The following is a 220729-nucleotide window of genomic DNA, read 5'->3' as shown; positions in this document are numbered from 1 at the left end:
CGACGTGGACAACGTCAACATCCCGCAGGTCGAGTATCTCTACCTGCCGGAGAACTCCCAGCGGTGGGACGCGCTCATCAACGGGAAGATCGACGGCGAAGCGACGCTGTTCATGCCCGAGAACAAGGTGAATCAGCTCCCGGACAGCGCCCGAATCGGCCTGATCCCGCGTCACTGGGGGATGGGCGTCGTCTTCAACCTTGAAGACGAGCAGTTCGGCGATGTACGGGTTCGCAAGGCCATCGCGCACGTGATCAACCGCGAGAACGTCGCGATGAACTCCGGGGCGGGAACCGACTCGAAACTGGCCGTCGAGATCCCTTCGGGGCTCACCGGCGCGTTCAACGACGAGATCAAAGATCAGTGGCTCGACGGCGTCGTCGACCAGTTCGATCGGTACGAGCCCGACGAGGAGAAAGCGACGACCCTCCTGCGCGACGCCGGCTACGAGAAGGACGGCGACTCGTGGGTCGACGGAAACGGCGACCCCCTCCGCGCGCCGGTCAAGGGCCCGCAGGGGTTCACCGACTGGATCGCGGGTGCGGAGACGCTCGTCAGCAACCTGAAGGAGTTCGGCATCCAGTCGGAACTCATCGCGAAGGACACCTCGACGTACTGGGGGAAAGACTACGACGAGGGCGACTTCGTCCTCGCGCTGCAGGGGTGGGCGAGCTACGATCAGAGCTACCCCTACTTCCACTTCGACTTCATCTACCGCAGCTACGACGCCGAAGACGTCTGGAACGTCCCCTCGGAGGTCGAGGTGCCGCCGATGGACGATCCCGACGGGTCGACCGAAACCGTCGCCCCCGCCGACCTCGTCTCGGATCTCTCGCGGGCCGACGGCGACGAGGCCGACGAACTGATCAGGGAACTCGCGTGGATCACGAACCAGACGCTGCCGGTGTTGCCGATCCAGGAGAAGCTCGCACAGACGTTCGTCACCGACGACGACTGGAACGTCCCGCCGGCGGACAGCGCGGAACTGCAGCAGTACTGGCCCACCGAGTGGCTTCCGCGCAAGGGCCGCTGGACGGCGAAGCGCGAGTGATTCTCCGCGCAGGTTTCACACCGCAATGAGCTATCTACTCAAACGGACCGCACAGGCGGTGTTCACCGTCTTTTCGGTCATCACGCTCTCGTTCGTCATCGTCAGGCTCCTGCCCGGCGGTCCCGCCGACTTCCTGCGGGCGCAGCTCATCCAGCAGAGCGGCGGTTCGCTCACGCAGGAGCAGATCAACCAGCGCATCGCGTCGCAGACGAACCTCGCGGTCGACGAACCGTTGTACGTCCAGTACGTCGACTACATGGCGGCGATACTCCGCGGTGACTTCGGCACGTCGACGTGGCACAACGAGCCGGCGGCTGCGGTGCTCGGTCCCGCCATCCCCTGGACCGTCTTCCTCATGGCGACGTCGCTTTTCATCGCGTTCGTCCTCGGTGTCGTCCTCGGCGCGTTCATGGCGTACCGCGAGGGAAGCGGCTTCGACGTCGGCTCGACCGCCGTGTCGCTCCTCACGAACTCGGTGCCGTCGTACGTCATCGCCCTGTTGCTCCTGACGTTCGCCGGATACCGGTTCGGGTGGTTCCCGACCGGCGGGCAGTACGCCTCCGGGCTCGAACCCGGACTCAGCCCCGAGTTCCTCCTCAGCGCGATGCACCACGGCGCGCTTCCCATCGTCTCGCTCGTCGTCGCGAGCTTCGGCGGTTGGGCGCTGAACATGCGCGGCAACAGCATCCGCGTGCTCGGCGAGGACTACCTCCGAGTCGCCCGGCTCCGGGGGCTGCCGGAGCGGCGCATCGCCCTGCGGTACGTCGGCCGCAACGCCATCCTGCCGATGTACACCGGTCTCCTCATCGCCATCGGCTTCATGTTCGGCGGCTCGATCATCCTAGAGGAGATCTTCGCGTACCCCGGCGTCGGGTACTACATGATTCAGGCGATCGGCCAGCGCGACTACCCGGTGATGATGGGCGCGTTCATCCTCATCGCGATCGCGGTCACGATCGGCGTATTCGTCGCGGACGTGACGTACGGCGTGATCGACCCCCGTGCCGAAGGAGGTGAGGCGCGTGAGTCATACTGAGGCAGACGTCTCCGACTTCGAGACGGTCTCGGAGACGAGCCTCACGAAGCGCGAGCGCTACCGGCAGGCGCTGGACGAGCAGGTACTCGCGCCGATGCGGATCGTCTGGAGCGACTGGCGGGCGCGAATCTCGCTTTTCATCATCGCCGTCTATCTCCTGATGGGGACGGTGGGCGTGCTCGTCGTCCCGGAACCGTCGCCGAACCAGGGCGGCCAGCTGATCGGCGCGTTCAGGACGCTCGAACACCCGCTCGGGACGACGTACTCGGGCCACAGCATCCTCTCTCAGACGGTCCACGCGACCCCGGCGATGCTGAAGATGATCACCGCTGGCGCGGTGTTCACCGTCGTCATCGGGACCGTGCTCGGCACCGTCTCCGGCTACAAGGGCGGGACGGTCGACAGCGTGCTCATGACGCTTTCGGACGTCGCGCTCACCATCCCCGGACTGCCGCTCATCATCGTCCTCGCGGGGGCGCTGTCGGGGTCGCTCAGCGGCAATCCGTACGTCATCGGCGTGCTCCTGAGCGTCAACGCGTGGGCGGGGCTCGCGCGGGCGATCCGCTCGCAGGTGCTGACGCTCCGCGACGCCAACTACGTCGAGGCGTCGCGGATCATCGGCATCCCGACGCGCGAGATCATCGGGAAGGACATCGTTCCGAACCTGATGCCGTACATCACGATGAACTTCGTCCAACAGGCGCGGGCGGTCATCTTCGGTTCTGTCGCGCTGTACTACCTCGGTATCCTGCCGTACAACAGCGTCAACTGGGGCGTGATGATGGACGACGCCCACGGACAGGCCGGGGCGGTCTCCTCGCCGGAGGCGTTCCACTGGCTCCTCATTCCGATGCTCGCGGTCGTCATCCTCGCGCTCGGACTGACACTGTTCGCCCAGGCGGCGGACCGACTGTTCAACCCCCGCGTCAGGGCACGGCACGCGAAGACGATCCCCGACGACGACGGAGACGACGAATCGGACGGACCCACGACCACCGCGGAGATGATCAACTGATGGCGACGACAGAACGACCGACGGCGGCGGAAGAACCGAACGCGGACACCGTACTCAGCGTCCGCGACGCGAGCGTCACGTTCGAGATGGATCGCGGCGCCGCCCGCGTGCTCGACGGGATCGACCTCGACGTGAGACGCCGCGAAATCCTCGGCGTGGTCGGGGAGAGCGGGTCCGGCAAGTCGATGCTCGCCTCGGCGATGCTCGACGCGGTCGAGGAGCCGGGCCGGCTCACGGGCGAGGTCATCTACTACCCCGAGAACGGCGATCCCGTCGACGTCCTGAACCTCTCGACGGCGGAGCTGAAGCGCCTCCGCTGGGAGGAGATCTCGATGGTGTTCCAGGGCGCGCTCTCCTCGTTCAACCCGACGATGAGCATCCGAGGGCACTTCGAGGAGACGCTGCGGGCGCACGACGCGAACGTGGAAGTCGGGATGGATCGCGCGCACGAACTGCTCTCCGACCTGTATCTGGATTCCGAGCGCGTGCTCGATTCGTACCCGCACGAACTCTCCGGCGGGATGAGCCAGCGGGCGCTCATCGCGCTTTCTCTCATCCTCGAACCGAACGTGCTCGTGATGGACGAGCCGACCGCGGCGCTCGACCTCCTGATGCAGCGGTCGATCCTGTCGCTGCTGTCGGAACTACAGGAGAAGTACGACCTCACGGTCGTCTTCATCACGCACGACCTGCCGCTCGTCGCAGGACTGGCGGATCGACTGGCGGTGATGTACGCGTTCGATCTGATCGAACGCGGTCCCGCGGCGGAGCTGATCCGCGACGCGGCCCACCCGTACACCCGGGCGCTTCTGAAGGCCGTTCCGAACCTCGACGCGCCGCTTTCGACGATGCGGTCCATCGACGGTTCCGCGCCGGATCCGGTCAACATCCCCGAGGGCTGCTCGTACGCTTCGCGGTGCCCGCTCGCAGACGACCGATGTCTCAGCGAGGATCCGGTCGACGACGATGTCGGCGCTGATCGCGCCGTCGCCTGCCACTACTGGGAACAGGCCGCCGAGGCGCTCCCCTTCGAGATCGAAACGGAGGGCGGGCGATGAGCGACGAACCAGTCGTCTCGCTGTCGGACGTGGCGGTCCACTTCGAGAAGGAGCAGGGCTTCGTCGAATCGCTGTTCGACGACCCTGACACGGTGGGGGCGGTCGACGGGGTGTCGCTGGATATCTACGAGAACGACGTCGTCGCGCTCGTCGGCGAATCCGGCTGCGGAAAGACCACGCTCGGGAAGACGGCCATCGGCGTCCAGCGACCCACCGGCGGATCCGTTACGTACCGCGGGCAGGACGTCTGGGAGGCGAAAGCGGGCGGGGGCGAAATCCCGTACGAGAAGATCCGCCGGTCGTTGCAGATCATCCACCAGGATCCCGGCTCGGCGCTCAACCCCAACCGGACGGTGATGCGGACGCTCACCGCGCCGCTGAAGCGGTGGCAACCGGACATGTCGACGGAGGATCGACGGGCGCGCGTGCTCAGGATGGTAGAACGCGTCGGGATGGAACCGCCGGAGGACTACGCCAACCGCTACCCACATCAGCTGTCCGGCGGGGAGAAACAGCGCGTCGCGCTCGTCCGGGCGCTGCTCATGAACCCGGATCTCATCCTCGCCGACGAGGCGGTGAGCGCCCTCGACGTGTCGCTCCGAGTCGAGATGATGGATCTGATGCTCGAACTGCAATCGCAGTTCGACACGTCCTTTCTCTTCATCTCGCACAACCTCTCGAACGCGCGCTACCTCGCGGAGAAGTCGGGCGGTCGCGTCGGCATCATGTACCTCGGCGAACTCGTCGAGATCGGTCCCGCCGAGGAGGTGCTGGGGGACCCGCAACACCCGTACACCGAGGTCCTCCGGTGGGCGACCGCGGACCTCGAACCGGAGGCGGGAGTCGAGGAGCCGCCCGTCCGGACGATCGACGTGCCCGATCCGGTGAACCCGCCGTCCGGGTGCCGGTTCCACACGCGGTGCCCGAGCGTGATTCCGCCCGCGGAAACGGATATCAGTCAGGCGCTCTACAGCGAGATCATGGACCTTCGAAACGCCGTCGCAAAGCGGACGCTGCGAATCGACGAGAGCGCCGCGCGGGACGCCGAGGTCGCGCGCCTCCGCGAGGAGTTCTTCGACGAGTCACTCACCGAGCCGCACCGCGAGCGGATCGACCGCGCGCTCGCATCCGTCGTCGACGGATCGTGGGACGCGGCGTCCGAGGCGCTGCGCGAAGACTACGAGAGCATCTGCGAGCGCCGCCACCCGGTGCTGGCGGAAGAGCGTCACCCGACCGCCTGTCACCTCTACGACGACGGCGAAAGCGCGGAGCCGTCCGTCGCGGATGACTGAGGACCGAGAGATGAAGGAGGACCTGAACGGCGACGACGAACGCCGGGATCTCAGGCGCGAGCTGAGCGTCTTCGGCCTCTCGGAGAAGGAGATCGAGACGTACCTCGCCGTGCTCGAACGCGGGGAAGCGAAGGCGAGCACGATCTCCGAGGACGCCGGCGTCTCCACGCGGTACGTCTACAGCATCGCAGAGCGGCTCGAAAGCCGCGGGCTCGTGCAGGTGAACGAACACGCCGCGCCGACGACGGTCCGGGCCCGGCCGCCGTCGGAGGCGATCAACGCGCTGTCGGAGCGGTTGAACGCCATCACCCCCGCGTTGGAGGACAGGTACGCGGAGACCGAGCCGCAGACGGCGCAGTTCGAGACGGTGAAGTCGCGGCAGACGGCGCTCAAGCGGCTGAACGCGATCCTCTCGGGGGCCGAGGCGGAGGCGTTCCTCTCCGTGCCGGAGCGGGTGTTTCCGGGCGTGCAGGCGGAACTGGCCGACGCGGTCGATCGGGGAGTGTTCGTGCTGCTCCTTCTCAGCGGGGCTGACGCCGCGGTCGACGACCGCCGGTTCGACGGGACCGCGAGCGTCGTCCGGCGCTGGCGCGAGGACGCGCCGTTCATGCTCATCGCCGACAACCGCGCCGCGATCGTCGGCGACGCGGGGTTGCTGTCGGGAACGCACGCCGACGAGACCGCCGTGGCGCTGTCCCAAGAGCACGTCGCGGGGTCCATACTCGGGACGTTCGTAAGCAGCTTCTGGCCCGTCGCGAAGGAGACGTACGTGACCGAACCGTGCCCGCTTCCGGCGACGTTCGGCGCGTTCCGCCACGCGGTGCTGCAGGCGACGTTACACGAGCGCGCCGGGACCGACTTCGGCGCGACGGTGCGGACGGAGTCCGGGCTCGAACTCGCCGGACCGGTGACTCGCGTCCGGCAGGCGATCACCGAACCGACGACGAGCGATTTCCCCGTGGAGAACGGCCTCATCGTCGAGACCGACGCGGGCGAGATCAGCGTCGGCGGGCGGGGCGCATTCATCGAAGACTACCGGGCCGAATCCGTCACGTTGCACCCCATCGAACCGGACGAAGGCGGGGCCGAAGGGAGATAACGACGGTGTGGCGGGTCCTGTTCGCGCTCAACGTGGTGCTGCTCGCGCTGCTCGCGGTGTCGGTTCCGTTCCAACGACCCGGCACGGGCGCGTGGGTCATCTCGATCGTCAGCGTCGCAATCATCGGCGCGTCGCTCCTCGGGTTGTTCGTCCTCATCCGGATCGACTGGGACCCCTTTTCGGTCTGAGGGGCCGCCGTCGCCCGGTCGCGATCGGCCGAAAGCGCACCTCCCACTCGATCGGCGAACAGCCCTAATATTCTCCGCTTCGATCGCGACGTATGGACGAGCAGAGACGGTGGGAGTACGAGACGCTCCGACCGCCGCGCGGCGTGACGAAGAAGGAAATCGAAGATCCGACGGAGGCGCTGAACGAACTCGGCGCGGAGGGCTGGGAACTGGTCTGCCCGGTCGAGTACGTCGGCGGCGGGACGAAGTTTCTGATCCTGAAGCGGCCCGTCGACGAGGAGCGGGCGGATGGCCGATCCCTCGGCGAGGGGCGAACGAATGGGTGACATCAGCACCGAGAACACGATGCGCGAGCGGGCCGGCGAGAGCCGAGCCAAGCTCTGGCTGCTGCTCGGCGCGAACAGGCTGATCGTCACGGGGGCGATCGCGGCGGTCTTCTTCGCGCTGTTCGTCCTCCTCGGGACGGTGATCTACCCGCCGTTCCGCTCGTCGGTGACCGGCACCGACACGATCGGCACGATGTTCTCGACGATGCTCAGCGCGCTCATCACCGGCGTCACGCTCGTCGTCACCATCAGCCAGCTCGTCATCTCCCAGGAGAACGGGCCGCTCGGGGACCAACACCGGCGCATGAGCGACGCGATGGACGTGCGCTCGTTCGTCTCCGAGGTCATCGGCGAGACGGTGCCGTCGAACCCGTCGGCGCTGCTCCGGAAGCTCATCGACGCGACGGAGGCGCGGGCGAACGAGCTCAGAGAGGGCGTGAGCGGGAGCGACGACGAGACGCTCGAAGCGGAGGTCGAAGAGTTCACCGACAGCCTCACGGGGAACTCCGAAGTCGTCAAGGATCAGCTCGAAGACGCCGGGTTCGGGACGTTCGACGTGCTCTTCGCGGCGCTCAACTTCAACTACTCGTGGAAGATTCAGCAGGTCGAACGCATCAGCGAGAAGTACGGCGACGACCTCGATCGAGGGACGAAAACGGCGCTGGAGGAGCTCCGCACCGCGCTGTCGATGTTCGGCCCCATCCGCGAACACATCAAGACGCTGTACTTCCAGTGGGCGCTCGTCGACCTCTCGCAGATGATCCTGTACGCCGCGATCCCGGCCCTCCTCGTCGCGGGCGGGATGCTCACGTTCGTGACCGGATCGTCGTTCGCCGGCGCGACGCTCGGCGTCGAGAACATCCTCTGGGTCGTCGGCGTCGCCTTCACGATCACGCTGATCCCCTTCTTTCTCTTCGTCTCGTACGTGCTCCGCATCGCGACCGTGGCCAAGCGGACGCTCGCCATCGGACCGCTCGTCCTGCGCGACTCGCAGGGCTGAGACGCAGGCCGGGAGAGAACGGCACGGCTTCGGGGAAGAACGAAGGCGTTCGGAGGCGTCCGGATGCGTTTCGAAGCCGTTAAACGTCGCACCGCGGAACGTTCGGTAACTCGCCGGGCGACGGGCCGCCGGCGGGCACCCGCGACCGCGCGACGCGGCACGGGACGAGATGTGACCGGCGGGGCGCGACGCGCCCTCGACGGCGGCGACGCCGCCGGAGTCCGGTTGAATCGCAAGCGCCCGTGGTGACACCATGGCACGAAGCGTCTACTCGCACATCAAGGAAGCCTGGAAGAACCCCGACGACGGGAAGCTCGGGGAACTGCAGTGGCAGCGAAAACAAGAGTGGCGGCGACAGGGCGCGATCGAGCGCATCGAGCGCCCGACGCGGCTGGACAAGGCGCGCGAGCTCGGCTACAAGGCCAAGCAGGGCGTGATTGTCGTGCGCGCCGCCGTCCGCAAGGGCACCGCGCGCAAGGAGCGCTTCACCGCGGGTCGGCGGTCGAAGCGTCAGGGCGTGAACCGCATCACGCGACGGAAGAGCATCCAGCGCATCGCCGAAGAGCGCGTCAGCCGCAAGCACCCGAACCTCCGCGTGCTCAACTCCTACTGGGTCGGCGAGGACGGGTCGCAAAAGTGGTTCGAGGTCATCCTCGTGGACCCCGAGCACCCGGCGATTCGGAACGACGACGACCTCAACTGGATCTGTTCGGACAAGCACAAGGGTCGCACCTTCCGCGGGCTGACCAACGCGGGCAAGGCGAACCGCGGCCTCAACAACCGCGGCAAGGGGACGGAACACGTCCGTCCGAGCGCGACGAGCGGCAAAGCGCGCGGAAAGTAGCGGTCACGGCCCGGAGCGGTTTTTCACGGTACGCCGGCGCGGAGCCGCGGCTCTCCGGCGTCCGCCGTCGACGGTCAAAAACTCAGGCCAGGATGCCGTCCTCTCCGAGTTTCTCCTTGTGGGAGGTGACGACCGACTCGACGAGTTCCTCCTTGGTGTGGAACGTGGCGAGGTGTCGATCGAGATCGCCGGAAACGTCGCGACGACAGAGCGGGCATTCGATCGGGAAGGCATTTGCTTTCACAGAAATCACCGGCGGGCATAGTGCGTGGGCGAATAAATACCTGTTTTCGTCTCCTCGTGACGGTCACGAATCGGAGACGGCAGACGAGAGGACGCAACGCGGTCGTGTCGCTCGCCTCACTCGCCGCGCTCTGCGACCTTCACGAGCTGTTTGCCGACGTTTTCGCCCTCGAACAGGCCGAGGAACGCCTCCGGCGCGTTCTCCAGCCCATCCGTGACCGTCTCGCGGTACCGGAGGTCGCCCCCTCGCACCCACCGCCCCAGCCGCTCCGTCGCCCGTCGGAACCGCGGTTCGAAGTCGCTCACGAGAAAGCCCTCGACGCGGGCGCGCGTCTCGATGAGCGTTCCGAGCTTCCGCGGCCCCGTCGGCACGGACTCCCGATTGTAGAGGGCGATCTGCCCGCAGACCGCGACCCGCGCGTCCACGTTCAGGTGCGAGAAGACGGCGTCCGTGATCGGCCCGCCGACGTTGTCGAAGTAGGCGTCCACGCCGTCGGGAGCCGCCTCGGAGAGCGCCGTCCGGTAGTCGTCCGTCGCGGCGTAGTTGATCGCCTCGTCGAACCCGAGTTCGTCGGTGAGAAACGAGACCTTCTCCTCGGAGCCGGCGACGCCGACGACGCGACAGCCGTTCATCCGGGCGATCTGGCCGGCGACGGAGCCGACCGCGCCCGCCCCGCCGGAGACGACGACCGTATCGCCGGGGTCCGGCTCCGCGACCTCCAGCATCCCGAAGTACGCGGTCCGTCCGGGCATCCCGAGCACGCCGAGCGCGGTCGAGATCGGCGCGAGGTCGGGGTCGACGGGGTGGAGTTCGTGGCCCTCGACGGCGACGTAGTCGGCCCACCGGAGGTTTCCGGTGACGACGTCGCCGGCTTCGAACGCGCCGTGGTTCGACTCGACCACCTCGCCGACGACGCCGCCGCGGAGTGGATCGCCGACCGCCCACGGCTCGGCGTAGGACTCGCGGTCGCGCATTCGACCGCGCATGTATGGGTCGACGGAGAGATACAGCGTCCGGACGAGCACCTCGCCGGGGCCGGCCGCCGGGACGTCCGCTTCGATCAGTTCGAACGTGTCCGGGTCGGGTTTGCCCTCGGGGCGCTTCGCGAGCAGGAACTGCCGATTGCTGTCGGCCATGATCGAACCGACGGCCGCGACCCCGACAGTCCTTGCGGTAAAAGCGGCGTCTGCCGGAACGATCGGGTCGAACGGCGGACCGGGATCCACATGACGCGCCTCGCCCGGACGAGGAACGCGCGCGACCTATCGGGGCGGGTCGAATCGACGCCTGATGGCCGCCGTGATCGAGAGCGCGCGTTCGACGCGTTCGTCCGCCTCCGCGCTGTCCGTCTCGTCGACGCGCTCCAGCAGCTCCTCGACGTGGTCGACGCGCTCGCGGATCGTCTCCGCCGTCGCCGCCGAGTCGACGAGATCCGCCGCGACGGCCTGCGCCTCGCCGATCCACAGGTTCGCCTCCCGACGGATCGGCAACTCCTCGGTCGCTTCGAGTTCGGCGTGGAGCGCCCGGAGGAGGTCGTCCGTCATCGGCGCTCCGACGGCGGGTCGCGCTCCCCGTCGTCCGTGTCCTTCCGGGCGAGCCGCTCGGCGTCGGCGCGGTTCATGGTCGGGAGGTCGTCCGTCTCGGCGTCGATGAGGCCGTACAGGAGGAGCGTCCCGCCGACGGCGAAGACGAGGAACAGGAGAAAGAGGCCCGCGGCGTCCATGTCGGGGGATCCGCGGGCCGTCGAGTTAACCGTTTCGCCGTACTGACACGACGGCGCGCGACGGCGGAGGCGGTGCCGAGCGCTGTCCGGGGCCGGTCCCAAAGAGACGCGCGCGTCGGACGTCTCACCACTCGTCGCCCAGCCGCTCGCGCGCCCGGCGGTACCCCGCGGCCGTCCGCCACGCCAGCCCGCTCGCGACGTGTCTGACCTCGTACGGCGCGCGGCACGACCCGCAGCGCCGGCGTTCGGGCTCCGTCACCGTCGCCGAGGCGCGGTGGCGCTCCGCGGTCCAGTCGCACGCCGGATCCGTGCAGACGAGTCGGAGTCGACCCGCGCTGAATCGCGGACAGCGCACCGACACGTCGAGGTCGGCGGCCTTCCGACGGAACCGCGGGCCGTGCGAGGACTCGCCGAACCGCTGGTACTCCCACGCGTGGATCAGCTCGTGGCGGATCACCTCGGCGAACCGATCCCACCCGTACGCGCGGTAGGCCGCCCGCGCGAGCCGGATCGTCGTCGTCCCCGAGCCGCGGTCGTAGAGACACGCCCCCGCGCGCCGTTTCGCGCGCGTCGAGACCTCCCACCGGACCGCCGAGAGGTCGACCGGAAGGTCGACCGTTTCGGCGTACTCGCGGGCCCGGGCGAGCAGTTCGTCGTGCGTCTCCGCCGGCGTCGAGTCCATCGTTCGGGCGTCGAACCCGTTTTCGGCGCGGGGGCTTAAACGCGCGTCAGACGCGGCGAGCGTCGTCGAGGCGACGATTACGCTGGACGGCCCTCCGGTGGAGGCGGGCCGTGGGCTTATGCGACCTCGCCCGAAAGAACGGCTATGAGCCTCTCACTCGACGCGACGCAGCTCGACCGGTACTCCCGGCACATCATCATGGACGAGGTGGGTCCGGAGGGTCAGGCGAAGCTGCTGGACGGCCGGGCGCTCGTCGTCGGCGCGGGCGGGTTGGGCGCGCCGGTCGTCCAGTACCTCGCGGCCGCGGGCGTCGGCACCCTCGGGATCGTCGACGACGACGACGTCGAGCGATCGAACCTCCAGCGGCAGGTCATCCACGCCGACGCGGACGTGGGCGTCCCGAAGGTCGAGAGCGCCGCCTCGTTCGTCGAGCGGTTGAACCCCGACGTGACGGTCGAGACCCACCGAACCCGCCTCGGTCCGGAGAACGTCGGGTCGCTCCTCGACGGGTACGACCTCGTGGTGGACGCTTCGGACAACTTCCCGACCCGCTACGTGGTCAACGACGCCGCACGGCTAGCCGGCGTGCCCGTCGCCCACGGCGCGATCTACAAGTTCGAGGGGCAGGCGACGACGCTCGTGCCCGACGGGCCGTGTTACCGCTGTCTCTTCCCCGAAGCCCCCGAGCCGGGGACGGTCCCCGACTGCGCGACGACCGGCGTGCTCGGCGTGCTCCCCGGCACCGTCGGCTGCGTCCAGGCGACGGAAGCCGTGAAACTCCTCCTCGGGGCGGGCGAGGTGCTGCGCGGACGGCTCCTCTTTTACGACGCGATGGAGATGAGCTTCGAGACGGTTCCGTACCGGCGGAACCCGGACTGTCCCGTCTGCGGTGACGACCCGATCGACTCCATCGACGGCGTCGAGTACGTCGACGGGTGCGCGATAGAACTGTAGACGACGGAGCGCGGTCAGCGGAAACCGAGCACCCAGCGGATCACCTCGGTGCCGACGAGGAGTCCGCCCTCGGGGCGCGAGAGGCGTCGGCCCGACCACAGCGCCGCGACGAGGAGGACCACGAGTCCGAGGAGCCAGAGCGCGCTGTCGAACGCCGCCGGCGAGACCGAAAGCGGCGCGATCGCCGCCGCGACGCCGAGGACGCCGAGGACGTTGAACACGTTGCTGCCGATCACGTTGCCGACCGAGACGTTCGTCTGGCCGCGCGCGAGCGCGACGAGCGACACCGCGAACTCGGGCGTCGAGGTGCCGGCGGCGACGACCGTCGCGCCGATGATCCACTCGGAGACGCCGGCGTCGCGGGCGAGCGACACGGCGCTGCCCACGAGGAGGTGGCCGCCCCCGACGACGACCGCGAGGCCGACGAGGAGCAGCGCGACGTCGAGCGGGCCCCTGCCGCCGCTCGTCCCGTCCGACGGGTTCGACGGGTTCGGCGTCGGCGACGCGGCCGACGGCCCTTCGATGGATCCGTCCGATCGATCGTCGGGCGTCGCGTTCGACGCCGCCGAATCGCCGGGCGCGAGCCGGAACAGCAGGAGGAGGTACCCGACGAACAGCGCGAGCAGCAGCGCGCCTTCGAGCCGCGACACGCGCAGATCCCACGTGATGCCGAGCAGGAGCGCGACCGTTCCGAGGAGCACGAGGCCGTCGCGGCGGACCAGCTCCCGCGAGATCGGGATCGATCGGACGAGGGTGACGACCCCGAGGATGACGGCGGTGTTGTAGATGTCGCTGCCGATCACGTTGCCGACGGCGAGGTCGCCTCGACCGAGGAGCGCCGCGTCGATCGTGACCACTAACTCGGGCAGGGAGGTGCCGACGGCGACCACCGTCAGACCGATGACGAGCTCCGAGAGGCCGAGCCGTCGGGCGAGGTCGACCGCGCCGTCGACGAACAGCCGCGAGCCGCCCCAGAGGGCGACCACGGCGACGCCGACGAGCGCGAGGTCGACGACGACGGATGCGTTCACGCGTCACCCGACGGCCGCCGGGCAAATAAATCGTGGTCGAACGGAAGCCACCGACGGGCGCGTGAGACGTCGCGAGAGGTGCACGAGCCGAGAGGTGAACGAGACGAGAAGTGCACGAGACGATAGGCGTATGGGACGCCCACGAGAAGCCGAAGTATGAGCCTTCCGGAGCTGCTGACGGCGATGCCGTACTGCGATCACCTCGGCATCGAGGTGACGGTCGCCGAGGACGGGTACGCCGAAGGGTCGCTCGACCTCGCCGCGGAGCACTCGTCCGTCCCGGGGCGGGTCGTCGCCCACGGCGGCGTGCCGTACGCCCTCGCCGACACGATCGGCGGCGCGGCGGTCATCTCGCTGCACCGCGCGCCGACGCCGACGGTCGACATGCGGATCGACTACCTCGCGCCGGCGCGGGCGAACCTCGTCGCGGAGGCGGAGGTGGTGCGCGACGGCGGCAGCGTCGCGGTCGCCGACGTGACCGTTCGAGACGACGGCGGCGCGCGCGTGGCGAACGCCCGCGGCGTCTACAAGACGGGCGGGGGCGAGGGGGAGACGGCGTGGGGCGGTCCCGTGGACGGCGAGTAGGCCGGCCGTCGGAATCGGCCCGTGGTCCGCCCGCAACTCACCGCCGGGCGCGCGCCAGGAACGAAAGCGCCGCGCCCAAGAGGCCGACGTTCTTCAGGAAGTTAATTTGCTCCCGCTGTTTCGCCTCCCCCTCCTGATTCCAGAAGTCGTGCATGACGGGCGTCACGCCGACGAGGAAGGAGGCGATGGCCCCGGCGGCGAGCGTCGGCAGCCGCCACAGCGCGACGCCGACGCTGCCGAGCACCAACATTCCGCTCGACGCGGGCACGAGAATCTCGGCGAACGGGACGCCCTTCGCCTCGGCGTAGCCGACGCTCGCCTCGACGTCGCGGAGGTTGTCGAACCCCGAGTAGGCGAGGACGCCGGCGAACAGTAGCCGTCCAAGGAGCGACGGCGGCGCGTCCGACCCGTCGTCGTCGGTTCCGTCGACCTCGATCTCGACCGCCCCGTCGGTCTCACTCATCGATCTCACCCCCGTCGGTCGCCGCGAGCGACGACCCGCCGTCAGCGACGGGTCGTCCCCGGCGCACGTCGAGCTGCGGCAGCCGGGCTTCCAGCCGCTCGCGGTCGTCCGCAAGCCACGGTGGGAGTTTGAGGCCGGTTCCGAGGTCCGCGACCGCCTCGTCGAGCGCGAAGCCCGGCGGATCGGTCGCGATCTCGAACAGCACGCCGCCCGGCTCGCGGAAGTAGATCGAGCGGAAGTACTGGCGGTCGCGGACCGGCGTGACGCCCAGCCCGCGGTCGGTCAGTTGCTCGCGCCAGGCGAGCTGCGTCTCGTCGTCGGGCGCGCGGAAGGCGACGTGGTGGACGGTGCCCGCGCCCGCGACGCCGCGCGAGGCGTCGGAGTCGACGACGAGGTCGACGACGGTTTCGGGGACCGGCGCGGTGTCGCCGTCGCCCGCCTCGGCGTCTCCGTCCGTCCCGGCGTCGCCCGCCCCGTCTTCAGCCGCGCCACCGGCGCGGTACCGGTCGCGGTCGTCCTCCTCGCCGACGGACTCGAAGCCCATCGCGCGGAGGAGATCCGCGGTCGGCCCGCCGTCGGCGACCGAGAGCGAGACGCCGAAGAGGCCGCGGACGGCGTACTCCGGCGGGGCGGGCCCGTTGGTCCACGGCTCGATGGCGTCGGCCGCGGGGTGGGCGACGAGTTCGAGTCGGAGCCCGTCGGGGTCGCGGAACGCGAGGACGCGCTCGTCGAACCGCGCCGTCGGTTCGTCGTACTCGACGCCGAACTCGTCGAACCGGTCGGCCCAGTAGTCGAGCGACGACGGCGGGGCGAGGAACGCGGTCGTCGAAACCTGCCCGGCTCCGACGCGTCCGGTGCGCGCGCCCTCGAAGGGGAAGAACGTGAGGATCGTCCCCGGAGCGCCGACCTCGTCGCCGTAGTAGAGGTGGTACGTGGTCGGGTCGTCGAAGTTCACCGTGCGCTTTACGAGTCGAAGCCCCAGCGCGTCGGTGTAGAAGTCGACGTTTTGCTGGGGATCGCCCGCGATCGCCGTGACGTGGTGGATTCCGGTCGTGGTGATGCTCATGGTGGATCGGTGAGTGTGGACCGGGCGTCCGTCCGCCCGGTGCTATCACTTCGTTACCAGGTACGGTTCCGAACCCATATATGCCCTCGCCGACGACGGTGTAACCAGGTAACAGCCATGCCAGCGGACGCACACGGGAGTCGTTCGACGGAGGGGTACTCGGAGGCGGCGTGCTTCGTCATCGACTCGCTGAAGCAGATCGGATCGCAGTGGCGACTCATCGTGCTCCACGACCTCCAGGAGGGCGAAAAGCGGTTCAACGAGCTCAAGCGCTCGACGGGCGCGAACTCGCGGACGCTCTCGCGCGTGCTCGACGACCTGCGGGAGATGGGCTTCGTCGACCGGCGGCTGGAGGAGGACGCCCCGGTGGCGACGTACTACAGCCTCACGCCGAAGGGGCGGTCGCTCTGTCCCGTCTTCGACGAAATCGAGGCGTGGGCGCAGGAGTGGCTGGACGAGCCGCTCGTCGACGGAGGGTGACGGAGCGATCGAAGAGCGAGCGCGGACGACCCGCCTCGGGTTTCAGGCGTCGTCGTCCGCGGCCCACCGCGTCGCCAGTTTGACGCTGAGCGCGGCGAGCGCGACGCCCGCGACGACGTCGGTCGCCCAGTGGATCCCCAGGTACATCGTCGAGATGACGATGCTGAGGGCGAGCACGCCCGCGAGCGCCGTCCACCGGGGGTACACCTCTCGCGAGCGCCAGGCCAGCGCCGCGACCGTAACCGACAGCGACGTGTGCAACGAGGGAAACACGTTCGTGTTAGTGTTGACCTGCGCCGTCAGGAGCTGAAACCGCGGGTACGTCGTGAAGAGGAGCGAATCGACGAGGTCGGAAAGCAGGTTCCGCGGGCCGTAGGCGATGAAGAACACGTAACAGACGAGTCCGAGCGCGTAGTTGAGGCTGTACGCGATCACGAGTTCCCGCAGCGGTCGCGCGTCGTCGAGCGCGGCGTACGCGAGCAGCGGGAACACGAGGAGGAAGACGTAGCCGTAGACGTAGACGTACGAGAAGTACGCCGTGAGCGGGGGGGTGGCGAACGACTGGACGAACGGGACGAACTCGCCTTCGAGGGCGTAGATGTAGCCGGTGATGTTCCAACCGATGAGCCAGGAGAACTCGGGAACGACGTCGCGGATGGCGCTGTTTACGAGCAGAACGACCGCGAGGATCGAAATTTGGGGGGCGACCGCGCGCAGTCGTCCGCGGAGGGTTCGTCTGAGGCGACGGAGCCGGTCGACGCCGACGATGCCGTACGCCGCGCCCGCGCCCAGAACGAGCACCACGGCGACGACCTCGGCGAGGGTCGTGAGCAGACTCATTGCACCCAGGTTGGAGTCACCGGTTGAGGAGTTTGTCGGCTTCGTTGTACTGGTAGCCGGCCTGGCGGAACACCGCCCGGGCGCGCTCGGCGTCGACCGTGCCGTCCTCGCCGAGGAACGGCGTCACGGGGTCGGTTTCGTCCCACTCGAGGTCCTCGGGGAGCCACGAGGTCTCCGCGAGGGGGCTCGCCGCCGGCGACGCGTACCGGTCGAACACGTTCTCGGCGAGGAACTCCTTGTCGATCAGCCTCGCGACCGTGTGTCGGAATCGGGGGTTCGAAAGCGGCGACTGGCGCGCGTTGAATCCGACGTAGTAGAACGCCTGCGAGCGGCGGGCGAGCAGTTCGAGGTCGGACGATCTGGCGATTCGGGAGACCGTTTCGGTGCTGAGGTTCGCGACCGTGGCGTCGGCCTCGTCGGTCGCGACGAGTTCGACCGCCGAGGAGTCGGACGCCGTGATCTGCACGCGCAGGCGGTCGAACGCGGGGCGTGCGTCGAACGAGAGCGGACCGTCGTCGGCGGCGTCGACGAGGAAGTGGTCCTCGAACAGCGAGAGGACGAGCGACTCGTCCGCGCTGCTGCGCTCGTACCGGAACGGACCGTTCCCGACCGGTTCGGGGTTGTTCCAGACGAGCGCCTCGGTGGTCTCCCCGTTGACCTCGATGCCCGCGATCCGGGCGTTGTCCGTCTTCTCCGACCAGACGTGTTCGGGGAGCAGCGGGATCGTCAGGGCACGCTCTGCGACCGCCTCGCTGCCGCGGACGAAGCGGATTTTGACCGTCCGGTCGTCGATGACGGAGACGTCTCTGACGAGCGTGCTCCGGCCGCGGAACCGCGGCGCTGGGACCGTCCCCTCGGCCTCGTCCATCGTCGTGTCGGGGAGGAAGTCGTACGTGAACGCCACGTCCTCGGCCGTGAGCGCCCTCCCGTCGTGCCAGTACAGATTCGGACGGAGTCGGACCTCGACCGCCGGGGAGGCGTCGTCGGTCCCCCAGGTGAGGTCTTCCGCGATCCAGGGGTTGACCGTGCCGTCGTACCGACGACAGAGCGGTTCGTAGAGCAGGTCGATGAACGTCCCGTGCCACCGGAACTCGGCGGCGATGGGGTTGCGGTTCTCCGTGATTCGCGGATCCGTGGTCGTGAGCCGGAGTTCGACCTCCTCGTCCTCCTCGAACTCCGCGTCGGACCGGCGTTCGAGCGCCAAGAGTTCGAGCGGCGAGTTCGGACCGAACTCGTCCCATCCGGAAAAGCGGTCGGTTCGAACCGCGCTGAGCACGTCGGGAAACGCGACCGTGACGAACGGGGCCGTCTGCGCGATCGTGTGCTGGAGATCCGCCGCGGCGTCGCGACGCGTCGATCCGGACGTGGTTCGCTGTTTCTCCAGAAGCTCGTCGACGGTGAGGTTCGCGTACCCGAACGGGTTCTGCCAGCCCTGCTCGGAGCCGAACTTCGAGTGCAACAGCGAGTAGAGCGAATCGGGGTCCAGCGACCACGCCTCGGGGTACTGACCGACGTACACCTCGAATTCGTGGTTTATCAACACCTGCCGGTAGAGTTCTTCGACGTCCATCGGGACGATCTGCGCCGCGATTCCGGCGTCCTCCAGCGTCGACGCGAGGTGGCGAGCGATGTGGATGGCGTACGGATCGCTGTCGGCCGGCACCGTCTTGATCTCGAGCGAGATTTGACGGGCGGGGTCCCGCGCGACGACGTTTCGGACGCGTTTTACGCACCCCGCGGTGCCGAGCGTCGACGCGGCCGCGATACCTCCGAGCACCGCTCGCCGCGTCCCGCGGAGTTCGCTTCGATCGTCAGTCCGAGCCATTGACTACGTCTCGGGGAGTTACTCGGCCGGTACAATAACAGTTCTGTGGCTCACGTTCGCATCCTGATCGGAAGACGTGTCAGCTCGACCGTATCGTTCGGACCACATAGCAAGAAGTTACATAGCCCTCACCGTAGGGGCACAGAAGCATGCCGTCGCGGCGAGTAACGCGGTTGGTCCTTGCGGGCGTCGTGGCTCTGTCCCTCCTGGTTCTCGTGACCGGGTACGTGACGGGCGACGTATTGGGCGGCGATCAGATACAGGGCGATCAGGCGGCCGAGGAGGCGTTCAAGAGCGGCAACGGCGCTCCGGTCGTCGGGCCGCGAGAGAACATCACCGTCGTCAGCGGCGACTCGAACGCGTTCGTTAACGACGACGGGCCGGGTCCGCGCCAGCAGGCGGAACTCGCCGCCTTCGACCGCGACGGGAGCGTCTACTACTACAACAACTCCCACACGAGGTACTGGGACGTCGATCCGGTGCCGGGAACGCGGACGACCGTGGAGTACCTCTACTCGGATCACCTGAGCGCGGACGAGTGCGCGGCCGAAACCGTCTGCACCCGCAACGGAATCGAGCGGGTGAACCTCACGACGGGCGAGGTCACCCCGATCTACGACCGGATCACGCCCGACAAGCACTCGACGCGGTGGCACGACGCCGACCGCATCGACGAGAACCGCTACCTCGTCGCGGACATCCACCAGGACCGCGTGTTCATCGTCAACACCGAGACCGAACTCATCGAGTGGGAGTGGGACGCGCAGACCGACTACGACACCGACAGCGGCGGGCCCTACCCCTCCGACTGGACGCACCTGAACGACGTCGAACACGTCGAGATCGACGGGCGCGAGGTCGTCATGGTGAGCCTCCGGAACCAGGACAGCGTCGTGTTCATCGACGTCGAGCGGGGCCTGATGGAGGACTGGACGCTCGGCGAGGACGGCGACCACGACACGCTCTACGAGCAGCACAACCCGGACTACATCCCGCCCGAAAACGGCGGCCCGGCGGTGCTCGTCGCCGACAGCGAGAACAGCCGAATCGTCGAGTACCAGCGCGTCGACGGCGGGTGGGAGAAGTCCTGGGAGTGGAGCGACCCGCGGATGCAGTGGGCCCGCGACGCCGACCGCCTGCCGAACGGCCACACCCTGATCTCCGACTCGAACGGCGACCGGGTGTTCGAGATCGACGAGAACGGCGAGGTCGTCTGGAACGCCGACGTCGGCTTCCCCTACGAGGCCGAACGCCTCGGCACCGGCGACGAGAGCGCCGGCGGTCCCAGCGCGGCGTCGATCGACCTCCCCTCGCGGACGGCGAGCGACGGGAGCGCCGACGAGGTCGGTCCCGTCGGCGCTGCGTGGCTGCAAGTCAAAGCCGCGGTCCCGTCGAAGCTCGTGAACGCCATCGCCTACGTGATCCCCCGGTGGATGGGTTCGATCGAGCTCGCCGCGCTGCTCGGCCTCCTCGTCGGCGGAGGGGTCTGGGCGGCGGCCGAGTGGCGGTGGCGCGGATTCTCCGTGAGCGTGCGATCGCCGGTACGATTCGGAAGGAAGTAACGCGTGGTTCGAAACGGAACGAGAGACGAACGATTCGACCTCGAAATGGCATTACAGATGATCGGATTGACAGGCGAGACGCGAACGATCGGCTCGACGGGTGAGACGTAGATGGGCGACTCGACGGAATCCGCGGGCCGGGAGGCGTCGACCGATTCGTCGGCGTCGGCGATCCGCGACCGGTGGGCGAAAACGGCGAAAAGGCGCGACGAGACCGCGATCTTCGAGGCGGCCGATCGGCTCTGGCTCGCCCCGGTGCTCATCGCGGGCGTCGCGGTGTACCTCGTCTATCTGGCGACCCACCAGTACCCGGGGTTCGGCGCGGGGCTGTACATGCAGATCGCCGAGGAGATCGTCGGCCACGGCTACGGCTTCCCCGAGCGGATCCCGTACTACACCGCAGACGGCGTCCCCTTCGCCTATCCGCCGCTCATGTTCTACGTGTCGGCGGTCATCCTGGATCTGACCGGCGTCGATCCGATCACGCTGAGCCGGTTCCTGCCGGGGCTCGTGACCATCGCGTACCTGGTGCCGATCTACCTGCTGGTCCGCGACGTGCGGAACTCCCGGCCGGAGGCGACGGCGGCCGCGCTGCTCGTGGCGGTCAACCCGCAGATCCTCAAGTGGCACATCTCCGCCGGTGGCGTCGTCCGCGCGCCGGCGGTGTTCTTCGCGCTGTGCGGCATCTACGCGGGCTATCACCTCTTCCGCTCGGGCGAGCGCCGGTGGCTCGTCGCCTCGCTCGTCCTTTTCACCCTGACGGTGCTGACGCACCCGACGTACACGCTCTTTTTCGTCCTGACGTTCCTGCTCCTTTGGGTCGCGTACGACCGCTCTCTCGCCGGCCTCGTCAGCGGTTCGATCGTCGGCTTCGGCGGCGCGATACTCGCAGCGCCGTGGTGGATTCAGGTCGTACAGGCGTTCGGGCCGACCGTCTTCTTCGCCGCCTCCGGAACGCACGGCGGCATCGGCGGCGGGGTCTTCGAGTTCCTGTCGGGGCTCTTCCCCTGGGCGATCGTTCCGCTCGTCGCGGCGTGCTACCTGCTCGCCGCCCGGTACGTGTTCCTCCCCCTCTGGTTCCTGATCGCCGAGTTCGCCGTCCAGCAGTCGCGGTTCGCGTACCTTGTGGGATCGATCGTCCTCGTCGTCGCCGCGGTCGAGTTCGGCCGCCGACGCCTCGCCGCGTCGCGGCTCACGCGCCCCGGCGTTCGCGCGCCGCTCTTCGTCGCCTTCATCGTGGTCACGTCGACGGCCGGCGTCGGCTACCTCGCCTACGACATGACCGACGAGACGGGCACGGAGACCCCGCCGTTCATCGACGACGACGACGTCGAGGCGATGGAGTGGGCGGCGTCGGAGACGGACCCCGAAGCGACGTTCGTCGTGATGGGCGACGCCGCGGAGTGGTTCCCGGCGAAGACCCACCGGACGATCCTCGTCGGCCCGTGGGGCGTCGAGTGGGTCAGCTCCGAGGCGTACAACCGGCAGCTCGACGCCTACGCGAACGTGTCCGCGTGCGACTCGGAGTCCTGCGTGAACCGGTGGCTGGACCGCAGCGACGCCGACCCGGACTACCTGTACGTGCCGCGCGGCGGGTACGTGATCCGCGGGAGCCACCACGTGCAGTACGGATCGCTCGAACGCGCGCTGCGACTCTCGGAGCGGTACGAACCGGCGTACGAAAACGAGGGCGTCGTGATCTTCCGGCGCGTCCGCGAGTAGCGCGTACCCTCGCCGTCCGACCCGTCCGCGACGGCGAGCGCCGCGGCCTCAGAGCACGCCGAGGAGCGGGAGCAACAGACACGCGGCCCAGCCGACGACCCCGAGCGTCGTGACCGACCGCCCCTCCTCGGTGCCGTGGCGGGCCTCGCCGGCGGCGATCAGGCCGAGCGAGACGAGCAGCGCGACGCGGTGGAGGACGAGCTGGATAGGGAGCGAGACGACGCCGAGCGCGCCGAAGTCGAGGACGATCGCCGCCCCGAGACCCGCCACCGCAACCGCGAACGCGACGCTCGAGTCCAGCGGGCGCGCGAGCCGCGCGGCGAGAAGCGGCGTCCCGAACGCGAGGATCGGATACAGCGCCCCGGCGAAGAGCTTCGGCGACACGCCGGGCAGCGCGCGTTCGAGGGCGATTCCCGCCGACCTGACGCCGAGATACAGGAGGACCAGCCCGAAGAACAGCCCGATCTCGCGGCCGTACTCGGCGACGCCGTGTGCGAACTCCTCGCGGAGGCGGGAGGGCGACGGGAGGTCCCGCCGAAGCTCGTCGACGGACGGGAGGTCCGACCGCGTCGAGAGGACGCCGGAATCGTCACGGAGGCGATCGAGTCGATCGTCCCGCCGCACCCGAAGCGCGCCGACGAGGGCGAGGGTGAGCGCGAGGTCGACGACGGTCACCCAGCCGTCGCTGCCGCCGCCGCGGTGGCCGTGGTAGACCCGCCGGACGTCCTCGACGAACGGTTCGTCGATGAAGTCGGATTCGATGACGAGCCCGGCGCTCCGGACGCCGGTGACGGTGTGCCGGAGGCGGAACCAGTCCCAGTACTCCTGGTGGGCCTGCATCGCGGTCCACTCCCGGTCGGGATCGACGTACGCGCGGACGTGGTACCGCGATCCGAGGTACGACCCCGTGTGAAGCTGGTAGCTCTCGTCGACCCACTGGCCGCGGTCGCCGGTGACGTTCGGCTCGACGTACGTGTACCGGGTCGAACCGCGCGCAGCGCCCCACTCGACGCCCTCGTCGTCGATTTCGACCGACTCGACCGAGTGCGCCTCGGCGGTCGCGTCCGTCTCGTTCTCGGTCGTCCGATTCCACTCCAGCGACGTTCGCTCCGTCATCGCGCGTCGGACCGCGGTCGGATCGCCGTGGACGACGACGTTGATCGCGAGCGTTCGCTCGTCGGGCGACCGGGCGGAACTCGTGTACGGCCAGAGGTGGCTCCCGTTCTCTCGCGGCTCGACGAGGTTCTCCTCGGAGACAGCCTCCGGGGAGGACCCCGACGCGGAACCCCCGTCGATGACGCCGGCGACCGCGAGGCTCGCCACGAGGACGACCAGCACGACCCACACGCGCGCGCTCGGCATCTGTCCGAGATTTCTGCCTCGGGACTATCAGCTTTTCTGATACTGTTGTCTCGACAAGAGGACCGGGTGGCGGCGAGGACGGCGAGCCCCGCCGGCGTCGCTCCGCGCCGGCCGATCACCGAACGGTGCCGCCGCGCGTCGCTCGTGCGCCGCCGATCCACAGCCCGATCGCCTTCTTTTAGTGGATATTAGATTCTTCGCGGTCCATCCGCTCCTGCCGGGCAGACTTAATACCGAACCAGTTGAGGACTTTTCTGGCCAGCGGGGAGGAGTTCCCGATGTATTCGTCCTCACTCTTTTGCCGAGCGGACATTGTCTTACCTGAGCCTACAAGATAGAGAGTAATAATTCTGTCCCACCTAAAAGCATTAGCCATAGAACGAGGCCAGCAGCAAATTCACCGATCCCTCTGCGGACCGAGAAATCGCTGAACAGGAACCGAAACGCCAGCGTTGTGAGGATGATTATCCCCTCTGCGACGCTTAACTCCACAGTTGGTTGTTTGAAACAGAGTACCCCACCCGGTGGCACACATGTAGGAAGGAGGTTGGGTATCGCAACTTGTAATCCTGCAATCAGCAGGAGCAAGACCCCCAAGAATATGGACGACACTGTGTAGAAGACGTACGTATTATTCTTATCTATTTCTTGAGAATTCAATTTAGTCCAACGTCGATACATTTGAATCAGTTCGTCCTTCTGAGTTCGGAACTGGCCGCTCTGGAGCCTCCTCTGTGCAAATTGACCGGGGTACTCAGTGACGAGATAGGTCGATGAGCCGATGAAGACGGTTCCTGCAAGCAGAAGGAGTCCGATACTGGAGAAGATGACCGGAATCCATCCAATAACGACGTCACCTTCGCGGGTGGTTATCCCCACTGCAGCAATGATGAACCCAGCAATGAGAATCGCGGTGCGAACGGACCGCATGGCCTTGTCATTGATGTCTCGTAATTGATCGACTTGACGGTCATATTCTCTGCGGAGCTCTTCCAGCGCGTCATCTTCAGGTTCCGTCCTGCCAGATCGACTGGGCTTCCGCATTCTCTCTCAATCGACATTCTCGCAAGGTGACTATTATTTTGACGGTGTGTCAGTAGGGGAGGTGTTCAAATCAGGTCGGCACCTTCGGAAAAGACAGTGTGTTTGTTACGTACCGAGTTCGTGACTATAACATTCCGCAGAGGGGGTTCAGACGCCTTCGATTAACCGCTCCAACTGCTTCGGTGGAACCGCCCCACGAGCCCCGTAGCCATCGTAAGCGAACGTCGGAACACCAGTCACGCCTGATTGGTGCGCCTCCGAAAACTTCTCCCGAACCTCTCGACGAAGCGTCTCGTCACTGAACGCAGAGCGGATCTCGTCGCCATCGATATCTACCTCTTCGGCGAGTGCGACGAGGAGCCCCTCGTCGCCAATGTCACTCCCCTCCTGCCAGAGCGCATCGAAAACGGCGACGTCGAACGAAAGCCACGTTTCGTATGGATAGTGTTCCTTGACGTAGTACGACGCAATCTGAGCGGGCAGAGAATCGACATCGGTCGCGATCTCGTGGATCATCTCGACGTCATACTTCTCTTGCAACCGACGAACGCTCTGCTTCGCCTGCGCGTAGTAATCGTCGTCCTTGCCATCATCAACCGAATGGTCAATCGTGCCATCGGGATTTCGCTTCTGCGAACGCAGGTCGAACGGGTGCCAATCTATCTTGAGTGGCTTGTCTCGTGCTTCCTGATACCGGCTGAGTGATTCTCTCCCCAGATAACAAAAGGGACACACATAATCCGAGTATACCGTAACCGCCTCTGTCGACGACTGGTCCATACATGTTGCGTTGCCAGTCGAGACATAAAAACGAGCGGTGAGCGTGGCCCACCAGTGCACGAGCGCAAAGTTGGGTGACGAGTCGGGAGATCGCGGCGGACATCGACTCTCTGAACGCGCAGCACCCCCGTTTTACGCCAAAGAGACGCACCCCGAACGCCGGCGCAGTTGAAACGGCTCGTCGAGGGCGTTTGAACGCACTCACCGCCGCATCCGCGTCCGCTCTTCGAGCCGCTTTTCGAACCACTGCCACTCGCGGGTGAACTGCCCCGACTCTTTCAGGTTCCAGACGTCGGCCCCGGTGACGATGTGACCGAGGCGGTACGACTGGAGCATGTTCACGAGCCAGACGATGATGCCGACGGCGAGGATCAGCGCGCCGACGGACGAGATCTGCTGGAGGGTGAGGAACTCGAACCCCCCCGGGTACGACGCGTACCGGCGCGGGAGGCCGAGCTGTCCGAGGAGGAGCTGCGGCGCGAACGTCACGAACACGCCGACGATGCTCAGGTAGGCGTGGACGCGCGCGAGCGTCTGGTCGTACATCCGGCCGGTGAGCAGCGGGAACCAGTAGTAGTTGGCGGCGAACATCGCGAAGGCGATGATGCCGACGACGATGAAGTGGAAGTGACCCACCACGTAGTAGGTGTCGTGGAGCACGAGGTCGACCGGGATCGACGCCAGAAAGATCCCCGTCACGCCCCCGACGATGAACAGCCCGATCCCGCCCACGCAGAACAAAAACGGCGCTGTCAGGCGGATTCGACCGCCCCAGAGGGTGGCCATCCAGTTGAAGGTCTTGACGGCGCTCGGGATGGCGATCGCGATCGAGATCGCCATGAAGCTGGCGCGGAGGCGGGGATCGATGCCGGTGGCGAACATGTGGTGGGCCCAGACGCCGAACGAGAGCACCCCGATCGCCAGCGTCGAGTACACCACGAACTTGAAGCCGAACAGCCGTCGTCCCGCGAACTTCGGCAGGATCAGGCTGATCAGGCCGAACGCCGGGAGGACGAGGATGTAGACTTCGGGGTGGCCAAAGAACCAGAACAGGTGCTGCCAGAGGATGGGCGAGCCGCCCTCGACCGCGAAGAACGTCGTTCCGAAATTCCGGTCCAGGAGCAGCATGAGCAGCGCGCTGCCGAGCACCGGGAACGCGAACACGATGAGGCCGCTCGTCGTGAGCATCGTCCACGTGAAGATGTCGAGGTTGGCCCAGGTGACCTCCTCGCTGCGCTCCGTGAAGACGGTCACGATGATGTTGATCGCGGCCATCAGCGTCGCCAGCCCGCTCAGGTGTAACCCGAGCAACAGGAGATCGATCTGGGGGTTCACCATCTGCGTCGACAGCGGCGTGTACATCGTCCAGCCGATGCCCGGCGGCTGGAGGGCGAACAGGACGTCCAGCTGGAGGCCGACGGCGGCGAGCACCTTCCCGACGACCTCGGTGATGAGCCCGCCCCGGACGAGGAGAAGCGACGGTGGGAGGAGCCAGAAGGCGATGGCGTTGATGCGGGGGAAGGCCATGTCGTCCGCGCCGACGAGGATCGGCACGAAGTAGTTCGCGAGCCCCGTGAACACCGGCGTCACGAGGAAGAACAGCATGATGAGTCCGTGCGTGGTGAACACGGCGTTGTACGTTTCGGCGTCCCAGATGTCCGTCGCGGGCGTGAACAGCTCCGCCCGGATCATCATCCCGTCGGTCGCGCCCCACAGCCCGGCGACGATCCCGAGGATGATGTAGAGGACGCCGATGTCCTTGTGGTCGACGGTGGTGAGCCAGCGGAAGACGCCGGCGGGTTTTTCGGTCTCGAAGATCGATCCAGGGAGGTAGCCGCCGTCGGAGGCGACGTCGTCGGCCGCGCCGCCGCGGTGGATCGCGACGGCCGCGAGGACGCAAAGCAACGCCGTGACGACGAGGAGCCCGGAGAGAAGCGTTACCACGGGAACCACGTCCTGCGTTCGGGAGTCCCGAGGACCATGCGCGGGCTAGGGATCGGAGGGGGAAATAACTACCCTCTTCGACCGGATTGTACCGATTCCCGAACCGTAACGATCGATCGCTGCGAACCTACCGGTGCGCTTCCGCCGGTTCGGCCCGGTCGTTTCTGAAGTCGCTCTCGGACGACAGCCGCGCGTACACCGCGCCGAGCGTGAAGCCGTAGGCGAGGTGGGCGACCAGCGTGAGCCCGGCGTAGACGACGAACAACGGGCCCCCGATGTCGCCGCGGCCCGCGATGACGAACGCGATCCAGAGGACGGACGCGAACGCCATCCCGCGGGTCGCGGGGTCCGGACCACCCGGGAGGTAATCCTCCAGCGCGAGGAAGAGAAGCGGCCACGCGACCGCCCCCGCGACGAGGAAGATGATCACGCCGAGGAACTGGTTCCCCGGCATGCCGACGAACCGCGCGACCGCCTCGAACAGGCCGATGGCTTCGCGGGTTTCCACCTCCAGAAGCAACAGCAAGACTGACATGACCGAGATGCCGGCGACGCCGCCGGCGATGGCGCTGAGTGGTCGGTTCATACGTACAGGTCACGGAGCCCCCCGATAAAAATGCCCGCCTCGGGGACCACTACCGCTAAGTATCACACTCTTATACCACCCGGTATGGAATCCCTCGGGAAGATCGACCGTGCGTTCTTCGACGAGCACGTCTACCCCCACCTCGGAGCCGAGCGGGACGACGTGACGCTCGGCCCGCGCCACGGCGTCGACTTCGGCGTGATGGCGGTCGGCGGTCGGGCCGTCGCGATGGCGACCGATCCCGTCTTCGTCATGCCCTCGCTGGGCTTCGAGCGGGCGGCGTGGTTCGCCTTTCACATCCTCGTGAGCGACGTCGCCGTCTCGGGACTCCCGCCGACGCACCTGAGCGTCGACTTCAACCTCCCGCCGGAGATCGCGGACGGGGAGATCCGGACGGTGCTGGAGACGTTCGACCGCGAGGCGCGGAAGCTGGACGTGGCGATCGTCACCGGCCACACGGCGCGCTACGCGGGCTGTAACTACCCGATGGTCGGCGGGGCGACGAGCGTCGCCGTCGGCGATCCCGCGGACCTCGTCCGGCCCGACGGGGCGCGCCCGGGCGACGCCGTGGTCGTCACGAAGGGGCCGGCCGTCGAGGCGACCGGCCTCATGTCGATCCAGTTCGAGTCGATGCTGCGGGAGGAGCTGGACGGCGAGGCGGTCGACGCCGCGACGGAGCGCTTCTACGACATGAGCCCCGTCCGCGACGCGCTCGTGGCCGCCGCGGCGGGTCCGGTGACGGCCATGCACGACGCCACCGAGTGCGGCGTCTACGGCGGCCTCTACGAGATGGCCCGCGCCGCCGGCGTCGGCGTCGACGTGAGCCGAGAGGCGTTCCCCGTGCTGCCGGGCGTGCGGGAGGCGTGCGACTTCTTCGGGATCGACCCGTGGAAGTCGATCAGCGAGGGGACGCTCCTCGTCGCGGTCGACCCCGACGGCGTCGACGCGGTGCTCTCGGCGCTCGAAGGCGAGGGGATCCCGGCGGCCGCGGTCGGCGAGATCCGCGAGGGATCCGGCCTCCGCGTCGACGGCGAGCCGGTCGACCACCCCGAGGTCGATCCGTTCTGGGGCGCGTTCGAGGAGTACATGGGAAAGGTACAGTCCGCGAACGAGTCGGGGGGTGCGTGATGCGCCGACCCGCCCCCGTCTCGCCCCCGATCGCGCTGACGGTCGCCGGCAGCGACTCCGGCGGCGGGGCGGGGATCCAGGCCGACCTGAAGACGATGGAGGCACACGGCGTCTTCGGCACCTCCGTCGTCACGGCGACGACGGCGCAGAACACGCGGGGCGTCCGCTCGTCGTTCGTCCTCCCCGTCGAGGAGATCCGCGCGCAGTACGAGGCGGTCGCCGACGACTTCGAGATCGGCGCGGTCAAGACGGGCATGCTCGCCACGAGCGAGGTGATCGGGGCCGTGACCGACCTCCTGTCGGATTTCGACGGCCCGATCGTCGTCGATCCGGTGATGGTGGCGGCGACGGGCGACCGCCTGCTCGACGAAGCGGCCGAAGCGGCCTACGGGGGGTTGCTCGCGGCGGCGACGCTCGCGACGCCGAACGCGGACGAGGCGGCGGCGCTGACGGGGATCGACGTGGTCGACGCCGAGTCGGCCCGGGAGGCGGGCGAGGCGCTGCTGGAGACGGGCGTCGACGCGGCGCTCGTGAAGGGCGGACACGTCGACGGCGACGTCGTCGTCGACACGCTCGTGTCGGCGGCGGGGGCGGAGCGGTTCGAACATCCCCGGATCGACACCGACGCGAACCACGGCTCGGGGTGCACGCTCGCGAGCGCGGTCGCCGCGCGACTGGCCCGCGGCGAGTCGCTCGACTCGGCCGTCGCCGCCGGCGTCGGGTTCATGGAGCGGGCGGTGCGCTACTCGCTCGACGTCGGCGAGGGTCCGGGTGCGGTCCACCACCTCGTCGCGCTGCGCGAGGAGGCCGACCGCCACCAGACGATCGAGGCGGTCGAGGGCGTCGTCCGCCGGCTCGTCGACCGCGACGCGAGCGCGCTCGTCCCGGAGGTGGGGATGAACGTCGTCGGCGCGACTCCCTACGCCGAGACGGTGTCGGAAACCGCCGCCGTCGAGGGACGGATCGCGCGAACGCTCTCGGGTGCGAGGCCGAACCGCGGCGTCCGACTTGGCGCGTCGGGCCACGTCGCCCGCTTCCTCCTCGCCTGCCGGGAGTTCGACCCGTCGCTCCGCTTCGCCGTGAACTGCCGGTTCGACGACGACGTGGAGGCGGCGCTGTCTGCGCTGTCGGGGCCCGTCGGAGAGTTCGATCGGAGCGAGGAGCCGACGGACGTGAAGGAGCGGGAGGGGGACACGGTGCGGTGGGGCGCGCGGCGGGCGTTCGAGGGGGTCGCCGAGGAAGCCGAAGACGTACCCGCCGGCCCGACGCCCGTCGCGGTGGTCGACCGCGGCGGGGTCGGCAAGGAGGCGATCGTGACGCTCCTCGCGCCGGACGCCGACGCGCTCGCGGACCGGACGCTCGCGCTGCTCGACGCCGTTGAAGGCGAGGGACGATGAGCGGGGAATACGGCCCCGGAAAACGGGTGATGGGCGTCGGGTCCGGCGGTTCTCGACGCGCCGAACCCACAGTGTTTTACCCGGCCACGACCGGAAGTGAGGTATGAGCGCGCAGGAACGGGGAATCGTCGGGCAGTTTCTCGCCCTCAAGTCGGAGACGGAGGCGGACCTCCTGGCGATGCAGTGCGGCGACTTCTACGAGTTCTTCGCCGACGACGCCGAGACGGTCGGCGAAGAACTCGACCTCAAGGTCTCCCAGAAGTCGTCGCACGGGTCGTCGTACCCGATGGCCGGCGTCCCCGTGAACGACCTCACGCCGTACCTCAAGGCGCTCGTCGAGCGCGGGTACCGCGTCGCCGTCGCGGACCAGTACGAGACCGAGGGCGGGGACCTCGCCCGGTCGGTCACCCGCGTCGTCACGCCGGGCACCCTCCTGGAGACGACCGACGCGGAGGCGCAGTACCTCGCGACCGTCGTCGGGGGGCGCGGCGGCGGCTACGGCCTCGCGTTCGTCGACGTCACGACCGGGCGGTTCCTCGTCACGGCGACGGAGAGCGAGACCGACGCGCACGCGGAGCTGTACCGGTTCGACCCGGTCGAGGTCCTGCCGGGACCGGACCTCCGCGGCGACGACGGGTTCCTCTCGCGGCTCCGCGAGGGGACCGACGCGACGCTCACGATCCACGACGCCGAGAGCTTCGCCCCCGGCCGGGCGCGACACGCCGTGACCGAGCAGTTCGGGAGCGAGACGCTCGAGAGCGTCGGCCTCGACGCCGAGCCCGCGGTGCGGGCGGCCGGGGCGGCGCTGTCGTACGTCGAGCGGACGGGTGCCGGCGTCGCCCGGTCGATGACGCGCCTGCAGGCGTACCGGCCGAGCGACCACGTCGAACTCGACGCGACGACGCAGCGCAACCTCGAGCTCACGGAGACGATGCAGGGTCGCCGCGAGGGGTCGCTGCTCGACGCGCTGGACCACACGGCCACGAACCCCGGCGGGCGGTTGCTCCGCGAGTGGCTGACCCGGCCCACCCGCGACCTGGCTGAGATCGAGCGCCGGCAGGACTGCGTGGAGGCGCTGGCCTCGGCGGCGCTCTCTCGCGAGCGCGTCCGCGACACGCTCGACGGCGGGTACGACCTCGAACGGCTGGCGAGCAAGGCGGCGAGCGGCAGCGCGGGCGCGCACGACCTGCTCTCGATCCGGGACACGCTCTCGATCCTGCCGGCGCTCGCGGAGGCGATCGAGGGGACGGAACTCGCCGACTCGCCGCTCGGGGCGGTGGTCGCCCGTCCCGACCGCGAGGCCGCGACGGGGCTCCGCGACGAACTGGCGGACGCGCTGGCGGAGGAGCCGCCGAAGACGGTGACGCAGGGCGGACTGTTCAAGCGCGGCTACGACGACGAACTCGACGACCTCGTCGGGCGTCACGAGGAGGCGAAGCGGTGGCTGGACACGCTCGAAGAGCGCGTGAAGTCGCGGTACGGCATCCACCACGTGACCGTCGACCGGAACAAGACCGACGGCTTCTACATCCAGGTCGGGCGGTCGCAGGCCGACGGCGTGCCGGAGTCGTTCCGCGAGATCAAGACGCTGAAGAACTCGAAGCGGTTCGTCACGGACGAACTGGAGGAGCGCGAGCGGGAGGTGCTGCGGCTCGAAGAGGCCCGCGGCGACCTCGAGTACGACCTCTTTTGCGACCTGCGCGAGCGGGTGGCGGAGCGCGCCGCCCTCCTGCAGGACGTCGGTCGGGCGCTCGCGGAGGTCGACGCGCTCGCCTCGCTCGCCGCCCACGCCGCCGGCAACGCGTGGGTCCGCCCGGAGCTGACGGATCCCGGACCGCTGCGCGTCGAGGCGGGTCGTCACCCGGTCGTCGAGCGGACGACGGAGTTCGTCCCGAACGACCTCGACATGGACGACGAGGAGGCGTTCCTCATCGTCACCGGCCCGAACATGAGCGGCAAGTCGACGTACATGCGGCAGGCGGCGCTCATCGCGCTGCTCGCGCAGATCGGCAGCTTCGTGCCCGCGCGGTCGGCGACGGTGGGGCTCGTGGACGGGATCTACACCCGCGTCGGCGCGCTCGACGAACTCGCGCAGGGGCGCTCGACGTTCATGGTCGAGATGCAGGAGCTTTCGAACATCCTCCACTCGGCGACGGCGGAGTCGCTCGTGATCCTCGACGAGGTCGGCCGCGGCACCTCGACGTACGACGGGATCTCGATCGCGTGGGCGGCGACGGAGTACCTCCACAACGAGATACGAGCGAAGACGCTCTTCGCGACGCACTACCACGAGCTGACGACGCTCGCGGACCACCTCGACCGTGTGCGGAACGTCCACGTGGCCGCGGACGAGCGCGACGGCGACGTCACCTTCCTCCGGACGGTTCGCGACGGGCCGACGGACCGGAGCTACGGGATCCACGTCGCCGACCTCGCGGGCGTCCCGACGCCGGTGGTCGACCGCGCGGGGGACGTACTGGAGAAGCTTCGCTCGGAGAAGGCGATCGAGGCGAAAGGTGGCGAGCGAGGCGAGCCGGTGCAGGCGGTGTTCGACCTCGGAAGCGGGGGGTTCGCGTCCGGCGACGGCGGCGCGGCGGCGAACGGAACGAGCGATCCGGCATCGGAGTCGAGGTCGGGCGCGACGTCGGGGGCGACTCGGACGACGGCGTCGAACCCGACGGCGGCGGATCGGTCGACGGAATCGGACAGGGCGGCGGCATCGAGCGGGACGACGAAGTCCTCGGACGCCATCGCGGATCGGTACGGCGAGGGCGCGGCGGACGTGCTCGCCGCGCTCGCGGGGACGGACGTGAACGAAGTGCCGCCGGTGGAGCTGATGGCGCGGGTGCAGGAGTGGCAGTCCGAGCTCCGATCGGAGGGCGACGGATGACCGACGAACCGCTCCGGGCGACCGTCACGCAGAAGGCGGCGCTGTTCGGTCCGCGGGGCGACGTCCTGTTGCTCCGAGACGGCGAGGAGACGTGGGAGTTCCCCGGCGGGCGGATCGGGTGCGACGAGACCGTCGAGGAGGGGTTGTTGCGCGAGATCCGCGAGGAGACCGGTCTCGACGTGGAGGTCGGACGACCGGTGTACACCTGCGCGTGGGTGAACGACCGCGACAGGGGTCGATTCGCCGTCGTCTACCGGTGTTCGAGCGAGGTTCGGGGCGTGACCCTGAGCGACGAGCACACCGACTGGACGTGGGCCGACCCCGAGACGGCGCTCGAAGAGCACCTGTCGGTGCGGACGCAGCGGGCCGCACTCAGGCGGGCGCTGGAGGTGGAAGGATGAGAGAGGACGAACCGGCGAGCGCCGACGAGATAGGAGACGAGCCGCAGAGCGCCGACGGTCCGAAAATCCGCGCGCTCGACGAGGCGACCGTCCAGCGGATCGCGGCGGGCGAGGTGGTCGAGCGGCCGGCCTCCGTGGTGAAGGAACTCGTCGAGAACAGCCTCGACGCCGACGCCTCGCGGGTGTCGGTGTCGGTCGAGCGCGGCGGCAAGGAGGGCGTCCGCGTCCGCGACGACGGCGTCGGGATGGCCGCCTCGGAGTTGGCGCGTGCCGTCGAGGAGCACACCACGAGCAAGATCGCGGACGTCGGGGACCTCGAAGCCGGGATCGGCACCCTCGGATTTCGCGGGGAGGCGCTGTCGACGATCAGCGCCGTCTCGCGGACGACGATCCGGAGCAAGCCCCGGGGCGAGGCGACGGCCGGGGCCGAACTCGTCGTCGAGGGCGGCGACGTCGGCGAGGTCCGGCCGGCGGGCTGCCCGGCGGGGACGACGGTCGACGTCCGGGATCTGTTTTTCAACACGCCCGCGCGTCGGAAGTTCCTGAAGACGGACGCGACGGAGTTCGACCACGTCAACACCGTCGTCTCGCAGTACGCGCTCGCCAACCCGGATGCGGCCGTCTCGCTGTCGCACGACGGCCGCGAGGTGTTCGCCACCGAGGGGAGCGGCGACCTCGAATCGGCCGTCCTGTCCGTCTACGGCCGGGAGGTCGCGGAGGCGATGGTGCCGGTCGAGACCCGCGTCCGTGGGGACGCCCCCGTCGAATCGGTGAGCGGGCTCGTGAGCCACCCGGAGACGACTCGGAGCGGCCGGGAGTACCTCTCGACGTTCGTCAACGGGCGGTACGTGACGGCCGCGACGCTGCGCGAGGCGGTGCTCGACGCCTACGGGGGGCAACTCGCGCCCGACCGCTTCCCCTTCGCGGTGCTGTTCGTCGACGTGCCGCCGGAGTCGGTCGACGTGAACGTCCACCCGCGGAAGATGGAGATCCGCTTCGACGACGAGTCGGCCGCGAAGCGCGCCGTCGAGACCGCGGTGCGGGAGGCCCTGCTGGATCACGGGTTGATCCGGTCGGGCGCGCCGCGCGGCCGCTCAGCGCCCGGCGAGACCGACGTAAAGCCGGAGGGAGCGGACGGCGAGGTCGTCGGCGGAGCCGGGACCGCCCACGAGCGCGCGAGCGGCGTCGAGGCGAACCGGAGTCGCACCGACCGGACGCCGAGCCGGGTTCGGCCGAGCGGAGACCGAGGCGAAACGACGCGGGGAGGCGACGGGCGCGAGACGGCCGATTCGACGCGGGCGGACTCGGTTCCGGAGGCGGATCCGCAACCGGCGGGGGAGACGGACGTCGAAAGCGACGCGCCGGTCGAGCCGGACGCGACCGCCGAGTCGGACGGGCCGGCCGAGTCGGGGGCACCCGCCGGCCCCGGCGCGACCGCCGAGGGCGACAGACCCTCGCCGCGGCCGTGGCAGTCGTCGGTCGAAGACGAAGGGAGAGCGAAACGGGGCGAATCGTCGGGGACGCTCGACCCGTCGACCGTCGACGCGTCGACGGTCGGGACCGACGAGGGAGGGACGAGAGACGCGGAGGTGTCGCAGGGCGGGCCGTCCGCGAGATTCGGCGCGATCGGGCCGACCACGCAGCGGACGCTCGACGGCGAAGAGGCGACGGGCGAGCGGGAGTTCGACTCGCTGCCGCCGATGCGGGTGCTCGGACAGCTACGCGACACCTACCTCGTCGCGGAGACGGCCGACGGGATGGTGCTCGTCGACCAGCACGCCGCGGACGAGCGGGTGAACTACGAGCGCCTCCGCCGGGAGGTCGCGGGGGACACGCCGACCCAGGCGCTGGCCGAGCCGGTCGAACTCGAACTGACAGCCCGCGAGGCGGCGCTGTTCGAGGAGTACGCGGAGGCGCTGGCGCGGGTCGGGTTCCACGCCGGCCGGGTCGACGAGCGGACCGTCGAGGTTCGGACCGTCCCGGCGGTGTTCGACGCCGCGCTCGATCCGGGGATCGTGCGCGACGCGCTGTCGGCCTTCGTCGCCGAGGAGCGCGACGGTGCGCGGCGAACCGTCGACGCAGTGGCGGACTCGCTGCTCGCCGATCTGGCGTGCTACCCGTCGATCACGGGGAACACCTCCCTGACGGAGGGATCGGTGGTCGACCTGCTCGAAGCGCTCGACGCCTGCGAGAACCCCTACGCCTGCCCCCACGGCCGGCCGGTGATCATCGAGATCGGCGACGACGAGATCGAAGATCGGTTCGAGCGCGACTACCCCGGCCACGCCGGTCGCCGTCGCGAGGACTGATCCCGGAATCAGTCGTCGAGGACGATCCGCAACCCGCCCTCCTCCCGCTCGAACGACGTGCCGAACGGAGCCGACAGCTCGCGCATCCGGTCGCGGCACCACCGGGCCGCCGCCGGCGTCGCCTCGTGGACCGCGCAGTCGCGGATCTCGACCGGCGAGAGCCGGAGGTCGGTCGGGGCGCCGTCGCCGTCGACGGCGACCTCGAAGAGGAAGCTCAGGTCGTTTCGTAGGTCGGGGTCGACCACGTAGTCGTCGACGAAGTCCCCGGCGTCGTAGAGGATCGGTTTGCCGTCGCGCACCTCGACCCCCTGGAAGACGTGGGCGCTGTGTCCGTGGACGACGTCGACGCCCCGGTCGACGAGTCGGCGGCCGAACGTCCGGAAGGCGGGCGGCGGTTCGGTAACCATGTTCGGTCCCCAGTGCAGCGAGGCGACGAGGAGGTCGGGATCGCGGGCGCGGGCGGCGGACAGCGCGTCGTCGACGACGCGGCGCGATCCGGACGACGCCGGATCGAACCGGACGTGGGCGGTCCCCGGCGAGTCCGGCGTCGCGGCGTACTCGGGGGTGTTGTCGGTGAACGAGACGACAGCCACGTCGAGTCCGTCGACCGAAAAACGGGCCGGCTCGCGCGCCTCCGCGACCGTTCGTCCGGCCCCCGAGCGGGCGATCCCGGCCCCGTCCAGCGCGTCGAGCGTGTCGAGGAGCGCCGGTTCCCCGTAGTCGAGCGTGTGGTTGTTGGCGAGGCTGCAGCAGTCGACGCCGGCGCTCCGCAGCGCGGGGAGCGCCCGGTCGGGGGTCGCCCGGAAGTGAAACGGCCGGTACGTCCGCGTCCACGGCCGCCCGCGCTCGGAGAGGCAGCACTCGAGGTTGATCAGCAGGCCGTCGAGCGACCGCAGTCGGGGGAGGACGTCGCCCCACACGGCGTCGAGGGGGCGCGACCGCTGGCGGGCGTCGACCTGCCGCCCCAGCATCACGTCCCCGGCGAGTCCGATTCGGGTCGAGCGGGCCATACGCGCGAGTACGCCGCGAGCGGGCAAAAACGGGAGGACGGCGCGACGACACCGAGGACGGTGCGGGTCGCCCGCGATCGCGGTCCGCGCCGGTGGACGGACAACGAACAGAACTTATACCAGCTTCGGCCTTGCTCTACACATGATACTTCGACGCACGATTCGGGGGGAGCGATGACCGACCTGCTCACGTTCGGCGAGACGATGCTCCGCCTGTCGCCGCCGGGGATGGAGCGCCTCGAGTCGGCCGACGAACTCACCGTCTACCCGGCGGGCGCGGAGAGCAACGTCGCAGTCGCGGCCTCCCAGCTCGGCGCGGACGCGACGTGGCTGTCGAAGCTTCCGGACTCGGCGCTCGGCCGGAAGATCGTCGGCGAGCTCCGCGCGAACGGCGTCGAGACGGAGATCGTCTGGAGCGACGAGGGCAGACAGGGGGTGTACTTCGTCGAGCGCGGCACCGAACCGCGCGGCACGCGCGTCATCTACGACCGGGCGGACAGCGCGGTGACGACCGCGACGACGGCGGAGCTGCCGCTCGAACGCATCCGGGACGCCGAGATCTTCTACACCAGCGGCATCACGCCCGCGCTCTCGGGCACGCTGGCGGAGACGACGGACGAGCTGCTCGGGGCGGCGAGGGAGGCCGGCACGACGACCGCGCTGGACGTGAACTATCGGTCGAAGCTGTGGTCGCCCGAGGAGGCCAGAGAGACGCTTTCGGGGCTGTTCCCGTCGATCGACGCGCTCGTGGTCGCGATCCGGGACGCCCGCGAGGTGCTGAATTTCGACGGCGATGCCGAGGGGATCGCCGCCGACCTGGCGGCGGAGTGGGGCTTCGAGACGGTGATCGTGACCCGCGGCGAGGAGGGCGCGCTCGCCCTGCACGACGGTACCGTCCACGAGCAGGGGATCTTCGAGGCTGAGACGGTCGATCCGGTCGGGACGGGCGACGCGTTCGTCGGGGCGTTCCTCGCTCGCCGCCTCGCGGGCGACGGCGTCCCCGAGGCGCTCGAATACGGGGCCGCGACCGCCGCGTTGAAGCGGACGATCCCCGGCGACGTGGTCGTCGCCACGCGCGCCGAGATCGAGGCGGTGCTCGACGCCGACGCCGTCGGGATCGCGCGGTAGCGTCGGGTCGTCGGATCGGAAAACCGGCCGAATCGGCCCGCGAACGGCGGTTCGCGTCCGGTCGTGTACACTCCACTGATACGTGGCCAGAAAACATACCCCAGAGAACGCCAACGGTCGAACGCGAATGAGAGCCCTCGCAGTAGTGATGACCGCGCTCCTGGTGACGGCGGGACTCGCGCCCCTGTCGACCGCGCAGTCCGACGCCGAGTCGGCCGCGTACGCCGGATCCACCGTCTCGTTCGACACCGACGAGACCGCGGTCACGAACTACAGCGTCGGCGACGAACGCCTCTTTTCGTCGATCAAGGTACAGGCGAGAAGCGACGCCGGCAACGGCGGGATACTCAACATCGGGCCGTCGCTCTCTTCGGTCGTCCCCCTCGACGGGAGTCGCGTGGATCTGTCGTCGGAGACGGAGACGACCGCGACGGTCGAGACGAAAAGCGGCGCGACGATCGAGGCGCACGACAACGACCGCGGGGTGCTCGTCGTGCGAACCGAGTCGCGCAGCCAGTACGTCCAACTCAACGCCAGCGACGACGCGGAGGCGTCCTACGAGGGCGGGATGGCCGTCGTTCGCGGAGAAAACGGCACCGAAGCGGCCGCGTTCGTCGTCGGCGACGGGCAGATCTCCGCCGAGGGCGACAGCGTGGTCGCGAACATCGACAAGGACGATCGGCTCGTCGTCCGCTCGTACGAGCAGGAGCGCGGGACGGCCGACACCCAACAGGAGCGCCTCATAAAACAGGAGGAAGTCGCGGCCGAGACGTACGTGATGCAGCGCGAAAACGGGACGGTCGACGACGTCGTCGCCTACGACCCGGGAACCACGGTCGACGTGACGAGCGGGGAGCGGGGATCCGTCGAGATGACCGTCGAGCGCGAGGACGACGAGGGCACGATGCTCCTCGCGACCGTCTCGTCCGACCTCCTCGACGCCGACTCGCTCGCGGTCGGCGTCGACGGCGTTCTCGCCGACGAGACCGACTCGTACAGCGCGCTCGAAAGCGCGGCGGACGGCGACGAGCCGCGCTATCTCGTCACCGAAACCGGCGCGAACGGGACGGTGAACGTCCTCGTCGCGGGCGAGGGACTCTCCGACGGGAACCTCGTCCTCAGATCCGGTCAGAACGCGACCGCGGGCCTCTCGGCGGCGGACGAAAGCGAGGATTCGTCGGGCGCCGACGAGTCGTCGGACTCCGACGAGGGGACCGGCTCGGAGGGCGAGTCGGACGGGGAGACCGGCGCGCAGGTGCCCGGATTCGGCGTCGCCGTCGCCGCCGCGGCGCTCCTCGCGACCGCGGCGCTCCTCGCGCGCCGGCGGTGAAACACGCCCGCGAGGTGCTGGATTTCGACGCCCCGGCCGAGCGGATCGAGGGTGACGGGAGGAGACGGGGTGGCCACCAGACTGATTTCCGCGTCGCCCGTCGGTAGGGTCGAGGCGGATCGACCGGTCGATCCCGACCGCGTGGCCCGAAACGAACTCGAACGCGCAGCCCGGCCTTCTCCGAACCACGACGCGAACCCGAGAGAACCATGGAAATCCACGAACCCGAACCGAACGACGCCGACCGGATACGCGAGGTCGTCGAGAGTTCGATGACGACGTCGTACGCGCTCAGCCCGCAGGAGATCGACGCCGTCGTCGAACACCAGTTCGGCGGCGAGACCGTCGAGCGGAAGCTAAACGCGACGGACGCCGTGCTCCTCGTCGCCGCGACGGAGGAGACGATCGTCGGCGTCGCGGCGGGCGATCTCGGCGAGGGGCGGGGCGACCTCAGGTGGCTCTTCGTGGACCCCGAACACCGGGGCGAGGGGATCGGCACCCGATTGTTCGAGGAGACCGTCGAGGCCCTGCGCGAACGAGGGGCGAGGCACGTGCAGGCGAGCGTCCTCGCCGAGAGCACCGACGGCGGCCAGTTCTTCGAACGGCTGGACTTCGAGCGGATCGACGACCGGGAGGTCGACTTCGGCGAGGACACCTTCGTCGAACACGTCTACGTCGAAGCCTCCGAGGCGGACGCCGGAGGGGCGGCCGAGGACGCGGAAGGGCGCGAGACGGCCGCGGACGACGGAGAGGACGCGGGCGAGGGAGTCGACGCGGACGACGGTGACGAAGCGGCCGGCGAGGGGACGATCGAACCGCCGGAGACGGCCTCGGAGGAGGACGGAACGCGGGTGTACGTCGCCGACGAGGAGACGGAGCAGGGTACCCAGGGGCCGTTCTTCGTGACGTACGCGGACGAGGACCGGACGGACCGGTACGGCTACCTGTGCGGCAACTGCGGGTCGCTCGACGTTGACATGGACGATCTCGGCCGGATGGTGTGCGGCGAGTGCGGCAACAGCCACCGGGCGGACGAGTGGGACTCGTCGTACCTGTGATCGAGCCGCGAGGGCGTCGCCGCCGTCGTCAGCGGTACCGCCGTCGACCGTGCGCCGCGGGCGGGCGCGACCGACACATTTGCGGTGGCTCCGCACGGATCGGACGCCATGCACGTCGTCATCATCGGCGCGTACGGAAGCGCCGGCGTCGCCGCCGCGGAAGCGCTGAGCGAACACGTCGGAGACTGGATCGACCGACTCACCATGATCGACGACGGCGAGCCCGGCGGTGGGCTGTGCATCCTGCGCGGCTGTATGCCGTCGAAGGAGGTCCTCTCGGCGGCGGCGCACCGGTATCAGGCGCGACACGACCCGCGGCTCGACGGCGAGCCGCCGCGGCTGAACCTCGAAACGGTCGTCGCCACGAAGGACCGTCACACGGCCGCGTTCGCGGCGCACCGCCGCGCCGCCGTCCACCAGCTGGCCGAGCTGGACGGCGTGGAGTTCGTCCACGACGCGGCGCGCTTTCTCGGCGACCGCGTCGTCGCCGTCGACGACCGGGAGGTCGAGACCGACTACGTCGTGCTCGCCACCGGGTCGACGGTGAACGTACCGGACCTCCCGGGGATCGACGAGGTGGACTACCTGACCAGCGCCGACGTGCTCGACGCGACGGAGCTCCCCGAGTCGGGCGTCGTGATGGGTTTCGGCTACGTGGGCGTCGAACTGGTGCCGTACCTCGTCGAGGCGGGCGTGGCCGACCTCACGGTGATCGAGCACGACGACCGGCCGCTGGACGAGGCGGATCCGGCGTACGGGGACGAACTGTTGGAGCTGTACCGCGAGGAGTTCGGCGTCGAGATCCTCACGAACGCGACGGAGGAGGCGGTCGAGCCGACCGACGACGGCGTCCGCCTCCGCGTCGACGTCGCGGGCGAGTCGCGGGCGATCGACGCCGAGGCGCTCTTTCTCTTCACCGGCCGCCGGCCGAACCTCGACGGACTCGAACTGGCGAACGCGTCGCTGTCGCCGGGGGAAGGGTGGGTGACGGACACGATGCAGGCGGTCGACGACGAGCGGACGTTCGTCGTCGGCGACGCGAACGGACGGGAGCCGATCCTCCACGTCGCGAAGGAGCAGGGGTACAAGGCGGCCGAGAACCTGCTGGCGCACGCCCGCGGTGAGGCGCCCGACCCGTACGAGAACGTCCACCACCACGTGATCTTCTCGGGCGCGGCCGTCTACCCGTACGTCCGGGTGGGTCACTCCGTCGAATCGGCCGAGGAGGCCGGGCTGGACTACGTCGACGTCTCCCGAAGAGCCGAGGACGACGGCGTCTTCAAGACCAAGAACGCCCCGCGGGGCCGGGCGTCGCTGGTCGTCGACGCCGAGGACGGGACCGTCCTCGGCTACCAGGGGCTGCACTACCACGCCGACGTGATGGCGAAGACGATGCAGGTCGTCGTCGAACTCGGCCTCGACGTGCGCGACCTGCCGAACCGGGCGTACCACCCGACGACGCCGGAGATACTCGACGCGCTCTTTCGGGCCGCGAGCGCGAAAGTCCGATGATATTCTATCCCTGACACGTTTTCCGCACGCGAACCGGTACCGCGTCAACCGGTAGCTAACACGCAGCGGAACCACAGATACAAATGCGCTAACAGAATAGCGCCGGCCGTATGGCGACATTATCGTTCGAACCGCTGACATACGACGACATCCCCGAATACGAGCGTCCGACGCTGCGACAGGCGCTCGTCCCGGTCGTGGGGATGCTGGCGTTTCTGAGCGTCGGGGCCATCGGGCTGGGCCTCGACGCCCAGATGCCGCTCCTGTGGGGGGTCGTCTTCACGGGGCTCGTCGGCCGGTACTGGATCGGCATCTCGTGGCGGCGGATGTACGAAGGTATCGTCGACGGGTTGCGGATGGGCATGCAGGCGATCCTCATCATCTTCGTCATCTACGTGCTCATCGCGGTGTGGACGGCCGCCGGGACGATCCCGGCGCTCGTCTACTACGGACTCGATCTGCTCACCCCGGCGGTGTTTCTCCCGGTGACGGCGCTGCTCGCGACGGGCGTCGCCTTCGCGGTCGGATCGTCGTGGACGACGGCGGGGACCCTCGGCGTCGCGTTCATCGGCATCGGCGCGGGTCTCGGCGTCCCGGAGCCGATGACGGCCGGCGCGGTGCTGACGGGCGCGTACACGGGCGACAAGATCTCGCCGCTCTCCGATACGACGAACCTCGCCGCGGCGGTGACGAACACCGACCTGCTCACGCACATCCGGACGATGCGCGTCGGGACCGGCATCGCGCTCGGGCTGTCGCTCGTCGGGTACGCGGTCCTCGGGCTGACCGCCACGGGGTCAATCCCGGCGGGACGCGTCGCGGAGATCCAGACGGCGATCACCGGGGCGTACTCGATCCACCCGGTCGTGTTCCTCCCCCTGCTCGTGACGTTCGGGCTGGCGCTCCGGGGCTACCCCGCGCTCCCGTCCCTGACCGTCGGCGTGTTCGCCGGCGTCGCGACGCAGGTGTTCGCACAGAACAGCGTCGTCGGTCCCTTCGTCGACGGCGTCGCGGCCGCCCTCGGAGCGGTCGCGGCCGCGCCCCTCTCGCCGGCGGCGTACGGAGACGCCGTCGCGGCGGTCGGCTCCGGGCTCGCGCCCTTTACGGAGTCGTTCGTCACCGCGTGGGACGTCGCCCAGAACGGCGCGGCCCCCGAGACGGGGGTCGCGATCGTGAACGACCTGCTCGCGACCGAGGGGCTGATCGGGGCGGCGTGGACCATCACCATCGTCGTCGCCGCGCTCGCGCTCGGCGGGATGCTCGAACGGACGGGCGTCCTCGCGGTCCTCGCACACCGCCTCAGCAAGTCCATCTCGAGCGTGAGCGGGCTGACGGCCGGCACGGCCGCGTCCGCGTTCGGGATGAACGTCCTCGCGGCCGAACAGTACATGAGCATCGTCGTCCCCGGGATGAGCCTCCGGGGGCTGTACGACGACTTCGACCTCGAGAGCCGCAACCTCTCGCGGGCGGTCGAGGCCGCCGGGACGACGACCAGCGCGCTCGTGCCGTGGAACGCCGGCGGCGTGTACATGGCCGGGGTCCTCGGCGTGCCGACGCTGGAGTACGCGCCGTACTACTTCCTCGGAATCCTCTCGCCGCTGATCCTGGTCGCGATGGGCGCGACCGGGTGGCGGATCACGAAGAAGAGCGAGGAGACGCAGGCGGGCATCGCGGGCGCGGTCAAGTCGCTCGGCGACGACTGAACGGCTGACGTCCGGTCGACCACTGATCGACGGACGACCGCTCAGCCGTCCGCCCCGTCTTCCCTCGCGTCGGGTTCGTCTTTTCCCCCACCCCGGTCGGTGAGCCGGCGCACCCGGACCAGCGTGATCCGGTTGCCGTCGACCGCGTCGACGCGCAGGGAGACGTCAGTGAGGGCGACTTCGTCGCCGACGTCGCCGAGGCGACCCAGCTCCGCGTTGATCAGTCCGGCGACCGTCTCGAAATCGGGGGCGATCGGGAGGTCGACGTCGAGCGCGTCGTTCACCTCGCCGACCGTCACTTCGCCCTTCACGAGCAGCCCGTCGGCCGTGGGTCGGATGAACCGCTCCTCGCCGACTTCGAAGATCTCGCCGACGATCTCCTCTAAGATGTCCTCGACGGTGATGATCCCCTCCACCTCGCCGAACTCGTCGTGGACGACGACCATCGGGACGCGTCGCTCCTGCATCTCCGCCAGCAGGCCGTCGATCTCCCGGCCGTCCGGAACGCCGATCGTCGGCAGGAGGACGTCGCGCAGCGACAGCTCCTCGCGGACGGCGCGCTCGACGTCGCGGACGTCGGCGATGCCGACGACGCGGTCGATCGTCCCCTCGTACACCGGGAGGCGGGTGAGTCGGTTCGACGAACAGACGTCGAGCACCTCGTCGAGCGGCGCCTCCGCGTCGACGCCGATCACGTCGACGCGGGGGACCATCACCTCGCGCGCCCGGGTGCTGCTGAGGTCGAAGACGCCCCGAACCATCTCGTGTTCGGTCTCCTCGATCGCCCCGACGCGCTCGCCCGTCCGCAACAGCGCCTCGATCTCCTCCCGCGTGACGTACGGGCGTTCGATGTCCCGGCCGCCCCCCGTGAGGCGGTTGATGGCGCGGGTGACGGCGTCGAAGAACACCACGAGGGGATACAGCGCCGTCTGAACGAATGCCAACGGCCGGGCGACCCGGAGCGAGAGCGACTCGGCGTGGGCGACCCCGTAGGACTTCGGCGTGATCTCGCCGAACACGAGGATCAAAAAGCTCATCGCGACCGTGGCGACCGAGACCGCGACGCCGGCGCCCAGCAGGTCGACGAGCGCGGCGGTGGCGATGCTCGCGATCGCGATGTTGACGATGTTGTTGCCGACGAGGATGGTGACGAGCAGCCGGTGGGGGTCCTCGCGGAGCCGCCGGAGCGCGTCCGTCCGGGCGTCGCGGCGCTGAAAGAGCGTGTCCAGGCGGTGTCGTTCGAGCGAGAAGAGCGCGATCTCGGAGGAGGAGAAGAACGCGCTGAACGCCAGGAGAACGACGACCGCCGCGACCGCGCCGAGGAGCGTCGCGTCCATCGCTTGGATCTGCATGCGGACACTCGGACACCCACCGTATTGTTCCTGTCCACTCGCCGACCCGGATCCGCGGCGTGCGGCCGCGATTCGGCCGGCTTATCCCGCCGGACCGACTATCGCGCCCATGGATCTTTCGACGAGCGGGCGGTTTCGCGTGCTCGGACGGCCGCGCGAGCCGACCGAGCTCCTGCTCATCGACGCGGAGGAGTGCGATCCGGTCTACGTCGGGGGCGAGGGCTACGACGGGGCGCTCGCGGAGACCGTCGCGGAACTCGAAGCCGGGTACCTCGTCGACGCGGCGCTCGCGTGGGACGACGGCACGCCGCGGTTCGAGTCGGTGGACGTCCTGCGGCGGACGAAAATCGAGTTCGTCGACGGCGTCACGGGGATGTTCGAGGCCGCGCGGGAGACGTGGGCGGCCGCCGACGCCGCGGGCGAGGCGATGAACTCCCGGGTGACGCGGAACACCGACGGCGACCCCAACGGCGTGCTGTACGTCTTCGCGGAGCAGTCCGGCGCGCGCGACGTGTTCGCGGAGTTCGAAAGCGGGCTGCTCCCGCTGGAACCGCTCATCGCGCGGGCGAACGAGGGTCTCGACGACGACGGCGACCGCGCGGTGTTCGTGATGCGGCCGACCGACGAGCCGTTCGTGGCGGTGTACATCGCGTTCGACGGGGACGGGTTGCTGGCGCGGACGGTGCGGGAGACGTACGGGGTGTAGCGTAGGCGGTTGGGCGCGACGCGGTCGAGGCGGTCGCTCGTCGACGCGGTGGTCGATCAAAAAATGGGATCGCACCGATTGGGTGCTCTATGCGTCCTCGGTCAACTCGAACGTGCCGAGGGTTCCGCTCGCGTCGCCGTCGTCGTAGACGATTCGGATTTCCTCACCCTCAGCACCGCTGGTAAGAGTCACCGTGAACGAATCACCAGTCTGAATGGTCGTGTCACTCGGGAGATCACCATCGGCTTCGCCAGCGATTCTGAGATCTCCGATATCTATGTCTCCACCCCCTTCGTGCGTGACAGTCAGGTCACTTCCATCTTGCTCGAAGCTCAACGACACCTGCGGCGTCTGATTCCCGACGCTGTCGCCGAGGCCGAGCACGAACGTTCCGATGACGGCCGCGAGGATCACGGTGATCGCGACCATGAGGATGACCCCGATGACGGGACTCACCGCTCTCTCTTCCGCGAGTAGCTTTCTCAGTTGCATTGTTTCCCTCCCACGCCGTCACCGACGGAGCGAAGCCGAGATACCTCCCATGGCACTCGTCCGGGGGCGGTCGACTCGACCGCGATCCCGACGCCCTGCCGTGGTCGACGTGTTCACGGCATCCGACGGGTCCATTACGTAAAAAATTGTCGGGTAATCAATGAAGTCTTTGGTGATTATATTACTCCCGTTGAATCCAGACGTTTCTACGGAGTAATACCGATACACCTCCCGAATTTACCGCGATATCGATCGTCGAGCTACCGTGTCAGAAAGCGCGATTGATGACCGAATTATCTACTTTCGGATTCGAACTAACACGCGCCGGACGGGGAGTCGGGCGCGCGGTCGATTTCGACCGTCGCGACGACGTACGAGCCGCGGTCACCCTCCCAGACGACGCGGTACTCCCGTCCGGCCTCGCAGATCGGATTCAGCGCGCCGTCGCTGCCCACGCCGTCGACGTGGGCCCGATCTCCCGCGCCGGCCTCCGGACCACCGAGGTAGATGTCGGCCCACGCGATCCGGTTCCCGTCGTCGTCGACGACGAACAGCCGCTCGCCGTCCCCGACGTCGCCCGCCTCGTGCGTGAGGAGGACGTACGGCCGATCGTCGTCGTTCCCCTCGCCGCTCGGGACGTACGCCGCGTCGAAGCGTATCTGCGGTTGCGGGTCGCCGACGGTCGACCCGAACCCGGTCGTTATCGCGGCGAGGACCGCCGCCAAGGCGATCACGACGGCGAGCAGGAGGACGCCGCCGACGACGGGCGAGACGGCACGGGAAGAGGAGGGGAATGACATGGCGGGACGGGGGGTGCTATCCGGAACGGGTCGCGGGAGCGGTATAAACGATTCGAATAGATCGAATATCGTACCTATCGAGATAATATTATTTTCGTCGAATTCGAAGACCGGCCGATCGGCGGTCGGGGGAAGAACAGCGAGAGCGTCCGAAAAGAGCGTATTCGAGCGTTTCGGGGGATCGGAGGCGGTTCGCTCCCACGATAAAAGTTTACAACGACGATGACCGTACCCACTCTATGAATTGGGCTTCGCGTGAGGGTAACTGACATGACCGGACGCGGAAGCCGGAGGCGATTCCTTCGGTTGGGCGCGACGGCCGTCGTCGGGACCGCGGTCGCGGGGACCGCCGGAACGGTCCTCCGATCGCAGGCGCGGGAGGTCGAGCGGTGGGACCCGGCGACCACGCGGATCCGCGGGGCGAATTACATCCCGGCGCAGGCGTACAACGTCTTCCAGATGTGGACCGACTACGCGCCGGACGTCGTCGAGCGGGACATCGGCTACGCGCGGGACCTGCGGCTGAACGCCCTCCGCGTGTTCTTGAGCTTCGAGCGGTGGCGCGAAGCCCCCGACGCGCACGAGCAGTGGTTCGAACACCTGGTCGAGTCCGCCGTCGAGGAGGACCTTCGCATCCTCCCGGTCCTGTTCGACACCGTCGGCATGGCACCGACCGAAAAGCGACTCTACGACCGAGACCCGCTCACGGCGACCGGGGTTCACTCGCCCCGCGGCACGATCGTCTCCAATCCGAACCGCTGGGGCGCGCCGCGGTCGTTCGTGAAGTGGTTCATGGAGCGCTACCGGGACGATCCCCGCCTGCTCGCCATCGACGTCGCGAACGAACCGGGCGTCCAGCGCGATCCCGTCGATCGGCTCCGGTTCGCCCGCGAGATGTTCAAAACCGCGGCCGAAGAGCGCGGCGAGACGCCGCTGACCGTCGGCAACGTCTATCTAAAGAACAGCCGATTCTTCACCGACCTCGGCGTGGATGTCTTCCAGTTCCACAACAACTTCCCGTCGTCGACGGGCGCGATCCAGCAGGCGCTGCAGGGAGGCGTCGAGATGAAGCGGGCGCTCGAAAAACCCGTCTGGATAAGCGAGTGGCAGCGCCTCCGACCGGGCGGAAGCGGGTGGAACGCCGAACTCGCCGAGGACGAGTGGCAGCCGGCGTACCGCTCCCTGGCCTCGACCGTTCGATCTGGCGGGCTGAACGGCGATTTCTTCTGGTCGCTGATGCTGAAGCCCGCCTACCTCCGACCGCAGCGCATGCGGGGGACGCTCACCGGCGTCTTCCACGAGGACGGCGCGGTCTGGAGCCTCGACGACGCGCGGGCGATCGCCGGCGGCGACTTCGAAGCCGAGGAACGACAGGAGTGGCCGGAGTGGGCGGAGCCCGTCTACACCGAGTACGTGCTCGGCGATCCCGACGACGACGAGGTCGGCGTCGGGTCGGGCGCGTCGAGCGAGGAGGAAGAGGAGACGGAAGAAAAAGAGGGGGCGTCGAACCGGATCACCGCGCCCAGATCGCGCCTGGGATTCTGAGCGCGGGTTCGATCCTCGATCCGGCCCCTCGGATCGAGCTTACTCGACCCCGTCTTCCGTCGGTTCGGCGGCGATGGCCGTGCTCGAACCGCCGACCGCGCTCTGGCGCAGGTCGGCTTCGATCTCTTCGAGGGAACGACCTTTCGTCTCCGGGACGAGAAAGTACGTGAAGACGAGCGCGGCGACGCTCAACGCGGCGTACAGCCAGAACGTTCCGTGCTCCCCGATCGCGCCCACGAGCTGCAGGAACGTCTGCGCCACGAGGAGGTTCGCGACCCAGTTGACGACCGTGACGACGCCCATCGCCGATCCGCGGACCTTGAGCGGATAGATCTCGGAGATGAGCAGCCAGAACACGGGTCCGAGACCGATGGCGAAGAACGCGACGTACAGCATCAAGCTTCCGAGCGCCGCCCAGCCGACGACGCCGGAAAGTCCGGGGAGGAAGAACGCAGCGCCGAGGCCGACGAGCGTGAGGATCATCCCGCCGAGACCGACGAGCAGCAGCGGGCGGCGACCGACGCGATCCATGAGGAGCACCGCGACGACCGTCATGACCACGTTGACGACGCCGACGCCGACCGTCGCGAGAATCGACGCCGAGTTGCCGAAGCCGGTCGACTCGAAGATCGTCGGCGCGTAGTAGATCACGGTGTTGATGCCGGTGACCTGCTGGAAGGCGGCGAGACCGATGCCGACGATGAGCGCGGGGCGGACCCACGGTTCGATCAGTTCGGACAGCCCCTCGGCTTCGATCTCCTTCGTCTCCTTGATCTCGCGGAGTTCCGCCCGGATCCGCGATTCGGACCGAGTCCGAGAGAGGACCTCCTTCGCGTCCGCCTCGCGACCCTTGTCGATGAGCCACCGCGGGCTCTCGGGCATGAAGAGCATGCCGACGAGGAGGACGAGCGCGGGCAGCATGCCGGCGCCGAGCATCCAGCGCCACTGGCCCGTGTCGGCGAAGGCGTAGTTCACGAAGTACGAGGCGAGGATGCCCGTGGTGACGGCGAGTTGGTTGAGCGAGACGAGCGATCCGCGGATCTTCGGCGGCGAGATCTCCGAGATGTACAGCGGTCCGACGATCGACGCGAAGCCGATGGCGATCCCGTCGAGAATCCGGCCGGCGATCAGGATCTCGAGGGTCGGCGCGACCGCCATCGTGAGCGAGCCGAGAAAGAAGACGAGCGCGCCGACGAGGATGAGGCGGCGGCGACCCCACCGGTCCGCGAGGTTACCGCCCACGGCCGCGCCGAAGGCGGCACCCACCAGCGCGCCGCTCACGACCAGGCCCTCTATCATCGCGCTGCTCGTGGAGATCCACAGGAGCGAGGACATGTCGAACGCGTCCTGGATGTAGAGGAACGCCCCGGAGATGACGCCGGTGTCGAACCCGAAGAGTAGCCCGTTCAACGCGGCGAGGGCGGCGGTGACGTAGACGAACCGATTGCCGCCGTCGCCGGTGTCTGCGTTTCGTGTGTGCTCCGTACTCATAGGAACTATGGTATCCGATCGTGAGTGAAGATTAACAAAGATTCTGGTACGTTGTATACGGTTTAAAATTTGGATTGTAGAATGTTAGATATTCTGGTTGATATGGATCGTCGCTCGGACAGTAGTACAGCGTTCGACCACCGACACGGCGTCGACGACGCGGGATTCGACGCGGCGCGGACGTCACGACGGAACGATCACCCGGGCGAGGCCGATCGCGGCGAGACAGAGAGAGAGGTTCGCGGCCGCGTTCGAGGCGGCCCGCGCTCTGTGGCCGTCCTCCCACAGTTGCACCGTCTCGAACGAGAACGTGGAGTACGTCGTGAACGAGCCGCACGCGCCGGTGCCCGCGAAGAGCGCGAGATCCGACTCGAACCCGCCGAACGCGACGAGTCCGAGCGCGAAGCTCCCGACGGCGTTTACGGCGAGCGTCGCGGTCGGAAATCGGTCCGAGTCGACGGCGCGATACACGGCGTGGCGGAGGAGCGCGCCGAGCGCGCCGCCGGTCCCGACGAGGTGGGCGGGGTCCATCACGACCCCCCTAGCCGGCGGACCAGCGAACGGCCGGCGCACACGGCCGCGAAGCCGAGCAGGTAACTCGCCGCGACGTAGCCGACGGCGTACTCGGGGACAGTGAACGTCTGAAGCGCGAACGTGCTGTAGGTCGTAAACGACGAGAGAAAGCCCGTTCCGAACACCGTGCTCGTTTGCACCGAGAGCACGCCGAGGTGGATCGCCTCGTAGAGCAACACGGCGAGGGCGAAGCTTCCGAGCACGTTCACGACGAGCGTCGCGGCGAACGACGACGGCGCGGCCTGTTCCGCGGCGTACCGCAGGTTCGAACCCGCGAACCCGCCGACGGCGATCAAGAGCGCGGTTTCGATCCTGACGAGCGGGTGCGTCCCTGACATGGCTGTGGCGAAAAGGAGTCATGGGCCGTTGCGGCGGTTGGGTCGGGCGGACTCCATCGCCCGCGATACTCGCCGGTGGCCGGCGGCGACGGATAACGATTGCGGTATCTCGACCGCGATCGGCGAGGATCACGGCGACGCGGGCGAGAGCGACGACGTGAGCGAGAGCGGCCGCTGGAAGGATCGAGACGCGCCGAAGAGGGTGTGTCAAAGTGCGGGACGAGCCCGGTCGAAACCGAGTTCGTTCCATTCGAGGGTACGGGCTCGGCGCACATAAATATCCGTCAGACGGGCGTCGTGCGCGCCCTCCGGCGCGTTCGCGGTCACGCGCGTCGACGGTCGCCTCCGACGCGTCGGAGCACCCGCAACGTGTCCCGCTCGCCCCGCTCGGATTCGATTTCGGTGAATCCGACCTCGGCGAAGACGCGCTTCCAGTTTCGGTAGTAGAGGGGAAAGTCGTACTCGACGTCGTTCACCGCCGGTTCGGTCTGCACAGCGCGTTCGTCACCGCCTTCGTTTTCGACCGTAATGAGGAGGTCGTCCACGATCCGAGACAGCTCCTCGAAAACCCGTTCGTCGTCGGGGTGGAGGTGCTGGAGCGTCTCCACCGAGAATATCGCGTCGAAGCGCCCGTCGTCGAAGGAGGCGACGACGTTCTCGATGGCGTCGGCGTGGAACGTTCCGCGGGCGGCGAGGTCGGGGTAGACGTCCTCCATCACCTCGAACGCGTCCTCGTTGATGTCGACGCCGTTCAGGTTCTCGAAGCCGTGCTCGTGGAGGTGCGAGAGGTGGCGACCGGAACCGCAGCCGAGTTCCAGGATCGCCGCGTCGGCTCCGACGTACCGTTCGAGAAGACCGCGAATCGACTCGCTCGTCTCGTTCGGACCGTAGTAGGCGTAGTACGCCGGCGAAAACTCTCCGGACCGTTCCGTCCACTGTCGGCGGACGTCGTCAGGATCCACGGGTATCAACCCAGCGGGGCGACGCGTAAAGCCTCATCGAACTCCCGGTGCCCGGAGTGATCGTCGAACGCACGGACCCGACGGAAATCTGGACGATCGGGGACCGCGACGTGTTTCAGCGGGCTACGAGAAGTACGTTGAAATGTTTCCTTTAGTAAAATTTATTGAATTCCAACTTTATTTCCGAGTATGGAAGCACCCGACTCCCCGACGGCCGACGGCATCGGCGAGAGAGACGACGCGACGCGGCGCGATTTCCTCCGCATCTCGGCCGGGATCGGGGGCGCGGTCGCGACCGCGGCGCTCGCCTCGCGGGAGACGCTCGCGCGGGAGGAAAGCGGGGAGCGACTCACCGACCTGTACGAGTTCATCTACCGGCACACCCCCGGCGATCGGACGATTCCGACGCTCCTGCGCGTCGAGGACGAGTCGGCGTTCGACGCGCTCTCTGACGTTTCGGGGACGGTCCGGACGACGACCGACCCCCGGCCGGCCGCCTTCGCGGAGCTCCTCCCCGAGGAGTTCGAGGAGCTCTACGAGAACGCCCCTGAGCTGACGGCGTTTCGCTACTCGCCGGGGTCGAACCCGTTCTGGCTGCTCGGCGACTACGACGACGGCGTGTTCCTTCCGACGACCGAGAGCGTCGATTACATCGACTACGAGGAACTCCTCGCCGGCATGGGGCATCTCGCGGAGGAGAACGGCGACGAGCTTCGGTTCTACTCCGTGGGAGAGAGTCCGGGGTGGTACAACGTCTACGAGGACCGCAGCGACCCCAAACCGATCTACGTCGCCGAACTGACGAACGACGTCGGCGACGAGACCGCCTTCGCCGAGAAGGAGAAAGTGCTGTTCTCGCTGTCGATTCACGGCGACGAGCGCTCCGGCGTCGAGACCGGCGCGCGCGTCATCGAGCGAACGCTCGCCGGCGATCGACCCGAGCTGGCGAGCCGACTCGACGACGTCGCGCTCCTCTTTTTGTTTCCCAACCCGGACGGCTGGGTGGCGAAGTCGCCCGAGTACTACAGCGGGAGCGAGGCGACCGACGAGGACCTGGTTCGAATCGACGCCCACCGGCGGCCGACCGCGAACGAGTACGACATGAACCGCCAGTGGCCGACCGTCGGCTACATCGACCCCATGCACAACCCCGCCGAGCCCGACGGGGCGAACCTCGCGGACGACGACCCCGGCGTCGACGACGACGTCCCGACGGAGCCGCGCGACTACGCGGAGCGCGTCCCCGGCGCGCTGGCGATCGTCGAGCACCTCCGGGGGTACGAGAACCTCGCCTACGGCTCGGACCTCCACGGCATGTTCGGCTCCGAGGAGCACATCCTGGGGCTCATCATGAACACGGAGTACACCTACGGTGAGCTCCACGACCTCTACGAGCTGAACCGCCGGCTCGACGGCACCCTCGAAGCGCGCACCGGCCCGCTTCTGGAGGACCTTCCGAACCGGGAGTCCTACGACGATCTCCGGGACCTCTACTCGCCGCTTCCGACCGAGCCGTTCAGCTACGGGACCGTCTTCGACACCATCGACTACACGACGACGGGGACGTTCGCGAGTTGGTTCGCCACGCCGGAGGAGTTGGGCGGCCTCGACCTCGTCGCGATCTCCCCGGAGATGGCGCTGGACAACCGCGCCGGCGACACGCAGGAGTTCTTCCCCGCGAACGTCGAACTCCACGTCGAGGGCTACGAGACCTTCGTCGAGACGTTCACGGAGCAGGCCGCGACGACCGTCTCCGCGACCGTCGACCCGCGCGGGCGGTCCACCGCCTACGTCGTCTCCGACGCCGTCGCCCGGTCGTCGTCCGACCTCCCCTTCGCCGGAGCGGCCGCTGTCGCGAGCGACGACGGCTCCGCGAAGGGCGCCGCCTTCGACCGCTCCGACGAACGCGTCAGCACCGGGGGCGGCGGACGGGCGGCGGCCGAGGCGAGCGTCCCGGAGGACGCCCACAGCCTCCACGTCGGCGTCGAACTGGAGTCGCCGCTCCGGGCGGGAACGGTCACGCTCCGCGACGGCGACGGGACCGCGGTCAGGCAAACCGAGATCGAGGGGCACCGACACCGAACCGTCGAGTGGGCGGTGCCGAGCGTCGACGCCGGCGACTGGACCGTCGAGGTCGAAAGCGACGGCGACGACGAGGTCGAGGCCGTCGTCAGAACGGGGACGCTCAGGCTCGACGGGGCGGACGCGAGCGCGAGCACGGCGGCCGAGGCCGTCGACGCGCCGAACCCCGAGACGGTGCTCGGGTACCGACAGCGCGAGTACGACGTCACGCCGTTCGAGTTCTTCGAGCGCTACCGCGACGCCCTCCCGGAGGGGGAACGGGACCGCCTGCGGGCCGTCTCGGTGACGGACGTCGCAGAGGGCGCGCTCGCCGACGGCGACGACGACACCGTCGTCGTCATCCACGACGACGGGTTCGACGACGCGGCGTACGTCGACGCGCTCGACGCGTTCGTCGACGGCGGCGGAACGCTCGTGGTGACCGACAGCGGCGTGGCCGGACTGGGCGCGATGAGCGCCGCCGGCACCGGCGACCTCGACGCCGACGACGTCGAGCGGGTCGAGACCTACGTCGCCTACCTCGGCGAGAAGCGCGACGACCACCCCCTGTTGAGCGACGTCCGGTCGATCCAGCGCGAACTGTGGAAGGCGACGCCGATGGGGTACATCCCCGGCGAGACGCCGATGCACACGGTCGGGACCGACGCGTTCGAGGCCGCCGGCGGATCCATCGCCGCGACGACCGAGGGGGGCGTCACCCTCGGATCGCTCGGCGGGGAGGGGGAGGGGACCGTCCACGTCGTCGGAAGCCTCCTGCCGCCGGCGAACCAGTCGAACCTCCATCCGTTCGGCGTCCACGACTACGCGGTGTCGTTCCTCGGGCAGACGGTGCTCACGAACGCGCTCGGCTACCTGCAGGAGCGGTACGTCGACGGCGAGCTCGTTCGGACGTTCGGCCCCGAGGACTCCGACGACGGCGAGGCTCCGGTGCCGGAACCCGAGTTGACCGTCGCCTTCGACTGCGAGGCGGGGACGGTGACGCTGGAGAACGTGGCGGCCGCCGACGCGTCGGAGGTGACCGCGACGTACCGCATCGGCCGAGCGGGACGGGCGGAGCGGGAGGCGTCGATCGCCGATCCGACTGCGACCGGACGGCAGCGCGACGGCTTCGTCGCCTACGAGTACGATCCGGACGAGGACGTCGGGACGATGTCGGCGCGGCCGCCGGTCGCGCGGCCGTCGCGCGTCGAGGCGGTGGTGGACCGGGAGTCCGTCGTCCGCGAGAGCGACTGCGGAGCCGAGTGAGACCGCCGGACGTCGTCCGCGGCCTCGAAGACGAGTTCGCGCGGATACGCGGTCAGAGCACCTGGTTCGCGAGCGACTCGCCCGCTCCGACGCGTCGGACGTTTTCGCGGACCAGCGCGGCGACCCGCTCGCAGTATTCGCGATTCGCAGCCGCCGCGTGAGACGTGACGATCACGTTCTCCATCTTCCAGAAGGACGAGCCCGCCGGGAGCGGTTCGGTCTCGAAGACGTCGAGGGCCGCCCCGGCGAGCTCGTCGTTCCGGAGCGCGTCGAGCAGCGCCGCGTCGTCGACCACTCCCCCGCGCGAGACGTTCAGGAGGTAGGCGTCGTCGCGCATCGCCGCCAGTTCGTCGGCTCCGATCAGCCCCCGCGTCCCCTCGGTGAGCGGGGTGGCCACCGCGACGAACCGCGCATCGGCGATCGCGGTCTCGATCTCGTCCGGCGTGTAGACGGTTCGAACGTGTTCGACGGGCGTCGGGGTTCGTCTGACCCCGACGACGTCGACGCCGAGGACGTCCGCGCGCGTCGCGATGCCCTGCCCGAGCGTACCGAGACCGACCACGCAGAGCGATTCGCCCGACAGGGTGAACGCCTCGTCCCACTCCGGGTAGCGCCACTCTCGACGGTGCTCTCTATCCCGGTGGCGGTGCAGCCGTCGAGCGAACTGGAGCATGTATCCGACGACCGTCTCGCCGACGCCGTCGCCGTGGATGCCCGTGCTGTTCGTCAGGCGGATCCCCCGCCGTTCGAACTCGTCGAAGGGGAACCGATCGACGCCGGCCTGAATCGAGTGGATCCACGAGAGGCCCGACGCGAGGAACGATTCGTCGTACGCGAACGTCACGAGCGCGTCACACTCCGCGAGTTCGTCCGGGGACTCGACCACCCGGACGGTGGTGAGTGCGCGCTCGTACTCCGGGTCGTCCTCGGAAGAAGGGCGGAGCGCGTCGCGCAGCACGCCCGGAGGGAACAGTTCGTCGACCGAGTGATGGACGCCGATGGTGAGCGCCATGGTGGGACACACCAACAGTCGAAGAATAAACATTGGTGTCGCCGATGGTCGTGTTTTACACCGATCGGATTCGACCCTCGGTCGTTCCGCTCGCTTCCCTCCTCGCTTCGAATCGACGGGGCGAACCGTTCCTCCGTTCGCCGTCGCTCAGGTACTCGGATGGGCCCTGTCGGATTCGAACCAACGACCACTCGGTTATGAGCCGAGCGCTCTAACCGGACTGAGCTAAGGGCCCGACGGAACGGACTACCGCGCCGGCCCCCTTGAGCGTTACTTTCCGACCGGCTGACGGCGACGACCGGGCGACGCTACAGGAGCCGTCGCAGGATCCGAAGCGGCAGCGTGACTATCGCGATGACGAGACCGACGATCGAACGGAGTACCGACCGAACGGTGCCGACGAGCGAACTCATACCCGGTACGTGAGCTCGAACGGGAGTATCCGTTGGGGCTGTGAGTACAGGCTCCTTATATGGACAGCGGATTCGGCGTCGACGGGTCGCGCGACGAAAACGAAGGAGCGCCGTCGCCAGGGCTCGAACCTGGGACCACCTCGTTAACAGCGAGGTGCTCTACCAACTGAGCTACGACGGCTCGCACTATTTCGTATTCGAGGTTATCTGATAGGGCTTTCGTTTTTCGCCCGGTCACACCGACACCCTTTCGCCGCCGCACCCGAAAGTCGCGGCCATGACCGACCCCGACGGAAACGGGTCAGACGGAGACGGCGGCGCTCGATCCGCCGACTTCGAGCGCGTCGCGTCGCGCGTCCGCGAGCGCGTCACGCCCGACTCCGACGAGCGGACCCGTCTCGACGCGGCCGCCGACGCGCTCGAAGCACGCGTCGAGGATGCGCTCTCCGACCTCCCGATCGAAGCCGACGTGCTCCGGGTGGGAAGCACCGCCCGCGGGACGTGGCTCGCCGGCGACCGCGACATCGACCTCTTCGTCCGCTTTCCGCCGTCGCTCTCGCGGGAGAAACTGGAGCGGTACGGCTTGAAGGTCGGCCGCGCCGTCCTCCCCGACGGCCGCGAGGAGTTCGCGGAGCACCCCTACGTGACCGGGGCGTTCGACGGCTTCGACGTCGATCTCGTCCCGTGTTACGACGTCCCGACGGCGTCCGACATCCGCTCCGCCGTCGACCGGACGCCGTTTCACAACGCCTACCTGCAGGCGCGCCTCGACGACGACATCGCGGGCGACGTGCGGACGTTCAAGCGGTTTCTCAAGGGTATCGGCGCGTACGGAAGCGACCTTCGAACCCGGGGGTTCTCGGGCTACCTCGCGGAACTGCTCGTCCTCGAACACGGCGGCTTCGAGCCGCTCGTCGCGGCCGCGGCCGACTGGCGACCCCCGGTCGAACTCGATCCGGAGGACCACGGCCGGAAGTCGTTCGACGATCCGCTCGTCGTCGTCGACCCGACCGACCCCGAGCGCAACGTCGCGGCGGTCCTCTCGGCCGAGAACGTCGCTCGGCTCCAGCACTACGCCCGTGAACTCCTCGCCGATCCGCGCGAGGAGCTGTTCTTCCCGCCGGAACGACCGCCGCTCACGGAGGCGGCGGTCGGAGATCGCATCGCGGAGCGAGGGACCGCCCCCGTCGCGGTCGTCCTCGACGCCCCGGACATCGTCGAGGACCAGCTCTATCCGCAGCTCCGCAAGTCGCTCGACGGGATCGCGTCCGAACTCGACCGACGCGGTTTCGCGCCCCTGCGCGCGGCGGCGTTCGCCGACGGGCGGGCGGTGCTGTTCGTCGAACTGACGGTCGGCTCGCTCCCGGCCGTCGAACGCCACAGGGGGCCGCCGGTGGCCGTCCGGCGGCACGCGAGCGGTTTCTTCGCGAAGTACGAAGACGCGGACGTGTACGGCCCGTTCCTCGACGGCGACCGCTACGCGGTCGAACGCGAGCGGGAGTTTCGGACCGCGGCCGACTTCCTGCGGAGCGACGCCCTGTTCGACGTGGCGCTCGGGGCGCGGGTCGAAACGCGGTTGCGCGACGGCTACCGCGTACTCGTCGGGGCGGAGGTGGCGACGCTCGCCGACGAGTTCGGCGACGAACTCGCCGACTACTTCGATCCGAGACCCTGAACCGCGCGGATCTCGTCGACGAGATCCCGGGTGTCGTCGGCCGGATCGTCGTCGGGCTCTATCGGCTCGCGACCGTCGAACGTCTCGTGGACCATCGCGACGCCCTCGGAGAGCGTGTCGAGCCCGTAGCCCCCTTCGAGGACGAACGCGAGCGCGGCGTCGACCGCGTCCGCGACCCGCCGAACCCGATCGGTCAGGAGGGCGTATCCTTCGGTCGACACGCGCATCCGGGAGATCGGATCGTGTCGGTGGGCGTCGAAGCCGGCGCTGATCAGGAGCAGGTCCGGGGAGAACCGTTCGAGCGCCGGTTCGAGCGCCTCGTCGACGACGAGGAGGTAATCCTCGTCGCCGCGGCCGGCCGGCAGCGGAACGTTCAGGGTCGTCCCCTCGGCCGCGCCCTCGCCGGCCTCCTCGACCCGACCGGTGCCGGGGTAGAGGCCGTCCTCGTGGATCGAGGCGTAGAACACGTCGTCGCGGTCGTAGAAGATGTCCTGCGTGCCGTTGCCGTGGTGGACGTCCCAGTCGAAGATCGCGACGCGCTCGGCCGCGTCGGCGTCGAGCGCCCCCTGCGCGGCGACGGCCGCGTTGTTGAAAAAGCAAAAGCCCATCGCGTCGTCGAAGACGGCGTGGTGGCCCGGCGGGCGGCCGAGCGAGAAGGGGGTTTCGCGCCCGGAGTCGCCGTCGAGGGCGGTTTCGGCGGCCCACTGCGCCAGCCCGGCGCTCATGAGCGCGGCGTCCCACGTCTCCTCGCAGGCGACGGTGTCGGGGTCCCAGTTGCCGCCGCCGGCGGCGCAAAACTCGCGAACTTCCTCGACGTAGTCGTCGTCGTGGACGGCGGCTACAGCGGCCTCGGTCGCCGGGTCCGGCTCGACGTACTCGACGTCGTGTCGCTTCGCCAGGCCGCGTCGGATCGCCCGGAGACGGTCCGGCGACTCCGGGTGTCGGCCGCCGGTATCGTGCTCGAGGCAGACGTCGCTGTAGCCGAATTTCATCCTATTCGAAGAGGGAGAAGTACGTCTCGATGTCTTCCGCCTGGATCGTTCGACGGTCGGCGTGGTGTGCGAGCGTCGCGGCCGCGCCCGCGACGTTGTCGGCGTAGTCTTCGAGGATGTCCGCGAGGGCGATGCGGGCGTCCATGGCCACGCGGTAGCGGCCGTCGATGTCGAGGCGAGCGATGCGGTCGACGGGGGCGATGGGGAGTTCGAGTTGCGAGCGGTCGACGACCTGCTCGACGCCGAAGTCCGCCGCCATCAGCGTCTTTCGACCGTCGGCCGTCGCCCGCTCGGCGGCGTCCTTCGCGAGCGCCGCGCCGTGCTCCTGGATGCGGCGGGCGAGTTCCTCGGCCGCGTCGGCGCTCACCCGGAGGTCGCCGGAGTTGCGCCGGATGATGGCGTCCACCGGGGCGAACGGCAGCTCAACACTCATATCCACATATCCGGCGCGTGCCGTGTATAATCCTTTCCGTTAAGGCGTTCTCCGCAATTGAACTGTCGCGGGAAACGAGACGGTCGCACGCCGGCTCAAAAGATCTCTTCGGCCTCGATACGGCCGTCTCGGAGCCGACCGCGAACGGTCACCTCCTGTCCCAGCCGCAGGTCGGCGTCGGCGTCGACGCTCCGCGTCTCGCTCCCGTTGTCCAGCACGACGGGCGATCCGGCCTGGACGACGGTTCCGGTGAACTCGATCGCGTCATCGTCCCCAGCGTCGGACGGGGACGACGGCTCGGCGTCGGTCGCCTCGTCTGTCGCCGCTCCGGCGGCGGTGGCTCCGCTTTCGACTGTTCCGCCGCCTTCCGCCGCGTCCGCCCCACCGCCGGCGAACGCGCCGAGTCCCTCCGAACTCGCGCCGGCGGCGTCCGCGTCGGCGGCGTCGCTCGCCGGGCCGGCGCTCTCCCCCGTCACGGTGATCGTCGAGCGCCAGCCGGCGGACGCCTCGAGGTCCTCCTGCCAGCCGTCCTTGATCTCGACGTCGGTGAGGACGACGTGGTCCGCGAGTTCCACGTCGGCGTCGGCCTTCTCGCCCCAGAGCGCGACCCGTATCTCCCCCGTGTCGTCCTTGACGCGGACGTTTCGGACCTGCCCCTCCGAGCCGTCCTTGCGCTCGAACGTCCGCTTGGGGTCGGTCTCGATCACGCCGCCGGCGATGTCGACGGTCTGGCCGATCTCCAACGAGTCGATGTCCGCCGTGTCCGGGACGTACTCGATCTCCTCGTCGATCTCGTCGACCGCGCCGCGGGAGCCGACGTGGAGTTCGAGGTCGCCGTCGCGCTCGCGAACGTAGCCGTCGACGACCTCGACGGAGTCGCCCGGGTCGAACGCCGTCGCGAGGTCGGCCTTGTCGTCCCACAGCGTCACGCGCACGCGACCCGTCCCGTCGCCGAGCGTGAGGTTCGCGACGCGACCCTCGGAGCCGTCGTCGCGCTGGAACGTTCGGACGGCGTCCGCGTCGAGCACCTTTCCGCGGAGGTTGACGTCCGAGAGGCCGAGCGAGAGGTCCTCGACGCGGTACACGTCGAGCACCTGCACGTCGATCTCCGCGTCCTCGTCGGGTTCGGCCTTGTCGACCGCGACCTCGACGCCGTTGAAGCCGTCCTTCGGCCGGCCCTTGATCCGGAGCACCTGGCCCACTTCGAGCTCGCCCTCGTGGACGGCTTGCGCCATCGAGTCCCAGAAGGAGACGCGGATCCGGCCGGTGGCGTCCGCCACTTCGACGTTGACGACGCGTCCCTCCTCGTCGTCGCCGTCGCGCTCGAAGGTCCGCATCTCGCCGACGCTGACGACCTTCGCCATGAACTTCACCTCGTCCATGCCCGGTTCGATGTCGGCGACGCCGTTTACCTCCTCGTCCTTCAACTCGTGGGCGATGAGCATCGCCGCCGTCTCCTCGTCCGCGAGCCCCCCCATCTGCTCGACTTTGTCCGCGACCGCGGCCTCGAACTCTTCGAGGGGGACCTCGGTGTCGAGGTCCTCGTACACGTCCTCAATCACACCCATAATCGTGTGGCGAAACAGGAAAGGACCGCGCTTAAGCGTTGTCCTTGCGCCGATACGGCCGTGCCGTCCGGCGGTTTTTCGGCTCGTCGGTTCCGATCGATCACGGGGGACGTTGGTCCCCTCCTCAGATATAAATATACGTTCGGGCCGCGCTACGCGTCGCGCTTTTCGGTCGCGACCGTCTCGCGCTCGTCGACGTCCTCGTGTACCACGGCGGTCTCCTTCGGGAGGCCGCGCTCGAATTCGACGACGGCCTCGTACCCGAGGTCAACCATGACCGCCGTGCACGCCTCGTCTTCGTCCCGCGCCTCCTCCGCGGCGACGACGATTTCGAGCCGATCGCCGTCGAGCGTCGCGCGCTTCAGCGTCGCCCTCGCGCACCCGCTACGGCCGCGGATACAGCCCGTCGCGGTCACGTCGGCCTCGCCGTACTCGATCTCGGCGGATTCGGGTTCCGAGCACTCGTCGGTTCGGGCGAACGATCGGTCCGCGATCGCCGGTCGCGTCGGGGCGTCGGTCCCGTCGCCCTCGTTCCCCTCGGAGTCGTTTCCGCCCCCGTTCCCGCCCTCGTCGCCGCCGTTCGGGGACTCGCCGTTCGCGAGACAGCCGGCGAACCCGGCGCTCGTCGCCGCCACCGCCGCGTTCGCGAGGAGCGTTCGTCGCTTCATGCGTGCCCATGCGCCGGCTCTTTTCAAAGCACTTGCGTACGGTCAAAAATCTCTTTGTGCCTTCGGGGCACGGGACGGCGATACCGTAACCGTCTTATGCTGATCGCGTGTATCCGAGTATGAGTCCTGATAGGGTAGTGGACTATCCTCTTGGCTTGCGGAGCCAGGGACCGGAGTTCAAATCTCCGTCAGGACGCTACACTTTCCCGATGCAACGCCACGAGAGACCTCCGCGTCTCTCGTATAACACGTCGGGTTGTGCGGCTCTACGGAGGGTTGAGCAGCGAGCGCGTGAACGGATGAGCGTGCGAGCGAGTTCAAATCTCCGGCGGGACGTTTTCGCGACGCGGGGTGACCAGCGGAGGTTAATCTACGTCGTGGGACGGCCACGTGGGGGTCGAAGCCGCGTACTCTACCCCTGTTCGCCGTTGCCGTTCATCCCACCGTTGCCACCGTTACCGCCGCCGTGCATCCCGCCGTTACCGCCGTTGCCGTTCATCCCGCCATTTCCGTTACCACCGTTTCCACCGTTACCATTCATCCCACCGTTGCCACCGTTGCCGTCCTTCGGCGGGGAGGTGATGGTCACGTAGTCGAAGTACGCGGTGCCGCCGGATTCGAGGTAGGCGTCGTAGCCGATCCCGCCCCGCTTCCAGGTGTTGTCGCGGCCGGCGAACTGGGTGAGCTTGTTTCCGCCCTCGTCGTAGAGCCGAACTATCTGTCGGCCGTCCTCGTGCCACGTGATCACGAGGCCGTACCACCGATCCTTGGCGAGCGTGAAGCCCCGGTTGGCCGCGCCGTACCGCGTCGGCGATCCGGTGTTCCGCACCCGGTAGAGCTGGATCGCCTCGTTCGGGTAGTTCACCTTGACGTAGTAGCGGTCCCCCGGACTCTGCACCCCGTACGAGAACTGGAGGGTGTCCGCGCCGCCCGACGCGCGGAACCAGCAGGTGAACGTGTCCCCCGCCCGCGGATAGGGGTCCAGCCCGGTAGTCGAAGTGAGTTCCGTGTCCGTGCCGGTGATCGCCAGGGCGTTCGATCCCCGGTACGCCTGGTCGGTGACGACCTCGGCCCCGGATCGACCCCTGTCGAACTCGTACTCGTTCAGGTCGCCGTCCTCGAAGTCGTCGACGATCACCGGCTGCGAGTCGTCGCCCGTCTGCGAGCCGTTGCCGGACTGCGCCGAGACGGCCGAAGAGCCGACGCCCACGGCTGTGAGTCCGCCCAACGCGATACCTTTCAGCGCCTCTCGGCGGGTCTGTCTGGGTTCGAACATCGGGCGTGAGTGCCACGAGGAGACGTATAACTTCTGTTCAGTAACCTCTTACTTACCATTATTCCAAGGCTAACGTATTTATTTGGGGGCATTACAGCCGCGTTCGTCTGACTGGCATCCGAGCGAAACGGTCGCCTCGGCGGTAGTGTCGGCGGTCGCGGGCACGCGTTCGCCTCGACGAGCGCGCGTCACCGTTTTCCGGCCCCGGGGGATAGCGTCGGCATGGACGACGCGCTCCGCGCCGGCGTCGCGATATACAACGCGGGCGAACACCACGCCGCCCACGACGCCTGGGAGGACCGCTGGCTCGAACTCGAACGCGGAACCGACGACGAGCGGTTCCTCCACGGACTGATCCAGTTCACGGCCGCGATCCACCACGCCCGGCGGAGGAACTGGCGGGGAGCGACGGGGCTCGCCGCGAGCGCGGGCGAGTATCTCGGCGGGTTGCCGCCGACGTACCGCGGCGTCGACCTCGCGCCGATACGGGGGTACCTCGCCGCGCTCGCGCGCGATCCCGAGATCGCGGAGCGACGCCGACCGCCCGCGCTGACGGTCGACGGGCACGCGCTGCGGCCTTCGGACCTCGATTTCGAAGCCGCGGCCGTCGCGGCGCGGGTGCTGGCCGAGGACGACGACCGATTCGACGGCGACGTGCTCGCCCGCGCGATCGAATTCGCCCGAGAGGAACTCGAAGAGGGGACGCGAACGCGGTTCATCGCGCTCGTCGCCGACTTCGCCGCGAAGGCCGAGCGGCGGGAATTGGTGTACCGACGGCTCCGAGAGCACGTCGAACGTCGGACGCAGCGCGAGGAGGACGTCGACGGACTGTTCGACTGATCGGCTCCGTCGGAACGCCGGTTCCGAGCCGTTCAGGCGTCCGCGGGGTCGAATCCGACCCTAGCCCGCTCGCGCATCGAGACGTACGACCACCGACCGTCCGACGTGCGCGACACGAACGGCACGGCCGCGAGCAAATCGGGCAGTTCGCGGTTCAGCCACGCGTCGTCCGGACCTTCGACGCGTCCGGCGGCTTCGCGGATCTCGTCGTCGTCCGCCTCGCCGCGCTCGCGGAGTCGTTCGAAGGCCGCGACGACCGCCGACCGTTCGTTTCCGGTCACCGATTCGTCGGTCAGGACGTGCGTCAGGCTCGTGTACGGCTCGTGCGCCGCCGTCCGGTCGAGCATCTTCCACCCCTCCGCGGCCGGATCGGCGCGCTCCGGATCCCCGGAGTACCGCCACAGTCCGCCATCTTCGGAGGGCGGTTCGATGTCGGGGAGCGCGGCCAGCGCGCCGCGTACGCCGTCGCGCCACCACTCGTCAGGGGAGCCGTACCCCGACGGGGCTTCGGTGTACACCCCCTCGCGGAGTTCGGCGGCGGTCGCCTCGCCCCAATAGGCGAGAAAGGCGAACGCGTGGCGAACCGCGTCGAGCAGGTCCGCCCGGAGGCCGAGCGCCGCGAGCGTCCGCCTGACGCGATCGGGCAGGTCGATGTCGTCGTCGGCGCTCCCGTCCCCCGGAGCCAGCACGATCCGTCGGCCGCTGTCGGTGAGTTCGAACCGCCCGTCGTCGCGTTCGCGCACGAGCCCGTTGTCCTCGAAGAACGCCAGCCGTTCGGCGAGGTCGTCGGGGACGGAGTCGGTTCGACTCGCGAGCGCGGAAGCGTCCGCCGGACCGTCGAGGAGCGCCGCGAGCGCGTCCCGGTCCGCCTCGGTGAGCGTGTCCGTGGCCATACCCGCCCTTCGGCCGCGACGACCTTGAGTCGTGGCCCGGGTCGGCCCGCGTCGCGGCCCGCGCCGGCCCGTGGACTCAACCGGCTTCGGACGCAACCGCCGTGTATGTCCGATCCGCTTCGAAGCGCCCGCGAGTCGCTCCAGCGAGCGGCCGACGGTGGGACGGGGAAACGCAGGAACAACTCCGGTCGCTCGACGAGGGACTGATGGAGGTCGCGGAGGGCGACAAGACCGCCGACGAAGGGGAGGGGAAGGGGAGACGGACCTCTCACCGCACCCGGATCGGCTCCGGGAGCTCGTCGAGAAGACAAGCGCGCTCGAAACCGAGGTCGACGAGGGGACGCGGACGCACCTCGACCGGGCGCGCGAGCGCCTCACCGAGTACCTCGAAGCCCACGGGGAGATAGACGAGGGGAACGGGCGCTGAGCGCGCTCCGCGCCCCGCCTACTCGAACTCGGCGGAGTTGTCCTGCGGATCGTACCCGAGGACGTCGCGCGCGCGATCGATCAAGTAGTACTTGCGGTCGTTGTCGCTGATGCCGTAGACGATCTCGAAGTCGTAGGTCGCCCTGAGACAGCAGTCGAACAGGTGCGCGCAGTCGCGGTACGAGAGCCACATCGACTGGCCGCGCTCGTAGTCCCACGGCGGATGACCGCGCGTGAGGTTGCCGATGCGGACGCAGACGACGGAGAGGCCGTGTTCGTCGTGGTAGTACCGGCCCAGCACCTCGCCGGCCGCCTTGCTCACGCCGTAGAGGTTGCTCGGACGGGGGAGTTCCGCGCCGTTCAGCCGGAAGTCGTCCTCGGGGCGGTACAGGTCGGGCGTCCGCTCGTCAGTCTCGTACGCGCCGACGGCGTGGTTCGACGAGGCGAACGCCACTTTCTCGACTCCCGCGTCCACCGCCGCCTCGAAGATCGTCTGCGTCCCGTCGATGTTGTTTCGCAGCACGCTGTCCCAGGGGGCCTGCGGCCGCGGATCGCCGGCCAGGTGGACGACCGCGCCGACGCCCTCCATCGCCTCGCGGACCGCCTCGTCGTCGGTCACGTCGGCGACGGACACCGCCTCCCGCTCGATGCCCTCGGGGAGCTTCTCTTTCGGCAGCGGTTCGCGGTCGAGCAGCCGCCACTCGTACTCGTCCGCCAGATCGCGGAGGATCGCCTGCCCGACGCGTCCGGCGGCACCCGTTAACAGAACCGGGTCGTCCATTCGGGTAGATATTGGAAAACAGGAGGCTAAGTAAGGACCGGTTTTGCCGACGATTCCCCACGACAGTACCTTATATACCACGTCGGAGGCGCGCGACGACAGAACTTAGCCGTCCCGCCGGGTCGGTTCGAACATGCCGACGGACGCTCAGCGGGCGTGCTTCGAGGCGGGGATCAAGTTCGGGTCGCTGTACCACCAGTTCGCGGGGACGCCCGTGAGCCCGGACAGCGCGCGCAGCCTCGAACGGGCGATAGCGGAGGCCATCGAGAACCAGCCGTACTGCGAGTCCGTGACGGTGGACGTCCTCGACGACGCGATCGCGGATGCGATCGAGCACGAACACGGCTACGCGGAGCTCACGGGCCGGTTCATGGAAGTCGAGATGCGGATCAGGTACGAGGGGGTGCTCGTCCGGACGCGGATGGAGATGGAGGGAGGGTACCCGCTCATGCGGCTGGTCGCGGTCGAGGGCGAGTGACGGACAGGCACTCTCCGGCGAGCGACGAATCGGCTCGACGCGCGAGTCGCGAAATCCGCGCGACGGTCGCCCAGCGGACGGGATTTCACTTTCACTTTCGGGCACGCGTTTAAATCGGGAGGCGTTCAAACGTCCCGTATGAGTCAATCGACGCTCGGCGACGACGAACTGTTCGGCGAAGCGGCGGCGGAGATGCGCGAGGACGTGGAGTCGCACCTCGAAGGGGCGTGGGAGGCGCTCCCGGCCGGCGACGACGTGTGGGAGACCGAGGCCGAGAACGTCCTCGGCGTGTTGAACGGGCTCCGCTCCGCGCTTTCCGCGGGCGACGCCGAGGAGCACCTGCGGCAGGCGAAAAAGTGGTACACGCTGGGCGAGCGCGCCGACGCGTTCGAGGACGCCGACGACCTCGAAGCGGAGATCGAGGCGGTCGAGGAGGTCGTCGGGATGCTCGAAGACGCTCGCGAACAGGTCGGAGCGCTGACGAGCACCGTCCCGGAGCTTCGAAACGCGCTGGACGAGGCGCACGAGTCGGGGACGGACGAGGAAGAAGCGGAAGAAGCGGAAGCGGAAGAAGAATCCGAAGAGTAGCGTCGCGGTTCCGGCGCGGATCGGCTACCGATCCGCCGGACGCGAGACGTCGCGACCTTCGACCGCCGCGAGAAGCGTACACAACGCTTCCACCGCGAGGTCGAGCAGTTCGGCGCCGAGCTCGGCTTCACCTTCGCTCGGGTCCCCGACGACGCCGTTTTCGGTGAACTCCGCGGAGTCGTGTGCGAGGTTGACGCCCGAAACCCACTCGCCCCAGCGGTCGCTCGCGCCCTCGCGGGCCTCCTCGATCCGATCCTCGCGGACGAGTTCCGGCGCGGCGTGTCTGAGCATCGCCGTCTCGATCGCGCCGCCGTGGCCCATCCGCGCGGCGTGCTCGCCGACGGTCTCGAACCACGTGAACGACACCGCGTACGCCCCGTCCCGGCGGGTGATCGTTCCGGTGACCTCCCGGAGCGCGTCGACGTTGCCGCCGTGGCCGTTCACGATCACGATTCGATCGAGGCCGTGGGCGGCGAGGCTTCCGACCGTCTCGCGGACGTAGGCGCGGAACGTGTCCGGGGTCACCCAGAGCGTGCCGGGAAAGTGGCGGTGTTCCTCCGCGACGCCGACCGGAATCGTCGGGGCGACGACGACCTCGCCGTCGTACGCCTCCGCGGTCGCGTCGGCGACGGCGGCCGCGTTCAGCGCGTCCGTGCCGAGCGGGGCGTGGGGGCCGTGCTGTTCGGTGCTGCCGACGGGCAGGAGCGCGAGGTCCGCGTCGAGGTCGGCGACGTCGGTCCAGGCGACTTCCGAGAGGTGCATGGGTGGCTCTCCGCGGGGGAGCCACCTAAAGGGGGACGAAAGGGGAGGACGGCCGCGACGGCGACCGACGCGAGGATCGGACGACCGCTCGCCGAGACGGGCGGCCCAAAGGCGTTAGTGTCGTCGCGGCGACGATGCGATCGAGAACGATCATGAGCGACGAGGAAGACTCCCGCGAGCAGGGGATCGAGTTCGGCGACCTGGAGGAGAAGCTCGACGACCACGAGTACCCGGCCACCGCGGAGGAGCTGGTCGACGAGTACGGCGACCACGAGCTCGAACTCCCGTCCGGGGCGCGGACGTTCGGCGAGATCCTCGAACCGTACCAGGAGGAAAGCGGCGAGGAGTTCGAACGGGCCGAGGAGGTCAGACAGGCGGTGTTCAACATGGTCGGGAGCGAGGCCGTCGGTCGCGAGGGGTACAGCGACCGCGGGCTCGAAACCGAGGGCGAAGGCGGGGAGAACGAGTCGTTCTGACCGACCCGCTCAGTCGTTTCCGGCCTCGGTTCGGGCCTGCCGGCGGCTCGCCCGCTCGATGAACTCCTCCGGGAGTTCGTCGATCTCGCCGGCCTGAACGCCCCAGAGGTGTGCGTACAGACCGTCCGCTTTCAAAAGCTCCTCGTGCGCGCCGCGTTCTTTGATTCGGCCGTCTTCGAGGACGACGATCTGATCCGCGTCCTTGATCGTCGAGAGGCGGTGGGCGATGGCGAACGTCGTCCGATCGGCCGTCAGGCGGTCGAGGCTCCGCTGGATCAGCATCTCCGTCTCGGTGTCCACGTCGGAGGTCGCCTCGTCGAGCACGAGGATCTCGGGGTCCTTGAGCACGGCGCGGGCGATGGAGAGCCGCTGGCGCTGGCCGCCAGAGAGCTTCACGCCGCGCTCGCCGACCATCGTGTCGTACCCGTCCGGGAGGTTCGAGATGAACTCGTGCGCCTCCGCCGCCGTCGCCGCCTCGACGATCGCCTCGTCGGACGCGTCGAACGCGCCGTAGGCGATGTTCTCCTTCACCGTCCCGTAGAACATGAACGTCTCCTGGCTCACGTAGCCGATCGACCGCCGCAGGCTCGATAGGTTCACGTCGCGGACGTCCTGCCCGTCGATCCGGACAGCTCCCTCTTCCACGTCGTACATCCGAAGCAGCAGCTTGAGAACCGTGGACTTGCCCGCGCCGGTCGGCCCGACGAGCGCGAGGGTGTCGCCGCCCTCGACGGTGAAGGAGACGTCCTCGACGATCGTCTCGCCCTCGTCGTAGCCGAACGTGACGTCGTCGTACTCGACGCGACCGTCGCCGACGACCAGGTCGTCCGCGTTCCCGTCGTCGTCGATCCGCCCGCGCTCGTCCATGAGGCCGAAGATGCGCTCGGCGGAGGCCTCGGCGCGCTGGTACATGTTGATGATCTGCCCGAACTGCGCCATCGGCCAGACGAGCTGTTGGGTGAAGAGGATGAAGACGACGAAGTCCCCCGTGGAGAGCGTTCCGCTGAACGGACCCGGCGCGCTCCCCGTGAAGACCCAGTAGCCGCCGACGAGGAAGGTGAGCACGAAGCCGATCCCCGAGATGAGCTGGAGGCCGGGGAAGAACTTGATTCGGATGCGGATCGCCCCCCAGTTCGTGTCGTAGTACTTCCGCGAGACGTCGTCCACCCGGTCCGATTCGAAGTTCTCGGTGTTGCTCGATTTGATCACCTGGATCCCGCCGAGGTTGTTCTCCAGCCGGGAGTTCACCTTGCCGACGCTCGATCGGACCGCGGCGTACTTCGGCTGGATCCGCTTGACGAAGATGTACGTGAAGACGGCGATGAGCGGCACCGGCGAGAGGGCGACGAGCGCGAGCTGCGGGTTGAGATACAGGAGGTACACCGCGATGCCGACGACCATGACGACCAGTCGGAACGCCGAGTTCAACCCGTCGTTGAGAAAGCGTTCGAGCTGGTTGACGTCGTTCGAGAGGACGGACATCATCTCGCCGGTCTGCTTGTCGGCGAAGAAGTCCAGGTTCAGCCGCTGCATCCGGTCGTACGCGTCGGTTCGGACCTCGTGTTGGATGTCCTGCGCGAAGGCGTTGAACCCCCAGTTTCGGATCCAGTGAAACGCCGCCCCGACGAGAAAGGAGCCGGCGATGAGCCCGATGACGAGCGCGAACTGTCCGGTGCCGTCGGCGGGGAGCCACGCGTCGGGGACGACGGGTAAGCTGAACGGCGCGGTCTTCTCGAAGAGGGAGTCGATCGCGACGCCGAGGAGGATCGGCGGCAAGAGGTCGAGGATCCGCGCGAGGACGCTGGCGACGATTCCGACCGTCGCCGAGAACCAGTGGGGACGACCGTACGCGAAGAGCAACCGACGCATCGGCTCTTCGATGCCGTCGCGCTGCGCTTCGAACGGGTCGTCTTTTTCCCAGTCGATGCTACTCATGGGAGAAACCTTCTCGGCGAAGTGTCAAAGGGGTTCTCATTCGAACCGGAATACGCCGGATCGCCCCGCGGTGTGGGCGCGCGTCGGCGCTCAGTCCCAGTCCCGGATAGTGACCCGATCGCCGGCGTCGACGCCCGTTCGGTTCGTGTAGCCGTACGGCACTTCGAGGACGTACTTGCCGCGGCCCTCGTACCGTTTCAGATCGGACTCGTCCGTCCCCTCCGACGGGAGCGGGGCGTGGTGGATCCGCGTGATCGTCCCGTCGGCGTCGACGAAGACGATGTCCAGCGGGAAGGCCATATCGCGCATGACGTAGGCGTGATCGCCCTCGGCGGGGTGGACGAACAGCATCCCCTCGCCGTCGTCGAGGGAGGCCGTGTCGCTCAGGCCCGTGTACCGCTTTTGCGGCGTGTCGGCGACGCGGACCTCAACGGTGGCGAGTTTCGTTCCGTCCTCGTCGTCCACGACGGTGACGGTCGTCCGGTCGTACTCGCCGGCGGAGAAGAGTCCGGCCGCGTAGGCGGCCCCGACGCCGGCGACCGCGAGGAGGGCGACCGCGGCGAGGACGGCGAGGGTGCGTCGAGAGACCACACGGGAAGGTAGGAAAGCGCGGGGGTAAACGTTCCGGGGCAGAAAGCAACAGTTATTCGCGCCGAGTCGAGTATCCACGTACGGGCTCGTGGTCTAGCTGGTCATGACGCGGCCTTTACAAGGCCGAAATCGGTGGTTCGAATCCGCCCGAGCCCACGTTTCTGCGGCGAACGCGTCGGCAACCGGCCGAACGTTCACGACTCGACGCCGTACGTCTGGATCAGCTTCGCGGACGCGCGGCGAAGCCGCTCCGAGCAGGCCTGACCGGAGATGCCGAGTTCGGCCGCGACCTCGCCCAGCGTGGCTCGACGGGGGATGTCGTAGTATCCGAGTTCGTACGCGAGCGACAGCGCCTCGCGCTGGGTGTCGGTGAGGTGGGCGACGCCGTTTCGGACCGACCGAATCCGGCTGACGCTACGGAGGCGGAACCGCACCCCCCGCTCGTCCAGCCAGTGGCAGAGTTCGCGGAAGGATCGGTGGTCGACGAACCGAATCTGGGTCAACCATCCGTTTTCGGTTCCGACGCCGTCGACGATCGTCGCGTCCAGTTCGACGCACCGCTCGTGGAACTCGCGTCCGAACCACTCTTCCGTGTAGCGAATCCTGTACAGCCGAACCCCGCGTTCGTCGACCAGAAGCGACCACCCCCTGACCACGGGCTCGGCCGCGAGGTGGGACTCGAACGCGTCGAATCCCTCCCCCGAAACCCACATCAGAACGATGATCCCGCCGGACGGGCTGGTCCGCTTGGCATCGAGTTCGACGACCAGATCGGGAAGGCAGATCGCCTCGTGGCCGTCGACCGTCGGGGTGAGTTCGAGTTCCGCGGAGATCATTGTGTACCCGAGCGGGCGGACGAGTAAGACGGTTCTCATCGGCTCGAGGAGCGGTTACGAAGAGCAGAATGCTGTAAATAACAGAATTAGATAATTTATTTTGATCTATCCTCCCACAATTTAGAAATTGGAGAGTATAGCGGATATACGCCGTGTGTCGACTGTACAGAAAGAATATATGTGCGAAAAACTACGCACGTTCGGGGAGAAACAACGTTCGATGGAGGGGAGATACGTACTACTGGGTGTCGTCGGATTCGTCGCCGTCGCGGCCGCGGCGGGGACGTTCGCCCTCGGAGATCCGGGGGAGTTAATCGGCGAGCCCGCGACGGACGACGGGACGGAGCAGACGACAGCGATGCAGGAGAACACAGCCTCGAAATCGGACGGCGATAGCGCGGCGGGCGGTCAAAACGCGACCGGGTCCGGCGAGACGGCCGACGGAGACGATAAGCGGTTTCGTTTCGCGGTAGAGCGGATCGAAGAGTGCGGAACGACCTGCCGCGACGTGACGGTCGTCGTGACGAACACGGGCGATCGCGTGGACAGTGAGGTCGTCGTCGTCTCGCGCATCTCGGCCGACGGCGACGAGCTCTGGCGGGGTCAAGAGACCGTCGACTCGATGGATCGCGACGAGCGGGTGACCCGGACGGAACGCGTCGATCTCGGGTACGCGGACGCGTACAAGGTGCAGCGAAACGACGGGTACGTGACGATCGACACGACGATCAGGTGGGCCGGCGGCGAGGAGACGTTCACGGAGCGGCGGAAAGTCACGTAGGGCGTGGGTCCGTTTCGAAATCCTTTTTGCCCTCTTCGACCTCGGTGCGAGTGCGCCGCCTTAGCTCAGACTGGGAGAGCACTCGACTGAAGATCGAGCTGTCCCCGGTTCAAATCCGGGAGGCGGCATACGTTTTCGCGAGGCAACTTCGCCGAGCGAAACGTATCCATCCGAGCGGATTCTGGACCCTGCCGTGGAGTGAGCGGAGCGAACGGAACGGCTCCGGTTCAAATCCGGGAGGCGGCATTTTCCTGCGAACGAAGCGAGCAGTGAAAATGTTCTCGACCGCGATTTGAACCCTGCAAGTCGCGCGCAGCGAACGACGTGAGCGAGCACGTCTTGCTCCGGTTCAAATCCGGGAGGCGATGCGTCTACGCGGTAACGGACGCAGATGGATCGAGGCCGACGGGTCGCCCGTCGTCCCACCTGGGTACTCGTCGTCGCCTCGGACGGACCGACGTCGGCGATCACCCCCACTCGTCGGGACGCGGACTGGATTCCCGTTGCCGTCCGATGGGCCGCGACGAATCGCTCCCCGCCGATAACTCAATCGTCGCCGTTGTCTCCATCCCGCGGCCCGGCGTCGACGATCTCGATCCCGGAGACGGTGGGGTTCTCCACCTCGCGGAGGAACCGGACCTCGATCACGCCGTCGTCGTCGGTCGCCTTGAAGGACTGCACGGCGCCCACGTCGTGGCCGTGCTCGCGGAACGGTTCGTAGTTCTCCATGGCGGTTTCGCCGCCGATCTCGACGCCGAACGAGCGCGGGCCGCCCTCGTCGTAGGGTCGCTCGTAGTCCCGGCCCGACTCGCCGTCGGTGAAGAACGGCTCGACGACGTAGAGTCGGACCTCGTACGCGCGGTTCGGATCGACCGGGAAGCGCCAGACCATCTCCTCGTCGCCCTCGTCGTCGGAGCCGCGGTCGAACCGGTACGTCTGGAACATCGCGTCGGGCGCGGTCGACGGGACGTCGTCCTCCGTGGTGATCTCGTCCGGCGTGCGGTGAGCGACCGTATCGGTTCGGCCCGAATTGAAGTGCGACGAGGGGGCGTCCGCGGTGTCGGGCGACCAGTCGAGGCCGCCGTCGACGGCGATTCGCGGACCGCCGACGTTGATGCGGTACACAGGCTCTGCGCCGCCGCCGGGCGACGGCGATGGGGTAGGGGTAGCGGTAGCGGTCTCGGTCGGCTCGGTCGTCTCCGGCGCGTCCGGCGGATCGGACTGTCGGGCGTCGGTCCCGGAGTCCCGCTTCCCGCCGTCGTTCGTCGCGGCGGATTCGCCGCCGGCGTTCGCGTCCTCGGCGGTGGAGTCGTCCTCCGGGACCGGCGTCGGGTACGACTCGTCGCCGTCGTCCGCGGCCAACGCGTCGAGCGGCGCGTCGGGAACGCCGACGGCGAGCAGGATCCCGCTGAGAAAGAAGAGCCCGCCGATACCGAGCAGCGCCCACTGCACCCAACTCGCGTACCGCTGGGAACCGGATGAGGAATCGTTCGGCGACGAGCGCGACGAGGCGAACATGGGTGACCGATTTCCCGTGGGGCTAATTATACGTCACGGTGGACGACGGTGGTGATTTCGAGAGAGTCACCTGTCGATGCGAATTCGAAGGCGGTGGCCGAGTCCGACGAGAATCGAATCGACCGCGTTCGCAAGTGTGGATGACGGTAGTCGTAGTTCGAATAGATGACCGGTTCGGGAACGACCGAGACTGGGACCACGAGAATCGGACATTCGTCTACTGAATTCGTCCGAATCGGAACGATGTCAACGAGATTCGCCCTTGGTACCACGACCCTCGAAAGTCTTATGCGGCGGGGGGCGCACCGTCCAAAGGCAATGGCGAAAGGAAACGTTGATTTCTTCAACGACACTGGCGGCTACGGTTTCATCTCGAGCGACGACGCGGACGACGACGTGTTCTTCCACATGGAGGACGTTGGCGGTCCGGATCTCGAAGAGGGACAGGAAGTGGAGTTCAGCATCGAACAGGCCCCGAAGGGCCCGCGCGCGACGAACGTCACGCGCCTCTGAATCGGCGCAGACTCGTCGCCGCGCGGCGACGACGCGACGCCGTATTTTTACTTCGGAACACCGCTCTCGGAGCGACCGCGTCGGTCTTCGTGGCGTTCGATCGTCGCCGTCGCGAACGGGGACGGCGGTCGGTCCGGGTGAGTCTTACCGGCTGGCGGCGGGCCGTCGCGGCAGTTTACCGAGCGCGAAGAGGAGGATGAGGAGTCCCTCGATCCGGGCGGCGGTCACCGTCCACGGCTTCGGCTCGGACTCGACGGGCTGGTCGAACGCGAGCGTCATCGAGTAGTCGATGACGCTCCGGGGGAACAGGAGTTCGAGCAGTCCGAAGAGGGCGAGGATCGCTCTGAGCATACGAGAAGGTAGGGCGAGGGGGACGATAACGATAGCTCTTTTCCGCCATCGGGTCGGAGCTCGGACGGATCGCCCGCACGCCGCCGTCGGGTCGTTCGATCCGATCGAATCGAGACGTCTCGCTCGGGGTGGTCCGTCGCCCTCGACGGAGAGGGAGCCGACGGTTTCCGTCGCGGAGGCACGTCCCGACGCGGAGGCCAGCGACGACACGACCGAGCGCGCGAAACGAACAAGCGCCGTTCCGGGTCGAGGTGACGCGAGTGAGTCAAAAAAGCGGCGAGCGTCGTATCTTACGCCGCGTTTTCCTCGTCGGGTTCGTCGACGGACGCCGCCTGGTCGTCTGCGGCGGCTTCGTCCTCATCGACGGTCTCGTCGAATCGGCCCTCGTTCGTCTCGCCGTCGTCCGGTGCCTCCGTCGGTTCGCCGACCTCGCGGACCTCCGAGACGACGTCGTCGGCGAGGTCGCTCGTCTCGTCGATTTCGCCGCCGCGCTTCTTCCGGAGGAGGTAGCCGCCGACGGCGATCGACGCGAGAAGGAAGAGGAGCCGGGGAAGGGTGCGCTTCGAGTTCGACTCGTCCGCCGCGTCTTCGACCGCCTCGACCTCGATGTCCGTCATCGGGTCTTCGCCTTCGAACTCGTCGTCTTCGAATTCGGAGGCAGCCAGCCGCCGGTTCGCGAGGACGTAGCCGGCGGCGACGCCGACCCCGAGGAGTAAGAATCCGGGACAGCGGCGGCCTGACGACGACTCCTCGTTCGCCTCGCGGACCGCTTCTTTCACGAGATCTTTCGCCGACTCGCGAGCCGCGCCCTGCATCGCCTCGGAGAGGTTCGCCTTCGCCTTGGAGGTGAATGATTCGTTCATGATTGTGGGTTCGCCGTGTGGAAGGGATTCGATCCGCCGGGTGGAAAACGTTGTGTCCGATGGGTCGGAATGTTGATGGGACGTGGGTGGATCGAGGGATCGATGCGGCGCAGGGAGACCACGGCGTCGGTGCGCCGCGGAGGAGGACGGAGCTACCCGACGCGCGCCGCCGCCCGCGATTCGAGCCGGACGGACGTCGGTGCCGGTCGGAGGTCGTCGTTCCGCAGGACGCGGTCGCGCCAGATCACGTAGGTGATGAGGTTCCACGCCTGCCGGCCGCTGTTTTCGATCGCCGCGTCGCCCGTCGCCTCCGCGACGAACGCCGGTGCGGGGTAGCGGTCGAAGACGTGCGCGAGCGCCCCCTCAGAGAGATACCGCCCGAACGGGAGCACCCCGGAGCCCTTCGGCTGCGCCGTCGGATACGACGGGAGGCGACGGGCGAGCAGTCGCTTGAGGAGGTGCTTCGTGGACAGTCGCCGGGAGCGAGGCGGGCCGGTGACGTACCGTCGCGGCGAGGGGACCGCGAGGGCGCTCTCGGTCGCGCTCCGCGTTTCGAACGGCGTCACGAGCGAGTGGCCGTGCGAGGCCGCGAGCTGTCGCCATCGACAGCCCGTCTGGTGGCTGTAGATCGAGAGGAGGTGCGCCATCTCGATCCGGCGGCCGAACGAGTCGCCGGCACCGACGTCGACCCTGTCGTGGACGTACCGAACCCCCTCGCGGCACCGGCGCGCCACCACGTCCTCGCCGAGAAGGTCGGCGACGAGGGCCGGCTTCGTGTACGCGGCGAAGTGCTGCGGGAACGACCGCGGGTCGGCCGAGTCGAACCGCAACTGCTCGGCGATCGTTCGAAACCAGTCGAGTTGCGCGCCGACGCTCCCGGGAGCGAGCCTTCGAAGCGGTGCGCTGACCGACGACGTCAACGCCGGTCCCAGCCACGACGCCACGCGCGCGCTCTTCGTCCCGGTCGAACCGCAGAGCGCGTCCGCGCCGATCGCCATCACGTACCGTCGGCCGGCGCAGCGGTCGAACGCGGCGTCGATCAGCCCCGACATGAGGGGGAGGGAAGGGGACCCGAGCGCGTCGACGCACGATTCGAGCCGGGCGAGGACGCCGCGTTCGTCGAGGATCTCCTGTCGAAACTCGGCGTCGAATCGCGCGGCTCCGTCCCGGGCGTACTCGATCTCGAAGGCGTACTCCGGCGAGTCGACGCCGACGTGCAGCATGGGCGCGTCGTCGAGGTACGTCTGCACCAGCGTCGAGTCGACGCCGCCGGAGTAGAGGTTGAGCGCGTCTTCGTCCCCGTCCAGGTCGAGCAGTCCCGCGAGCGTTTCGTCGAGCCGAGCACGCGCCGTCGCCGGACGCAGCGGCCGTTTCGGGGAGAGTCGATCGACCGCCGTCGTCGTCCGCTCCTCGGTCGCGAGGTCCCACGCGAGCCACGCTCCCTGCGGGACGGACTCGATTTCGGACACGACCGTGTACGGGGGGAGTGGCGTCCGATACAGGAGGTGATCGGCGATCGCGGCGCGCGTGACGGTTCGGTCCTCGACGGCGAGGCGGGCGAGCGCGCTCTTGAAGTGGTCGGTGACCACGGCCCCGCCGTCGGACCCACGGAGGTAAAACAGCGATCGGCTCCCGACGACGGTGCGGTAGGCGTGGACCGCGCGTCTGTCGTCGGGGACGTACACCAGCGCCGCGTCCTCGGTCGCGGAGCCGACGCGCCGTCGAACCTCGGAGATCGATTCGGCTCGGCGAAGCAGCCCCTCGACGGCGTCGGCGTCGAGCGCGGAGACGACCCACGTCCCCGCTTCGGTCTCGATCGCGCGGGCGTCGGGGTCGGAGACGAGCACGGTCAGGCGACCATCCATGGGGATATCGTCTACTAACTGTCTTATCAGTATGATTTGGTTAACGGACGGAGGCGATCGGTAAACCGGCGCGTAACGAACGCTAGGGCCCGCTAAACAGGAAGTTATACGACGGATTGACGTCGAGCCGACGCCGATTCGACGTCGGATGGACGCCGATCCGTCGGCCAAACGCGCGCCCCTTTTACGGGGTGAACGCCAAGGGAGGGCGGACCCGACGACCCCATGCGCGCGACGACACTGTACCAGCCGACGCACAGAGAGGTGCTCTGGGAGCTAGAGGAGGCGTTCGAGCGCGGCGAGCTGATCACGCTGTTCGGTCGCTGCACGGTTGAGTACGACGGGCGGGCGGCGAGCACGCTCGGAGCGGGCGATCGGCTCGTCATCCTCAAGCCCGACGGGACGGCGCTCGTCCACACGGACGAGAAACGAACGCCGGTCAACTGGCAGCCGCCGGGCAGCGAACACCACGCCAGCGTCCGCGACGGCGAGCTGCGGGTTCGGAGCACGCGCTCGAACCCCGACGAGACGCTCGACGTTCGCTTCGAGCGGGTACACCAGTTCTCGGCGCTCGCCGTGACCGGCGGACGGGCGCTCGATCTGCGCGGCAGCGAGGAGGACCTCCGACAGCACATCCTCGACTCGCCGTCGGTCGTCGAGCCGGGGTTCGTCCCGCTCGAAACCGAGCGGCAGAGCGCCGCCGGCCCGATGGACATCTACGGCGAGGACGAAGCGGGCGCGCCGGTCGTCGTCGAACTCAAGCGGCGGCGCGTCGGCCCCTCGGCGGCGAGCCAGCTTCGCCGCTACGTCGACGCGCTCGAACGCGAGTTCGGCGAGGGGGTTCCGGTCCGGGGAATTCTCGTCGCACCCTCGATCACGGACCGGACGGCGGCGATGCTCGACAGGGAGGGGCTCGAGCTCGTCGCGATCGACCTCGACACCGGGCGACCGTCCGGGGGGAGGAGCGGAGATGGCGGCGAGAAAGAGGGTGGATCGCCGTAGCCGGTCGTCCCGTCGGCGCGTGCCCTCGTCTCGCACGGCGGTTAGGAGACGCATCGAAGGCTTTATTCGCGGCGTCGGCCTTGTTCAGCGCAAGTAACCATGGCAGACAAACCGGCCTCCATGTACCGGGAGATCTCCAACCCCCCGTACACGCGCCGCGAGTACATCACGGGGATCCCTGGCTCGAAGATCGCACAGCACAACATGGGCAATCTCCAGACGGGCCCCCACGACTACCCGGTACACATCAGTCTCAGGGTCGAAGAGGAGTGTCAGATCCGCCACGGCGCGCTCGAATCGGCGCGCCTGTCGGCGAACCGGCTCATGCTGAAGCACGTCGGACAGGAGAACTACAAGATGGTCCTGCGGAAGTTCCCCCACCACGTCATCCGCGAGAACAAGCAGGCGACGGGTGCGGGAGCGGACCGCGTCTCCGACGGGATGCGGCAGTCGTTCGGGAAGCCGGTCGGCACCGCGGCGCGCGTCGGGCGCGGCGAGACGGTCTTTACGATCTACTGCAACCCCGAGGACGCGGACGTCGCGAAGGACGCCCTCAGGCGCGCGTACAACAAGATGTCGCCGCCGTGTCGCATCGTCGTCGAAGAGGGCGAGAATCTGCTCGTCTCTTAAGCGGAACGCACTTTTTTGGCCCCTCACGCCTCCGATAGCGTATGCTCAGGCTCGCGGTCGCCACCCGCGCCGAAACGTTCGAGCGCGTGCGCGGCCCCCTCTCGGAACGCGGCATCGAGGTTCGCCACCTCGGGACGGACGAGCGGATGGTCCCCCTCACGGAGCCGTGGCCCGAGTCGTTCGACGTCGGGTTCGTCTTCCCGCCGCGACCGATGGAAGGCGGCGTCGCGGACGCGCTGCTCGGGATCCCGTGGGTCAACGACCGCGAGGCGGTGCTCACCTCGCGGAACAAGGCGGGCGCGATCGCCGCGCTCTGGCGGGCGGGCGTGCCGGTGCCGGAGACGACGATGGTGTCGAACCCGGCGGACGAGGACGCCGTCGTCGAGGCGCTCTCGTCGCTCGATTTTCCGGTCGTCGTGAAGCCGAACTCGACGACCCACGGGGTCGGCGTCGCGAAGGCGTCCGACCTCGACGCGGCGCTCGGCGTCGCGGACTACCTGAACCTGCTCCACGAGTATCCGGCCACGGGTGATCGCTCGTACCTGCTCCAGGAGTTCCTCCCCGACGCCCGCGACTACCGGGCGATGGTGATAGACGGCGAGTGCGTCGGCGCGGTGGAGCGACGCCTGCCGGCGGACGCGCTCGCCGAGGGACGCTGGAAGCACAACGTCCACCGCGGGGCGGCGGCGACGCCCGTCGACCTCCCCGAAGAGCACCGACGGCTGGCCGAACGCGCGGCCGAGGTACTCGACGTGCCGTACCTCGGCGTCGACCTCCTCGAATCGGACGGGCGGATCGTGGTCAACGAGACGAACGCTCGCCCGACGGTCGACGCGGCGGCGAAGTACGACGCCGACTTCTACGAGCGGCTCGCGGCGCTCGTCGAACGGACGGCTCGACGGGGCGACGAGCGAACGGGGTGACGGAGCGACTATCGGCAGGAAAGCTCGCCTACTCGACGTCGATCGCGGCCGAGTCCTCGGCGCGCACGAACGTCACTTCGAGGACGCCGTTGTTGAACGACGCCTCCGCGGAGTGTTCGTCGACGCGCGCGGGGAGACGAACTCGCTCGTCGAACTCGCGGCGCGCGCTGGCGGCGCTGATGGTGAGCACCTCGCCGTCGCACTTGAGTTCGATCGCGTCTTTCTCGACGCCCGGAAGGTCCGCGACGAGTCGGATGCGGTCGCCCTCGTCGTACACGTCGACGTGGGTTTCCGTGGCGAATCCCGTCCGGTCCTCGGGTCCGCCGGTCATTTCGTTCATCATCCGTTCGATCTCGTTGAAGATGTTATCGAACGGATCGTCGCGGTCGTCTCTGTCCATGTACGCCGGTAGGCCGTTCTCGCTCAAAAGCTTTCTGACGTGTGTGCGACGATATCGCGTGACGTGCCAGCAGCGAGGGACGATCTCCGAGGAAAACGGTGAACGTCTACCACCGAAGAGAGACGAGAAGGGGACGATTCGGCCGCGAAGACGAGTTCCACCCGGGTTTAAGTAGTTGAGGCCGCTACTAACTCGTATATGAGTGAACGATCGTACCTGAGCGCCGGGGACGGGGTAGACGAATCGGAGGTCGTGCGCGTCGGGCTCAACGGGTTCGGACGCATCGGTCGGAACGTCTTCCGCGCCGTCCTCAACGACCCGCGGATCGAACTGGTCGGAATCAACGACGTGATGGACCCCAACGACATGGCGTACCTCGCGAAGTACGACTCCGTGATGGGGCGACTCGACGGGATCGAACTGGAAGACAACGTGCTGACCCTCGGCGGGACCTCGGTTCCGATCTACAACGAACAGAGTCCGGCAGAACTGCCGTGGGCCGACCTCGACGTCGACGTGGCGCTCGAGTGCACCGGCATCTTCCGGACGCGCGAGGACGCGAGCGCCCACCTCGCCGGCGGCGCTGACAAGGTGCTCATCTCCGCCCCGCCGAAGGGCGACGAGCCGGTGAAGCAGATCGTCTACGGCGTCAACCACGGCGAGTACGACGGCGAGGAGGTCGTCTCGAACGCCTCCTGCACGACGAACAGCGTCACGCCGGTCGCGAAGGTTCTCGACGACGAGTTCGGCATCGAATCGGGGCTTTTGACGACGGTCCACGCCTACACCGGGACGCAGAACCTCATCGACGGGCCGAAGGGCAAGACGCGTCGCGGTCGCGCCGCCGCGGAGAACATCATCCCGACGACGACGGGCGCGGCGCAGGCGACGACGGAGATCCTGCCGCAGCTCGAAGGCAAGCTCGACGGCATGGCGATGCGAGTCCCCGTCCCGAACGGGTCGATCACGGACCTGACGGTCGACCTCGACGGGAACCCCGGCGCGGAGGAGATCAACGACGCGTTCCGACGGGCCGCCGACGGGGAGCTCGCGGGCGTGCTCGGTTACACGGACGAAGAGATCGTCTCCCGGGACATCCTCGGCCTGCCGTTCTCCTCGACGGTCGACCTCAACTCGACGCGCGTCCTCGACAACGGCGACCTCGCGAAGGTGCTGACGTGGTACGACAACGAGTACGGCTTCTCGAACCGGATGCTCGACGTCGCGGCGTACGTCTCGGGTAAGGCCGAGTAGGTCGGCCGCCGCTCGATCGCGTTTTTTCAGCCGTCGGTCCCGCTCGTCCAGTCGATCCCACCCGTCGATCGATCCCACCGACGTCGTCGGCGTTCTCCCCCGAGATAGCACCCGCACCGGGAAAGCTTATGGTTCGTTGACCTGTCCGGACTGGCATGCGACGCCGCCAGTTCCTCCCCGCCGTGGCGCTCGGGACCGCCGCGCTCTCGGGTTGCGGTCGGTTCGCCGCCACCGCGTCGGACCCCCTCACCCTCTCGTCCGCCGAAACGGAGGTCGAGGACGACGAGACGCACCTCTCGTTTCGCCGCGATGGTGATCGCCTCCTCGTCGCCTCGATACGTCACGACGTCGACGACGACGGTCGGTTTCATCCCTTCCGCGTCAGCGCGTGGCACGCCGAGGGGACGACCCTCGACCGCGTCCGGTACCGCTTCGCGACGCTCCCGGGCGATCCGGATCACGCGAGCGAGGTGTACCTGAACGCCCCCGGCGGTCGCGAGTTCCCCGAGATGCGCTTTCGAACCGACCGGAGCGGCCGGACGATCGTCGAGGTCGACGACCTCGGCTCGCAGGGCCGTGGGACGCTCACGACGGAGTTCGTCCTCCAAACGAGTGACAGACCACCCCGAGAACTCGCGGTCGACGTCGAGTTCGAACTGTCGGATGCCGACGGCGAGCGCGCGTACGAGGCCGCCGACTCGGTGCTCGTCGAACTCTGAACCGGAGCCGTGTCGGCTCGGGCCGCTCTCGAACATTGGGATCGCCGGCGCGCGGCGCGAGCGCCTCCGCGCGCGAGCACGTCGCGCGAGGGAGCGGTCGGCTCCCGTGCCGACCGCGAGGCTGGGGAGGGCAGAGGCCGTGGGTGGGACAGAAAGGGGCCGTCCCGCGGACTCGCGCGACTCGCTGCGGTCCTCGTCTCGCTCGCTTCGCTCGCTCGACTGCGGTCCTTGCGTCGCCGTGCGTCGTCCGCGGGGCGGGGGCTTTCGAGGGCTGTCGCGTTTGTCGACGTCGGATTCCGTCGGATTCGACATCTCGTTCGGAACCCATCCGCCGGACGATGAGCGGATGAAACGCGTCGCCCGCCGGGCTCAGACGCCTCACCCCCGCGCTCTCGACGCATAAAGAAAATTCACGCCGAACCGACCGCCTCCCCCGACGACGAACCCCACGCACACAAACGAACCCCACCACACAAACGAACCGCGGGCGGATCGACGATCGAATTTCGCCCACCTCTAAGTCGGCGACCGACGACACTCCGAACGGGATGGCATCATTCAAAACGCTCGACGACCTCGAACCCGGACGGCGCGTCCTCGTCCGCCTCGACCTCAACTCCCCGGTCGAGGACGGCGCGGTGCAGGACAACCGCCGCTTCTCCCGGCACGCGGCGACGGTGCGGGAACTCCTCGACGACGACCACCGGGTCGTCCTGCTGGCCCACCAGAGCCGACCGGGCCGCGACGACTTCGTCTCGCTCGACCAGCACGCCGAGATCCTCGGCGAACACGTCGGCCGGGAGATCGGTTTCGCCGACGACGTCTACGGCGAGAAAGCCGTCGACGCGATCCGCGATCTCGACGCGGGCGAGGCGCTGCTGCTCGACAACGTCCGGATGGCCGACAACGAACTCCCCGAGAAGGAGCCCGAAGAACACGCCGAAAGCGACTTCGTGCAAACCCTCGCGCCGGAGTTCGACGCGTACGTCAACGACGCGTACTCCGCGGCCCACCGGGCGCACGCATCGCTCGTCGGCTTCCCGCTCGTGCTCCCCGCCTACGCCGGGCGCGTGATGGAAACCGAGTACGAGGCGAACACGAGCATCTCGGGGCGGGAGTTCGACGGCGACGTGACGATGGTCGTCGGCGGGACGAAGGCGACGGACGTGATCGACGTGATGAACAACCTCGGCGACACGGTCGACACGTTCTGTCTCGGCGGCGTCGCCGGCGAGTTGTTCCTCCGCGCCGCGGGCCGCGAGGTCGGGTACGACGTCGACGACATGGACCTCTTCGACGAGCAGTGGGAGAAGAACCACGGGACGATCGAGTCGCTCCTCGACGAGCGCGGCGACGAGATCCGCCTCGCGGTCGACCTCGCCTACGAGGACGACGCCGGCGAGCGCGCCGAGCGCGAGGTGGCGGAGATCGACGAGAAGACCGAAGCGTACCTCGACGTGGGCACCGGAACCGTCGAGGCGTACGAGTCGATCGTCCGCGACTCGGCCGCCGTGTTCGTCAAGGGCGCGCTCGGCGTCTTCGAGGACGAGCGGTTCAAGGAGGGCACCGTCGGCGTGCTCGAAGCGATCGCCGAGACCGACTGCTTCTCCGTCGTCGGCGGCGGCGACACCTCGCGCGCGATCGAACTGTACGGACTCGACGAGGACGACTTCTCGCACGTCTCGATCGCCGGCGGGGCGTACATCCGGGCGCTGACGGGCGAGCCGCTGGTGGGGGTGGAGGTGCTCGAACGCGCCGCCGAGAGCGCGTGACGAATCCGACGCTCGGTCCGACGTAGCTTTATCGCGTCTGCGGGCGTCGACCGTCCCGATGACGGACGAAACCCCGCTCTCGCCGCGTATCGACACCGTCTTCCTGCCGGTCGCCCGCTTCGGAACTGCCGTCGACTGGTACGTCGAGGTCTTCGGCTTCGACGTGCGGTGGCGCGATGACGACGCCGGCTACGCGGCCATCGAGGTCGGGGAGACGCCGCTGACGCTCGTTCGCGATGACGACCCGTCGGACGACCGCGACGGTCACCAGCGGTTCAACTTCTTCACCGACGACATCGAGGCGACACACGAGACGCTGACGTCGCGGGGCGTCGAGGTCTCGCCAGTCGAGGCAGCCCCCGGAATTCGGTTTTTCACCTTCCAGGACGTCGACGGCAACCGACTCGGCTTCTGCGAGTACGAGGCCTGATCGAGCGTTCGGTTTCAGCCCATTCGGCCCTCTCCGGTCGACCGCCGCTCCGCTCGCCGACCACCTTCTTGTCGCGGGCGACCGAACGGGACGTATGCAACTCGGCGTCGTTTCCGACACCCACGACAACCTCGACCTGGTCGAGGCGGCGGTGGAGTTCTTCGAAGACGAGGGCGTGGAAGCGGTGATCCACTGCGGCGACGCGGTCGCGCCCTTCTCTGTGGGGCCGTTCGACTCGTCGTTCGACTTCTACTACGTCCGTGGCAACAACGACGGGGAGTGGGCGCTCCGGTCGACGGTCGAGTCGTTCGGCACCTACCTCGGACAGTGCGGGGCGCTCGACTTCGGCGGCGTCTCGGTGGCAGCCTACCACGGGACGAACGCCGTCCTGCGGAACGCCCTGGCGGACTGCGGCGACTACGACTACGTCCTGCACGGCCACACCCACGAGCGCGCGGTCGAAAAACGCGGGGAGACGATCCGCGTCAACCCCGGCGGGTTGCCGATCCCGGACGCCGACGACGCGTTCCACGTCGCGACGATCGACACCGAACGCGCGGGAACCGACGCGGTGACGCACCGCAGGCTAGGCTAGCCGACGCGACGGGGGATCAGTCGTCGGCCGGAACGACCCGCTGGCGCGGGCCGCGGAACAGGCTTTCGAGGCCGACGCCGAGGCGCTCGTCGGTCGTCGCCATGCTGTCGGCCCGCGACTCCCGACCGGCGATGGCGCGGATCGCGTCGACGTTCTCCGGGATGACGTCGCTCTCCTGGTGGATCGACTGGAAGAGGTACAGATCGTCGCCCACCGTCGAGATCGACTCCTCCCAGATGCAGTTCTCCCAGAGGTCGCCGCGCGGGCGACCGGTGTCCATCGCGAACTCCTTGAGCTTCCCCGTTCCGTCGATCCGCGCCTCGTCGGGGACGAGAAACAGCCGCGACTCGGCGTCGAGCAGCGCCTTCACGTCGTCGGCGTCGGGCGACTCCCCGAGCGTGACGTTGACGCTGTGGAGGTGCATGAGCGTCGCCGGCACCTTCACGCCCACGGTGTCGATGTCGAGGTCGGGAAAGATCGTGTTCACGTCGGGGCCGTGGTGCGAGGGAACCGTCACCGGGTCCGGGAGGATGTCGTTGATCGGACCGCGGTCGACCTGTCCGGGGTCACCGCCGCGCCGGATTAGGGTGACGCGCGCCTTCTCGACGCCGTACTCCTCGCGGAGCGGGGCGAGGAGCCGGGAGAGACCGGTCGTGTTGCAGGAGACGACGCGGACGAAGTCCGCGCCCTCGGCCGCCTCGTAGCTGGCCCGCGCGTTGAAGCTCACGTCGGCGACGTCCGCGGACTCGCCGCCCTGGAAGATCGCGGGCGTGTCGTACTGCTCGTACAGCGCGCGGTTCTCCGCGCCGATCCCGGACGGGGTGGTGTCGACGATCACGTCGCTCCCGATGACGAGGTCGTCCACCTCGCCGGCGAGGTCGATACCGGCCCGACGGAACCTGTCCGACCGCTCGGGGATGGCCGCGTAGAGCGGGTACCCCTTCCGTACCGCCGCCTCCGCCTCGTAGTTCGGTCGGGTTTTCGCGACGCCGACCAGCGTCATGTCGGGCTGGGCTCGGACCGCGTCCGCGACGCGTTTGCCGATCGTTCCGTATCCGTTGACGCCCACCTTTATCATTTGCACTCGTTCTGTCCTCCCGCACCGAGACAGATAGTTATTCCGGGTCTAATCAATAAGAAATTAACTCCGCACCGAGTATCCGCGGGTATTTTTCCAAAAACGGGTAAGTCCCCGGCTGCGGGTCGAAAACCGCGTCGCGGTGGCCCGTCGGCGTCCCTCAAGACCCCTCGGCGTCGCTCGACGGCCTCCGACGACGGCGACCCCGAACTCGGCGCCGGCGACGCCGTCCGATGCCGACGACGTCGATTGGGCAAAACATAATCCCCCGCCGGCCCGTTCGTCCCGCATGAGCAACGGGATCGACGAGACGGCCCTCCGCGACGCCGCCGAGACGGCCGTGAGCCAGTGTTTGAATCTGGGATCCGACGAGTCGTGCGTCGTGGTCACGGACGACGAGCGCCGGCGCATCGGCGAGGCGCTCTACGACGCGGCGAGCGAGATCACGGACGACGTCGTCGTCGCCCGGTATCCGCCGGGGGCGCAACACGGGGAAGAGCCGCCCGCGTCCGTGTCGGCGGCGATGAGGGCGGCGGACGCCTTCCTCGCGCCGACGACGAAGAGCCTGAGTCACACCCGCGCGCGCGGGGCGGCGAACGAGGCGGGCGCTCGTGGCGCGACGCTCCCCGGGATCACGGAGGAGGTAATGGTCGTCGGTCTCGACGCCGACTACCGCAGCATCGCGGAGCACTGCGCGGCGGTGCTCGAACGCGTCGGGGACGCGGAGGAGGTTCGCGTCACCTCGCCGCGAGGGACGGACATCACGTTCGAGCCGGGCGACCGCGAGTGGCTCGCGGACACGGGGATGGTCCACGATCCCGGCGCGTTCTCGAACCTGCCGGCGGGCGAGGTGTTCGTCAGTCCCGAGACGGCGAACGGGACGTACGTCGTCGACGGGACGATGATGCCGTACGGTCTGCTCGACGAGGGGCAGGAGCTCAGGTTCGAGGTGGAGGACGGGTACGTGATCGACATCGACGACGACGCCGTGCGCGAGCAGGTCGAAGCCGGCGCGGAACAGGTCGGCCGCGACGCGTACAACCTCGCCGAACTCGGCATCGGGACCAACGTCGGCGTCGAGGAACTCGTGGGGTCGGTGCTGCTCGACGAGAAGGCCGCGGGAACCGTCCACGTCGCCATCGGGGACGATGCGGGCATCGGCGGCGACGTCGACGCGCCGTTGCATCTCGACGGCATCCTCCGGGAGCCGACCGTGTGGGCGGACAGCGTGGAAGTGGAGCTTCCACGGTAGCGAGCGACACGGGTCGCGAGCAGGGGAGGTCGTAGACCTCCCGGGTGTCGAGCGGTGAAGCCGCGAGCGTAAGACGTGCGTCGGGGGTGCCGACGGAAGCGCGGACTTTTACGCCCGGACGGGCTACGCCGAGGCATGAGCGAACCCGCAGAGCAGGTCGCAGTCGTCTGCCCGTCCTGCTCGCCGCAGACGGAGACGGTCCACGAGGTACTCAAGGAGGGAGGCGGCGGCCACGCGACGGTCAGATGCACCGAGTGCGGCCACGTCCACAAGGTGTCGGTCGAGCGCGAGACGACGGTAGAGCGGGACGTCGTGGTCTCGCAGGGCGACGAGTCGGTCTCGACGACCGTCGACGCGCCCGCCGAGGAGGTCATCGCGGTGGGCGAGGAGTTCATCGTCGACACGCCCGAGGCGATCATGCTCGCCCGGATCACGTCGCTCGACCTCGGCGAGGACCGCCGGGTCGACGAGGCGACGGTCGAGGACGTGCGGACCATCTGGACGCGCGCGGTCGACAACGTGAGCGTCAACGTCACCGTCCACCCGAAGGACGGCCGCCGAGACGAGACGCGCAGCCTCACGGTGCAGGTGCCCGGCGACTACGAGTTCACCGTCGGCGAAGTCGAGGCGTTCGGCGACGAGAAATTCGAGGTGGAGGGGATCCACGTTCGCGACGATTCGAGCGGGTACCGGTTCGACAAGTTCGACCACGAGGGGGACGTGGTGTTCGCGAAGGACGCAAAGCGGGTGTACGCCCGCGACGAGACGAGCACCGCGTGGTCCGCCTGGTGAGACGCTCCGTCGAACGTCGCGGAAGGTGACCGAAGCGATCCGATCCCGGTGGAACCCGGGCGATCCGACCCATCCATGGACTTCGAGACCGCGCGCGACCGACTGATCGACCGCCTCCGAGAGCGGGGCGTCGTCGAGCGAGACGCGACGACCGCGGCCCTCCGAGCGGTCCCGCGACACGAGTTCGTCCCCTCGGAGGGGCGCGAGACCGCGTACAGGGACCGACCGCTCCCCATCGGCGGGGGTCAGACGATCAGCGCGCCCCACATGGTCGGAATGATGACCGACTTGCTCGCCCCCGACCCCGGGGAGCGAGTGCTGGAGATCGGCACGGGGTGCGGCTACCACGCGGCCGTGACGGCCGAGATCGTCGGCGACGATAACCTCTTCAGCGTCGAGTACGACCCGAAGCTGGCCGCGGACGCGCGGGACCGACTCGGCGACCTCGGATACGACGTCTCGATCCGCGTCGGCGACGGCCACGAGGGGTGGGTCGAGCGCGCGCCGTTCGACGCGGCGTACCTGACCTGCGCTCCGCCCGAGATACCCGACCCCCTCGTCGAGCAGCTCCGCCCCGGCGGGACGCTCGTCGGACCGGTCGGGCGAAGCCGGCAGCGGCTCGTCCGACTCCGTCGCCGCGCCGACGGGGGCGTCGAGCGCGAAACGCACGGCGACGTTCGGTTCGTCCCCATGCGACGCGACGACTGACGCGCTCTGGTCGGAGGCGGGAGAACGGGGAGCGGAAGACGGCGACGGGCAGTTCCAAGCACACAGTTGATTACGGTCGGGCACAGACCCCGAAACATGGACCCCGCGGTGCTTCGCGAGGACATGGTCGACGGCCTCGAACGCGCGTTCGGGGGTCGTCGGCTCGACGAGCGCGTCGACGTCGCGATGCGCACCGTCCCGCGACACGAGTTCGTCGACGATCGCGCCTACGACAACCGCGACGACGAGCACGCCGGCACGCGCGTCCTCGCACCAGTCACGGTCGCTCGTCTCCTCGACGCGCTCGCCGCCGAGCCGGGCGAGCAGGTGCTCGTCGTCGGCGCGGGCGTCGGCTACACGTCGGCCGTACTCGCCGAAATCGCCGGAGAGCGGAACGTCCACGCGGTGGACATCGCCCGCCGGGTGGTGGTCGAAGCGCGGCGAAACCTCCGAAGCGCGGGGTACGACGCCGTGCTGGTCGACCGTCGGGACGGGGCGAACGGCCTCCCCGAGTACGCGCCGTTCGACCGCATCCTCGTCGAGGCGGCCGCGGTTCGTCCCCCGCGCGCGCTGCTCGACCAGCTCGCAGACGCGGGGCGACTCGTGATGCCGAAGGGCGGCCCGAAGCAGACACTCGTCGCCATCGAAGCGCAGACGGCGGCCGGATCGTCCTCCGACCGACCACCGGCGTTCGACGTGGTCGAGACGTTCGGACCGGTCGCGTTCGATCCGATGCTCGTCGAGGGCGAGCAGGCGGACGGCGTCGCCCGGAATCGCACCGAACGGGAGGACCGCGAGTACGCGGAGATGGGGTGGCACGCCCGAACGGGCTGGGAATACGACTGGGTCGACTGGGACGACCACCTCTGAGCGCGCTCACTCCCGGATCACCAGCACCTCCGCGTTCTCACGTCGATCGGCGTACTCGCTCCCGGCCGGTGGCTTGATCTCGACAGAGAGGGTCCCTTCGTCCTGGTTCGGCCCGAGGGAGGGATCGACGCGAACCGTCGCGACGCCGTCCGAACCGGTCGTCGCCGTCTCGATCCCGTCGATCCGCGCCGAACCGCTCTTCACGACGACGGTCGCGTCGGCCACGCGCTCGCCGTCCGCGCCGACGGCCGCGATGTCGAGCGTTTGCTCGCCGGGCGAGACGACCTCCGGTTCGGGATCGGCGTCGAGTTCCGTGACGGACAGGCCCTCCAGTCCGGTGATCATGTTCATCATGACGCTCAGGCTCGCGACGCCGACGACGAGCGCGATGACGAGACGGATCGGCAGCCCTTCGATGGCCCGTTCGTCGCTGCGAAACGTATCGAACATGGCGGGAGGTGGTCCCGTTTTCGTACTTGAACGTACGGGCGAAGCGTTATGACGGATCACGCGTCCAGGCCGGAGCGTGCACGTACTCGGGCGGCCGCCGGAGGAGACGGGGCTGGGGAAGACGGAAACGAGGCACAGAGAGGAGGAAACGGGACGAGGGGAGAAGAAAACGGAGAGGGGAGAAAAGGAGAGCGAGTTCGGAGCGGAACTGCCGACCGGCCGGCTGGGGACGTACCGGGCGCGGGACGGGAGCGACGGGGCGGCGGTCGGGATCGACCTCGACCGGCCGCACGCGGGACTCGTCGTCGGCAAGCGCGGCTCGGGCAAGTCGCACACGCTGGGCGTGCTCGCAGAGGCGACGGCGCGGGCGTCGGGGATCGCGCCGGTCGTCGTCGATCCGATGGGCGCGTTCCGCGGTCTCGCCGATTCGGCGAGCGACGCGGTGCCGGCGACGGTCGTCGAACGGCCGACGGTTCGGGCCTCGGCGCTGTCGCCGCCGGCCTGGCCGCCGTTGCTCAGCCTCGATCCGGAAGGGGCCGCCGGCGCGCTCGTCTGGCGGGCGGCGACCGAACGGGAGACGCTCGCGGGGATGCGCGAGTACGCCGCGGAGTCGGCTGCCGACGGCACCGCCCGGGGAGTGGTCGAGAACCACCTCCGCCTCGCGGCGTCGTGGGGGGCGTTCGCGCCCGACGGGCTCGGCGCCGCCGATCTCGCCGGCACCGAGGCGACGGTGCTCGACCTCGCCGGCGCGCCGCCCGCCGCGATGAACGCCGTCTGCGCGGCCGTCGCGAGCGGGTTGTACGAGGCCCGCGTCGCCGACGCGATCGAACGGCTCCCGTGGGTGTTCGTCGACGAGGCGCACGCGTTCTTCGGAGGCGTCGCCGACGGCGCGCTCCGGACGGTGCTCACGCGGGGGCGCGCGCCGGGGGTGAGCCTCGTCGCCGCGACGCAGCGACCGAGCGCGCTCCCCGACGTCGCGACCTCGCAGGCGGACCTCGTGATCGTCCACCGGCTCACCGCCGGCGCGGACGTCGAGGCTCTCGGAACCGCACGGCCGGTCTATTTCGACGGCTCGATCGCGGAACGCCTTCCCCGGCGCGTCGGAGACGCGCTCGTCGTCGACGACGCGACCGAAACGGTTCACGCGGTGCGCATCCGCGAGCGGGAGACGCCGCACGGCGGATCGAGCGCGCGGGCGAGCGATCGTCAGGAGTCGTCGTAGACGACGATGCCGCCGTCGCCGCGGACGGAGACTTCGCACCCCGCCAGTTCGAACGAGACGGTTCCCTCCGTGTCGGCCATAGAGCGGATCAGTTCGTCCAGCGCGTCCGGATCGAGGACGTCGCGTAACGGTTTCATTTCCAGTGGATCGTCGCCGATCACCTCCGCGACCGCGGTGACGACGTCGACGCTCACCTCCCCCTCCTCGGCGTACGAAAAGTGGTGTGCTTCGGTGTCCGACTTCGCGGGCGGCATGGTGGAATGATACGGCAGTTGATGAATAAAGGTTGTCCAGGATTCCGGCCGACGCCGGAATCTCCGCTCGATTCATCCGCCGCGAACCCTCATATATCAGAAGGGTACGAGGTACGTGACAGTGAGCCGCTCAGGGGGGAGCTAAACGTGGCGCGGGAGTGGGACCCCGACGGCGTATTCGACATGCTCGCGGATCCCTACGTCCGCCAGATTCTCGTCGAGACGTGCGTGAAGCGTCGATCGGTGAAGGATCTGAGCCGAATCTGCGACGGCAGTCAGTCGTCCATCTACCGGCGGGTCGGCGTCATGACCGCCCGCGGGTTGCTCCGCGAGGAGACGAAGATGGACAGCGAAGGACACCACTACGGCGTCTACGAACCCGACTTCGAGCGGATCGAGATCGAATTACGCGCGAACCGGATCGTCGTGACGCTCCAGCGGCTCGACGGGTCGACCTCCGCGTACGCGGAGTATCGCGAACCGTCGATCGAGTAGGTGTTCGCCGAGTCTCCTCGCTCACGAGGTGGTTTCGGCAGAAACACGGCCGGGGCGGGATTTGAACCGCGGTCGGACGCTTCCTCGCTCGCTTCGCTCGCGAGACTGCGACCTCCCTGATTCAACTCCCGCGACCCGGTTTCCTCTCGGAACCGAGAGTACGCTCGGCGATAAAACGCCTCGCTAGGTGGTAGGTTCCGAGGAAAACGCCCGAGGCGGGATTTGAACCCGCGTCACGACCGTGACAGGGTCGTATGATGGGCCACTACACCACCCGGGCTTGCGGCGTTCACTCGTAGCCCCGACTGTTAAATAAGGTTTGCCATCTCCGGTCGGTGTGCACGACGGTACCGCGACGAAATCGCCGCAATACCTATACTTCGGTAGACCTTGCGTGGAGACAACACGAGCCCGACCGGCCGCCGCTCGACCGGCGGTCGGATAGCGGCGCGTCCCACACGACTTGGTAAGTATTAAATGCATGGGGCCATTAGCCCGCTGTAGTATCTCGTGACAGCAGCTTCTCCCCACAGGCAAACCCATCCATGGTAGACGTAAGCCAACACACACTGGTTCCGGAGCACACGGTCCTCGACGACCCGGCGCGCGTCGAGGAGGTGCTGGAAGAGTACAACGTCAGTAAGACAAACTTGCCAAAAATAAAGAAAAGCGATCCGGCGCTCCGCGACACGGACGCGGAGCCCGGTGACATCGTCAAAATCGTCAGAGACTCCCGAACGACCGACAGAGCAGTCGTGTACCGACTGGTGGTCGAGTGATGGACCGAACAGCGCGACGCAGCATCTCCCGGGAGTACTTCTCGCAGGACAGACTCGCCGAACACCACTTCCGCTCGTTCAACGCGTTTCTCGGCCGCGGGATGCAGGAGGTCGTCGACGAGAAGGGCACCATCGACACCGACATCGGCGACAAGGAGGGCGAGGAGCCGGTGTGGGTCGAACTCGGCGACGTCCGCGTCGTGACTCCCCGCGTGCGCGAGGCCGACGGGAGCGAGGAGCTTCTCTACCCGCAGGAGGCGCGCCTGCGGAACATCACCTACGCCGCCCCGGTGTTCATGGAGATGTCGATCGTCCGCGGCGGCGAGGAGGAAGAGGAGGTCGTCGTCGACTCCGCCGAGACGAAGGTCGGCCGCATGCCCATCATGGTCGGCTCCGACAAGTGCAACATCGCCGGCTTCTCCGAGCAGGAGCTCGTCGAGATCGGCGAGGACCCCGTCGACCCCGGCGGCTACTTCATCGTCAACGGCTCCGAGCGCGTGCTCATGACGAGCGAGGACCTCGCGCCGAACAAGATCCTCGCCGAGTACGACACGAAGTACGGCGACGAGATCCAGGTCGCGAAGACGTTCAGCCAGCGCCGCGGGTACCGCGCGCTGGTCCTCTGTGAGCGCAACCGCGAGGGCATCCTCGAAGTGTCCTTCCCGTCGGTGTCGGGCAGCGTGAACTTCATCACGCTCGTGCGCGCGCTCGGGCTGGAGTCGGACGAGGAGATCGTCCACCGCGTCTCCGACGACCCCGAGATCGTGAAGTTCATGCTCGAGAACCTGGAGATGGCCGAGGTCCAGACGCAGGAGGAGGCCATCGAGACGCTCGGCAAGCGCGTCGCGAGCGGGCAGGGGAAGAACTACCAGCTCAAGCGGGCCAACTACGTCATCGACCGGTACCTCCTGCCGCACCTCCACGAGGAGGGCATAGAGGAGGAGGAGGTCCGGACCAACAAGGCGTTCTACCTCTGTCGGATGGCGGAGGCGTGCTTCGAACTCGCGCTCGGGCGGCGCGACGCCGACGACAAGGACCACTACGCGAACAAGCGCCTCAAGGTCAGCGGCGACCTGATGAAGGACCTATTCCGAACGGCGCTGAACAAGCTCGCGCGCGACGTGAAGTACCAGCTCGAACGCGCGAACATGCGCAACCGGAACCTCACGGTCAACACCGTCGTCCGATCCGACGTGCTGACCGAGCGGCTCGAACACCCGATCGCCACCGGGAACTGGGTGGGCGGTCGCTCCGGCGTCTCCCAGCTCGTCGACCGCACCGACTACATGGGCGTGCTGTCGCACCTGCGACGGCTCCGCAGCCCGCTGTCGCGCAGCCAGCCGCACTTCGAGGCGCGCGACCTGCACGCGACCCAGTGGGGTCGGATCGGCCCCTCCGAGACTCCCGAGGGACCGAACTGCGGGCTGGTGAAGAACTTCGCGCAGGCGATGGAGCTGTCGCAGAACATCGAGGACGAACAGGCGCTGAAGCGCGAACTGGCGTCGATGGGCGTCGAAGGTATGCCCGGCATCGACGGCGTTGAACGCACGACGACGACCGCGGACGACTGATCACACATGGCACAGGCACGAGACGCGAAGGTGTACGTCAACGGCAGCCTGGTCGGGACCCACCCGGACCCGCACCAGCTCGCAGAACAGATTCGAGAAGCGCGACGACGCGGCGACGTCAGCGGCATGGTGAACGTGAGCGTCAAAGAGCGCACCCGCGAGGTCATCGTCAACGCCGACGCGGGGCGCGCGCGACGCCCGCTCATCGTCATGGAGAACGGCGAATCGATCCTCGGCGACGAGGAGATCGAGGCGGTCGAAAGCGGCGACCTGACGTTCGAGGACCTCGTCGACCGCGGCTACGTCGAGTTCATCGACGCCGAGGAGGAAGAGGACATCTACGTCGCCGTCGACGAGGAGGACATCACGCCCGAGCACACCCACCTCGAGATCGACCCCTCGCTCATCTTCAGCGTCGGGTCGGGGATGATCCCCTACCCGGAACACAACGCGTCACCCCGCATCACCATGGGCGCGGGGATGATGAAGCAGTCGCTCGGGATCCCCTCGGCCAACTACCGCATTCGCCCCGACACCCGCCAGCACCTCCTGCACTACCCGCAGGTGGCGATGGTCAAGACGCAGACGACGGAGCAGATCGACTTCGACGAGCGGCCGGCGGCGCAGAACTTCGTCGTCGCCGTCATGAGCTACGAGGGGTTCAACATCGAGGACGCGCTCGTCATGAACAAAGGGTCCGTAGAGCGCGCGCTCGCCCGTTCGCACTTCTTCCGGACCTACGAGGGCGAAGAGCGCCGCTACCCTGGCGGTCAGGAGGATCGCTTCGAGATCCCCTCGCAGGACGTACGCGGCGCCCGCGGCGAGGACGCCTACACGCACCTCGACGAGGACGGCCTCGTGAACCCCGAGACGGTCGTCGACGAGAACTCCGTGCTCCTCGGGAAGACGAGCCCGCCGCGGTTCCTCGAGGAACCGGACGACATGGGCGGGCTGTCGCCGCAGAAGCGCCGCGAAACCTCCGTGACGATGCGCTCCGGCGAGGACGGCGTCGTCGACACCGTCACGCTGATGGAGGGCGAGGACGGCTCGAAGCTCTCGAAGGTGTCGGTGCGCGACGAGCGCATCCCCGAACTCGGCGACAAGTTCGCCTCGCGCCACGGGCAAAAGGGCGTCGTCGGCCACCTCGCGCCGCAGGAGGACATGCCCTTCACGGACGAGGGGGTCGTCCCCGACCTCGTGATCAATCCGCACGCGCTGCCGTCGCGGATGACGGTCGGTCACGTGCTGGAGATGCTCGGCGGCAAGGTCGGCTCGCTCGAAGGGAGGCGCGTCGACGGCACCGCGTTCCAGGGCGAAAGCGAGGAGCGCCTCCGCTCGTCCCTGGAGGAGAAGGGGTTCAAGTCCTCCGGCAAGGAGGTCATGTACTCCGGCGTCACCGGCGAGAAGATCGAGGCCGAGATCTTCGTGGGCGTGATTCTGTATCACAAGCTGTACCACATGGTGAGCAACAAGCTGCACGCCCGTTCGCGCGGGCCGGTGCAGGTGCTCACCCGCCAGCCCACGGAGGGGCGCGCCCGCGAGGGCGGCCTGCGCGTGGGCGAGATGGAGCGCGAGGTGCTCATCGGACACGGGGCGGCGATGGCGCTCAAGGAGCGACTGCTGGACTCGTCGGACCGCGAACTCGTGTACGTGAGCGCGGAAACCGGGATGGTCGCCGTCGAGGACAGAGAACAGCGCCGGATCTACGATCCGATCACGAAAGACGAGGACGACATCCACCAGATCGAGGTCAGCTACGCGTTCAAACTCCTGCTCGACGAGATGATCGCGCTCGGCATCCGACCGCGGCTGGAACTCGAGGACGCAGTTTAGAGGGTACGACAAATGTCAATGCAAACACCGAAGGAACTCGGCGGGCTCCAGTTCGGGCTGATGGACCCGGAGACGTACCGGGACATGTCCGCGACGAAGGTCATCACGGCGGACACGTACGACGACGACGGCTACCCCATCGACATGGGGCTCATGGACCCGCGGCTGGGCGTCATCGACCCCGGGCTGGAGTGCCGCACGTGCGGGCAGCACTCGGGGTCGTGTAACGGCCACTTCGGCCACATCGAGCTCGCCGCGCCGGTCATCCACGTCGGCTTCACGAAGCTCATCCGCCGATTGCTCCGCTCTACGTGCCGCGAGTGCGGACGGCTCGCGCTCACGGAGGAGGAGCAGGCCGAGTTCCGCGACCGGCTCGAACGGACGAAGGAACTGGGCGAGGATCCGAACGACGTGCTGAAGGCGGCGGTTCGGCAGGCGCGGAAGGCGAACCAGTGTCCGTACTGCGGCGCTCGCCAGCACGACATCAAACACGAGAAGCCGACCACGTACTACGAGGTGCAGGACGTCCTCTCGGGCGACTACTCCGAGCGGATCGCGTCGGCGATGCAGCCCGATCCGGACGACGAGGACGACGTCGGAACGTCCCCGCAGGGGCTGGCCGAGGAGACCGGGATCGACCTCCAGCGGGTCAACGAGATCCTCTCGGGCGAGTTCCGCCCGCGAAAGGAGGACAGGAAGGCCCTCGAGAAGGCGCTCGACGTGGATCTGACCGAGGAGGACATGAACAAGCTGATGCCCTCGGACATCCGCGACTGGTTCGAGGACATCCCCGAGGAGGACATCGAGACGCTCGGGATCGACCCCGAGCGATCGCGCCCCGAGTGGATGATCCTGACGGTCCTCCCCGTGCCGCCGGTGACGGCCCGGCCGTCGATCACGCTCGACAACGGCCAGCGCTCGGAGGACGATCTCACCCACAAGCTGGTGGACATCATCCGCATCAACCAGCGGTTCATGGAGAACCGCGAGGCCGGCGCGCCGCAGCTCATCATCGAGGACCTGTGGGAGCTGCTCCAGTACCACGTCACCACGTTCATCGACAACGAGATCAGCGGCACGCCGCCGGCGCGGCACCGCTCCGGCCGGCCGCTGAAGACGCTCAGCCAGCGCCTCAAGGGGAAGGAAGGTCGCTTCCGCGGCTCGCTCTCCGGCAAGCGCGTGAACTTCTCCGCGCGGACCGTCATCAGCCCCGACCCGACGCTGTCGCTCAACGAGGTCGGCGTGCCCGAGCGCGTGGCGCGCGAGATGACGCAGACGATGAACGTCACCGAGCGAAACGCCGCGGAGGCCCGCCAGTACGTGGCGAACGGTCCCGAGGGGCACCCGGGCGCGAACTACGTGAAGCGCCCCGACGGCCGCCGACTCAAGGTGACCGAGAAGAACTGCGAGGAACTCGCGGAGAAGGTCGAACTTGGCTGGGAGGTCAACCGCCACCTCGTCGACGGCGACATCGTCATCTTCAACCGGCAGCCGTCGCTGCACCGGATGTCGATCATGGCCCACGAGGTCGTGGTGATGCCGTACAAGACGTTCCGGCTGAACACGACCGTCTGCCCGCCGTACAACGCCGACTTCGACGGCGACGAGATGAACATGCACGCGCTGCAGAACGAGGAAGCCCGCGCCGAGGCGCGCGTCCTCATGCGCGTGCAGGAGCAGATCCTCAGCCCGCGCTTCGGCGAGAACATCATCGGGGCGATCCAGGACCACATCTCGGGCACCTACCTCCTCACCCACGAGAACCCGCGCTTCAGCGAGACGCAGGCGCTCGACCTGCTGCGGGCGACGAGCGTCGACGAGCTACCGCAGCCCGATGGTCAAGACGACGGCGAGCCGTACTGGACCGGCCGGACGATCTTCTCGGAGCTCCTTCCCGACGACCTCTCGCTCGAATTCGTGAGTTCGACCGGCGACACGGTCGTCATCGAGGACGGACAGCTGGTCGAAGGCACCGTCGACGAGGACGCGGTCGGCGCGTTCGGCGGCGAGATCGTCGACACCATAACGAAGGTGTACTCCGAGACGCGCGCGCGGATCTTCATCAACGAGATCTCCGCGCTGGCGATGCGCGCCATCATGCACTTCGGGTTCTCGCTCGGCATCGACGACGAGTCGATTCCGGACGAGGCGAACGAGATGGTCGACGAGGCCATCGAAAACGCCTACGAGCGCATCGAGGAGCTCATCGCGACGTACGAGGCTGGCGAACTCGAGTCGCTGCCGGGGCGGACCGTGGACGAGACGCTGGAGATGAAGATCATGCAGACGCTCGGGAAGGCCCGCGACAGCGCCGGCGAGATCGCGGAGGACCACTTCGGCGACGACAACCCGGCGGTCATCATGGCCCGCTCGGGCGCTCGCGGATCGATGCTCAACCTGACGCAGATGGCCGGCTGCGTCGGCCAGCAGGCGGTTCGGGGCGAACGGATCAACCGCGGGTACGAGGACCGCACCCTCAGCCACTACGAGAAGAACGACCTCTCCGCCGACGCGCACGGCTTCGTGGAGAACTCCTACCGCGGCGGGCTGACCCCGCGGGAGTTCTTCTTCCACGCGATGGGCGGCCGCGAGGGGCTCGTCGACACGGCGGTCCGGACCTCCAAGTCCGGCTACCTCCAGCGCCGGCTCATCAACGCGCTGTCCGAACTCGAGACGCAGTACGACGGGACGGTGCGCGACACCAGCGGCACCATCGTCCAGTTCGAGTTCGGCGAGGACGGCACCAGCCCGGTGCGCGTCTCCTCCGGCGCGGGCAACGACATCGACGTCGACAGCATCGCGGATCGGATCGTCGAGGCGGAGTTCGACAGCGAGGCGGACAAAGAGCGGTTCCTCGGCACGAGGGAACCGCCGACGAACCTCTCGGAGCACGCGGAGCCGCGCGTCGGCAGCCGCGGACAGGAGGTGGAATCGGATGACTGAGTACGAGCACGTGGACGACGACGTCGAGCTCGTCGTGGAGGACACGCAACTCCCGCGGCGGCTCAAAGACCGGGTGTACGAGACGATCGACACCCGCGCGGGCGTCAGCGTCGAGCAGGCCGACGAGATCGCGAAGGCGGTCGAGGCGCGCTACCTCGACACCCGGGTCGATCCGCTCGACCCCGTCGGGACGGTGAGCGCCCAGAGCATCGGTGAGCCAGGTACACAGATGACGATGAACACGTTCCACTACGCTGGCGTTGCAGAAATCGACGTCACGCAGGGGCTCCCGCGGCTCATCGAACTGGTGGACGCCCGGAAGACGCCGGACACGCCGATGATGACCGTCCACCTCGAAAGCGAGGAGCAGAACGACGAGGGCATTCCGTACGCGACCGACCGCGAGCGCGCCCACGAGGTCGTCTGGGCGATCGAGTCGACGAAGATCCTCGCGCTTGGCGACGTGAGCACGAACGTCGCGGACATGCTCGTCCGCGTCGACCTCAACGAGGAGACGCTGATGGAGCGGTGGCCCCGCGCGGACACCGTCGACGAGGTCGCAACGGAGATCGCAGAACGGATCGAGGACGCCCTCGGCGTGACGACGCGCCGGAGCGGCACCGTCGTGGAGTTCGGTCCGGAGCAGCCGAGCTACCGCGAACTGCTGCAGCTCGTCGAGCGCCTCCGCGAGATCGTCTTCAAGGGGATCGAGGACGTCACCCGCGTCGTCATCCGCAAGGAGAAGCTCGGCGACGGAAACGAGGAGTTCGTCCTCTACACCGAGGGGTCCGCCTTCGGCGACGTGCTCGCCATCGACGGCGTCGACGCCACCAGGACGACGACGAACAACATCCACGAGGTGTACCGCGAACTCGGCGTCGAGGCGGCCCGCGAGTCGATCATCGAAGAGACGATGGAGACGCTCGAAGAGCAGGGGCTCGACGACGTGAACGTCCGCCACCTGATGCTCGTCTCCGACATCATGACCAACCGGGGCACGATCGAGTCCATCGGCCGGCACGGCATCTCCGGGAGCAAGGAGTCCGTCCTCGCGCGCGCGGCCTTCGAGGTCACGGTCAACCACCTGCTCGACGCGGCGATCCACGGCGAGGAGGACGACCTCGACGGCGTCATCGAGAACGTGATCGTCGGCAAGCCGGTCGCCATCGGCACCGGCGACGTCGACCTCCGGATGGGCTCGTTCAGCGCGTCCGACGGCGGTTCGTCCGAACAGCCCTCGGACGACTGACCCGGGGGTGATCGGATGAAGGTCACGCTGTCGGACGCGGCTCGGCGGTACATCGGTCTCTTCGACGAGATCGCGGCGGTGAGCGCGAAGGACTGTCTCGTCGAGGAGGATCGGCTCGTCGTGCTCGTGCCCGCGGGGAAGATGGGCAGGGCGATCGGTCCCGACGGGCGGACCGTCCGTCGGTTCGAGGAGAAGGTCGACCGTCCGGTCGAACTGGTCGAGGACGCGGACACGCCGGAGGCGTTCGTCGCGAACGCGCTCGCGCCCGCGGCCGTCCGACACGTGACCGTGAGCGAGCAGAACGACCGGGTGGCGTACGTCGAAGTCGCCGAGGCCGACCGCGGCGTCGCCATCGGCAAGGGCGGCAGCAACATCGAAACCGCCCGGGCGCTGGCGCGCCGGCACCACGACATCGACGACGTCCAGTTGACGTGACGGTCCGGCCGTCGCGCGTCGAAATGGAGCCGGCGCTTTCGGACGGAGCGACGAATTCTGCACGCCGCTCGTCCGCTCTCCCGCCCTGAGCGCCGTTCGTTCGGTGCCGAAACCGCCTCAGATTCCTTCTTACACCCCGCTAACCGAACCTGCGGGCGTTTCGCCGGATCCGAAAAGGGAGGCTTAAGTAGCTCCGTCGGGAAGCTTTCGTCACTATGGCGAACGGCAAGTACGCGGCCCGCAAACTCAAACAGGACCGCCAGAGCCACCGGTGGTCCGACTCGAAGTACGCACGACGGGAGCGCGGGCTCCGAAAGAAGTCCGACCCGCTCGAAGGCGCGCCGCAGGCCCGCGGCATCGTCCTCGAGAAGGTCGGCATCGAGGCGAAGCAACCGAACTCCGCGATCCGCAAGTGCGTCCGCGTCCAGCTGATCAAAAACGGCAAGCAGGTCACGGCCTTCTGCCCCGGCGACGGCGCGATCTCCTTCATCGACGAGCACGACGAGGTCACGATCGCCGGCATCGGCGGCGCGAAGGGCCGCGCGATGGGCGACCTCTCCGGCGTCAACTACAAAGTCGAGAAGGTCAACGGCGTGTCGATGATCGAACTGGTGCGCGGTAACGCGGAGAAGCCGGTTCGATAACCATGTCGGAGAGCGAAACACCCGAGTCCGACGCGCCGGCCGAGAGCGAGGAGACGTCCCCGAACGCGCTGCTGTTCGGCGTCTGGGACGTGAGCGAGATGGAGTACCGCGACCCGAGCACCCAGCGCTACCTCTCCGTGACGCCCGTCGCCCACACGATGGGCCGCCACGCCGGAAAGCAGTTCCAGAAGAGCGAGATCAGCGTCGTCGAGCGGCTCGTCAACCGCCTGATGCAGTCGGAGGACAACACGGGCCACAAGCAGAAGGCGCTCAACATCGTCCGCGACGCCTTCGAACTCGTCGAGGAGCGAACCGACGAGAACCCGGTTCAGGTGCTCATCCGCGCGGTCGAGAACGCCGCCCCCCGCGAGGAGACGGTCCGCCTGAAGTACGGCGGCATCTCCGTCCCCAAGGCGGTCGACGTCGCGCCCCAGCGCCGCGTCGATCAGGCGCTGAAGTTCCTCGCCGACGGCGCGTACAACGCCTCACACAAGTCGAAGACGAGCGCGGCGGAGGCGCTCGCCCAGCAGCTCGTCGGGGCGTCGAACTACGACGTGCAGACGTACGCCATCTCGCAGAAAGAAGAAAAAGAGCGCGTCGCGGCCGCCGCTCGCTGAGCGATCCGTTCTCTCCTCTCCTCTGCTCTCCTCTCTCGTCGTTTCCCGAACGTCCGACGGCGCGAGCGCGCGCTCGTCGATCCGGCGACGACGGTCGTCGCGCGCTTCAGCGTCCGCGTGGGTCCACGACGGGTGACGAATCGTCGGACGGAGATTCGATCGATCAGTCGGCGGCCGGTTCGCCGGTGCCGACCGCGTACGCCCGGGTGACGTCGACAAGCGCCTTCCGGTAGTCGCTCTCCGTCGGATCGTCGACGAGCGAGCGGAAGCGACGCTTGAACGAGTCGAAGGGGACGGTGGGCGCGTCGTCCGCCGCCGCGTGCGCGAGGTCGTACAGTCGGTGGTTCCCGTCGACGAGGCCGTGGCGCTCGACGAGCGCGAGCGCGAAGGCGGCGTTGACGGCGGTGATCTCGGGGTCGGCCGCGGTGGTCAGCCGCCGCGAATCGGGCCGCGGCGGCGGCGTCGGGCGATCCGCCAGCGCCGCGGCGAGCTGCGATTCGAGGAAGTAGACGAGCTTGTCGGCCGGGGCGACGGAGAGGGTGATGTCGTCGGCGTAGATGTCCTTCATGTGGTTCGCGATCTGATAGCAGTGGACGAGCTTCCGGCGCTCGACGGAGCGACCCGTGAGCGCGAGGTAGAGCGCCTCCTCGGTCGACTGCGTGTGCGACGGGTGCGCCTCCTCGCTGCGGGCCATGTGCGAGAGCTCGTGGAGGGCGAGCTCGCGGGCCATCGCGCTCGTCGCCGCCTGCCTGGAGATGTTCAACACGTGGTGGTCGGCGTAGTGGGCGGCCCACGTCCGCTCGTCCGGGTCGGTGCGGACGTAGACGCGGACCGGCCACTCCAGGTCGTACTCCGTCTCGAACAGATCCGCCGCGCTCAAAAACGGATCGGGGGCGGCGGGCCCCTGCACGCGAAGGTCCATGCGTGATAGTACCACGGACCGGACGGGTATGACTCTTGTGCCGGAGACAGATCGGCTCGTGTTAAAGTTACGCACGGTCAGGAGACGGCCCGCCGCGCGCCCGCCCGGCCGAAACACTACCCTTTTCACCCTCCTACCGGTAGGAGCCAGTATAATGGGCCGACGAAAGAAGATCGTACAGGAATGTGAACGACTGATGGACAAGCCGGAGAACATCCGGAACATCGCCATCGCCGCTCACATCGATCACGGGAAGACGACGCTCACGGACAACCTGCTCGCCGGGGCGGGGATGATCTCGAAGGACCTCGCCGGCCAGCAGCTGGCGATGGACACGGAGGAGGACGAACAGGAGCGCGGGATCACCATCGACGCGGCGAACGTCTCGATGACCCACGAGTGGAACGACACGAACCACCTCATCAACCTCATCGACACGCCCGGCCACGTCGACTTCGGGGGCGACGTGACGCGCGCGATGCGCGCCGTCGACGGGGCGCTCGTGGTCGTCGACGCCGTCGAGGGGACGATGCCCCAGACCGAGACGGTCGTCCGACAGGCGCTCCGCGAGGGCGTCAAGCCGGCGCTCTTCATCAACAAGGTCGACCGCCTCATCAACGAGTTGCAGGAGGGCCCCCAGGAGATGCAAGAGCGCCTCCAGGCGGTCATCGCCGACGTGAACGAGCTGATCCGCGGCATGGCCGAGGAGAAGTACGAGGAGGACAACTGGAAGGTCTCCGTCCAGGACGGCACCGTCGCCTTCGGCTCCGCGCTGTACAACTGGGCCGTGAGCCTGCCGTCGATGCAGGAGACAGGCATCGACTTCGGCGACATCATCGAGTACAACCAGAACGAAAACGTCGAGGCGCTCAGGGACCAGTCGCCGCTCTCGGACGTCGTGCTCGACATGGTCGCGGAGCACTTCCCGAACCCCATCGAGGCGCAGCCCGAACGCATCCCGACCGTCTGGCGCGGCGACGACGAAAGCGAAATCGCCCGGCAGATGCGCGAGGTCGACGACGAGGGCGAGGTCGTCTTCATGGTGACGGACATCTCGATGGACCCCCACGCGGGGGAGATCGCCACCGGGCGGCTGTTCTCCGGGACGATAGAACGCGGGCAGGACCTCTACGTCTCGGGCACCGCCGGGACGAACCGGATCCAGTCCGTCGGGATCTTCATGGGCGGCGAGCGCGAGGAGGTCGAGCACGTCCCCGCCGGGAACATCGCCTCCGTCACGGGCCTGCGGGACGCCATCGCCGGATCGACGGCCTCGTCGGTCGAGATGACGCCGTTCGAGTCGATCGAGCACATCTCCGAGCCCGTCATCACGAAGTCCGTCGAGGCGAAGAACATGGACGACCTGCCGAAGCTCATCGAGACGCTCCAGCAGGTGTCCAAGGAGGACCCGACGATCAAGATCGAGATCAACGAGGACACCGGCGAGCACCTCATCTCCGGACAGGGTGAACTCCACCTCGAAGTCATCACCCAGCGCATCGAGCGCAAGCGGGGCATCCCGGTGACGACCGGGGAGCCGATCGTCGTCTACCGCGAGGCGCCGACCCGGGCCTCCGATCAGGTCGAGGGGCGGTCGCCGAACCGGCACAACCGCTTTTACCTCACCGCGGAACCGATGTCAGAGGAGATCGTCGAGGCGATCAAGCTGGGCGAGGTTTCGATGGACGTGCCGGAGCTGGAGCGCCGCGAAGCGCTCCAGGAAGCCGGCATGGACAAGGACACCTCCCAGAACGTCGAGCACATCCACGGCACGAACATCCTCATCGACGACACGAAAGGTATCCAGCACCTCAACGAGACGATGGAGCTCGTCATCGAGGGGCTGGAGGAGGCGCTCGACGACGGTCCGCTCGCCGCCGAGCCGGTGCAGGGCGCGCTCATCCGCCTCCACGACGCGCGGCTCCACGAGGACACGATCCACCGCGGTCCGGCGCAGGTCATCCCCGCCGTCCGCGAGGCCGTCCACCGGTCGCTCATCGACGCGCACGTTCGGCTCCTCGAACCGATCCAGAACGTTCGCATCGACGTGCCGTCGGAGCACATGGGTGCCGCCTCCGGCGAGATCCAGGGCCGCCGCGGCCGCGTCGACGACATGTACCAGGAGGGCGACCTCATGGTCGTCGAGGGCGTCGCGCCCGTCGACGAGATGATCGGGTTCGCGAGCGACATCCGCTCCGCGACCGAGGGGCGCGCCTCCTGGAACACGGAGAACGCCGGCTTCCGCGTCATGGCGGACAACCTCCAGCGCGAGACGATCATGGAGATCCGCGAGCGCAAGGGCATGAAGCTCGAACTCCCGGCGTCGATCGACTACATCTGAGTCGGCCCGAGACGAACCGCCGGTTTTCTTTTCGTCGTCTGCGAGCGACCGGCGCGTCGGCGTCGATGCGAAGCGGCTCGCGGCGCGCATCCGGCCAGTCTTGCTATCGACGAAGGCTTATAGCGGGCGCGACGAGAGAAGCGTAGTATGGCGACGGGTACGCAGATCCCGAGTTGCGTCGACACGGAGCTACGGCACGGTCGCTCCGCGACGACGACAGGGGCGGCGCGTGCCCCGGGGGTGAGCCGATGAACGGGACCGACGAGGCCTCGACGGACCGCGGGGAGCCCGAGGCGACGTACGGAGAGGCGGAGACGGACGGCGGCGAGCGATCGCAGGCGCACACGATCAGGCTCGAACTGATCGACGAGCCCGGCCAACTGCTCGCCACGCTCGGGCCGATCGCCGAGAACGGGGGGAACCTCCTCTCGATCTTCCACGAGCGCGGCAACCTCACGCCGCGCGGGCGGATCCCCGTCGAGGTGGATCTCGAATGCCCGCCGGAGCGCTTCGACGCCATCGTCGACGCGCTGCGCGACCGCGGCGTGAACGTCATTCAGGCCGGCGCGGAGCGGTACGGCGAGGAGATCACGATCCTTCTGACGGGCCACCTCATCGACTCGGACCTGTCGGACACGCTCCGTCGGGTCGAACGCTGCACGGACGCCTCCGTCGTCGACTTCTCGCTGTCCGCGCCGCGCGGGACCGACGACGCGTCGAGCGCGCGGCTCCGCCTCGCGGCCCGCTCCGGCAGGACCGAGACGGCGCTCGCGACGGTTCGCGAGGTGGCCGGGGAGAAGGACCTGCACGTGATCGAACCGCTCACGGAGGGGTCGGCGTGAGGCTCGCGGTGTTCGGCGCGGGCGCGGTCGGCCGGTCGGTCGTCGAACTCGCGAGCGAGTACGGCCACGTCGTGACCGCCGTCGCCGACTCGACGAGCGCGGCGGTCGATCCCGAGGGGGTCGACCCGGCGGCCGTCCTCGACAGAAAAGAGCGCGAGGGGAGCGTCGGCGACGCGGCACCCGGCGACGCGCTGGCGGCGTCGTACGACGCGCTGGTCGAGGCGACGCCGACGACGCTCGGCGACGCCGAGCCGGGCTTCTCGCACGTCCGGGCGGCGCTCGAAGCGGATCGACACGTCGTGCTGGCGAACAAGGGACCGGTCGCGGAACGGTACGACGACCTCCGGGCGCTCGAACGCGACAGCGCCGGGTCGGTGCTGTTCGAGGCGACCGTCGGCGGGGCGATCCCGGTCCTTTCGACGATCAGGGATTTCGGTCCCGCGCACATCGCCGCCGCCCGGGGCGTCCTCAACGGCACGGCGAACTTCATCCTCTCGCGGATGGCCGCGGAGGGGCTCGGGTATGAGCACGTCCTCGCGGAGGCGCAGGACCTCGGCGTCGCCGAGGCGGACCCCACGTTCGACGTGGACGGGACCGACGCCGCGCTGAAGTGCGTCATCCTCGCGAACGTCCTCGGCGACGGGGGCTACGCCCTCGAGGACGCCGAGGTGACCGGCATCCGCGACATCCCCGGGAGCGCGCTCGAACTCGCCGCCGAGGACGGCCAGACGGTCAGGCTCATCGGCGAGGCGTCGCCGGACCGCGTTCGGGTCGGTCCCCGGCTCGTCCCCCAGAACGGCACGCTCGCCGTCACGGGGACGCGAAACATCGTGCAGCTCGAAACCGAGAACGCCGGCAGCCTGAACATCAGCGGCCGCGGCGCGGGCGGCCCGGAGACGGCGACCGCGGTGCTGTCGGACGTGAGCCGCCTGCGGTGAGCGCGGACGCGAGCCGGGTCACTCGAACTCGCTTCCGTCGGACGCGACCGCGTCGAGGTCGCGGTCGTCGGCGTTGGCGGCCCGGTAGGCCGTCGTGTACCGGTGGATCTTCCGGAGGAGCAGGAAGCCGAAGAGGCCGTCGTAGAGGACGACGTACGTGAGGTACGCCGCGAGCTGGGGCAGCCCGACGAAGACGACGAGCAGGCCGGTGCCGAGCCCGACGGTCGTGTTGTACGTCGCGTGGATGAACGCGGCGATGAGGAGGCCCTTTATCACGATGGGACCGGCGTCGTCCTCGTTGAACTTCGCCAGCCCGAGGTAGTAGCCGGCGAACGCCGAGTAGATGACGTGGCCCGGGCCGGCGAGCGCGCGGACCGCCGTGATCCCCCCGCCGGCCCCGATGAGTTCGAGGCCGAAGTCGAGGTTCATCCCGCCGATGTTCCGCGTGATGTAGAGGGCGTTCTCGATGGTCGCGAAACCGAGACCGGCCATCGCGCCGTACACCGCGCCGTCGACGACCGCGTCGAAGCGGTCGCTCCGGAAGGCGTACAGGCGGACCGCGAGCAGCTTCACCGTCTCCTCGCCCGGGCCGACGACGACGTAAAAGAAGATCACGGTGCCGATCACGCCGAGCGAGCGGAATCCCGGCTGGAGCAGACCGTTGAGCACGGCAGCGAATCCGGCCGTCAGCACCCCGAGGAGGAACGTCGCCACGAGCAGCGACAGCGGCTCGTTCGTCGTCACGTCGCTGTGCCAGACGTACGCCGCGAGGCCGAGCGCGGGCAGCACGGACAGGATCGTGAGCGCGCCGGTCTGGGGGTCGGTCAGCGCGCTCAACCCGCCGATGCCGATCAGGATGAGCAGGGCGAGGAGCACGACGCCGACGCGCGTCGACGCGACGAGAAAGCGGTAGATCGCGACCGACAGGCCGTCGAGGGAGGTTCGCTCCTCCCAGGTCGAGATGTCGTACAGGTCGACAGACCCCTCCGAGGCCTCCTCGACCGGATCGCGTCGCCGTTGCATACGGGGTACGTCTTGCCGGAGGGATATAACGACACGGACCGCGGCGGACCGCTCGTCGACGTCGAAATCCGTGACTCTCCGAGGGGTTCACGGAGCCGTAAGCTGAAAACCCCCGCCGACCAACGGTCGGTATGCACTTCGATCCACGGACGCAGCGGGCGCTTCGGGACGTCGGACTCGATCAGGACGACCTCCGGGAGGCCTCCGATGCGGTCGCAGAGGCGGTTCGACGGGACGCGGAGGCGCTGGAGTCGCTCTTCGGCGACGGCGGGACGTTCTACTCCGACATGGAGATGGCCCACAGCGAAAGCGAGATTCAAGAGCACGAGGTCCGGTACCTCGACCTCTACACCCACGGCGCGAGCCTGCGGGGGTACCTCCGGTTCGACTCGTGGGGCGCGTACGTGGAGGACGGCCGCACGCTGACGGACGGGACGGTCGAACTCACCCTCGGGCCGACCGTCCACGACCGCGTGCGGTTCGCGCGCGACCGCGACGACCTATGAGGGTTCGCGTTCGCGGCATCTACGCGACGGCGCTGACGCGCCTGTTCCTCGACGCGGGCCACGAGGTCGTTCAGGCGTCGCCGTCCATCCGGCGGCGGTTCGACGCCGACCTCCCCGCGGCGAACCACGACGTCGCCGTCGAGACGACCCGCGATCGACAGGGCGTCGGCGTCGAAGGGCGACCCGACGCCGTCGAGACCGCGACCGACCTCCTGGGAGACGTCGGAATCGACGCGTTCGTCTGGACGGATTCGACCCCGACGGGTGCCGTGTTCGACGGCCGGGTGACGGAGACGTTCGGCGGCGGGGCGGCGGTCGACCTGGGCGAAGAGAGCGGGTACATCCCGTACGACAACGCCGACGACTACGTCGAGACGGGCGACTCGGTGCGCGTGCAGGTCGCCGAGGCGACCTCGCCGTGGGACGACGACCGTCCGCTGCTCGACGGCGAGATTCGGGCGACCGACGGCCTCGCGACCCTCGTGCGCGGTCGGGAGGGGACCACCGTCGAGACGCGCGACGACGCGGCCGGCCGCGAACTCGTCGGCATGACGGAACTCCTCGGCGCGGACGCGCCGGACGGGTGGGGGGTCCGCTGGCACCGCGCGGCGACGGAGGCGGGGATGGACGCGCTCTCCGACGCGCTGGCGCGGGCAAGCGACCGAGCGAAGGAGATCGACGCGGCCCTCGAATCGAAACGGGGGGGAGCGGACGGGCCGACGAGACTCGTCTCGGGGACGGCGACGGCGTGGGCGTGGTTCGGACGCGAGTCGCGGTTCTCGCTCGACGCGCGCCGGCGGGACGTGACGACGACGATCCACGGCCACCACCGGATCAAAGCCGCGCACGAGGCCGCGAGCGCCGGCGTCGATCTGGCCGAGGCGCTGTGCGAGACGGCGTCGGGAAGCGAGAAAGGGAGCGACTTCCCGTTCGGAGTCGCGACGGACCAGTTCGGGCCGGCCGAGGGCGACGCGGTTCGGATCGGCCACGGAAAGCCGGACGGACGGCTCGTCGTCCTCGGCGAGGGTTCGGTCGTCGGGCGGAATCCCGACGGGACGATCTCGGTCCGCCGGGAGATGTCGCCGGGAGGGACGTACGACGCGCTCGGCGTTGAGCGCGAGGCCGGCGACGTCGCCCTCACGAAGTTCCGCGAGGGGCGGTGGTGGTACCCGACGGTCTACCGCGACGCCGAGGGGGAGAGAAAGGGGACGTACGTCAACGTCTGTACGCCCGTCGAGTGTTTCCCCGACGAGATCAGGTACGTCGACCTCCACGTAGACGTGGTGAAACACGCCGACGGAACGGTCGAACGCGTCGACGACGACGAACTGGACGATGCGGTCGAGGACGGAGACGTCTCCGAGCCGCTGGCGGAGAAGGCGCGAGCCGTCGCGGGCGCGGTCGAACGGGCGCTCTGACCGACGTTCGAAGCAGATCGTGTAGAGCAATTATCAGAAAAGGGAGGATTTAGATGCGTCACGGTCAAAGGGGAGTGTAAATATGTCTCTCCCCGCATCGCCATCCGGGTGTCGGTCGAGCGCGGTCCGCGGCGACGGTGTCGCGACGAGGAACCGAGCGAGGCCGCCCGTCACGGCGAGATGAACGTCAGCTACCAGCACGCGAATCCGGATTCCGGAAACGAATCGACGCTCCTCAGGTTTCGAGACGGTCTCGGCGAGCAGGCGGCGTGCGTGCTCGTCGACGCGGGTCGCGGCGTCGACCTCGACGCGCTGCTCGAAGAGGACGAGTACCTGACCGCGGTCCTGCTCACCCACGCGCACCTCGACCACTACCGGTCGCTTCCGGAGGTCGTCCGCGACGGCGCGCCCGTGTACGCGTCGCGGCCGACCGCGGACGTGCTCGAAACCGTGCTCCGGGAGAACGCGAAGCGACACGATCTCGGCGGCGTCGAGGACGCGCTCTCGGCCGTCTCGCCGCTGTCGGGGTGGGAGTCGATCACCGGCGAGGTCGACGTTCGTCCGGTACCCGCGGGGCACGCGCCGGGCGCGTCGGGTTTTCTGCTCCGGTTCTCCGACGGATCCGAAACTCGCCACGTGCTGGCGACCGGCGACTTCGCGCCGCGCCGCGCGGCCGGCTACCCGGGGTTCCCCGCCGACCTTCCGGTGGGCGTCGACGCGCTCTTCGTCAACGTGGCGACGAACGAGCGGTTCGAGGAGACGCTCACCGCGTCGCTCGAAACCGTCTGGGAGCGCGCGCAGGCGGGGTCGTCGGTGCTCGTGACCGCCGGCGGGCTGACCGGCGTCCGATACGCCTACCTCCTGTCCCACCTCGCCGACCGATTCGAGAGGCGGGTTCCGATCACGCTCGTCGGACAGGCGGCGAAGCTCTACGCGGACCTCGGCTACGACCTCGACTGCGTCGACCCGGTCCCCGTATTCGACGCCCCGTCGGAGCTTCTCGCGCCCGGGTCGGTGACCATCGCCGGACCGGAGGTGCCGACCGACGGGAGCGCCGGACGGCTGTTCGCGGCGATCGAGGACGACTCGGCCGCGACGCTGGTGCAGCTCGGGAACGGCGGCGTCGATCCGATCGAATCGGCGGGGTGTACGGTCCACTCGTACGAGCTGATCGATCACCCGTCGGTCGAGACGGTCGACGCGGTCGTCGAGCGACTCCGACCGACGCACGTCGTCGTCAAACACGGCGGCCGGCGGACGACCGCGGAGTACCGGGGAAAGTACGACGACAGTTTCGTGTGGGCGAACGACGACGCGGCCGAGTACGGGCTGTACGACGGCGGTCAGTGCTGTCCGCCGCCGTGGCTGAGCGAGCGCGCAGTGCGAGCGATCCGGTCGCGCGAGTGGATCGACGCCGGCGGACGGCTCGGGTCGTACCTCGACGACGAGGACGTGCCGCTTCCGTCCGTCGGGCGCGAGGCCGACGCGTCGCTCGAAGACGAGGGCGTCCTCGTGGGGGAACTGGAGCGACGGTTCGCCCCCGCGCAGGAGACGGGACCGCCGCGCCGGTCGGAGGTGCCGAGGGCGTCGGAAGGCGCGTCCGGTTCGCGGACGGACGACGCCGAGAACGCCGCCCCGCGAGGTGGGGACGAAGAGCCGACGCGCCCGCCGGAGTTCGGCGGGCGATCGTCGCTCCCGCCCGCCGACGCCGACTTCCGCGAGACCGTGCTCGCTCGGCTCGACGCGATCGAAGCGGCCGTCTCGGGGGCGACTGTGTCGGCGCGCGTCGCGGACGCCGGCGACGGGACGCTCCTCCTCAAACTGCTCGGCGACGCGCCGGTCGAACACGGTCAGGAGATCGAGGTTCGCCTCCTCGCGGGAGGTGAGAGCGGGGATGGGAGTGCGCCGGAGGCGAGCGTCGGGAGTGAAAGGGTCGACGGAGAGGGCGCCGGCGGAGAGCGCGGCGACGAGAAAAACGGAGGAGGGCGCGTTGACGGGGACGACTAGCCGACTCGGGTCAGAAGTGTTCCGCCGACTCGTTCGAGAACTGTAGCTCGCCGCCGCGGCCGCCCTCGACCGTCTCCGAGCCGACGTCGCCGGTGCTCGGGACGCGGACGGTCACGTCCTCGACCTCGTCGAAGTCCATGATGAGGTCGCGTTTTATGTTCTGGGCGGTGATGTTGCTGATTCCGCACCCCGAGCAGGTGCCGCCGAGTTCGACGACGACCTCGCCCGACTCCGGGTCGGCCTCGCGGACGACGCTCGTACCGCCGTGCATCTGGATGATGGGCATCTGCCCCACCATCCACGTCTCGATGCGGTCTCTGAGGCTCTCGTCGCTCATTGTTCGTCGTTCGTTCCCCAGCTATGGGTATGTTGTGGTTTGCGCGGTCGTCCGTTCACGAACAAAAATGTGTGTCACGATCTACCGTGATCCGCGTCGCGGCCGCCGCGCCGTTCGGCTCGGACGAGAACGAGGCCTACGGCTCTCGCACGAACCGGCGAGGAAGACGCTACAGCCGCGATCGGTCGCCCGTGCCGCCGGTCAGCGCGCTCGCGACAGCGCCCTGCACGACCACCTCGTCGCCGAGGGTGGTCAACTGGATGTCCGGGACGTTGATGAACACCATGTCGTCCATCCGTCGACGAATCGGCTCCAAAGTGAGTTCGGGGTTGTTGAGCGCGACCGCGCCGCCGACGAAGACGACGAGCGGCGCGTAGGCGTGGATGATGTTGGCGAGTCCCATCGCGTTCCAGTGGGCGACCTGGTCGACGACGAAGTCGGCGAAGTCGTCGTCGCCGGCGTGTTCGAACACGTCGACCGCGGAGAAGTCGGGGTCGTCGACGGAGAGGGCGGTGTCGACGGGGTCCTCCTCGTAGAGTTCCTCGGCGTACCGCGGGATGTTGTTTCCGGAGCAGTACGCCTCCCAGTGGCCGTCGTGGCCGCACCCGCAGGTCCGGAGGCCGTTCGGATCGATCGTCATGTGGCCCACTTCGCCCGCGTTGCCGTCCCACCCGGAGAGGACGTTGCCGTCGACGCAGACGCCCGCGCCGATGCCCGAGGAGATCGTGAGATAGACCATGTCGTCGGGGTTTCTGTCGCTGTAAAACCGCTCGCCGATGACGCCGGCGTTGGTGTCGTTGTGGAGGTAGACCCGGTCCGTGTCGAGGAGCTTCGAGAGGGGACCGGTGAGCGGGATGCGGTCGATCGTGTCGGGGAGGTTCGCCGGGTTCTCGATCACGCCCTCGGCGAGATCCAGCGGGCCGATGGAACCGATGCCGGCGGCCACGACGTCTTCGGGATCGACGGACGCGTCGTCGCACGCCTCGCGGACGACACCCAGCACCGCTTCGGTGACCGCGATTCCGGTCGGCCCGCGCGGAGTTCCCCGATCGCTCTGTCCGATAATCTCTCCGTCGCCGTCGGCGACGACCGCCCGGACGTTCGTCGCCCCGAGATCGACGCCCACGTAGTAGGCCATCGTTTCAGTAGCCACGGCGACGGCACTTAACTACACACATTCCGAACGAGTCACCGATCGTGAATACTACCGCGTGTGACCTCGAAACGGGCGCGCGTTCGGTTCGGCGTCGAATCGCTCAGTTCGAATCCCCGCTCGGCAACTGCGGGACGAGCCACGAGAGGAACGCGTCGGGGCTCCGCGACTGAAGCCACAGCCTCCCGGGTCCGGTGAACTCGCAGACCAGTCCCTCGCCGCTGAACAGGGTCGACTTCAGACCGCCGACCCGCCGGACGTCGAACGAGGTCCGCTCCTCGAACGCGACGACGTGGCCGGTGTCGACGGCGTAGCGTTCACCAGCGTCGAGGTCGACCTCGTGGACCGCACCGTAACTCGACAGGAACGTCGGCCCGGTTCCGCTGAGCTTCAGGAGGAACAGCCCTTCCCCCCCGAAGAAGGTGCGCCCGCCGCCGAACTTCGTGTCCACGTCGATCCGCGGATCAGCCGCGAGGTACGACCCCGACTGGACGAACAGCGTCTCGTCGTCGAGGCGGTGGTGGACGATGTCCCCGGGCAGCGCCGGCGCGAGCGTCACGTGCCCCGGTTCGCGGGCCGAGAAGGTGTTCTGGAAGAAGCTCTCCCCGCCGAGGACGTTTCGTTTGAGCGAACCGAGGAGACCGCCGCTGGCGTTCGTCTCGATCTCGATGCCGTCGCTGTGGCTGACCATCGCCCCCGCTTCGGACCGGATCGCCTCGTCGGCGTCGAGGGAGACCGTCAACAGCGCGTAGGACGGACGATAGTCGATCTCGTGCTCCATGGACGACGCTCGCGTTACCCGCATATGATCGTTTTGCCATGGCGACAGAAACTTACGCCGATCCGTGCTATGTCATGGCATGACTGTAGAAAACGAGACGAGCGATTTGACCGAGACGGAGTGCGACGCCCTCCACGAGGTCGAAATCGGCGTCGAGTGGTTCCATCGGGCGCACGGTCACCTCGTCGCCTTCCACCACGCGATCGGACACGGGATGGACCACCTCGCCGACGCCGAGACGTTGCTCCGCGAATCGGACCACGACGCACTGGCGGATCGCCTCCGGGACGACGTCCTGCCGCGCGGCGTCACCGCCGACGATCGGTGGACGTACGCCCTCATCGAGGAGTTTCGATCGGAGTTTCTGGAGGACGTCGCCGCCTTCGAGCGCGACGCGCTCGACGCGGTCGCGGAGGGGATGCGCCACGTCGCGGAGCGAGAACAGGAGCGGACGTGGCGCGAGCGCGCTCGGCGGGAGCGTCGGTAACGCGCGAAGTCGGTGGTCGCCGGCGCGGAGCGGTCGAAGTCGCGCGCCGTCACTTCGTGTCCGAACGGACGAACGTCACCGGACACGGCGCGGAGAGCATGACCTCCTGTGCGACGCTGCCGAAGACGGCCTTGCCGGTCGGCGAGCGTCGACGTCCGCCGACGATGACGCGGTCGGCGTCGACCGTGGTCGCGAGGTCCACGATGGCCGTGCCGTGCTTGCCGACCGCGCCGCGCACCTCGTACTCGACGCCGGCCTCGTCGAGCAGCGTCGCGAGCCGTCGGATCGTCGCGTGCCGACCCGCGACGTCGTCAGGGGACACCTCGGCGGACGTATCGAACTCCAGCTTGTCGAGCGTGTCCTCGTACTCCGACGTCGTGAACACGTGCGCCAGGACGACGCTCGCGCCGGCCGGCGCGGCGACGTCGATCGTCTCCTCCGCCAGTCGATCGATGCGGTCGGCGTCGCTCGGTCCGACCGCTAGCAGGACGGTTTCGAGAGCCATGTGCTTGGGTTCTCGGGGGATATATTTAAACGTAGCGGTAGTTTACTCGAAATTGAATAAATATTCATTCGGAGTAGCGCGGCCGCTTTCCGTACGCGTGCATCGATAGCATATCACTTGAAAGTTCCCCCGGCCGCGTCGGTTGAAGCGACGTCCGACCGCGACGCCTTTGATTCCGGGAGCCGAGGACGTTCGTATGATACGTCCAGATCTGTCGGGACGGACCGCGCTGGTCACCGGGAGTTCGAGGGGGATCGGGCGCGCGCTGCTCCTCGCGCTCGCCGAGGCCGGCGCGTCCGTCGCGGTCCACTACCACACGAGTTCTGACGCGGCGGTCCGGACGGCGGAAACGGCTCGCGATCGGGGCGCACCCGAGGCGACGACGGTCCGCGGGAACGTTCGGGAGCCGGACGCGGTCGATCACCTGTTCGACGCCGTCGAGAAGGACCTCGGGAGCGTCGACGTGTTGGTCAACAACGTCGGCGACTTCGCGCCGCGACACTGGGAGGAGATCGACTTCGAAACGTGGAACCGCGTGCTGGAGACGAACCTGAACGGGACGTACCTCTGTTCGAAGCGGGCGCTCCCGTCGATGCGGGAGGAGGGGTACGGTCGGATCGTCAACGTCGGGTACGCGGGCAGCGAGAAGGCGCTCGTCTACCCGAAGAACTTCCCGTACTTCGTGGCGAAGACCGGCGTGATCATGTTCACCCGGATGCTCGCGAACGACACCCAAAACGACGGCGTCACGGTCAACGCGGTGTCGCCGTACGTCGTCGAGAACTCCGACGAGTTTCCCGACGAACTGCCGCGGGGACGGCCCGCGTCGTTCGACGACGCGCGGCAGGCGGTGCTGTTTTTCGTTGACGAGGACAGCGACTACGTGAGCGGCGAGAACGTCGAGATCGACGGCGGGTGGCTCCCGGAGCGGCTCTAACCCGACCTTTTGCGCTGCGCTCGCTACGCTCGCTCGGCAAAAGGTCGATCAAAATCCTCGTCGCTCCCTCCGGTCGCTCCTCGGTCCGCTCGCTCACTCCCTTCGGTCGTTCACTCGCGGTACGACCCGCTCGACGCTATCAGAAGTCGAGAATGCGATTCGGCACAGGTGAGCGCTCGCGGGCCAACGACCGAACGGAGGCGTGCTCCACGTGCCGAAGTGAGAGAGGAGCGTCTTCGTGAGCGAAGCGATCGAAGGCTCGTCGGAGCGTTACTTCGACGGTGCTTTTGATCGATCTGTTGCCGAGTGAGGCCGCTTCGCGGTCGAACGTGGTTCGAGACGCCTCCGGCGTCTCGTCGTCCCGAAAGGCGCACCGCGGTGCGTCTTTCGGGCGATAGCGCAAAAGGTCGTTAGTAGTCGGGAGCGTCGTCCTCGACGGTGCGCTTCATCGACTCGCGGCGCGACTTGGCGTCGCGGCCGGTGACTTCGAGCAGGAAGTCGTTCTTGGCGGCCACCGCGTCCTGAGCGGCGTCTGCGTGGCCTTCGGCGATGATCTCGGCGGCGTCGCGTTCCTCGAAGTGGACGGCGAGCTGGTCCTTCTTGCCGCTGTACGTCGCCGCACCGGCGATGATTCGAAGGAAGACGGGGTTGTCCGGCTCTTCGACAACGTACAGCTCGTGCCCGTTCATCTCCTCGGTACCCGAGACCGGACCGAAGTACTCCTCGATCAACCCCTTCAGATCCGGCACGCGTTCCTCCAGCGTTTCGCCGCGACGCATCTTGTACTCCTTCATGGCGGGGCGTTCGGCAGGGTATGGTTTACCTGTTTCGTCACCGCCCGGGAGTGGGTCTCCGTACCACTCCTCGCGGTGACGAAATAGCGTGGAGTCACCGCCCGAGAGTGGGTCTCCGTACCACTCCTAGCGGTGACGAAGCAACGGGGAGCCACTGCCCGGGAGAGAGTTTCCGCGCCATCCTCGACGGGGGCGAAAGCGCCGACGGCGTCGCTCTCGACGGAGGTCGGCGGAGAGGAGAGCGTCGCGCCGAATCGTCCGTCGGCTACAGTTCTCGTTCGGTGACGTAGCCGCGGCGGCACTCGGGACAGATGTCGCCGGCGCGGGTCGAACTGTGGCCGGCGGGGCGGGTCATCCCGCACTCGGGGCAGTAGTACTCGGTCGGAACCTCCGGCGACGCGAGCGGCTCGTCGATCGACGGGCTGTCGACGCGAGTGAACCCGTCGCCGAAGCCGTCGTCACGCTGATCCGGGTCGGGGTCGTTGCCGATGAACTCCGCGTCGTATCCCTTCTCCGGACCGCCCTCGTCGTCGCGCGCCAGTTCCGGCGCCAACCCGCCGAAGGAGACGTCCGTCGGCGTCCCGTCGGAGAGTTCGGCCGAGTAGCCCTCGTCCTCGTCCGCCGAATCGGGCCACGGGGTGAAGCCCTCGTCGGCTGACCCCGCGTCGACGGATCCCGCGTCCCCGGCGACGGCGTCCGCGTCGTCGACGGTACCGTCGACGTCCTCGTTGTCTCGCGCGCCTTCGTCCATCTCCGCTTCGACCTCCTCCAGCGTGGGAAGCCCGTCGTCGCGGCGGTCGACACCGTCGGCGTCGGGCCACTCCCCCGGTCGGCGCGACCGTTCGTCCGCTCCCTCGTCGTCGTCCAGAATGACGGCGTCGTCCTCCGTCGACGGGAGCGCCGCCTCGTCGGCGGACGAAGATTCGTCCGCCAGCGACGCCCGCACCGCGGGGTGGGTCGGCATGTCGTCCGCCGGAGCGGCAGCACCGGCGTCGGTCGCCGCGTCGACGCGGGCGTCGGCGTCGTCGGACAGCGGTTCCTCGTTCGGAGCGTCGTCGGACGTCGGCTGAGCGGCGGTGACTTCCTTGTTCTCGCTCACGACGCGGCGCGCCCCGCAGCGGACGCACGTCTTCACCTCCCGGACGGTGACGACCATCTCGTTGCCGTCCTCCTCTCGTTCGCGTTCGAGTTCGGGTTCGCCGAACTCGTGACCGAGCAGGCACCTGAGTCCCATTGGGAGACCTTCCGAGTTCGGTGACTAAAAGGTACCCCCTCCGCGTCCGCCGGGCGTCAGACGGCCGCTCCCCGCCGCTCCGCGCGCCGTCTGAGTTAAAGGTAAATCGGCGGCCGCCAAAGGGAGGGTATGAGAGCGAAGCGGGAGTATCGAAACAGGGGGGAGACGGAAGTCGAGGTGCTCGACGCGCTCGTCGACCGCGCCGAGGAGGGGATGACCGTCTTCGAACTCCGCGCGGCGGTCGACGCCGACATCGATGCCCTCGAATCCGCGCTCGCGGACCTGAAATCCGACGACCTCATCACCGTCGAGGAGACGGGCGGACGCGTCGTCATCATCCCCGACGATCGCGTCGTCCCCGATCCGGACGAGGTCGGTCAAGACGAGGGGAGCCTCCTCGACGCGGTACGAAAGCGGTTCGGACTGTGACCGCCGACCCACGGTCCCGCGTCCGCGCGGCCGATCGATCGTTCGGGAAGAGAGCACGTTTTACGGCTCGACGCCTACGTGGCGGGCGATGACAGTCATCGACGACCTCCACGCCGACCACGGGGCGACGTTCGAAGAGCGCGGCGGTAGACGCGTCGTGCGCCACTACGGCCGCCCCGAGCGGACGCACAAGGCGGTCCGCAACGCCGCCGGCGCGGTCGAGATGGGCTACGGCGTCGTCGTCGTCGAGGGGGACGACCGCGTCGAGTACGTCGACAACGTCGTCACGAACCGCGTCCCGTCCGGGGACGGCGAGGGCCGATACGCCCTGCTGCTCGACCCCCAGGGGCGGATCGAGTCCGACATGTACGTCTACAACGCCGGCGAACGGCTGCTGCTCTTCACGCCGCCGTCGGTCGTCGACTCCCTCGTCGCGGACTGGTCGGAGAAAGTGTTCATCCAGGACGTGCGGATCCGCGACGCGTCCGACGACTTCGGCGTCTTCGGCGTTCACGGCCCGAAGGCCACCGAGAAGGTCGCGAGCGTCCTCACCGGCCCGGGCGCGCCGGAGCCGGCGCTGACGTTCGTCCGCGGATCGATCGGCGACGCCGGCGTGACGGTCGTCGCGACCGACGCCCCGACGGGCGAGGAGGGGTACGAGGTCGTCTGCGCCGCCGCCGACGCGGCGGACGTCTTCGACGCGCTGCTCAACTACGGCCTGAACGCGGTTCCGTTCGGCTACCGGACGTGGGACACGCTCACGACCGAGGCGGGCACGCCCCTGTTCGAAACCGAGCTCCGGGGGCGGATCCCGAACGCGCTCGGTCTTCGGACGGCACTGGACTTCGAGAAGGGGTGTTACGTCGGACAGGAGGTCGTCTCGAAGGTCGAAAACCGTGGGCGACCGAGCCGGCGGCTCGTCGGCCTCGCCCCCGACGCGCTGCCAGAGTCGGGCGCGGCGGTGTCCGCCGCCGAGTCGACGGTCGGCGAGGTCACCCGCGCCGTCGACGGCCCGAGCGTCGGCGGGCCGATCGCGCTGGCGCTCGTCGAGTTCGATCTGGCAGACGACGTCGCCCTGACGGTCGATGTGGAGGGGAACGAAGCACCCGCGGAGCGGCGGACGCTGCCGTTCGTCGAGGGGAGCGCCCGAACCGCGAGACTCCCTCGCTACGGGTGACGAGAGGACTCAACGTCGCTCGCGGGGCGCGAGCGTCCGGCACGCGTCGACGAGCTCGTCGACGACCGGAAGCGCCGCCCGTTCGATCCCGAAGGCGAACCCCGTCGAGTCCGACGTCGGAACCTGGATCGCGAGCCCGCGATCGAACAGCCGAACGGTCGCGTTCAGCTCCCCGAAGTCGTACAGGAGGGTCTTCTGGTACTCGTTCGAGAGGTGTTCGAGGTACATGTCGCGCGCGATCTCTTCGAGGCGGTCTTCTGGGTATCGCTCCGCGAAGCCGTCGCTGATGTAGAGCACCTCGTACGAGCCGCCGTCGTATCGGCCGACGCCGAGCAGCGCGTCGCCGACGACCTCCTCGACCCGCTCGACGAGCGGAGCGAAGTCGGAACACATACCAGCAATCGGACGTGTCAGTTCATATAGTTGGTGGGGCGGAAGCGCCGTCCCGGCTCCGGGTCGAGCGGTGAGACCGGAGGATCCGCTCGTAGTACGGGGTCATGACGTCGACGGCCTGCGCCCAGTGTCTCGGGGTGTGCATGTCGTGGAGTTCGACGCCGAGCGCGTACCGCGCCGCCTCGGGGCCGAACCCGGATCGCCCGTCGTTCGGCTTCGTCGGATAGCGGTCGTCGCCGAGCGCCGCGCGGAGTTCGTACACCTGCGCCTCCTGCATGGGCGTCCAGTAGTCGCCGCCCACCTTGTGGCGCCGCCAGGCGAGCGTGCTCTTCGACGCGTACGCCGGGTCGATCCCGAGCGCGTCCGCTCGACGGCGGAAGCACCCGCGGACGACGCTCCAGTCGGCGTCGGCCAGCCCCTCGACCGCGATCGACCCAGTTTCGTCTCGGAACGCCGCCTCGACCTCGTCTTTCGCCCACAGCGCGTCGACGTACGCCGCCGCACCGTCGCGGACGAGGCGGTCGTCCGTGCGCGGAAACTGCCCGCGATCGACCTCGGCGAACGCCTCGATCGCGTCGGCGTAGCGTCCGTCGTCGTGCGCTCTGAACCCTTCGCAGAGGGATTCGGCCATCCGTCTGGCGGCCGTCGCGAGGGACTCGGCCGCCTGCTCGTTCGCCACCATCGTTCGTGGCCGTATCATCACTTCGAAGACATAGCGGTATCCCCGAACCGACCGTCGAAAGCTATCGGATGAACGACGAGAGGACGGTCCGGAGGTGTTCCTTCGAAAAGAGCGACGACGGTCGGTCCATGTGGACGCCGATCTCCCCCGAGAGCGCCCGCAGGCCGGCGCGCTGGACGGGTTTCGGGAGGGAGTACGCGCGACGGACGAGGTGGCCGAGGCGGATCTCGGTTTCGAGTTCCGCGCGCCACGCGCGCTCGTACGCGGCGAGCGTCCGCGGGCGGGCCGGATCGATCGTCCGGACCGCGCAGTCGGCGGCGGTCATCCCGTAGAGGATCCCGCCGCCGGTGAACGGCTTCGTCTGTGCGGCGGCGTCCCCGACGAGAAATGCGCGGCGCGTCGTCACCGTCTCCGGCGGCCCGATGGGGATCGCGCCCGAGCAGAACCGATCCGTCTCGACCCCGTACGTCGCCGTCAGCCGATCGAACAGGGCGGTCACTTCCTTCCCCGGCGGGGCCGCGAGGCCGTACTCGACGCCCGCGTCGCCGCGGGGGATCCGCCACGCGAAAAAGCGCGGCACCGTCAGGTGCACGTCGACGTGGTCTCCGAAGTCGGCGTCGTCGTCGAACGCGAGTACGCCGTGGAGCGTCTCGGCTGGCTCCGGCAGGCCGACCTCGCGGCGGACGCGCGAGACGGGACCGTCGCACCCGGCGACCATCTTCGCCTCGAACTCCCGGCGCTCGCCGCCGGCGCTCGCCGCGACGGTCACCCGGTCCGCGTGCTCTTCGACCGCCGTCACGGCGTGTCCCTCGCGCACGTCCGCGCCCGCCTCGCGGGCCGCCTCGGCGAGCGTCCGGTCGAGTTCGACCCGGTCGATGACGTTCGAGATCTCCTCGGTCTTGTAGAACAGGTTCGGATCGCTGTCGGGGCCGCCGACGCGGAAGTTCGCGCCGTAGACGCGATTTTGCAGGAGGCGCGCTTTCGCCCCGGCGGGAACGTACTCCCAGATGTCGGTGCTCACGTGGCCGGAACAGGCGAGCGGCGTTCCGACCTCCCCCTTCTCCAGGGCGAGCACGTCGTATCCGGCCTCGGCGGCGCGGCGCGAAAAGCGCGCGCCCGCTGGCCCGACGCCGACCACGACGAAGTCGTACATGGGCGTTCGTCCTCCCGCTCGGAGTAAATACCTTCCCGGTTCGCTCCGACGACGGGGCGACGAGGGGTACCCACAAAAAGCGTCGAGAGCGGACAGTCAGGCGACGACGGCCAGTCCGCTCGGCGTCTGCGTTCCGAACTCCTCGGGCCACTCGACGTTGACCGCCTCCCACGTCTCGCCGGCGTCGGTCGTGAAAAAGAGCCCGCGATTGGAGAGCGCGTAGAACGCGCCGCTCGCCGAACCGCGCGCCAGCGCTGCTCGCACGGTTCCCTTCCCCGTCGGGAGCCCGTCACCGACGCGTTCCCACGGCTCGTCGCCGCGTCTCCTGTAGACGTAGGATTCGGCGCTCGCCGCGTTGTGCGCCGACCGGGGTCCGCTCGCAGCGGAGAGAAGCACCGTCCGGGGATCCGCGGCGTCGACGGCGACGCTCCAGCAGTACCGGTGATCCAACCCCTCCTGCGGGTGAGTCCACGTCCGCCCGCCGTCGTCCGTCTCCGCGTAGCCGTCGCCCGCGGCGGCCCACGCGCGCCCCGGCGCGTCCGGGTGGGTCGTCAGGCTGTGGTTGTCTCGCCGGGAGTCCGGCGCGCGGTCCTCCCACGTCTCGCCGCGGTCGGACGTCTGCACGAGCGCCCCGGCCTCGATGCTGACGTAGAGGTGGGCCGGATCGTCGGGGTCGACCTCGATCCACCGGACGTGATGGGTGTAGGGGCGCGGCGGGAACGACCAGCCGGATGCGGAGGGGAGGTCGGTGAGTCCCTCCCGCTCGGTCCACGTCGCGCCCCCGTCGGTCGAGCGATAGACCGCGCTCGGCTCCGTCCCCGCCCACGCTTCGTCCGGATCGTCGGGGTCGATCGCGACGGCCATCACCTTGTTTCCCACCGCGTTCTCGCCGACGCGTTCCCACGAGTCGCCGCCGTCCTCGCTGCGCCACAGGCCGGCGTCGTAGGTGCCGCAGAAGACGCGGTCGGTACCACTCTCGCCTGCCTCGGGCGCGACGGCGAGACAGGCGAGTTCGTGCCCGTCGAGGCGAACGCGCGCCGTCGGGTCGTCGGGCGCGCCGTCGACGACGAGGAGGGCGTTTCTCATGGCCGCGTACGTTCGTGCCATGGGTGAACGTTCGTTTTTCCCGCGAAAAAGGGTGCCGCCCGGCGGTTCGCGCCCGTGAAGGCGGCCGGCGAGGGAAGGGGCGGTTCCGAACCGGACGAAGGTTTATCACTGCGAAGGCGCCCAACTCGCCCCGCATGTGACGTTCCGCCGCGGGCCGGTCGAGGCGGGAGTACGGTACGCCGCCCGCGGATCATCGAGGTTCCGTCTGTTCGCCCCCTTCAGTGTGCTTTCACGGTGAGCGCCGTTCGGTCGTTCCACCTCCGCGGTGATGATCGCTCAATCGTTCCACCTTCGCGGTGACGACCGCTCAGTCGTCGCTCGCCACCTTCGCGGGCTTCCGCCGATCCGAGCGCGGCCCCTCGATCTCGACGTCGGGCAGCAGGTCGCGGAGGTACCGGCCGGTGTGCGAATCGTCGGTGCGGGCGACCTCCTCGGGCGTCCCCGCGGCGACGACCTCGCCGCCTCCTTCCCCGCCCTCGGGTCCGAGATCGACGATGTGATCGGCGTTCTTCACGAGGTCGAGTTCGTGCTCGACGACGACGACCGTGTTGCCGTTGTCGACGAGTCGCTGGAGCACGTCGATGAGCTTCCACTCGTCTTCCTTGTGAAGGCCGGTCGTCGGTTCGTCGAGGAGGTAGAGCGTGTCGCCGGTCTGCTTCTTGCCGAGTTCTTCGGCGAGTTTGACGCGCTGGGCCTCGCCGCCCGAGAGCGTTGTCGAGGGCTGTCCGAGCTGCATGTAATCGAGACCGACGTCCTTCAGGAGCTTGAGCCGACGGCGGATCTGCGAGTTCGCCTCGAAGAAGTCGTAGGCTTCGTCGACTTCCATCCCCAGCACGTCCGCGATGGTCTTGCCCTTGTAGGTGACGTCGAGCGTCTCGTCGTTGTAGCGCGCGCCGCCGCACTCCTCGCAGGGGACGTACACGTCCGAGAGGAAGTTCATCTCGATCTTCACCGTCCCCTGTCCGCCGCACTCCTCACAACGGCCGCCCTTGACGTTGAACGAGAAGCGCCCCTTCTCGTAGCCGCGCTGTTTCGCGAGCTTCGTCTGGGCGAAGAGTTCGCGGACGTAGTCGAAGACGCCGGTGTACGTCGCCGGGTTGGATCGCGGCGTCCTGCCGATCGGGCTCTGGTCGATGAGCCGAACCGTCTCGATCTCCTCGATTCCATCGATGGCGTCGTGGTCGCCGGGATCGACGGAGGTGTTGTCGTTCATCTCCCGGACGAGCGCCTTGTAGAGCACTTCGTGCATCAGAGTGGACTTTCCGGAGCCCGAGACGCCCGTGATCGCCGTGAACGTCCCGAGCGGGATCGGGACGTCGAGATCCTTCAGGTTGTGCTGGCGTGCTCCGCGAACCATCAGGCCACCGTCACCGTCGCGGCGCTCTTCCGGGACGGGGATCTCTTTCCGCCCGGCGAGGTAGTCGCCGGTCGCCGAGTTCTCCGCGGCGCACACCTCGTCGAAGTCGCCCTGCACGACGATCTCGCCGCCGCGCTTGCCCGGACCTGGGCCCATGTCGATGACGTTGTCCGCCCGGCGCATCGTCTCCTCGTCGTGTTCGACGACGAGCAGCGTGTTCCCGAGGTCGCGGAGACCCTCCAGCGTATCGAGCAGTTTGTCGTTGTCGCGCTGGTGGAGCCCGATCGATGGCTCGTCGAGGACGTACAGCACGCCCACGAGTCCGGAACCGACCTGCGTCGCGAGGCGGATCCGCTGGCTCTCGCCGCCCGAGAGCGTCGAGGCTTCCCGGTCGAGCGTGAGGTATTCGAGCCCGACCTCGGTCATGAAGCCGAGGCGGGCGCGGATTTCCTTTAAGATCTCCTCCGCGATCGTCCGCTCTCGCTCCGTGAGGTCCGCCTCCATCCGATCAAAGTGCGCGAGCGCGTCTCCGATGCTCATACGGTTGATCTCGGTGATCGCCGTGCCGTCGACGTACACGGAGCGGCTCTGCGGCTTCAGGCGCGTGCCGTCGCAGGCCGGGCAGGTCGTCACCGCCATGTAGTCTTCGATGTGCTCTCTCGTCCCCTTGCTCTCTGTCTCGACGTACCGGCGTTCGAGGTTCGGGATGACGCCCTCGAATCGTTTCTCTTTTCGACGGATTCCGTTCCGCGTCGTCCGCTTGAAGACGACCTGTCGATCAGTGCCGTAGAGGAACTGTCGCTGGACGTCGTCGGCGAGATCCTCCCACGGGGCGTCGACGCTCACGCCGAAGTGATCGGCGACGGAGTCGATTCGCGTGCGGTAGTACGACCGCTTGTAGCTCCACGGCTCGAAGACGTGTTTTAACGGTTGTGAGGGGTCCTGAACGACGAGGTCCTCGTCGATCTCCTTCGTGTTGCCGATCCCCTCGCACTCCGGACACGCGCCGTGGGGACTGTTGAACGAGAAACTCCGCGTCTCGATCTCCGAGAAGTCGATGCCGCAGTGGGTGCAGGCCAACTCCTCGGAGAACTCGACGACGAGGCGATCGTCGCCGGTTCCGGCGAGGTCGCCCGTCGCGCGCGCCTCGGTGCCGAGGCGGAAGTCCTCGTCCGCGGGCGGGTCCGGGACGATGACCTTGAGGACGCCGTCGGCCGCATCGAGCGCTGTTTCGACGCTGTCGGTGATGCGCGAGCGGGCGTCCGCCGTCACCTTCACGCGGTCGACGATCACGTCGACCGTGTGATCGTAATTTTCGTCCAGTTCGGGCCGTTCCAGAGTGAGGTCGTACCCGTCGCCATCGACCTCGACGCGGGCGTAGCCTTCGCTCACGAGGTCGTCGAACAGGTCCTCGAACGCGCCCTTCTGGTCGCGGACGACCGGTGCGGCGATCATCGCGCGCGTTCCCGCCGGCAGTTCGAGTAGCCGCCGGACCATCTGCTGGGCGCTCTGCTCGCCCACTTCGCGGCCGCACTCCGGACAGTGCGGCGTGCCGACGCGGGCGTACAGCAGTCGGAGGTAGTCGTGGAGTTCGGTGACGGTGCCGACCGTCGATCGGGGGTTGTTGGCGGCGTTCTTCTGGTCGATCGAGATCGCGGGTGAGAGCCCCTCGACGGATTCGACCTGCGGTTTATCCATCTGCCCGAGGAAGTTTCGGGCGTACGCGCTCAGGCTCTCGATGTAGCGGCGCTGTCCCTCGGCGTAGATCGTCTCGAAGGCGAGGGACGACTTGCCGGACCCCGACAGGCCGGTGACGACGGTGAACGTCTCCCGCGGAATCGTGACGTCGAGGTCCTTCAGGTTGTGCTCCTCCGCGCCGCGGACCTCGATGTACTCCTTGCTCATGGCCGCGAAACCCTCGCCTCCGTCCCCGTCCGTCCGTCTCGCGACACCGGATGCTCACACCCTATCATCTGTCCTCCCCTCGGGGATGGACGCACTTAACCTGATTGTGATGGATCCGAACCGATCGGCCGAGCGGCCGCGGTTCCATCACGGACGTTAATTTCCATCCTTCATTACTCGGGTAACATTCATTGCTACTCGCATCCGAGTAAGTAGCAAATCATGGATCGACAGACCGCTCATCTCTTCGCCGACGACGCCCGCCGATGGTTCTTCGAAAAAGTGACCGGCCGGCGGTACGAGCCGACGGGGTGTTTCGACATACTCCATCGGAAATAGAACGGGGTAACTCCCGGTTCGGGCGGCGAGACGACCGAAGGAGGAAGGGACCGGAAGAACGAGGCGTTTTTCAGCTCAGCTTCTGCCGCGCGATCGTCACGCCGGTCGGCGCGACGATGATCTGGTCGTCGCCCTTCTGGACGATGTCGCCGTCGACCTCGCTCGCGACCTGCCGGAGTTCGTCGATGATGTGTTCGACCGTTCGGTCTTTGACGCGGAGGCGGGTGATGTCGGCGATGACGAAGTCGCCGTCGTACACGGCGTCTTTGATCGCGACCACGTCCTGTTGGCCCGCGATCTCGGCGATGTGAACCGTCATCCCGGCTTCGCCGCGCGCGGTGTCGAAGTCGTCGAGATTCAGCTCGACGTAGTCCTCGGTGCTTCGGGCGCCACCCCCGCCGAGGATCTTGCTCATAATACCCATGATCTCTACACTGGCGGGGGTTCCATTAGTTCTTACGTCAGACGGTCCGGCGACGAAGACGGTCGCGCGAGCGCCGCCAAAGCGGCTAACCCCCGACCCGTCGAACTACGGCGCACCGATGTTCCGAGCCACGCTTCGACGCTCCGTCGAGCGGACCGATCGGCGAGCGCTCCGGGAAGGATTCGCGGGCGGCCTCCTCGCGACGATCGTCATGACCGCCTACCGACTGCCCGTCGCGCGCTCGCTCCCGCCGACCGCGACGTTCTGGGCGAAGTACGTCGGCGGCGGCGACCCGTCGGACTATCCCGTCGTCGCGCTGGTCCTCCACCTGTTGTACGGCGCGGGGGGCGGCGTCGCCTTCGCCTCGGCGTTTCGGGCGAGCGAGCGAACGCCAACCGAGTGGGAGGGCGTCGCGGCGGGGACGATCTTCGGCGTCGTCCTCTCCGTCTTCGGCAGCCGCGTCGTCCTCGGGGAACTCCTCGACCGGTCGCTCGATCCCGACGAGGCGCTCGTCTTCCACGTCGGCCACCTCGTCTACGGGCTCACCCTCGGGACGTGGATCGGGTCTCGACTGCGCGACGACGGCGGGTAACCTCGATGGAGGTTCGAACGCCGTCCGAAGCCCGGAGCGACGTCTCGGTCGCCGCCGGCACCGCGGCTGTCGCCGCGCTTCTCTGCGGCGCGCTCGTCGTCCCGGCGCTTTTGATTCCGGCGTACGCCGGGCTGCTCGCCGCGTCGGTCCTCGCCGCGTCGACGGGGATCGCGTTCCGGATGATCCTCTCGACGCTCCTCTCGGTCGGCGATCCCGCGCCGGAGCCACCGTCGCTTCCCGCGGATCCGCCGACGGTGTCGGTCGTCGTCACCGCGTACAACGAAGCCGACGCGCTCGAAGGGACCGTCGCGTCGTGTCTCCGGCAGTCGTACCCGACGGATCGGCTGGAGGTCGTCGTCGGCTACGAGGCGGCGTCCGACGACGGAACCGCAGACGTGGCCGAACGGATCGCGGCCCGGAACCGCCGGGTCGCGGCGGTCCGCCGCGAGGTATCGCCCGGCGGCAAGGCGGCGGCCGTGAATCACGCGCTCCCGCGCGCCGAGGGGGACGTGATCGCGAGCGTCGACGCTGGGCAGCGATTCGAGCCGACGGCCGTCCGCCGGGCGGTTCGGCGACTCCTCGAAGGCGACGACGTCTGGTGCGTCAAGGGCCGCTGCTTCGGGACGAACGCGGCCGCCTCGCTCGTCGCGCTGCACGCGACCGTCGAGCGGCACCTGATCGAGCGGACGGAGTTCGTCGCCCGCGACGTGGCGGGCGGGTTCACCCTCTTCACCGGCGGGCAGGCGTTCTTCCGGCGGGAGGCACTCTCCGCGCTCGGCGGATTCGACGAGACGGTGCTCCTGGAGGACCTCGACGCGGCGTCGCGGATCCACGCGCGCGGCAAGCGGATCCGCGTCGATCCGACCGTCGTCTCCGCGGAGCGGAACCCCGAGACGCTCGCCGCCTGGTGGAGCCAGCGAAAGCGGTGGGTCCGCGGGGGGATGCAGGTCGCTCGCCGGCACCTCCGTCGGCTCTCGGACGACCCGAATCTCTCGCCGATCGTCAGGCTCGACGCCCTCTACACCTTCTGCGTCGTTCTGACCCTGCCGATCCTCCTGCTCGCGTCGCCGGTCGCGACCCTATCGGCGCTCGGCGTCGGGCCGCCGTTCCCCGGCGCGGCGCTGTCGACCGCGGCGGCGGCCGTCTCGTCGACGTTCGCGCTGCCGTACGCCGTCTTTTTGCAGGACGAACTCGCCGGGCGCGCCCACGACCCCCGCGAGTACGTCGCGCCGCTCACGCTGCCGGCGTACCTCGCGCTGCAGGCCGCCGTCGTCGTCGCGGCGTTCGTCGACGAGTTCGTCCGACGGCGGCCGGCCGTGTACGTCACGAGCAGCGAGGCGAGCTCGAGGGGCGGAGCGGGTGAGCGAAGCGACGAAGACCGAGAATAAGGAGTTAGACGCCGAATCCGTACAGATCGTCGCCGACGTGGTGGACCGACTCCACGACTTTGCCCGCGTCGCCGACGAGGTCGGAGCCGTCCTCCAGCGACCGGCCGATGGCGAGCACCTTGCCGTGGGCCTCTTCGGCGATCGCGACGAGGTCGCCGGCTTCGATGGCGTCGTCGGCCTCGACGATGCCGGGGCGCATGACGTCCGCACCGTTGCTGACGAACGACACCGCCCCGGAGTCGACGGTGACGACGCGCCGATCGGGCGGGTGCTCGTTCGCGCCGCGGACGGTGAGAAACGGCTCGTCGTCGACGTAGAACACGAGCGGTTGGCCGTCGACGAGCACCACGTCGAACGCCGAATCCCGGAGTTCGACGAACTCGTACGAGTCGCCGTCGAGGTCGACGCCGAGCTGCGACGCCACCGCGTCTTCGATCGCTCCGATCTCGTCGCTGCGGAGGTGGTGTCGGGATTTGACCCTCATGGCTGCCCGTGCGACGGCGCTGCGGTTAAATCACCCGCTCCGCCGCCGATCCCGGAAACCGGACTCGGGTTTCGTCGCGAGTCCCGCGTCGGTCGCGGCGACTGTCGATCTCCTCTGAATGTCCGAAATCGCTGGCGTTTCCGGGCGTACACCGGGTACCGTGACAAACGCTAAGTGAACCGCGATCGACCTTCCTCGCATGTGGCGCCCCCGGACGAATCGGGACCGGAAGACGGTCGTCTGCATCGCCTGCGGCACGTCCGTCCTCCGCTCCGAGGCGCGCGAGTACGACAAGGAGGGCAACCGCTGGGACCGCTACGGCAAGGAGTTCGAACACCTCTGTAAGGACTGCTACCGCGAGCTCTGTCACCAACCCCGGAACGAACTCGAATCGCTGCTGCTCGAAATAGAAGCGGACGGAATAAGCCAGTCGGAGTTCCTCAGGCGGTACCTGGGCGCCGTCGAGGAACGCTACGGGCCGGCTGAGGAACGGTAGACGGGCGTTCGGGACGGCCGGCTCTTCCATCCCGACGCCCTCCGGACGCCGGCTACGACCCACGCTCTATCACTCTTCGACAGAGATTCCCCGGGCGATGGTTTAAGTATCAGAACGGGACACAGTTTACCCACGGAGGGTATCGATGAGGGGTACGCGCGCGCTCTCGCGCCGGTCGTTTCTGGTCGCCGTCGGCGCGACGGCCGCCAGCACGTCGATCGCCGCATCCTCGCGACTCGACTCGGAGACGCGGGCGCCGATCGCCGCCCCGGACGTGATCGGCCACCGCGGCTGCGCCGGCATCGAACCGCCGAACACGATCCGCGGAATCCGAACGGCGATCGACCTCGGCGTCGACGGGGTCGAACTCGACGTGCGACGGACGGCCGACGGCGAACTCGTCCTCTTTCACGATCCGATCTTGGACTGGTCGACGGACCACCACGGCATCGTCCACGAAACGCCGGCCGAGACGATAGAAGACGCGCGCGTTCACGGCGAGCCGATCCCGACGCTCGCGGAGGGCCTCGACGTCGTGTCGGAGTCGGACGTGCGACTGTACCTCGAACTCAAGCGCGACGGCTATGCGGCGGCGGTGCTCGACGCGCTCGACGCGTTCGACCTTCGCCGGCGGACGACGCTCGTGTCCTTCAGGAGCGAGTCGCTCGCTGCCGCCGCGGACGCGACCGTCGACGTCGGCGCGCTGGGAAACACCCCGAACCCGACGGTGCTCGACGTCGCGTCCGACGTGGAGGCCGAATACGCCATCAGCCACTACGTTCCCCGCGCGCTCCCGTGGTTCATCAACGAGACGCGCGAGCGGGGCGTGAGAGCCGGGATCTGGTCGCTCGTGGACGTCGAGAACAACGTCGTGGACGCGATCGACCACGGGCCGGACCTGATCACGACGGACAGGCCCGACATCGCGCTCGAATATCGGCGCAGCCGCGCGAGACGGATCGACTCGAGCGACGAACCCCGACACGACTAACTACCTCTCACCCGTCATTCGAACCATGTCGAACGACGCGCAGGCGCAGGCGGGGACGGCGGAGGGACAGGGCCCCGTCGAGGTCACGCCGGAGGTGGCGCGCCACCTGGAGAACAAACGGGAGGAGCTGTTCGAGGAGTTCGAGATCCGCGACAAATTCCCCCACGAGGTGCTTCGAGAGGCGAAAGAGCGGACCGACGGCGTCCAAGAGGAGATCCAGGCCGAGATCGAACGTCGGCAGGACCTCCGCGACCTGCCGACGTGGACGACCGACCCCGTGGACGCGCAGGACTTCGACGACGCGATCAGCGTCGAGGAGAGCGACGACGCGTACACGCTCTGGGTCCACATCGCCGACGTGACGCACTACGTCCACCCCGGCTCGGAGATGTGGGCCGAGGCGGTCAAACGCGGCAATACGGTGTACCTGCCCGCGTACACCATCCACATGCTCCCGCCGGCGCTCGCCGAGACGGTCTGCTCGCTCGTGCCGCGGGAGGATCGGCTGGCCCACACCGTCGAGATGCGCATCAAGAAGGACACCCTCTCGTTCGACACCATCGACATCTACAAGTCGGTCATCCGCAGCGACGAACGGCTCACCTACGGCCAGTGCGAGTCGCGTCTCGACGACCCGGACGCGCCGCTGCACGACGAGTGCGCGCTCGTGTTCGACCTCGCGGACCGCATGCACGAACAGCGCAAAGAGGACGGGTCGCTCGTGCTCAACCCCCGTCGCGACCGCGCGCACACCATCGTCGAGGAGTGCATGCTCAAGGCGAACAAGGCCGTCACGCACGAGCTGATGTGGAACCGCGGCGTCGAGGCGATGTACCGCGTCCACCCGCAGCCGACCCCCGATCAGTGGGACAAGGCGCTGCGGGAGATCATGGAACTCGACGGCGTCAAGATTCCGAGCGGAACGCTCGACGATCCTCGAAAGGCCGTCAACGCGGCGCTGGAGGAGGCACCGCCGCGCGCGCTCAACAAGATCCAGCGCGCCGTGTTGAAGGTGATGCCCCGGGCGAAGTACATGAACGATCCGTTCGGCGGCCACCACGCGCTGAACTTCGACATCTACGGCCACTTCACCAGCCCCATCCGCCGGCTGTCGGACCTCATCAACCACTGGATCGTCCACGAGAACGACGTGCCGGAGGACCTCATCGAACTCTGCGACCGCGCCTCCGACAAGCAGAAGGACGCGGAGACGGCCGAGCGACTCTACAAGCAGTTCATGGAGGAGATCGGGCTCGACCCGTACGCGGTGAACAGCCGCGGCCTCGAAGTCGTCGAAGAGGACGAAGGAGACGAAGCGGCGGCCTAGCGCGTCGTCGACTCGCCCCCGTCCCGCGTCGTCACACCTCCGCGTGCGTCGCCGCGTCGGTACCGATTCACTCGCGTTCGAGGTCGGCGAGCGTCTCGTTGATCTCGCCGATCCGAGCCGTCTGCTCTTCGACCGCGGCGGCGATGTCGCTCGACTCGTCCGTGATCTCGTCGGCGTTTCTGGCCGTCTGTTCGACCATGGTCGCGACCTCCTCGGCCGCGGCGGCCTGTTCGTCGGTCGCGCCGGCGACTTCCGAGATCCCGTCCGACACCTCCGAAACCGTCTCCGAGATCTCTTCGAGACTCTCCATCGCCGCGTCGACCCGTTCGATGCCGCTTTCGATCGTCCGGTTGCTCTCCTCCAAATTTTCGACCGCGTTGTCGGCGTCGACCTGAATCGATCCGACGGTGTCTTCGATCTCGCCCGCCTGCTCCTGCGACTCCGCCGCGAGCGATTTGATCTCGTCGGCGACGACGGCGAACCCGCTGCCGGCGTCGCCCGCCCGGGCGGCCTCGATCGACGCGTTCAGCGCCAGCAGATTCGTCTGGTCCGCGATGCCGTTTATGACCTCGGTGATGGAGTCGATGTCCTGGACGCTCCGGCGGATCGTCCGCACGTCCCGGGCGACGCTCTCGGCCGCGGCCTGAATCCCGCTCATCGCCTCGACGACGTCCGCGGCGGCCTCCTGTCCCTCCGTCGCGCTCAGCTTCGCCTCCCGGCTCGCCGAGGAGACTTCCTCGGCGGACGAGGCTACCTCCTCGACCGCGGCGCTCAAGTTCGACACCTCCGAGCTCACCGTCCGCATTCCCGTCGACTGCTCTTCGGCCAGTTCGGTTATCTCCTGCGTGCTCGAAGAGATGTCCTCCGACGACTCGTACAGCTCAGCGAGCGCGTGCGTCACGTCCGCGACCGCGTCGCTTTCGTTCTCCCCCGCACGGATTGCTCCCTCCCCGCCGTTCCCCAGCCCGTTCCCTCCGTGCCGCGTCTCTCGAGACATATAGCGAACCATTCCAAGAATTTATCCGGCTTAAAATCGAGGTTCGAATTATCTCATTTGATACCATATTAAAACTCTGATAAACATCTAGAAGGTTTATCGGAGGAAATCGGCCGACAGCACGATGGTGAATAAATTCCTGGAATCGAAAGCGGGAGATGACGGAATCCGGGGAAACGATGATTTATCCGAAGTCGTGTTCGTTATCGAGGGTGTCGACGAGCGCATCGTCGCGAACGCGACGCCACGGCTCCGTCCCGGAGATCGCGCCGCCTCGGCGAGAAGATACCGCGGGGCGGCGATCGGTTCGCGGTCGCGATTTTTCGCAGTTTGAGAATGAAGTTTAAATTTAACTTACTGTTCGTTGGACCGGTACCGTACGGAGTCGACAGATGAACGCGAGCGAGGTCGCAGAGAGGGCGTATCGGACGGCGAAGAACGAGGTTTTCTCGTCGGTAGCGCGGCGGCTGACCGAGGTTACGAACGTGGTCGAGGGGGAGGCGGCGACGATGTCGGACTACCCGATGTCCCGGCGTCGTCGGCTCTGGCTCTGGCGGCACGGCTTTCAGAGCCGAACCGACGCCTTCTACGACTTCGACGCGCACGATCCGGACCGATATCTCTCGGACTTGCAGGTGCAGCGGACCGCGCTGATCAACGGCCGTTGGAAGGCGGTGTTCGAGAACAAGCTGGTCTTCCACTGGCTGATGGGGGCGTTTCCGTCGCATCGATCGACGGTGTACGGTCTTCTCGCCGACGGGAAGCTCGTCCCGGTCGACGCACCCGCAGCGAGCGGACGGACGGCGGCGTCTGCGCTCTCCGCGCCGATTTCGGGGGGAACAGTGGGTGAAACGGCGAAGACGAGGGTCGAAGCGACGTCGACGGATGCGATGGGCGCGCTGGATGCCACGGAGGCGACGGACGCGTCCGCGTGGTTCGACGACCACCTCGCGCCGGGCGACCGATTCGTCCTCAAGCCGGTTTTCGGCGGCTTCGGGAACGACGTCCACATCTGTTCGAAGACGAACGACGGGTACGTCCTCGACGGCGAGCGGACGACGGCCGCCGAGTTCGACGCGTTCGTCGCCGGGCTCGACGACTACCTCGTCTCCGAGTTCGCGCGGCAGGCGGCGTACGCCGACGCCTTCTACCCGGAGACGCCGAACACGCTCCGAATCATGACGATGTGGGACGTCGACCGGGAGGAGCCGTTCGTCCCCATCGCAACCCAGCGGATCGGAACGTCGAAGTCGGCGCCGCTCGACAACTGGTCGCAGGGCGCCGTCATGTCGGAGATCGACGTCGAAACCGGCGAACTGGGGCCAGCGGCGACGAAACCGGCGTACGGCACCGACTGGCACCCGACGCACCCGGAGACGGGCGCGCAGATCGAAGGCGTGACGATCCCCGGCTGGGAGGAGATCCGCGACGGCATGCTCGAAATCGCCGCGGGATTCGATCGGACGCCGTACGCCGGCTGGGACGTCGTCGTCACCGGCGAGGGGGAGTTTACGATCATCGAGGGGAACAACAAACCGAGCATCCAGGCGATGCAGACGTACCGACCGCTGCTCGCTGATCCGCGCGTTCGACGCTTCTACGAGCACTACGACGTGATCTGAGCCGAAGAACGACCTCGCGCGACGCCGCTCACGGAAGCTGCACGAGCCCCGCACCGACGAAGAGCGCACAGATCCCGAACAGCGCCAGGAAGATGAACGCTAGGTAGTAGTCGTACGCTCCCTTGGGGGTGTAGATCGACGGCGGGTGGAAGTTCATACTCGTAGTACGCCTCCAGAGAGCATAATCTAGTCTCCCAAACAGATATCGGATGCGACAGTCAGTCGTTCTGGCGACGGGCGCGACGGCGCTCGTCGCGGGAGATGAACGGACCGAACGCGGCGGTCCGTTTGGCGATCGTCGCGACGCGGAGCGTGTGGGCCACGAGAACCGCGAGCGGGAGCAGCGAGAACGCGAACGCTCCGCCAGCGAAGGGAGAGGACGACGGACTCGCCGGGACCGAGCGAACGCTTCGCGTTCGCGAGGGTCGGCGAGGCCACGACTGACCGAACGCAGTGAGGGAAGGAAGTGGACTCGCCGGGATTTGAACCCGGGGCCTCTTCCTTGCGAAGGAAGCGATCTGCCGCTGATCTACGAGCCCGCATCTCAACCAAGTCGGCCGCTTTACTTGTAGCTTCTGTTTCGCCGTCGGCCGGTACGAAGCACCCGCGTTCGTCCGGCGATCAGCCCGAGCAACAGTCCCGTGAAGTGCGCAACGAGCGCCACCCCGGGGGCGCTCGTCGACAGCGTGACGACGACGGCCACGAGGCCGAAGGCGAGAAGCTGCGCCCGCCGGCTCAGGTTCAGCCGGTCGAGGAGGGATCCGGACACCGGGTTGCCGCCGAGGAGGTAGCCGAGCAGGGCGAAGATCGCGCCGCTCGCGCCGAGGACGCCGACGGGACGGGCGACGACGAGACCGGCGACGACGACCTCCGCGACGGCGGCGAGCGCCCCCGTCGCGAGGAAGAACGCGTGAAACCGAAGGCGCGTCGTCCCGCGTTCGACCGGCAGCCCGAGCAGCACGAGCGCGACCGCGTTCGCGACGAGGTGCGTCACCCCCGCGTGTGCGTAGACGCTCAGCGCGAGCGCGGCCAGCCCCTCGTCGATCGGCGCGCGAAAGACGAACAGCCCGCCGAGTCCGAGGAGGCCGGCGACCGCTTGCAGGACGAACACGACGGCGAAGGCGACGAGCGTGTCGATCGTCGGCCTTCCAGCGAGGCCGCGATCGGCCGACCGACGCGAGGGACGGGACGGTTTCGCCATTGCGATACGTCGGCGCTTCGGAACCAAAAGCTGCGCTGTCCGTCCCGGCGAAGAGAAGATACAGAACGGCGGCGCAAACGCCTTAGCGCCGTGGTTCGGGTTCGAGATCGGGATCGTCGAAGATCCGGCCCTCGACTCAGTCCTCGAGGACGATCTCGATGCTGACGTCGTTGGGCACCTGAATGCGCATGAGCTGGCGCAGCGCGCGTTCGTCGGCGTCGATGTCGATGAGACGCTTGTGGACGCGCATCTCCCAGTGTTCCCAGGTCGCCGTGCCCTCGCCGTCCGGGGACTTCCGCGTCGGGACCTCGAGCGTCTTCGTCGGCAGCGGGATCGGCCCGCTGAGGTTGACGCCCGTCTTGTTCGCGATCTCGCGGACGTCGTCGCAGATGTCGTCGAGGTCCTTCGGCCTCGTGCCGGCGAGCCGAACGCGTGCTTGCTGCATTTATCGCTCGTTGACCTCGAGCACCTTGCCGGCGGCGATGGTCTGGCCCATGTCGCGGATGGCGAACGAGCCGAGCTCGGGGATCTCGCCGGACGGCTCGATGCTCAGCGGCTTCTGCGGTCGGACGGTGACGATGGCGGCGTCGCCGGACTTGATGAAGTCCGGGTTCTCCTCCGCGACCTCGCCCGTCTTCGGGTCCAGCTTCTGGTCGATCTGCTCGACCGTGCAGGCGACCTGCGCCGTGTGCGCGTGGAAGACCGGCGTGTAGCCGGCGGTGATGACAGAGGGGTGCTGCATGACGACGATCTGCGCCTTGAACGTCTCGGCGACCTTCGGCGGGTCGTCGGCCGGGCCGCACACGTCGCCGCGGCGGATGTCGTCCTTGCCGACGCCGCGGACGTTGAACCCGACGTTGTCGCCGGGGCCGGCCTGCGGCACCTCCTCGTGGTGCATCTCGACCGTCTTGACCTCGCCGGAGACGTCCGAGGGCTGGAACGAGACGTTCATGCCGGGTTCGAGCGTCCCGGTCTCGACGCGGCCGACGGGGACGGTGCCGATGCCGGAGATGGTGTAGACGTCCTGGATCGGCAGCCGCAGCGGCGCGTCCGTCGGCGGCTCGACCTCGGGGAGGTCGTTGAGCGCGTCGAGGAGCGTCGGGCCGTCGTACCAGGAGGTGTTGTCCGAGCGGTCGGCGATGTTGTCGCCCTCGAACGCCGAGATCGGCACGAACGTCGCGTCGTCGGCCTTGAAGCGAACCTGCTGGAGCAGCTTCTGGACCTGCTCCTTGACGTCGTCGTACTTGCTCTGGTCGTAGTCGACGACGTCCATCTTGTTGACCGCGATGATCAGTTCGTTGATGCCGAGGGTGCGGGCGAGAAAGACGTGCTCGCGGGTCTGGGGAGCGACGCCGTCGTCCGCGGCGACCACGAGGACGGCGTTGTCGGCCTGCGACGCGCCCGTGATCATGTTCTTCACGAAGTCACGGTGGCCCGGACAGTCGACGATGGTGAAGTAGTACTCGTCGGTGTCGAACTCCTGGTGGGCGATGTCGATGGTGACGCCGCGCTCGCGCTCCTCGGCGAGGTTGTCCATCACGTAGGCGAACTCGAAGCCGCCCTTGCCCTTCTCTTCGGCTTCCTCGCGGTACTGCTCGATTACGTGCTCGGGGACCGACCCCGTCTCGAAGAGGAGTCGGCCCACGAGCGTGCTCTTGCCGTGGTCGACGTGGCCGATGATGGCCAGGTTCTGGTGCGGTTTGTCTTCGCTCATGGTAAGTTCACGCGCTAAGGCGCTCTGTGGGACTTCTTTCGAACGATTCCCCTAAAACCATTTCGATACGCGGTATGGGTCAACTCGACGCCGTCTTGCGGTTTGTGGGATCGACTGTCATGGTCCGGAGGAGCACGGTCGGCGTCGCCGGCGACGGGTCGAAACTACTGCTCCGACGGCGACACGTCGGTCGGTCGGGTCCGGTATCCGTCGAGCATGGACTCCACGTACTTCGCGACCACGTCGACCTCGACGTGGACCGGATCGCCGACCGTCTTCTCCGACAGCGTCGTCAGGTCGCGCGTCGTCGGGATGATCGCCGCGGCGAACGTCTCGTCGGCCCGCTCGGCGACCGTGAGGCTGATTCCGTCGAGCGCGACCGAGCCCTTGTCGACGATGTACCGACCGTACGCGGCCGGGACTTCGAACTCGTACCGCCAGTCGTCGCCGACCCGTTCGATCCCCGTCACGGTCGTCGTCGTGTCGACGTGCCCCTGCACGAGGTGGCCGTCGAACCGTCCGTCCGCGGGCAGGGCGCGCTCGACGTTGACGGCGTCGCCCTTCCCGACGGCTCCGAGGTAGGTCTTCTCGACGGTTTCGGCCGCGAGGAACACCTCGAACCAGCGGGCTTCGTCAGCTTCGTCGGTCGGAGGGGGTCCAGCCGTCTCGCCGTCGAACGCCTCGACCGTGAGACACACGCCGCTGACGCAGATCGATTGCCCGTGGTGCAGATCGTCCAGCCCGGACGCGCTGATCCGGAGGCGACGGCCGCCCTCCGCGTCCGCGACGCCGACGACCTCCCCGGTCCCTTCGACGATGCCGGTGAACATACCCGACGTTCGAACGGGCGGGTCGAAAGGGTTCCGCTGTCGCGGCGGATCGAAGGATATCCCCGAGTCGGAAGGGGTATCAGCGACGCCGGAGTACCGGACGGCGATGAGGGCGAACCTTGGGATCCTCGAGATGATCGGGCTCGGCGCGGCGCTGATCTTCGCGATCCCGGTCGGCGTCTACGGGCTCACCGCGCTGCTCGACGGGCGGGCGCTCCTCGGCGGGACGCTCGTCGCGGTCGCGGTGCTGATGGTGCTCCTCCCGTCGCGGCTGACGACGCCGAGCGACCTGCCGACGAAGCTCGCCGGGGCCGCGATCGGAAAGGCCGTGAAAGATCCCGACGACGCAGAACGATCCGAGGCGGGAAACCGGAAGTGAGGGGACAGGAGGGAGGTCGAGAGCGGACGCGATCGACGGGGTACCGACGCGATCGGTCACGACGACCGAGAGCACGGAACGATCGACCGGGAGCGCTCGCCGAGGAGTTCGAACCCGTCGTCGGTGACGACCGCGAGGTCTGCGAGCGCGACCGTCCCCTCGCCTGAATCGCCGATCGTGGGGGTGACGGCGAGAACCGCGCCGGCTTCGATCGGCGTCTCGTCCGCGAGCGCCGGGGGCTCGCGGCGGGCCAACCCGACGCCGTGTCCCGCGTCGCCGACGACGACCGAGGTCGGCCCGCCGACGTCGAATCCGTACGCGGCGACCTCCGCGAGCACCTCCTCGCGCACGTCGCACGCCGGCGCGCCGGCTTCGAGGGCGGCGAGTCCCGCGTTCAGCGCGGCCTCGGCGGCGACGTGCGCCCGCCGCTCCCAGCCGCCGTCGCCGGCGACGACGAACGTCCGCGCGAGAAAGCCGTGGTAACCGCGCGGCCCGCGGGGCGCGAGGCGGACGGTCACCGTCTCGCCCGGCCGGAGTTCGACGGCGTCCGGCGGCCGTTCGACTGCGGCCGGCGTCCGCTCGACGGCGGCTGGCGGGCCGCCGTCCCCCCGGGGTCCGACGGAGACGACGGTGTTTCCCGCGCCGCCCGCGCCGTGCGCGGCGAGCACCGCGTTCGCCCGCCGGCGCAACCGTTCCGTCGAGAGCGGTCCGCCGTCCCAGACGAGCGCGCCGTCCCGCGGCGTCGACGCCGCGAGCGTCTCCTCCGCCCGCGCCATCGCCCGGATCGCGACGCGCTGGACGCGGCGGATTCGGTCGCGCTCGGCGTCCGTCTTCGTCGTCCGGGCGGCGGCGAGCGCCGAGGTCGAGGCGACGTCGTACCCCGCGCGTTCGAGGTAGACGGCCGCGTCGTGGGGAATACGTCGGGGAACGAGCACCGTTCCTCCCGGCGGACGGCCGAGCGCCTCCGACAGGATCTCCGCCGCCCGTCTTCCCGCCGGCGCGTCGGCGTCGTGTGCTCGGACGGAACCGCCGACGACGCGTTCCGCCTCGACGCGCGCACGCGCCGGGACCGACACGACGCGTCGGCCGTCGGCGAAGACGACCGCACACTCGCCGTCGAATCCCGAGAGGCTGGTCAGATAGCGGACGTCGGCGTCGAACCGGTCGCCGACGTGGACGAACGCGGTCGCACCGCGCGCCGCGAGTTCGTCGGCGAGCGCGTCGTAGCCGGGCGGGAGATCGGCGGAGCGCTCGTCGGTCACGGCTCCGGCGCGGGCGGCTCCTGCGCCTCGGCGAGCATGTCCTCCGCCGGCGTGTCGCGGAGTTCGTTGTGGAGGAGGACGCTGATCGGGAGCGTCGGCGCGCCGTCGACGAGGTTTTCGAGGAGCACGAGCCGTTCTCGCGCGCGACTCATCCCGACGTAGAAGACGCGGCGCTCGTTGTCGGTCAGGACCGGAACCGGGTCGGTCGCCTTCGTGAACTCCTCCACGCCGTCGACGTCACCCTGATCCTCGACGGTCGCGGCCATCTGTTCGACGACCTTCTCCGTGAGGTCGGTCGCCACGAAGACGTGGTCGGCCTCGCGGCCCTTCGCGCTGTGGATGGTGCCGACGCGGACCCGGTTCGGATCCATCCCGCGGTATTCGCCCGCGAAGTACGCCGCGATGGTCTTCCGCTGAAAACTCGTCACCTTCCGGACCATGTCGCTCGCGGACGCGGCGTCGGGCATGAACGGCACGAGGTTCCGGATCTCGTCCGCCGACACCTCGATCGCCGCGAGGTCGTCGGCGTCTGCCGCCTCCTCGTAATCGTCGACGAGGGTGAACAGGTCGTCGCGGTCGTTCGTCCCGAAGGCCGACTCCTGGAGCATGTCGGCGAGACGGCGCGCCTGCAGCGCCGTGATGGGGTCGTCCTCGGCGAGCGCCTCGACCGCCCGGACGTACTGGACGAGCCGGTCCGTCCACATCCGCTGGTCGGTGAGGACCTTGAACGGGACGCCCTCGCCGATGAACTCGTCGATGAACTGGAACATCTGGTAGCGCGCCCGGAACAGCAGCATGATGCTTCCCTCGTCCTGCTGGATCGTGTACCGGACGTTGCGGACGAGGTTGAGCATCGACGGGCTCTCGACCGTCTCGACCGTACCGCCCTCCTTCCGGGGTTTCAGGTCCTTCTCCTGGCGCTTCGAGATGTGTCTGATCTCCCGGTTGACGACGTTCAGGATGCGGGAGGGGAGCCGGTAGGAGTTCGGAAGGACGATGTCCTCGTCGCGGTCGGCGTCGAGGAGCAGGTTCGGATCGGCACCCTGCCAGGCGTAGACGACCTGGTCGTCGTCGCCGGCGATGAGAACCCCGGTCATGTGGGGCTTCCACTCCTCGTACACCTCGTACTGGAGGGAGGTGATGTCCTGAAACTCGTCGATGACGAGGTAGTCCACGTTCGGGAGCAGCGAGCGCTGCTTGACGCGTTCGAGCATGTCCGCGAAGCCGACGAGACCGTTGTCGCCCTTGTAGGCGCGCCACGCCCGGATCGACTCGGGCACGTCCACGCGGTCGTCGTCGCTCGGCCACGTCGGGGTGTACTTGTTCCCCTCCTGGGCGTTCGGGTCGATCTCGGGCGGGAGGCGGACCTTCTCGACGTTCCACTGGAAGGGGACGTCGTGCCAGTCTTTGACCTCCCGCCGGGTGCGCTGGAGCCACTGGCTCGTGGCGATGATCTTGTTCCCGATCGTCGTCGAGCGCGCCGTCCGGCGGCCCGCACCCCCGTACTCGTCCTCGTACTCGATGCCGTACTCCTCGCAAAACTCCTTTTTGTCCTTCTCGCTCACGACGTCGCCGCGCGAGAGATTCAAGAGCTCGTACGCCTTCGCGTGCATCGTGCAGACGTTTCCCTGAAGCGATCGCGGCGACACGTCGAGTCGTTCGGCGAGGCGTTCTCTGACTTCCGCGGCGGCGGCGCGGGTGTAGGAGACGACGAGCACGTCACCGATTTCGACGTCGTCGCGCTCGAGGATCTCCTCGACGCGATCGAGCAGGGCGGTCGTCTTCCCACTGCCCGGCCCGCCGAACAGGCGGGTGATGTGGGCGTCGGATTCGGTCATTGTCCCCGTTCACGATCCGACCCTTTATAAACGGCGTGGCTTCTGACCGCCCGTGGGCCCCGCCGTGAGAGGAAAACAACCGCCGGGAACCAACGTTCGAAGCGCACGGGAGACGACCGCCGTGAGGTCACGACCGGCGCGTCGATCGTGCCTCTCTGACGACGGAACCGTCTCGGATCTTGTCCTTACAGCGGGGGCAAACGCGGGGATCGTCGAGGTCGTTCGGCGAGAAGACGCGGACGTAAGTCGCGGTGACGAAGGAGCCGCAGTTCTGACATTCAGGCATATTTCCCCGGAGGTAACTCCGGAAATAATAGGATATAATTCTATCGGAACGGGAGTCGACGGGGGTTAGCCGTCGGGCCCCCACCCGCAGACCGAGCACTCCGTCGCCGACCGGTCGTGGAGACCGCCGCACTCGGGACACTGTTTTTTGTTATAGGAGCGATCCCAGCGTACCGGCTCCGTCGGGTGTCCGCGTTCTGAGAGGAACTGGTCGAACAGTTCGTCGTGGTCGCTCGGTGCTGAGGCCATACGTGTCGTGCTATGTCATCACAGTACTTAGGAGTACTGGGTGTGACACATATTGGCACAATACGCGGCGGCGCGAAATCCGGTTCGACGGGGGACGATCGGCGGCGACTACGCCGAGTCGAGGTCGTAGAGGTCGCCGTACTTCTCGGTGACGTACTCGACGAAGTAGTCCGCCGTGAAGTCCTCGCCGGTCGCCTGCCTCACGAGGCCGTTCGTCTCGTATCGCCGGCCGTGGCTGTGGACGTGCTCGACCAGCCACTCGCGGAGGGGATCGAAGTCGCCCTCGCAGATCGACCCGTCGAGGTCCGCGAGATCGTCCGCCGCGGCGGCGAAAAGCTGGGCCGCCATGATGCTGCCGAGCGAGTACGTCGGGAAGTACCCGAAGTTGCCGTGGCTCCAGTGGATGTCCTGCAAGCACCCCTCGGAGTCGGTTTCCGGTCGAATGCCGAGGTACTCCTCGTAGGCGTCGTTCCACGCCTCGGGTACGTCCTCCACGTCGAGGTCGCCCGAGACGAGCGCCCGTTCGATCTCGAAGCGAACGAGGATGTGCAGGTGGTACGTGAGTTCGTCCGCCTCGACGCGGATCAGGTTGTCCTCGTACACCTGGTTCGCGGCCTCGTACGCCTCCTCGACGGTCACGTCCTCGCTTCCCGGGAAACGCGACTTGAACGTCGGGAGGAAGAGCTCCCAGAACGCCCGCGATCTGCCGACGTGGTTCTCCCAGAGCCGCGACTGCGACTCGTGGACCGAGAGGTCGCGCGACTGTCCGAGCGGCGTGCCGTAGTGCTCGTCCGGGAGGCCGAGCGTGTAGGTCGCGTGGCCGAACTCGTGGATGGTGGAGAACACCGCGCCGAGCGGGTCGGACTCGTCGAAGCGCGTCGTCACGCGGGCGTCGAACTGCGTCCCGGTCGAGAAGGGATGCGGCGCGACGTCGAGGCGACCGCGCTCCCACGGATAGCCGAGCGCGTCCAGCGCGTCGCGGCAGAGGTCCATCTGCTCGTCCTCGTCGAACGTTCCGTCGAAGGCGTCGGTCGCGAGATCCGTCTCCGAGTCGCGGATCTCCGCGATCATCGGCACGAGCGTCTCGCGGACCTCCTCCAGAATCTCCTCGGCCTGGTCGAGCGGGAGGTACGGCTCGAAGTCGGCGAACAGCACCTCGTAGGGATCGGCGTCGGGGTCGACGTGCTCGGCGTACTCGCGCTTCAGCTCGACGTGCGTTTCGAGGTAGGGCGCGAACGTCGAGAAGTCGTTCTCGGCTTTCGCTTCCTTCCACGCGGGCAGCGCCTCGGAGGAGGTCTCCGAAATCTGCTGGACGAGGTCGGTCGGGACGCGGGCGGCGCGCTCGTACTCGCGGCGCACCTCGCGGACGACCGCCGCCTGCTCGTCCGCGAGTTCCTCGCCGTCGAGTTCGTCGAGCAGGTCGCCGATGCCGTCCTCGACGAGCAGTTCGTGGCTGATAGCCGAGAGCGTCGACAGCTGCTGGGAGCGCGCGGGCGTCCCCTCGTCGGGCATCATCACCTGCTGGTCCCACCCGAGGACGCCGGCGGCGTTCTGGACGTTGGTGATTCGCTGGATCTTCTCGATCAGACGGCCGTAGGCGTCCGGGACCGCCTCCGAACTCGCTTCGGTTGCCATACGCTGCCAGTGCGCGGGCGTCCGTTATCAAATCGGTGCTTCCGGAACTCGGGGTCGGCGTCAGTTTCGAGGTGCGTCGGTCGGGTCGTCGCGGAGATCGACGAGAGGGCGCTTCGACGATCGCCCGGAGATACGACACTCCGTGTGGATATTCAGGCGGAAGAGATATTCTCTCTGACGACCTGTACTAGGCGTGAGTTACGGGACCGAGTTTGGACAGGTGAGCCGAGCGGAAAGCGAAAGCGGCGTCAACCGCCGAAGCGTCGTGCGCGGCGTCGGTACTGCCCTCGCTGGTGCCGCGCTCCTTCCGACGCTCGTCGGCCGGGCCGCGGCGACCGAGTGCTGTCGCGTCTGCTGGGTCGACGTCAAACCGGACAGCTGTCCGAACGCGATCAATCCCGCGAGCAGGGGGGTCGTGAGCGTCGCCGCCGGCTGGCCGCGGTTCGTAGCCGGGTCGGTCAAACTCTATCCGGTTAAGGGGGAATACGGCGCCGCGTTCGACGGGTGTCAAGACTACCGAGATCCGGCGTACGACCGTGACTGTCGGAAGATCAGGGAGTTGCTGGAGACGTCGGACGGCCGATACGCCGAGCCCGTCCGCCAAGCCGTCGAGGACGTGAACGAGAGCGGCACGGACGACACCGTGTTCAAATTCCGCGTCCGCGACCTCGAACTCGAACCGGACGACGCGTACCTGGTCCTCGTCGGCACGTCCACCCGCGACGGGTGCACGGTCGTCGGCGTCGACAGCGTTCGCGTGGTCGGCGGCGGCCGACGCTGACGGCGCGTCCGGCCTCTGATCCCGCGCGGTAGCCGGGCGACGCGGAATAAGTCGCCCGGACCGGCGGCCGCTACGCGCGCTCCGCGATCGTTTTGTAGATCCGGTAGCACCGGTCGAGCACGTCGAGGCCCACGCTCTCGGTCTTCGTGTGCGCCTCGCCCGGCTCCGACGCCCCGCACACGACGCAGGTCGTGCCCGCCCCCGCGAGCCACCCGGCGTCGGTCGCGTGCGGCTTCGTCACGAGCTTCGGATCGCCCTCCTGCGCGTCGCGCGCGGCGGCGAGCGTCGTCTCGGCGAACGCCTCGTCGTCGCAGGCCATCGGCGGGAGGTCCTGATCGACCGTCCACGAGACGCCCGCGACCTCCTCGACGCGCTCCAGCGGGGCGCGCTCGCCGGGAACCGTCCGCTCGTCGACTGTCACGGTGCACGTCTCCGGGATGACGTTCCACGCGGCTCCGCCGTCGATCTCGGTGACCGCGACGCTCCCGCGGACGCGCTCGCCGAGCACGTCGACGGTCGGAAACGTCAGTTCGCGGACGACGTCGACCGCGTCGCACGCCCGATAGACGGCGTTCTCGCCCGCTTCGGGTTCGCTCGCGTGCGCGGCCTCGCCGACGGCGGTGATCGTGCTCCCGCGCCGGCCCTTGTGGGCGACCACCACGTCGGTCACCCCCTCGGCGGAGTAGTTCGTCGAGCCTTCGGCGACGACGGCGTAGTCGGGCGCGAATCCCCCCTTGATCGCCGCTCGCGCGCCCACGCCGCCGGTCTCCTCGCCGACGAAGCTGGCGAAGATGAGTTCGCAGTCGGGGGCCGCGTCCCGGAAGGCGACCATCGCGGCCGCGACCGCGCCCTTCATGTCCGCCGACCCGCGGCCGTACAGCCGACCGTCGCGCTCCTCGACGACGTACTCGCCGTTCTCCACCTGCTCGGCGGCCGGCGGGACGACGTCGTGGTGGCCGACGAGCGCGAGCGAAACGTCGCCGGAGCCTTTGCGAGCGACGACGTTGCCGGCGGCGTCGCGGACGACGTCGGCGTCCGCGTGCTCGCGGAGCCATCCTTCGATCGCGTCGCCCGCGGCGGTTTCGTCCGCGTGGCTGGGTATCGAAACGAGTCGCGCCGCGAGTTCCCGAACGTCCTTCATGCGTCGATCACTGAGGCCGCACACATTATAGTAGCGTCTGCAACCGTACGCACGTCCGACCGACCTTGTGTCTGCGTGCACACGGACTAACCCGCTGCGTCCCCCACGTTCCCCCGGAGGAACGAACGATGACGGACGATCGAAACGAGAACGCGGGGAACGACGGGGACGACGACCAGTACGGCGGCGACGAGGGCGACGTCGACGCGGTCGAACAGACGCGACGCCGGGAGGGGGACGAAGAGGAGGAAGCGGAGAATAAAGAAGAAGAGGAGGAGGAAGAAGAAGAGGACGGAGAGAAGGAAGGGGAAAAACGGGTCGACGAGGAGGAAGTCGACGAAGAAGAGTGGCTGGAGGCGGAAGAGGGCTCGCCGGACGACGCCGAGGGGGGCTGATACGGACGGTCGTCGTCTCTCGTCGGTGATCGCCGACCTGTACGGTCGATCACCGCGGTGAACAGTTGCGACCGCCTTTGTGAGGGACGATAAACCGACGAGGCGGGCAGATCGGGCGAACGACCCGTCGACGGGCAGAACGCGACGCGAACCGCGGATCGCCGTACAGGCCGTTATATACTCTTATCAGGCTCCGCTACGCAGTACACGTATGAATATAGTGCCGGACACGAGCGCGATCATCGACGGTCGCGTGTCCGAGCGGATCGAGTCGGGGGCGTACGACGGCGCGACCGTCTTCGTCCCGGAGGCGGTCGTCGGCGAACTCGAATCGCAGGCGAACGCCGGGCGCGACAGCGGCTGGGAGGGGCTCGAGGAGCTGCAGCGACTCGCGGGGTTCGCCGACGACGGCGGAGTGACGGTCGAGTACGTCGGCCGCCGCCCGAGCGCCGACGAGCAGGACGCCGCCCACGAGGGCGACGTCGACGCCCTCATTCGGGATCTCGCGGCCGAGCGCGACGCGACGCTCCTGACGAGCGACGTCGTCCAGTCGGAGGTGGCGAAGGCGAAGGGTCTCCCGGTCGAGTACGTGGAGCCGCGCGGCCGCGACGTCGAGCACCTCGCGATCGAGGAGTTCTTCGACGAGACGACGATGAGCGTTCACCTGAAGGTGGGGACGCAGCCGAAGGCCAAGCGTGGCGAGATCGGCGACATGCACTACCAGCGCATCCGCGACGAGGTCACCACCGAGGAACAGCTGCGCGCGTGGGCGCACGACGTGGAGGAGAGCGCCCGCGCCAGCCCCGAGGGGTTCATCGAACTCGAAGAGCCCGGGATGACCATCGTCCAGTTCCACGACTTCCGGATCGCGGTCGCCCGCCCGCCGTTCGCGGACGCCCTCGAAATCACGGCGGTCCGCCCGATCGTCAAGACGGACCTCGAAGACTACGAGTTCGCGGACGAACTCAAGGATCGGCTCGCGGAGCGACAGCGGGGCGTGCTCATCTCGGGCGCGCCCGGCGCCGGGAAGTCGACGTTCGCGCAGGCGGTCGCGGAGTTCCTGAACGACAACGACTACGCGGTGAAGACGATGGAAAAGCCACGGGACCTGCAGGTCGGCCCCGAGGTGACCCAGTACACCGCCCTCGGCGGGCGGATGGAGAAGACGGCCGACTCGCTGCTCCTCGTGCGCCCCGACTACACCATCTACGACGAGGTGCGCAAGACGGAGGACTTCGGCGTCTTCTCCGACATGCGCCTCGCCGGGGTCGGCATGGTCGGCGTCGTCCACGCCACCCGCGCCATCGACGCGCTCCAGCGGCTCGTCGGCCGCGTCGAACTCGGGATGATCCCCCAGATCGTCGACACCGTCGTGTACATCGACGCGGGGCAGGTCCACACGGTGTACGACGTGACGACCGAGGTGAAGGTGCCCGAGGGGCTCACCGCCGAGGATCTCGCGCGCCCGGTCATCCAGGTCCGCGACTTCGAGACCGGCCGGCCGGCGTACGAGATCTATTCGTTCAACCGGCAGGTCGTCACGGTGCCGCTCGGCGAGGAGGACGGCGACGAGACCGGCGTCAACCGCATCGCGCGCCAGGAGATCGAGCGGGAGATCCGCTCCGTCGCCCGCGGCCACGTCGACGTCCAGTTGCAGGGGGGGAACAAGGCGGTCGTGTACGTCGAGGAGGACGACATCTCCTACGTCATCGGCAAGGGCGGCGGGCGGATCAGCGACATCGAGGACCGCCTCGGCATCGACATCGACGTGCGGACCCACGAGGACAAGCCGAGTTTCGGACGCGACGGCGACGGTGGCGGCGGCTCGTACGCCGGCGCGGCGGTCGGCGAGCCCGAGGGCGAGGTGGTCACGCCCGAGATCACGTCCAGACACGTCGTCATCAGGATGGACGAACACGTGGGTGAGACCGTCGAGGTCCGCGCCGGCGACGACTACCTCTTCACGGCGACCGTCGGCCGCGGCGGCGACATTCAGGTGTCGCGTGGCAGCGCCATCGCCGACGAACTGGAGAACGCGATCGACCGAAAGCGGCGGATCACCGTGGTGCCGGCCTGACGCGGTCCTCACGGCTACCGCCGTCGACTTCGAAGCGCTGAACGTTCCGGTCGAGGCCTACTGATCTCGGAGCGTCGTCGATCGCCTCACAAAAATCGCGGTGCGGTGCCCGGATGTGCCACGTTCGACCGCACGTCCTTAGCGATTCGTACCCGGCGAGTCTACGACACGCAGGAAAGAGCTATTCGGCGCAGCACGCCTCGGTGCCACCGTCGACTTTCGCGCCGAGTTCGTTCAACTGGTAGAGGTTCTGGCGCGCGTCGGCGAAATACACGTCTTCGTCGACGACCCCGATGCCCTCCAGCCGTTCGAGGGCGTAGCGAACCGTCCGTGCCGACAGCATCGATTCCTCGACAATCCCCTTCTGGGTGAGCGGCCCGTTGTATTCGAGTACCTTGAACACCAGCTTCGCGCTCGGAGGGAGATCGTCGAGGCTCTCTTTGTCTGTTCCAGCCATCGTTACGATTCGAAACGCGCCAGCGTCATAAAGATTGGTAAGCGCCGACGCCGGACGCTGACGCGCGTCCAGAACCGACGCGCGAAATCCGACAGAAACGAGGCCGACGGCGCGGGCGGCGGCGATCGAACTGGACGATCCGCGGGGCTCGCCGCACGGATTTCGGCCCAATCGAACGCCTTTTGACGCCGGATGGCGCACCTTCGACCATGGCTACGCAAACGGCGACCGGTCTCTCCGATCACATGCGGGGGGTGACGGTCACGACGCTCGCCTGCCTCGCGGGGGTGACGGCGGGCGTCCTGTCGGGGTACCTCTTCGGCACGACGGCGGCGGCGGCTCAGAACGTGCAGTCGGTGTTCGTGGTGGCCGCGTTCGTGCTCGCGCAGTTCCCGCTGCTTCGACTGCTCGGCGTGGACGTCGAGGACTTCGGTCCGAAGGACTACATCTACGTCGTCTTCATGACGTTCACGCTCTGGTTCATCACGTTCGCGATCCTCCTGTCCGCCGGCGTCGCGTTCTGATCATGGCGGAGGACAGCATCGCCGTCGTCGACCTCGACCGGTGTCAACCCGACCGGTGCAACTACGAGTGCAGCAACTACTGCCCGCCGAACCGCACCGGCAAGGAGTGCATCACGCTCCGCGGGGAGGACGCGGAGGAGGGCGACCCCGATCAGATCCGCATCAGCGAGGAGATCTGTCTCGGCGAGACGTGCGGCATCTGCGTCGAGAAGTGCCCGTTCGACGCCATCGAGATCATCAACCTGCCGCAGGAGCTCACCGAGGATCCGACCCACCGCTACGGCGAGAACGCCTTCGCCCTCTACGGGCTTCCGGTCCCCGAGGGCGGCAAGGTGACGGGCATCCTCGGGCCGAACGGCATCGGGAAGTCCACGGCGGTTCGCATCCTCGCCCGCGAGATCACGCCGAACCTCGGCGAGTACGGCGCGGAGCCGGACTGGGACGCCGCGCTCGACCGCTACCGCGGGACGGCGCTGCAGAACTACGTCGAGCGCCTGATGGCGGGCGAGATCACGGTTGCCCGCAAGCCGCAGTACGTGGATCAGATCCCGAAGCGCTTCTCCGGCAACACCCGCGACCTGCTGGAGCGCACCGACGAGCGCGGCGTGCTCTCCGACCTCGTCGCGCGGCTCGAAATCGAGCCGGTGATGGACCAGTCGATCGACTCCGTCTCGGGCGGAGAGCTCCAGCGGGTGGCGCTCGCGGCGACGCTCGCCCGCGACGTCGACTTCTACTTCCTCGACGAGATCACCCCCTACCTCGACATCGGCCAGCGCGTCACCGCGGCGCGGCTGATCCAGGAACTGGCCGAGGACGAGGATCGATCGATGCTCGTCGTCGAACACGACCTCGCGGTGCTCGACCTCCTCGCGGGCTCGCTTCACGTCGCGTACGGCGAGCCGGGGGCGTTCGGCGTCGTCACGCCGCCCAAGTCGGTCCGAAACGGCATCAACGAGTACCTGAAAGGCTACCTGACGAACGAGAACATGCGGATCCGACCGGAGGCGATCACCTTCGAGGAGCACGCGCCCCGCCGGACCGCGAAGGACGACGTGCTCGTCGAGTACCCGGACCTGACGAAGTCCTACGGAGAAGGTGAGTTCTCGCTGACGGTCGAAGGCGGCGCGATCCACCACGGCGAGGTGCTCGGCGTCGTCGGGCCGAACGGGATCGGCAAGTCGACGCTCGCGAAGCTGTTCGCGGGGGCGCTCGAACCCGACGAGGGAGAACTCGACTTCCACCTCGACATCTCCTACAAGCCGCAGTACATCGAGATCGACCAGCCGATGCGCGTCGACGCGTTCCTCTCGTCGATCACCGACGACTTCGGCACGTCCTTTTGGAACACGGAGGTGGCGAACCCCCTCCAGCTCACCCGCATCATGGAGCAGAACCTCACGGACCTCTCCGGCGGCGAGCGCCAGCGCGTCGCCATCGCCGCCTGCCTGTCGAAGGACGCCGACCTCTACCTCCTCGACGAGCCGAGCGCCCACCTCGACGTCGAACAGCGCGTGCAGGCGACGAGCGCCATCCGGCGGTACGCGGAGAATCACGACGCGACGGCGATGGTCATCGACCACGACATCTACATGATCGACCTCCTCGCCGACCGGCTGATGGTGTTCGACGGCGAACCGGCCCGGCGCGGCCACGCGTCGCGGCCGCAGGGGATGCGCGACGGCATGAACGACTTCCTCGCCGACCTCGACATCACGTTCCGGCGCGACGAGCGGACGGGACGGCCGCGCATCAACAAGCCCGGCAGCCGGCTGGACCGCCAGCAGAAAAAGCAGGGCGAGTACTACTACGCGCCCTGAGCGTCGGCGCTTCGACGCCCAGAGATACCGACGCCCCGTCGCCCTCGCAGCCGTTGTACTTATCCGCCAGTCGCGGGTTCGTTCGAGTAGATCGGACGATGGACGAAGGAAAGACGCGTCGCGGTCGGCGGTCGAGCGAACGTTCGGCGACGGCGCGCCGTGGGTGCCGACGATGAGCGGATCGGACGAACGAAGGCGACACGGCACGATCGGCCACTGGTACCTCCTGAGCGGGAGCCGCGCGGTCCTCGCCGCCGTGATCGTGCTCGGCGTCTTCGTGCTCACGCTGACGCTCAGCGAGACCACGCTGATCGACGTTGGGCCGAGCAGCAGGGTCGCGCCGATGCTCCGGAGCGGCGTCCTCGCGGGGCTGCTCACGCTCATCACGGTGGCGCTGTCGCTCAACCAGCTCGTCCTCTCGCGGGTGCTCGGCGCGCCGGCCGAGTTGACGGGGAAGCTGGACGAGAATCTCGAATTTCGCCGACGGGTCGAAGACCTCGCCGGCGAGCCGTCCAGCCCGAACGACCCGGCCGCCTTCCTGGTCCTCATCGCGGAAACGCTCCAAGAGCGCGTCGCGGCGCTCCGGCGCGCCGTCGAGGAGGCGAGCGGCGACGCGGAGGAGTCCGACCTCGCGGCGGAGATCGAGTCGTACGCCGACGATCTCGCCTCGTACGCGGAGCACCTCCGGGAGGCGGAGGGAACCGACAACACCGTCGACACGCTGCTCGTCATCTTCGGATCGGAGTACGCGACGCACATCACCGAGACGAGGCGGCTCGAACGCGCGCACGGCGACCGCCTCGCCGAGGAGGCGCTGGAGGAACTGGACGCGATCCTGGAGCTGCTCAAGGCGGTCGCGACCGTCAGGCAGTTCTTCAAGACGCTCGCCATCCAACAGGACCTCGCCCGGCTGTCGCGCAGGCTCATCTACCTCGGCCTCCTCGCGGTCCTCGCCGCCTACTACCTGACGCTCGTGTACCGCGAGGTTCCCTCGACGACGATCCCGGTGTCGTCGCTCTCGCTCGTGGCCAGCGCCGGAACGGCGATCGTCTTCTCCCCCATCGCCCTCCTGCTTTCGTACCTCCTCCGCGTCGGGACCGTCTCGCTGTACACGGTCTCCGTCGGGACGTTCGTCCCGCCCGAAGAACAGGCGGGCGGGCCGTAGCCTCCGCGGTCGACTCCCGCGGCCGCGGCGTTCGCCGCGGCTCTCGGGCCGCCCGTGGCACACACCCACAAAGGTATTCGACGTCGGCGTCGAACCTCGGCGTACGGCATGCAACTCAGCAGTCCAGCGTTCGCCGACGGGGAGGCGATCCCGCGGCGACACGGCTATCGGGAGGAGAACGTGAACCCGCCGCTGCGCATCGAGGGGGTCCCCGACGGGACCGCGTCGCTCGTCCTCGTGGTCGACGACCCGGACGCGAAGGACCCGGCGGGGAAGGTGTGGGACCACTGGGTGGTCTGGAACGTCGACCCGGACGTGGAGGAGATCCCCGAAGCGTGGGCGGTCGAGGCGGCCGTCGAGGGGCGCACGGATTACGGCGAGACGGGCTACGGCGGACCGAATCCGCCGGACAGAGAGCACGCGTACCGGTTCCGGCTGTACGCGCTCGACACCCGGCTCCCGCTCGAAACGGGGTCGACGAAGGCCGAGGTTCAGGCGGCGATGGACGGCCACGTGCTCGCGGAGGCGGCGCTGACGGGGACGTACGCGCCGGGGTGAGCGATCGCAGTGGAGCGCCGCCGCCGTGAACCGCCGGCGAGGATCGGACGGAGCGGCCGCCGTCGGGCGGCCACAGCGCCTACTTGCGTCGAAGGCGATCGTGGCGGTATGGTGGAAAAAGACCTCGGACGGGCGACCATCGCGTACGAAGATCCGGACGACGGCACCGTCGAGCGAACGGTGCAGAACGAGCACGTCGCCTACTTCCAGGAGCACTGGATCGTCAAGGCCGGCGAGGACGAGCGGGGCCGCGACCTCGTCCGTCGAATCCCTCACCAGCGAGTCTACTACGTCGAGCGATCCGTCGAGGCGTTCGAGGAGGAGGTCAAAACGCTCCGGGACCAGGTCCAGTCGGTCGCCGACGGACTGCGGTCGAAGCTGCTCGGCGGCGAGAGCCGAGAGGAGAGGGACGTCCAACGCATCGACGTGGAGAGCGGCGACCCCGCCGACGGCGGGAGTCGAAACGCCTGACGCGACGCTGCGGGCCGCCTTCGAAAGGCCGCGTCGAGCCGACCGTTCACGCGACCAACAGCACCGAGCCGTCGTCACGGCGGTCCAGATCGAGGTCGTAGCCGAAGGCTTCGACGACCTCGCGGTTCGTTCGGACGTGGTCCGTCACCTCCGGAATCCGGACCGCGCCGCCGCCGAGCGCGAGGAACGCCAGCAACTGGTCCGCGAGGTGGACGTCGACGGCGCCGGGTCCGGCGTCGAACGTCAGAAACCGTTTGACGGCCCGATCCGCGACGGTCTCCGAGGGAACGCCGCGCTCGCCGAGCGCGTCGAATCCGGCGAGCGAGTTCCCGTAGACCCCGACGAGGAGGAGCGACGATCCGGGCGACCGCGTTTCGACGTACCGCGTTTCGCCGATCTCAACCGGAACGCCCCGCTCCCCGAGCCGCTCGCGGGCGCGCTCGGCCTGTCGCGTCGCGACGTCCGCTCCTTCGAGTGATTTACTCGATTTCGAGTAAATTACGACGCGGGAGAGATCCCCCCGCTCCGTCAGATCGACTCGACCGAGCGTCGACGGTTCGAGCCGGAGCGTCGCGCGTCCGCCGCCGACCGGGTAGAAGCCGACGCGATCGAGGTCGACCCCGGCGTCGAGCCCGAAACGGGAGAGGAGCGGCAGCTTGACCCGTCGGACGTACTCGACCGGCGGCGACCACTTCACGTCGGTTCCGCCGGTCGCGCGCACCCGCAGCGGCGCGGTCAGTTCGCCCGCCACCGGGAGCAGCGCGTCGAACAGCAGCGCGACGCTACCGGCGGTTCCGATGGCGACGTCGACGTCGCCGCCCCGGACCTCGCCCGGGCGGAACGTCACCTCGTCGGCCCCGAGTTCGTCGCCCTCGACCTCGGCGTCGCAGACGCGCGCGGCCGCCTCGACCGACGCGAGGTGCTGCGGCGCGAGGCCCGGATTCGGACGGGCGGCCCGTACGCCGGTCATCCGAAACGGCTCGCCCGTCGCCGCCGAGAGGCCGAGCGCCGTCCGGACCTGCTGGCCGCCGCCCGCCGAGCCGTCGAGTTCGATCATCCCGGTCGAACCGTCGACGGCGGCGGGCAAACGTCCTCCGGAGCGGCCGCCGTCGACGTCGAGGCGGCGACCGACGCTCCGCGCGCGAGGCTACCAACCATCGCCGCCCGCAGGGGACCGTCCTTCCGACCGTTCGCCGTTCTCGCGGTGCTTCTTGCGCGCCGTGAGCTGACGTTCGAGGGCGTCGCGGGCGGCGTGCAGCGCGGACCGCGCGCCGAACCCCTCGCCGGAGGCGACGAAGAGTCCGTCGTCAGTGAAGAGCCGGACGCGGACGAAGAGCAGGGGCGTCCCCCTTCGCGTCTCGTCGTGCTCGTGTAAGTGGACCTTCGCCTCGATGAGCGTCAGGTCGCCGCCCTTCCCGACGAGGCCGGCGACGAGGTCGGAAACCTCGTCGTAGTCGACGTCGCCGAGGAGACCGACGCCGACGATCTGGACGGATCGCCGGTCGGGCGATTCCATCGTGAGCGACCCGAGGAGGTCCGTCTTCGTGACGATGCCCGCGGGAGCGCCGTCGTCGGTCGTCACCACGAGCGATGACGCCTCGCGGTCGAACATCCGGTCGAGGGCGGCGTCGAGCGGTCGGTCGGTCGACACCGTCCCCACCGGGGCGGTCATCACGTCGCGCACGGGGAGGTCGAGCAGGCGGTCGGTTTCGCCCTCGCGCGCGCCGGAGCCGCCGAGCGGGCCGCCGGCGAACGGGCCCGCAGAGCCGCCGCGACTCCGGCGGACGTCGCGCGTCGCGAAGTCGACGACGTCGGTCAGGCTGACGATGCCGACGAGGGCCGAGTGCGAGCCGGCGTCGTCGTCGACGACGGGGAGGTGGGCGATCCGGTGCTCGCGGAACAGGTGGAGCGCCCGCCCGAGCGTCGCGTCGGGGGCGAGCGTCCGCAGGTCGTCGGAGTACACGTCCTCGACGGCGAGCGCGGAGAGCGACGGCTGGACCTCCCGAAGCAGGCCGTCCGCCTCGACGACGCCGCGAAGTCGGTCGCCGTCGAACGCGGGGAGCGCCATCGAGCCCGACTCGACCATCAGGCGCGCGGCCTCCCTGACGCCGGTCGTCGCCGTCGTCCGGGGGACGCGCTCGACGAGCGAGCGCACCTTGGCGTCGGGGTGACGGTGCGACGCCGCGAGCTGGCGGCGGGTGACGACCCCCTCGTAGTCGCCGTCGTCGGTGACGACGACGGCTTTGCGCGTCGGGTCCTCGAACGCACCCGCGAGCTTCGAGACGGGGGCGGCCGCGTCGAGCGTCGAAAATTCCGGTGAAACGCAGTCGGTCACGTTCATCTTACTCCACGACCGGGGGTACGAACGAGCGGGGGATCAATCGACGGCGTCGTTCCCGGGAGACGGGAACCGGCCGGCGCGGGTAAGTCGGGCGCGAGACGAGAAAGCGAGGGGAGCGAGACGGAGGTGGCGAGAGTCGAGGCGGAGGCGGCGGGAGGCGAGGCGAAGGCGGCGTACGGATCAGCCGAGGTGACGGCTGCAGGTCCCGCAGAGGTTCTCCTCCTTGACGTCGACCTCGCGCACCGTGGGGGAGAAGCTCATCACGCACTTCGAGTTGTCGCAGTGTTCGAGGCCGAACGTGTGACCGATCTCGTGGACGACCTCCTTTCGGACGCGGTCGGAGAACACCTCACGGGCGGGCTTGGTCGAGATGCCGCCGTCGGAGGAGGTCTGGAGCCGATACGTGGAGATGACGGAGCCGTTGCCGTTGAGGTACGCCAGCCCGAAGACGTAGTTGCGGCGGCGGTAGTAGAGGTCCTGCGCCGTGATGCCGATGTTCTTGTCCCCGGTGCCGGTGCGACTCGCGAGTTCGATGAACTCCTCAGCCCGGTATTGGTTGCGACCGCGATCGAACGCGCCCTCGGGGATGCTCTGCTCGTCGTGGACCGTCACGTCGACGTCGTACACGGAGCGCAGCGCCGCCGACGCCTCGCGCTTTACCTGCGCGGGGACGTCCCCGATGGGCACGATATCGACAAGCATGGAAGGCGTTAAGCGGGCGCGGCCAATAAATATCCCGACGTGGGGCGTGACACTGCGACCCGCGACGCCCTCGCGGCTCGGCTCGCGCGGTACGATCGGCTCGTCGAAGTCGGCGTCGGCCGCCGACCGGACGTCGCGGCGGCGCTCGCGGCGGCCGGGAAGTCGGTGACGGCGACGGACGTGTACGACCGACCGGTCCCCGACGGCGTTCGGTTCGTCCGCGACGACGTCGTCGCCCGAAGCGAGCGGGAAGATCCGGGGGAACGCTACCGCGTCGACGCCGTGTACGCGCTGAACCTCCCGCCCGAACTCCACCGGCCGACTCGGCGAGTCGCGCGCGCCGCCGGAGCCGACTTTCTCTTCACCACGCTCGGCCACGACGAACCGACGGTTCCCGTCCGGCGCGAGGCGGTCGGTCGCGAGACGCTGTTCGTCGCGCTCGACGGTCGATCGGGAAACCGTCGACGCCGGTGATCGGCGTCGGCGCATCGAGAGCGACGGCCGAGCCTCGCGAATCGACATCGACGACCGGCGTCGGCACATTGATATCGCCGGAGCGGTCAGCTACGGGCGTCTACCGTATGCACTCACTTCGCGCAGACGCGGTCGTCCTCGACGTCGACGGCGTCCTCGTCGACGTCGCCGACTCCTACCGCCGGGCGATCGTCGAGTCGGTCGAACGGCTCCACGGGGAGACCATCGACAGGGGGGACGTGCAGTCGTTCAAGGACGCCGGGGGGTTCAACAACGACTGGGAGCTGACGGACGCGGCGGCGCTCTTCGTCCTCGCGACCCGCGAGGGGCTGGAGCCGTCGGTCGAGGCGTTCACCGACGCGATCGCGGCGCGCGGCGGCGGCCTCGACGCCGCCCGCTCCGTCGTCGAGGAACTCCCCGAGGCCGCCCGGGCGCGCGCGTTCGACGCGTGGGACCGCGAGGCGCTCCGGGAGACGTTTCAGGCGCTCTACCTCGGCGGGGATCTCTACCGCGAACTCGAAGGCGACGAGCCGCCGTTCGAGGTCCCGGGGTACGTCCACGACGAGCCGGTGCTGGCGACGCCCGGGACGATCCGGGCGCTGACCGACCGGTTCCCCGTCGGCGTGCTCACGGGGCGGCCGGCGGCGGAGGCCGAGATCGCGCTCTCGCGCGTCGGCCTCGACGTGCCCGACGAGCGCCGGTTCACGATGGACGACTGGGACGAGGGTAAACCTCACCCGCGGGCGCTCACGACGCTCGCGGACCGGCTCGACGCCGACGCCGTCGCCTTCGTCGGCGACACGCTCGACGACGTCAGGACCGCGACGAACGCCGCAGACGCCGACCCCGATCGCGAGTACTACGGCGTCGGCGTGCTCACGGGCGGGCTCACCGGCGAGGAGGGGCGGCGCAAGTACGAGGCCGAGGGCGCGGCGGCCGTGATCGACTCCGTGAACGACCTGCCCCGCCTGCTCGAATGATCCGAAAGGGGATTCCGACGTACATCTTCACGATCCTCGCGCTGGACGCGATCGGGCTCGGGCTGGCGTCGGTGCTCGTGCCGGACGCGACCGCGCGGATGTTCGTCGTCGTCGGGGTGCTGTTCCTCGTGCCCGTGATCGCCTACTGGCTGGTCTACTTCGGCGGGTACGAGCGCCTCGGCGTCGGCGTCGGCGGCGACGACCGAAACGAAGGAGAGTGACGGGGGCAGAAGCCTCCGGTCGCGCAAAGCTTACCTCCCGACCGGCCACAGTCGAAGTATGCGAATCGCGTTGCTCGGCGGCACCGGGGACATCGGCGAGGGGCTCGCGCTCCGGTGGGCGTTCCACACGGACCACGAGGTGCTCATCGGCTCTCGCGACCCGGAGCGGGCGCGGACGAAAGCCGAGGAGTACGAGACCGAACTCGACAGCCGCGGCGTCGAGGTGTCGATCAAGGGGTTCGAAAACGGGATGGCGGCCGACCGCGCGGACGTGATCGTCCTCGCGGTGCCGCCGTACCACGTCGCCGACACGGTCGAGGCCATCGCCGACAGGCTCGACGGCGCGGACGTGCTCGTCAGCCCGGCGACGGGGATACGGCGGGACGACGCGGGCTTTCACTACCACGCGCCGAGCGCCGGCAGCGTGACGAAGCTCGCCGCGGACGCCGCCCCGGCCGACGTTCCGGTCGTCGGCGCGTTCCACAACCTCGCGGCGGGGCGGCTGGCCGACCTCGACGCGGACCTCGGGATCGACACGCTGCTCGTCGCCGACGACGAGGACGCGAAGGAGACGGTCCGGCTGCTCGCCGAGGGCATCGAGGGGCTGCGCGCGCTCGACGCGGGCGGGATCGCCAACGCGCCGGAGGTGGAGGGAATCACGCCGCTTTTGATCAACGTCGCGTCGAACAACGACGGGATGCACGACCTCGGCGTTCGATTCGAGTAACCCACGCAGAGCCGCGCCAAAAGCTGCTTTCGGTGTCGGATTGTGCGCTCAAGCGCCGGCGTCGGCGAGCGCGGCTTCGAGGTCCTCGCGCTGGGTGACGCCGACGAAGCGGTCGACGACGCCCTCCTCGTTCTCGACGATGAGCGTCGGGAGCGACCGCACCTGATACTGATTGGCGATGTCCTGCTCCTCGTCGACGTTCACCTTCTCGAAGGAGACCTCGGGGTAATCGCCCTCCAGCTCCTCCAGAATCGGGTCCTGCGTCTTGCACGGCCCGCACCAGTCCGCGTAAAAGTCTTTGAGTCGAACGGTCATTGTACCCTCTTCGGCATTGCTTACGGGCGCGCATAAGGGTTTCCCACCGGCGAGGCGGGGGGTCGACGGCGGTCGGAGCGAAACGTTTAGGAGCGAGACGGGTGGAGGGACGTGTATGAGCCGCGGACAGAACACCGGGGGCCTGATGTCGAGCGCGGGGCTCGTCCGGTACTTCGACGCCGAGGACCGAAACGCCATCCGAATCGATCCGAAGACCGTGGTCGCGTCCGGCGTCCTCTTCGGCATCGGGATCGAGATCCTGAACATCCTCGCGTTCTAGGTCGGTCTCTTTTTGTCCGGGCGGTGCCGACGGTCGGGCATGACACGCGTCGGCGTCGTCGCCGTGCAGGGGAACGTGAGCGAGCACGCCGGAGCCGTCGAGCGCGCCGCGCGCGCCGCCGACACGGAGGCCGAGGTCGTCGAGATCCGTCGGTCCGGACTCGTCCCCGACTGCGACGCGCTCGTCCTGCCCGGCGGGGAGTCGACGACGATCTCCAGGCTCCTGCGGAGCGAAGGGATGGACGACGAGATCCGCGCGCACGCCGCGGCCGAAAAGCCCGTCCTCGCGACCTGCGCCGGCCTCATCGTCGCCTCGCGCGACGCGAAGGACGAGCGCGTCGCGACGCTCGACCTCGTCGACGCGACCGTCGACCGCAACGCGTTCGGCAGGCAGAAGGACAGCTTCGAGGCGGTCGTCGACGTGACGGGGCTCGACGAGCCGTTTCCGGCGGTGTTCATCCGAGCGCCGCTCGTCGACGAGGTCGGCGACGCGACGGTGCTCGCGCGGTGGGGGGACGCGCCCGTCGTCGTCCGCGACGGCCCCGTCGTCGGCACGTCCTTCCACCCGGAGCTGACGCCCGACGACCGCATCCACCGGCTGGCCCTCTTCGAGTAGCCGCCGAAGGTCCGAAGCCCGTGGGGGACGAAACCCGCGGGAACAGAAGGCCCGTGGGAACCGCAGGCGCGAGCGCGATCCTCGGCCGCGGACGGAGACGTTTTTCCGTCCGCCCTTCGACGGAGGAGGTATGAGCGACCGAGAGCCGCCCGCGGACGGCGAGGCGACGGACGGCGGGGGGACGAACGGCGGATCGGCGGACGACGTTCTCGACGAGCTGTTCGCGCTCGTCGAATCGCGCAGGGCGGAACTACCCGAGGGTTCGTACACGACCTCGCTTTTCACCCACGAGAAGGGCGAGAACGCCGTCCTGGAGAAGCTCGGAGAGGAGACGACGGAGCTGATTTTGGCCGCGAAGGACGACGACGACGCCGAGATCAGAGCCGAGAGCGCGGACCTCGTCTACCACCTGTTCGTCCTGCTCGCGGCGAAGGGCGTGACCCTCGACGACCTCCGGGGAGAACTCGACGCGCGCTTCGGCGGGCGCTGAGGATCGCCATTCGGGCGGCGCGTCGCGTCGCCGCACCGTCTCGCAACCGTTATACCGGCGGCCGGGCAAATCCGCCGTATGCCGAGTTTCGATCCCGCGGTCGACCGGACGCTCGAAAAGCAGATCTGCATGCGCTGTAACGCCCGCAATCCGAAGCGGGCGACCAGCTGCCGCAAGTGCGGGTACAAGCACCTCCGCCCGAAGTCCAAGGAGCCGCGCAACGCCTAACTCGGTTCTCCGTTCTTCTCGCGGCGCAACGACGCGACGAGCACGGCCAAGAGCCCGAGCTGGACCAGCTTGTCCGCGATACCGACCGGCGAGAGCACGTTCGGCCAGTTCAGCGCGACGTACGCGACGATCTGGACGCCGACGAAGGGGATGCCGGCGAGGAGGAGACGGCGACGGTCGTACCCCGCCGCCAGCAGGGCGATTCCGCCGAAGAAGCCCAGTCCGGCGAGGACGAAGCTGATCGCCAGCGGACTGGGAAGGTTTGCGACGCCCAGCGCGAGGTGGACGATCCCCGTCACCGCGGCGAGCGCGACGCCGACGTAGTCGAGTCGGGTGAGCGATCCCGTACCGAATCCGCGCTTTCGTGCGTTCACGTTCGACCTCGTCGCATCCGAACCGGTTGCCATGCGAACGGTACGGCCCGCGAGGGCATAACCCTCGCCGCGTTCACCCCTCGTCGGGGTACTTCGGCTCGCGGCGCTCCGCGCGCGCCAGCGCCCGCTCGACGACGTCGCGGACGGATTCGTCCTCGGTCGCGCGGTAGACGTCGCCGTGGCCGGCGTACATCGCGGTCACCGAATCGGGGAGCCGGTCGAGGAGCGCGGCGATGCTCTCGATGAGCCGCTCGCGGGACTGTCCCGGCATGTCCGTCCGACCGAAGCTTCCGTCGGAGAACGCGGCGTCGTTGTAGACGACGACGTCGCCGCTGAACAGCGCCTCGTCGCTCACGAGCGAGACGTGGTCGGCGGCGTGCCCCGGCGTGTAGACGACCTCGTAGTCGTCGTCGCCCATCCGAACCGTATCGCCGTCCATCAGTTCGTGCGTCCGACGAGGACGGTCGCCGTACGCGTACAGGTCGGGGTCGAACGCGTCGAGGACGGCGTCGAGTTCGCCGACGTGGTCGGCGTGCTGGTGGGTGAGAACGACCGCGTCGAGCTCCTCCGTGTGCTCCGCGACGACGTCCGCGACGCCGGGCATCGTCCCGGCGTCGACCAGCGTCGGTCGCTCGCCGGGGACGAGGTACGCGTTGCAGGTGAACTGCTCCGCGTCCGCGGTCACGACAATGGGGTCCATAGCCGTAGCGAGGGGGCGAGCGGTGAAAAAATCGCGGACGCCGGAGGATATCACCGAGCAAGTGACACCGTGATGACACTGCGTCGGATTTTTCAGTCCCGGTCCACAACGTACACGCGTATGGGATTCGGGAGCTACGACGAGTCCGAACAGGAGCGCCAGGAGTACAGCGCGGATCTCGACGAGAACGACGGCGTCGCGACCGGCGAGAGCGAGCATCGGGGGAGCGTCGAGTTCGAGATCGGTGCGTCGAACGACGAACTCCTCGACCGCCTCAAGGACATAAAGGAGCGGTGAGGTGAAGCCCGGGGCCAGGGCGCTGGGCGTGGCCGCGTCCGACGCGACGGACCGGAGCGCGCTGGCCGGGGCGCTCGTCCGGGCCGACCGGGTCGTCGACGGCTTCGCCTTCGGGTCCTGCACCGTCGGCGGAACCGACGCGACCGAGTCGATCCGAACGCTTTTTCAGGAGTTGGATCGCGAGGACGTACGCTACCTCTTCGTGTCCGGCGTCGCCCCGGCGTGGTTCAACGTCGTCGACCTCCGCGCGATCGCCGCGGCCGCGGCGCGCCCCGTCCTGTCCGTCTCGTTCGAACCGAGTTCCGGGCTCGAACCGGCGCTGCGCGAGCACTTTTCCGGCGACGAACTCGATCGGCGGCTGGAGACGTATCTGGCACAGCCGCCGCGCCGGCGGATCGACGTGAACGGCGAGGTGCGCTTCGTCCGCGCCGTCGGTCTCGACGAGGACGATGCGGCGCGTGTCGTGCGGGCGTTCACCCCCGAGGGAGGTCGACCGGAGCCGCTGCGCGTGGCGCGGCTCGCGGCGCGGGCGGCGCGGGGATGGGTCGCCGACGAACCGAGGGCGGAACGTTAAGCCGCTGCCGCCCGGACGCCCCCACATGGGAACCATGGAGGGCCTCCGCGTGCTGGAGTGCGAGCGCTGTCCGGCGCTGGTCGACGGCCGGAGCCAAATTGTCAACGGAACGGGCCCCGAAGACGCCGACTTGCTGTTCGTCGGCGAGGGGCCGGGCGAGAGCGAGGACAGGCAGGGCGAGCCGTTCGTCGGCCGCTCGGGGTCCGTGCTCGACGACGCGCTGCGCGACGTCGGACTCTCTCGGGCGGACGTTCGCATCACCAACTGCGTTCGCTGTCGGCCGCCGGGGAACCGCGATCCGACGAAGGAGGAGCTGAACAACTGCCGCGGCTACCTCGAACGCGAGATCGACCTCGTCGAGCCCGACCTGATCGTCACGCTCGGAAAGGTGCCGGGCGAACACCTCCTCGACCGATCCGTCGCGGTGACGAAGGAGGCGGGCGACGTGGTCGACGCCCGCCTCGGCGGCGCGTCCCGGCGGGTGCTCATTTCGGTCCACCCGGCGGCGACGCTGTACGACCGGAGCCAGGCCGAGACGTTCGAGGACGCGATCCGCCGCGCGGCGGAGATCGCGGGAGCGACCGAGGGCGACGGCGGCCAGTCGTCGCTCGGCGACTACTGATGAGGCGACTCGCGGTTCCCGCTGCCCGAACGGAAAGCGACTTGCCCGGTCGTCCCCCAGTGTCGGTATGAGCACGACCACGCCGCCAGAGCGGGCGCTCGCCGAGGTCGTCGTCGTCGACTACGGACTCGGCAACCTTCGGAGCGCCACGCGCGGACTCGAACGCGCCGGCGCGAACGTGACGATCACGGACGACCCCGAGACGTTCGCCGAGGCCGACGGCATCGTCCTCCCCGGCGTCGGGGCGTTCAGCGAGGGGATGGAGAACGCCGGCCCGTTCCGCGACGCGCTCCGCGACGCCCGAGAGCGCGGCCAGCCGATCTTCGGGATCTGCCTCGGCATGCAGATGCTCCTCGCGTCGAGCGAGGAGGCGGAGCGCGCCGGCGAGGGTGAGGTCGAGGGGCTGAACTTCGTCCCCGGGCGAAACGTCCGGTTCGCGCAGGGACAGAAGGTTCCGCACATGGGCTGGAACCGGCTGCACGTCGAGCGCGAGCACCCGCTCGTCGAGGGGGTCGACGGCGAGTACGCCTACTTCGTCCACTCGTACTACGCGGTTCCGGAGGACCGGGAAGCCGTCGTCGCCACCGCGGACTACGGGATCGACTTTCCCGCCGTGGTCGCCGACGGAACGGGTACGGTCTTCGGGACGCAGTTCCACCCGGAAAAGAGCGGCGAGACGGGGCTTCGCATCCTGCGGAACTTCGTCGAGCTGTGCGCCGACGGGTGAGCGCCGACGAGTGAGCGGCGAGGCCGGCTCAGCATTTACCCCACCGACGTTGGCCGGCTCAGCGTCTACTTCGCCGGCGACCAAGGCCGGCTCAGCGTACGCCCCGCCGCACCCGACGCCCTTTTCACACCGACGGGTAAAGACGAACCCATGAGAGCGGTCACACTCGGCCCCGCGGGCACGTACTCACACCGCGCCGCCCGCGCGGTGGCGGACGAGGTGTCGTTCCGCGAGTCGGTCACGGGGATCGTCGACGCCGTCGCGGACGGGGAGTTCGAGCGCGGCGTCGTCCCTATCGAAAACAGCATCGAGGGGAGCGTCACGGAGAGCCTCGACGCGCTGGCCGGCCGCGACGTCGCCGTCGTCGCGGAGATCGTCACGCCGATCCGCCACGCGCTGCTCGCCCAGAGCGAGGATTTTTCCGTCGTCGCGAGCCACTCGCAGGCGCTCGCGCAGTGCCGGACGTACCTCGAATCGGAGTACCCGAACGTGCGCCTCGAAGCCGTCACCAGCACGGCTCGCGGGGTCGAGCGCGCCCGACAGGACCCGTCGGTGGCGGGGATCGGACATCCGGATAACGCCGAACCGGCCTCGGTCGCCGGTGAGGTAAACGCCGAACCGGCCAACGCCGGCGAAGTAAACGCCGACTCCGCGTCGGCCGACGGCGAGTTGACCATCCTCGCCGAGGACATCCAGGATCGCAGTTCGAACGCCACGCGATTTCTCGTCGTCGCGCCCGCGTCGGAGCGGTCGGAGGCGGGCGGCAAGACCTCCCTCGTCGTCTATCCGAACGCGAACTACCCCGGGCTCCTCCTCGAACTCCTGGAGGCGTTCGCCGACCGCGACATCAACCTCTCGCGGATCGAGTCGCGCCCGAGCGGCGACCGCCTCGGCGACTACCTCTTCCACATCGACTTCGAGGCGGGCCTGTACGAACCGCGCGCGAAGGAGGCCCTCGCGGACGTCGAGGAGATCGCCCGAAACGGGTGGGTCCGCCGGCTCGGCTCGTACGACACGCGCCACGTCCTCTACTGAGGCGGACCGGTTCGGGAGAGATCGGGAGAGACGACGAGGGGCATCGATCCGAACGGAAACCCGACGCAGTCGCGGAGTCTCTCGTCGGCACCAATCTTCAAGTAGCTCACGCGAGCACGGGAACGTGATGTCGGATCGCTACAACCCATTCAGGGAGATCGACGAGCTGTTCGAGCGCATGAACCGGGGGCTCGGCGAGGCCGGCCTCGGCTCGCACGACGTCTCCGTGGACGTGAGCGAGACCGACGACGCGATCGTCGTCGCGGCGGATCTCCCGGGCTACGACAAGGAGGACATCGACGTCACGATCGACGACGGGCGGCTCCGGCTCCGCGCCGAACGGGATCGCTCGGGGGAGGCGGGCGACGGTCGGTTCCTCCGCCGCGAGCGGACGCACCGAAGCGTGGCGCGGACGGTGTACGTGCCCGAGACCGTCGAGGAAGGGGAGGCGAACGCGACCTACAGGAACGGCGTGCTCACCGTCACCCTCCCGAAGCGCGACGGCTCCGACGCGGGCCGCCGCATCGACGTCGAGTGAGCGCCTGTCGAAGGGTACCGGCTGGAGAGCCTCTCGCGAGATCTGACCGCGACCGCACACCACACCGAAACGTCCATATCGGGCAGTACGAGCGCCACAGCGTGCGATTGGCTATCCAGCGTTCAAGAATATTTAATACCTCGGAAGTCGAAATAAGTTGCGGTGAACACGAGATGATGAGACGTTCCAACCCCTTCGAAGAGATCGAGCGGATGTTCGAGCGGATGAGTAAGCAGTTCGACGACATGGGTCGCGGGTGGGAGGGCGGTCCGATGGGCTCGGTGGGTTCGATGGGCGCGCACGGCGTGACCGTCGACGTCGCCGACCACGACGACGAGATCGTCGTCACGGCCGACCTCCCGGGCTTCGAGAAGGAGGACATCGACCTCACCGTCTCCGAGCGGACCCTGACCGTCCGGGCCGACCGCGAGGCGGAGGACGAGCGCGAGACCGGCGAGTTCATCCGACGCGAGCGCCGCAGTTCGTCGATGAGCCGATCCATCCGACTCCCGGAGGAGGTCGACGAGGACGGCGCGAGCGCCTCGTACAGAAACGGCGTGCTGACCGTTACGCTCCCGAAGCTCCACGCCGGCGAGGACGAAGATTCGCACCGCATCGACATCGAGTGAGGCGGGTCGGACCGATCCGAGCGCGGCGTCGACCGTCCACACCCCGGATTTTTGTGATTTCTGACCGTCGAGGGATACTCCGCGATCGCGTTTCGGAGCGCGAGAACGCCCTACGGCCGCGTGTCGGGCCGTGAGAGGGGGGAAGAATCGAAGAGCGACGCCGCCGTGTCGGCGACGACGGTTCGCCACCCACCCGGGAGGTCGCCGCCGCGCTTCGGCGGGTCGATCGGCAGCGTCACGCCCACGTACTCGACGTGGTCGAAGGTCCGCGCGACGCGCTCGCCGACGAACTCCGCGTTCTTTCCGCTTCGCGGACGCGCCGCCCGACGCGAGGGCGTAGTAGTCGGTGAAGAGGTGGCGGACGACGACCCGGCGGGCGTCGATCGCGCCTTCGGTCAGGTGGCGAAACAGCTTCGCGGCGTGCTACCGCGTGTCGCAATTTTTGCCGCGATCGAACAGACGCCGAAGTCAAGTATTGATGTATTTTAAGGCAGGACCCGCATGGGAGAGTATGGATTACGACCCGCAGGAACTGGAGCGGCGCTGGCGGGAGCGCTGGGACGAGGAGGGTCGGTACGAGGCCGATCCGGATCCTCGCGCCGGCGACGACGCCGGTGAAACCGAGCCCACGTTCATCACCGTCCCCTACCCGTACCCCAGCGGCGGGATGCACATCGGCCACGCCCGCACGTACACCGTGCCGGACGTGTACGCCCGGTATCGCCGCCAGCGGGGCGACACCGTGCTGTTCCCGATGGCGTGGCACGTCACCGGCACGCCGATCATCGGGGCCGTGGAGCGACTGAAGAAGGGCGACGCGAAGCAGCTGGAGTCGCTGAAGAGCGCGTTCAACGTCCCGGAGTCCGACCTGAAGGAGCTGGAGACGCCGATGGGGTACGCCCGGTACTTCATCGAGGAAGCGGAGTGCAGCTACAAGAAGGGGATGAAGTCCCTGGGACTGTCGATCGACTGGCGCAGGGAGTTCACCACGAACGACGAGCGCTACTCGAAGTTCATCACCTGGCAGTACGAGACGCTGAAGGAGCGCGGCCTGCTGGAGAAGGGCCTACACCCCGTCAAGTACTGCACGAACGAACGCCAGCCCGTCACGACGCACGACCTCCTGGAGGGCGAGGAGGCGGAGTTCCAGGAGTACACGCTGGTGCGGTTCACCTTCGAGCGCGACGGCGAGACGATAGTCGCGCCGATGGCGACGCTGCGCCCCGAGACCGTCTACGGCGTCACGAACGCGTACGTCGACCCCGAGGCCGAGTACGCCGTCGCGACGGTCGACGGCGAGCCGTGGTTCGTCTCCGTCGACGCGACGGAGAAGTTGCGCCTGCAGGCCCGCGAGGTCGAGATTCTGGAGGAGTTCACCGGCGAACGGCTCGTCGGCGAGCGCGTGCGGAATCCGGTCACCGGCGACGAGGTGCCGGTCCTGCCCGCCTCGTTCGTCGACCCCGACAACGCGACCGGGGTCGTGATGTCCGTGCCGGCGCACAGCCCGGACGACTACGTCGCGCTGCGGGAGGCGAAGGCGGACGCGGCGCGGATGGAGCGGTACGGCGTCGATCCGGCCGACGTGGAGGCCATCGAGCCGGTGCCGATCCTGGAGATCGACGACTACGGCGAGGTCCCCGCCCGCGACGCCGTCGAGGAGCGGGAAATCGACTCGTCGGACGATCCGCGGCTGAAGGAGGCGACGAAGGAGGTGTACAACCGCGAGTTCCACGCCGGTCGCTTGCTCGACGCGTACGGCGAGTACGCCGGCGAGGTCGTCGAGGACGTCCGGGACCGATTCCGCGAGGACCACCGCGAATCGGGCGCGTTCGACTCGATGTACGAGTTCTCGGAGGAGGTCGTCTGCCGGTGCGGCGGCGACGTCGAGGTCGCGGAGCAGGACACGTGGTTCCTGCGGTACGACGACGAGGCGTGGAAGGCGAAGGCCCACGAGGTCGTGAGCCGGATGGACGCGATCCCGGAGAACACCCGCGGCGAGTACGACCACACCGTCGACTGGCTGAACGAGTGGCCCTGCATCCGAAACTACGGGCTGGGGACTCGCCTGCCGTGGGACCCGGACTTCGTCATCGAGCCGCTGTCGGATTCGACGATCTACATGGCGTACTACACGATCGCCCACCGGCTGCGCGACGTTCCGGTCGAGGGACTGACCCGCGAGTTCTTCGACACGCTGTTCTACGGGCCCGAGGCGGTCGACGACCCCGACGAAACCGCGCTGGAGTTGCGCGAGGAGTGGGACTACTGGTACCCCGTCGACTATCGGTTCTCCGGGAACGACCTGATCTCGAACCACCTGACGTTCTACCTGTTCCACCACGCGGAACTGTTCGCCGAGCCGGAGTGGCCGCAGGGAGTCGTCATCATGGGGATGGGCCTCCTCGAGGGCCGGAAGATGTCCTCCTCGAAGGGGCACGTCGTCCTGCCGGGCGAGGCCATAGAGCGGTACGGAGCCGACACGGTCCGCTTTTTCCTCCTGAACTCGGCGGAGCCGTGGCAGGATTACGACTGGCGAACCGAGCAGGTGGGCAGCGTCCGCGACCAGCTGGAGCGCTTCTGGAACCGCGCGCAGGAACTGATCGTCGGCGATGAAGGCGAGCGGAATCTGGAGCACGTCGACCGCTGGCTGCTCTCGAAGCTCCAGTCGACCGTTCGCGAGGTCACGCAGGCGATGGAGCGCTCTGAAACCCGATCGGCGAGTCAGGCGGCCTTCTACGGCTTCGAAGAGCACCTGCGGTGGTACCGCCGCCGGGCGAATCTGGACCGGCCGGGCGCGCGGTGGACGATGCGAACGGTGCTGGAGACGCGGTTGCGCTTGCTCGCCCCGTTCGTCCCGTTCATCGCGAACGAGCTGCACGAACGGCTGACCGGCACGCCGGCGGAGGACGCGCCGTGGCCCGAGCCCGATCCCGCGTTCGAGAGCGTCCGCGTGGAGGTCGAAGAGCGGCAGGTCGAGCGGCTGACCGACGACGTCCGCGACATCGTGGGCGTCACCGACACCGATCCCGAAGTGATCCGGGTGTACGTCGCCGCCGACTGGAAGCGCGAGGTGTTCGACGCGGTCGTCGACGAGGGACCCGACGTCGGCGCGGTCATGGGGACCGTGATGGGGAACCCCGACCTGCGCGAGCGGGGCGACGAGGTGAACCGGTTGGTGCAGGATCTGGTCGACGTGGTCCGCGGGCGCGACGAGGACGCGCTGGCCGCGATGGCGAGCGTGGACGAATCTGCGGTGTACGACGAGGCGGCGGCGTTCCTCGAACGCGAGTTCGACGCCGACGTCGAACTGTACGTCGAGGGCGACGACGCGTACGACCCCGCCGACCGCGCGAAGAACGCCGTCCCGTTCCGTCCGGCGATCCACATCGAGTGAGCGGAGGGCCGCGAAGGCATCGACCCGCGGCGAGAGCCTCCCCCGAAGACGGATTTCACCCGGTAGGGTGAGTCACAGATTCCGTAAGATACTGATAACTATGTATCGGGGCGTCGGACCGTCGTCCATGAGCCTCTTCGACCTCAGTGGATTTCAGCGGGATCTACTGTTCGTGATCGCGGGACACGGCAACCCCTCCGGGCAGGAGATCAAAGAGGACCTCGAAGGAAGTCTCGGCGAGGAGATCAACCACGGACGGCTGTACCCGAACCTCGACACGCTCGTCCAGAACGACTACGTCGAGAAGGGGACCATCGACCGGCGGACGAACTCGTACACGATCACGGATCAGGGTCGAGAACTCCTGCGCGAGCGCCACGAGTGGGAGAACCAGTACCTCGAAGAGGCGGCGCAGATCGACGCGTAGCGCGCGTCGCGAATCCGTTCGGATCACGTTTATCCCCGCTGCGGGCCTACGAAAGCGTATGAGCGCGAACGGAGACCAGGACCCCGGGGTGTTAGGGCGAGCGTACCGGACGGTCACGCCGCCGTACCGGAGCCGTCCCGACAGCGAGATGAACGCCATCGGCATCGCCTACGCGCTGTTGCTCGTGATCCTGATCGTGCCGCTTTTGCCGTTCATGATCATCGTCTGGCTCCTCGGAAAACTGTTCGACGCCGTCTCCGGTCGGCGGGGCGGCGAGGAGTCGTCGCCGTAGCGAAAGCGGGGGGCGAAAATCGAAGCGGGGAGGCGATCAGCCGTCCAGGCCGAGCAGATCGAAGGGATACCCGTTGTCGTTCTCGTCGGCGTGTTCGTAGACGACGTGCGCCGCCGCGACGTCCTGGATCGCGAGCCCCGTCGAGTCGAACACCGTGATCCCGTCGTCTGCGGTCCGCCCCTCTTTCTTGCCGACGACGATCTCGCCGATCGCGCCGTAGATGTCCTCGTCCCCGAGCGTCCCCTGGCGGTACGGGACGTTGATCTCGCCCGAGTGGGTCGTCTGGTCGTAGTCGTCGATGACGAGCTTGGCGTCGAGGAGAACCTCGTCTCCGAGTTCGTGTTTGCCCTCGGCGTCGGCGCCCATCGCGTTGACGTGGGTGTGGTCGCCGACGGCATCGCGCGGGACGATCGGCTCCTCCACGGGGGTTACGGTCGAAAGCACGTCGCAGGAGGCGGCCTCCTCGATCGAACCGCCGCGCACGTCGAATCGGTCCCCGAAGCGGTCGACGAACGCGGCGACGCGCGCCTCGTCGAGATCGGATATCACGACCTCCTCGATCGGTCGGATGGCGGAGATCGCCTCCAGTTGCGTGTACGACTGGACGCCCGCGCCGACGATCCCCATGCTCGTCGCGTCCTCGACGGCGAGGTGGTCCGTGGCGACCGCGGCGGCCGCGCCGGTGCGCTGCATCGTCAGCTCCGTCCCGTCGAGGATCGCGAGCGGGAAGGCGTTCTTGGGGTCGGAGTAGATCATCGTCCCCATCACGGTGGGAAGGTCGTAGGCGGCGCGGTTGTCGGTGTGGACGTTCACCCACTTGATCCCGGCGGCGTCCCAGCCGTCGGCCTCCAGGTAGGCGGGCATCGAGCGGAAGTCGCCGTTGTACTGCGGCAGGTCGATGTAGGACTTCGGCGGCATCTGCGCGTCGCCGCGTTCGTAGGCGGCGAACGCATCCTCGATCGCGGGGATCAACTCCGCCATCGGTGCGTTCTCGCGGACGGCCGCGCTGTTCAACAACAGGGTCTGCATGGCCGCAAATTTTGCTGGCGCGTATTTAGTTCATGCTGATCGGACGGCCCCGTCGCTCGCGGTCGGCTGCGCGGGGCGTACGCTCTCGCTACGTGCGGTACGCTCCGAAAAAACCGCCGGGCTGTGACGGAACGGGAGAGCGCGTGCGCCCGTTCGCGTCGCGTCATGCCGGCGTCGCGTTCAGTTGTTAGCGGCCAGCGCGTCCTGGATCTGCTCCAGGGCGTCGATGAGCTGGTCGATCAGCGAGACCGCCCTGTCACCGGACAGGAAGTCCCGCAGGTCCTCGAGGAGGTTGATGAGCCGGTCGAGGAGCGAGATCGCTTCCTCGCGGTCCTCGGGGTCTTCCGGCATGTCGTCCTCGTCGGGCATCTCATCTTCGTCCGGCATCTCGTCCTCGTCCGGCATGTCGTCCTCGTCGGGCATCTCGTCCTCATCAGGCATCTCACCGTCGCCGGCTATCGCGTCCTGAATCTGCTCGAGAAGCGCGATGAACTGGTCGATGAGGTCGGCGAGTTCACCGGACGAGACGAACTCTCGGAGATCCTCGAGGAGGTCGATGAGCCGGTCAAGGAGGTTGACGAGTTCCTCACGGTCCTCGGGGTCCTCCGGCACTTCGGGTTCCTCGGGCTCTTCAGGCTCCTCGGGCTCTTCAGGCTCCTCGGGCTCCTCCGGCGGGCACGGCTCCTCGGGCTCCTCCGGTTCCTCTTCCTGCTCCTCTGTCACCTCGAACGACTTCTCGTTGGAGGAGAACGCGACGTCGTCGCCGGTGTCGACGCCGAGCTGGGCGGAGTAGGCGCCCTCGTCGAACGCATCAGCCGACGCGGTGATCGCGTACTCGAAGGCGGGGCCGTCCTCGACGTACTCGCCGTAGGTGAACTCGTAGCTCTCGTCCGTCCGCTCGTCGGTGGCGGAGTCGGTGGCGAGTCCGTCAGTGCTGACGGGCTCGATCTCCAGCGTCTCTTCGAGGCGGTCGACGTCGATCGAGTCGCTGTCGCCCTCCGTGTCGAGCACGCTTCCGTCAGGTGCGAAGTACACCGTCACCTGGTCGTCTTCGTCACCGTCGTCGGGGGTGAACGTGATCGCGAACCGCTCGATCGGGATCCGTTCACCGTCTTGGAACTCCACCGTCGAGTTCAACTCGACGGATTCGGACTGTTGTACCTCGTCGGGGCCGTCGACCGTGGTCAGAACGGCCGCCGCGGGCTGTGCCATCACGAACACGCTGAGCACGACGCAGATCGTGAGTAGGACGCTCGTAATACGCTTCTTATTTCCCATTATTCGTTTAAGTATTTAATATCTTATCGGGCGATACAATGTGTGAAATGAAACTCAGGAATAAAATACTTTCTTCAAGAATAATTAAAAATATTCTAAAGCAGTTATTGCAATAGTTATTTCTGATTATAGAAAAGAACGGTCCGGGACGATCGAGTGCCGGCCCTTATCGCCCCGCTCCGACGACGTTCGGGGATTCTCGGGTGGAGTCGGTCCGTCGGGGACACTGTGTATGTCGTGACTCGACGAGAGGAATGCTGGACGTTAGCAGTGGTGGGGCGAAGAGCGGCCGAGCGCCGCCGCGGACGGTCGCGTCCGTGCCGGGGAGCGCGCGGCCCAATGAGAGCGGCCGCTGATTCGGCGAGCGCGAAAAAAAAAACGGAACCGATTCGATCGAACTCGATGCGGTGGGGTGGACGGGTTCTGCGTGTGGCTTCGTCCGACCGCGTTTACATCGCGCCGCCCATGCCGCCCATGCCGCCCATGCCGCCCATGCCGCCGGCGCCGCCCATCTCCTCGTCGTCGTCGCCCGCGGTGGAGAGGTCGCCGGCCGCGATGATGTCGTCGATCTTGAGGACGAGGTTCGCGGCCTCGGTGGCGGAGGCGATCGCCTGCTCCTTGGCGTGGGCCGGTTCGACGACGCCCGCGTCGAAGGTGTCGACGACGTCGCCCGTGAAGACGTTCAGGCCGGCGCGAACCTCGCCGTCCTCGTGAGCGGCGCGGAGGTCGACGAGCGTGTCGATGCTATCGAGCCCGGCGTTCTCCGCGAGCACGCGCGGGACGAGTTCGAGCGCGTCGGCGAACGCCTCGACCGCGAGCTGCTCGCGGCCGGAGACGGAGTCGGCGTAGTCGCGGAGCCGGGAGGCGAGTTCGACCTCGATCGCGCCGCCGCCGGCGAGGACGCGGCCGTCGGAGACCGTCGTCGCGACGACGTCGAGCGCGTCGTGGATGCCGCGCTCAAGTTCGTCGACGACGTGGTCGGTCGAGCCGCGCAGCAGGAGCGTGACGCCGTGGGCGTCGTCGCCCTCGACGTAGAACAACTCGTCGTCGTCGTCGCGCGAGATCGTGCCGTGGCCGAGGTCGTCGGCCTCGACGCTGTCGAGGTCGGTGACGATGGAGCCGCCGATGACGTTCTTCAGGAACTTCATGTCCGACTTCTTCACCCGGCGCACCGCGAGGATGCCCTCCTTCGCGAGGTAGTGCTGGGCGAGGTCGTCGATGCCCTTCTGACAGAAGACGACGTCGGCGCCGACTTCCTTGATCTGCTCGACCTTCTTTTTCAGCTGTTCTTCCTCCTGGTCGAGGAACTTCTGGAGCTGGTCGGGGCTCTCGATGTTGACCTGCGTGTCCGCGCTCGCCTCCTCGACTTCGATCGACTCGTTGAGGAGGAGGACGTCCGCGTCCTCCGCGTCGAGGGGCATGTTGTCGTGGACCGGGTCCTTGTCGATGACCGCGCCCGCGAGGAGTTCGGACTCGCCGGCGGAGCGGCCGGTCTGCGTCTCGATGTTGACGTTCTCGAGGTCGACGACGTACGAACCGTCGTCGGCTTCGACGGTGACCTGCTGAACCGCGCCGACGACGAGGCTGGCGAGCACGTCCTTGTTGAGTTCCGCGCCCTTGCCGGTCATCGACGTCTCGGCGACCTTCTGCAGGAGCTCCTCGTCCTCGGGGTCGACCTCCTCGGCGATGTCGTCGACCTCCTCGCGCGCCTTCTCGCTCGCGAGGTGGAAGCCCTTGATCACCGCCGTCGGGTGGATGTCCTGTTCGAGGAGGTCCTCGGCGTTCTTCAGGAGCTCGCCCGCGATCGCGACGGCCGTCGTCGTGCCGTCGCCGGCCTCGTCCTCCTGCGTCTCCGCCACCTCGACGATCATCTCGGCCGTCGGGTTGTCGATGTCCATCTCCTTCAGGATGGTGACGCCGTCGTTCGTGATGGTGACGTCGCCCATCGAGTCGACGAGCATCTTGTCCATCCCTTTCGGGCCGAGCGTCGAGCGTACGGCCTCCGCGACGGCGCGGGCAGCGCGGATGTTGTACTCCTGCGCGTCGCGGTCCTTGACGCGCTGGGAATCCTCTCCGAGAATGATCATCGGCTGACCCTGTTGCATTCGCTGGCTCATAGTACACCGGCTGATTGTTTGTGATTCTATATAAATTATTCGGATTCGAACTCGTCTCGCGAACGGCGGCTCGTCGAAAGGGAACGAAGAAAACGGCAGACAGAAGCGGTTCAATCGGACATACGTGGGAATAGTTGGCACGGGGATCCGCGGGTCGAAAGTCGGTTAGCGATCCGCGTTTATATACGACGAGGAATTCGCCGACGCGCACGCTCGTTCCGATCGGCGGAGACGGGTCGGGGGGTCGGGTCGAAGATCGACCGTCGAGCGGGCCGCACGGAACCGCACGCGATGCGCGCCGCCGAACGGCCCCGCGGAGAATCAGTCGTCGAGTTCGTCCGGTTCGACGAGCAACTCCTCGTCGAATTCGTCGAGCCGCGGCGGCTCTTCGTTCCCGTTCAGTGCCCGAACGTCACGCCGAGCGAGGCGGGCTTCGAGTTGCGCTTGCTTGTTGCGGCCCTTCTTCTCTCGGCCAGTTTTCGTGTCAGGCATTGTCACCCAATCGTTGGGCAGCGCCGGTCATGAACGTTTTTGATAGATATACAACAATATCGGCGGCCGCCGCTCGTCGTTCGCGGAGATCGCGGGCGTGGGCGACGCACGGGGTCCTCTGCGGGTCCGTCGACCGCGAGAGAAACGCCGGGACAGGGATTTGAACCCTGGATCCCAGAGGGAACACGCTTTCCAGGCGTGCGCTTTACCACTCAGCCATCCCGGCCCGCCCGGATGTAACCCGGACGGGCGTTTAACTCCTTCCCTTTTCCGCCAGACGGTGCTCCGTCGCGTACGTGAGGCCCGCCGCGATCGCCCCGACGAGCGCGGCGACGCCGAGGCGCGCGAGAAAACCCACGGGAAGGTCGCCGCCGAGGAGGACGTACCCCTGCGCGAACACGAGGAAGGCGAGCGCCCCGACGAGACCCCACAGGAGGCTCGATCGAAGTCGCGGCCGCACTACTCCAGCGACGCGACCGCCTCGATCTCGACGGCGACGCCCTTCGGGAGGTTCGCCACCTCCACCGCGCTGCGGGCCGGCGGTTCCTCGTCGAAGTACGCCGCGTACGTCTCGTTCATCTCCTCGAAGTCCTCGATGTCCCCGAGGAACACCGTGACCTTCAGCACGTCCGCCGCAGACGCGTCCTCCGATTCGAGGATCGCCACCAGGTTGTCGAGCGCCTGCTCGGTCTGGGTCGCGACGCCCGCGTCGGCGAGGAGATCGCCGTCTGGCGTCAGGGGGATCTGCCCCGCGGTGAAGAGGAGCGAGCCGTTCGTCGTCGCCTGGCTGTACGCGCCGACCGCCGCCGGCGCGTCGTCCGTGCTGACGATTCGCTTCATGGGGGCCGATCGAAGGCGGGCGGCTTAAAACCGTCCGTCGACCGCGGGGGCGGACGCGGGGTGCCGCCGCCCACCCCGAGGCGGGCGCGAGCGCCCTCACTTTGATACCCGCGGTTCGCGTTCCCTCACGGCATGGGAGAACGCGACCCCACGGAGACGGCGACTCCGACGGCGGACGAGATCCTGCGACTCGACGACGACCGCTTCGGACCGGAGAGCGTCGCGATCGTCACCGGCGCGGCGTCCGGCATCGGCAGGGCGACCGCGGCCGCGCTCGCGGCCAACGGGCTGACCGTCGTCGGCACCGACGTGGACGAAGCGGGACTGTCGGAGACCGCGGCCCTCGCCGACGACCTCGCGGACGCGCTCGACGCCGGCGGAGCGGTTCGGACGGCGGTCGCGGACCTGACCGACGACGACGCGGTCGAACGGGTCGTCGAGACGGCCGCCGGCGCTGGCGACCTCCGGTACGTGGCGAACATCGCCGGCGTGCAGCACATCGACCCCATCGAGTCGTTCCCGATGGAGACGTACGATACGATGCAGGACGTGATGGTCCGCGCGCCGCTGTTGCTCACGAAACTCGCCCTGCCGCACGTCCGCGCGACGGACGACGGCGTCGGCTGCGTCGGGAACATGTGCTCCATCCACGGGCACGTCGCGACGCAGGACAAGGTCGGGTACATCACCGCCAAGTTCGGCCTCCGCGGGCTCACGCAGTCCATCGCCGCCGAGGGCGAAGGGAAGATCCGCGCGTTCACCGTCTCGACGAGTTACGTGAGCACGCCGCTCGTGACCGGTCAGATCCCGGATACGGCGCGCGAGCGCGACATCACCGAGGAGGCGGTCGTCGAGGACGTGATGCTCGGCGGCTCGCGCGTGAAGGAGATGATGAGACCGATCGAGGTGGCGAACCTCTTCGCGTTCGGCTTCTCGAAGCACGCCCGCCACCTCAACGGCGGCGACCTGCTCTTCGACGGCGGGCACGTCCCGACGTACGAGTGAGCCGTCGGCCGGTCAACGCAGCGACTGCGTGCCTTCGCCGTCGAACAGGGCTATCCAAGGGGCGGAGGGAGAGCGCGGTCGTGAATAGGTCGAGAAATTAGATCCATCCATCGGGCACGTAACAAGGCGCGCAGCGTGGTCTTCGTGAGCCCAGCGAACGAAGGCAGAGATGTCGCAGCCCGCGCAACCGAGCGAGCAGGACCGGCTTCCCGTGGTCGCGGGATATCGAGTGTTCGAGGGCTTTCTTCCCTCTTACTCTGCGTGGAAATGCTGTTGCAATCCTACGAACTAACGTATAAATCACTTCGTGATTCTGCAACAGAACGGTCAGTGTATCAATTCGTGGGCATACATCCCAGCAATTACTAGCGGTCCCAGTGGTGTCGACGAGGCCGTCCGCTGATCGAGTCGCTTCGCCGACGAAGTCAGTCGTCGAGCGCACCGATGTCGATCGAGGCTTCAGTCATCTTCACGAACCGACGCTCGACGATATCACGAGTATCTGAATCGGACTTGTATTCGTCTCGACTGAGACGCTGCTTCCGAGCGAGCACACCGAGGCTCTCCTCGATGGTCTCGACAGCAGTCAGAATCCTGTTGAGGCGGTCCGCTGGAAAGCCGTCAGTCGTCATCCGTCATTCTCCGATTCGCCGGATACAGGCACCCTCGCCTCACCGCTATCAAGATGGGCGTCGATCCTGGCCAGCGCCGCGTCGAGCCGTTCGCGCGGTGACTGCGTCTCGGTGTCAGTCGCCGTTACCTGCTGGCGAAGCTCGGCGGCGTGCTCTTGATCGCCGATGAGAAGCACACCATTCTCGAAGATCGCCTCCGCGAGTGCTGGCGAGGCTGCGTGAAGATCGACGAGATCCACGTCATCCGTCCCGAGTGTGTCACTCAGATCAGCACTCAATCCGAGGAAGGTATCGTTGTAGCTCGGATCAGACGGGCGTTGAGCGTCGAATTCGACCGCGAGATCGATATCGCTTGTTGAATGGGTCGTCTCGGTCGCGTGTGAGCCGAAGAGAATCGCAAGTTGGACCGGATGCTCCCGAAGAACGCCTAGGAGGGCGTCGAGATCAAGGGACGCGTCGACAGCGGTCGACTCAACGGTTCTCATTGCCCGAAATCAGGGTCTCCGGCCATATAAAAACGCAGGTGCTCTTTGTACACTGTTCCTTGTAGATCTCTCATGGATCCTCGCTGGCGTCGACCACGCGTTCTTTGACGTGAATAACCCCGATACGGGTCTCTTCGATCCGGGGAGCGCCGCCGAGAACGCCCTCGGTTTGGACGATACGTCGCATATGCTCACGTTGTGCGCTCGTACGTATTGAGCTACGGACTGCTCCGACGGTTCGCAGGAGAAAAGCTTGCCCGCTTTCCCGGTCATCCCCTCACGTTTCTCGGTATTCTCGCGAGCGGATTCAGACCAGCACGTCGACCTCGTAGCCGTGCTCCCGCAGGGCGGAGAGGAGCTGCTCGACGTGCTCTTCGCCCCGCGTTTCGAGGTCGAGGACGACCTCGGTGTCGCTCATCGCGATGTCCCGCGAGGTTCGGTCGTGCTGGATCGCGTAGATGTTCGCCTGCAGGTCGGCGACGATTTCGAGGAGGTTCTCGAGCGCCCCCGGGCGGTCCCTGAGGATGGTCCGGATCTTCAGGTACCGGCCCGTCTCGACCAGCCCGCGCATGACGACGGTCGTGAGCGTGTTGAGGTCGATGTTGCCGCCGCTGAGCACCGGCACGACGACCTCGCCCTCGTCGTGGTCGAACTTCCGGAAGAGCAGCGCCGCCAGCGCGACGGCGGCCGCGCCCTCGACGAGCGTCTTGCTCCGTTCGAGCAGGTACGTGAGCGCGACGGCCGTCTCCTCGTCGGAGACGGTGACGGCCTCGTCGACCCGCTCGCGGATCACCTCGAACGGCCGCTCGCCGACGCACCGCGTCGCGATCCCGTCGGCGATGGTGTCGACGCTGTCGAGTTCCTGGATCGAACCCTTGTTGAGGGAGTCCGCGACGCTCGACGCGCCCTCGGCCTGAACGCCGACCACCCGGACGCCGTCGTCCCGTTCTTTCAGCGCCGTGGCGATACCCGAGATAAGTCCGCCGCCGCCGATCGGAACGATCACCGTCTCCACCTCCGGACAGTCCTCCAGGATTTCGAGGCCGATCGTCCCCTGTCCGGCCATGACGCGTTCGTCGTCGAACGCGTGGACGTACGTTCGCCCCTCCTCGCGTTCGATCTCGCGGGCTTTCGACTGCGCCTCGTTGTAGTCGATCCCGTGGAGGACCACCTCGCCGCCGTACCGCCGGGTCGCCTTGATTTTCGAGGTCGGAGCGTACTTCGGCATCACGATCTTTGACTCCACGCCGGCGCGCGTGGCCGCGAGCGCGACGCCCTGCGCGTGGTTGCCGGCGCTGGCCGTCACGACCCCGGCTTCCTTCTCCGCCGCCGAGAGCGTGGTGATGCGATTCATCGCGCCGCGGATCTTGAACGACCCCGTGCGCTGAAAGTTCTCTAGTTTGAGGTGGACCGACGCCCCCGACAACTCCGAGAAGGTGTGCGAGTACTCCAACGGCGTCCGCCGCGCCACCTCCTCGACGCGATCCCGCGCGTCCAGAACGTCCGAAAGCGAGAGCATACGTGAGATACCTGTCGGTGATTGTTAATCGTTGTTTTCCGAGGTTCTCAGGAAAGGGGGGAATGCACGCGCGTGACGCGCACTCGAACCTATGCACCCCCGCATATATAAACATCTGGCACGCGGAGTGAAAGTGAAACCGCGAGACAGCGGCCCGGTGATTCGCGCGTCAGACGCACGTCGGCCGTCCGTCGTCCATATCAATCTATCGGCTGTACGGTCGCGCCGGCGTCGGCGACGTGTCGCTCGACCCGCTCGGCGAGCGGTCCGGAGCCGGGCCACTCGACCGAGGCGGCGACGCCGAGCCGTTCCGGGTCGCCGACGTACGCGGCGACCGCGTCCGGCGCTCCCTCGTCGGGCGCCCCGCCGTCGGCCCACGGGATCTCGACGCGCGCGTACAGGCCGCGGTCGACGCCCTCGTAGGCGTCGATCGCGTCGATCTCCTCGGTTCTGAGGATCCGTCCCGCGACCTCGCCGCCGGGCGCGAGCGTCGGATACCGTCCCTCGACGGGGTGGAAACCCCGGAGGAGGGCGGGGCCGACGAACACGTACGAGTCGACGAGCGCGGCGACTCGCGTCGGGTCCGTCAGCGTACCGTAGACGAACACGTCCATGGTCCGAGGACGGGCGCGAGCGACAAGACCCTCTCGGCGGTGCGGCCCATCGCGCCGTCGCGATCGTTTCGTCGGGCGATCAGCGTTCGACGGGGACCGCGACCGTCGACTGGACCCACGCCCGGTCGTTGTCCGCGTCGACGATGAACGCGATGACGTCGTTTCCGCTCACATACTCCGTGTACGTGGCCGTGATGTTCGGTGAACTTCCCTTCCGTGTGTCTTCCATTTCGTGTGCCTCTGAGTTGTCGGTTCGGCGGCGCGTCGCCGCCGTTCGATTCACGGCGCGTTCCAGCGATCCCTACAGGCCTGCGAGCAGAACAGGCGGATCCTGATTTCGCCGTCGGCTCCGAAGTCGGCCGCGATCGGGTGCCGATTCGACGCGTCTATCGCCGCCCCGCACGTCGCACACCCGTCGTCCGCGTCGGTGTCGTCCGTCTTCGAGGGCGTCACGTCTTTCACCGTTTCGATCGCCGTTTCTCGGTCGGTACCTGTATCGGCGGCCGGCGGTCATTCGCGCGTCGGTTCCCCGGTGGTGCGCGCGGACTCGTCGTCCCTGCGGCGGACTGCGACGGAGCCCCACCCGAAGACGGTCACGTCGTACTCGGCGACGGAGAACTCCAGACGGCCGTCGAGCAGCGTCGATCCACGGTCCGACGCGCGGAAGAGCCGATCCAGCGCGTCGGCGTCGACGGCGTCGTAGAGCAGGGGGTCGAGAGCGGTCGGATCGACCCCTTCCACCTCGGCGATCGCCGCGATCACCGCGAAGCTCGCCGAATCGCCCGGAACGCCCCACTCGGTGGTCGCACGCTTCGAAGCCATGCCACTCGATGCGCGATACGCGGTACGGGGCCATGAGCGTGCCAGCTAGCATGAGAGCCGCCGGGGTAGCCGGGGGGCTACGATGGAAGGGATCGACGGCGCGGCCGTCGATCAGTCCTCGTCGTACAGTAGGTCGAGGAGCTTCCGCAACGCCGCGCGGAGGTGACCGTTGAACGTGGGCTGTGCGATGCCGAGTCGCCCGGCGAGGTCCCCGCCGGTAACCAGTCGCGGCGTCTCGAAGAACCCGCTGAAGTACGCCGTTCGCAGCACCTCCCGCTGTCGGTCGGTGAGTCGCTCGTCGAACCGCGTTTCGAACCCGCGGGAAGCGTGGCCCGACGCGGAGCGCTCGCGGCGGGCGAGGAGTTCCGACTCGGCGTACCTCGACCGAAGCTCACCGGCGAGCAGGCGGACGTCGGCGTCCCGCGGCAGCGTGACGGTGACCCGACCCTCGCCGTCGGCCGCGGAGAACGCCTCGGGCACCGTCCCCCGATCGAGCAGCACGGCGAGCAGGTTCGACTCGTCGAGGAGACACTCGAAGAGGCCTTCGTCGCCGCGCTCGGAGACGAGGGCGACGTCTCTCACGTCGAGCGTCCCGCGGGCGAACGAGACGACGTCGGCCGAGGACGCGCCGACGACGGTGAAGAACGCCCGAACGCGCCCGTCGGCAGCCGGGACGAGGCTCACGAGATCGAAGTCGGCGTCCAGTTCCGACGTCAGCCCGAGAAACGACACGGCCGGATCGCGGATACGAAACTCGATCTCGACGACGCTGTCGCGGATCAGCGCCCGCTTACTCTCCAGCGCGTCGATCGAGTGGGCGATCGTCTCGCTCAGTTCGTGGAGCACCTCGCGCTCCAGGTCGTCGAAGCCGCCGGGGCGGTCCGCGTACACCGCCAACACGCCGTAGAGCGTGTCGCGGTACAGGATCGGCAGCGCGATCATCGATCGGTACCCGCGCCGGAGCGCCTCGCGTCGCCACGGCTCGAACGGCGGGTCGGCGAGCACGTCGTCGACGACCTGCGGCCGACGCGAATCGATCGCGGCCGCGACCGGATCCCCCCGCGGGTCGTCGTCGGCCGTCGGCCGGATCCGATCCAGATACCCCCCTTCAGCGCCGGCCCAGTGCGTCGGCGTGACGGCGTCCGAGACGGGATCGAACTCGCCGATCCACGCGAAGACGTACGGTCCAGCGGTCGAAAGGCGGGTGCAGACCGCGCGTTCGATCTCGCGGCGGGACGCGGCGTCCACGAGCGACTCGTGAATCTGTCGGATGACGGTGTTGACGCGGTTCAGCCGTTCGAGCGACCGGTTCTGTCGCTGCAACAGCGCCTCGCGTTCGACGAGCTGCTGCTCTCTCGTCGTCCGGTCGAGCGCGGCCTCGGCGTTCGCCGCGAGGATCTTCGCGAAGGCCGGCTCGGTGTGGGCGGCGAGCAGGTCGGCGAGCGTCGCGTCGTCGCTCGGCGCGTCGTCGCTCCCGACGACGAAGACGCCGTGTCTGCCGAGCGGCAGGATCGCCACGCCGGACGCCGGACGGTCGGACGGGTCCGACGTCGGAAGTTCCGAGAAGACGCACAGTCGGTCTTCGACGTACGCACGCCAGGCGAGATCGGCCTCGGGGTCGAAGAGGAGCGCGTCGTCGAGCGCCGCGTCCGCCCCCGGCGAACGGGCGCGCGTCCGGAGCGCCCCGCTCGATTCGTCGTACAGCGCGATCGCGGCGATCGGGAGGCCGAGCGCCGTTCGGGAGGTTTCGACCGCGAGATCGCAGACGTTCTGCGGGCGCTGGGCGTCCAAGAGCGCGCCGGACGTCTCCGACAGCGCCTCCAGTTGCTCCTCGCGGCGGCGGCGGCGCGCGTCCCGATCGACGCGGTCCAGCGCCGTCTCGATCGTCGCCGCGAGAAGTTCCACGAGCCGCCGACGTCGACGGTCGAACGCCTCCCGCTCCTCGGAGACGACGACGAACACGCCGCGATCGCCCAGCGGGTGCCAGATACCGCTTCTGACCGGCGTGTCGCGGCGGTACGCACGAGTGGACTCCCGAACGTCGTCGACGGTCACGGTCCGCCCCCGACGAAGCGCCTCCCAGGATATCGCGGGGTCGTCGGGTCCGATCACCGGCTCCTCCCCGAGGAGGTCGACCACGTAGGTCGAGCACGCGCCGGGACGCAGCGATCCGTCGTCGTCGAGAAGGAGGACCGCGGCACCGGGAAGGTCGAGGAGCGCCACGGCGGTGTCGACGGCGCGTTCGCACACGTCGTCCGCCGAGTCCGTCTGAAGCAGATCGCGGGTCGCCCCGTTGAGGGCGGCGAGCGTCCCCTCGAACCATCGGCGTTCGGTGACGTCTCTCACGACGCCGACCCGTCCGTACCGGTCACCTCCGAGCGAGAACGACGCCAGGCGCGCCTCGATCGGGACGGTCGTTCCCTCGACGGTGGGGAGGTCCGCCTCGAACGTCACGACCTCGCGGTCGGTTCCCAACCGTTCCCGGATGCGCTCGGCTTCGACGCCGACTTCCGCGCCCGTCACGTCGGCCGCGGCCTTTCCGATCAGCTCCTCGCGATCGTAACCCGTCATCGAGGCGTACGCGTCGTTGACGAGCACGAACCGAGACGCGTCGTCCAGCGCGTAGATCCCGTCTGAGACCGCGTTGACCGTCGTCTCGTACCGTTCGAGCTCCCGCTCGCGTCGACGCTCGAGCTCTCGTTGGTACCGCTTGTGTCGGGTGATCTCCTCCCCCGCGACGACGATGCGTTCGAGGTTCCCGTCGGCGTCCCGCACGCCCGCGGCGTCGACAAGGAACCACAGTCGGTCCCCGTCGGGCGACTCGAACGCGATCTCCTGACCGAACACCGGCTCGCCGGTCGCGCGGACCCGTTCGACGGGGAACTCGTTCGGCGAGAGCGGCTCGCCGTCTCGGTCGAACACCCGCCAGTACTCGATCGGAGGGCGTTCGACGAACTCCGCTTCCGTGAGTCCGAACAGTTCCTGCACGCGTCGGTTCGCCCGCACGATCGCGCCGTCAGCGTCGTGGACGGTCAGCGGAACCGGCACCGTCTCCAGCAGGCGGTCCGTGAGCTCGCGTTCGCGGCGGATCTCGCGCTCCCGGCGACGTCGGTGGGAGACGTCGCGGACCACGCCGACGCTCCCCTCGAACCCCTCGTCGGACAGGAGCAGACGAAGCCTGAGTTCGCACGGGATCGTCTCCCCGGACGCCGTCCGAACGTCGAGTTCGATCGGCCCGGACGCCGTCTCCCCGGCCGCGAGCAGTTCGCGGATCGTGCCTCGCACGCGATCGACGTCCGCGGCGTCGATGAGCACCGAGGCGGGCGCGCCGATGAGCTCGTCCCGATCGTAGCCGGTGATCGCGGCGATGACGTCGTTCACCACGACGAACCGCCCGTCAGAGTCCAACTGGTAGATCCCGTCGCTCGCGGCGTCGACGAGCGCGCGGTACCGTTCGAGTTCCCGCGCCTCGTCCGACCGCCGGGTGACGTCCCTGACGAGCACGACGCATCCGAGCGACGAGCCGTCGTCGTCGCGCTCCGCGCGAAGCGCGACGCGCGCTCGGAACCGCGTTCCGTCCTTCCGGTGCAACCAGACCTCCCGTTCGAGCGGTTCCTCGGCCGCGTCGCGGTCGAGATCCGCCAGAATCGCGTCCCGTTCGGCGTCCGACGGGAAGAGCGACGGGAGCTGATCGCCGACCACCTCCTCGTCGCGGTAGCCGACGAGCAACTCTGCGCTCGGGTTCCACGACGCGACGTTCCCCTCCCGGTCGAGCGTGAAGACGGCGTATCCGTCGGCGCTCTCGACGAGCGCGCGGAACTGGTTTTCGACCGACCGCGGGGACGAATACATAAACGATCCGAGATTGGACCCCGACGGGGATAGCCTCGGCGGTTGTTAAATTTTATACGCTAAATAATACGAAAATCCGCGAAAATCGCGCGGACGAGACGTGCGTCCGGCGTCTCACGTGGGAGACCGCCGCCCGAGGATCGACTCGGCGGTCGCGAGGACGAGATACGCACCCGTCGCGCCGACGACGAGCGAGACGCCGCCCCGGACCAGCGCCGCGGGGAGTAGCCGATACGCGAGCAGCGCGACGGCGTTGAAGCCGACGATTCGACCGAGCGTCGGTCCGAGGGGGACCGACCAGATCTCGGGGTCGGTCGCTTCGATCGCGGAGAAGGCGCGTCGGAGTGCCGAGACGACGAGCAGCAGCACGGCTCCGCCGAGGACGAGCGGATCGACGTCCAGCGCAATCGACGCCGCGTAGGCGAACCACGCGTGCGCGGCGAGCGACACCGCCGCCGCGAGGACGGCGAACGCTCCGAGAGCGATGCGCCCCATGATCGAAGGGACGCCCTCGGTGGACGTAAATGTGCGAACGCGTCGCAAGCGGTGAGAGATCTCTCGGGAGAGAACGGCAGACGATACGATCCTTACCGGTCGTCGATCGGAACGAACGTTCGATCCTCGTCGCCGACGTACCGCGCCCGCGGGCGGATCAACCGGTTGTCCTCGTACTGTTCGAGCGCGTGGGCGATCCAGCCGCCGACCCGGGAGAGTGCGAAGATGGGCGTGTAGACGTCGACGGGGATCCCCATCTGGTAGTACGTGGAGGCGGAGTAGAAGTCGACGTTCGGCGCGAGTCCCTTCTCCTCGCCGATGTACTTCTCGATGGCGACGGAGTAGTCGTACCACTTCATGTCGCCCGCGGCCTCGCCGAGCTCCTCCGACTTCTCGCCGAGGATCTTCGCGCGGGGATCCTTGACGTTGTAGACGCGGTGACCGAATCCGGGGACGCGACGGCCCTCCGAGAGCGCGTCAGTCACCCACTCGACGGCCTCCTTGTCGCTCTCGTCGATTTCCTTCAACATCCGCATGACGTTCTGGTTCGCGCCGCCGTGGAGCGAGCCGCCGAGGGTACCGACCGCGCTCGTGACGGCGCTGTGGAGGTCGGAGAGCGTGGAGGCGGTGACCATCGCGGAGAACGTCGAGGCGTTCAGCCCGTGGTCGGCGTGGAGCACGAGCGCCATGTCGAATGTCTCGGCGAGCACGTCGTCCGGCTCCTCGCCGTTGAGCATGTAGAGGAAGTTCGCGGCGTGGCCCAGGTCGTCCCGCGGGGAGACCGGCTCCTCGCCGTTCCGGACGCGGTTGAACGCGGCCAGCGCGGTGGGGATCTTAGCGGTGATGCGGCGGCCCTTGCGGACGTTCGCCTCGCGGTCCGCGACGCGGTCCGCGTCGAAACCGGACTCGTCGTCGTACGCGGACATGTTGGAGACGACCGTTCGCAGCGCGGCCATCGGGTTCTCGCCGGCCTCGGCGAGTTCGCGGACGACGTCGAGGAGGCGGTCGTCGAGCGCGCGCTCCGGGACCATCGACGCCTCGAACTCGTCGAGTTCGTCGCGGGTGGGCAACTCGCCGTGCCACAGCAGGTACAACACCTCCTCGTAGCTCGCCCCGCGCGCGAGGTCCTCGATGGCGTACCCGCGGTAGATCAGCCGGCCCGCGTCGCCGTCGATGTGGCTGAGTTCGGACTCGGTGACAAGCACGCCTTCCAGCCCCCGCTTAACGTCGTCTGCCATACGTGGTCAGTTCCAGACCCTCTCAAAAAAGCGTTATCGTTCGACCTTTTGCGCTGCGGGGTGGCTTCGCCACCCCTCGGCAAAAGCTCGACCAAAAGCCTCCTCCTTCACTCCGGGGCGGCGGAGCCGTCCCTCCGTTCAGTCGTCGGCCGAAAATCGCGAAGCGATTTTCGTACAGTAGAATCCCGCTACGAGGGTGGCTTGCAAGCGCCGGGAGAGATCGCCGTAAAGGAGAGGTCACGGACTCCAGCCGGCTGCTGCTGTGTGCGAGTTTTTGTACCGCGAGTGAACGACCGAAGGGAGTGAACGAGCGGACCGAGGAGCGACCGGAGGGAGCGACGAGGATTTTGATCGACCTTTTGCCGAGGGGTGGCTTCGCCACCCCGCAGCGCAAAAGGTCGGTGGGAAGCGCTTTTCCCATCCCGGGCGAAACTGCGCGGTATGGACCCCGGGGACGTGGCGTACGAGCCGGTCAGCGTCAAGGAGGTTCTCGCGGAGATGAAAGACACCGCCGAACTCCTCATCGACCTCTCCTACTCGGCCGTGCTGCACGGCAGCGACGACATCGCCGAAGAGGTGCTGGCGCTCGAAGAACGGATGGAGATCCTCCAGCTCCGCGCGCGGATGAGCCTCCTCATGGCCGCGCGGACGCCCGACGACGCGGAGGCGCTCGCGCCGGTCCTCGGCGTCGTCGGGGCCGCCCAGAAGATCAGCGACGCCGCCGGCGACATCGCGAAGATCGTCCTCGAAGACATCGGCCTCCCCGACGCGATGCGCGCGGCGCTCCCGGAGGCCGTCGAGACGCTCGTCCGCGGGGCGGTCGATCCGGCGTCGCCGTACGCCGGCCGATCCCTCGAAGAGATCAACATGGAGACGGAGACGGGCGTCCGCGTCATCGCCATCCGACGGGCGGGCGATTGGATCACGAACCCGGACCACGAGACGACGCTGGAGGCGAACGACGTCGTCCTCCTGCGCGGCCTCGAAGAGGGGCTCGCGACCGTGTACGAGACCGCGACCGGCGCGCCGTACGAGCCGCCGAGGGCACCCGAGCCGGCCATCGACGACCTCGAACGCGCCGTCGACTCCATCGTGCTGATGAAGAACATCAGCGAACTCGCGGTCGACCTCGCCTACGGCGCGGTGCTGTTCGACAGCGAAGGCGTCGCCGAGGAGGTGAGCGAACTCGAAGCGGAGATGGACGCGCTCGAATCGCGGTTCGAGGCGTGGACGCTCCGCGCGGCGAGCCGCGTCGAGGATCCGATCTCGCTCCGCGGGCTGATGCACCTCGCGCACGCGACGGAGGTGATAAGCGACGCGGCGCTCGAGATCAGCGAGGGCGTCCTCCGGGGGCTGGACACCCACCCCGTCGTCGCCGCCGCGGTCGAGGAGAGCGACGAGATCATCGTCCGGCTGACCGTCGCGCCGGGGAGCGCGCTGGCGGACGCGACGCTCGGCGACCGGATGGTGAAGACGGAAACCGGCATGCGGGTCATCGCGGTCCGTCGGCCCGAGGGGGCGACGGAAGGCGGCGGCGAGTGGGTCGTTTCGCCCGGCCCGCGGACGGAGCTTCACGCGGGAGACGTCCTCCTCGCGAAGGGGACGCGCGCCGCGGCCGAGCGGCTCGGCGATCTGGCCGGCGACCCCCAGGAGTACGACGAGTAGGGGACGCCGCGGGTCGGCGTGGCGAGTCGCCTCCCCCCGCGACGATCGACCGCGCTCACAACTCCCGAGCGAGTCGATAGATCGAGACGACCGTCAGCGCCGCCGCGACGAGCATCGCGCTCGTCGTCGCGAGGACGAACGCGAGGAGGAGGAACCACACGCCGGGACCGAAGAAGAAGAACTCCTGCGTGCCCGGAAACGGACCGATCACCTCGAACACCCGGAAGAGGTACGCCGAGACGGCCACGAGGAGACCGACCGCCGCGCCGATCTTCGCGTTTCGGCGGACGGACAGCGCGTCGAGCAGTCCTCGGGCCGGCGGGCGCTCCGGAACGTCGTCGCTCACGGGTGGAGATCGGAGCGGGGGATCAAATTTTCATCGTTGTCGCGCGCGCGTCACGCCGAAGGCGACGGGCGTCACGCGTACGCGTCGAACTCCTCGCCGAAGACGAGGAAGTAGGCCGTGCCGATCACCCCGACGGCGGTCGCGACGCCGAACGCGAGCGTCGGCGAGGCGTCGTAGAGGAGACCGCCGACGGCCGCGCTCGGGATGACGATCGCGTTCCGCACGAGGTAGTACGAGCCGACGACCCGACCGCCCTCGTTTCGCTCGGCCGGTCCGACGATGAGCGCCTTGTGCGCCGGCAGGCCCGCGAACCGGAGGCCGGAGAAGGCGAACAGCGCCGCGAGGACGGCGGCGTTCGGCGGTGACGCGATGAGCAGCGCCGGAAACGCGGCGTAGACGGCGAACCCGAGCGCGACGACGGGTTTCAGGCCGACGCGCTCGGCGAGCTTCGCCACCGGAACCATCACTAAAAGCGCGACGGCCATCTCCAGCGCGAGCAGGACGCCGAAGTACGAGTCCGGATTGAGATTCCCGACGGCCGGGAGTGCGACGCCGACGGAGAGGAAGTCGACGACGACGATGACGAAGAAGGCGTACACCATCCCGTTGGCGAAGCGGACGAGCGTGTCGCCGACGAGCAGCGGGCGCAGCGGCCGCGGCAGTTCGCGGAGGTCGGAGAGGAGCGCCCCGACGCCGGCGAACGACTTCCCAAGCGAGTCCTCCGACGCGTCGTAGAGGACGTGCTGTGCGACGGTAGCGACGAGACCGAAGCCGGCGGCCGCGAGCAGGACGTACCTGAATCCCGTCTCGAAGGCGAACGACGCCAAGAGCGCCGCCGCGAGGAGCGGGCCGAGGAGGAACGCCGTCCGGCGGAACGTCTCGGTACTGGCGAAGCCGGTCGCGAGGCGCTCCGGCGGGACGCTCTGTTTTACGATCGCGAACGTCGCGCCGAGCCCGAACGACTTCCACGCCTGCGAGAGGAACAGTCCGAGGAAGACGCCGACGGGGAGGACGATCGGGTCGAGGCGGAGCGGACCGGCCGACGGCGCCGGAACGGTGAGGATTCCGAACGCCTCGGCGAAGAACCAGAGCACGAACCCGAGCGTGGAGGCGAGGCCGAACAGCGTGAGCGCGACGCGCGAACCGATCCGATCCGACAGCGCGCCGCCGGGGTACGGGTAGACGGCGCTGATGAGGTTCCCCACGGTCCCGTAGAGCCCGATGGCGACCGGCCCCGCCCCGAGCACGCTCATGTACCGCGGCATGTAGCGGCCGGTCATCTGAAAGCCGAGGCTGAACGCGAACATCGCAACCGACAGGACGAGCACGTCGCCGCGGAGCGCGAAGAACTGTCGGAACGCCGTCAACGCACCGACGTCCCGTTTCTGCATGTGAGTGGTGTTTCAGCCGTCGATCAAAACAGTTCGGGTACGGAGATGTTATGTTGTCCAATATTTATTGTATTCGATTAAATTCTGTATTGAATGATTTATTTAAATAAATTAATTTTCACCTGCGGAGAGTATCCGGACGTACCATGAGTCAGAAATTGCGGGCGTACCTGCGCGAGCACCCACGAATGATCGGCGTCCTGTTCGCGATGACGTTGTTAGTGTCGCAGGCGGGGACGACGGTGGCGAATCACGCTGGCGCAATCAACGGACCCTAAACGAAATCGTCTTTGCATACTTCGTTTGACCAGTATAGAGAGTTTTTAATCTTCAGTGGTAATATCTCTAGATCAAGGAACTCTATTAACTGTTCAGTTGATATTTCAAATTCCTCGGTATCTCCTGTTCCTATGTAATACACAGAAGAGTCATTAATATAGGGGATCATAAGCGAACCAATACCAAAGTGTTGCGACGGGTAGTATCGAATATGAACTGAGTGTTGTTCGTTCTCTTCGTCAGTGCTTACATGAACAACGGCGGGGACACCACTCTCGCTCTGACACAACACCGTCCCCCCGTCCCCCAGAACCATGTACTGGTGTCCGACCAGCACCTCTTCTTTGGCGACCGACATGGCGGAGCGCAGGCTGAACCCGCAGTTCAGCAGCCGCGCCAGTAGCTGTCCCAGCTTCGTCGCCGGGAGGTTCGCCACCTCGACGAGCGTCACGACGCCGCCGTAGCTGCCGCGCTCGATGAGGGCGTGGCCCTGTTGGTACGACCGGCAGGCGTTCAGGAGGAACGACTCGACGGCGACCTCGCCCTCCATCGAGCGGACGTCGAGGAAGCCGTCCGAGCACTTGATCCCGTCGTCGTCGACGTGGCCGATGTAGTGGAGGAAGTTCGTCGGCTCGCGCAGCAGGGCCTCCATCTCGGCCACGGAGAGGTCGTGGTGGATCTCCACGTCGAACTGGAGGAGGTCGCGCTGTCCGTACAGGTCCGCGACGACGCCCTCGTCGCGCATCTCCTCGTCGTTGCAGACGATGGTGATCTCGATGCTCGTCCGCTCCGTCACGTCGCGGGTGAGCCGCCGCCGGTACGACTCGGGGGTCGCCTTGCTCGTCCCGAGGGGGTACCCGTCGCCGACCCACGCGTGTTCCATCGTCTCCGTCGACCGCGGCTGGACGATGCTGTCGGGGTCGATCCGGGCCGCCTCCCCCTCGCTCCGGAGGAAGTCGCCCGCGGCGGCCGCTGCCGGCCCGTCGCGGAGGAAGTCCGTCACCGCCTGCGGTTCGGGCTTCGGCGGCTCCGCCGCCTCCGACGGGCACCGGATGAGCGAGAGGTCGTTGGCGAGAAACGGCAGCATCTCGACGTTCTCCGGGGTGGGCCGAACGTCGGTCGTCAGGCTCCACTCCGGCAGGTGCGGTTCGAGGTCGTCGAACGGGACGGAGAAGTACTCCCCGAGCCGCTCGTCGAGCGCCAGCTCGTACAGCGCGGGGAAGTCGAGGTCGAAGGCGCGCTCGACGACCGACCGCTCGTGGAGATCGACGGGGTAGTACCCCTCGGTCCGGGCGAGACAGTCGAGGAAGAACGCCTGCCGGAGCGCCCGCCCGATGCCCGTTTCGAGGTCGACCCCGTCCGCCAACGGGTGCTGCCACCCGTCGCCCCGAAGCCGGGGTTCTGTTCCGGGGACGACCGCCGCGCCGAGGTAGTACGCCAGCGACGCCGACGCGAAGACCGCGTCGCGTCGCCGTGGGAGGACGATCTCGACGCCCGTGTCCGGCGGTCGAACGCGATCGGGCACCTCGAAGCGGTCGCCGAGTTCGAAGAGCGGCGGGTGCCCGCGAAGGGTCGGGAACGAGCGCTCCGGCGAGGTGGTCTGCAGGGCCGATCCGAGCAAGGACACCGCGTCCATCAGCGACTCCGGATCTGCCGGGGTCGTCACCGTCCCCGCCGGCTTCTCGTGGAACGACCGCGCGCCGATCGTCACCGGCGTGGGACCGGCGAACGCGAGAACCGTCCGGCCGTCGTCGTACCGGACGGCGACGGAGCTTTCGACCGCGACGTACAGCTTCACCGGCGCGGTGGTGATCTCGACGCAGTACGAACCCGGTTCCAGCGCGACCTCCTCGCGATTCGACGACTGCGACACCGTCCGTCCGTCAGCGTCGCGGACGACGACGGTGGACAGTTTCGGAATCGTCAGCGTCGCGGTCGAGAAGGAGACCGCGAGGTCGATCGGGAAGAGAAAGTCGTCGGACGGCGTCTCCGTCGGGTCGATCGGATCCGCCGCGTACACCTCGAAGCGCGCGTTCTCGATGTCGTCGACGAGGCGGATTCCCGGCCGATCGGAGAGCGCCTCGAACCGCACCGCCGCGAAGGTGGCGTCGTCCGACGTCATATTCCTACCCACTCGGTGACGCCGTACTCGGGGACGTGCCAACGCTGTTCGGGTTGCATCGACCCGCGCCGACGGAGTTCGACGCGCGCGTCGAAGAGCGGTGCCAGCGACCGAACCTGCGGGTCGTCGTCCGGGAGCGGAAGGTGAAAGTGTCCCATCCCGCGCGCGCCGCGAACCAGCGCGGTGACGACGCGGAGGAACCGCACGACGGTCTCCTCGTCGTACCGTTCGAGGACGGCGCTGAGGGAGTCGAGCGACAGCCGGAGCGTCGCCGGCGACAGAGACTCGTGGTCCAGTTCGCCGACGAACCGAACGAGCTGACGCTGGAGATGAGCCAGCGAATCGTCTCCCGCGGCGGGGTCGGCACCCGATCCCTTTCTGACGCACGATCGCTCCCCGCCGCGCCGGTCGACGAGTCGAACGTGCGGGTGATCGAGCGTCACGCCGGCGGGGAGCCGTTCGTCGAGCAGGTCTCTCGACGAGTCCGTGAGAACGATGATCCGTTCGCGGTGCTCGGTCGGCGAGCCGAGCAAGCGCCGAGTCGCCCGGGCGGAGGCCGTCTCGGCGACCGCGCCGGTCACGAGCAGGTTGCACCCGTTCCGCTTGAGCCGCGAGAGCACCGCGCCGAGCGTGACCCCCTCCTCGGCGTCACGGAACGTCGACTCGGTCCACATTTGTGACGAAATATAAGCACAATATCATAAATCTTTCGCAGGCTCGACCGGAACCGCACGACTGCGAGCGGGGACCGAACCCCTAAAGGCGGCCGCGTTCGTCAATCGGGTAATGACGACGCTCGGAAGCGCGAGCGCGGCCCCAGGCGAGGTCGATACGGGCCGATTAGAGGTGGGCGAATCCCGGGACGGCAGCCCGATCGGGTTGCCGGTCGCCGTCATCAACGGCGAGCGAGAGGGCAAGACGCTGTACGTGCAGGCGGCGAGCGACGGCGACGAACTCAACGGCGTCGGCGTCGTCCGACGGGTCGTCCCGCGGCTCGATCCGACGGAGGTGGCGGGGACGGTGCTGGTCGTCGGGATCGTCAACTACCACGCGTTTCAGGTGGCCGAGCACCGCAACCCCGTCGACGACACGAAGATGAATCGGACGTACCCGGGCGACGAGAACGGGACGTCGAGCGAGCGCATCGCGGCCGCGACCTTCGACGTCGCGACGCGGGCGGATCTCGTCTTGGACCTCCACCAGGGCTCGACGAGCCGGATGATAAACGAGGTGCGGGTGCGCTGCGGACGGCGACACCGACTGCACCGCGAGTGTCTCGAACTGGCGAAGACGTTCGGCTGCGGGTACGTCCTCGACCAGAAGGGGCCCGAGGGGCAGCTCGCCCGCGTCGGCCCCGATCAGGGCATCCCGACGATCGATCCGGAGCTCGGCGGCTGCGTCGGCTGGGACGACGAGAGCATCCGGCTGGGCGTCCGCGGCGTGTTCAACGTCCTCAGACGCTACGGCTTCCTCGACGGCGACGTCGAGCGGGAGCGCCAGACGCGCGCGAAGGGGTTCGACCAGTACGGTTCGCCGACGGGCGGCCTCGTCGACTTTCGGAAGGATCTCGGCGACAGCGTGCGGGCCGGGGAGACGCTGTTCGAGGTCACGGACGTGTTTGGCCGGCTGAAGGGACGCGTGACGGCCGACAACGACGGCGTGTTCTGGCGCACCCGTCGGCTGCCGCAGGTTGCGACCGGCGAGTACGTCTGTTCCGTCGGCACCGAGGTCGACACCTACTGATCGTCCGACGCCGACTCCCCCTGATCGATCGAGAACCGCCAGCTTCTGGTCCACCGCCCGCCTCCGTCCGCTCGTGCCAACAGCGCTCGCGTGTCCCGACTGCGGACGGAGCTACGAGGATCGCTGGCGGTGCGAGTGCGGCGCGCCGCTCGAATTCGCCGACGAACCCCGGCCCGACGGCCCCGCGCCCGACCCCGCGTCGGTCGACGGTCGCCGCGGCCTCTGGGCGTTCGAGGACTTCGTCCCGATCGCGCCGCGCGTCACCCTCGGCGAGGGGATGACGCCACTCGTCGACGCGCCCGCGTGGGACGCCTCGTTCAAGCTGGAGTACGTCTTCCCCACCGGGAGCTTCAAGGACCGCGGCGCGACGACGACGCTCTCCCGGGCGGTCGAACTCGGCGCGGAGAAGGTGATCGAGGACTCCTCGGGCAACGCCGGGGCCGCGATCGCCGCCTACGCGGCGCGGGCGGGGCTCGACGCCGACGTGTACGTCCCCGCGTCGGCGAAGGCGTCGAAGCTCCGCGCCATAGAGCGCGCCGGCGCGACGCCCGTCCGCGTCGACGGATCGCGCGAGGACGTGACGGACGCCTGCGTCGAGGCCGTCCGGGCCGGCGACGGGTGGTACGCCAGCCACGCGTGGAACCCGGCGTTCCTCGCCGGCACCGCGACCGTCGCCCACGAGATCGCACGGGAGCGCGACTGGTCCGTCCCCGACGCGGTCGTCGCGCCGCTCGGGCACGGGACGCTCTTTCTCGGGGCCTACCGCGGGTTCCGCGCGCTCCTCGACGCGGGGTGGACGGACGGGATGCCCCGACTCCTGGGCGCGCAGGCGGCGGGGTACGCGCCGATCGCCGCCGAGTTGCACGGCTCCGAGGACGCCGCCGGGAACAACGACGTCGCCGACGGGGTTCGGATTCGAGCGCCCGTCCGCGAGGCGGAGATCAGAGAGGCGATAACGGCGACCGACGGGGACGCGATCGCGGTCGGCTCGGACGCGACGAAGCGCGAGTTGGACCGGCTTCACCACCGCGGCTTCTACGTCGAACCGACCTGCGCGGTCGCGCCCGCGGCGTTGCGCGAGTACCGCGAACGCGGCGTCGTCGACGCCGACGACGACGTGGTCGTGCCGCTCACCGGGAGCGGGCTCAAAGGGTAAGGGAAAGGGGAATGGTCGCGCGGCTTCGATCGCCGAAGCGCGCGACCGGGGGAATGCAACTGTTCCGTGCGGGTCGCGGTTATCGGACGTCGACGAGGCTGACAAACGATCCCTCGTCGGCGGAGATCCAGCTCGTGAGGATCTCCTCCTCCGAGGCTTCGCGCGGATACAGCGTGCACTGGTCGCGGCCGTGGTCGTCCGATTCGAGCACGAACTCGACGTCGAACACCGGCCAGCGGTCGAGTGCATCGCGGTACGCGCCAGTCGCTTCGACTTCGCTTGTGTTGTCAGGGGCACTCATGTGGATTAGCTCCCGGCCGCTCCGACGCCGACCGCCGAAGCCCGCACTTCACGACGAGACAACCGCTCGGGAGTCCCTTAGGTATAGAGAGCCTAAGCGGCGGCGCGCGGCGCAACGTTCCGGTTAACGGACCCGTTATGACGCCGTAAACGGAGGCTAACGGGGCGAAAGCGTCCGACATGCCGACCCTACCGCTCCGGGTGGACGGGCGCGTCGAAGCCGCCGCGGACGAGCGGCTTCGCGATGTGTCTACGGGCACACGGCGGGACCTCGTACCACCCGAGGTCGAGGTCGCGATCGAGCGGGGCCTCGACCCGATCGGGCGCGCGCGTTCCGCACTCGCGGCAGCGGTACCCCTGCCCCCGGCCAGCGCTCTTCATCGTTCGCCCGCAGTCCGGACAGTCCGGCGTGACCAGTTTCGTCCGCACGAGCGCGCGCGCGGCGAATTTCTCCAGCTTGAGCGTCCCGTCGCGGACTTCGCCGCAGACGGTCACCCGGTCGCCGGAGCGGAGCGCCCGGACGCGGTCGCGAAACCGCTTCGTCGGCTCGAACGCCACGCAGGGGAGGTCTCCCCCGTCGACGACGAGCGTCAGGAACACGTGTCCGCCGGGCCGCGTTTTAGGCGCGTCCGAAACGGTCCCCGTGAGCCGGTAGGCGCGACCGTCCTCGACCGGTTCGGGGGAGGCTGGGCCGCGTTTCCCGCGTTTCGCCGACGATCCGACTCCGTCGAGCGTTCCGGGGCGGAGGTGGGCGTCCGTCCCCTGATTCGTCCGGAACAGCGCCGTCCGCTCCGCGGGTTCGCCGTCGATGGCTTCGGCGACGGCGCGGACGGCGTCCGGGTCGTCCCCGCGGACGCCGTGGAGGATGGGACACGGCGTGTGCGGGACGCAGACGAGTTCCCCTTCGACCCGATCGACCGTGTCCCAGACCGCCGGGTACCCGTCCGCCGCGGCCGAGAACGCGGACGCGTCGTCGACGTCGCGGGGGGTGCCCCAGCGGCCGGGCTCGCGGTAGGAGATGCGCTCGTACGTCCACTCGTCGAACGCCGCGTCCGCCCCGACGGCGGCGAGCGCGCCGATCCGACCGCGGCCCCCCTTCCAACCGCGGTGGCGGTAGCCGGCGGCGTCGAGCAGCGAAACGGCGTCGTCGACGGCGTGCAGTTCGCGAACCGCGCGGCGCGCGAAGTCGGAGACGGCGTCGGGGACTGCCGCGGGATCGCCGTCGGCGACGACGACGCCCGGACTCGTTCGGGCGTCGTCCGTCTCCGCGAGGCGGTCGAGCTCGCGGGCGGCGAGCGCGAACGCCTCGTCGGGGTCGATGTCGGCGTGGATCGCGAGCGCGGCGTTCCCGCGGGTCTTGTGCTCCACCGCCGGGTTGAGCCGGACGAGGAGCAGTTCGCGCACCCGGCCGCCGGCCCCGCGGACGGCCTCGGCGACGCGCGTCGCGACGTACGTCGTGCACATCCCCCGCTCGCGGGAGTCCGTGTCGTCGAGACCGATGACCGTCATGGCGTGGTGTAGCCTGTCGGGCGAAAAGGCGCTTTCGCGTTCGACTCCGGTATTTAACTCTATTCCCGCTCGCGGAACGAATCGGGAGACGGGGCTCCGAACGGCCGACACAACACATATATGCGCGGAACGGCTTATTATCCGGTATGTCCCGGTCCGCTCTCGTCGGAAACGTCGCAGCCATGCTGCGCGACGCCGGCTTCGCGGTGAGCGACCGCTGTGCGATCAGACCGAAGAGCTTCGACCTCGCCGCCCGACGCGGCGAGGACCTCGTCCTCGTGAAGATCCTCGGAAACATCGACGCGTTCGACGGCGAGACGGGCGCGGAGATGCGCCGGCTCGGGCTGTACCTGTCGGCGACGCCGATGGTCGTCGGGCTCAGAACCCGCGACGAGGACCTCAAGCCGGGCGTCGTCTACTTCCGCCACGGCGTGCCGGTACTCAACCCCGACACCGCCATGGACCTCTTCGTCGAGGGCGTCCCGCCGCTCATCTACGCGGCACCCGGCGGACTCTACGTCAACATCGACGGCGACCTGCTCGCCGACGAGCGCGAGCGTCGCGGCTGGAGCCTGGGGCGGTTGGCGACCGAACTCGGCGTCTCCCGCCGGACCGTCTCAAAGTACGAGGACGGCATGAACGCCAGCATCGAGGTCGCAATCCACCTCGAAGAGCTGTTCGAGCGTCCGTTCAGCAGTCCGGTCGACGTGATGGAGGGCGCGGAGGAGGTCCGCGACGCGGAGCCGACGCCCGAAGCGCCCGCCGCGGACCCCGACGACGAACACGTCGTCTCCGTGCTGACGCGGGCGGGCTTTACCGTCCACCCGACCGCCCGCGCGCCCTTCAAGGCGGTCGGCGAGGACAGCGACCGCAAGGAGGAGAACCTGCTGACGGGCCACTCGGCGTTCACGCGGAGCGCCGAAAAGCGCGCGCGGATCATGTCCTCGATCAGCCGCGTCGCGCGGACCCGCTCCGTCTACTTCACCGAGGAGCGTTCGAAGCGCGAGGCGGTCGAGGGAACCGCCCTCGTCAGCTGCGAGGAACTCGCCGGGATCGACGACCCCGACGAGATCCGCGATCTCATCCGCGAGCGGGCGCGGGAACCGGTCGAGGGGTAGGCGTTACGCCGCGTTTTCGACGCCCGACCCGTACGTCTCTTCGAGGTACGAGACGATGTCGTCGCTCTCCGGCATCCCCTCGACGCCGTGTTCCTCGTCGACGAGCACCGGGACGCCCGTCTGTCCGCTGATCTCCTTCACCTCGGTCCGCTCCGAGCGGGCGCGGGGGACGGTTCGGGAGTCGTATTCGAGTCCGAGTTCCGCCAGCTTGTTCCTCACCTTCGCGCAGAAGGGGCAGCCGTCGAGTTCGTACAGGACGAGTTGCGACATCGGCGGCACGTAAGGGTGTGCGCGTTAAGAATGCGACGGTAGTGTGCGCCCCGAGCGCGCCGCTCGCGCCCCTCGGCGTCCCGACGCGCCCCCGAACGCCCGCGCCTCACGCTCGGATTCGCGCGGCGACGGTCCGGGCGCGGTCGAGGAGCCGACGCCGCTGGTAGACGACCTCGACCGCGCCCCAGCCGAGCGCGGTCAGGAGGCCGAAGACGGCGAACGCGAAGTCCCAACTGGTCATCCACGTCGGCTGGATCCACGGGGTGACGTGCGACCACGTCCGGGCGAACTCGACCATCGGCCCTTCGAGCGGCGTCTCCGAGAACGTCGCTTCCACCCGCACGGCGAAGGGCAGCCTGTCGCCGGTTCCGGGCCGGAGTCCGGCGCTGCCGCGCACGTCGTAGGTGCCCTGCGCCTCCATGTCGGCGATCGTCGGCCCGTTCGACTCGGGGCCGTGTTCGACGCGTTCGGCGTCGTACGGCCCCCACGTCGCGTAGTACTCCCAGACGATCTCGCCCTCCGGCGTCACCTCGATGACGCGGTGGTTGAGCGTGTCCGTGATGAGCGTGTTACCGTTCGGCAGGCGGTCGGCGTCGCGCGGCCAGTTCAGCTGACCCGGCCCGCCGACCTCCCACGTCTTCGTCCACTCCCCGTCCTCTTTCGCGTACTCGACGACGCGGTCGTTTTCGGAGTCGGCGACGAGCATCGTCGGCGCGCCGTCCTCGCTTTCGAGGTAGTCGGGGTTGTGCTGTTCGTTCAGCACGTCGTGGTCGTCGTCCTCGCCGAGCCGCTCTTCGATCTCACCCGTCTCGCGGTCGACGATGATCGCCTGATCGAAGTTCCGCGGCGAGAGCAGCAGGCGCTCGTCGTCGAGCACGTCGACGTCGTTGACATGGCTCCAGTCCTCGTTCATCCCGCCGTCGGTCGACTCGGGGTAGTGATCCTTGAAGTACCACTCCCACGTGATCTCCCCCGTCGTCCGGTTGTAGACGAAGACCCGATCGTTGCTCGTGTCGTACCCCTCGTCCCACTGGCGCATGTTGGCGACGACGAGTTCGTCCTCGCTCAGCCGCGCCACGTCGTGGGTGTCTTCGAGGTCGAACTCCTCCTCCCACTCGCGCTCTTTCGTCTCGGGGTCCAACTCGTACACGAGCGTTGTTCCGGGCTTCGTGGAGGTGACGAGCAGGTTGCCGTTCGGCATCGGATCCACGTCGTAGAACCACGTCGCGCCGCGCTTCGAGCCGTTGTACACCCACTCCGTCTCCCCCCGTTCGCCGACGGAGACGAGGCGAGCCGGCTTCTTCTCGGAGTCTCGGCCCTCGAAGTGGAAACCCTGGACGGAGACGACGGTCTCGCCGTCGGCGGGGCTCTGTATCGTCCCGCGCTGGAGGTCGGCGTGGTCTGACGACGAGTCGGTGACGGCGGCGACGCCGGCCGGCGAGAGGAGGGCGAGGACGGCCAGGAGCGCCAGCCCGCGAAGGAGCCAGCGCCGCGGTGGCAGCGAGGAGTTCACGGGCGGAGAAGATAGTCCAGTTGTTGAAACTTTTGTGGTACGCTCCGGCGACCGGTGAGAGAAAGCGCCTCGATCGTCGGCGGGGCCGCACAGCGGACGGAATCGGCGCGGCTCAGACCGCGCCGGCGAGCATGCCGCTCGTCTGGACGTAGAAGTACCCGACGAGCGCCGCGGCGATCACCCACTGGCCGAGGCGGACGTCGCCCGCATCGCCGTTCGCCGCCATGACGACCGGGTAGCTGATGATCCCAGCGGCGAGCCCCTCGGCGATGGAGTACGTGAGGGGCATGACGGTGATCGTGAGCGCCGCGGAGACCGACCACGCCGGGTCGTGCCAGTCGATGTCGACGACGCCCTGAAACATGATGACGCCGACGACGACGAGCGCGATGAACGAGGCGTAGGTCGGAATCGCGGAGATGAGGGGAACGACGGGCAAAGAGAGGAGAAACAACCCGGCGACGACGAGCGCGGTGAAGCCGGTCCGGCCGCCTTCCTCGACGCCGGTCGAGGACTCGATGTACGTCGTCACGGTCGACGTGCCGAGGATCGCGCCGGCGGTGGTGCCGACCGCGTCGGCCATGAGCGGCTTTTCGATCTCGGGGAGGTCGCCGTCCTCGTCGAGGAAGCCGCCGAACTGCGCGACGCCGATCAGCGTCCCGGCGGTGTCGAAGAAGTCGACGAAGAAGAACGTGAACACGACGAGCGCGAACGTCAGCGGATCGACGTCGCGGAGGCCCTCGACGAACGCCCCGGCCAGCGGCGAGATGTCGAACTGGGCGTCGGAGACGAAGCCCGCAGCGCCGCCGGATCGAACGGCCGCGGCGGCGTCCTCGGGGACGAGCGTCCCGGCAGAAACGGCGTTCGCGAGCGTGAGCGCCCACGCGACGACCGTCGTCGAGAGGATGCCGAAGACGATCGCGCCGGTCACCCCGCGCGTCCACAGGACGAGCGTCAGCGCGAGGCCGGCGACGCCGAGGACGGCGGAGGGGTTCGAGGCCACGCTGCCGAGCGTGACGAGCGTGGAGTCGTCGGCGACGACGATCCCGATCTCCTGGAGCCCGATGAAGAGCAGGAAGACGCCGATGCCGGCCCCGACGGCGAACTTGACCGGTTCGGGAAACAGTTCGATGATGCGCTTTCGCGCGCCGACCGCGGTGATGACGATGAAGAGTATTCCCTCGACGAACACCGCGGCGAGCGCAGTCTGCCACGGAATGCCGAGCGAGATGACGACCGTGAACGCGAAGAAGGCGTTCAACCCCATCCCCGGCGCGAGGCCGAACGGCCGGTTCGCGTACAGCGCCATCACGAGCGTCCCGATGGCCGACGCGAGGATCGTCGCGATGGCGATCATCTGAAACACCTCGCCCTGTTCGTATCCGGGGATCTCGATCGCTTCCGCGAGGATGGCGGGGTTCACGACGACGATGTACGACATCGCGAGAAACGTCGTCACGCCCGCGACGAGTTCGGTCCGCAGGTCGGTGTCGTGCCCCTCGAAGTCGAAGCGTCGTTCGAGGGCTTCCGTGATCGCCATGTTGGTCATACCTGCATTGCTTATTTAAGTATTTTCATCCAGAAGCACGGAGATGTACACCGGGCTGCGCATAATCGTCGAAGCGGGCGCGGTCGGCGAGGGGCTCACTCGAAGGACGTGAGCGCCGCCACGGGGGCGTCGGTGAGTTCCGCCGCGCGTTCGAGCCCCTCGTCGCCGACGCCGATGAGCGTGAACACGCCGACGACGCGGGCGTCGGCTTGCAGGGCGATGTCGAGGAGCAGTTCCTGCGTCTCGCCGGAGCGGATGAGGTCGTCGACGACGAGCACCCGCTGGCCGGACGAGAGCGCGCGCGACGGGAGGTAGTAGGTGAGTTCGATGCCGGAGGCGAGCCGCTGGCGGGACTCGATGAACTCCTCGACCGCGGTCTCCTTCGACTTCTTCGCGTACGCCAGCCGGGCGTCGAAGTAGCTCGCCATCGCCGCCCCGAGCGAGATGCCGTCGGTCGCCGCCGTCAGCACCACGTCCGGACGCTCGAAGCCGAACGCGTCGGCCGCGACGGGCGCGACGAGGTCGAGGAACGGCTGGTCGAACACCACGCCGGAGTTGTCGACGTACCCCTCCTCGTCGAACGCCACGCGCGCCTCGAGTTCGCCCGCGAGCGCCTCGCGGCCGATCCCCTCGACCACCTCGCGGGCGCGCTCCGTCCCCGGGAGGACGTGGCCGTTCACGTATCGGTTCAGGTCGCCGGCCGGAAGGCCGGTGAGAGCCGAGAGTTCGTCGTACGTCCGCGTCTCCTTTAGCATCCGAAGGACGGCGACCGCTTGCAGTTGGAGGGCCGCCTTCTCCGCCCTGTTCATGCCGCGGACCTCGCGTTCGCACAATTATGAATACTTCGATATATGAACGAGGGAATTTGGGCACGTCCGTGGCGTTCCCGGCGTTCCCGGCGCGTCGACGGGACGGGTGCGGGCGCGCACCGTGAGGATCGGCGGACGATCCCTACGCCTCCGCGAGGAGGTCCGACGCCGTGAGGAGGGCCTCCAGCTCCACGTCGTGATCCGCGAGCAGGTCGCGCGCGCCCTCCTCGCGGTCGACGACGACGAGCGCCCGGTTCACCGTCGCGCCCGCCTCGCGCAGCGCCTCGACCGCGTCGAGGGCGCTCTTTCCGGTGGTCGCGATGTCCTCCAGCACGACGACGGTCTCGCCGTCGTCGAGTCGCCCCTCGATCCGTTTGGCCGTGCCGTACTCCTTCGCCTTCTTTCGGGCGATGACGTACGGGAGGCCCGTTTCGACGCTCGTGACCGCGACGAGCGGGACGCCCCCGAGCGCGACTCCGGCGAGCTTCGTCCCCTCGACGCGCGCCGCGAACGCCTCCGCGACGAGCCGCAGACACCGCGGGTCCGTCTCGAAGAGGTACTTGTCGACGTAGTAGTCGCTCGTGCCGCCGTGGGAGAGTTCGAACTCGCCGTACCGCACGGCGTCGGCGTCGCGCAGCGCCTCGATGAGATCCTGATTCGCCATTGCAGGGTGTGGGTCCGTGGAGGGGTATAAGCGGGCCGGTTGCAGGGCGCGGCGATGCGGTCGCGGTGACGCCGCCGCGGAACGAAAGCGGCGTGGACGGGGTCGGCGCGCCCACGCCGATGACGCCGACGCGGAGCGCGAAGGCCGCTCACCACGGTTCGTCCTTCAGCCCGAGGGCGTAGGCGATCACGTTCGTCCCGACGTGCAGGGCGGGCGTGATCACGACCACGGCGGCGAGGACCGGACGCGAGAACGTGCCGGCGAACCAGCGGGGCGCGACGAGTCGCGCGAGGCCGAGCGCGCCGGCGACGAAGTCGAGTTGGTCGAGCACCGGGAACGACGCGCCGCGCCGGCGGCCGGTTCGGCGCTTGAGGAACGACGCGCCGACGTCGCCGACCATCGCGCCGAGCGCGAGCGCGAGGCCGGCCCGGGGGGGAAATTCGGGGAGCGAGACGTCGAGCCGCTCGGACGCCCGCCGGTTGACGGCGTTCAGCCCGAGCGCCAGAAGGAAGCCCGCGAGCGTCCCGACGGCGGTGCCGCGCCAGGTCTTCCCGTCGCCGAGGAGCCGCCTGCCGCCGAGCGTCCGGCCGCCGTCCATGGGGCGGCCGCCGCCGGCGAGAACCGCGACGTTGTTGGGGACGTACGCGGGCAACATCGCCCAGAGCGCCTTCAGTACGAGAGAGACGACCATGCGCCGGAATCGGACCGCTCGGGTCTAAGTTCCGACGGTTTCTGGCGACGAAACGGCGCGGAGGGCGCAAAAGAGCGACGGACGGGAACGGCGGAACGCGTCCTCGAAGAGCGATACGCTTAATCGGCGGGTGGAACCATCTCCGCTATGATCCCGCCGATCGCGAGCCGATTCGTCGCCGGAGAGGTTCCGGCGGTGGCGCTCGACCACGCGCGTCGGACGAACGAAGACGGCGTGAAGGTCATCCTGAACCTCCTCGGCGAACACTACCGCGAACAACGACCCGCCGACGAGGACGCCGCCGCGTACCGCGGGCTCGTCGAGGACATCGCCGGTTCCGGACTCGACGCGTGCATCTCGGTCAAACCGTCGCAGATCGGCCTCGACGTGGGCGAGGACGTGTTTCGCAGGAACTTCGGCGAGATCGTGGCGCACGCGAGCGAGCGGGACGTGTTCGTCTGGTGTGACATGGAGGATCACACGACGACGGACGCGACGCTGAACGCCTACGAGGAGTTCGCCCGCGAGTTCGACGGCGGCGTCGGCGTCTGCGTGCAGGCGAACCTCCGGCGAACCCGCGAGGATCTAGACCGGCTGGCGGACGTTCCGGGGAAGGTTCGGCTCGTCAAGGGCGCGTACGACGAGCCGTCGAACATCGCCTACACGAAGAAAGGGGAGGTCGACGAGGCGTACCGCGAGGATCTGGAGTTCGTGTTCGACCGATTCGACGGCGGCGTCGCGGTCGGGAGCCACGATCCGGCGATGATCCGGCACGCCATCGACCTCCACGAGGAACACGGCACGCCCTTCGAGATTCAGATGCTCATGGGCGTGCGCGAGGACGCCCAGCGCGACCTCGCCGCGCAGGGGTACGAGGTGTGGCAGTACGCCCCCTACGGCGCGAAGTGGTTCTCGTACTTCTACCGGCGCGTCAGGGAGCGAAAGGAGAACCTGGCGTTCGCGCTCCGGGCGGTCGCCGGGCGGTGAGCGCCGCCGCGAACCGGTTCGCGATCGTCGGGCGGTGGGCGCGCCGCGGACGGCGGGCGGTGAGCGCGCGACGGTCCGGCGCGGTCGGCGGTAGAAGACCTCATTAGTCCCCCACGCACATATCGGTCACAGATGTCCACGTGGAAACGAGACGCCGCAAGCGGCCTCATCGTTCTCGTCCCGATCATCGTCATCGTCCTCGTTCTCAACTGGCTGTACGGGCAGATCGCGGATCTGCCGCTCATAGACCAGGTGCAGCCGCCGGGAGCGCGCGTGTTCGTCGCCATCGTGGTGTTCGTGATGCTCGTCTTCTCGGTCGGCTACCTGATGCGAACGACCGTCGGCCGGCTCCTCGAAGAGGCGATCGACAACGCGATGAACCGCGTGCCGCTCATCCGCGTGGTGTACAACGCGTCGAAGCTGGCCGTCGAGACGGCGCTCACCGGCACGGACGACCTCCAAAAGCCCGTCCGGATCGAGACGTGGAACGGCATCAAGATGACCGCCTTCAAGACCGGAAAGCAGACGGACGACGGCAAGGAGGTGCTCTTCATGCCGACGGCCCCGAACATCACGACCGGGTTCGTCATCGAGGTCGAACCGGCGCGGCTCGAAGAGACCGGCGAGAAGGTCGAGGAGGCGCTGACGCGCATCCTGAGCGCCGGGTTCGCGGAGACGGACGAGGGCGTCGCGATCAACGTCACCGAAGAAGGGGTCGAAGATCTCGGCCGCCGGCCGCGGGCCGACGGCGACGGTTCCTAGACGTAGGTGAACCACTCCTCGTGGTCGTCGGTCCGACGCTCCACGAGGTCGAAGAAGGCCGACTGCAACTCCTCCGTCACCGGCCCGCGGCTCCCGCCGCCGATCTCCACGTTGTCGACCTGCCGGATCGGCGTCACCTCGGCGGCGCTGCCGGTGAAGAACAGTTCGTCGGCGGTGTGAAGCTCGCCGCGGCTGATGACGGCGGTGTCGTCGACCTCGTAGCCGCGTTCGCGGGCGAGTTCGATCACCGTGTCGCGGGTGATGCCGTCGAGGATGCTCTGGGAGAGACCGGGCGTGTAGATCGTTCCGTCGCGGACGAGGAAGATGTTCTCGCCGGGGCCCTCGGCGACGTTCCCCTCCTTGTTGAGGACGATCGCCTCGCGGTAGCCGTGCCTGCGCGCCTCCTCGCCCGCGAGCAGGCTGTTGACGTAGAGGCCCGTCGTCTTCGCGTTCGTCGGAATCTGGCTGGAGGCGTGCTTGCGCCACGAGGAGACCATCACCTTGATCCCCTCCTCCAGCGCGTCCTCGCCGAGGTACGTCCCCCACGGCCAGGCGGCGATGACGACCTGCACCGGGCAGTCGCCGGGGCTGACACCGAGGCTGTCGTAGCCGTAGAAGGCGATGGGGCGGATGTAACAGCTTTCGAGATCCTGCCGCCGGAGGAGTTCGAGCGTCGCCTCGGTCAGCTCCTCGCGGTCGAAGGGGATCTCCATGTCGTACGGCTTTCCGGAGGCGTAGAACCGGTCGAGGTGCTCGTCCCAGCGGAAGATCGCCGGACCCTCCTCGGTGTCGTAACACCGGACGCCCTCGAAGATGCCGGTCCCGTAGTGGAGGCCGTGGCTAAGCACGTGGATCTGCGCGTCGTCCCAGTCCACGAACTCGCCGTCCATCCAGATGGTGTCCACGTCCATGTCGTCGAAGCCCATACGCTGGCCATTCGCGGCCGAGAGCATAAATCATGAGAAACAGCCGCGAAGGCAGGATTTTCGTCCACCCGGCGAGAGGACGAACGCATGGACTCGGAACGCCCCGCGGGCGCGCCGAGCGCCGACCTCGCGCGCGAGGCGTACCCCGGGGTCGAGGTTCGGGGAGAACTCGACGGCCACGAGAGCCTCGTGAGCGTCGAGAAGGCGGAGCGGGTGCTTGGATGGACGCCGACGCGAAGTTGGCGCGATCTGTGAGCGGGACCGGAGGGAGGGACCGTGACCGCGAGTCGGGAGGCCGCGCTCAGGCCAGCGCTTCGACGAGCCTGTCCCCTTCGAGGTAGCGCAGCCCGTACCGTTCGGCGTACTCGCGCGCGGACGCCTTCGAGAGCGCCGCGCCGGTCTCGTCGTCGAGCATCTCGCAGACGACGACCGCGGGCGGGAGGTCGGCCTCGTCGGCGAGCGCGAGGCCGAGTTCGGTGTGACCGCGGCGGTCCGCCAGAAGGCCGGGCGCAGCGCGCAGGAGGTTGACGTGTCCCGGCGACCGGAACTCGGCGGCGAAGTCGTCCGCGTCGTACCCGTCGCGGGCGTCGACCGCGTCCGCGGCGGCGGCGAGTTCCGCGATGGTGAGCGCGCGGTCCTCGTCGGTGACGCCCGTGAACGTCTCGCGGTGGTTCACGGGCAGGGAGAACGACGAGCGGCTGTCGTAGGCGAGGTCGTGGTTCGCGGCGCTCGGGTGGTCGATCGTCTCGTCGAGAAAGGGGAGGCCGAACGCCTCCGCGACCTCGTGCGACAAGGCGACGCAGACCAGCCCCCCGGCGTCGTTGCGGAGCCGGGCGACGTCCCGGGGCGTCACCGCGTCGGCCGGGTAGACGAGGTCCGTCTCGCCCTCGCGGTCGTCGAAGTCGTGGATCAAAACGGGGTCGCCCGCGCGGAACGCCGCCGCGGCGGCGGACACGCCGTCCCGTCGGGGTGGGGAGGCGTCGACCGAGCCGGCCTCGGTCTCGTCGTCAGAGTCGATCCCGGTTGGGCCCTCCGCGTCCGTGTGCTGGGTCATCTCACGCCCCCTCGACGAGGATCTCGATCGCGTCGCCGTCCGCGAGGCCGAGTTCGTCGCGGAGCTTGATCGGGGCGATGAGTTCGAGTTGGCTCTCGTCGTGGTGGGTGCGCTCGGGAACGATGATGTGGGCGCGGTCGTACGCCTTCCCGTCGAACTCGACGGTCGCCGCGTAGCACGTCGCCGGGCCGAAGGTCCGCTCGTCGTCCTCCCAGCCGTCGATGGGGACGGCGTCGAGCGACGCCATCCCGGCGCGGGCGCGGACGCTCTCGGCGGAGAGCGACACGTTGAGCGTCCCGGGGAACGGCGCGTAGCCGAGGCGTTCCTCGAACTGCTCCATGTACCCCGGCAGGGAGATGTAGTGACGCCCCTCGCCCATGCCGCCGGTGACGGTCCCCGCGAGCGAGATCGTCGCCTCCTCTTCGAAGATACGGCGGTAGTCCTCGTACTCCCGCCGGAGCGTCGACTCGCCGGCGTCCGTGACGGTGATCCACTGGCCGTCGCTCACGATGTCGCGCTCGACGAACCCGGCCTCGTCGAGGCGCTGGAGCCGTCGAGAAGCCGTCTGGCTCGAGGCGTCGAGCCGATCCGCGAGCCCCGCGCAGGAGACTTTCACGGGCCCGGCCAGCCCGCCGTCGAGGGCGACGAGCTTCAGCGCGGCGAGTTCGTCGTGTCCGACGACCCTCGCCGTTACAGTTTCTGACATGTGAGTATCATGGGACGGGCGCGGTATAAGCGTGGCGGAAATGAGATGCATCCCAAATATGGGATGGTGGTGTGTCGGCCGCGTCGTGGACGAAGGAGACGTGCCGTCGGTACGCCCACCGCCGGCCTAAGTCCGTCGGTCGCGGCGGCGGGTTAGAAATCCCTTTACCCGCCGCTCGAAAACCACCTCTCATGTTCAGAGAGTTCCGGGCGGAGGTCGAAGCGGCCCTCGCCGACGCGCTGTCGGCGGCGGGGCTGCCGACCGACGACCTCGGGATCGAGGAGCCGCCGGAGGACGTGCCCGCGACGCTCGCGTCGAGCGTCGCCTTCCGACTGGCCGGCGAAGTCGGCGCGCCGCCGCCAGGGATCGCCGCCGACCTCGCGTCGAAGATCGACACTGAGGGGTACGAGTACCTGTCGCGGGTCGACTCGCAGGGACCCTACGTCAACTTCCACCCCTCGGAGGCGTACCTCGCGGACACGCTCGACGCCGCGCAGGACGACGAATACGGCCGCCTGCCCGACACGGACACGAGCGTCGTCGTCGAGCACACGAGCGCGAACCCGACCGGGCCGGTCCACGTCGGGCGCGCGCGGAACCCGATCCTCGGGGACGCCGTCGCCCGCGTCCTCGACTTCGCCGGCTACGACGTCGAGCGCCACTACTACGTCAACGACGCCGGCCGGCAGGTCGCCGTGTTCACGTGGGCGTACGAGACCTTCGACGAGTCGGACCTCCCCGACCCGGACCGCCGACGCGCGGACTACGACCTCGTGCGCTACTACCGCAAGGGCAACCAGTACCTCGAATCGGCCGACCCGGAGGACGTCGAGGCCGCTGAAGCCGAGATCGAGTCGATCATGCGGGGGCTGGAGGCGGGCGACGACGAGACCTACGACCGAGTCGAGCGCGTGGTCGATCAGGTGCTCTCGGGGATGCGCGAGTCGCTCGAACGCCTGCCCGCCGAGTTCGACGCGTTCGTGAAGGAGACGGAGTTCATCCGCGACGGCAGCGCCGACGAAGTGGTCGACCGGCTCAAGGGATCGGAGCACGCCGTCTACGAGGAGGACGCCTGGCAGCTGGGCCTCGACGCGTTCGGCATCGACAAGAAGCTCGTGTTCCTCCGGTCGGACGGGACGACGCTCTACACGACCCGCGACCTCGCCCACCACGAGTGGAAGTTCGCGAACTACGACCGCGCCGTGACGGTGCTGGGCGAGGACCACAAGCTGCAGGCCGAGCAGCTGAAGGCCGCCCTCGAGATCCTCGGCAACGACACGGGCCAGCTCTCGCACGCGATCTACTCGTACGTGAACCTCCCGGACGGGAAGATGAGCACGCGGCGGGGGACCGGCATCGACCTCGACAACCTGCTCGACGAGGCCGTCGTCCGCGCCCGCGACGAGGTGGAGGCGCGCCTCGACTCGCGCATCCGCGACGACGACCTCGCGGAGGAGGACATCGAGCGGATCGCCCGGCAGGTCGGCATCGGGGCCGTCAGGTACGACATCGTCTCGAAGCAGCCCACGAAGGCGATCACCTTCGAGTGGGAGCGCGCGCTCGACTTCGAGGCGCAGAGCGCGCCCTACGTGCAGTACGTCCACGCCCGCTGCTGCGGAATCCTGGCGGAGGCCGAAAAGCAGGGGTTCGAGGCGGGCAGGGACGTCGACCCGTCAGTTCTCGACACCGCGGAGGAGGTCGCGCTCCTCCGGACGATCGCCCGGTTCCCGGCCGTGGTCGAGGAGGCCGCGGCGGACCTCGAACCGCACGTCGTCGCGACGTACACCCGCGAGTTCGCGGAGACGTTCAACGCCTTCTACCGCGAGTGTTCGGTGCTCGGGTCCGACGGCGACCGCCGCGACGCGCGATTGGCGCTCGTCAACGCGTCGCGGGCGACGGTGGCCAACGCGCTGGGCGCCCTGGGCGTCGAAGCGCCGACCTCAATGTAACGAGACCGGCAGGGCGACCGCGGTGGGATCGATGATGCTGCCGCCGACCGCGTACAGCGTCGCCACGCCGAACCCGAGGGCCAACAGCAGAAACAGCACGATCCACCAGAACGGGATTGCGGTGTCGTCGTTCGCCATACCGGGTGTCCGAACAGGCGGGTAAAAGAGCTTCCCGTTTCACCCGAACAGTCGTCCGAGGAAACCTTTTCTGCGGCCGTCGTTCGCGTCGTCCTCTCCGTTCGCGTCGGCTTCGTGATCTCCGCCGACGCCCGCGTCGTCCGCGCCGTCGGCCGCTCCGGCGTCCGAGTCGTCGACGTCGCCTGCGCCGTCGCCCGCATCGTCCCTGTCGTTCGGACCGCCGCCTCCGTCGTCCCCGACCGCCGATCGTCTCGACGCGCCGTCCGTCGGCGACCCCGCCTCTTCGACCGGCGCGGTCTCGGCGGTCCCGGCGGAAGGCGAGCCGTCGGAAGGCGGCTCCCCGGGGGCCGAGTCGTCGTCGGACGGGGCGGCTACGGACGGCCCGTCGCCGCCGTCGGAGCGGGGCGTCTCGCCCGCGTCGGTGAGAACCGTCGCGGGGACGGCCTCGCCGACGAGTTCGCTCGCGAGGGTTCGGTACGCCTCGGCCGCCGGGGAGTCCGGCGCGTACGAGGGGAGCGGCTCACTCGCGTCCGCGGCGGCGGCGACGGACGGGTCCTCCGGGATCGACGCGAGCAGGGGGACGTCGAGGTGCTCGCCGACCGCGACGGCGTCGAACCCCTCCGGATCGACGCGGGTGAGCGCGACGCCCGCGATCCGACCGCCGAGCCGCTCCGCGACGTCCCGGGTCTTGGCCGTGTCGCGGAGCGCGGTCCGGTCCGGCGTCGAGACGAGGAGCACCCCGTCCGCGAGCCCGAGCGGGAGCGCCGCGTCGTGGCTCAACCCCGCGCCGGTGTCGACGAGGACGAAGTCGTGGTCCGCGAGCGCGTCGATGAGCTCGCCGAGGCGGGCCGGATCGGCGTCGGGAAACGCCGCCAGATCGGTGTCGCCCGGCAGGACCGACAGACCGGCCGGTCCCTCGTACGTCGCCTCCCCGGGCGTCGCCAGCCCCGCGAGCACGTCGTGAACGGTCGCCGCGTCGGCGTCGGCGCCGAGCGTCCCCCCGAGGTTGGCCATCCCGACGTCCGCGTCGACGACGGCGGTCCGGCGTCCCCCGGCGGCGAGGACCGCACCCAGCGCCGCCGCCGTCGTCGTCTTCCCGACGCCGCCTTTCGCACTCGCGACCGCGTACACGCGAACCATGGGTGATTGGTCACAGTGTTGGTCATTACTACATAAATATATTTCCTCGATCCCGAGGCGCGCGCGATCGGTTCGAATCTTCGGGAGGGTCGTCGCGGTCCGAAACGGCGTCGAACGGCCGCGTTTCCGGCTCGCGGCGACAGTCAAAGGTTACTTACCCGCCGGCCGGGCTAGTAGGAGCAATGAGTACGGACGCCGAAGATGCGGGTGAGGACCGACGGAAGTACGAGTTCCGGAAGGTCATAGAGGAGCTCCAGGAGTACGAGGGCTCCGGAACCCAGCTCGTCACGATCTACATCCCTCCCGACAAGCAGATCTCCGACGTCGTCGACCACGTGATCCAAGAACACAGCGAAGCGAGCAACATCAAATCGAAGCAGACCCGAACGAACGTCCAGGACGCGCTCACGAGCATCAAAGATCGCCTGCGCTACTACGACACGTTCCCGCCGGACAACGGGATCGTCCTCTTCAGCGGCGCGGTCAACTCGGGCGGCGGACAGACGACCATGGTGACGAAGGCGCTCGAAAGCCCGCCGCAGCCGGTCGAGTCGTTCCGCTACCACTGCGACTCGGCGTTCCTCACGGAGCCGCTGGAGGAGATGCTCGCCGACAAGGGCCTCTTCGGGCTGGTCGTCCTCGACCGGCGCGAGGCGAACGTCGGCTGGTTGAAGGGCAAGCGGGTCGAGCCGGTCAAGTCGACCTCGTCGCTCGTCCCCGGCAAACAGCGGAAAGGTGGCCAGTCCGCCCAGCGGTTCGCCCGCCTGCGGCTCGAAGCGATCGACAACTTCTACCAGGAGGTCGCGGAGATGGCGAACGATCTCTTCGTCCCGAAGCGCCACGAACTCGACGGGATACTCGTCGGCGGCCCCTCGCCCACGAAGGACGAGTTCCTCGAGGGCGGGTACCTCCACCACGAGATTCAGGACAACGTCGTCGGGAAGTTCGACGTCGCCTACACCGACGAATCCGGCCTGTACGACCTCGTCGACGCCGCGCAGGACGTGCTGGCGGACCAGGAGATCATGCAGGACAAGGCCCAGATGGAGGAGTTCTTCGAGAAGCTCCACACGGGCGAGGAGGCCACCTACGGGTTCGAGGCGACCCGGAAGAACCTCGTCATGGGCTCCGTGGACCGGCTTCTCCTCAGCGAGGATCTCCGACGCGACGTGGTCGTCTACGAGTGCGACGGAGAGGAGGAGTTCGAAGTGGTCGACCGCCGGCACTCGACGCCGGAGCACGAGTGCTCGAACGGGGCGACCGCGGAGGTCGTAGAGCGCGAGGACCTGATCGAACACCTCATGGGGATCGCCGAACAGCGCGGCACGGAGACGAAGTTCATCAGCACCGACTTCGAGAAGGGAGAACAGCTCTACGACGCGTTCGGCGGCGTCGCGGGGATTCTGCGGTACTCGACGGGCGTATAAGCCGAGCCACCCCGACCGTCACCGACGAACGCTCCGGCGACGGCCGCAGTGGTACGCCGCCGAGACCGCGAGCACGCTCAGGACGATCCCCTGCCAGTGGTGGGTGGCGAGGAACGTCGGCGTCGACACGCCCGCGACGTGAGCCAGAAACGAGAGGAGGGCGAGGACGCTGAGGGCGAGGTAGGACCACGCCCAGCGGTCGACGGTGCCCGTCGACTCGACGGCGTCCATGGCAGCGATCACCCGCTCCGCGCCCGGTTCGTAGCGAACGACCTTCGCGTCAGCGTCGTACGCGACGACGCCCATCGAATCGAGCTTCGGCAGGTGGGTCTGGTGCAGCGACGCGTACACGCTCCGCCGAACGCGGCGCGGCGGCGGCGACTCACCCGCCTCGGCCGCGGCGATCGCCGCCGAGAGGTCCGAAAGCGCGAGGAAGTCGTCCCGACGAAGCCGCTCCATCACGCGACGACGGCGGTCGTTCCCGAGTATCTCGTGGATGTCCGTCCGCGCCAGCCGCCGGGCTTCGTCCCGCCGGTATCGAACCCGTTCGGCTCGGACGGTTTCCATCGTCGTCGTATTAGATATTCGATCAGTATTAACCCATTTTATGCGGCAATATTTTCTATTAATTAAATACGTTTTTTAGAATGATTCTTCGCCTCGCGAGACGCACTCCCCCTCCGATCACTCGAGCGATCCTTCGAGCTGGACCCGCCGCCGTTCGAGGTCGAAGTGGGGATCGACGTCGGCCGCGGTCAGCCGATCGAGGAGTAACAGCGGATCGGCTCCCGCGCGTTCCGCGCGCGCACAGAGCGTTTCGATGGCGGCGCGGTTGAGCGCGAGCGAATCGAGCAGGCCGAGGAGCAGCGCCGCCGTCGCCCCCGCCTCCCCGCCGGGGAAAAAGTCGCCGATCCGTGAAAAATCGGGATTCGAGGCGTCCTCGTCGGTCGGATAGACGCGGAGACAGGTCGGGCAGATCGCCGCGCGATCGGAGCCGTCGGGCGCGTGCGCTCGGACGTCCGCCGGGACCGCGAACGGGACCGCCGTCGTCTCGCAGTGCGGGCAATCCATGACGAAGAGAGGAGCCGGCGTCGCAAAGTGATTGTCGGGTGGCCGGCGGCGGACGGCCGCTCAGTCGTCGGCGGTGACCGTTCCCGGCTCTTTCGCGGCGGCCTCGTCCGCTTCCTTCTGCGCCTTCTCCTCTTCTTCCTTCTTCGCCTTGATCTTCTTGAGCCGGAAGATCTCCTCGCGCTCCTGCTCTTCGAGCTTCTGCTCGATGTAGTCCTGGCTGTCGTACAGGTCCGGCAGGAGCTTGAACTCCAGCGCGTTCACGCGGCGCTTCGTTGTCTCGATCTCCTCCAGCATCTTCTTCATCGCCGTCTCGACCTCCGCGGCGAGGATGATGGATTCGAGGAGGTCCTCGTACGCCTCCGCCGCCTCGTCGATGCGCGCGCTCGTGCCGAGCAGGCCGTACCCGCGCTGGTCGAGGCTCTTTTTCACCCGGCTGGACTCGATCTGGGGGACGACGACCCCCATGATGTTCTTCGACTGGGTCGTGATTTCGGGGTGCTCCTTGAGCGCGGCGGCCGCGCCGCGGACCGCGACGTCGCCTTCCATCGCGCGGGCCATGTTGATCGTGCGCTGGGCGCGCTCGTAGTCGTCGTTGAGGCCGCCCCGCACCTCCTGAGCCTGATCGAGGATGTCCATGAACTCCATGATGAGGCCGTCACGCTTCTGCTCCAGCGTGTCGTGACCCCGCTCGGAGAGCTCGATCCGGTCCTCGATCTCCATGAGGTTCTTGCGGGTCGGTTTGACGTCTTCGGCCATTATTACGGTGGGTTTGTCGACGTGGACAGATAATCTTTTACAGTCCGAGACGGCGACGACGGTTCGGGCGGGCGGCCGGTTTCGACGCCCGCGAGCGAACCGTTCGCGAACCGTCGTCGCGGTTTCTTTACTCGACGCATAATAATGGCCTCCGTCCGTCACGGGGTACACATGGCTGACGAACTCATCGTCTCGTTCTCCGATCCGCGGGTCCGCGTCGTCGAGACGGACGACGGCCCGTGGTTCGTCTCGGCGCTCGATCTCGACGCGCTGGAGCGGTTCGTTCGGACCGTCGACTCGGTCGCCGAGGCCCAGGAGCGGATCGGCCGCGTCGCCGAGAACGCGGTCGTCGCGCACGTCGCGGTCGACGGGGACCACGCCGAGGCGGTGTACGCGTACCGAAGCCCGACGACGACGCGGGAACTCTACTACCTCCAAGGTTCCGACGGAACCGCGGTCGTCACGGACCACTTCCGGACGGCGCTCTCTCACCTCTCGGTCGAGGATCGGACCGTCCCCCGCCGGGCCATCGCGGATCACCTGCTCTACCGGGGGCCGCTCGGACCGGGCTCGCTCGTCACCGGCATCCGCCTGCTCGGGCAGAGCGAGTGGCTCCGGTGGAGCGGCGAGCCGAACGAGTGGGAGACGACGCTCACCGACCGCCTTCGGGTCGACGAGACGGTCCCGCCGTCGGAGGCCGAGGAGGTGGTAGACGAGACGCTCGCGGGCGTGCTCGCGTCGGCGACGGGCGACGAACGCGTCGTGAACCTCTTTTCGGGCGGCGTGGACTCGACGCTCACGCACACCTACTTCGACGAGTCGGTCCCGGCGCTCTCGGTCGGAATCGACTCGCCCGAGTACGCCTACGAGATCGAGTACGCGGAGGAGGCGGCCGACCTGCTCGGGGCGAACTTCCGACAGCTCATGCTCGACGAGGACGACGTGCTCGCGCACACCGAAGCCGGGATCGAAGCGCACGGCTCGCCGTCATACGCGTTCCCGTCGGTCCTCGTCGAGCAGGGGATCCGCCACGGCGAGGCGGGGACGTACGTCTCCTCCATCGGCGCGGACACGTTGTTCGGGATGGATATAAAGAGCGCGCGGATCGCCTCGTGGCTCGAACCGGCGCTGTCGCTGCCCGGCGTCGGAATCGCCGCCGCCCGGGGGCCGAAGCCGATCAGCGACCGCCTTCGAACCCTCCTGACGCTGTCCGACCAGCTCAACCGAAGTCCGTCCGACCCCGAGTCGTACTACCAGCAGATCGTAAAGTACGTCGAACCCGAGCTCGTCGCGGCGTTCGTGGGCGAGGACCTCGTCGCCCAGCGCTGTCGGCGGCTCGCCGACTACACGCAGAACCGGATCGTCAGCGCGCGCATGGACGCGCGGTCGTTCGGAAAGCGGATGGAGTTCGCCCACCTCTTCAGCCTCTACAGCCACGGCAACGGCGGGCGGTACCGGCAGCTCGCCCACGCCCACGGGAAGCCCCTCGTCTCGCCGTACGAGACGGAAACGATGGTGCGCTGTTCGCTGTCGGTGCCGGCCGACCGTCGGTACATCCAGGGGCTCCGGGGCATCCGCGACCTGACGCCGAAGTACCTCCTGAAGAACCTCGTCGAGAAGCGCCTCCCGGGCTACGACGCGCACAAGGAGAAGGGAGCCGGCGTCCTCCCGTACCGGCGCTACCGCGAGGGCGGCGCGCTCGCGGACGCCTTCGAGAAGTACGAACTGCCCGAGTTCGTACCCGACCGGCTTCGAAAGGAGGCCACCGAGGAGGCCGGCCGCCAGTCGTGGAACCTCCTGACGTACGCCATCTGGCGCGACCGCGTGCTCGCCGACACGAACCTCGAACCCGTGCCGGCCGGCGAAGAGCGCGTATTCGGGTTCTGAGGGACGGCGCGTCGGCGGGCGAACGACCGCCCAAGCGAAAAAGTGACCGTTCAGGCCTCGGCCTCGACGGCCTCCGCCTCGTCCTCGCTCTCGGCCTCGTCTTCGAGGTAGTACTTCTCGATGAGGTCCTCGTCGACGCGGTTCAGCTCCGTCTTCGGGAACATCGAGAGGAGCTCCCACCCGATGTCCAGCGTCTCGTCGATGGAGCGGTTGGTGTCGAAGCCCTGATCGACGAACTCCGTCTCGAAGCGGTCCGCGAAGTCGAGGTACTTGTTGTCGCGCTCCGACAGCGCCTCGCGGCCGACGATGTTCACGAGGTCGCGCAGGTCCTCGCCCTCGGCGTAGGCGGCGTACATCTGGTCGGAGACGTCGGCGTGATCCTCGCGGGTGAGGCCCTCGCCGATGCCGTCGTCCATCAGCCGCGAGAGGCTCGGCAGCGGGTTGATCGGCGGCTGGATGCCCTGGCTGTTGAGCCCGCGGTCGACGTAGATCTGCCCCTCCGTGATGTAGCCGGTGAGGTCCGGGATCGGGTGGGTGTCGTCGTCGCCGGGCATCGTGAGGATCGGGATCTGCGTGACCGACCCGTCGCGGCCCTCGATGCGGCCCGCGCGCTCGTACAGTTGCGCCAGGTCGGTGTACATGTACCCGGGGTACCCCCGCCGGCCCGGCACCTCCTCGCGCGCCGCGCCGATCTCGCGCAGCGCCTCGCAGTAGTTGGTCATGTCCGTGAGGATGACCAGCACGTGGTAGTCCTTCTCGAAGGCGAGGTACTCGGCGGTCGTCAGCGCCATCCGCGGGGTGACCGTCCGCTCGACGGCGGGGTCGTCCGCGAGGTTCATGAAGACCACGGAGCGCTCCAGCGCGCCGGTGCGTTCGAAGTCCTCCATGAACTCGTTCGCCTCCTCGGCCGTGATCCCCATCGCGCCGAAGATCACCGCGAACTCCGACCCGCCCTCGCCCTCATCTTCGGCCCGCGGCGCTTCGCCGCTCGCTTCGTCCGAGGAGCCCGCCTCGCTGGCCTCCTCCGGCACGGTCGCCTGTCGGGCGATCTGGAGCGCGAGGTCGTTGTGCGGCAGGCCTGAGCCGGAGAAGATTGGCAGCTTCTGCCCGCGGACGAGCGTGTTCATCCCGTCGATGGCGGAGACGCCGGTCTGGATGAACTCCTCGGGGTACTCCCGCGAGAAGGGGTTGATGGCCGCCCCGACGATGTCGTGGCGGTCGTCCGGGACGATCTCCGGCCCGCCGTCGATGGGCTGGCCGGAGCCGTCGAGCACCCGCCCGAGGAGGTCCTCGGTGACGGGCATCTTCAGCGTCTCGCCGACGAAGCGGACGGACGCGTTCTTGTCGATGCCGGTGGTCCCCTCGAACACCTGGATGGCGACGATCCCTTCCGAGGATTCGAGGATCTGTCCGCGCTTGGTCTCGCCGTTCGGCGTCTCGATCTCGACGATCTCGTCGTAGCCGATCGGCTCGTCCACCTCGGCGAACACCAGCGGACCGCTGATCTCGGTTATTGTCTGGTACTCTTTCATTAGTACAGCTCCCGGAGTTGCTCCGCGATCTCCTCTTTGAGCTCCGCCACGTACTCCTCGTAGTTCTCCTGGACGCCGATGCGGTTGATGCGCGGCGCGGCGTCGATGGCCGTGATCTCCTCGACGGGGACGCCGGCCTCGAGCGCCTTGAACGCCTCGTCGTAGTACGCGTGGATGGTGGTGAGGATGAGGTACGTCTTCTTCGGCGGGCAGTAGGTGTCGACGTCGTGGAACGCGTTCTGCTGGAGGTACGCCTCGCGGAGGTACCGCGCGGCGTCGAGCGTCAGCTGCTGGTCCTCCGGCAGGGCGTCCTTGCCGACGAGCTGGACGATCTCCTGCAGTTCGTCCTCCTCGTCGAGCACGTCGACCGCCCACTGGCGCTCCTCGGCCCAGTCGTCGGAGACGTTCTCGATGAACCACGGGTCGAGCTGGTCTTTGTACAGCGAGTAGGACTCGTTCCAGTTGATCGCCGGGAAGTGACGCCGCTCCGCGAGGTCGGCGTCGAGCGCCCAGAACGTCTTCACGATGCGGAGGGTGTTCTGGGTGACCGGCTCGGAGAAGTCGCCGCCCGGCGGCGACACCGCGCCGATCGCCGAGACGGAGCCCTCCGTGCCGTTGATGTTCTCGAAGTAGCCGGCGCGCTCGTAGAACTCCGAGAGCCGCGCGGCGAGGTACGCCGGGTACCCCTCCTCGCCGGGCATCTCCTCGAGCCGGGAGGAGATCTCGCGCATCGCCTCGGCCCACCGCGAGGTGGAGTCGGCCATGAGCGCCACGTCGTACCCCATGTCGCGGTAGAACTCCGCGATGGTGATCCCCGTGTAGATGCACGACTCGCGCGCCGCCACGGGCATGTTCGACGTGTTGGCGATGAGCGACGTCCGGGCCATGAGCGGGTTGCCGGTCGTCGGGTCCTCCAGCTCGGGGAAGTCCTCGATCACCTCGGTCATCTCGTTGCCGCGCTCGCCGCAGCCGACGTAGACGATGATGTCCGCGTCCGCGTACTTCGCGAGCTGGTGCTGGGTGACCGTCTTCCCGGACCCGAACGGACCCGGGATGGCGGCCGTCCCGCCCTTGGCGATGGGGAAGAGGCCGTCGAGGATGCGTTGTCCGGAGACGAGCGGCGTCCGCGGCGTCTTCTTCTCCGCCGACGGGCGCGCCTCGCGCACCGGCCACTCCTGGTGCATCGTGATCTCCTCGCCGTTGTCGAGTTCGACGACCGTCTCGGTGACGGTGAACGCGCCCTCCTCGACGCTCGCGACCTCGCCGCCCTCGAAGTTCGGGGGGACGAGCACCTTGT

230 protein-coding genes, 8 tRNA genes and 1 riboswitch (2 of these 239 only partly in view) are annotated in these 220729 nt (G+C 68.2%); of the genes, 117 read left to right on the top strand and 121 right to left on the bottom strand.

Annotated features, from left to right (window positions below; translation table 11 throughout):
- From C3L37_RS10760 to C3L37_RS10715, 10 genes are all read left to right on the top strand, one after another.
- A protein-coding gene (locus C3L37_RS10760) for an ABC transporter substrate-binding protein (protein ID WP_129114597.1) crosses the window boundary here: on the top strand, positions 1-1051 show its 3' portion. 797 nt of this gene lie to the left of the window's left edge; 1051 of the gene's 1848 nt are visible here — the last part of the coding sequence; the start codon falls outside the window, past its left edge; it ends in the stop codon at positions 1049-1051.
- Positions 1052-1076: 25 nt separating this feature from the next.
- Positions 1077-2087: an ABC transporter permease gene (locus tag C3L37_RS10755; protein ID WP_129114596.1), complete on the top strand. Its 1011-nt coding sequence runs from the start codon at positions 1077-1079 to the stop codon at positions 2085-2087.
- Positions 2074-3102 (top strand): ABC transporter permease, encoded by a 1029-nt coding sequence (locus tag C3L37_RS10750; protein WP_228546196.1) that lies wholly within the window; start codon positions 2074-2076, stop codon positions 3100-3102. The genes C3L37_RS10755 and C3L37_RS10750 overlap by 14 nt, the downstream gene beginning before the upstream one ends.
- Entirely contained in the window at positions 3102-4160 is a 1059-nt protein-coding gene (locus tag C3L37_RS10745) for an ABC transporter ATP-binding protein (protein ID WP_129114594.1), read from the top strand. Before C3L37_RS10750 ends, C3L37_RS10745 begins: the two co-directional genes overlap by 1 nt.
- Entirely contained in the window at positions 4157-5452 is a 1296-nt protein-coding gene (locus C3L37_RS10740) for an oligopeptide/dipeptide ABC transporter ATP-binding protein (RefSeq protein ID WP_164974735.1), read from the top strand. Before C3L37_RS10745 ends, C3L37_RS10740 begins: the two co-directional genes overlap by 4 nt.
- Positions 5445-6551: a TrmB family transcriptional regulator gene (locus C3L37_RS10735; RefSeq protein WP_228546195.1), complete on the top strand. Its 1107-nt coding sequence runs from the start codon at positions 5445-5447 to the stop codon at positions 6549-6551. The genes C3L37_RS10740 and C3L37_RS10735 overlap by 8 nt, the downstream gene beginning before the upstream one ends.
- Positions 6552-6556: 5 nt before the next feature.
- Positions 6557-6739 (top strand): hypothetical protein, encoded by a 183-nt coding sequence (locus C3L37_RS10730; RefSeq protein ID WP_228546194.1) that lies wholly within the window; start codon positions 6557-6559, stop codon positions 6737-6739.
- A gap of 92 nt (positions 6740-6831) precedes the next feature.
- A complete protein-coding gene (locus C3L37_RS10725) occupies positions 6832-7065 on the top strand; it encodes a DUF4177 domain-containing protein (protein ID WP_129114593.1) in 234 nt (77 codons plus the stop codon).
- Positions 7058-8065, top strand: a complete 1008-nt coding sequence (locus C3L37_RS10720) for a hypothetical protein (RefSeq protein WP_164974734.1) — start codon at positions 7058-7060, stop codon at positions 8063-8065. Before C3L37_RS10725 ends, C3L37_RS10720 begins: the two co-directional genes overlap by 8 nt.
- Positions 8066-8318: 253 nt before the next feature.
- A complete protein-coding gene (locus tag C3L37_RS10715) occupies positions 8319-8909 on the top strand; it encodes a 50S ribosomal protein L15e (protein ID WP_129114591.1) in 591 nt (196 codons plus the stop codon).
- 82 nt (positions 8910-8991) lie between these two features.
- On the opposite strand, the gene C3L37_RS24330 is transcribed toward C3L37_RS10715, so the two are convergent.
- From C3L37_RS24330 to C3L37_RS10695, 5 genes are all read right to left on the bottom strand, one after another.
- The gene (locus C3L37_RS24330) at positions 8992-9162 is read right to left on the bottom strand and encodes a hypothetical protein (protein WP_164974733.1); all 171 of its coding nucleotides are present in this window, start codon (positions 9160-9162) and stop codon (positions 8992-8994) included.
- A 107-nt stretch (positions 9163-9269) separates the two neighbouring features.
- Complete coding sequence (locus tag C3L37_RS10710; protein ID WP_129114590.1) at positions 9270-10289, bottom strand: NADP-dependent oxidoreductase; 1020 nt, start codon at positions 10287-10289, stop codon at positions 9270-9272.
- 126 nt (positions 10290-10415) lie between these two features.
- Positions 10416-10697, bottom strand: a complete 282-nt coding sequence (locus tag C3L37_RS10705) for a hypothetical protein (RefSeq protein WP_129114589.1) — start codon at positions 10695-10697, stop codon at positions 10416-10418.
- Entirely contained in the window at positions 10694-10876 is a 183-nt protein-coding gene (locus C3L37_RS10700) for a hypothetical protein (RefSeq protein ID WP_129114588.1), read from the bottom strand. The genes C3L37_RS10705 and C3L37_RS10700 overlap by 4 nt, the downstream gene beginning before the upstream one ends.
- Positions 10877-11000: 124 nt before the next feature.
- Entirely contained in the window at positions 11001-11558 is a 558-nt protein-coding gene (locus C3L37_RS10695; RefSeq protein ID WP_129114587.1) for a SprT-like domain-containing protein, read from the bottom strand.
- Positions 11559-11702: 144 nt separating this feature from the next.
- Here C3L37_RS10695 and ubaA point away from each other — a divergent pair, with 144 nt between their 5' ends.
- Positions 11703-12512: an SAMP-activating enzyme E1 gene (gene ubaA, locus C3L37_RS10690; protein ID WP_129114586.1), complete on the top strand. Its 810-nt coding sequence runs from the start codon at positions 11703-11705 to the stop codon at positions 12510-12512.
- Positions 12513-12526: 14 nt separating this feature from the next.
- Here ubaA and C3L37_RS10685 read toward each other — a convergent pair whose 3' ends face one another.
- The gene (locus C3L37_RS10685) at positions 12527-13543 is read right to left on the bottom strand and encodes a calcium/sodium antiporter (protein WP_129114585.1); all 1017 of its coding nucleotides are present in this window, start codon (positions 13541-13543) and stop codon (positions 12527-12529) included.
- Positions 13544-13699: 156 nt separating this feature from the next.
- Between C3L37_RS10685 and C3L37_RS10680 the strand changes: the two genes are divergently transcribed.
- On the top strand, positions 13700-14128 hold the full coding sequence (locus C3L37_RS10680) for a PaaI family thioesterase (protein WP_129114584.1): 429 nt from the start codon (positions 13700-13702) through the stop codon (positions 14126-14128).
- A 37-nt stretch (positions 14129-14165) separates the two neighbouring features.
- Here C3L37_RS10680 and C3L37_RS10675 read toward each other — a convergent pair whose 3' ends face one another.
- A complete protein-coding gene (locus tag C3L37_RS10675) occupies positions 14166-14591 on the bottom strand; it encodes a DoxX family protein (protein WP_129114583.1) in 426 nt (141 codons plus the stop codon).
- Entirely contained in the window at positions 14584-15657 is a 1074-nt protein-coding gene (locus C3L37_RS10670) for a ring-cleaving dioxygenase (RefSeq protein ID WP_129114582.1), read from the bottom strand. The genes C3L37_RS10675 and C3L37_RS10670 overlap by 8 nt, the downstream gene beginning before the upstream one ends.
- Before the next feature lie 117 nt (positions 15658-15774).
- On the opposite strand from C3L37_RS10670, the gene C3L37_RS10665 reads away from it, so the two are divergent.
- Entirely contained in the window at positions 15775-16137 is a 363-nt protein-coding gene (locus tag C3L37_RS10665; RefSeq protein WP_129114581.1) for a winged helix-turn-helix transcriptional regulator, read from the top strand.
- A 42-nt stretch (positions 16138-16179) separates the two neighbouring features.
- Here C3L37_RS10665 and C3L37_RS10660 read toward each other — a convergent pair whose 3' ends face one another.
- Both C3L37_RS10660 and C3L37_RS10655 read right to left on the bottom strand, forming a co-directional pair.
- Complete coding sequence (locus C3L37_RS10660) at positions 16180-16977, bottom strand: phosphatase PAP2 family protein (RefSeq protein WP_129114580.1); 798 nt, start codon at positions 16975-16977, stop codon at positions 16180-16182.
- A 16-nt stretch (positions 16978-16993) separates the two neighbouring features.
- The gene (locus C3L37_RS10655; RefSeq protein WP_129114579.1) at positions 16994-18802 is read right to left on the bottom strand and encodes an ABC transporter substrate-binding protein; all 1809 of its coding nucleotides are present in this window, start codon (positions 18800-18802) and stop codon (positions 16994-16996) included.
- 149 nt (positions 18803-18951) lie between these two features.
- Here C3L37_RS10655 and C3L37_RS10650 point away from each other — a divergent pair, with 149 nt between their 5' ends.
- Together C3L37_RS10650 and C3L37_RS10645 are read left to right on the top strand one after the other, a co-directional pair.
- Positions 18952-20364, top strand: a complete 1413-nt coding sequence (locus C3L37_RS10650; protein ID WP_129114578.1) for an arylsulfotransferase family protein — start codon at positions 18952-18954, stop codon at positions 20362-20364.
- Between the two features lie 111 nt (positions 20365-20475).
- Entirely contained in the window at positions 20476-22086 is a 1611-nt protein-coding gene (locus C3L37_RS10645) for a 6-pyruvoyl-tetrahydropterin synthase-related protein (RefSeq protein WP_129114577.1), read from the top strand.
- A gap of 48 nt (positions 22087-22134) precedes the next feature.
- On the opposite strand, the gene C3L37_RS10640 is transcribed toward C3L37_RS10645, so the two are convergent.
- The 5 genes from C3L37_RS10640 to C3L37_RS10615 all read right to left on the bottom strand — a co-directional run bounded on the left by C3L37_RS10640 (position 22135) and on the right by C3L37_RS10615 (position 27802).
- Positions 22135-23448: a hypothetical protein gene (locus C3L37_RS10640; protein ID WP_164974732.1), complete on the bottom strand. Its 1314-nt coding sequence runs from the start codon at positions 23446-23448 to the stop codon at positions 22135-22137.
- 327 nt (positions 23449-23775) lie between these two features.
- Positions 23776-24492 carry a hypothetical protein gene (locus tag C3L37_RS10630; protein ID WP_129114574.1) on the bottom strand — a complete coding sequence of 239 codons (717 nt, stop codon included), beginning with the start codon at positions 24490-24492 and terminating at the stop codon, positions 23776-23778.
- A gap of 147 nt (positions 24493-24639) precedes the next feature.
- On the bottom strand, positions 24640-25272 hold the full coding sequence (locus C3L37_RS10625) for a DsbA family oxidoreductase (RefSeq protein WP_129114573.1): 633 nt from the start codon (positions 25270-25272) through the stop codon (positions 24640-24642).
- 201 nt (positions 25273-25473) lie between these two features.
- Entirely contained in the window at positions 25474-27216 is a 1743-nt protein-coding gene (locus tag C3L37_RS10620) for a cbb3-type cytochrome c oxidase subunit I (RefSeq protein WP_129114572.1), read from the bottom strand.
- Positions 27217-27343: 127 nt separating this feature from the next.
- On the bottom strand, positions 27344-27802 hold the full coding sequence (locus tag C3L37_RS10615; RefSeq protein WP_129114571.1) for a DUF6789 family protein: 459 nt from the start codon (positions 27800-27802) through the stop codon (positions 27344-27346).
- A gap of 84 nt (positions 27803-27886) precedes the next feature.
- Between C3L37_RS10615 and C3L37_RS10610 the strand changes: the two genes are divergently transcribed.
- The 5 genes from C3L37_RS10610 to mutL all read left to right on the top strand — a co-directional run bounded on the left by C3L37_RS10610 (position 27887) and on the right by mutL (position 35927).
- Positions 27887-28930, top strand: a complete 1044-nt coding sequence (locus C3L37_RS10610; RefSeq protein WP_129114570.1) for an AIR synthase family protein — start codon at positions 27887-27889, stop codon at positions 28928-28930.
- Entirely contained in the window at positions 28930-30327 is a 1398-nt protein-coding gene (gene thiD / locus C3L37_RS10605; protein WP_129114569.1) for a bifunctional hydroxymethylpyrimidine kinase/phosphomethylpyrimidine kinase, read from the top strand. Before C3L37_RS10610 ends, thiD begins: the two co-directional genes overlap by 1 nt.
- A 103-nt stretch (positions 30328-30430) precedes the next feature.
- Positions 30431-33217 (top strand): DNA mismatch repair protein MutS, encoded by a 2787-nt coding sequence (gene mutS, locus C3L37_RS10600; protein ID WP_129114568.1) that lies wholly within the window; start codon positions 30431-30433, stop codon positions 33215-33217.
- On the top strand, positions 33214-33618 hold the full coding sequence (locus C3L37_RS10595) for an NUDIX hydrolase (RefSeq protein WP_129114567.1): 405 nt from the start codon (positions 33214-33216) through the stop codon (positions 33616-33618). Before mutS ends, C3L37_RS10595 begins: the two co-directional genes overlap by 4 nt.
- Positions 33615-35927 (top strand): DNA mismatch repair endonuclease MutL, encoded by a 2313-nt coding sequence (gene mutL, locus C3L37_RS10590; protein ID WP_129114566.1) that lies wholly within the window; start codon positions 33615-33617, stop codon positions 35925-35927. The genes C3L37_RS10595 and mutL overlap by 4 nt, the downstream gene beginning before the upstream one ends.
- A gap of 8 nt (positions 35928-35935) precedes the next feature.
- Here the strand turns inward: mutL and C3L37_RS10585 are convergent, their stop codons facing one another.
- Positions 35936-36937: a CapA family protein gene (locus tag C3L37_RS10585; protein WP_129114565.1), complete on the bottom strand. Its 1002-nt coding sequence runs from the start codon at positions 36935-36937 to the stop codon at positions 35936-35938.
- A gap of 174 nt (positions 36938-37111) precedes the next feature.
- Between C3L37_RS10585 and kdgK1 the strand changes: the two genes are divergently transcribed.
- From kdgK1 to C3L37_RS10560, 5 genes are all read left to right on the top strand, one after another.
- A complete protein-coding gene (kdgK1, locus tag C3L37_RS10580) occupies positions 37112-38065 on the top strand; it encodes a bifunctional 2-dehydro-3-deoxygluconokinase/2-dehydro-3-deoxygalactonokinase (protein ID WP_129114564.1) in 954 nt (317 codons plus the stop codon).
- Positions 38066-38213: 148 nt separating this feature from the next.
- The gene (locus C3L37_RS10575) at positions 38214-39395 is read left to right on the top strand and encodes a PGF-CTERM sorting domain-containing protein (RefSeq protein WP_129114563.1); all 1182 of its coding nucleotides are present in this window, start codon (positions 38214-38216) and stop codon (positions 39393-39395) included.
- A gap of 209 nt (positions 39396-39604) precedes the next feature.
- On the top strand, positions 39605-40453 hold the full coding sequence (locus C3L37_RS10570) for a GNAT family N-acetyltransferase (RefSeq protein ID WP_129114562.1): 849 nt from the start codon (positions 39605-39607) through the stop codon (positions 40451-40453).
- Between the two features lie 108 nt (positions 40454-40561).
- A complete protein-coding gene (locus C3L37_RS10565; RefSeq protein ID WP_129114561.1) occupies positions 40562-41965 on the top strand; it encodes a dihydrolipoyl dehydrogenase family protein in 1404 nt (467 codons plus the stop codon).
- A 110-nt stretch (positions 41966-42075) separates the two neighbouring features.
- Entirely contained in the window at positions 42076-43668 is a 1593-nt protein-coding gene (locus C3L37_RS10560; protein WP_129114560.1) for a Na+/H+ antiporter NhaC family protein, read from the top strand.
- Between the two features lie 41 nt (positions 43669-43709).
- Here the strand turns inward: C3L37_RS10560 and C3L37_RS10555 are convergent, their stop codons facing one another.
- On the bottom strand, positions 43710-45020 hold the full coding sequence (locus tag C3L37_RS10555) for a hemolysin family protein (RefSeq protein WP_129114559.1): 1311 nt from the start codon (positions 45018-45020) through the stop codon (positions 43710-43712).
- Between the two features lie 109 nt (positions 45021-45129).
- Between C3L37_RS10555 and C3L37_RS10550 the strand changes: the two genes are divergently transcribed.
- A complete protein-coding gene (locus C3L37_RS10550) occupies positions 45130-45726 on the top strand; it encodes a DUF6663 family protein (protein ID WP_129114558.1) in 597 nt (198 codons plus the stop codon).
- 87 nt (positions 45727-45813) lie between these two features.
- Here the strand turns inward: C3L37_RS10550 and C3L37_RS10545 are convergent, their stop codons facing one another.
- Together C3L37_RS10545 and C3L37_RS10540 are read right to left on the bottom strand one after the other, a co-directional pair.
- Positions 45814-46218, bottom strand: coding sequence for a type IV pilin (locus tag C3L37_RS10545; protein WP_129114557.1), 405 nt, complete (start codon positions 46216-46218; stop codon positions 45814-45816).
- Between the two features lie 314 nt (positions 46219-46532).
- A complete protein-coding gene (locus C3L37_RS10540; RefSeq protein WP_129114556.1) occupies positions 46533-47018 on the bottom strand; it encodes a type IV pilin in 486 nt (161 codons plus the stop codon).
- A gap of 270 nt (positions 47019-47288) precedes the next feature.
- Here C3L37_RS10540 and C3L37_RS10535 point away from each other — a divergent pair, with 270 nt between their 5' ends.
- Complete coding sequence (locus C3L37_RS10535) at positions 47289-48563, top strand: glycoside hydrolase (RefSeq protein ID WP_129114555.1); 1275 nt, start codon at positions 47289-47291, stop codon at positions 48561-48563.
- Between the two features lie 39 nt (positions 48564-48602).
- Here the strand turns inward: C3L37_RS10535 and C3L37_RS10530 are convergent, their stop codons facing one another.
- From C3L37_RS10530 to C3L37_RS10515, 4 genes are all read right to left on the bottom strand, one after another.
- Complete coding sequence (locus tag C3L37_RS10530; RefSeq protein WP_129114554.1) at positions 48603-50054, bottom strand: sugar porter family MFS transporter; 1452 nt, start codon at positions 50052-50054, stop codon at positions 48603-48605.
- A 183-nt stretch (positions 50055-50237) separates the two neighbouring features.
- A complete protein-coding gene (gene crcB / locus C3L37_RS10525) occupies positions 50238-50585 on the bottom strand; it encodes a fluoride efflux transporter CrcB (RefSeq protein ID WP_129114553.1) in 348 nt (115 codons plus the stop codon).
- The gene (locus tag C3L37_RS10520; protein ID WP_129114552.1) at positions 50585-50965 is read right to left on the bottom strand and encodes a fluoride efflux transporter FluC; all 381 of its coding nucleotides are present in this window, start codon (positions 50963-50965) and stop codon (positions 50585-50587) included. Before C3L37_RS10520 ends, crcB begins: the two co-directional genes overlap by 1 nt.
- Before the next feature lie 5 nt (positions 50966-50970).
- Positions 50971-51035: riboswitch (Fluoride riboswitch) on the bottom strand.
- Positions 51036-51288: 253 nt separating this feature from the next.
- A complete protein-coding gene (locus C3L37_RS10515) occupies positions 51289-51927 on the bottom strand; it encodes a class I SAM-dependent methyltransferase (RefSeq protein ID WP_129114551.1) in 639 nt (212 codons plus the stop codon).
- 189 nt (positions 51928-52116) lie between these two features.
- On the opposite strand from C3L37_RS10515, the gene C3L37_RS10510 reads away from it, so the two are divergent.
- A complete protein-coding gene (locus C3L37_RS10510) occupies positions 52117-55254 on the top strand; it encodes a M14 family metallopeptidase (protein WP_129114550.1) in 3138 nt (1045 codons plus the stop codon).
- Between the two features lie 52 nt (positions 55255-55306).
- Here C3L37_RS10510 and ddh read toward each other — a convergent pair whose 3' ends face one another.
- The 3 genes from ddh to C3L37_RS10495 all read right to left on the bottom strand — a co-directional run bounded on the left by ddh (position 55307) and on the right by C3L37_RS10495 (position 56860).
- Positions 55307-56266 (bottom strand): D-2-hydroxyacid dehydrogenase, encoded by a 960-nt coding sequence (gene ddh, locus C3L37_RS10505; protein WP_129114549.1) that lies wholly within the window; start codon positions 56264-56266, stop codon positions 55307-55309.
- A gap of 160 nt (positions 56267-56426) precedes the next feature.
- Positions 56427-56501: transfer RNA gene (locus C3L37_RS10500), tRNA-Ile, on the bottom strand.
- Positions 56502-56787: 286 nt separating this feature from the next.
- Positions 56788-56860, bottom strand: a tRNA-Asn gene (locus tag C3L37_RS10495).
- 96 nt (positions 56861-56956) lie between these two features.
- On the opposite strand from C3L37_RS10495, the gene cca reads away from it, so the two are divergent.
- A complete protein-coding gene (cca, locus tag C3L37_RS10490) occupies positions 56957-58354 on the top strand; it encodes a CCA tRNA nucleotidyltransferase (RefSeq protein WP_129114548.1) in 1398 nt (465 codons plus the stop codon).
- Here cca and C3L37_RS10485 read toward each other — a convergent pair.
- From C3L37_RS10485 to C3L37_RS10470, 4 genes are all read right to left on the bottom strand, one after another.
- Complete coding sequence (locus C3L37_RS10485; protein ID WP_129114547.1) at positions 58333-59346, bottom strand: histone deacetylase family protein; 1014 nt, start codon at positions 59344-59346, stop codon at positions 58333-58335. The genes cca and C3L37_RS10485 overlap by 22 nt on opposite strands.
- 1 nt (position 59347) lies before the next feature.
- Positions 59348-59779 (bottom strand): histone family protein, encoded by a 432-nt coding sequence (locus C3L37_RS10480; protein WP_129114546.1) that lies wholly within the window; start codon positions 59777-59779, stop codon positions 59348-59350.
- 95 nt (positions 59780-59874) lie between these two features.
- A complete protein-coding gene (locus C3L37_RS10475) occupies positions 59875-61347 on the bottom strand; it encodes a single-stranded DNA binding protein (RefSeq protein WP_129114545.1) in 1473 nt (490 codons plus the stop codon).
- Positions 61348-61499: 152 nt separating this feature from the next.
- On the bottom strand, positions 61500-62015 hold the full coding sequence (locus C3L37_RS10470) for a hypothetical protein (protein WP_129114544.1): 516 nt from the start codon (positions 62013-62015) through the stop codon (positions 61500-61502).
- A 123-nt stretch (positions 62016-62138) separates the two neighbouring features.
- On the opposite strand from C3L37_RS10470, the gene C3L37_RS10465 reads away from it, so the two are divergent.
- Positions 62139-62211: transfer RNA gene (locus tag C3L37_RS10465), tRNA-Arg, on the top strand.
- A 216-nt stretch (positions 62212-62427) separates the two neighbouring features.
- On the opposite strand, the gene C3L37_RS10460 is transcribed toward C3L37_RS10465, so the two are convergent.
- Entirely contained in the window at positions 62428-63291 is an 864-nt protein-coding gene (locus C3L37_RS10460; RefSeq protein ID WP_129114543.1) for a hypothetical protein, read from the bottom strand.
- Between the two features lie 222 nt (positions 63292-63513).
- Here C3L37_RS10460 and C3L37_RS10455 point away from each other — a divergent pair, with 222 nt between their 5' ends.
- Positions 63514-64131, top strand: a complete 618-nt coding sequence (locus C3L37_RS10455) for a DUF309 domain-containing protein (protein WP_129114542.1) — start codon at positions 63514-63516, stop codon at positions 64129-64131.
- Between the two features lie 32 nt (positions 64132-64163).
- Here the strand turns inward: C3L37_RS10455 and C3L37_RS10450 are convergent, their stop codons facing one another.
- Positions 64164-65024 carry a hypothetical protein gene (locus tag C3L37_RS10450; RefSeq protein WP_129114541.1) on the bottom strand — a complete coding sequence of 287 codons (861 nt, stop codon included), beginning with the start codon at positions 65022-65024 and terminating at the stop codon, positions 64164-64166.
- 157 nt (positions 65025-65181) lie between these two features.
- Here C3L37_RS10450 and C3L37_RS10445 point away from each other — a divergent pair, with 157 nt between their 5' ends.
- A complete protein-coding gene (locus tag C3L37_RS10445; RefSeq protein WP_129114540.1) occupies positions 65182-65451 on the top strand; it encodes a hypothetical protein in 270 nt (89 codons plus the stop codon).
- Between the two features lie 18 nt (positions 65452-65469).
- On the opposite strand, the gene azf is transcribed toward C3L37_RS10445, so the two are convergent.
- Positions 65470-66231: an NAD-dependent glucose-6-phosphate dehydrogenase Azf gene (gene azf / locus C3L37_RS10440; RefSeq protein WP_129114539.1), complete on the bottom strand. Its 762-nt coding sequence runs from the start codon at positions 66229-66231 to the stop codon at positions 65470-65472.
- Positions 66232-66364: 133 nt separating this feature from the next.
- Here azf and C3L37_RS10435 point away from each other — a divergent pair, with 133 nt between their 5' ends.
- Both C3L37_RS10435 and C3L37_RS10430 read left to right on the top strand, forming a co-directional pair.
- Complete coding sequence (locus C3L37_RS10435) at positions 66365-66709, top strand: dihydroneopterin aldolase family protein (protein WP_129114538.1); 345 nt, start codon at positions 66365-66367, stop codon at positions 66707-66709.
- A gap of 138 nt (positions 66710-66847) precedes the next feature.
- The gene (locus C3L37_RS10430; RefSeq protein ID WP_129114537.1) at positions 66848-67297 is read left to right on the top strand and encodes a DUF5790 family protein; all 450 of its coding nucleotides are present in this window, start codon (positions 66848-66850) and stop codon (positions 67295-67297) included.
- Between the two features lie 24 nt (positions 67298-67321).
- Here C3L37_RS10430 and C3L37_RS10425 read toward each other — a convergent pair whose 3' ends face one another.
- Complete coding sequence (locus C3L37_RS10425; protein ID WP_129114536.1) at positions 67322-68059, bottom strand: creatininase family protein; 738 nt, start codon at positions 68057-68059, stop codon at positions 67322-67324.
- Positions 68060-68211: 152 nt separating this feature from the next.
- Between C3L37_RS10425 and C3L37_RS10420 the strand changes: the two genes are divergently transcribed.
- Positions 68212-68535 (top strand): DUF5789 family protein, encoded by a 324-nt coding sequence (locus C3L37_RS10420; RefSeq protein WP_129114535.1) that lies wholly within the window; start codon positions 68212-68214, stop codon positions 68533-68535.
- A 9-nt stretch (positions 68536-68544) separates the two neighbouring features.
- Here the strand turns inward: C3L37_RS10420 and C3L37_RS10415 are convergent, their stop codons facing one another.
- Positions 68545-70470, bottom strand: a complete 1926-nt coding sequence (locus C3L37_RS10415) for an ABC transporter ATP-binding protein (protein WP_129114534.1) — start codon at positions 70468-70470, stop codon at positions 68545-68547.
- Between the two features lie 90 nt (positions 70471-70560).
- On the bottom strand, positions 70561-71061 hold the full coding sequence (locus C3L37_RS10410) for a DUF192 domain-containing protein (protein WP_129114533.1): 501 nt from the start codon (positions 71059-71061) through the stop codon (positions 70561-70563).
- Between the two features lie 82 nt (positions 71062-71143).
- Between C3L37_RS10410 and C3L37_RS10405 the strand changes: the two genes are divergently transcribed.
- Positions 71144-71217: transfer RNA gene (locus C3L37_RS10405), tRNA-Val, on the top strand.
- 38 nt (positions 71218-71255) lie between these two features.
- Here the strand turns inward: C3L37_RS10405 and C3L37_RS10400 are convergent.
- On the bottom strand, positions 71256-71936 hold the full coding sequence (locus tag C3L37_RS10400; RefSeq protein WP_129114532.1) for a helix-turn-helix domain-containing protein: 681 nt from the start codon (positions 71934-71936) through the stop codon (positions 71256-71258).
- 181 nt (positions 71937-72117) lie between these two features.
- Here C3L37_RS10400 and C3L37_RS10395 point away from each other — a divergent pair, with 181 nt between their 5' ends.
- Both C3L37_RS10395 and C3L37_RS10390 read left to right on the top strand, forming a co-directional pair.
- A complete protein-coding gene (locus tag C3L37_RS10395; RefSeq protein ID WP_129114531.1) occupies positions 72118-72678 on the top strand; it encodes a hypothetical protein in 561 nt (186 codons plus the stop codon).
- Between the two features lie 54 nt (positions 72679-72732).
- Positions 72733-72806, top strand: a tRNA-Phe gene (locus tag C3L37_RS10390).
- Between the two features lie 418 nt (positions 72807-73224).
- On the opposite strand, the gene C3L37_RS10385 is transcribed toward C3L37_RS10390, so the two are convergent.
- Entirely contained in the window at positions 73225-74196 is a 972-nt protein-coding gene (locus C3L37_RS10385) for a malectin domain-containing carbohydrate-binding protein (protein ID WP_129114530.1), read from the bottom strand.
- 318 nt (positions 74197-74514) lie between these two features.
- Between C3L37_RS10385 and C3L37_RS10380 the strand changes: the two genes are divergently transcribed.
- Positions 74515-74709: a cold-shock protein gene (locus C3L37_RS10380; protein WP_129114529.1), complete on the top strand. Its 195-nt coding sequence runs from the start codon at positions 74515-74517 to the stop codon at positions 74707-74709.
- A gap of 144 nt (positions 74710-74853) precedes the next feature.
- Here the strand turns inward: C3L37_RS10380 and C3L37_RS10375 are convergent, their stop codons facing one another.
- The 3 genes from C3L37_RS10375 to C3L37_RS10365 all read right to left on the bottom strand — a co-directional run bounded on the left by C3L37_RS10375 (position 74854) and on the right by C3L37_RS10365 (position 77788).
- On the bottom strand, positions 74854-75060 hold the full coding sequence (locus tag C3L37_RS10375) for a hypothetical protein (protein WP_129114528.1): 207 nt from the start codon (positions 75058-75060) through the stop codon (positions 74854-74856).
- Between the two features lie 290 nt (positions 75061-75350).
- Positions 75351-75923, bottom strand: a complete 573-nt coding sequence (locus tag C3L37_RS10370; protein ID WP_129114527.1) for a hypothetical protein — start codon at positions 75921-75923, stop codon at positions 75351-75353.
- Between the two features lie 152 nt (positions 75924-76075).
- Positions 76076-77788 (bottom strand): asparagine synthase-related protein, encoded by a 1713-nt coding sequence (locus tag C3L37_RS10365; protein ID WP_129114526.1) that lies wholly within the window; start codon positions 77786-77788, stop codon positions 76076-76078.
- A 225-nt stretch (positions 77789-78013) separates the two neighbouring features.
- Here C3L37_RS10365 and nucS point away from each other — a divergent pair, with 225 nt between their 5' ends.
- The 3 genes from nucS (at position 78014) to C3L37_RS10350 (ending at position 80343) form a co-directional block, all read left to right on the top strand.
- Positions 78014-78790 carry an endonuclease NucS gene (gene nucS / locus C3L37_RS10360; RefSeq protein ID WP_129114525.1) on the top strand — a complete coding sequence of 259 codons (777 nt, stop codon included), beginning with the start codon at positions 78014-78016 and terminating at the stop codon, positions 78788-78790.
- Between the two features lie 99 nt (positions 78791-78889).
- Positions 78890-79420, top strand: coding sequence for a 50S ribosomal protein L16 (locus tag C3L37_RS10355; RefSeq protein WP_129114524.1), 531 nt, complete (start codon positions 78890-78892; stop codon positions 79418-79420).
- Positions 79421-79461: 41 nt separating this feature from the next.
- On the top strand, positions 79462-80343 hold the full coding sequence (locus tag C3L37_RS10350) for an ATP-grasp domain-containing protein (RefSeq protein ID WP_129114523.1): 882 nt from the start codon (positions 79462-79464) through the stop codon (positions 80341-80343).
- Positions 80344-80371: 28 nt separating this feature from the next.
- Here the strand turns inward: C3L37_RS10350 and C3L37_RS10345 are convergent, their stop codons facing one another.
- A complete protein-coding gene (locus tag C3L37_RS10345) occupies positions 80372-80743 on the bottom strand; it encodes an Hsp20/alpha crystallin family protein (RefSeq protein WP_129114522.1) in 372 nt (123 codons plus the stop codon).
- 198 nt (positions 80744-80941) lie between these two features.
- Here C3L37_RS10345 and gap point away from each other — a divergent pair, with 198 nt between their 5' ends.
- From gap to C3L37_RS10320, 5 genes are all read left to right on the top strand, one after another.
- Entirely contained in the window at positions 80942-81997 is a 1056-nt protein-coding gene (gap, locus tag C3L37_RS10340) for a type I glyceraldehyde-3-phosphate dehydrogenase (RefSeq protein ID WP_129114521.1), read from the top strand.
- A 155-nt stretch (positions 81998-82152) separates the two neighbouring features.
- Positions 82153-82716, top strand: a complete 564-nt coding sequence (locus C3L37_RS10335) for a hypothetical protein (RefSeq protein WP_129114520.1) — start codon at positions 82153-82155, stop codon at positions 82714-82716.
- A gap of 548 nt (positions 82717-83264) precedes the next feature.
- Complete coding sequence (locus tag C3L37_RS10330) at positions 83265-84488, top strand: phosphoglycerate kinase (RefSeq protein WP_129114519.1); 1224 nt, start codon at positions 83265-83267, stop codon at positions 84486-84488.
- 58 nt (positions 84489-84546) lie between these two features.
- Entirely contained in the window at positions 84547-84918 is a 372-nt protein-coding gene (locus C3L37_RS10325) for a VOC family protein (RefSeq protein WP_129114518.1), read from the top strand.
- Positions 84919-85012: 94 nt separating this feature from the next.
- On the top strand, positions 85013-85513 hold the full coding sequence (locus tag C3L37_RS10320) for a metallophosphoesterase (protein ID WP_129114517.1): 501 nt from the start codon (positions 85013-85015) through the stop codon (positions 85511-85513).
- Positions 85514-85529: 16 nt separating this feature from the next.
- On the opposite strand, the gene C3L37_RS10315 is transcribed toward C3L37_RS10320, so the two are convergent.
- On the bottom strand, positions 85530-86591 hold the full coding sequence (locus C3L37_RS10315) for a type II glyceraldehyde-3-phosphate dehydrogenase (RefSeq protein ID WP_129114650.1): 1062 nt from the start codon (positions 86589-86591) through the stop codon (positions 85530-85532).
- A gap of 289 nt (positions 86592-86880) precedes the next feature.
- On the opposite strand from C3L37_RS10315, the gene C3L37_RS10310 reads away from it, so the two are divergent.
- The 4 genes from C3L37_RS10310 to C3L37_RS10295 all read left to right on the top strand — a co-directional run bounded on the left by C3L37_RS10310 (position 86881) and on the right by C3L37_RS10295 (position 90213).
- Positions 86881-87843, top strand: coding sequence for an aminopeptidase (locus C3L37_RS10310; RefSeq protein ID WP_129114516.1), 963 nt, complete (start codon positions 86881-86883; stop codon positions 87841-87843).
- 135 nt (positions 87844-87978) lie between these two features.
- Positions 87979-88635 carry an HVO_0476 family zinc finger protein gene (locus tag C3L37_RS10305; protein WP_129114515.1) on the top strand — a complete coding sequence of 219 codons (657 nt, stop codon included), beginning with the start codon at positions 87979-87981 and terminating at the stop codon, positions 88633-88635.
- Between the two features lie 75 nt (positions 88636-88710).
- Positions 88711-89343, top strand: coding sequence for a protein-L-isoaspartate(D-aspartate) O-methyltransferase (locus C3L37_RS10300; protein WP_129114514.1), 633 nt, complete (start codon positions 88711-88713; stop codon positions 89341-89343).
- Positions 89344-89439: 96 nt separating this feature from the next.
- Positions 89440-90213, top strand: coding sequence for a protein-L-isoaspartate O-methyltransferase family protein (locus tag C3L37_RS10295; protein WP_129114513.1), 774 nt, complete (start codon positions 89440-89442; stop codon positions 90211-90213).
- A 6-nt stretch (positions 90214-90219) separates the two neighbouring features.
- Here the strand turns inward: C3L37_RS10295 and C3L37_RS10290 are convergent, their stop codons facing one another.
- Positions 90220-90663: a DUF7382 domain-containing protein gene (locus C3L37_RS10290; RefSeq protein WP_129114512.1), complete on the bottom strand. Its 444-nt coding sequence runs from the start codon at positions 90661-90663 to the stop codon at positions 90220-90222.
- 208 nt (positions 90664-90871) lie between these two features.
- On the opposite strand from C3L37_RS10290, the gene C3L37_RS10285 reads away from it, so the two are divergent.
- Positions 90872-91885: an ATP-binding protein gene (locus C3L37_RS10285; protein ID WP_129114649.1), complete on the top strand. Its 1014-nt coding sequence runs from the start codon at positions 90872-90874 to the stop codon at positions 91883-91885.
- On the opposite strand, the gene C3L37_RS10280 is transcribed toward C3L37_RS10285, so the two are convergent.
- Complete coding sequence (locus C3L37_RS10280; protein WP_164974731.1) at positions 91870-92139, bottom strand: HalOD1 output domain-containing protein; 270 nt, start codon at positions 92137-92139, stop codon at positions 91870-91872. The genes C3L37_RS10285 and C3L37_RS10280 overlap by 16 nt on opposite strands.
- A 147-nt stretch (positions 92140-92286) precedes the next feature.
- Between C3L37_RS10280 and C3L37_RS10275 the strand changes: the two genes are divergently transcribed.
- Positions 92287-92634: a transcriptional regulator gene (locus tag C3L37_RS10275; protein ID WP_129114511.1), complete on the top strand. Its 348-nt coding sequence runs from the start codon at positions 92287-92289 to the stop codon at positions 92632-92634.
- A 207-nt stretch (positions 92635-92841) separates the two neighbouring features.
- Here C3L37_RS10275 and C3L37_RS10270 read toward each other — a convergent pair.
- Positions 92842-92914: transfer RNA gene (locus tag C3L37_RS10270), tRNA-Asp, on the bottom strand.
- Between the two features lie 265 nt (positions 92915-93179).
- On the opposite strand from C3L37_RS10270, the gene C3L37_RS10265 reads away from it, so the two are divergent.
- The 8 genes from C3L37_RS10265 (at position 93180) to C3L37_RS10230 (ending at position 102705) form a co-directional block, all read left to right on the top strand.
- Entirely contained in the window at positions 93180-93413 is a 234-nt protein-coding gene (locus C3L37_RS10265) for a DNA-directed RNA polymerase subunit H (protein WP_129114510.1), read from the top strand.
- Positions 93413-94984, top strand: a complete 1572-nt coding sequence (locus C3L37_RS10260) for a DNA-directed RNA polymerase subunit B'' (protein WP_129114509.1) — start codon at positions 93413-93415, stop codon at positions 94982-94984. The genes C3L37_RS10265 and C3L37_RS10260 overlap by 1 nt, the downstream gene beginning before the upstream one ends.
- A 6-nt stretch (positions 94985-94990) precedes the next feature.
- The gene (gene rpoB / locus C3L37_RS10255) at positions 94991-96817 is read left to right on the top strand and encodes a DNA-directed RNA polymerase subunit B (RefSeq protein WP_129114508.1); all 1827 of its coding nucleotides are present in this window, start codon (positions 94991-94993) and stop codon (positions 96815-96817) included.
- Between the two features lie 18 nt (positions 96818-96835).
- Positions 96836-99760 carry a DNA-directed RNA polymerase subunit A' gene (locus C3L37_RS10250; RefSeq protein WP_129114507.1) on the top strand — a complete coding sequence of 975 codons (2925 nt, stop codon included), beginning with the start codon at positions 96836-96838 and terminating at the stop codon, positions 99758-99760.
- On the top strand, positions 99753-101009 hold the full coding sequence (gene rpoA2, locus C3L37_RS10245; protein ID WP_129114506.1) for a DNA-directed RNA polymerase subunit A'': 1257 nt from the start codon (positions 99753-99755) through the stop codon (positions 101007-101009). The genes C3L37_RS10250 and rpoA2 overlap by 8 nt, the downstream gene beginning before the upstream one ends.
- Before the next feature lie 15 nt (positions 101010-101024).
- Positions 101025-101444 (top strand): NusA-like transcription termination signal-binding factor, encoded by a 420-nt coding sequence (locus tag C3L37_RS10240; protein ID WP_129114505.1) that lies wholly within the window; start codon positions 101025-101027, stop codon positions 101442-101444.
- A gap of 215 nt (positions 101445-101659) precedes the next feature.
- Positions 101660-102088 carry a 30S ribosomal protein S12 gene (locus C3L37_RS10235; protein WP_089693839.1) on the top strand — a complete coding sequence of 143 codons (429 nt, stop codon included), beginning with the start codon at positions 101660-101662 and terminating at the stop codon, positions 102086-102088.
- Between the two features lie 2 nt (positions 102089-102090).
- On the top strand, positions 102091-102705 hold the full coding sequence (locus C3L37_RS10230) for a 30S ribosomal protein S7 (protein WP_129114504.1): 615 nt from the start codon (positions 102091-102093) through the stop codon (positions 102703-102705).
- Positions 102706-102868: 163 nt separating this feature from the next.
- On the opposite strand, the gene C3L37_RS10225 is transcribed toward C3L37_RS10230, so the two are convergent.
- The gene (locus tag C3L37_RS10225) at positions 102869-103627 is read right to left on the bottom strand and encodes a DUF5781 family protein (protein ID WP_129114503.1); all 759 of its coding nucleotides are present in this window, start codon (positions 103625-103627) and stop codon (positions 102869-102871) included.
- A 154-nt stretch (positions 103628-103781) separates the two neighbouring features.
- Here C3L37_RS10225 and C3L37_RS10220 point away from each other — a divergent pair, with 154 nt between their 5' ends.
- The 3 genes from C3L37_RS10220 to C3L37_RS10210 all read left to right on the top strand — a co-directional run bounded on the left by C3L37_RS10220 (position 103782) and on the right by C3L37_RS10210 (position 107748).
- Positions 103782-105968 carry an elongation factor EF-2 gene (locus C3L37_RS10220; protein ID WP_129114502.1) on the top strand — a complete coding sequence of 729 codons (2187 nt, stop codon included), beginning with the start codon at positions 103782-103784 and terminating at the stop codon, positions 105966-105968.
- 248 nt (positions 105969-106216) lie between these two features.
- Complete coding sequence (locus C3L37_RS10215) at positions 106217-106810, top strand: amino acid-binding protein (RefSeq protein ID WP_129114501.1); 594 nt, start codon at positions 106217-106219, stop codon at positions 106808-106810.
- A complete protein-coding gene (locus C3L37_RS10210; RefSeq protein WP_129114500.1) occupies positions 106807-107748 on the top strand; it encodes a homoserine dehydrogenase in 942 nt (313 codons plus the stop codon). Before C3L37_RS10215 ends, C3L37_RS10210 begins: the two co-directional genes overlap by 4 nt.
- An 18-nt stretch (positions 107749-107766) precedes the next feature.
- Here C3L37_RS10210 and C3L37_RS10205 read toward each other — a convergent pair whose 3' ends face one another.
- Positions 107767-108771 carry a PrsW family intramembrane metalloprotease gene (locus C3L37_RS10205; RefSeq protein WP_129114499.1) on the bottom strand — a complete coding sequence of 335 codons (1005 nt, stop codon included), beginning with the start codon at positions 108769-108771 and terminating at the stop codon, positions 107767-107769.
- Positions 108772-108902: 131 nt separating this feature from the next.
- Here C3L37_RS10205 and C3L37_RS10200 point away from each other — a divergent pair, with 131 nt between their 5' ends.
- The 3 genes from C3L37_RS10200 to C3L37_RS10190 all read left to right on the top strand — a co-directional run bounded on the left by C3L37_RS10200 (position 108903) and on the right by C3L37_RS10190 (position 112702).
- Entirely contained in the window at positions 108903-109277 is a 375-nt protein-coding gene (locus C3L37_RS10200) for a DUF7532 family protein (RefSeq protein ID WP_129114498.1), read from the top strand.
- Positions 109274-110695 (top strand): DUF402 domain-containing protein, encoded by a 1422-nt coding sequence (locus C3L37_RS10195; protein ID WP_129114497.1) that lies wholly within the window; start codon positions 109274-109276, stop codon positions 110693-110695. Before C3L37_RS10200 ends, C3L37_RS10195 begins: the two co-directional genes overlap by 4 nt.
- Positions 110696-110803: 108 nt before the next feature.
- Positions 110804-112702: an MBL fold metallo-hydrolase gene (locus C3L37_RS10190; RefSeq protein ID WP_228546193.1), complete on the top strand. Its 1899-nt coding sequence runs from the start codon at positions 110804-110806 to the stop codon at positions 112700-112702.
- A gap of 10 nt (positions 112703-112712) precedes the next feature.
- Here the strand turns inward: C3L37_RS10190 and C3L37_RS10185 are convergent, their stop codons facing one another.
- From C3L37_RS10185 to C3L37_RS10175, 3 genes are all read right to left on the bottom strand, one after another.
- The gene (locus tag C3L37_RS10185) at positions 112713-113039 is read right to left on the bottom strand and encodes a NifU family protein (protein WP_129114496.1); all 327 of its coding nucleotides are present in this window, start codon (positions 113037-113039) and stop codon (positions 112713-112715) included.
- Positions 113040-113208: 169 nt separating this feature from the next.
- Positions 113209-114177, bottom strand: a complete 969-nt coding sequence (locus C3L37_RS10180) for an ROK family protein (protein WP_129114495.1) — start codon at positions 114175-114177, stop codon at positions 113209-113211.
- A 118-nt stretch (positions 114178-114295) separates the two neighbouring features.
- Positions 114296-114973, bottom strand: a complete 678-nt coding sequence (locus tag C3L37_RS10175) for a TIGR00266 family protein (protein WP_129114494.1) — start codon at positions 114971-114973, stop codon at positions 114296-114298.
- Positions 114974-115052: 79 nt separating this feature from the next.
- On the opposite strand from C3L37_RS10175, the gene C3L37_RS10170 reads away from it, so the two are divergent.
- On the top strand, positions 115053-115460 hold the full coding sequence (locus C3L37_RS10170) for a hypothetical protein (RefSeq protein WP_129114493.1): 408 nt from the start codon (positions 115053-115055) through the stop codon (positions 115458-115460).
- A gap of 49 nt (positions 115461-115509) precedes the next feature.
- Here C3L37_RS10170 and C3L37_RS10165 read toward each other — a convergent pair whose 3' ends face one another.
- Positions 115510-115965, bottom strand: a complete 456-nt coding sequence (locus tag C3L37_RS10165; protein WP_129114492.1) for a universal stress protein — start codon at positions 115963-115965, stop codon at positions 115510-115512.
- A gap of 196 nt (positions 115966-116161) precedes the next feature.
- On the opposite strand from C3L37_RS10165, the gene C3L37_RS10160 reads away from it, so the two are divergent.
- Complete coding sequence (locus C3L37_RS10160) at positions 116162-116902, top strand: SDR family NAD(P)-dependent oxidoreductase (protein ID WP_129114491.1); 741 nt, start codon at positions 116162-116164, stop codon at positions 116900-116902.
- A 410-nt stretch (positions 116903-117312) separates the two neighbouring features.
- Here C3L37_RS10160 and C3L37_RS10155 read toward each other — a convergent pair whose 3' ends face one another.
- Positions 117313-117696: a DUF5611 family protein gene (locus C3L37_RS10155; RefSeq protein WP_129114490.1), complete on the bottom strand. Its 384-nt coding sequence runs from the start codon at positions 117694-117696 to the stop codon at positions 117313-117315.
- A gap of 265 nt (positions 117697-117961) precedes the next feature.
- A complete protein-coding gene (locus C3L37_RS10150) occupies positions 117962-118930 on the bottom strand; it encodes a DUF7093 family protein (protein WP_129114489.1) in 969 nt (322 codons plus the stop codon).
- Positions 118931-119059: 129 nt separating this feature from the next.
- Between C3L37_RS10150 and C3L37_RS10145 the strand changes: the two genes are divergently transcribed.
- Both C3L37_RS10145 and ygfZ read left to right on the top strand, forming a co-directional pair.
- Entirely contained in the window at positions 119060-119359 is a 300-nt protein-coding gene (locus C3L37_RS10145; RefSeq protein ID WP_129114488.1) for a DUF6432 family protein, read from the top strand.
- A gap of 88 nt (positions 119360-119447) precedes the next feature.
- On the top strand, positions 119448-120536 hold the full coding sequence (gene ygfZ / locus C3L37_RS10140; RefSeq protein ID WP_129114487.1) for a CAF17-like 4Fe-4S cluster assembly/insertion protein YgfZ: 1089 nt from the start codon (positions 119448-119450) through the stop codon (positions 120534-120536).
- 9 nt (positions 120537-120545) lie between these two features.
- Here the strand turns inward: ygfZ and C3L37_RS10135 are convergent, their stop codons facing one another.
- From C3L37_RS10135 to C3L37_RS10110, 6 genes are all read right to left on the bottom strand, one after another.
- Entirely contained in the window at positions 120546-120929 is a 384-nt protein-coding gene (locus tag C3L37_RS10135; protein ID WP_129114486.1) for a hypothetical protein, read from the bottom strand.
- A 22-nt stretch (positions 120930-120951) separates the two neighbouring features.
- Positions 120952-121629, bottom strand: coding sequence for a hypothetical protein (locus tag C3L37_RS10130; protein WP_228546192.1), 678 nt, complete (start codon positions 121627-121629; stop codon positions 120952-120954).
- 43 nt (positions 121630-121672) lie between these two features.
- The gene (locus tag C3L37_RS10125) at positions 121673-122764 is read right to left on the bottom strand and encodes a geranylgeranyl reductase family protein (RefSeq protein WP_129114485.1); all 1092 of its coding nucleotides are present in this window, start codon (positions 122762-122764) and stop codon (positions 121673-121675) included.
- Between the two features lie 96 nt (positions 122765-122860).
- Positions 122861-123871 carry a WD40/YVTN/BNR-like repeat-containing protein gene (locus tag C3L37_RS10120; protein ID WP_228546191.1) on the bottom strand — a complete coding sequence of 337 codons (1011 nt, stop codon included), beginning with the start codon at positions 123869-123871 and terminating at the stop codon, positions 122861-122863.
- Between the two features lie 307 nt (positions 123872-124178).
- Positions 124179-127133, bottom strand: a complete 2955-nt coding sequence (gene uvrA, locus C3L37_RS10115) for an excinuclease ABC subunit UvrA (RefSeq protein WP_129114484.1) — start codon at positions 127131-127133, stop codon at positions 124179-124181.
- A gap of 409 nt (positions 127134-127542) precedes the next feature.
- Positions 127543-127896, bottom strand: a complete 354-nt coding sequence (locus C3L37_RS10110) for a cell division protein SepF (RefSeq protein ID WP_129114483.1) — start codon at positions 127894-127896, stop codon at positions 127543-127545.
- 118 nt (positions 127897-128014) lie between these two features.
- On the opposite strand from C3L37_RS10110, the gene C3L37_RS24325 reads away from it, so the two are divergent.
- Together C3L37_RS24325 and C3L37_RS10100 are read left to right on the top strand one after the other, a co-directional pair.
- Positions 128015-128488, top strand: a complete 474-nt coding sequence (locus C3L37_RS24325; protein WP_164974730.1) for a hypothetical protein — start codon at positions 128015-128017, stop codon at positions 128486-128488.
- A 5-nt stretch (positions 128489-128493) separates the two neighbouring features.
- Complete coding sequence (locus C3L37_RS10100; RefSeq protein ID WP_129114481.1) at positions 128494-129876, top strand: glycosyltransferase; 1383 nt, start codon at positions 128494-128496, stop codon at positions 129874-129876.
- A 4-nt stretch (positions 129877-129880) separates the two neighbouring features.
- Here C3L37_RS10100 and C3L37_RS10095 read toward each other — a convergent pair whose 3' ends face one another.
- The gene (locus tag C3L37_RS10095; protein WP_129114480.1) at positions 129881-130360 is read right to left on the bottom strand and encodes an RNA-binding protein; all 480 of its coding nucleotides are present in this window, start codon (positions 130358-130360) and stop codon (positions 129881-129883) included.
- Between the two features lie 199 nt (positions 130361-130559).
- Here C3L37_RS10095 and C3L37_RS10090 point away from each other — a divergent pair, with 199 nt between their 5' ends.
- From C3L37_RS10090 to C3L37_RS10080, 3 genes are all read left to right on the top strand, one after another.
- A complete protein-coding gene (locus C3L37_RS10090) occupies positions 130560-130856 on the top strand; it encodes a DUF7562 family protein (protein WP_129114479.1) in 297 nt (98 codons plus the stop codon).
- Between the two features lie 145 nt (positions 130857-131001).
- Complete coding sequence (locus C3L37_RS10085; RefSeq protein WP_129114478.1) at positions 131002-131847, top strand: glycerophosphodiester phosphodiesterase; 846 nt, start codon at positions 131002-131004, stop codon at positions 131845-131847.
- 25 nt (positions 131848-131872) lie between these two features.
- Positions 131873-133174 (top strand): RNB domain-containing ribonuclease, encoded by a 1302-nt coding sequence (locus C3L37_RS10080; protein ID WP_129114477.1) that lies wholly within the window; start codon positions 131873-131875, stop codon positions 133172-133174.
- Positions 133175-133241: 67 nt separating this feature from the next.
- Here the strand turns inward: C3L37_RS10080 and C3L37_RS10075 are convergent, their stop codons facing one another.
- Positions 133242-134171, bottom strand: coding sequence for a methyl-accepting chemotaxis protein (locus C3L37_RS10075; protein WP_129114476.1), 930 nt, complete (start codon positions 134169-134171; stop codon positions 133242-133244).
- 392 nt (positions 134172-134563) lie between these two features.
- On the opposite strand from C3L37_RS10075, the gene C3L37_RS10070 reads away from it, so the two are divergent.
- Positions 134564-135793 (top strand): sugar-transfer associated ATP-grasp domain-containing protein, encoded by a 1230-nt coding sequence (locus C3L37_RS10070; protein ID WP_129114475.1) that lies wholly within the window; start codon positions 134564-134566, stop codon positions 135791-135793.
- Positions 135794-135821: 28 nt separating this feature from the next.
- Here the strand turns inward: C3L37_RS10070 and C3L37_RS25305 are convergent, their stop codons facing one another.
- The 6 genes from C3L37_RS25305 to C3L37_RS10045 all read right to left on the bottom strand — a co-directional run bounded on the left by C3L37_RS25305 (position 135822) and on the right by C3L37_RS10045 (position 139538).
- Positions 135822-135950: a hypothetical protein gene (locus tag C3L37_RS25305; protein WP_267195313.1), complete on the bottom strand. Its 129-nt coding sequence runs from the start codon at positions 135948-135950 to the stop codon at positions 135822-135824.
- A gap of 310 nt (positions 135951-136260) precedes the next feature.
- Positions 136261-136332 (bottom strand) — tRNA-Ala (locus C3L37_RS10065).
- Between the two features lie 23 nt (positions 136333-136355).
- On the bottom strand, positions 136356-136994 hold the full coding sequence (locus tag C3L37_RS10060; protein WP_129114474.1) for a rhomboid family intramembrane serine protease: 639 nt from the start codon (positions 136992-136994) through the stop codon (positions 136356-136358).
- A gap of 136 nt (positions 136995-137130) precedes the next feature.
- Positions 137131-137439, bottom strand: a complete 309-nt coding sequence (gene rpsJ, locus C3L37_RS10055; protein WP_129114473.1) for a 30S ribosomal protein S10 — start codon at positions 137437-137439, stop codon at positions 137131-137133.
- On the bottom strand, positions 137440-138708 hold the full coding sequence (gene tuf, locus C3L37_RS10050) for a translation elongation factor EF-1 subunit alpha (protein ID WP_129114472.1): 1269 nt from the start codon (positions 138706-138708) through the stop codon (positions 137440-137442). It abuts the gene before it with no gap.
- 164 nt (positions 138709-138872) lie between these two features.
- Positions 138873-139538, bottom strand: coding sequence for a riboflavin synthase (locus tag C3L37_RS10045; RefSeq protein WP_129114471.1), 666 nt, complete (start codon positions 139536-139538; stop codon positions 138873-138875).
- Positions 139539-139644: 106 nt separating this feature from the next.
- Here C3L37_RS10045 and C3L37_RS10040 point away from each other — a divergent pair, with 106 nt between their 5' ends.
- Complete coding sequence (locus tag C3L37_RS10040; protein WP_129114644.1) at positions 139645-139917, top strand: DUF7533 family protein; 273 nt, start codon at positions 139645-139647, stop codon at positions 139915-139917.
- Between the two features lie 56 nt (positions 139918-139973).
- On the opposite strand, the gene C3L37_RS10035 is transcribed toward C3L37_RS10040, so the two are convergent.
- The 5 genes from C3L37_RS10035 to C3L37_RS10020 all read right to left on the bottom strand — a co-directional run bounded on the left by C3L37_RS10035 (position 139974) and on the right by C3L37_RS10020 (position 145186).
- Positions 139974-141179, bottom strand: a complete 1206-nt coding sequence (locus C3L37_RS10035) for a M24 family metallopeptidase (protein WP_129114470.1) — start codon at positions 141177-141179, stop codon at positions 139974-139976.
- Entirely contained in the window at positions 141176-143017 is a 1842-nt protein-coding gene (locus C3L37_RS10030) for a UvrD-helicase domain-containing protein (RefSeq protein WP_129114469.1), read from the bottom strand. The genes C3L37_RS10035 and C3L37_RS10030 overlap by 4 nt, the downstream gene beginning before the upstream one ends.
- Positions 143018-143144: 127 nt before the next feature.
- The gene (locus C3L37_RS25985) at positions 143145-143303 is read right to left on the bottom strand and encodes a DUF7563 family protein (RefSeq protein WP_449267283.1); all 159 of its coding nucleotides are present in this window, start codon (positions 143301-143303) and stop codon (positions 143145-143147) included.
- A gap of 65 nt (positions 143304-143368) precedes the next feature.
- A complete protein-coding gene (locus tag C3L37_RS10025) occupies positions 143369-143551 on the bottom strand; it encodes an HVO_0416 family zinc finger protein (protein WP_129114468.1) in 183 nt (60 codons plus the stop codon).
- Between the two features lie 108 nt (positions 143552-143659).
- A complete protein-coding gene (locus C3L37_RS10020; RefSeq protein ID WP_129114467.1) occupies positions 143660-145186 on the bottom strand; it encodes a carboxypeptidase M32 in 1527 nt (508 codons plus the stop codon).
- Between the two features lie 193 nt (positions 145187-145379).
- Between C3L37_RS10020 and C3L37_RS10015 the strand changes: the two genes are divergently transcribed.
- Complete coding sequence (locus C3L37_RS10015; protein ID WP_129114466.1) at positions 145380-145967, top strand: hypothetical protein; 588 nt, start codon at positions 145380-145382, stop codon at positions 145965-145967.
- 70 nt (positions 145968-146037) lie between these two features.
- On the opposite strand, the gene C3L37_RS10010 is transcribed toward C3L37_RS10015, so the two are convergent.
- The gene (locus tag C3L37_RS10010; RefSeq protein WP_129114465.1) at positions 146038-147108 is read right to left on the bottom strand and encodes a M20 family metallopeptidase; all 1071 of its coding nucleotides are present in this window, start codon (positions 147106-147108) and stop codon (positions 146038-146040) included.
- Between the two features lie 128 nt (positions 147109-147236).
- Between C3L37_RS10010 and C3L37_RS10005 the strand changes: the two genes are divergently transcribed.
- Together C3L37_RS10005 and C3L37_RS10000 are read left to right on the top strand one after the other, a co-directional pair.
- Complete coding sequence (locus C3L37_RS10005; protein WP_129114464.1) at positions 147237-147503, top strand: hypothetical protein; 267 nt, start codon at positions 147237-147239, stop codon at positions 147501-147503.
- A gap of 211 nt (positions 147504-147714) precedes the next feature.
- On the top strand, positions 147715-149580 hold the full coding sequence (locus tag C3L37_RS10000; protein ID WP_129114463.1) for a PINc/VapC family ATPase: 1866 nt from the start codon (positions 147715-147717) through the stop codon (positions 149578-149580).
- A gap of 181 nt (positions 149581-149761) precedes the next feature.
- On the opposite strand, the gene C3L37_RS09995 is transcribed toward C3L37_RS10000, so the two are convergent.
- The gene (locus C3L37_RS09995; RefSeq protein ID WP_129114462.1) at positions 149762-150037 is read right to left on the bottom strand and encodes a MarR family transcriptional regulator; all 276 of its coding nucleotides are present in this window, start codon (positions 150035-150037) and stop codon (positions 149762-149764) included.
- A gap of 209 nt (positions 150038-150246) precedes the next feature.
- On the opposite strand from C3L37_RS09995, the gene C3L37_RS09990 reads away from it, so the two are divergent.
- From C3L37_RS09990 to C3L37_RS09970, 5 genes are all read left to right on the top strand, one after another.
- Positions 150247-150561 (top strand): EMC6-like membrane protein, encoded by a 315-nt coding sequence (locus C3L37_RS09990; RefSeq protein ID WP_129114461.1) that lies wholly within the window; start codon positions 150247-150249, stop codon positions 150559-150561.
- 2 nt (positions 150562-150563) lie between these two features.
- Positions 150564-152378, top strand: coding sequence for a ribosome biogenesis/translation initiation ATPase RLI (locus C3L37_RS09985; protein WP_129114460.1), 1815 nt, complete (start codon positions 150564-150566; stop codon positions 152376-152378).
- A gap of 172 nt (positions 152379-152550) precedes the next feature.
- Complete coding sequence (locus C3L37_RS09980; protein ID WP_129114459.1) at positions 152551-153543, top strand: hypothetical protein; 993 nt, start codon at positions 152551-152553, stop codon at positions 153541-153543.
- A gap of 108 nt (positions 153544-153651) precedes the next feature.
- The gene (locus C3L37_RS09975; RefSeq protein WP_129114458.1) at positions 153652-154101 is read left to right on the top strand and encodes a YbhB/YbcL family Raf kinase inhibitor-like protein; all 450 of its coding nucleotides are present in this window, start codon (positions 153652-153654) and stop codon (positions 154099-154101) included.
- A 108-nt stretch (positions 154102-154209) separates the two neighbouring features.
- Positions 154210-154572, top strand: coding sequence for a hypothetical protein (locus C3L37_RS09970; RefSeq protein ID WP_129114457.1), 363 nt, complete (start codon positions 154210-154212; stop codon positions 154570-154572).
- A gap of 46 nt (positions 154573-154618) precedes the next feature.
- Here C3L37_RS09970 and rtcA read toward each other — a convergent pair whose 3' ends face one another.
- The 3 genes from rtcA to C3L37_RS09955 all read right to left on the bottom strand — a co-directional run bounded on the left by rtcA (position 154619) and on the right by C3L37_RS09955 (position 157615).
- Entirely contained in the window at positions 154619-155659 is a 1041-nt protein-coding gene (rtcA, locus tag C3L37_RS09965; protein ID WP_323740461.1) for an RNA 3'-terminal phosphate cyclase, read from the bottom strand.
- 60 nt (positions 155660-155719) lie between these two features.
- Positions 155720-156913 (bottom strand): CBS domain-containing protein, encoded by a 1194-nt coding sequence (locus C3L37_RS09960; RefSeq protein WP_129114456.1) that lies wholly within the window; start codon positions 156911-156913, stop codon positions 155720-155722.
- A gap of 180 nt (positions 156914-157093) precedes the next feature.
- Entirely contained in the window at positions 157094-157615 is a 522-nt protein-coding gene (locus C3L37_RS09955) for an archaemetzincin family Zn-dependent metalloprotease (protein ID WP_129114455.1), read from the bottom strand.
- A gap of 39 nt (positions 157616-157654) precedes the next feature.
- Here C3L37_RS09955 and C3L37_RS09950 point away from each other — a divergent pair, with 39 nt between their 5' ends.
- The 4 genes from C3L37_RS09950 to npdG all read left to right on the top strand — a co-directional run bounded on the left by C3L37_RS09950 (position 157655) and on the right by npdG (position 160017).
- Entirely contained in the window at positions 157655-158089 is a 435-nt protein-coding gene (locus C3L37_RS09950; RefSeq protein ID WP_129114454.1) for a UPF0146 family protein, read from the top strand.
- A 107-nt stretch (positions 158090-158196) separates the two neighbouring features.
- Positions 158197-159069, top strand: coding sequence for a TIGR01548 family HAD-type hydrolase (locus C3L37_RS09945; RefSeq protein WP_129114453.1), 873 nt, complete (start codon positions 158197-158199; stop codon positions 159067-159069).
- Positions 159066-159290 (top strand): DUF7534 family protein, encoded by a 225-nt coding sequence (locus C3L37_RS09940; protein ID WP_129114452.1) that lies wholly within the window; start codon positions 159066-159068, stop codon positions 159288-159290. The genes C3L37_RS09945 and C3L37_RS09940 overlap by 4 nt, the downstream gene beginning before the upstream one ends.
- A gap of 58 nt (positions 159291-159348) precedes the next feature.
- A complete protein-coding gene (gene npdG, locus C3L37_RS09935) occupies positions 159349-160017 on the top strand; it encodes an NADPH-dependent F420 reductase (protein WP_129114451.1) in 669 nt (222 codons plus the stop codon).
- A gap of 48 nt (positions 160018-160065) precedes the next feature.
- On the opposite strand, the gene C3L37_RS09930 is transcribed toward npdG, so the two are convergent.
- On the bottom strand, positions 160066-160332 hold the full coding sequence (locus C3L37_RS09930; RefSeq protein WP_129114450.1) for a thioredoxin family protein: 267 nt from the start codon (positions 160330-160332) through the stop codon (positions 160066-160068).
- Between the two features lie 115 nt (positions 160333-160447).
- On the opposite strand from C3L37_RS09930, the gene C3L37_RS09925 reads away from it, so the two are divergent.
- From C3L37_RS09925 to C3L37_RS09910, 4 genes are all read left to right on the top strand, one after another.
- Positions 160448-160612, top strand: coding sequence for a preprotein translocase subunit Sec61beta (locus C3L37_RS09925; RefSeq protein WP_129114449.1), 165 nt, complete (start codon positions 160448-160450; stop codon positions 160610-160612).
- 39 nt (positions 160613-160651) lie between these two features.
- On the top strand, positions 160652-161227 hold the full coding sequence (pdxT, locus tag C3L37_RS09920; RefSeq protein WP_129114448.1) for a pyridoxal 5'-phosphate synthase glutaminase subunit PdxT: 576 nt from the start codon (positions 160652-160654) through the stop codon (positions 161225-161227).
- A gap of 130 nt (positions 161228-161357) precedes the next feature.
- Positions 161358-161717, top strand: a complete 360-nt coding sequence (hisE, locus tag C3L37_RS09915) for a phosphoribosyl-ATP diphosphatase (protein WP_129114447.1) — start codon at positions 161358-161360, stop codon at positions 161715-161717.
- 78 nt (positions 161718-161795) lie between these two features.
- The gene (locus C3L37_RS09910; protein WP_129114446.1) at positions 161796-161945 is read left to right on the top strand and encodes a 50S ribosomal protein L40e; all 150 of its coding nucleotides are present in this window, start codon (positions 161796-161798) and stop codon (positions 161943-161945) included.
- Here C3L37_RS09910 and C3L37_RS09905 read toward each other — a convergent pair.
- On the bottom strand, positions 161942-162352 hold the full coding sequence (locus C3L37_RS09905; RefSeq protein WP_228546190.1) for a DUF7475 family protein: 411 nt from the start codon (positions 162350-162352) through the stop codon (positions 161942-161944). The two genes, C3L37_RS09910 and C3L37_RS09905, sit on opposite strands and share 4 nt — an antisense overlap.
- A 40-nt stretch (positions 162353-162392) precedes the next feature.
- Positions 162393-163019: an MBL fold metallo-hydrolase gene (locus C3L37_RS09900; protein ID WP_129114445.1), complete on the bottom strand. Its 627-nt coding sequence runs from the start codon at positions 163017-163019 to the stop codon at positions 162393-162395.
- Between the two features lie 120 nt (positions 163020-163139).
- Here C3L37_RS09900 and C3L37_RS09895 point away from each other — a divergent pair, with 120 nt between their 5' ends.
- The 7 genes from C3L37_RS09895 to hsp14 all read left to right on the top strand — a co-directional run bounded on the left by C3L37_RS09895 (position 163140) and on the right by hsp14 (position 167441).
- Positions 163140-163316, top strand: coding sequence for a DUF5786 family protein (locus C3L37_RS09895; RefSeq protein ID WP_129114444.1), 177 nt, complete (start codon positions 163140-163142; stop codon positions 163314-163316).
- Between the two features lies 1 nt (position 163317).
- Positions 163318-163890: an endonuclease dU gene (locus tag C3L37_RS09890; protein WP_129114443.1), complete on the top strand. Its 573-nt coding sequence runs from the start codon at positions 163318-163320 to the stop codon at positions 163888-163890.
- Positions 163891-163915: 25 nt separating this feature from the next.
- Entirely contained in the window at positions 163916-164512 is a 597-nt protein-coding gene (locus C3L37_RS09885; RefSeq protein ID WP_129114442.1) for a uracil-DNA glycosylase, read from the top strand.
- A 67-nt stretch (positions 164513-164579) separates the two neighbouring features.
- On the top strand, positions 164580-165239 hold the full coding sequence (gene hisH, locus C3L37_RS09880; RefSeq protein ID WP_129114441.1) for an imidazole glycerol phosphate synthase subunit HisH: 660 nt from the start codon (positions 164580-164582) through the stop codon (positions 165237-165239).
- A gap of 150 nt (positions 165240-165389) precedes the next feature.
- Complete coding sequence (locus C3L37_RS09875; protein WP_129114440.1) at positions 165390-166274, top strand: prephenate dehydratase; 885 nt, start codon at positions 165390-165392, stop codon at positions 166272-166274.
- Between the two features lie 127 nt (positions 166275-166401).
- Complete coding sequence (locus C3L37_RS09870; RefSeq protein ID WP_129114439.1) at positions 166402-166812, top strand: Hsp20/alpha crystallin family protein; 411 nt, start codon at positions 166402-166404, stop codon at positions 166810-166812.
- Positions 166813-166985: 173 nt separating this feature from the next.
- Positions 166986-167441: an archaeal heat shock protein Hsp14 gene (gene hsp14, locus C3L37_RS09865; protein WP_129114438.1), complete on the top strand. Its 456-nt coding sequence runs from the start codon at positions 166986-166988 to the stop codon at positions 167439-167441.
- Positions 167442-167551: 110 nt separating this feature from the next.
- On the opposite strand, the gene C3L37_RS25300 is transcribed toward hsp14, so the two are convergent.
- On the bottom strand, positions 167552-167680 hold the full coding sequence (locus C3L37_RS25300) for a hypothetical protein (RefSeq protein ID WP_267195312.1): 129 nt from the start codon (positions 167678-167680) through the stop codon (positions 167552-167554).
- A 115-nt stretch (positions 167681-167795) separates the two neighbouring features.
- On the opposite strand from C3L37_RS25300, the gene C3L37_RS25295 reads away from it, so the two are divergent.
- The 4 genes from C3L37_RS25295 to C3L37_RS09850 all read left to right on the top strand — a co-directional run bounded on the left by C3L37_RS25295 (position 167796) and on the right by C3L37_RS09850 (position 171554).
- Positions 167796-167930 carry a hypothetical protein gene (locus tag C3L37_RS25295; RefSeq protein WP_267195311.1) on the top strand — a complete coding sequence of 45 codons (135 nt, stop codon included), beginning with the start codon at positions 167796-167798 and terminating at the stop codon, positions 167928-167930.
- A 22-nt stretch (positions 167931-167952) separates the two neighbouring features.
- A complete protein-coding gene (leuS, locus tag C3L37_RS09860; protein ID WP_129114437.1) occupies positions 167953-170835 on the top strand; it encodes a leucine--tRNA ligase in 2883 nt (960 codons plus the stop codon).
- 127 nt (positions 170836-170962) lie between these two features.
- A complete protein-coding gene (locus tag C3L37_RS09855) occupies positions 170963-171262 on the top strand; it encodes a PadR family transcriptional regulator (RefSeq protein WP_129114436.1) in 300 nt (99 codons plus the stop codon).
- A 58-nt stretch (positions 171263-171320) separates the two neighbouring features.
- Positions 171321-171554 (top strand): DUF7535 family protein, encoded by a 234-nt coding sequence (locus C3L37_RS09850; protein ID WP_129114435.1) that lies wholly within the window; start codon positions 171321-171323, stop codon positions 171552-171554.
- Positions 171555-171590: 36 nt separating this feature from the next.
- Here the strand turns inward: C3L37_RS09850 and C3L37_RS09845 are convergent, their stop codons facing one another.
- The 7 genes from C3L37_RS09845 to C3L37_RS09820 form a co-directional block, all read right to left on the bottom strand.
- The gene (locus tag C3L37_RS09845) at positions 171591-172583 is read right to left on the bottom strand and encodes an ornithine cyclodeaminase family protein (protein ID WP_129114434.1); all 993 of its coding nucleotides are present in this window, start codon (positions 172581-172583) and stop codon (positions 171591-171593) included.
- Positions 172584-172763: 180 nt separating this feature from the next.
- Complete coding sequence (locus C3L37_RS09840) at positions 172764-173861, bottom strand: hypothetical protein (protein WP_129114433.1); 1098 nt, start codon at positions 173859-173861, stop codon at positions 172764-172766.
- 449 nt (positions 173862-174310) lie between these two features.
- A complete protein-coding gene (gene thsB / locus C3L37_RS09835) occupies positions 174311-175948 on the bottom strand; it encodes a thermosome subunit beta (protein ID WP_228546205.1) in 1638 nt (545 codons plus the stop codon).
- Between the two features lie 351 nt (positions 175949-176299).
- Positions 176300-176470, bottom strand: coding sequence for a hypothetical protein (locus C3L37_RS24320; RefSeq protein WP_164974729.1), 171 nt, complete (start codon positions 176468-176470; stop codon positions 176300-176302).
- A 145-nt stretch (positions 176471-176615) separates the two neighbouring features.
- A tRNA-Ser gene (locus C3L37_RS09830) sits at positions 176616-176696 on the bottom strand.
- 27 nt (positions 176697-176723) lie between these two features.
- Positions 176724-176930: a hypothetical protein gene (locus tag C3L37_RS09825; RefSeq protein WP_129114431.1), complete on the bottom strand. Its 207-nt coding sequence runs from the start codon at positions 176928-176930 to the stop codon at positions 176724-176726.
- The gene (locus C3L37_RS09820) at positions 176930-177310 is read right to left on the bottom strand and encodes a Rid family detoxifying hydrolase (RefSeq protein ID WP_129114430.1); all 381 of its coding nucleotides are present in this window, start codon (positions 177308-177310) and stop codon (positions 176930-176932) included. Before C3L37_RS09820 ends, C3L37_RS09825 begins: the two co-directional genes overlap by 1 nt.
- 132 nt (positions 177311-177442) lie before the next feature.
- On the opposite strand from C3L37_RS09820, the gene C3L37_RS09815 reads away from it, so the two are divergent.
- Positions 177443-178315 carry an SDR family oxidoreductase gene (locus tag C3L37_RS09815; protein WP_129114429.1) on the top strand — a complete coding sequence of 291 codons (873 nt, stop codon included), beginning with the start codon at positions 177443-177445 and terminating at the stop codon, positions 178313-178315.
- Positions 178316-178740: 425 nt separating this feature from the next.
- On the opposite strand, the gene C3L37_RS09810 is transcribed toward C3L37_RS09815, so the two are convergent.
- From C3L37_RS09810 to citZ, 10 genes are all read right to left on the bottom strand, one after another.
- Positions 178741-178947, bottom strand: a complete 207-nt coding sequence (locus C3L37_RS09810; protein ID WP_228546189.1) for a DUF86 domain-containing protein — start codon at positions 178945-178947, stop codon at positions 178741-178743.
- A complete protein-coding gene (mntA, locus tag C3L37_RS09805; protein ID WP_129114428.1) occupies positions 178944-179432 on the bottom strand; it encodes a type VII toxin-antitoxin system MntA family adenylyltransferase antitoxin in 489 nt (162 codons plus the stop codon). Before mntA ends, C3L37_RS09810 begins: the two co-directional genes overlap by 4 nt.
- A 307-nt stretch (positions 179433-179739) precedes the next feature.
- Positions 179740-180951: a threonine ammonia-lyase gene (ilvA, locus tag C3L37_RS09795; RefSeq protein WP_129114426.1), complete on the bottom strand. Its 1212-nt coding sequence runs from the start codon at positions 180949-180951 to the stop codon at positions 179740-179742.
- Between the two features lie 200 nt (positions 180952-181151).
- Positions 181152-181565, bottom strand: a complete 414-nt coding sequence (locus C3L37_RS09790) for a gamma-glutamylcyclotransferase family protein (protein ID WP_129114425.1) — start codon at positions 181563-181565, stop codon at positions 181152-181154.
- 79 nt (positions 181566-181644) lie between these two features.
- Entirely contained in the window at positions 181645-181794 is a 150-nt protein-coding gene (locus C3L37_RS24315) for a hypothetical protein (protein WP_164974728.1), read from the bottom strand.
- Between the two features lie 50 nt (positions 181795-181844).
- Positions 181845-182027, bottom strand: a complete 183-nt coding sequence (locus C3L37_RS09785) for a DUF7576 family protein (protein ID WP_129114424.1) — start codon at positions 182025-182027, stop codon at positions 181845-181847.
- Between the two features lie 48 nt (positions 182028-182075).
- Positions 182076-182387: a HalOD1 output domain-containing protein gene (locus tag C3L37_RS09780; RefSeq protein WP_129114423.1), complete on the bottom strand. Its 312-nt coding sequence runs from the start codon at positions 182385-182387 to the stop codon at positions 182076-182078.
- Between the two features lie 111 nt (positions 182388-182498).
- Positions 182499-186239, bottom strand: coding sequence for a PAS domain S-box protein (locus C3L37_RS09775; protein ID WP_129114422.1), 3741 nt, complete (start codon positions 186237-186239; stop codon positions 182499-182501).
- 114 nt (positions 186240-186353) lie between these two features.
- Positions 186354-186734 (bottom strand): hypothetical protein, encoded by a 381-nt coding sequence (locus C3L37_RS09770; protein WP_129114421.1) that lies wholly within the window; start codon positions 186732-186734, stop codon positions 186354-186356.
- A 92-nt stretch (positions 186735-186826) separates the two neighbouring features.
- Entirely contained in the window at positions 186827-187972 is a 1146-nt protein-coding gene (citZ, locus tag C3L37_RS09765) for a citrate synthase (protein WP_129114420.1), read from the bottom strand.
- Between the two features lie 441 nt (positions 187973-188413).
- Here citZ and C3L37_RS09760 point away from each other — a divergent pair, with 441 nt between their 5' ends.
- A complete protein-coding gene (locus C3L37_RS09760) occupies positions 188414-189637 on the top strand; it encodes a potassium channel family protein (RefSeq protein ID WP_129114419.1) in 1224 nt (407 codons plus the stop codon).
- 55 nt (positions 189638-189692) lie between these two features.
- Here the strand turns inward: C3L37_RS09760 and C3L37_RS09755 are convergent, their stop codons facing one another.
- The gene (locus C3L37_RS09755) at positions 189693-189983 is read right to left on the bottom strand and encodes a DUF7536 family protein (RefSeq protein ID WP_129114418.1); all 291 of its coding nucleotides are present in this window, start codon (positions 189981-189983) and stop codon (positions 189693-189695) included.
- A gap of 71 nt (positions 189984-190054) precedes the next feature.
- The gene (locus C3L37_RS09750) at positions 190055-191374 is read right to left on the bottom strand and encodes an MFS transporter (RefSeq protein ID WP_129114417.1); all 1320 of its coding nucleotides are present in this window, start codon (positions 191372-191374) and stop codon (positions 190055-190057) included.
- A gap of 146 nt (positions 191375-191520) precedes the next feature.
- Here C3L37_RS09750 and C3L37_RS25290 point away from each other — a divergent pair, with 146 nt between their 5' ends.
- On the top strand, positions 191521-191652 hold the full coding sequence (locus tag C3L37_RS25290) for a DUF7503 family protein (protein ID WP_267195310.1): 132 nt from the start codon (positions 191521-191523) through the stop codon (positions 191650-191652).
- Here the strand turns inward: C3L37_RS25290 and C3L37_RS09745 are convergent.
- Both C3L37_RS09745 and C3L37_RS09740 read right to left on the bottom strand, forming a co-directional pair.
- Complete coding sequence (locus C3L37_RS09745) at positions 191649-193775, bottom strand: caspase family protein (protein WP_129114416.1); 2127 nt, start codon at positions 193773-193775, stop codon at positions 191649-191651. The two genes, C3L37_RS25290 and C3L37_RS09745, sit on opposite strands and share 4 nt — an antisense overlap.
- Positions 193772-194449: a DUF7504 family protein gene (locus tag C3L37_RS09740; RefSeq protein WP_129114415.1), complete on the bottom strand. Its 678-nt coding sequence runs from the start codon at positions 194447-194449 to the stop codon at positions 193772-193774. The genes C3L37_RS09745 and C3L37_RS09740 overlap by 4 nt, the downstream gene beginning before the upstream one ends.
- 112 nt (positions 194450-194561) lie before the next feature.
- Between C3L37_RS09740 and C3L37_RS09735 the strand changes: the two genes are divergently transcribed.
- Positions 194562-195518: a succinylglutamate desuccinylase/aspartoacylase family protein gene (locus C3L37_RS09735; protein WP_129114414.1), complete on the top strand. Its 957-nt coding sequence runs from the start codon at positions 194562-194564 to the stop codon at positions 195516-195518.
- A gap of 73 nt (positions 195519-195591) precedes the next feature.
- Positions 195592-196674 (top strand): pyridoxal-phosphate dependent enzyme, encoded by a 1083-nt coding sequence (locus C3L37_RS09730; protein ID WP_129114413.1) that lies wholly within the window; start codon positions 195592-195594, stop codon positions 196672-196674.
- A gap of 79 nt (positions 196675-196753) precedes the next feature.
- Here C3L37_RS09730 and C3L37_RS09725 read toward each other — a convergent pair whose 3' ends face one another.
- Positions 196754-196975 (bottom strand): DUF7511 domain-containing protein, encoded by a 222-nt coding sequence (locus tag C3L37_RS09725; RefSeq protein ID WP_129114412.1) that lies wholly within the window; start codon positions 196973-196975, stop codon positions 196754-196756.
- A gap of 188 nt (positions 196976-197163) precedes the next feature.
- Complete coding sequence (locus C3L37_RS09720; protein WP_129114411.1) at positions 197164-198483, bottom strand: tRNA(Ile)(2)-agmatinylcytidine synthase; 1320 nt, start codon at positions 198481-198483, stop codon at positions 197164-197166.
- Positions 198484-198629: 146 nt separating this feature from the next.
- Here C3L37_RS09720 and C3L37_RS09715 point away from each other — a divergent pair, with 146 nt between their 5' ends.
- Entirely contained in the window at positions 198630-199601 is a 972-nt protein-coding gene (locus C3L37_RS09715; protein WP_129114410.1) for a transcriptional regulator, read from the top strand.
- A 3-nt stretch (positions 199602-199604) separates the two neighbouring features.
- Here the strand turns inward: C3L37_RS09715 and C3L37_RS09710 are convergent, their stop codons facing one another.
- The 6 genes from C3L37_RS09710 to C3L37_RS09685 all read right to left on the bottom strand — a co-directional run bounded on the left by C3L37_RS09710 (position 199605) and on the right by C3L37_RS09685 (position 205097).
- Positions 199605-199871, bottom strand: a complete 267-nt coding sequence (locus C3L37_RS09710; RefSeq protein WP_129114409.1) for a glutathione S-transferase N-terminal domain-containing protein — start codon at positions 199869-199871, stop codon at positions 199605-199607.
- Positions 199872-199977: 106 nt separating this feature from the next.
- On the bottom strand, positions 199978-201384 hold the full coding sequence (locus C3L37_RS09705) for an aryl-sulfate sulfotransferase (RefSeq protein WP_129114408.1): 1407 nt from the start codon (positions 201382-201384) through the stop codon (positions 199978-199980).
- Between the two features lie 112 nt (positions 201385-201496).
- On the bottom strand, positions 201497-202924 hold the full coding sequence (locus C3L37_RS09700) for an NCS2 family permease (protein ID WP_129114407.1): 1428 nt from the start codon (positions 202922-202924) through the stop codon (positions 201497-201499).
- Positions 202925-203028: 104 nt separating this feature from the next.
- Positions 203029-203742 carry a phosphoribosyltransferase family protein gene (locus tag C3L37_RS09695; RefSeq protein WP_129114406.1) on the bottom strand — a complete coding sequence of 238 codons (714 nt, stop codon included), beginning with the start codon at positions 203740-203742 and terminating at the stop codon, positions 203029-203031.
- Positions 203743-203884: 142 nt separating this feature from the next.
- Positions 203885-204406, bottom strand: coding sequence for an orotate phosphoribosyltransferase (pyrE, locus tag C3L37_RS09690; protein WP_129114405.1), 522 nt, complete (start codon positions 204404-204406; stop codon positions 203885-203887).
- Positions 204407-204554: 148 nt separating this feature from the next.
- On the bottom strand, positions 204555-205097 hold the full coding sequence (locus C3L37_RS09685; protein ID WP_129114404.1) for a CDP-2,3-bis-(O-geranylgeranyl)-sn-glycerol synthase: 543 nt from the start codon (positions 205095-205097) through the stop codon (positions 204555-204557).
- Positions 205098-205244: 147 nt separating this feature from the next.
- Here C3L37_RS09685 and C3L37_RS09680 point away from each other — a divergent pair, with 147 nt between their 5' ends.
- Positions 205245-206084: a proline dehydrogenase family protein gene (locus C3L37_RS09680; protein WP_129114403.1), complete on the top strand. Its 840-nt coding sequence runs from the start codon at positions 205245-205247 to the stop codon at positions 206082-206084.
- A gap of 132 nt (positions 206085-206216) precedes the next feature.
- A complete protein-coding gene (locus C3L37_RS09675; RefSeq protein WP_129114402.1) occupies positions 206217-206846 on the top strand; it encodes a DUF502 domain-containing protein in 630 nt (209 codons plus the stop codon).
- Here the strand turns inward: C3L37_RS09675 and C3L37_RS09670 are convergent.
- Positions 206843-207772, bottom strand: a complete 930-nt coding sequence (locus C3L37_RS09670; protein WP_129114401.1) for a branched-chain amino acid transaminase — start codon at positions 207770-207772, stop codon at positions 206843-206845. The two genes, C3L37_RS09675 and C3L37_RS09670, sit on opposite strands and share 4 nt — an antisense overlap.
- An 87-nt stretch (positions 207773-207859) precedes the next feature.
- On the opposite strand from C3L37_RS09670, the gene C3L37_RS09665 reads away from it, so the two are divergent.
- Positions 207860-208027 (top strand): hypothetical protein, encoded by a 168-nt coding sequence (locus C3L37_RS09665; protein WP_228546188.1) that lies wholly within the window; start codon positions 207860-207862, stop codon positions 208025-208027.
- A gap of 46 nt (positions 208028-208073) precedes the next feature.
- Here the strand turns inward: C3L37_RS09665 and ribB are convergent, their stop codons facing one another.
- Complete coding sequence (gene ribB / locus C3L37_RS09660) at positions 208074-208826, bottom strand: 3,4-dihydroxy-2-butanone-4-phosphate synthase (protein WP_129114400.1); 753 nt, start codon at positions 208824-208826, stop codon at positions 208074-208076.
- 1 nt (position 208827) lies between these two features.
- A complete protein-coding gene (locus tag C3L37_RS09655; protein ID WP_129114399.1) occupies positions 208828-209532 on the bottom strand; it encodes a DUF120 domain-containing protein in 705 nt (234 codons plus the stop codon).
- A 191-nt stretch (positions 209533-209723) separates the two neighbouring features.
- Between C3L37_RS09655 and argS the strand changes: the two genes are divergently transcribed.
- Positions 209724-211481: an arginine--tRNA ligase gene (argS, locus tag C3L37_RS09650; RefSeq protein WP_129114398.1), complete on the top strand. Its 1758-nt coding sequence runs from the start codon at positions 209724-209726 to the stop codon at positions 211479-211481.
- Here argS and C3L37_RS24310 read toward each other — a convergent pair.
- Both C3L37_RS24310 and C3L37_RS09645 read right to left on the bottom strand, forming a co-directional pair.
- Complete coding sequence (locus C3L37_RS24310) at positions 211473-211619, bottom strand: hypothetical protein (protein ID WP_164974727.1); 147 nt, start codon at positions 211617-211619, stop codon at positions 211473-211475. The two genes, argS and C3L37_RS24310, sit on opposite strands and share 9 nt — an antisense overlap.
- 39 nt (positions 211620-211658) lie before the next feature.
- A complete protein-coding gene (locus C3L37_RS09645; RefSeq protein WP_129114397.1) occupies positions 211659-212759 on the bottom strand; it encodes a nucleotide-binding protein in 1101 nt (366 codons plus the stop codon).
- Positions 212760-212941: 182 nt separating this feature from the next.
- On the opposite strand from C3L37_RS09645, the gene prf1 reads away from it, so the two are divergent.
- Positions 212942-214186 (top strand): peptide chain release factor aRF-1, encoded by a 1245-nt coding sequence (gene prf1 / locus C3L37_RS09640; protein ID WP_129114396.1) that lies wholly within the window; start codon positions 212942-212944, stop codon positions 214184-214186.
- Between the two features lie 18 nt (positions 214187-214204).
- On the opposite strand, the gene C3L37_RS09635 is transcribed toward prf1, so the two are convergent.
- The 3 genes from C3L37_RS09635 to C3L37_RS09625 form a co-directional block, all read right to left on the bottom strand.
- Positions 214205-214753 (bottom strand): DUF7344 domain-containing protein, encoded by a 549-nt coding sequence (locus C3L37_RS09635; RefSeq protein ID WP_129114395.1) that lies wholly within the window; start codon positions 214751-214753, stop codon positions 214205-214207.
- Positions 214754-214870: 117 nt separating this feature from the next.
- A complete protein-coding gene (locus C3L37_RS09630) occupies positions 214871-215257 on the bottom strand; it encodes a DUF6276 family protein (protein ID WP_129114394.1) in 387 nt (128 codons plus the stop codon).
- A 60-nt stretch (positions 215258-215317) separates the two neighbouring features.
- Entirely contained in the window at positions 215318-216013 is a 696-nt protein-coding gene (locus C3L37_RS09625) for a V-type ATP synthase subunit D (RefSeq protein WP_129114393.1), read from the bottom strand.
- Positions 216014-216184: 171 nt separating this feature from the next.
- Between C3L37_RS09625 and C3L37_RS09620 the strand changes: the two genes are divergently transcribed.
- Positions 216185-217900, top strand: coding sequence for an asparagine synthase-related protein (locus tag C3L37_RS09620; protein WP_129114392.1), 1716 nt, complete (start codon positions 216185-216187; stop codon positions 217898-217900).
- Between the two features lie 50 nt (positions 217901-217950).
- On the opposite strand, the gene C3L37_RS09615 is transcribed toward C3L37_RS09620, so the two are convergent.
- Positions 217951-219432, bottom strand: a complete 1482-nt coding sequence (locus C3L37_RS09615) for an ATP synthase subunit B (protein WP_129114391.1) — start codon at positions 219430-219432, stop codon at positions 217951-217953.
- Positions 219432-220729 carry the 3' portion of an ATP synthase subunit A gene (locus tag C3L37_RS09610; protein WP_129114390.1) on the bottom strand. 463 nt of this gene lie beyond the right edge of the window, so the window shows 1298 of its 1761 coding nt (coding positions 464-1761); its start codon lies off the right edge, out of view; it ends in the stop codon at positions 219432-219434. Before C3L37_RS09610 ends, C3L37_RS09615 begins: the two co-directional genes overlap by 1 nt.

This window comes from Halegenticoccus tardaugens (assembly GCF_004116405.1).
Taxonomy (GTDB): domain Archaea; phylum Halobacteriota; class Halobacteria; order Halobacteriales; family Haloferacaceae; genus Halegenticoccus; species Halegenticoccus tardaugens.
Note: the sequence above shows the minus strand (reverse complement) of the source record. Positions and strands in the feature narration are given on the sequence as shown.

Bases quoted from the DNA above. Each gene is read 5' to 3' on its own strand.
- C3L37_RS10755 (WP_129114596.1), top strand. From the start codon at position 1,077: ATGAGCTATCTACTCAAACGGACCGCACAGGCGGTGTTCACCGTCTTT.
- C3L37_RS10745 (WP_129114594.1), top strand. From the start codon at position 3,102: ATGGCGACGACAGAACGACCGACGGCGGCGGAAGAACCGAACGCGGAC.
- C3L37_RS10740 (WP_164974735.1), top strand. From the start codon at position 4,157: ATGAGCGACGAACCAGTCGTCTCGCTGTCGGACGTGGCGGTCCACTTC.
- C3L37_RS10735 (WP_228546195.1), top strand. From the start codon at position 5,445: ATGACTGAGGACCGAGAGATGAAGGAGGACCTGAACGGCGACGACGAA.
- C3L37_RS10725 (WP_129114593.1), top strand. From the start codon at position 6,832: ATGGACGAGCAGAGACGGTGGGAGTACGAGACGCTCCGACCGCCGCGC.
- C3L37_RS10720 (WP_164974734.1), top strand. From the start codon at position 7,058: ATGGGTGACATCAGCACCGAGAACACGATGCGCGAGCGGGCCGGCGAG.
- C3L37_RS10715 (WP_129114591.1), top strand. From the start codon at position 8,319: ATGGCACGAAGCGTCTACTCGCACATCAAGGAAGCCTGGAAGAACCCC.
- C3L37_RS10710 (WP_129114590.1), bottom strand. From the start codon at position 10,289: ATGGCCGACAGCAATCGGCAGTTCCTGCTCGCGAAGCGCCCCGAGGGC.
- C3L37_RS10705 (WP_129114589.1), bottom strand. From the start codon at position 10,697: ATGACGGACGACCTCCTCCGGGCGCTCCACGCCGAACTCGAAGCGACC.
- C3L37_RS10700 (WP_129114588.1), bottom strand. From the start codon at position 10,876: ATGGACGCCGCGGGCCTCTTTCTCCTGTTCCTCGTCTTCGCCGTCGGC.
- C3L37_RS10695 (WP_129114587.1), bottom strand. From the start codon at position 11,558: ATGGACTCGACGCCGGCGGAGACGCACGACGAACTGCTCGCCCGGGCC.
- ubaA (WP_129114586.1), top strand. From the start codon at position 11,703: ATGAGCCTCTCACTCGACGCGACGCAGCTCGACCGGTACTCCCGGCAC.
- C3L37_RS10680 (WP_129114584.1), top strand. From the start codon at position 13,700: ATGAGCCTTCCGGAGCTGCTGACGGCGATGCCGTACTGCGATCACCTC.
- C3L37_RS10675 (WP_129114583.1), bottom strand. From the start codon at position 14,591: ATGAGTGAGACCGACGGGGCGGTCGAGATCGAGGTCGACGGAACCGAC.
- C3L37_RS10670 (WP_129114582.1), bottom strand. From the start codon at position 15,657: ATGAGCATCACCACGACCGGAATCCACCACGTCACGGCGATCGCGGGC.
- C3L37_RS10665 (WP_129114581.1), top strand. From the start codon at position 15,775: ATGCCAGCGGACGCACACGGGAGTCGTTCGACGGAGGGGTACTCGGAG.
- C3L37_RS10660 (WP_129114580.1), bottom strand. From the start codon at position 16,977: ATGAGTCTGCTCACGACCCTCGCCGAGGTCGTCGCCGTGGTGCTCGTT.
- C3L37_RS10655 (WP_129114579.1), bottom strand. From the start codon at position 18,802: ATGGCTCGGACTGACGATCGAAGCGAACTCCGCGGGACGCGGCGAGCG.
- C3L37_RS10650 (WP_129114578.1), top strand. From the start codon at position 18,952: ATGCCGTCGCGGCGAGTAACGCGGTTGGTCCTTGCGGGCGTCGTGGCT.
- C3L37_RS10645 (WP_129114577.1), top strand. From the start codon at position 20,476: ATGGGCGACTCGACGGAATCCGCGGGCCGGGAGGCGTCGACCGATTCG.
- C3L37_RS10640 (WP_164974732.1), bottom strand. From the start codon at position 23,448: ATGCCGAGCGCGCGCGTGTGGGTCGTGCTGGTCGTCCTCGTGGCGAGC.
- C3L37_RS10630 (WP_129114574.1), bottom strand. From the start codon at position 24,492: ATGCGGAAGCCCAGTCGATCTGGCAGGACGGAACCTGAAGATGACGCG.
- C3L37_RS10625 (WP_129114573.1), bottom strand. From the start codon at position 25,272: ATGGACCAGTCGTCGACAGAGGCGGTTACGGTATACTCGGATTATGTG.
- C3L37_RS10615 (WP_129114571.1), bottom strand. From the start codon at position 27,802: ATGAACCGACCACTCAGCGCCATCGCCGGCGGCGTCGCCGGCATCTCG.
- C3L37_RS10610 (WP_129114570.1), top strand. From the start codon at position 27,887: ATGGAATCCCTCGGGAAGATCGACCGTGCGTTCTTCGACGAGCACGTC.
- thiD (WP_129114569.1), top strand. From the start codon at position 28,930: ATGCGCCGACCCGCCCCCGTCTCGCCCCCGATCGCGCTGACGGTCGCC.
- mutS (WP_129114568.1), top strand. From the start codon at position 30,431: ATGAGCGCGCAGGAACGGGGAATCGTCGGGCAGTTTCTCGCCCTCAAG.
- C3L37_RS10595 (WP_129114567.1), top strand. From the start codon at position 33,214: ATGACCGACGAACCGCTCCGGGCGACCGTCACGCAGAAGGCGGCGCTG.
- mutL (WP_129114566.1), top strand. From the start codon at position 33,615: ATGAGAGAGGACGAACCGGCGAGCGCCGACGAGATAGGAGACGAGCCG.
- C3L37_RS10585 (WP_129114565.1), bottom strand. From the start codon at position 36,937: ATGGCCCGCTCGACCCGAATCGGACTCGCCGGGGACGTGATGCTGGGG.
- kdgK1 (WP_129114564.1), top strand. From the start codon at position 37,112: ATGACCGACCTGCTCACGTTCGGCGAGACGATGCTCCGCCTGTCGCCG.
- C3L37_RS10575 (WP_129114563.1), top strand. From the start codon at position 38,214: ATGACCGCGCTCCTGGTGACGGCGGGACTCGCGCCCCTGTCGACCGCG.
- C3L37_RS10570 (WP_129114562.1), top strand. From the start codon at position 39,605: ATGGAAATCCACGAACCCGAACCGAACGACGCCGACCGGATACGCGAG.
- C3L37_RS10565 (WP_129114561.1), top strand. From the start codon at position 40,562: ATGCACGTCGTCATCATCGGCGCGTACGGAAGCGCCGGCGTCGCCGCC.
- C3L37_RS10560 (WP_129114560.1), top strand. From the start codon at position 42,076: ATGGCGACATTATCGTTCGAACCGCTGACATACGACGACATCCCCGAA.
- C3L37_RS10555 (WP_129114559.1), bottom strand. From the start codon at position 45,020: ATGCAGATCCAAGCGATGGACGCGACGCTCCTCGGCGCGGTCGCGGCG.
- C3L37_RS10550 (WP_129114558.1), top strand. From the start codon at position 45,130: ATGGATCTTTCGACGAGCGGGCGGTTTCGCGTGCTCGGACGGCCGCGC.
- C3L37_RS10545 (WP_129114557.1), bottom strand. From the start codon at position 46,218: ATGCAACTGAGAAAGCTACTCGCGGAAGAGAGAGCGGTGAGTCCCGTC.
- C3L37_RS10540 (WP_129114556.1), bottom strand. From the start codon at position 47,018: ATGTCATTCCCCTCCTCTTCCCGTGCCGTCTCGCCCGTCGTCGGCGGC.
- C3L37_RS10535 (WP_129114555.1), top strand. From the start codon at position 47,289: ATGACCGGACGCGGAAGCCGGAGGCGATTCCTTCGGTTGGGCGCGACG.
- C3L37_RS10530 (WP_129114554.1), bottom strand. From the start codon at position 50,054: ATGAGTACGGAGCACACACGAAACGCAGACACCGGCGACGGCGGCAAT.
- crcB (WP_129114553.1), bottom strand. From the start codon at position 50,585: ATGGACCCCGCCCACCTCGTCGGGACCGGCGGCGCGCTCGGCGCGCTC.
- C3L37_RS10520 (WP_129114552.1), bottom strand. From the start codon at position 50,965: ATGTCAGGGACGCACCCGCTCGTCAGGATCGAAACCGCGCTCTTGATC.
- C3L37_RS10510 (WP_129114550.1), top strand. From the start codon at position 52,117: ATGGAAGCACCCGACTCCCCGACGGCCGACGGCATCGGCGAGAGAGAC.
- ddh (WP_129114549.1), bottom strand. From the start codon at position 56,266: ATGGCGCTCACCATCGGCGTCCATCACTCGGTCGACGAACTGTTCCCT.
- cca (WP_129114548.1), top strand. From the start codon at position 56,957: ATGACCGACCCCGACGGAAACGGGTCAGACGGAGACGGCGGCGCTCGA.
- C3L37_RS10485 (WP_129114547.1), bottom strand. From the start codon at position 59,346: ATGAAATTCGGCTACAGCGACGTCTGCCTCGAGCACGATACCGGCGGC.
- C3L37_RS10480 (WP_129114546.1), bottom strand. From the start codon at position 59,779: ATGAGTGTTGAGCTGCCGTTCGCCCCGGTGGACGCCATCATCCGGCGC.
- C3L37_RS10475 (WP_129114545.1), bottom strand. From the start codon at position 61,347: ATGGGTGTGATTGAGGACGTGTACGAGGACCTCGACACCGAGGTCCCC.
- C3L37_RS10470 (WP_129114544.1), bottom strand. From the start codon at position 62,015: ATGAAGCGACGAACGCTCCTCGCGAACGCGGCGGTGGCGGCGACGAGC.
- C3L37_RS10460 (WP_129114543.1), bottom strand. From the start codon at position 63,291: ATGTTCGAACCCAGACAGACCCGCCGAGAGGCGCTGAAAGGTATCGCG.
- C3L37_RS10455 (WP_129114542.1), top strand. From the start codon at position 63,514: ATGGACGACGCGCTCCGCGCCGGCGTCGCGATATACAACGCGGGCGAA.
- C3L37_RS10450 (WP_129114541.1), bottom strand. From the start codon at position 65,024: ATGGCCACGGACACGCTCACCGAGGCGGACCGGGACGCGCTCGCGGCG.
- azf (WP_129114539.1), bottom strand. From the start codon at position 66,231: ATGGACGACCCGGTTCTGTTAACGGGTGCCGCCGGACGCGTCGGGCAG.
- C3L37_RS10435 (WP_129114538.1), top strand. From the start codon at position 66,365: ATGCCGACGGACGCTCAGCGGGCGTGCTTCGAGGCGGGGATCAAGTTC.
- C3L37_RS10430 (WP_129114537.1), top strand. From the start codon at position 66,848: ATGAGTCAATCGACGCTCGGCGACGACGAACTGTTCGGCGAAGCGGCG.
- C3L37_RS10425 (WP_129114536.1), bottom strand. From the start codon at position 68,059: ATGCACCTCTCGGAAGTCGCCTGGACCGACGTCGCCGACCTCGACGCG.
- C3L37_RS10420 (WP_129114535.1), top strand. From the start codon at position 68,212: ATGAGCGACGAGGAAGACTCCCGCGAGCAGGGGATCGAGTTCGGCGAC.
- C3L37_RS10415 (WP_129114534.1), bottom strand. From the start codon at position 70,470: ATGAGTAGCATCGACTGGGAAAAAGACGACCCGTTCGAAGCGCAGCGC.
- C3L37_RS10400 (WP_129114532.1), bottom strand. From the start codon at position 71,936: ATGAGAACCGTCTTACTCGTCCGCCCGCTCGGGTACACAATGATCTCC.
- C3L37_RS10395 (WP_129114531.1), top strand. From the start codon at position 72,118: ATGGAGGGGAGATACGTACTACTGGGTGTCGTCGGATTCGTCGCCGTC.
- C3L37_RS10385 (WP_129114530.1), bottom strand. From the start codon at position 74,196: ATGTTCGCCTCGTCGCGCTCGTCGCCGAACGATTCCTCATCCGGTTCC.
- C3L37_RS10380 (WP_129114529.1), top strand. From the start codon at position 74,515: ATGGCGAAAGGAAACGTTGATTTCTTCAACGACACTGGCGGCTACGGT.
- C3L37_RS10375 (WP_129114528.1), bottom strand. From the start codon at position 75,060: ATGCTCAGAGCGATCCTCGCCCTCTTCGGACTGCTCGAACTCCTGTTC.
- C3L37_RS10370 (WP_129114527.1), bottom strand. From the start codon at position 75,923: ATGAACGAATCATTCACCTCCAAGGCGAAGGCGAACCTCTCCGAGGCG.
- C3L37_RS10365 (WP_129114526.1), bottom strand. From the start codon at position 77,788: ATGGATGGTCGCCTGACCGTGCTCGTCTCCGACCCCGACGCCCGCGCG.
- nucS (WP_129114525.1), top strand. From the start codon at position 78,014: ATGCGCGCGACGACACTGTACCAGCCGACGCACAGAGAGGTGCTCTGG.
- C3L37_RS10355 (WP_129114524.1), top strand. From the start codon at position 78,890: ATGGCAGACAAACCGGCCTCCATGTACCGGGAGATCTCCAACCCCCCG.
- C3L37_RS10350 (WP_129114523.1), top strand. From the start codon at position 79,462: ATGCTCAGGCTCGCGGTCGCCACCCGCGCCGAAACGTTCGAGCGCGTG.
- C3L37_RS10345 (WP_129114522.1), bottom strand. From the start codon at position 80,743: ATGGACAGAGACGACCGCGACGATCCGTTCGATAACATCTTCAACGAG.
- gap (WP_129114521.1), top strand. From the start codon at position 80,942: ATGAGTGAACGATCGTACCTGAGCGCCGGGGACGGGGTAGACGAATCG.
- C3L37_RS10335 (WP_129114520.1), top strand. From the start codon at position 82,153: ATGCGACGCCGCCAGTTCCTCCCCGCCGTGGCGCTCGGGACCGCCGCG.
- C3L37_RS10330 (WP_129114519.1), top strand. From the start codon at position 83,265: ATGGCATCATTCAAAACGCTCGACGACCTCGAACCCGGACGGCGCGTC.
- C3L37_RS10325 (WP_129114518.1), top strand. From the start codon at position 84,547: ATGACGGACGAAACCCCGCTCTCGCCGCGTATCGACACCGTCTTCCTG.
- C3L37_RS10320 (WP_129114517.1), top strand. From the start codon at position 85,013: ATGCAACTCGGCGTCGTTTCCGACACCCACGACAACCTCGACCTGGTC.
- C3L37_RS10315 (WP_129114650.1), bottom strand. From the start codon at position 86,591: ATGATAAAGGTGGGCGTCAACGGATACGGAACGATCGGCAAACGCGTC.
- C3L37_RS10310 (WP_129114516.1), top strand. From the start codon at position 86,881: ATGAGCAACGGGATCGACGAGACGGCCCTCCGCGACGCCGCCGAGACG.
- C3L37_RS10305 (WP_129114515.1), top strand. From the start codon at position 87,979: ATGAGCGAACCCGCAGAGCAGGTCGCAGTCGTCTGCCCGTCCTGCTCG.
- C3L37_RS10300 (WP_129114514.1), top strand. From the start codon at position 88,711: ATGGACTTCGAGACCGCGCGCGACCGACTGATCGACCGCCTCCGAGAG.
- C3L37_RS10295 (WP_129114513.1), top strand. From the start codon at position 89,440: ATGGACCCCGCGGTGCTTCGCGAGGACATGGTCGACGGCCTCGAACGC.
- C3L37_RS10290 (WP_129114512.1), bottom strand. From the start codon at position 90,663: ATGTTCGATACGTTTCGCAGCGACGAACGGGCCATCGAAGGGCTGCCG.
- C3L37_RS10280 (WP_164974731.1), bottom strand. From the start codon at position 92,139: ATGCCGCCCGCGAAGTCGGACACCGAAGCACACCACTTTTCGTACGCC.
- C3L37_RS10265 (WP_129114510.1), top strand. From the start codon at position 93,180: ATGGTAGACGTAAGCCAACACACACTGGTTCCGGAGCACACGGTCCTC.
- C3L37_RS10260 (WP_129114509.1), top strand. From the start codon at position 93,413: ATGGACCGAACAGCGCGACGCAGCATCTCCCGGGAGTACTTCTCGCAG.
- rpoB (WP_129114508.1), top strand. From the start codon at position 94,991: ATGGCACAGGCACGAGACGCGAAGGTGTACGTCAACGGCAGCCTGGTC.
- C3L37_RS10250 (WP_129114507.1), top strand. From the start codon at position 96,836: ATGCAAACACCGAAGGAACTCGGCGGGCTCCAGTTCGGGCTGATGGAC.
- rpoA2 (WP_129114506.1), top strand. From the start codon at position 99,753: ATGACTGAGTACGAGCACGTGGACGACGACGTCGAGCTCGTCGTGGAG.
- C3L37_RS10240 (WP_129114505.1), top strand. From the start codon at position 101,025: ATGAAGGTCACGCTGTCGGACGCGGCTCGGCGGTACATCGGTCTCTTC.
- C3L37_RS10235 (WP_089693839.1), top strand. From the start codon at position 101,660: ATGGCGAACGGCAAGTACGCGGCCCGCAAACTCAAACAGGACCGCCAG.
- C3L37_RS10230 (WP_129114504.1), top strand. From the start codon at position 102,091: ATGTCGGAGAGCGAAACACCCGAGTCCGACGCGCCGGCCGAGAGCGAG.
- C3L37_RS10225 (WP_129114503.1), bottom strand. From the start codon at position 103,627: ATGGACCTTCGCGTGCAGGGGCCCGCCGCCCCCGATCCGTTTTTGAGC.
- C3L37_RS10220 (WP_129114502.1), top strand. From the start codon at position 103,782: ATGGGCCGACGAAAGAAGATCGTACAGGAATGTGAACGACTGATGGAC.
- C3L37_RS10215 (WP_129114501.1), top strand. From the start codon at position 106,217: ATGAACGGGACCGACGAGGCCTCGACGGACCGCGGGGAGCCCGAGGCG.
- C3L37_RS10205 (WP_129114499.1), bottom strand. From the start codon at position 108,771: ATGCAACGGCGACGCGATCCGGTCGAGGAGGCCTCGGAGGGGTCTGTC.
- C3L37_RS10200 (WP_129114498.1), top strand. From the start codon at position 108,903: ATGCACTTCGATCCACGGACGCAGCGGGCGCTTCGGGACGTCGGACTC.
- C3L37_RS10195 (WP_129114497.1), top strand. From the start codon at position 109,274: ATGAGGGTTCGCGTTCGCGGCATCTACGCGACGGCGCTGACGCGCCTG.
- C3L37_RS10185 (WP_129114496.1), bottom strand. From the start codon at position 113,039: ATGAGCGACGAGAGCCTCAGAGACCGCATCGAGACGTGGATGGTGGGG.
- C3L37_RS10180 (WP_129114495.1), bottom strand. From the start codon at position 114,177: ATGGCCTACTACGTGGGCGTCGATCTCGGGGCGACGAACGTCCGGGCG.
- C3L37_RS10175 (WP_129114494.1), bottom strand. From the start codon at position 114,973: ATGGAGCACGAGATCGACTATCGTCCGTCCTACGCGCTGTTGACGGTC.
- C3L37_RS10170 (WP_129114493.1), top strand. From the start codon at position 115,053: ATGACTGTAGAAAACGAGACGAGCGATTTGACCGAGACGGAGTGCGAC.
- C3L37_RS10165 (WP_129114492.1), bottom strand. From the start codon at position 115,965: ATGGCTCTCGAAACCGTCCTGCTAGCGGTCGGACCGAGCGACGCCGAC.
- C3L37_RS10160 (WP_129114491.1), top strand. From the start codon at position 116,162: ATGATACGTCCAGATCTGTCGGGACGGACCGCGCTGGTCACCGGGAGT.
- C3L37_RS10155 (WP_129114490.1), bottom strand. From the start codon at position 117,696: ATGAAGGAGTACAAGATGCGTCGCGGCGAAACGCTGGAGGAACGCGTG.
- C3L37_RS10150 (WP_129114489.1), bottom strand. From the start codon at position 118,930: ATGGGACTCAGGTGCCTGCTCGGTCACGAGTTCGGCGAACCCGAACTC.
- C3L37_RS10145 (WP_129114488.1), top strand. From the start codon at position 119,060: ATGAGAGCGAAGCGGGAGTATCGAAACAGGGGGGAGACGGAAGTCGAG.
- ygfZ (WP_129114487.1), top strand. From the start codon at position 119,448: ATGACAGTCATCGACGACCTCCACGCCGACCACGGGGCGACGTTCGAA.
- C3L37_RS10135 (WP_129114486.1), bottom strand. From the start codon at position 120,929: ATGTGTTCCGACTTCGCTCCGCTCGTCGAGCGGGTCGAGGAGGTCGTC.
- C3L37_RS10130 (WP_228546192.1), bottom strand. From the start codon at position 121,629: ATGATACGGCCACGAACGATGGTGGCGAACGAGCAGGCGGCCGAGTCC.
- C3L37_RS10125 (WP_129114485.1), bottom strand. From the start codon at position 122,764: ATGTACGACTTCGTCGTGGTCGGCGTCGGGCCAGCGGGCGCGCGCTTT.
- C3L37_RS10120 (WP_228546191.1), bottom strand. From the start codon at position 123,871: ATGGCACGAACGTACGCGGCCATGAGAAACGCCCTCCTCGTCGTCGAC.
- uvrA (WP_129114484.1), bottom strand. From the start codon at position 127,133: ATGAGCAAGGAGTACATCGAGGTCCGCGGCGCGGAGGAGCACAACCTG.
- C3L37_RS10110 (WP_129114483.1), bottom strand. From the start codon at position 127,896: ATGGGTATTATGAGCAAGATCCTCGGCGGGGGTGGCGCCCGAAGCACC.
- C3L37_RS24325 (WP_164974730.1), top strand. From the start codon at position 128,015: ATGTTCCGAGCCACGCTTCGACGCTCCGTCGAGCGGACCGATCGGCGA.
- C3L37_RS10100 (WP_129114481.1), top strand. From the start codon at position 128,494: ATGGAGGTTCGAACGCCGTCCGAAGCCCGGAGCGACGTCTCGGTCGCC.
- C3L37_RS10095 (WP_129114480.1), bottom strand. From the start codon at position 130,360: ATGAGGGTCAAATCCCGACACCACCTCCGCAGCGACGAGATCGGAGCG.
- C3L37_RS10090 (WP_129114479.1), top strand. From the start codon at position 130,560: ATGTGGCGCCCCCGGACGAATCGGGACCGGAAGACGGTCGTCTGCATC.
- C3L37_RS10085 (WP_129114478.1), top strand. From the start codon at position 131,002: ATGAGGGGTACGCGCGCGCTCTCGCGCCGGTCGTTTCTGGTCGCCGTC.
- C3L37_RS10080 (WP_129114477.1), top strand. From the start codon at position 131,873: ATGTCGAACGACGCGCAGGCGCAGGCGGGGACGGCGGAGGGACAGGGC.
- C3L37_RS10075 (WP_129114476.1), bottom strand. From the start codon at position 134,171: ATGTCTCGAGAGACGCGGCACGGAGGGAACGGGCTGGGGAACGGCGGG.
- C3L37_RS10070 (WP_129114475.1), top strand. From the start codon at position 134,564: ATGAACGCGAGCGAGGTCGCAGAGAGGGCGTATCGGACGGCGAAGAAC.
- C3L37_RS25305 (WP_267195313.1), bottom strand. From the start codon at position 135,950: ATGAACTTCCACCCGCCGTCGATCTACACCCCCAAGGGAGCGTACGAC.
- C3L37_RS10060 (WP_129114474.1), bottom strand. From the start codon at position 136,994: ATGGCGAAACCGTCCCGTCCCTCGCGTCGGTCGGCCGATCGCGGCCTC.
- rpsJ (WP_129114473.1), bottom strand. From the start codon at position 137,439: ATGCAGCAAGCACGCGTTCGGCTCGCCGGCACGAGGCCGAAGGACCTC.
- tuf (WP_129114472.1), bottom strand. From the start codon at position 138,708: ATGAGCGAAGACAAACCGCACCAGAACCTGGCCATCATCGGCCACGTC.
- C3L37_RS10045 (WP_129114471.1), bottom strand. From the start codon at position 139,538: ATGTTCACCGGCATCGTCGAAGGGACCGGGGAGGTCGTCGGCGTCGCG.
- C3L37_RS10040 (WP_129114644.1), top strand. From the start codon at position 139,645: ATGAGGGCGAACCTTGGGATCCTCGAGATGATCGGGCTCGGCGCGGCG.
- C3L37_RS10030 (WP_129114469.1), bottom strand. From the start codon at position 143,017: ATGACCGAATCCGACGCCCACATCACCCGCCTGTTCGGCGGGCCGGGC.
- C3L37_RS25985 (WP_449267283.1), bottom strand. From the start codon at position 143,303: ATGCCTGAATGTCAGAACTGCGGCTCCTTCGTCACCGCGACTTACGTC.
- C3L37_RS10025 (WP_129114468.1), bottom strand. From the start codon at position 143,551: ATGGCCTCAGCACCGAGCGACCACGACGAACTGTTCGACCAGTTCCTC.
- C3L37_RS10020 (WP_129114467.1), bottom strand. From the start codon at position 145,186: ATGGCAACCGAAGCGAGTTCGGAGGCGGTCCCGGACGCCTACGGCCGT.
- C3L37_RS10010 (WP_129114465.1), bottom strand. From the start codon at position 147,108: ATGAAGGACGTTCGGGAACTCGCGGCGCGACTCGTTTCGATACCCAGC.
- C3L37_RS10005 (WP_129114464.1), top strand. From the start codon at position 147,237: ATGACGGACGATCGAAACGAGAACGCGGGGAACGACGGGGACGACGAC.
- C3L37_RS10000 (WP_129114463.1), top strand. From the start codon at position 147,715: ATGAATATAGTGCCGGACACGAGCGCGATCATCGACGGTCGCGTGTCC.
- C3L37_RS09995 (WP_129114462.1), bottom strand. From the start codon at position 150,037: ATGGCTGGAACAGACAAAGAGAGCCTCGACGATCTCCCTCCGAGCGCG.
- C3L37_RS09990 (WP_129114461.1), top strand. From the start codon at position 150,247: ATGGCTACGCAAACGGCGACCGGTCTCTCCGATCACATGCGGGGGGTG.
- C3L37_RS09985 (WP_129114460.1), top strand. From the start codon at position 150,564: ATGGCGGAGGACAGCATCGCCGTCGTCGACCTCGACCGGTGTCAACCC.
- C3L37_RS09980 (WP_129114459.1), top strand. From the start codon at position 152,551: ATGAGCGGATCGGACGAACGAAGGCGACACGGCACGATCGGCCACTGG.
- C3L37_RS09975 (WP_129114458.1), top strand. From the start codon at position 153,652: ATGCAACTCAGCAGTCCAGCGTTCGCCGACGGGGAGGCGATCCCGCGG.
- C3L37_RS09970 (WP_129114457.1), top strand. From the start codon at position 154,210: ATGGTGGAAAAAGACCTCGGACGGGCGACCATCGCGTACGAAGATCCG.
- C3L37_RS09960 (WP_129114456.1), bottom strand. From the start codon at position 156,913: ATGAACGTGACCGACTGCGTTTCACCGGAATTTTCGACGCTCGACGCG.
- C3L37_RS09955 (WP_129114455.1), bottom strand. From the start codon at position 157,615: ATGCTTGTCGATATCGTGCCCATCGGGGACGTCCCCGCGCAGGTAAAG.
- C3L37_RS09945 (WP_129114453.1), top strand. From the start codon at position 158,197: ATGCACTCACTTCGCGCAGACGCGGTCGTCCTCGACGTCGACGGCGTC.
- C3L37_RS09940 (WP_129114452.1), top strand. From the start codon at position 159,066: ATGATCCGAAAGGGGATTCCGACGTACATCTTCACGATCCTCGCGCTG.
- npdG (WP_129114451.1), top strand. From the start codon at position 159,349: ATGCGAATCGCGTTGCTCGGCGGCACCGGGGACATCGGCGAGGGGCTC.
- C3L37_RS09930 (WP_129114450.1), bottom strand. From the start codon at position 160,332: ATGACCGTTCGACTCAAAGACTTTTACGCGGACTGGTGCGGGCCGTGC.
- C3L37_RS09925 (WP_129114449.1), top strand. From the start codon at position 160,448: ATGAGCCGCGGACAGAACACCGGGGGCCTGATGTCGAGCGCGGGGCTC.
- pdxT (WP_129114448.1), top strand. From the start codon at position 160,652: ATGACACGCGTCGGCGTCGTCGCCGTGCAGGGGAACGTGAGCGAGCAC.
- hisE (WP_129114447.1), top strand. From the start codon at position 161,358: ATGAGCGACCGAGAGCCGCCCGCGGACGGCGAGGCGACGGACGGCGGG.
- C3L37_RS09910 (WP_129114446.1), top strand. From the start codon at position 161,796: ATGCCGAGTTTCGATCCCGCGGTCGACCGGACGCTCGAAAAGCAGATC.
- C3L37_RS09905 (WP_228546190.1), bottom strand. From the start codon at position 162,352: ATGGCAACCGGTTCGGATGCGACGAGGTCGAACGTGAACGCACGAAAG.
- C3L37_RS09900 (WP_129114445.1), bottom strand. From the start codon at position 163,019: ATGGACCCCATTGTCGTGACCGCGGACGCGGAGCAGTTCACCTGCAAC.
- C3L37_RS09895 (WP_129114444.1), top strand. From the start codon at position 163,140: ATGGGATTCGGGAGCTACGACGAGTCCGAACAGGAGCGCCAGGAGTAC.
- C3L37_RS09885 (WP_129114442.1), top strand. From the start codon at position 163,916: ATGGGAACCATGGAGGGCCTCCGCGTGCTGGAGTGCGAGCGCTGTCCG.
- hisH (WP_129114441.1), top strand. From the start codon at position 164,580: ATGAGCACGACCACGCCGCCAGAGCGGGCGCTCGCCGAGGTCGTCGTC.
- C3L37_RS09875 (WP_129114440.1), top strand. From the start codon at position 165,390: ATGAGAGCGGTCACACTCGGCCCCGCGGGCACGTACTCACACCGCGCC.
- C3L37_RS09870 (WP_129114439.1), top strand. From the start codon at position 166,402: ATGTCGGATCGCTACAACCCATTCAGGGAGATCGACGAGCTGTTCGAG.
- hsp14 (WP_129114438.1), top strand. From the start codon at position 166,986: ATGATGAGACGTTCCAACCCCTTCGAAGAGATCGAGCGGATGTTCGAG.
- leuS (WP_129114437.1), top strand. From the start codon at position 167,953: ATGGATTACGACCCGCAGGAACTGGAGCGGCGCTGGCGGGAGCGCTGG.
- C3L37_RS09855 (WP_129114436.1), top strand. From the start codon at position 170,963: ATGAGCCTCTTCGACCTCAGTGGATTTCAGCGGGATCTACTGTTCGTG.
- C3L37_RS09850 (WP_129114435.1), top strand. From the start codon at position 171,321: ATGAGCGCGAACGGAGACCAGGACCCCGGGGTGTTAGGGCGAGCGTAC.
- C3L37_RS09845 (WP_129114434.1), bottom strand. From the start codon at position 172,583: ATGCAGACCCTGTTGTTGAACAGCGCGGCCGTCCGCGAGAACGCACCG.
- C3L37_RS09840 (WP_129114433.1), bottom strand. From the start codon at position 173,861: ATGGGAAATAAGAAGCGTATTACGAGCGTCCTACTCACGATCTGCGTC.
- thsB (WP_228546205.1), bottom strand. From the start codon at position 175,948: ATGATCATTCTCGGAGAGGATTCCCAGCGCGTCAAGGACCGCGACGCG.
- C3L37_RS24320 (WP_164974729.1), bottom strand. From the start codon at position 176,470: ATGCCTGACACGAAAACTGGCCGAGAGAAGAAGGGCCGCAACAAGCAA.
- C3L37_RS09820 (WP_129114430.1), bottom strand. From the start codon at position 177,310: ATGAAGCGAATCGTCAGCACGGACGACGCGCCGGCGGCGGTCGGCGCG.
- C3L37_RS09815 (WP_129114429.1), top strand. From the start codon at position 177,443: ATGGGAGAACGCGACCCCACGGAGACGGCGACTCCGACGGCGGACGAG.
- C3L37_RS09810 (WP_228546189.1), bottom strand. From the start codon at position 178,947: ATGACGACTGACGGCTTTCCAGCGGACCGCCTCAACAGGATTCTGACT.
- mntA (WP_129114428.1), bottom strand. From the start codon at position 179,432: ATGAGAACCGTTGAGTCGACCGCTGTCGACGCGTCCCTTGATCTCGAC.
- ilvA (WP_129114426.1), bottom strand. From the start codon at position 180,951: ATGCTCTCGCTTTCGGACGTTCTGGACGCGCGGGATCGCGTCGAGGAG.
- C3L37_RS09790 (WP_129114425.1), bottom strand. From the start codon at position 181,565: ATGGACGTGTTCGTCTACGGTACGCTGACGGACCCGACGCGAGTCGCC.
- C3L37_RS24315 (WP_164974728.1), bottom strand. From the start codon at position 181,794: ATGGAAGACACACGGAAGGGAAGTTCACCGAACATCACGGCCACGTAC.
- C3L37_RS09780 (WP_129114423.1), bottom strand. From the start codon at position 182,387: ATGGCTTCGAAGCGTGCGACCACCGAGTGGGGCGTTCCGGGCGATTCG.
- C3L37_RS09775 (WP_129114422.1), bottom strand. From the start codon at position 186,239: ATGTATTCGTCCCCGCGGTCGGTCGAAAACCAGTTCCGCGCGCTCGTC.
- C3L37_RS09770 (WP_129114421.1), bottom strand. From the start codon at position 186,734: ATGGGGCGCATCGCTCTCGGAGCGTTCGCCGTCCTCGCGGCGGCGGTG.
- citZ (WP_129114420.1), bottom strand. From the start codon at position 187,972: ATGGCAGACGACGTTAAGCGGGGGCTGGAAGGCGTGCTTGTCACCGAG.
- C3L37_RS09760 (WP_129114419.1), top strand. From the start codon at position 188,414: ATGGACCCCGGGGACGTGGCGTACGAGCCGGTCAGCGTCAAGGAGGTT.
- C3L37_RS09750 (WP_129114417.1), bottom strand. From the start codon at position 191,374: ATGCAGAAACGGGACGTCGGTGCGTTGACGGCGTTCCGACAGTTCTTC.
- C3L37_RS25290 (WP_267195310.1), top strand. From the start codon at position 191,521: ATGAGTCAGAAATTGCGGGCGTACCTGCGCGAGCACCCACGAATGATC.
- C3L37_RS09745 (WP_129114416.1), bottom strand. From the start codon at position 193,775: ATGACGTCGGACGACGCCACCTTCGCGGCGGTGCGGTTCGAGGCGCTC.
- C3L37_RS09740 (WP_129114415.1), bottom strand. From the start codon at position 194,449: ATGTGGACCGAGTCGACGTTCCGTGACGCCGAGGAGGGGGTCACGCTC.
- C3L37_RS09735 (WP_129114414.1), top strand. From the start codon at position 194,562: ATGACGACGCTCGGAAGCGCGAGCGCGGCCCCAGGCGAGGTCGATACG.
- C3L37_RS09725 (WP_129114412.1), bottom strand. From the start codon at position 196,975: ATGAGTGCCCCTGACAACACAAGCGAAGTCGAAGCGACTGGCGCGTAC.
- C3L37_RS09720 (WP_129114411.1), bottom strand. From the start codon at position 198,483: ATGACGGTCATCGGTCTCGACGACACGGACTCCCGCGAGCGGGGGATG.
- C3L37_RS09715 (WP_129114410.1), top strand. From the start codon at position 198,630: ATGTCCCGGTCCGCTCTCGTCGGAAACGTCGCAGCCATGCTGCGCGAC.
- C3L37_RS09710 (WP_129114409.1), bottom strand. From the start codon at position 199,871: ATGTCGCAACTCGTCCTGTACGAACTCGACGGCTGCCCCTTCTGCGCG.
- C3L37_RS09700 (WP_129114407.1), bottom strand. From the start codon at position 202,924: ATGGCGATCACGGAAGCCCTCGAACGACGCTTCGACTTCGAGGGGCAC.
- C3L37_RS09695 (WP_129114406.1), bottom strand. From the start codon at position 203,742: ATGAACAGGGCGGAGAAGGCGGCCCTCCAACTGCAAGCGGTCGCCGTC.
- pyrE (WP_129114405.1), bottom strand. From the start codon at position 204,406: ATGGCGAATCAGGATCTCATCGAGGCGCTGCGCGACGCCGACGCCGTG.
- C3L37_RS09685 (WP_129114404.1), bottom strand. From the start codon at position 205,097: ATGGTCGTCTCTCTCGTACTGAAGGCGCTCTGGGCGATGTTGCCCGCG.
- C3L37_RS09680 (WP_129114403.1), top strand. From the start codon at position 205,245: ATGATCCCGCCGATCGCGAGCCGATTCGTCGCCGGAGAGGTTCCGGCG.
- C3L37_RS09675 (WP_129114402.1), top strand. From the start codon at position 206,217: ATGTCCACGTGGAAACGAGACGCCGCAAGCGGCCTCATCGTTCTCGTC.
- C3L37_RS09670 (WP_129114401.1), bottom strand. From the start codon at position 207,772: ATGGGCTTCGACGACATGGACGTGGACACCATCTGGATGGACGGCGAG.
- C3L37_RS09665 (WP_228546188.1), top strand. From the start codon at position 207,860: ATGGACTCGGAACGCCCCGCGGGCGCGCCGAGCGCCGACCTCGCGCGC.
- ribB (WP_129114400.1), bottom strand. From the start codon at position 208,826: ATGACCCAGCACACGGACGCGGAGGGCCCAACCGGGATCGACTCTGAC.
- C3L37_RS09655 (WP_129114399.1), bottom strand. From the start codon at position 209,532: ATGTCAGAAACTGTAACGGCGAGGGTCGTCGGACACGACGAACTCGCC.
- argS (WP_129114398.1), top strand. From the start codon at position 209,724: ATGTTCAGAGAGTTCCGGGCGGAGGTCGAAGCGGCCCTCGCCGACGCG.
- C3L37_RS24310 (WP_164974727.1), bottom strand. From the start codon at position 211,619: ATGGCGAACGACGACACCGCAATCCCGTTCTGGTGGATCGTGCTGTTT.
- C3L37_RS09645 (WP_129114397.1), bottom strand. From the start codon at position 212,759: ATGGTTCGCGTGTACGCGGTCGCGAGTGCGAAAGGCGGCGTCGGGAAG.
- prf1 (WP_129114396.1), top strand. From the start codon at position 212,942: ATGAGTACGGACGCCGAAGATGCGGGTGAGGACCGACGGAAGTACGAG.
- C3L37_RS09635 (WP_129114395.1), bottom strand. From the start codon at position 214,753: ATGGAAACCGTCCGAGCCGAACGGGTTCGATACCGGCGGGACGAAGCC.
- C3L37_RS09630 (WP_129114394.1), bottom strand. From the start codon at position 215,257: ATGGATTGCCCGCACTGCGAGACGACGGCGGTCCCGTTCGCGGTCCCG.
- C3L37_RS09625 (WP_129114393.1), bottom strand. From the start codon at position 216,013: ATGGCCGAAGACGTCAAACCGACCCGCAAGAACCTCATGGAGATCGAG.
- C3L37_RS09620 (WP_129114392.1), top strand. From the start codon at position 216,185: ATGGCTGACGAACTCATCGTCTCGTTCTCCGATCCGCGGGTCCGCGTC.
- C3L37_RS09615 (WP_129114391.1), bottom strand. From the start codon at position 219,432: ATGAAAGAGTACCAGACAATAACCGAGATCAGCGGTCCGCTGGTGTTC.